This is a genomic window from Variovorax restrictus, assembly GCF_051216715.1.
In the GTDB taxonomy this organism is placed as follows: Bacteria; Pseudomonadota; Gammaproteobacteria; order Burkholderiales; family Burkholderiaceae_C; genus Variovorax.
The window spans coordinates 443,487-666,106 of record NZ_JBPJZH010000002.1; the positions used below are offsets into that span (position 1 = coordinate 443,487).

The 222,620-nt window shown below is 67.3% G+C and carries 216 protein-coding genes and 3 tRNA genes (2 of these 219 cut by a window edge); 102 read left to right on the plus strand and 117 right to left on the minus strand.

Annotated elements, in window-relative coordinates; genetic code table 11:
• The 4 genes from ACSFA0_RS16695 to ACSFA0_RS16710 all read right to left on the minus strand — a co-directional run.
• A protein-coding gene (locus ACSFA0_RS16695; RefSeq protein WP_435451388.1) for a galactose oxidase-like domain-containing protein crosses the window boundary here: on the minus strand, nt 1–988 show its start. Its footprint begins 3,158 nt before the window's first position; 988 of the gene's 4,146 nt are visible here — the first part of the coding sequence; it begins with the start codon at nt 986–988; the stop codon falls past the left edge of the window.
• Between the two features lie 4 nt (nt 989–992).
• Nucleotides 993–1,610, minus strand: a complete 618-nt coding sequence (locus ACSFA0_RS16700; protein WP_435451389.1) for an SCO family protein — start codon at nt 1,608–1,610, stop codon at nt 993–995.
• Between the two features lie 162 nt (nt 1,611–1,772).
• Nucleotides 1,773–2,606 carry an alpha/beta hydrolase gene (locus ACSFA0_RS16705; protein WP_435451390.1) on the minus strand — a complete coding sequence of 278 codons (834 nt, stop codon included), beginning with the start codon at nt 2,604–2,606 and terminating at the stop codon, nt 1,773–1,775.
• A gap of 82 nt (nt 2,607–2,688) precedes the next feature.
• Nucleotides 2,689–3,750, minus strand: coding sequence for a LacI family DNA-binding transcriptional regulator (locus ACSFA0_RS16710; RefSeq protein ID WP_435451391.1), 1,062 nt, complete (start codon nt 3,748–3,750; stop codon nt 2,689–2,691).
• A 114-nt stretch (nt 3,751–3,864) separates the two neighbouring features.
• Here ACSFA0_RS16710 and ACSFA0_RS16715 point away from each other — a divergent pair, with 114 nt between their 5' ends.
• Genes ACSFA0_RS16715 through ACSFA0_RS16735 form a run of 5 tightly spaced genes read left to right on the plus strand, consistent with a single transcriptional unit; the run spans nt 3,865 to nt 9,929 of the window.
• The gene (locus ACSFA0_RS16715; protein WP_435451392.1) at nt 3,865–4,884 is read left to right on the plus strand and encodes a TRAP transporter substrate-binding protein; all 1,020 of its coding nucleotides are present in this window, start codon (nt 3,865–3,867) and stop codon (nt 4,882–4,884) included.
• A gap of 7 nt (nt 4,885–4,891) precedes the next feature.
• Nucleotides 4,892–6,772: a TRAP transporter large permease gene (locus ACSFA0_RS16720; RefSeq protein ID WP_435451393.1), complete on the plus strand. Its 1,881-nt coding sequence runs from the start codon at nt 4,892–4,894 to the stop codon at nt 6,770–6,772.
• A gap of 45 nt (nt 6,773–6,817) precedes the next feature.
• Nucleotides 6,818–7,360, plus strand: coding sequence for a VOC family protein (locus tag ACSFA0_RS16725; protein ID WP_435451394.1), 543 nt, complete (start codon nt 6,818–6,820; stop codon nt 7,358–7,360).
• 5 nt (nt 7,361–7,365) lie between these two features.
• Nucleotides 7,366–8,637, plus strand: coding sequence for a ribulose-bisphosphate carboxylase large subunit family protein (locus ACSFA0_RS16730; RefSeq protein ID WP_435451395.1), 1,272 nt, complete (start codon nt 7,366–7,368; stop codon nt 8,635–8,637).
• The gene (locus ACSFA0_RS16735; RefSeq protein ID WP_435451396.1) at nt 8,634–9,929 is read left to right on the plus strand and encodes a four-carbon acid sugar kinase family protein; all 1,296 of its coding nucleotides are present in this window, start codon (nt 8,634–8,636) and stop codon (nt 9,927–9,929) included. Before ACSFA0_RS16730 ends, ACSFA0_RS16735 begins: the two co-directional genes overlap by 4 nt.
• 42 nt (nt 9,930–9,971) lie before the next feature.
• Here ACSFA0_RS16735 and ACSFA0_RS16740 read toward each other — a convergent pair whose 3' ends face one another.
• The 8 genes from ACSFA0_RS16740 to ACSFA0_RS16775 all read right to left on the minus strand — a co-directional run bounded on the left by ACSFA0_RS16740 (nt 9,972) and on the right by ACSFA0_RS16775 (nt 17,762).
• Nucleotides 9,972–10,787 (minus strand): SDR family NAD(P)-dependent oxidoreductase, encoded by an 816-nt coding sequence (locus ACSFA0_RS16740; protein WP_435451397.1) that lies wholly within the window; start codon nt 10,785–10,787, stop codon nt 9,972–9,974.
• Between the two features lie 20 nt (nt 10,788–10,807).
• Nucleotides 10,808–11,131, minus strand: coding sequence for an NIPSNAP family protein (locus tag ACSFA0_RS16745; protein ID WP_435451398.1), 324 nt, complete (start codon nt 11,129–11,131; stop codon nt 10,808–10,810).
• Nucleotides 11,132–11,178: 47 nt separating this feature from the next.
• Nucleotides 11,179–11,697: a TRAP transporter small permease gene (locus ACSFA0_RS16750; RefSeq protein WP_435451399.1), complete on the minus strand. Its 519-nt coding sequence runs from the start codon at nt 11,695–11,697 to the stop codon at nt 11,179–11,181.
• The gene (locus ACSFA0_RS16755; RefSeq protein WP_435451400.1) at nt 11,694–12,974 is read right to left on the minus strand and encodes a TRAP transporter large permease; all 1,281 of its coding nucleotides are present in this window, start codon (nt 12,972–12,974) and stop codon (nt 11,694–11,696) included. The genes ACSFA0_RS16750 and ACSFA0_RS16755 overlap by 4 nt, the downstream gene beginning before the upstream one ends.
• A 21-nt stretch (nt 12,975–12,995) precedes the next feature.
• Entirely contained in the window at nt 12,996–13,991 is a 996-nt protein-coding gene (locus tag ACSFA0_RS16760; protein ID WP_435451401.1) for a TRAP transporter substrate-binding protein, read from the minus strand.
• Nucleotides 13,992–14,035: 44 nt separating this feature from the next.
• A complete protein-coding gene (locus ACSFA0_RS16765; RefSeq protein ID WP_435451402.1) occupies nt 14,036–15,007 on the minus strand; it encodes a Bug family tripartite tricarboxylate transporter substrate binding protein in 972 nt (323 codons plus the stop codon).
• A 34-nt stretch (nt 15,008–15,041) separates the two neighbouring features.
• Nucleotides 15,042–16,727 (minus strand): thiamine pyrophosphate-binding protein, encoded by a 1,686-nt coding sequence (locus ACSFA0_RS16770; protein WP_435451403.1) that lies wholly within the window; start codon nt 16,725–16,727, stop codon nt 15,042–15,044.
• A 156-nt stretch (nt 16,728–16,883) separates the two neighbouring features.
• Nucleotides 16,884–17,762, minus strand: a complete 879-nt coding sequence (locus ACSFA0_RS16775; protein ID WP_435451404.1) for a helix-turn-helix domain-containing protein — start codon at nt 17,760–17,762, stop codon at nt 16,884–16,886.
• Between the two features lie 223 nt (nt 17,763–17,985).
• Between ACSFA0_RS16775 and xdhA the strand changes: the two genes are divergently transcribed.
• The 7 genes from xdhA (at nt 17,986) to ACSFA0_RS16810 (ending at nt 27,996) form a co-directional block, all read left to right on the plus strand.
• Nucleotides 17,986–19,599 (plus strand): xanthine dehydrogenase small subunit, encoded by a 1,614-nt coding sequence (gene xdhA / locus ACSFA0_RS16780; RefSeq protein WP_435451405.1) that lies wholly within the window; start codon nt 17,986–17,988, stop codon nt 19,597–19,599.
• A gap of 1 nt (nt 19,600) precedes the next feature.
• The gene (gene xdhB / locus ACSFA0_RS16785; protein ID WP_435451406.1) at nt 19,601–22,039 is read left to right on the plus strand and encodes a xanthine dehydrogenase molybdopterin binding subunit; all 2,439 of its coding nucleotides are present in this window, start codon (nt 19,601–19,603) and stop codon (nt 22,037–22,039) included.
• 42 nt (nt 22,040–22,081) lie between these two features.
• Entirely contained in the window at nt 22,082–23,038 is a 957-nt protein-coding gene (locus ACSFA0_RS16790; protein ID WP_435451407.1) for a LysR family transcriptional regulator, read from the plus strand.
• Between the two features lie 10 nt (nt 23,039–23,048).
• On the plus strand, nt 23,049–24,590 hold the full coding sequence (locus ACSFA0_RS16795; RefSeq protein ID WP_435451408.1) for an ABC transporter ATP-binding protein: 1,542 nt from the start codon (nt 23,049–23,051) through the stop codon (nt 24,588–24,590).
• Entirely contained in the window at nt 24,583–25,734 is a 1,152-nt protein-coding gene (locus ACSFA0_RS16800; protein WP_435451409.1) for an ABC transporter permease, read from the plus strand. The genes ACSFA0_RS16795 and ACSFA0_RS16800 overlap by 8 nt, the downstream gene beginning before the upstream one ends.
• Nucleotides 25,734–26,654, plus strand: a complete 921-nt coding sequence (locus tag ACSFA0_RS16805; protein ID WP_435451410.1) for an ABC transporter permease — start codon at nt 25,734–25,736, stop codon at nt 26,652–26,654. The genes ACSFA0_RS16800 and ACSFA0_RS16805 overlap by 1 nt, the downstream gene beginning before the upstream one ends.
• Before the next feature lie 172 nt (nt 26,655–26,826).
• Entirely contained in the window at nt 26,827–27,996 is a 1,170-nt protein-coding gene (locus ACSFA0_RS16810; protein ID WP_435451411.1) for a BMP family ABC transporter substrate-binding protein, read from the plus strand.
• 65 nt (nt 27,997–28,061) lie between these two features.
• On the opposite strand, the gene ACSFA0_RS16815 is transcribed toward ACSFA0_RS16810, so the two are convergent.
• From ACSFA0_RS16815 to ACSFA0_RS16825, 3 genes are read right to left on the minus strand one after another with little or no spacing between them, the layout of a single operon-like run.
• A complete protein-coding gene (locus tag ACSFA0_RS16815; RefSeq protein WP_435451412.1) occupies nt 28,062–29,195 on the minus strand; it encodes a CaiB/BaiF CoA transferase family protein in 1,134 nt (377 codons plus the stop codon).
• Between the two features lie 6 nt (nt 29,196–29,201).
• Entirely contained in the window at nt 29,202–30,173 is a 972-nt protein-coding gene (locus ACSFA0_RS16820) for a Bug family tripartite tricarboxylate transporter substrate binding protein (protein WP_435451413.1), read from the minus strand.
• A 33-nt stretch (nt 30,174–30,206) separates the two neighbouring features.
• Nucleotides 30,207–31,910 (minus strand): acyl-CoA dehydrogenase family protein, encoded by a 1,704-nt coding sequence (locus ACSFA0_RS16825; protein ID WP_435451414.1) that lies wholly within the window; start codon nt 31,908–31,910, stop codon nt 30,207–30,209.
• 101 nt (nt 31,911–32,011) lie between these two features.
• Here ACSFA0_RS16825 and ACSFA0_RS16830 point away from each other — a divergent pair, with 101 nt between their 5' ends.
• Nucleotides 32,012–32,950 carry a LysR family transcriptional regulator gene (locus ACSFA0_RS16830; RefSeq protein WP_435451415.1) on the plus strand — a complete coding sequence of 313 codons (939 nt, stop codon included), beginning with the start codon at nt 32,012–32,014 and terminating at the stop codon, nt 32,948–32,950.
• Here the strand turns inward: ACSFA0_RS16830 and ACSFA0_RS16835 are convergent.
• Both ACSFA0_RS16835 and ACSFA0_RS16840 read right to left on the minus strand, forming a co-directional pair.
• Nucleotides 32,901–34,352, minus strand: coding sequence for a SulP family inorganic anion transporter (locus ACSFA0_RS16835; RefSeq protein ID WP_435451416.1), 1,452 nt, complete (start codon nt 34,350–34,352; stop codon nt 32,901–32,903). The genes ACSFA0_RS16830 and ACSFA0_RS16835 overlap by 50 nt on opposite strands.
• Before the next feature lie 4 nt (nt 34,353–34,356).
• Nucleotides 34,357–34,896 (minus strand): phosphatase PAP2 family protein, encoded by a 540-nt coding sequence (locus ACSFA0_RS16840; RefSeq protein ID WP_435451417.1) that lies wholly within the window; start codon nt 34,894–34,896, stop codon nt 34,357–34,359.
• A 100-nt stretch (nt 34,897–34,996) separates the two neighbouring features.
• Here ACSFA0_RS16840 and ACSFA0_RS16845 point away from each other — a divergent pair, with 100 nt between their 5' ends.
• Nucleotides 34,997–36,043 carry an adenosine deaminase gene (locus ACSFA0_RS16845; RefSeq protein WP_435451418.1) on the plus strand — a complete coding sequence of 349 codons (1,047 nt, stop codon included), beginning with the start codon at nt 34,997–34,999 and terminating at the stop codon, nt 36,041–36,043.
• Between the two features lie 144 nt (nt 36,044–36,187).
• Nucleotides 36,188–37,129, plus strand: a complete 942-nt coding sequence (locus tag ACSFA0_RS16850; protein ID WP_435451419.1) for a class I SAM-dependent methyltransferase — start codon at nt 36,188–36,190, stop codon at nt 37,127–37,129.
• Between the two features lie 75 nt (nt 37,130–37,204).
• Here ACSFA0_RS16850 and ACSFA0_RS16855 read toward each other — a convergent pair whose 3' ends face one another.
• The 3 genes from ACSFA0_RS16855 to ACSFA0_RS16865 are packed head-to-tail and all read right to left on the minus strand — an operon-like array spanning nt 37,205 to nt 40,347.
• Entirely contained in the window at nt 37,205–38,188 is a 984-nt protein-coding gene (locus tag ACSFA0_RS16855; RefSeq protein WP_435451420.1) for a tripartite tricarboxylate transporter substrate binding protein, read from the minus strand.
• A 46-nt stretch (nt 38,189–38,234) separates the two neighbouring features.
• The gene (locus tag ACSFA0_RS16860; RefSeq protein WP_435451421.1) at nt 38,235–39,386 is read right to left on the minus strand and encodes a CaiB/BaiF CoA transferase family protein; all 1,152 of its coding nucleotides are present in this window, start codon (nt 39,384–39,386) and stop codon (nt 38,235–38,237) included.
• A 25-nt stretch (nt 39,387–39,411) separates the two neighbouring features.
• Nucleotides 39,412–40,347 (minus strand): hydroxymethylglutaryl-CoA lyase, encoded by a 936-nt coding sequence (locus tag ACSFA0_RS16865; protein ID WP_435451422.1) that lies wholly within the window; start codon nt 40,345–40,347, stop codon nt 39,412–39,414.
• A gap of 112 nt (nt 40,348–40,459) precedes the next feature.
• On the opposite strand from ACSFA0_RS16865, the gene ACSFA0_RS16870 reads away from it, so the two are divergent.
• A complete protein-coding gene (locus ACSFA0_RS16870) occupies nt 40,460–41,368 on the plus strand; it encodes a LysR family transcriptional regulator (protein WP_435451423.1) in 909 nt (302 codons plus the stop codon).
• A 15-nt stretch (nt 41,369–41,383) separates the two neighbouring features.
• On the opposite strand, the gene ACSFA0_RS16875 is transcribed toward ACSFA0_RS16870, so the two are convergent.
• The 3 genes from ACSFA0_RS16875 to ACSFA0_RS16885 form a co-directional block, all read right to left on the minus strand.
• The gene (locus ACSFA0_RS16875; protein ID WP_435451424.1) at nt 41,384–42,142 is read right to left on the minus strand and encodes a phosphodiesterase; all 759 of its coding nucleotides are present in this window, start codon (nt 42,140–42,142) and stop codon (nt 41,384–41,386) included.
• A gap of 64 nt (nt 42,143–42,206) precedes the next feature.
• Entirely contained in the window at nt 42,207–42,563 is a 357-nt protein-coding gene (locus ACSFA0_RS16880) for a DUF1161 domain-containing protein (RefSeq protein ID WP_435451425.1), read from the minus strand.
• A gap of 66 nt (nt 42,564–42,629) precedes the next feature.
• Nucleotides 42,630–43,565, minus strand: coding sequence for a LysR family transcriptional regulator (locus tag ACSFA0_RS16885; protein WP_435451426.1), 936 nt, complete (start codon nt 43,563–43,565; stop codon nt 42,630–42,632).
• Between the two features lie 120 nt (nt 43,566–43,685).
• On the opposite strand from ACSFA0_RS16885, the gene hpaH reads away from it, so the two are divergent.
• The 10 genes from hpaH to ACSFA0_RS16935 all read left to right on the plus strand — a co-directional run bounded on the left by hpaH (nt 43,686) and on the right by ACSFA0_RS16935 (nt 53,899).
• Entirely contained in the window at nt 43,686–44,489 is an 804-nt protein-coding gene (gene hpaH, locus ACSFA0_RS16890; protein WP_435451427.1) for a 2-oxo-hept-4-ene-1,7-dioate hydratase, read from the plus strand.
• 20 nt (nt 44,490–44,509) lie between these two features.
• The gene (locus tag ACSFA0_RS16895; protein WP_435451428.1) at nt 44,510–45,979 is read left to right on the plus strand and encodes an aldehyde dehydrogenase family protein; all 1,470 of its coding nucleotides are present in this window, start codon (nt 44,510–44,512) and stop codon (nt 45,977–45,979) included.
• A 25-nt stretch (nt 45,980–46,004) separates the two neighbouring features.
• Nucleotides 46,005–46,877, plus strand: a complete 873-nt coding sequence (locus ACSFA0_RS16900) for a DODA-type extradiol aromatic ring-opening family dioxygenase (RefSeq protein ID WP_435451429.1) — start codon at nt 46,005–46,007, stop codon at nt 46,875–46,877.
• Nucleotides 46,874–47,851 carry a fumarylacetoacetate hydrolase family protein gene (locus ACSFA0_RS16905; RefSeq protein ID WP_435451430.1) on the plus strand — a complete coding sequence of 326 codons (978 nt, stop codon included), beginning with the start codon at nt 46,874–46,876 and terminating at the stop codon, nt 47,849–47,851. Before ACSFA0_RS16900 ends, ACSFA0_RS16905 begins: the two co-directional genes overlap by 4 nt.
• 72 nt (nt 47,852–47,923) lie before the next feature.
• Nucleotides 47,924–49,015, plus strand: a complete 1,092-nt coding sequence (locus ACSFA0_RS16910) for a BMP family ABC transporter substrate-binding protein (protein WP_435451431.1) — start codon at nt 47,924–47,926, stop codon at nt 49,013–49,015.
• Between the two features lie 57 nt (nt 49,016–49,072).
• A complete protein-coding gene (gene guaD / locus ACSFA0_RS16915) occupies nt 49,073–50,365 on the plus strand; it encodes a guanine deaminase (RefSeq protein WP_435451432.1) in 1,293 nt (430 codons plus the stop codon).
• A gap of 54 nt (nt 50,366–50,419) precedes the next feature.
• Entirely contained in the window at nt 50,420–50,986 is a 567-nt protein-coding gene (gene dcd / locus ACSFA0_RS16920) for a dCTP deaminase (protein ID WP_435451433.1), read from the plus strand.
• Nucleotides 50,987–51,137: 151 nt separating this feature from the next.
• Complete coding sequence (locus ACSFA0_RS16925) at nt 51,138–51,398, plus strand: hypothetical protein (RefSeq protein ID WP_435451434.1); 261 nt, start codon at nt 51,138–51,140, stop codon at nt 51,396–51,398.
• A gap of 53 nt (nt 51,399–51,451) precedes the next feature.
• The gene (ypfJ, locus tag ACSFA0_RS16930) at nt 51,452–52,327 is read left to right on the plus strand and encodes a KPN_02809 family neutral zinc metallopeptidase (RefSeq protein ID WP_435451435.1); all 876 of its coding nucleotides are present in this window, start codon (nt 51,452–51,454) and stop codon (nt 52,325–52,327) included.
• 102 nt (nt 52,328–52,429) lie between these two features.
• Entirely contained in the window at nt 52,430–53,899 is a 1,470-nt protein-coding gene (locus tag ACSFA0_RS16935; protein ID WP_435451436.1) for a DEAD/DEAH box helicase, read from the plus strand.
• A gap of 51 nt (nt 53,900–53,950) precedes the next feature.
• On the opposite strand, the gene ACSFA0_RS16940 is transcribed toward ACSFA0_RS16935, so the two are convergent.
• The 3 genes from ACSFA0_RS16940 to ACSFA0_RS16950 are packed head-to-tail and all read right to left on the minus strand — an operon-like array spanning nt 53,951 to nt 56,704.
• The gene (locus ACSFA0_RS16940) at nt 53,951–55,198 is read right to left on the minus strand and encodes a rhodanese-like domain-containing protein (protein ID WP_435451437.1); all 1,248 of its coding nucleotides are present in this window, start codon (nt 55,196–55,198) and stop codon (nt 53,951–53,953) included.
• Complete coding sequence (locus tag ACSFA0_RS16945; RefSeq protein WP_435451438.1) at nt 55,195–55,824, minus strand: cysteine dioxygenase family protein; 630 nt, start codon at nt 55,822–55,824, stop codon at nt 55,195–55,197. The genes ACSFA0_RS16940 and ACSFA0_RS16945 overlap by 4 nt, the downstream gene beginning before the upstream one ends.
• Before the next feature lie 37 nt (nt 55,825–55,861).
• On the minus strand, nt 55,862–56,704 hold the full coding sequence (locus ACSFA0_RS16950; protein WP_435451439.1) for a symmetrical bis(5'-nucleosyl)-tetraphosphatase: 843 nt from the start codon (nt 56,702–56,704) through the stop codon (nt 55,862–55,864).
• 22 nt (nt 56,705–56,726) lie between these two features.
• Here ACSFA0_RS16950 and ACSFA0_RS16955 point away from each other — a divergent pair, with 22 nt between their 5' ends.
• The 4 genes from ACSFA0_RS16955 (at nt 56,727) to ACSFA0_RS16970 (ending at nt 60,359) form a co-directional block, all read left to right on the plus strand.
• On the plus strand, nt 56,727–58,034 hold the full coding sequence (locus ACSFA0_RS16955; protein ID WP_435451915.1) for a hemolysin family protein: 1,308 nt from the start codon (nt 56,727–56,729) through the stop codon (nt 58,032–58,034).
• On the plus strand, nt 58,027–58,854 hold the full coding sequence (locus tag ACSFA0_RS16960) for an alpha/beta hydrolase (RefSeq protein ID WP_435451440.1): 828 nt from the start codon (nt 58,027–58,029) through the stop codon (nt 58,852–58,854). The genes ACSFA0_RS16955 and ACSFA0_RS16960 overlap by 8 nt, the downstream gene beginning before the upstream one ends.
• 135 nt (nt 58,855–58,989) lie before the next feature.
• A complete protein-coding gene (locus ACSFA0_RS16965; RefSeq protein WP_435451441.1) occupies nt 58,990–60,177 on the plus strand; it encodes a PepSY-associated TM helix domain-containing protein in 1,188 nt (395 codons plus the stop codon).
• The gene (locus ACSFA0_RS16970; protein WP_435451937.1) at nt 60,174–60,359 is read left to right on the plus strand and encodes a hypothetical protein; all 186 of its coding nucleotides are present in this window, start codon (nt 60,174–60,176) and stop codon (nt 60,357–60,359) included. Before ACSFA0_RS16965 ends, ACSFA0_RS16970 begins: the two co-directional genes overlap by 4 nt.
• 19 nt (nt 60,360–60,378) lie before the next feature.
• Here the strand turns inward: ACSFA0_RS16970 and ACSFA0_RS16975 are convergent, their stop codons facing one another.
• The 9 genes from ACSFA0_RS16975 to ACSFA0_RS17015 form a co-directional block, all read right to left on the minus strand.
• Nucleotides 60,379–61,365 (minus strand): Bug family tripartite tricarboxylate transporter substrate binding protein, encoded by a 987-nt coding sequence (locus tag ACSFA0_RS16975; RefSeq protein ID WP_435451442.1) that lies wholly within the window; start codon nt 61,363–61,365, stop codon nt 60,379–60,381.
• A 102-nt stretch (nt 61,366–61,467) separates the two neighbouring features.
• On the minus strand, nt 61,468–62,232 hold the full coding sequence (locus tag ACSFA0_RS16980; protein WP_435451443.1) for an SDR family NAD(P)-dependent oxidoreductase: 765 nt from the start codon (nt 62,230–62,232) through the stop codon (nt 61,468–61,470).
• Between the two features lie 16 nt (nt 62,233–62,248).
• The gene (gene garD / locus ACSFA0_RS16985) at nt 62,249–63,838 is read right to left on the minus strand and encodes a galactarate dehydratase (protein WP_435451444.1); all 1,590 of its coding nucleotides are present in this window, start codon (nt 63,836–63,838) and stop codon (nt 62,249–62,251) included.
• Between the two features lie 35 nt (nt 63,839–63,873).
• Nucleotides 63,874–64,974, minus strand: a complete 1,101-nt coding sequence (locus tag ACSFA0_RS16990; RefSeq protein ID WP_435451445.1) for a lactonase family protein — start codon at nt 64,972–64,974, stop codon at nt 63,874–63,876.
• Between the two features lie 22 nt (nt 64,975–64,996).
• Entirely contained in the window at nt 64,997–66,292 is a 1,296-nt protein-coding gene (locus ACSFA0_RS16995; RefSeq protein ID WP_435451446.1) for a TRAP transporter large permease, read from the minus strand.
• A gap of 4 nt (nt 66,293–66,296) precedes the next feature.
• Nucleotides 66,297–66,785: a TRAP transporter small permease gene (locus ACSFA0_RS17000; RefSeq protein WP_435451447.1), complete on the minus strand. Its 489-nt coding sequence runs from the start codon at nt 66,783–66,785 to the stop codon at nt 66,297–66,299.
• A gap of 45 nt (nt 66,786–66,830) precedes the next feature.
• Nucleotides 66,831–67,808, minus strand: a complete 978-nt coding sequence (locus ACSFA0_RS17005) for a TRAP transporter substrate-binding protein (protein ID WP_435451448.1) — start codon at nt 67,806–67,808, stop codon at nt 66,831–66,833.
• A gap of 42 nt (nt 67,809–67,850) precedes the next feature.
• Nucleotides 67,851–68,750, minus strand: coding sequence for an SMP-30/gluconolactonase/LRE family protein (locus ACSFA0_RS17010; protein ID WP_435451449.1), 900 nt, complete (start codon nt 68,748–68,750; stop codon nt 67,851–67,853).
• A gap of 18 nt (nt 68,751–68,768) precedes the next feature.
• Entirely contained in the window at nt 68,769–69,614 is an 846-nt protein-coding gene (locus tag ACSFA0_RS17015; RefSeq protein WP_435451450.1) for an NAD-dependent epimerase/dehydratase family protein, read from the minus strand.
• Nucleotides 69,615–69,708: 94 nt separating this feature from the next.
• Between ACSFA0_RS17015 and ACSFA0_RS17020 the strand changes: the two genes are divergently transcribed.
• From ACSFA0_RS17020 to ACSFA0_RS17045, 6 genes are all read left to right on the plus strand, one after another.
• A complete protein-coding gene (locus ACSFA0_RS17020) occupies nt 69,709–70,491 on the plus strand; it encodes a FadR/GntR family transcriptional regulator (RefSeq protein WP_435451451.1) in 783 nt (260 codons plus the stop codon).
• A 108-nt stretch (nt 70,492–70,599) separates the two neighbouring features.
• Nucleotides 70,600–71,583, plus strand: a complete 984-nt coding sequence (locus ACSFA0_RS17025; protein ID WP_435451452.1) for a Bug family tripartite tricarboxylate transporter substrate binding protein — start codon at nt 70,600–70,602, stop codon at nt 71,581–71,583.
• A gap of 40 nt (nt 71,584–71,623) precedes the next feature.
• The gene (gene kdgD / locus ACSFA0_RS17030; protein WP_435451453.1) at nt 71,624–72,535 is read left to right on the plus strand and encodes a 5-dehydro-4-deoxyglucarate dehydratase; all 912 of its coding nucleotides are present in this window, start codon (nt 71,624–71,626) and stop codon (nt 72,533–72,535) included.
• A gap of 135 nt (nt 72,536–72,670) precedes the next feature.
• On the plus strand, nt 72,671–73,120 hold the full coding sequence (locus ACSFA0_RS17035) for a nuclear transport factor 2 family protein (RefSeq protein WP_435451454.1): 450 nt from the start codon (nt 72,671–72,673) through the stop codon (nt 73,118–73,120).
• A gap of 10 nt (nt 73,121–73,130) precedes the next feature.
• Nucleotides 73,131–74,456 (plus strand): glucarate dehydratase, encoded by a 1,326-nt coding sequence (gudD, locus tag ACSFA0_RS17040; RefSeq protein ID WP_435451455.1) that lies wholly within the window; start codon nt 73,131–73,133, stop codon nt 74,454–74,456.
• An 85-nt stretch (nt 74,457–74,541) separates the two neighbouring features.
• Nucleotides 74,542–75,978, plus strand: coding sequence for an aldehyde dehydrogenase family protein (locus tag ACSFA0_RS17045; protein ID WP_435451456.1), 1,437 nt, complete (start codon nt 74,542–74,544; stop codon nt 75,976–75,978).
• Here the strand turns inward: ACSFA0_RS17045 and ACSFA0_RS17050 are convergent, their stop codons facing one another.
• Nucleotides 75,979–77,367 carry an HD-GYP domain-containing protein gene (locus tag ACSFA0_RS17050; RefSeq protein WP_435451457.1) on the minus strand — a complete coding sequence of 463 codons (1,389 nt, stop codon included), beginning with the start codon at nt 77,365–77,367 and terminating at the stop codon, nt 75,979–75,981.
• A gap of 87 nt (nt 77,368–77,454) precedes the next feature.
• Here ACSFA0_RS17050 and ACSFA0_RS17055 point away from each other — a divergent pair, with 87 nt between their 5' ends.
• Nucleotides 77,455–78,102, plus strand: coding sequence for a glutathione S-transferase (locus ACSFA0_RS17055; protein WP_435451458.1), 648 nt, complete (start codon nt 77,455–77,457; stop codon nt 78,100–78,102).
• Between the two features lies 1 nt (nt 78,103).
• Here the strand turns inward: ACSFA0_RS17055 and ACSFA0_RS17060 are convergent, their stop codons facing one another.
• Nucleotides 78,104–79,618, minus strand: coding sequence for a glycine betaine ABC transporter substrate-binding protein (locus tag ACSFA0_RS17060; RefSeq protein ID WP_435451459.1), 1,515 nt, complete (start codon nt 79,616–79,618; stop codon nt 78,104–78,106).
• A gap of 150 nt (nt 79,619–79,768) precedes the next feature.
• Here ACSFA0_RS17060 and ACSFA0_RS17065 point away from each other — a divergent pair, with 150 nt between their 5' ends.
• The gene (locus tag ACSFA0_RS17065; protein WP_435451460.1) at nt 79,769–80,983 is read left to right on the plus strand and encodes an ROK family protein; all 1,215 of its coding nucleotides are present in this window, start codon (nt 79,769–79,771) and stop codon (nt 80,981–80,983) included.
• Nucleotides 80,984–80,993: 10 nt separating this feature from the next.
• Here the strand turns inward: ACSFA0_RS17065 and ACSFA0_RS17070 are convergent, their stop codons facing one another.
• Both ACSFA0_RS17070 and ACSFA0_RS17075 read right to left on the minus strand, forming a co-directional pair.
• On the minus strand, nt 80,994–82,370 hold the full coding sequence (locus ACSFA0_RS17070; RefSeq protein ID WP_435451461.1) for a phospholipase D-like domain-containing protein: 1,377 nt from the start codon (nt 82,368–82,370) through the stop codon (nt 80,994–80,996).
• Nucleotides 82,371–82,499: 129 nt separating this feature from the next.
• On the minus strand, nt 82,500–82,982 hold the full coding sequence (locus tag ACSFA0_RS17075) for an Lrp/AsnC family transcriptional regulator (protein WP_435451462.1): 483 nt from the start codon (nt 82,980–82,982) through the stop codon (nt 82,500–82,502).
• A 121-nt stretch (nt 82,983–83,103) separates the two neighbouring features.
• On the opposite strand from ACSFA0_RS17075, the gene hppD reads away from it, so the two are divergent.
• Both hppD and phhA read left to right on the plus strand, forming a co-directional pair.
• Nucleotides 83,104–84,192, plus strand: a complete 1,089-nt coding sequence (gene hppD / locus ACSFA0_RS17080; protein ID WP_435451463.1) for a 4-hydroxyphenylpyruvate dioxygenase — start codon at nt 83,104–83,106, stop codon at nt 84,190–84,192.
• 2 nt (nt 84,193–84,194) lie between these two features.
• Nucleotides 84,195–85,091 (plus strand): phenylalanine 4-monooxygenase, encoded by an 897-nt coding sequence (gene phhA, locus ACSFA0_RS17085; RefSeq protein ID WP_435451464.1) that lies wholly within the window; start codon nt 84,195–84,197, stop codon nt 85,089–85,091.
• A 14-nt stretch (nt 85,092–85,105) separates the two neighbouring features.
• On the opposite strand, the gene ACSFA0_RS17090 is transcribed toward phhA, so the two are convergent.
• The 3 genes from ACSFA0_RS17090 to dnaG all read right to left on the minus strand — a co-directional run bounded on the left by ACSFA0_RS17090 (nt 85,106) and on the right by dnaG (nt 91,062).
• Nucleotides 85,106–86,338: a multidrug effflux MFS transporter gene (locus ACSFA0_RS17090; RefSeq protein WP_435451465.1), complete on the minus strand. Its 1,233-nt coding sequence runs from the start codon at nt 86,336–86,338 to the stop codon at nt 85,106–85,108.
• Nucleotides 86,339–86,409: 71 nt separating this feature from the next.
• Complete coding sequence (gene rpoD / locus ACSFA0_RS17095) at nt 86,410–88,767, minus strand: RNA polymerase sigma factor RpoD (RefSeq protein WP_435451466.1); 2,358 nt, start codon at nt 88,765–88,767, stop codon at nt 86,410–86,412.
• A 327-nt stretch (nt 88,768–89,094) separates the two neighbouring features.
• Nucleotides 89,095–91,062, minus strand: a complete 1,968-nt coding sequence (dnaG, locus tag ACSFA0_RS17100) for a DNA primase (protein WP_435451467.1) — start codon at nt 91,060–91,062, stop codon at nt 89,095–89,097.
• Between the two features lie 84 nt (nt 91,063–91,146).
• Here dnaG and ACSFA0_RS17105 point away from each other — a divergent pair, with 84 nt between their 5' ends.
• The gene (locus ACSFA0_RS17105) at nt 91,147–92,031 is read left to right on the plus strand and encodes a YihY/virulence factor BrkB family protein (protein WP_435451468.1); all 885 of its coding nucleotides are present in this window, start codon (nt 91,147–91,149) and stop codon (nt 92,029–92,031) included.
• Nucleotides 92,032–92,139: 108 nt separating this feature from the next.
• On the opposite strand, the gene ACSFA0_RS17110 is transcribed toward ACSFA0_RS17105, so the two are convergent.
• Complete coding sequence (locus tag ACSFA0_RS17110) at nt 92,140–92,898, minus strand: 3-hydroxyacyl-CoA dehydrogenase (RefSeq protein ID WP_435451469.1); 759 nt, start codon at nt 92,896–92,898, stop codon at nt 92,140–92,142.
• Nucleotides 92,899–93,016: 118 nt separating this feature from the next.
• Nucleotides 93,017–93,574 carry a phasin family protein gene (locus ACSFA0_RS17115; RefSeq protein WP_286646719.1) on the minus strand — a complete coding sequence of 186 codons (558 nt, stop codon included), beginning with the start codon at nt 93,572–93,574 and terminating at the stop codon, nt 93,017–93,019.
• 218 nt (nt 93,575–93,792) lie between these two features.
• Here ACSFA0_RS17115 and ACSFA0_RS17120 point away from each other — a divergent pair, with 218 nt between their 5' ends.
• Nucleotides 93,793–94,233 (plus strand): acyl-CoA thioesterase, encoded by a 441-nt coding sequence (locus tag ACSFA0_RS17120; RefSeq protein ID WP_435451470.1) that lies wholly within the window; start codon nt 93,793–93,795, stop codon nt 94,231–94,233.
• Between the two features lie 66 nt (nt 94,234–94,299).
• Here the strand turns inward: ACSFA0_RS17120 and ACSFA0_RS17125 are convergent, their stop codons facing one another.
• Nucleotides 94,300–94,704 (minus strand): hypothetical protein, encoded by a 405-nt coding sequence (locus ACSFA0_RS17125; protein WP_435451471.1) that lies wholly within the window; start codon nt 94,702–94,704, stop codon nt 94,300–94,302.
• Between the two features lie 51 nt (nt 94,705–94,755).
• Nucleotides 94,756–94,989 (minus strand): CsbD family protein, encoded by a 234-nt coding sequence (locus ACSFA0_RS17130; RefSeq protein ID WP_435451472.1) that lies wholly within the window; start codon nt 94,987–94,989, stop codon nt 94,756–94,758.
• Between the two features lie 198 nt (nt 94,990–95,187).
• Here ACSFA0_RS17130 and pncB point away from each other — a divergent pair, with 198 nt between their 5' ends.
• The 5 genes from pncB to ACSFA0_RS17155 all read left to right on the plus strand — a co-directional run bounded on the left by pncB (nt 95,188) and on the right by ACSFA0_RS17155 (nt 101,363).
• Nucleotides 95,188–96,387, plus strand: coding sequence for a nicotinate phosphoribosyltransferase (gene pncB, locus ACSFA0_RS17135; RefSeq protein ID WP_435451473.1), 1,200 nt, complete (start codon nt 95,188–95,190; stop codon nt 96,385–96,387).
• 26 nt (nt 96,388–96,413) lie between these two features.
• A complete protein-coding gene (locus ACSFA0_RS17140; protein WP_435451916.1) occupies nt 96,414–97,826 on the plus strand; it encodes a sodium:proton antiporter in 1,413 nt (470 codons plus the stop codon).
• 13 nt (nt 97,827–97,839) lie between these two features.
• Nucleotides 97,840–98,817 carry a 2-hydroxyacid dehydrogenase gene (locus ACSFA0_RS17145; RefSeq protein ID WP_435451474.1) on the plus strand — a complete coding sequence of 326 codons (978 nt, stop codon included), beginning with the start codon at nt 97,840–97,842 and terminating at the stop codon, nt 98,815–98,817.
• Nucleotides 98,818–98,910: 93 nt separating this feature from the next.
• A complete protein-coding gene (locus ACSFA0_RS17150; protein ID WP_435451917.1) occupies nt 98,911–100,191 on the plus strand; it encodes a DNA recombination protein RmuC in 1,281 nt (426 codons plus the stop codon).
• Entirely contained in the window at nt 100,188–101,363 is a 1,176-nt protein-coding gene (locus ACSFA0_RS17155; protein WP_435451475.1) for an MFS transporter, read from the plus strand. Before ACSFA0_RS17150 ends, ACSFA0_RS17155 begins: the two co-directional genes overlap by 4 nt.
• Here the strand turns inward: ACSFA0_RS17155 and ACSFA0_RS17160 are convergent.
• Together ACSFA0_RS17160 and efp are read right to left on the minus strand one after the other, a co-directional pair.
• Complete coding sequence (locus ACSFA0_RS17160; protein WP_435451476.1) at nt 101,341–102,207, minus strand: LOG family protein; 867 nt, start codon at nt 102,205–102,207, stop codon at nt 101,341–101,343. The two genes, ACSFA0_RS17155 and ACSFA0_RS17160, sit on opposite strands and share 23 nt — an antisense overlap.
• 88 nt (nt 102,208–102,295) lie before the next feature.
• The gene (efp, locus tag ACSFA0_RS17165; protein WP_262077922.1) at nt 102,296–102,850 is read right to left on the minus strand and encodes an elongation factor P; all 555 of its coding nucleotides are present in this window, start codon (nt 102,848–102,850) and stop codon (nt 102,296–102,298) included.
• On the opposite strand from efp, the gene ACSFA0_RS17170 reads away from it, so the two are divergent.
• On the plus strand, nt 102,836–103,030 hold the full coding sequence (locus tag ACSFA0_RS17170) for a hypothetical protein (protein ID WP_435451477.1): 195 nt from the start codon (nt 102,836–102,838) through the stop codon (nt 103,028–103,030). The genes efp and ACSFA0_RS17170 overlap by 15 nt on opposite strands.
• Nucleotides 103,027–103,800, plus strand: a complete 774-nt coding sequence (locus tag ACSFA0_RS17175) for a fumarylacetoacetate hydrolase family protein (protein ID WP_435451478.1) — start codon at nt 103,027–103,029, stop codon at nt 103,798–103,800. The genes ACSFA0_RS17170 and ACSFA0_RS17175 overlap by 4 nt, the downstream gene beginning before the upstream one ends.
• A 504-nt stretch (nt 103,801–104,304) precedes the next feature.
• Here ACSFA0_RS17175 and ACSFA0_RS17180 read toward each other — a convergent pair.
• From ACSFA0_RS17180 to ACSFA0_RS17235, 12 genes are all read right to left on the minus strand, one after another.
• On the minus strand, nt 104,305–105,246 hold the full coding sequence (locus ACSFA0_RS17180) for an N-carbamoyl-D-amino-acid hydrolase (RefSeq protein WP_435451479.1): 942 nt from the start codon (nt 105,244–105,246) through the stop codon (nt 104,305–104,307).
• The gene (gene hydA, locus ACSFA0_RS17185) at nt 105,243–106,703 is read right to left on the minus strand and encodes a dihydropyrimidinase (protein WP_435451480.1); all 1,461 of its coding nucleotides are present in this window, start codon (nt 106,701–106,703) and stop codon (nt 105,243–105,245) included. The genes ACSFA0_RS17180 and hydA overlap by 4 nt, the downstream gene beginning before the upstream one ends.
• 11 nt (nt 106,704–106,714) lie before the next feature.
• Complete coding sequence (locus ACSFA0_RS17190; RefSeq protein WP_435451481.1) at nt 106,715–107,494, minus strand: SDR family oxidoreductase; 780 nt, start codon at nt 107,492–107,494, stop codon at nt 106,715–106,717.
• A 5-nt stretch (nt 107,495–107,499) separates the two neighbouring features.
• Nucleotides 107,500–108,930: an NAD(P)-binding domain-containing protein gene (locus ACSFA0_RS17195; RefSeq protein ID WP_435451482.1), complete on the minus strand. Its 1,431-nt coding sequence runs from the start codon at nt 108,928–108,930 to the stop codon at nt 107,500–107,502.
• A complete protein-coding gene (locus tag ACSFA0_RS17200; protein WP_435451483.1) occupies nt 108,927–109,688 on the minus strand; it encodes an SDR family oxidoreductase in 762 nt (253 codons plus the stop codon). The genes ACSFA0_RS17195 and ACSFA0_RS17200 overlap by 4 nt, the downstream gene beginning before the upstream one ends.
• Entirely contained in the window at nt 109,685–110,677 is a 993-nt protein-coding gene (locus tag ACSFA0_RS17205) for an NAD-dependent epimerase/dehydratase family protein (RefSeq protein ID WP_435451484.1), read from the minus strand. Before ACSFA0_RS17205 ends, ACSFA0_RS17200 begins: the two co-directional genes overlap by 4 nt.
• Entirely contained in the window at nt 110,674–112,356 is a 1,683-nt protein-coding gene (locus tag ACSFA0_RS17210; protein ID WP_435451485.1) for a dipeptide ABC transporter ATP-binding protein, read from the minus strand. The genes ACSFA0_RS17205 and ACSFA0_RS17210 overlap by 4 nt, the downstream gene beginning before the upstream one ends.
• A complete protein-coding gene (locus ACSFA0_RS17215; RefSeq protein ID WP_262077444.1) occupies nt 112,353–113,201 on the minus strand; it encodes an ABC transporter permease in 849 nt (282 codons plus the stop codon). Before ACSFA0_RS17215 ends, ACSFA0_RS17210 begins: the two co-directional genes overlap by 4 nt.
• On the minus strand, nt 113,198–114,229 hold the full coding sequence (locus tag ACSFA0_RS17220; RefSeq protein WP_435451486.1) for an ABC transporter permease: 1,032 nt from the start codon (nt 114,227–114,229) through the stop codon (nt 113,198–113,200). The genes ACSFA0_RS17215 and ACSFA0_RS17220 overlap by 4 nt, the downstream gene beginning before the upstream one ends.
• 1 nt (nt 114,230) lies before the next feature.
• On the minus strand, nt 114,231–115,844 hold the full coding sequence (locus ACSFA0_RS17225; RefSeq protein ID WP_435451487.1) for an ABC transporter substrate-binding protein: 1,614 nt from the start codon (nt 115,842–115,844) through the stop codon (nt 114,231–114,233).
• A 40-nt stretch (nt 115,845–115,884) separates the two neighbouring features.
• Nucleotides 115,885–116,820, minus strand: coding sequence for a dihydrodipicolinate synthase family protein (locus ACSFA0_RS17230; protein ID WP_435451488.1), 936 nt, complete (start codon nt 116,818–116,820; stop codon nt 115,885–115,887).
• Nucleotides 116,821–117,016: 196 nt separating this feature from the next.
• The gene (locus tag ACSFA0_RS17235) at nt 117,017–117,970 is read right to left on the minus strand and encodes a LysR family transcriptional regulator (RefSeq protein ID WP_435451489.1); all 954 of its coding nucleotides are present in this window, start codon (nt 117,968–117,970) and stop codon (nt 117,017–117,019) included.
• Between the two features lie 132 nt (nt 117,971–118,102).
• On the opposite strand from ACSFA0_RS17235, the gene ACSFA0_RS17240 reads away from it, so the two are divergent.
• Genes ACSFA0_RS17240 through ACSFA0_RS17250 form a run of 3 tightly spaced genes read left to right on the plus strand, consistent with a single transcriptional unit; the run spans nt 118,103 to nt 120,964 of the window.
• A complete protein-coding gene (locus ACSFA0_RS17240; RefSeq protein ID WP_435451490.1) occupies nt 118,103–118,771 on the plus strand; it encodes an aspartate/glutamate racemase family protein in 669 nt (222 codons plus the stop codon).
• Between the two features lies 1 nt (nt 118,772).
• Complete coding sequence (locus ACSFA0_RS17245; RefSeq protein ID WP_435451491.1) at nt 118,773–120,194, plus strand: FAD-binding oxidoreductase; 1,422 nt, start codon at nt 118,773–118,775, stop codon at nt 120,192–120,194.
• A complete protein-coding gene (locus ACSFA0_RS17250; RefSeq protein ID WP_435451492.1) occupies nt 120,191–120,964 on the plus strand; it encodes an HpcH/HpaI aldolase family protein in 774 nt (257 codons plus the stop codon). The genes ACSFA0_RS17245 and ACSFA0_RS17250 overlap by 4 nt, the downstream gene beginning before the upstream one ends.
• On the opposite strand, the gene earP is transcribed toward ACSFA0_RS17250, so the two are convergent.
• Nucleotides 120,927–122,015, minus strand: coding sequence for an elongation factor P maturation arginine rhamnosyltransferase EarP (gene earP, locus ACSFA0_RS17255; RefSeq protein ID WP_435451493.1), 1,089 nt, complete (start codon nt 122,013–122,015; stop codon nt 120,927–120,929). The genes ACSFA0_RS17250 and earP overlap by 38 nt on opposite strands.
• Before the next feature lie 61 nt (nt 122,016–122,076).
• Here earP and uvrC point away from each other — a divergent pair, with 61 nt between their 5' ends.
• The 3 genes from uvrC to ACSFA0_RS17270 are packed head-to-tail and all read left to right on the plus strand — an operon-like array spanning nt 122,077 to nt 125,524.
• Complete coding sequence (gene uvrC, locus ACSFA0_RS17260) at nt 122,077–124,029, plus strand: excinuclease ABC subunit UvrC (RefSeq protein WP_435451494.1); 1,953 nt, start codon at nt 122,077–122,079, stop codon at nt 124,027–124,029.
• 47 nt (nt 124,030–124,076) lie between these two features.
• Nucleotides 124,077–124,643, plus strand: coding sequence for a CDP-diacylglycerol--glycerol-3-phosphate 3-phosphatidyltransferase (gene pgsA, locus ACSFA0_RS17265; protein WP_435451495.1), 567 nt, complete (start codon nt 124,077–124,079; stop codon nt 124,641–124,643).
• Nucleotides 124,640–125,524, plus strand: a complete 885-nt coding sequence (locus tag ACSFA0_RS17270; protein ID WP_435451496.1) for a DMT family transporter — start codon at nt 124,640–124,642, stop codon at nt 125,522–125,524. Before pgsA ends, ACSFA0_RS17270 begins: the two co-directional genes overlap by 4 nt.
• Here the strand turns inward: ACSFA0_RS17270 and ACSFA0_RS17275 are convergent.
• Nucleotides 125,521–126,447, minus strand: a complete 927-nt coding sequence (locus tag ACSFA0_RS17275) for a LysR family transcriptional regulator (protein WP_435451497.1) — start codon at nt 126,445–126,447, stop codon at nt 125,521–125,523. The genes ACSFA0_RS17270 and ACSFA0_RS17275 overlap by 4 nt on opposite strands.
• A gap of 74 nt (nt 126,448–126,521) precedes the next feature.
• On the opposite strand from ACSFA0_RS17275, the gene ACSFA0_RS17280 reads away from it, so the two are divergent.
• From ACSFA0_RS17280 to ACSFA0_RS17310, 7 genes are all read left to right on the plus strand, one after another.
• Nucleotides 126,522–127,400: an alpha/beta fold hydrolase gene (locus tag ACSFA0_RS17280; RefSeq protein WP_435451498.1), complete on the plus strand. Its 879-nt coding sequence runs from the start codon at nt 126,522–126,524 to the stop codon at nt 127,398–127,400.
• Nucleotides 127,401–127,425: 25 nt separating this feature from the next.
• A complete protein-coding gene (locus ACSFA0_RS17285; protein WP_435451499.1) occupies nt 127,426–128,511 on the plus strand; it encodes a tartrate dehydrogenase in 1,086 nt (361 codons plus the stop codon).
• Nucleotides 128,512–128,724: 213 nt separating this feature from the next.
• Nucleotides 128,725–128,997, plus strand: coding sequence for an HU family DNA-binding protein (locus ACSFA0_RS17290; RefSeq protein ID WP_140842779.1), 273 nt, complete (start codon nt 128,725–128,727; stop codon nt 128,995–128,997).
• A 16-nt stretch (nt 128,998–129,013) separates the two neighbouring features.
• Nucleotides 129,014–129,089: transfer RNA gene (locus ACSFA0_RS17295), tRNA-Val, on the plus strand.
• A 75-nt stretch (nt 129,090–129,164) separates the two neighbouring features.
• Nucleotides 129,165–131,075: a SurA N-terminal domain-containing protein gene (locus ACSFA0_RS17300; RefSeq protein WP_435451500.1), complete on the plus strand. Its 1,911-nt coding sequence runs from the start codon at nt 129,165–129,167 to the stop codon at nt 131,073–131,075.
• 29 nt (nt 131,076–131,104) lie between these two features.
• Nucleotides 131,105–131,180, plus strand: a tRNA-His gene (locus tag ACSFA0_RS17305).
• 129 nt (nt 131,181–131,309) lie between these two features.
• On the plus strand, nt 131,310–131,651 hold the full coding sequence (locus ACSFA0_RS17310) for an H-NS histone family protein (protein ID WP_435451501.1): 342 nt from the start codon (nt 131,310–131,312) through the stop codon (nt 131,649–131,651).
• A gap of 88 nt (nt 131,652–131,739) precedes the next feature.
• Here the strand turns inward: ACSFA0_RS17310 and ACSFA0_RS17315 are convergent, their stop codons facing one another.
• A complete protein-coding gene (locus ACSFA0_RS17315; protein WP_435451502.1) occupies nt 131,740–132,726 on the minus strand; it encodes an NADPH:quinone oxidoreductase family protein in 987 nt (328 codons plus the stop codon).
• Nucleotides 132,727–132,851: 125 nt separating this feature from the next.
• On the opposite strand from ACSFA0_RS17315, the gene surE reads away from it, so the two are divergent.
• The 4 genes from surE (at nt 132,852) to rlmD (ending at nt 136,863) form a co-directional block, all read left to right on the plus strand.
• Nucleotides 132,852–133,610, plus strand: coding sequence for a 5'/3'-nucleotidase SurE (surE, locus tag ACSFA0_RS17320; RefSeq protein WP_435451503.1), 759 nt, complete (start codon nt 132,852–132,854; stop codon nt 133,608–133,610).
• A 37-nt stretch (nt 133,611–133,647) separates the two neighbouring features.
• On the plus strand, nt 133,648–134,433 hold the full coding sequence (locus ACSFA0_RS17325) for a protein-L-isoaspartate(D-aspartate) O-methyltransferase (RefSeq protein WP_435451504.1): 786 nt from the start codon (nt 133,648–133,650) through the stop codon (nt 134,431–134,433).
• A gap of 11 nt (nt 134,434–134,444) precedes the next feature.
• Entirely contained in the window at nt 134,445–135,347 is a 903-nt protein-coding gene (locus tag ACSFA0_RS17330) for a peptidoglycan DD-metalloendopeptidase family protein (protein ID WP_435451505.1), read from the plus strand.
• 70 nt (nt 135,348–135,417) lie between these two features.
• Entirely contained in the window at nt 135,418–136,863 is a 1,446-nt protein-coding gene (rlmD, locus tag ACSFA0_RS17335; RefSeq protein WP_435451506.1) for a 23S rRNA (uracil(1939)-C(5))-methyltransferase RlmD, read from the plus strand.
• Nucleotides 136,864–136,909: 46 nt separating this feature from the next.
• On the opposite strand, the gene ACSFA0_RS17340 is transcribed toward rlmD, so the two are convergent.
• Nucleotides 136,910–137,611 carry a Bax inhibitor-1/YccA family protein gene (locus tag ACSFA0_RS17340; RefSeq protein WP_435451507.1) on the minus strand — a complete coding sequence of 234 codons (702 nt, stop codon included), beginning with the start codon at nt 137,609–137,611 and terminating at the stop codon, nt 136,910–136,912.
• A 168-nt stretch (nt 137,612–137,779) separates the two neighbouring features.
• Between ACSFA0_RS17340 and ACSFA0_RS17345 the strand changes: the two genes are divergently transcribed.
• The gene (locus tag ACSFA0_RS17345; RefSeq protein WP_435451508.1) at nt 137,780–138,187 is read left to right on the plus strand and encodes a GlcG/HbpS family heme-binding protein; all 408 of its coding nucleotides are present in this window, start codon (nt 137,780–137,782) and stop codon (nt 138,185–138,187) included.
• A gap of 185 nt (nt 138,188–138,372) precedes the next feature.
• Here the strand turns inward: ACSFA0_RS17345 and hemP are convergent, their stop codons facing one another.
• From hemP to bfr, 13 genes are all read right to left on the minus strand, one after another.
• On the minus strand, nt 138,373–138,585 hold the full coding sequence (gene hemP, locus ACSFA0_RS17350; protein ID WP_435451509.1) for a hemin uptake protein HemP: 213 nt from the start codon (nt 138,583–138,585) through the stop codon (nt 138,373–138,375).
• A gap of 94 nt (nt 138,586–138,679) precedes the next feature.
• The gene (locus tag ACSFA0_RS17355) at nt 138,680–139,096 is read right to left on the minus strand and encodes an ExbD/TolR family protein (protein ID WP_435451510.1); all 417 of its coding nucleotides are present in this window, start codon (nt 139,094–139,096) and stop codon (nt 138,680–138,682) included.
• A gap of 5 nt (nt 139,097–139,101) precedes the next feature.
• Nucleotides 139,102–139,812, minus strand: coding sequence for a MotA/TolQ/ExbB proton channel family protein (locus ACSFA0_RS17360; RefSeq protein WP_435451511.1), 711 nt, complete (start codon nt 139,810–139,812; stop codon nt 139,102–139,104).
• A 20-nt stretch (nt 139,813–139,832) separates the two neighbouring features.
• Nucleotides 139,833–140,531, minus strand: coding sequence for an energy transducer TonB (locus ACSFA0_RS17365; RefSeq protein WP_435451918.1), 699 nt, complete (start codon nt 140,529–140,531; stop codon nt 139,833–139,835).
• A gap of 98 nt (nt 140,532–140,629) precedes the next feature.
• Nucleotides 140,630–140,902 (minus strand): (2Fe-2S)-binding protein, encoded by a 273-nt coding sequence (locus ACSFA0_RS17370; protein WP_435451512.1) that lies wholly within the window; start codon nt 140,900–140,902, stop codon nt 140,630–140,632.
• Between the two features lie 111 nt (nt 140,903–141,013).
• The gene (locus tag ACSFA0_RS17375; protein WP_435451513.1) at nt 141,014–141,694 is read right to left on the minus strand and encodes a Fe2+-dependent dioxygenase; all 681 of its coding nucleotides are present in this window, start codon (nt 141,692–141,694) and stop codon (nt 141,014–141,016) included.
• Between the two features lie 84 nt (nt 141,695–141,778).
• Nucleotides 141,779–144,103, minus strand: coding sequence for a catecholate siderophore receptor Fiu (locus tag ACSFA0_RS17380; RefSeq protein ID WP_435451514.1), 2,325 nt, complete (start codon nt 144,101–144,103; stop codon nt 141,779–141,781).
• Between the two features lie 230 nt (nt 144,104–144,333).
• The gene (locus ACSFA0_RS17385) at nt 144,334–145,689 is read right to left on the minus strand and encodes a sulfite reductase subunit alpha (RefSeq protein ID WP_435451515.1); all 1,356 of its coding nucleotides are present in this window, start codon (nt 145,687–145,689) and stop codon (nt 144,334–144,336) included.
• A gap of 41 nt (nt 145,690–145,730) precedes the next feature.
• Complete coding sequence (locus tag ACSFA0_RS17390) at nt 145,731–146,744, minus strand: FAD:protein FMN transferase (RefSeq protein ID WP_435451516.1); 1,014 nt, start codon at nt 146,742–146,744, stop codon at nt 145,731–145,733.
• Nucleotides 146,745–146,767: 23 nt separating this feature from the next.
• Nucleotides 146,768–147,577: a DUF4198 domain-containing protein gene (locus ACSFA0_RS17395; RefSeq protein ID WP_435451517.1), complete on the minus strand. Its 810-nt coding sequence runs from the start codon at nt 147,575–147,577 to the stop codon at nt 146,768–146,770.
• Between the two features lie 44 nt (nt 147,578–147,621).
• Complete coding sequence (locus ACSFA0_RS17400; RefSeq protein ID WP_435451518.1) at nt 147,622–148,149, minus strand: DUF2271 domain-containing protein; 528 nt, start codon at nt 148,147–148,149, stop codon at nt 147,622–147,624.
• 25 nt (nt 148,150–148,174) lie between these two features.
• Complete coding sequence (locus ACSFA0_RS17405; protein ID WP_435451519.1) at nt 148,175–148,834, minus strand: PepSY-associated TM helix domain-containing protein; 660 nt, start codon at nt 148,832–148,834, stop codon at nt 148,175–148,177.
• A 188-nt stretch (nt 148,835–149,022) separates the two neighbouring features.
• A complete protein-coding gene (gene bfr, locus ACSFA0_RS17410) occupies nt 149,023–149,499 on the minus strand; it encodes a bacterioferritin (RefSeq protein ID WP_435451520.1) in 477 nt (158 codons plus the stop codon).
• Nucleotides 149,500–149,744: 245 nt separating this feature from the next.
• Here bfr and ahpC point away from each other — a divergent pair, with 245 nt between their 5' ends.
• Entirely contained in the window at nt 149,745–150,308 is a 564-nt protein-coding gene (gene ahpC, locus ACSFA0_RS17415) for an alkyl hydroperoxide reductase subunit C (protein ID WP_262077408.1), read from the plus strand.
• A 91-nt stretch (nt 150,309–150,399) separates the two neighbouring features.
• Entirely contained in the window at nt 150,400–151,998 is a 1,599-nt protein-coding gene (ahpF, locus tag ACSFA0_RS17420; RefSeq protein WP_435451521.1) for an alkyl hydroperoxide reductase subunit F, read from the plus strand.
• 54 nt (nt 151,999–152,052) lie between these two features.
• Here the strand turns inward: ahpF and ppsR are convergent, their stop codons facing one another.
• Nucleotides 152,053–152,874: a posphoenolpyruvate synthetase regulatory kinase/phosphorylase PpsR gene (gene ppsR, locus ACSFA0_RS17425; protein WP_286644792.1), complete on the minus strand. Its 822-nt coding sequence runs from the start codon at nt 152,872–152,874 to the stop codon at nt 152,053–152,055.
• Between the two features lie 199 nt (nt 152,875–153,073).
• On the opposite strand from ppsR, the gene ppsA reads away from it, so the two are divergent.
• The 7 genes from ppsA to dnaB all read left to right on the plus strand — a co-directional run bounded on the left by ppsA (nt 153,074) and on the right by dnaB (nt 159,300).
• Nucleotides 153,074–155,467 (plus strand): phosphoenolpyruvate synthase, encoded by a 2,394-nt coding sequence (gene ppsA / locus ACSFA0_RS17430; protein ID WP_435451522.1) that lies wholly within the window; start codon nt 153,074–153,076, stop codon nt 155,465–155,467.
• Between the two features lie 150 nt (nt 155,468–155,617).
• Nucleotides 155,618–156,136 (plus strand): hypothetical protein, encoded by a 519-nt coding sequence (locus tag ACSFA0_RS17435; protein ID WP_435451523.1) that lies wholly within the window; start codon nt 155,618–155,620, stop codon nt 156,134–156,136.
• A gap of 126 nt (nt 156,137–156,262) precedes the next feature.
• Nucleotides 156,263–156,637, plus strand: coding sequence for a 30S ribosomal protein S6 (gene rpsF / locus ACSFA0_RS17440; RefSeq protein WP_158720371.1), 375 nt, complete (start codon nt 156,263–156,265; stop codon nt 156,635–156,637).
• Between the two features lie 4 nt (nt 156,638–156,641).
• A complete protein-coding gene (gene priB, locus ACSFA0_RS17445; RefSeq protein WP_435451524.1) occupies nt 156,642–156,947 on the plus strand; it encodes a primosomal replication protein N in 306 nt (101 codons plus the stop codon).
• Between the two features lie 21 nt (nt 156,948–156,968).
• Nucleotides 156,969–157,250, plus strand: coding sequence for a 30S ribosomal protein S18 (gene rpsR / locus ACSFA0_RS17450; RefSeq protein ID WP_007830781.1), 282 nt, complete (start codon nt 156,969–156,971; stop codon nt 157,248–157,250).
• 12 nt (nt 157,251–157,262) lie between these two features.
• Entirely contained in the window at nt 157,263–157,715 is a 453-nt protein-coding gene (gene rplI, locus ACSFA0_RS17455; RefSeq protein ID WP_435451525.1) for a 50S ribosomal protein L9, read from the plus strand.
• A 178-nt stretch (nt 157,716–157,893) separates the two neighbouring features.
• Nucleotides 157,894–159,300, plus strand: coding sequence for a replicative DNA helicase (dnaB, locus tag ACSFA0_RS17460; protein ID WP_435451526.1), 1,407 nt, complete (start codon nt 157,894–157,896; stop codon nt 159,298–159,300).
• Here dnaB and ACSFA0_RS17465 read toward each other — a convergent pair.
• From ACSFA0_RS17465 to ACSFA0_RS17500, 8 genes are all read right to left on the minus strand, one after another.
• On the minus strand, nt 159,294–159,989 hold the full coding sequence (locus ACSFA0_RS17465) for a helix-turn-helix transcriptional regulator (protein ID WP_435451527.1): 696 nt from the start codon (nt 159,987–159,989) through the stop codon (nt 159,294–159,296). The genes dnaB and ACSFA0_RS17465 overlap by 7 nt on opposite strands.
• Entirely contained in the window at nt 159,989–160,456 is a 468-nt protein-coding gene (locus ACSFA0_RS17470) for an MGMT family protein (protein ID WP_435451528.1), read from the minus strand. Before ACSFA0_RS17470 ends, ACSFA0_RS17465 begins: the two co-directional genes overlap by 1 nt.
• Nucleotides 160,453–160,911: a GyrI-like domain-containing protein gene (locus ACSFA0_RS17475; protein WP_435451529.1), complete on the minus strand. Its 459-nt coding sequence runs from the start codon at nt 160,909–160,911 to the stop codon at nt 160,453–160,455. Before ACSFA0_RS17475 ends, ACSFA0_RS17470 begins: the two co-directional genes overlap by 4 nt.
• 41 nt (nt 160,912–160,952) lie before the next feature.
• Nucleotides 160,953–161,402, minus strand: coding sequence for an EVE domain-containing protein (locus tag ACSFA0_RS17480; RefSeq protein ID WP_435451530.1), 450 nt, complete (start codon nt 161,400–161,402; stop codon nt 160,953–160,955).
• Between the two features lie 6 nt (nt 161,403–161,408).
• Nucleotides 161,409–161,780, minus strand: coding sequence for a VOC family protein (locus tag ACSFA0_RS17485; RefSeq protein ID WP_435451531.1), 372 nt, complete (start codon nt 161,778–161,780; stop codon nt 161,409–161,411).
• Between the two features lie 152 nt (nt 161,781–161,932).
• On the minus strand, nt 161,933–163,729 hold the full coding sequence (locus ACSFA0_RS17490) for a PhoH family protein (RefSeq protein ID WP_435451532.1): 1,797 nt from the start codon (nt 163,727–163,729) through the stop codon (nt 161,933–161,935).
• 191 nt (nt 163,730–163,920) lie between these two features.
• A complete protein-coding gene (locus tag ACSFA0_RS17495; RefSeq protein ID WP_262077397.1) occupies nt 163,921–164,397 on the minus strand; it encodes a peroxiredoxin in 477 nt (158 codons plus the stop codon).
• A gap of 124 nt (nt 164,398–164,521) precedes the next feature.
• On the minus strand, nt 164,522–164,908 hold the full coding sequence (locus tag ACSFA0_RS17500) for an Mth938-like domain-containing protein (RefSeq protein ID WP_435451533.1): 387 nt from the start codon (nt 164,906–164,908) through the stop codon (nt 164,522–164,524).
• Nucleotides 164,909–164,975: 67 nt separating this feature from the next.
• On the opposite strand from ACSFA0_RS17500, the gene ACSFA0_RS17505 reads away from it, so the two are divergent.
• From ACSFA0_RS17505 to ACSFA0_RS17535, 7 genes are read left to right on the plus strand one after another with little or no spacing between them, the layout of a single operon-like run.
• The gene (locus tag ACSFA0_RS17505) at nt 164,976–166,199 is read left to right on the plus strand and encodes a pyridoxal phosphate-dependent aminotransferase (RefSeq protein ID WP_435451534.1); all 1,224 of its coding nucleotides are present in this window, start codon (nt 164,976–164,978) and stop codon (nt 166,197–166,199) included.
• Nucleotides 166,200–166,249: 50 nt separating this feature from the next.
• Nucleotides 166,250–167,575, plus strand: coding sequence for a homoserine dehydrogenase (locus ACSFA0_RS17510; protein ID WP_435451535.1), 1,326 nt, complete (start codon nt 166,250–166,252; stop codon nt 167,573–167,575).
• Nucleotides 167,575–168,993: a threonine synthase gene (gene thrC, locus ACSFA0_RS17515; protein WP_435451536.1), complete on the plus strand. Its 1,419-nt coding sequence runs from the start codon at nt 167,575–167,577 to the stop codon at nt 168,991–168,993. The genes ACSFA0_RS17510 and thrC overlap by 1 nt, the downstream gene beginning before the upstream one ends.
• 16 nt (nt 168,994–169,009) lie before the next feature.
• A complete protein-coding gene (gene mobB, locus ACSFA0_RS17520) occupies nt 169,010–169,564 on the plus strand; it encodes a molybdopterin-guanine dinucleotide biosynthesis protein B (protein WP_435451537.1) in 555 nt (184 codons plus the stop codon).
• On the plus strand, nt 169,548–170,795 hold the full coding sequence (locus ACSFA0_RS17525) for a molybdopterin molybdotransferase MoeA (protein WP_435451538.1): 1,248 nt from the start codon (nt 169,548–169,550) through the stop codon (nt 170,793–170,795). Before mobB ends, ACSFA0_RS17525 begins: the two co-directional genes overlap by 17 nt.
• A gap of 4 nt (nt 170,796–170,799) precedes the next feature.
• Nucleotides 170,800–171,048 carry a MoaD/ThiS family protein gene (locus ACSFA0_RS17530; RefSeq protein WP_435451539.1) on the plus strand — a complete coding sequence of 83 codons (249 nt, stop codon included), beginning with the start codon at nt 170,800–170,802 and terminating at the stop codon, nt 171,046–171,048.
• Nucleotide 171,049: 1 nt separating this feature from the next.
• Complete coding sequence (locus tag ACSFA0_RS17535) at nt 171,050–171,526, plus strand: molybdenum cofactor biosynthesis protein MoaE (RefSeq protein ID WP_435451540.1); 477 nt, start codon at nt 171,050–171,052, stop codon at nt 171,524–171,526.
• A gap of 6 nt (nt 171,527–171,532) precedes the next feature.
• Here the strand turns inward: ACSFA0_RS17535 and ACSFA0_RS17540 are convergent, their stop codons facing one another.
• The gene (locus ACSFA0_RS17540) at nt 171,533–172,528 is read right to left on the minus strand and encodes a Bug family tripartite tricarboxylate transporter substrate binding protein (protein WP_435451541.1); all 996 of its coding nucleotides are present in this window, start codon (nt 172,526–172,528) and stop codon (nt 171,533–171,535) included.
• A gap of 115 nt (nt 172,529–172,643) precedes the next feature.
• On the opposite strand from ACSFA0_RS17540, the gene clpB reads away from it, so the two are divergent.
• Together clpB and ACSFA0_RS17550 are read left to right on the plus strand one after the other, a co-directional pair.
• Entirely contained in the window at nt 172,644–175,265 is a 2,622-nt protein-coding gene (gene clpB / locus ACSFA0_RS17545; RefSeq protein WP_435451542.1) for an ATP-dependent chaperone ClpB, read from the plus strand.
• Between the two features lie 8 nt (nt 175,266–175,273).
• Nucleotides 175,274–175,603 carry a hypothetical protein gene (locus ACSFA0_RS17550; RefSeq protein ID WP_435451543.1) on the plus strand — a complete coding sequence of 110 codons (330 nt, stop codon included), beginning with the start codon at nt 175,274–175,276 and terminating at the stop codon, nt 175,601–175,603.
• 17 nt (nt 175,604–175,620) lie between these two features.
• Here ACSFA0_RS17550 and ACSFA0_RS17555 read toward each other — a convergent pair whose 3' ends face one another.
• Genes ACSFA0_RS17555 through ACSFA0_RS17580 form a run of 6 tightly spaced genes read right to left on the minus strand, consistent with a single transcriptional unit; the run spans nt 175,621 to nt 182,237 of the window.
• The gene (locus ACSFA0_RS17555) at nt 175,621–177,435 is read right to left on the minus strand and encodes an AMP-dependent synthetase/ligase (RefSeq protein ID WP_435451544.1); all 1,815 of its coding nucleotides are present in this window, start codon (nt 177,433–177,435) and stop codon (nt 175,621–175,623) included.
• Complete coding sequence (locus ACSFA0_RS17560; RefSeq protein ID WP_435451545.1) at nt 177,432–178,259, minus strand: ABC transporter ATP-binding protein; 828 nt, start codon at nt 178,257–178,259, stop codon at nt 177,432–177,434. Before ACSFA0_RS17560 ends, ACSFA0_RS17555 begins: the two co-directional genes overlap by 4 nt.
• Before the next feature lie 4 nt (nt 178,260–178,263).
• Complete coding sequence (locus tag ACSFA0_RS17565; RefSeq protein ID WP_435451546.1) at nt 178,264–179,448, minus strand: ABC transporter substrate-binding protein; 1,185 nt, start codon at nt 179,446–179,448, stop codon at nt 178,264–178,266.
• A 16-nt stretch (nt 179,449–179,464) separates the two neighbouring features.
• Nucleotides 179,465–180,502 carry a branched-chain amino acid ABC transporter permease gene (locus tag ACSFA0_RS17570; RefSeq protein WP_435451547.1) on the minus strand — a complete coding sequence of 346 codons (1,038 nt, stop codon included), beginning with the start codon at nt 180,500–180,502 and terminating at the stop codon, nt 179,465–179,467.
• Complete coding sequence (locus ACSFA0_RS17575; protein WP_435451548.1) at nt 180,499–181,380, minus strand: branched-chain amino acid ABC transporter permease; 882 nt, start codon at nt 181,378–181,380, stop codon at nt 180,499–180,501. Before ACSFA0_RS17575 ends, ACSFA0_RS17570 begins: the two co-directional genes overlap by 4 nt.
• The gene (locus ACSFA0_RS17580) at nt 181,377–182,237 is read right to left on the minus strand and encodes an ABC transporter ATP-binding protein (RefSeq protein ID WP_435451549.1); all 861 of its coding nucleotides are present in this window, start codon (nt 182,235–182,237) and stop codon (nt 181,377–181,379) included. Before ACSFA0_RS17580 ends, ACSFA0_RS17575 begins: the two co-directional genes overlap by 4 nt.
• Nucleotides 182,238–182,392: 155 nt before the next feature.
• On the opposite strand from ACSFA0_RS17580, the gene ACSFA0_RS17585 reads away from it, so the two are divergent.
• From ACSFA0_RS17585 to ACSFA0_RS17595, 3 genes are read left to right on the plus strand one after another with little or no spacing between them, the layout of a single operon-like run.
• Nucleotides 182,393–183,103, plus strand: coding sequence for a TetR/AcrR family transcriptional regulator (locus ACSFA0_RS17585; RefSeq protein WP_435451550.1), 711 nt, complete (start codon nt 182,393–182,395; stop codon nt 183,101–183,103).
• A complete protein-coding gene (locus ACSFA0_RS17590; RefSeq protein WP_435451551.1) occupies nt 183,100–183,882 on the plus strand; it encodes an enoyl-CoA hydratase/isomerase family protein in 783 nt (260 codons plus the stop codon). The genes ACSFA0_RS17585 and ACSFA0_RS17590 overlap by 4 nt, the downstream gene beginning before the upstream one ends.
• Before the next feature lie 31 nt (nt 183,883–183,913).
• Nucleotides 183,914–185,098: an acetyl-CoA C-acyltransferase family protein gene (locus tag ACSFA0_RS17595; RefSeq protein ID WP_435451552.1), complete on the plus strand. Its 1,185-nt coding sequence runs from the start codon at nt 183,914–183,916 to the stop codon at nt 185,096–185,098.
• Nucleotides 185,099–185,105: 7 nt separating this feature from the next.
• Here the strand turns inward: ACSFA0_RS17595 and ACSFA0_RS17600 are convergent, their stop codons facing one another.
• Genes ACSFA0_RS17600 through ACSFA0_RS17615 form a run of 4 tightly spaced genes read right to left on the minus strand, consistent with a single transcriptional unit; the run spans nt 185,106 to nt 189,171 of the window.
• A complete protein-coding gene (locus tag ACSFA0_RS17600) occupies nt 185,106–185,717 on the minus strand; it encodes a DUF2894 domain-containing protein (RefSeq protein ID WP_435451553.1) in 612 nt (203 codons plus the stop codon).
• Nucleotides 185,710–186,372 carry an OmpA family protein gene (locus ACSFA0_RS17605; RefSeq protein WP_435451919.1) on the minus strand — a complete coding sequence of 221 codons (663 nt, stop codon included), beginning with the start codon at nt 186,370–186,372 and terminating at the stop codon, nt 185,710–185,712. The genes ACSFA0_RS17600 and ACSFA0_RS17605 overlap by 8 nt, the downstream gene beginning before the upstream one ends.
• Nucleotides 186,372–188,459 carry a DUF802 domain-containing protein gene (locus ACSFA0_RS17610; RefSeq protein WP_435451554.1) on the minus strand — a complete coding sequence of 696 codons (2,088 nt, stop codon included), beginning with the start codon at nt 188,457–188,459 and terminating at the stop codon, nt 186,372–186,374. The genes ACSFA0_RS17605 and ACSFA0_RS17610 overlap by 1 nt, the downstream gene beginning before the upstream one ends.
• Nucleotides 188,460–188,481: 22 nt before the next feature.
• Entirely contained in the window at nt 188,482–189,171 is a 690-nt protein-coding gene (locus ACSFA0_RS17615) for a DUF3348 domain-containing protein (protein WP_435451555.1), read from the minus strand.
• Nucleotides 189,172–189,285: 114 nt separating this feature from the next.
• Here ACSFA0_RS17615 and arfB point away from each other — a divergent pair, with 114 nt between their 5' ends.
• Complete coding sequence (gene arfB / locus ACSFA0_RS17620; RefSeq protein WP_435451556.1) at nt 189,286–189,699, plus strand: alternative ribosome rescue aminoacyl-tRNA hydrolase ArfB; 414 nt, start codon at nt 189,286–189,288, stop codon at nt 189,697–189,699.
• Here arfB and ACSFA0_RS17625 read toward each other — a convergent pair.
• Nucleotides 189,668–191,362 (minus strand): SulP family inorganic anion transporter, encoded by a 1,695-nt coding sequence (locus ACSFA0_RS17625; protein ID WP_435451920.1) that lies wholly within the window; start codon nt 191,360–191,362, stop codon nt 189,668–189,670. The two genes, arfB and ACSFA0_RS17625, sit on opposite strands and share 32 nt — an antisense overlap.
• Nucleotides 191,363–191,407: 45 nt before the next feature.
• Nucleotides 191,408–192,271, minus strand: a complete 864-nt coding sequence (locus ACSFA0_RS17630; protein ID WP_435451557.1) for an AraC family transcriptional regulator — start codon at nt 192,269–192,271, stop codon at nt 191,408–191,410.
• An 85-nt stretch (nt 192,272–192,356) separates the two neighbouring features.
• Between ACSFA0_RS17630 and ACSFA0_RS17635 the strand changes: the two genes are divergently transcribed.
• Both ACSFA0_RS17635 and ACSFA0_RS17640 read left to right on the plus strand, forming a co-directional pair.
• The gene (locus ACSFA0_RS17635; protein WP_435451558.1) at nt 192,357–193,610 is read left to right on the plus strand and encodes an MFS transporter; all 1,254 of its coding nucleotides are present in this window, start codon (nt 192,357–192,359) and stop codon (nt 193,608–193,610) included.
• A gap of 7 nt (nt 193,611–193,617) precedes the next feature.
• Entirely contained in the window at nt 193,618–194,373 is a 756-nt protein-coding gene (locus ACSFA0_RS17640) for a sulfite exporter TauE/SafE family protein (RefSeq protein WP_435451559.1), read from the plus strand.
• A 6-nt stretch (nt 194,374–194,379) separates the two neighbouring features.
• Here the strand turns inward: ACSFA0_RS17640 and ACSFA0_RS17645 are convergent, their stop codons facing one another.
• The 14 genes from ACSFA0_RS17645 to ACSFA0_RS17710 all read right to left on the minus strand — a co-directional run bounded on the left by ACSFA0_RS17645 (nt 194,380) and on the right by ACSFA0_RS17710 (nt 209,627).
• Nucleotides 194,380–195,396 (minus strand): metal-dependent hydrolase, encoded by a 1,017-nt coding sequence (locus ACSFA0_RS17645; protein WP_435451560.1) that lies wholly within the window; start codon nt 195,394–195,396, stop codon nt 194,380–194,382.
• 72 nt (nt 195,397–195,468) lie between these two features.
• Complete coding sequence (locus ACSFA0_RS17650; RefSeq protein WP_435451561.1) at nt 195,469–195,972, minus strand: 6,7-dimethyl-8-ribityllumazine synthase; 504 nt, start codon at nt 195,970–195,972, stop codon at nt 195,469–195,471.
• Between the two features lie 504 nt (nt 195,973–196,476).
• A complete protein-coding gene (locus tag ACSFA0_RS17655) occupies nt 196,477–198,558 on the minus strand; it encodes a TonB-dependent siderophore receptor (protein ID WP_435451921.1) in 2,082 nt (693 codons plus the stop codon).
• Between the two features lie 206 nt (nt 198,559–198,764).
• Complete coding sequence (locus ACSFA0_RS17660) at nt 198,765–199,643, minus strand: sugar phosphate isomerase/epimerase family protein (protein WP_435451922.1); 879 nt, start codon at nt 199,641–199,643, stop codon at nt 198,765–198,767.
• A 5-nt stretch (nt 199,644–199,648) separates the two neighbouring features.
• Nucleotides 199,649–200,833: a dihydrodipicolinate synthase family protein gene (locus ACSFA0_RS17665; protein ID WP_435451562.1), complete on the minus strand. Its 1,185-nt coding sequence runs from the start codon at nt 200,831–200,833 to the stop codon at nt 199,649–199,651.
• Between the two features lie 11 nt (nt 200,834–200,844).
• On the minus strand, nt 200,845–202,008 hold the full coding sequence (locus ACSFA0_RS17670; RefSeq protein ID WP_435451563.1) for a Gfo/Idh/MocA family protein: 1,164 nt from the start codon (nt 202,006–202,008) through the stop codon (nt 200,845–200,847).
• Nucleotides 202,009–202,040: 32 nt separating this feature from the next.
• The gene (locus tag ACSFA0_RS17675; RefSeq protein ID WP_435451564.1) at nt 202,041–203,021 is read right to left on the minus strand and encodes a tripartite tricarboxylate transporter substrate binding protein; all 981 of its coding nucleotides are present in this window, start codon (nt 203,019–203,021) and stop codon (nt 202,041–202,043) included.
• Between the two features lie 173 nt (nt 203,022–203,194).
• Nucleotides 203,195–204,622, minus strand: coding sequence for an enolase C-terminal domain-like protein (locus ACSFA0_RS17680; protein WP_435451565.1), 1,428 nt, complete (start codon nt 204,620–204,622; stop codon nt 203,195–203,197).
• Nucleotides 204,623–204,645: 23 nt separating this feature from the next.
• Nucleotides 204,646–205,422: an ABC transporter ATP-binding protein gene (locus ACSFA0_RS17685; RefSeq protein ID WP_435451566.1), complete on the minus strand. Its 777-nt coding sequence runs from the start codon at nt 205,420–205,422 to the stop codon at nt 204,646–204,648.
• A gap of 10 nt (nt 205,423–205,432) precedes the next feature.
• Complete coding sequence (locus ACSFA0_RS17690; RefSeq protein WP_435451567.1) at nt 205,433–206,440, minus strand: ABC transporter substrate-binding protein; 1,008 nt, start codon at nt 206,438–206,440, stop codon at nt 205,433–205,435.
• 49 nt (nt 206,441–206,489) lie between these two features.
• Nucleotides 206,490–207,263 (minus strand): ABC transporter permease, encoded by a 774-nt coding sequence (locus ACSFA0_RS17695; RefSeq protein ID WP_435451568.1) that lies wholly within the window; start codon nt 207,261–207,263, stop codon nt 206,490–206,492.
• Between the two features lie 127 nt (nt 207,264–207,390).
• Nucleotides 207,391–208,029, minus strand: coding sequence for a TetR/AcrR family transcriptional regulator (locus ACSFA0_RS17700; RefSeq protein ID WP_435451569.1), 639 nt, complete (start codon nt 208,027–208,029; stop codon nt 207,391–207,393).
• Between the two features lie 106 nt (nt 208,030–208,135).
• Nucleotides 208,136–208,543 (minus strand): SWIB/MDM2 domain-containing protein, encoded by a 408-nt coding sequence (locus tag ACSFA0_RS17705; RefSeq protein WP_435451923.1) that lies wholly within the window; start codon nt 208,541–208,543, stop codon nt 208,136–208,138.
• A gap of 178 nt (nt 208,544–208,721) precedes the next feature.
• Nucleotides 208,722–209,627, minus strand: a complete 906-nt coding sequence (locus ACSFA0_RS17710) for a DMT family transporter (protein ID WP_435451924.1) — start codon at nt 209,625–209,627, stop codon at nt 208,722–208,724.
• Between the two features lie 67 nt (nt 209,628–209,694).
• Between ACSFA0_RS17710 and ACSFA0_RS17715 the strand changes: the two genes are divergently transcribed.
• The 11 genes from ACSFA0_RS17715 to ACSFA0_RS17765 all read left to right on the plus strand — a co-directional run bounded on the left by ACSFA0_RS17715 (nt 209,695) and on the right by ACSFA0_RS17765 (nt 220,027).
• Nucleotides 209,695–210,090: a gamma-glutamylcyclotransferase family protein gene (locus ACSFA0_RS17715; RefSeq protein ID WP_435451570.1), complete on the plus strand. Its 396-nt coding sequence runs from the start codon at nt 209,695–209,697 to the stop codon at nt 210,088–210,090.
• Nucleotides 210,091–210,327: 237 nt separating this feature from the next.
• Entirely contained in the window at nt 210,328–211,647 is a 1,320-nt protein-coding gene (gene aceA / locus ACSFA0_RS17720) for an isocitrate lyase (RefSeq protein WP_435451571.1), read from the plus strand.
• Nucleotides 211,648–211,905: 258 nt separating this feature from the next.
• On the plus strand, nt 211,906–213,813 hold the full coding sequence (gene thrS, locus ACSFA0_RS17725; RefSeq protein WP_435451572.1) for a threonine--tRNA ligase: 1,908 nt from the start codon (nt 211,906–211,908) through the stop codon (nt 213,811–213,813).
• A 76-nt stretch (nt 213,814–213,889) separates the two neighbouring features.
• Complete coding sequence (gene infC / locus ACSFA0_RS17730) at nt 213,890–214,504, plus strand: translation initiation factor IF-3 (protein ID WP_435451925.1); 615 nt, start codon at nt 213,890–213,892, stop codon at nt 214,502–214,504.
• A 144-nt stretch (nt 214,505–214,648) separates the two neighbouring features.
• A complete protein-coding gene (rpmI, locus tag ACSFA0_RS17735) occupies nt 214,649–214,852 on the plus strand; it encodes a 50S ribosomal protein L35 (RefSeq protein ID WP_132733279.1) in 204 nt (67 codons plus the stop codon).
• Nucleotides 214,853–214,874: 22 nt separating this feature from the next.
• On the plus strand, nt 214,875–215,234 hold the full coding sequence (rplT, locus tag ACSFA0_RS17740) for a 50S ribosomal protein L20 (RefSeq protein ID WP_140842613.1): 360 nt from the start codon (nt 214,875–214,877) through the stop codon (nt 215,232–215,234).
• A 197-nt stretch (nt 215,235–215,431) separates the two neighbouring features.
• The gene (gene pheS / locus ACSFA0_RS17745; protein ID WP_435451573.1) at nt 215,432–216,508 is read left to right on the plus strand and encodes a phenylalanine--tRNA ligase subunit alpha; all 1,077 of its coding nucleotides are present in this window, start codon (nt 215,432–215,434) and stop codon (nt 216,506–216,508) included.
• Between the two features lie 50 nt (nt 216,509–216,558).
• Entirely contained in the window at nt 216,559–218,997 is a 2,439-nt protein-coding gene (pheT, locus tag ACSFA0_RS17750; RefSeq protein WP_435451574.1) for a phenylalanine--tRNA ligase subunit beta, read from the plus strand.
• Complete coding sequence (locus tag ACSFA0_RS17755; protein ID WP_435451575.1) at nt 218,994–219,383, plus strand: integration host factor subunit alpha; 390 nt, start codon at nt 218,994–218,996, stop codon at nt 219,381–219,383. Before pheT ends, ACSFA0_RS17755 begins: the two co-directional genes overlap by 4 nt.
• A 65-nt stretch (nt 219,384–219,448) precedes the next feature.
• The gene (locus ACSFA0_RS17760) at nt 219,449–219,925 is read left to right on the plus strand and encodes a MerR family transcriptional regulator (RefSeq protein WP_435451576.1); all 477 of its coding nucleotides are present in this window, start codon (nt 219,449–219,451) and stop codon (nt 219,923–219,925) included.
• Nucleotides 219,926–219,950: 25 nt separating this feature from the next.
• A tRNA-Pro gene (locus ACSFA0_RS17765) sits at nt 219,951–220,027 on the plus strand.
• 61 nt (nt 220,028–220,088) lie between these two features.
• Here the strand turns inward: ACSFA0_RS17765 and ACSFA0_RS17770 are convergent.
• The 4 genes in view from ACSFA0_RS17770 to ACSFA0_RS17785 are tightly spaced (at most 57 nt apart) and all read right to left on the minus strand, a layout consistent with a single transcriptional unit that may run on beyond the window.
• On the minus strand, nt 220,089–220,922 hold the full coding sequence (locus ACSFA0_RS17770) for a thymidylate synthase (RefSeq protein ID WP_435451577.1): 834 nt from the start codon (nt 220,920–220,922) through the stop codon (nt 220,089–220,091).
• A gap of 10 nt (nt 220,923–220,932) precedes the next feature.
• Complete coding sequence (locus ACSFA0_RS17775; RefSeq protein ID WP_435451578.1) at nt 220,933–221,247, minus strand: CcdB family protein; 315 nt, start codon at nt 221,245–221,247, stop codon at nt 220,933–220,935.
• 4 nt (nt 221,248–221,251) lie between these two features.
• Nucleotides 221,252–221,572 (minus strand): type II toxin-antitoxin system CcdA family antitoxin, encoded by a 321-nt coding sequence (locus ACSFA0_RS17780; protein ID WP_435451579.1) that lies wholly within the window; start codon nt 221,570–221,572, stop codon nt 221,252–221,254.
• A 57-nt stretch (nt 221,573–221,629) separates the two neighbouring features.
• Nucleotides 221,630–222,620, minus strand: partial view of an FAD-binding oxidoreductase gene (locus ACSFA0_RS17785; protein WP_435451580.1) — the 3' portion only. It continues 428 nt past the right edge of the window; only the last 991 of its 1,419 coding nucleotides appear in the window; its start codon lies beyond the right edge, outside the window — the gene reads right to left on this strand; its stop codon occupies nt 221,630–221,632.

Genomic DNA, 222,620 nt, shown 5'->3' on the forward strand with positions numbered 1-222,620 from the left:
GCGTCTTGAACTTGCCCAACACCGTGACCGCGCCCTGGGCGTCGTTCGCGGCGGGGTCGAGCTTCCACATCGTCTCGGCCGAGATGCCGACGACCTTGCCGTCGGGGGCGACCCAGGCGCGCGGATACGACGCGCGCAGGTAGTCGGGCCCGAAGGCATCGCGGCTGCGAGCGCCGAAGAGCGTGCGCCAGCCGCTGCCGGCGGTGTAGATCTCGGGCGTCATCGAGACGGTGCCGGCGGCGATGGCGGCGTCGGGCGCGTTCACCATGCCTTCCTGGTAGGGGTCCATGCCCCCGAGGATCACGGCGCGCCCGTCGGTCAGGGTCAGCATGGTGGCGTACCAGCGCTGGTCGGCCAACGAAGCCGGATCGAGCGCGACGGTGCTGCTGGCGGGCGAGAACAGGCCGCTGGCCAGCGGCGTGTTGCCGCCGCTGATGAGCAGCTTGCCGTCGCCCAGGTAGGCGGCGGTGCTGCAGAAGCTGTTGACCGGGCCGAACGCGGTCGCGGTGCGGTGACTGCCTTCACCGAAGCCGAGTGCCGGCGACCACAGGTCGTAGAGGCGGCCGTCCTGGCCGGCGGGGTTGCCGGGTGGGCTCCCGTAGGTGAGCACCTTGCCGGTCGGCAGCAGTACGGCGTGCAAGGCGTTCGACGGCCAGGGCTGGGTGGGTGACCACATGCCTTGCGTGGGCGCGTTGGCCGGGATGTTGGCCAGGCCGTCGAGCAGCGGATCGGGCTCGGCCTGCACCGGGAACGCCAAGGGGGGCGGCGGCGGGACGGCGGGCACCGTCGGCTCGGTGGGCACGCCGGGGCCGGTGCCGGGGCTGCCGCCGTCGGGGCCGGGCTGCACGGTGCCGCTGCCGTCGCCGCCGGCACCGCCCGACGTGCCGCCACCGCCGCCGCCGCCTCCTCCTCCGCAGGCCGCCAGGCAGACGGCCGCCGTCGTGGCGGCCAGAAGGCGCAGCGCGCCGGTCCAGGTTGGATCGTTCATGGTTCTACTTCCCTGTTGTCGTTGTTCTTGAATGGCGCTCGAGCACGGCCACCTCGGCCAACTCACGCGCGAGGCGGGGCCGGTCGACCGGCACGCCGGCGTAGCGTTGCCGCAGCACGCCGGCGGCGTCGAAGAGGTAGAGCGCCGTGCTGTGATCGGCCGGGCCGGGCTGCGGCTGGCGCGGGTCGGTGGCGGCGAGGCGCTGCGTCAGCGCGTCGATCTGCGACGGCGCGCCGGTGGCGAAGCGCCAGCCGGGCTGGTCGGCGTCCATGCGGCGCGCGAAGGCCGTGAGCGTGGCCGGCGTGTCTGCCAGCGGATCGACCGACACCGAGAGGAAGTCCACCTGGGCGCGCAGCGCGGGCGGCAGGCTACGGCGCAGCGCGGCGAGCTCGAGGGTCTGGGTGGGGCAGGTGGTCGAGCAGCCCGTGAAGACGAAGTTCAGCAGCAGCATGCGACCGCGGTAGGCGGTCGCGTCGATGCGGCGCGCGGCCTGGTCCTGCAGCGCCAGGCCGCGCAGCGGCGCTGGTTGTGCGATGGCCGACAGCGCGCAGCCGGCGATCAAGGCGGCCGTGGTGGCGCGTGCGCTTCTGCGCGCGAACTCGCACGCCCTTTGGCTTGGCATGTCTTCTCTCCCTGGTGCTTGGCGCCTTCGGGTGACACCGAGCGCCAAGGGGGAGATTAAGTGTTTCGTACTCAGTCTTGCGTCGTCGCCCCGGCGAAATGCCTGCGCTTTCGAGACATATGACCGGACTTCGGCGCCTCTGCGCGCCGAACGCCTTGCGCCTCAGGCGGCTTTGGGTTCGGGCAGGACGGCCGTCAGCGCGAAGTCGACCAGGTACAGCCAGGTCGCCTCGAGCCGCATGATGTCGTGGTGGTCGGAGCCCGCCACCGTCTGCACGTGCACCGGCGTCGGCCAAGCATCGATGAGTTTTTGTGATCGCTCCGGCAGGACCACGTCGTCGCGCTCGGCCAGTAGCACCTGGGTCTTGGCCGCGACCTCACGGCTGTGCGTGAGCGAATCGAAGCGATGGCGCAGCAGCAGCGACAGCGGCACCAGCGGAAAGCGCCGCTTGGCCACTTCCAGCATCGAGTCGTAGGGCGTGATCAGCTGCAGGCTCGCGAAGTCCTGCCGCGCCACCAGCTGGATCGCCACGCCCGTGCCGAGGCTGCGCCCCACCACGTGCAGCCGCGCCTGCGGAAAGGCGCGGCGCAGGTGGCGGGCCAGCTGGTTCGCATCTTCGACCGAGGCGATCTCCGACGGGTGCCCCTGCGAGTCGGCGACGCCGCGGTAGTTGATGGCCGCGAAGCCGAAGCCCGCCGGCAGCCAGGTCAGCGCCTTGGCGGTGGCGCGCACGTCTTCGCCGCGGCCCGCAAAGTAGATGAAGAGGTCCTGCAGCGCCTCTTCGCCGTGCGGGTGGTAGACGTAGCCGCGCACCATGCCACCAGGCACCGGGTGCGAGTAGGTCGAGAAGTCGTCGGACAGCGGCACCACCGGCAGCTTGCGGGCGTTGAAGAGGATGTGGCCCTGCCGCGTGGCGAGCAGCGTCCAGTAGGTCGCGATGCTGCCGACGGCGGCGGCCGAGGCGGCCAGGGCGATGCGGAAGGCTTTGGATGACAAGGGGCGGGCTCCGGGGGCAAGAGGGCGGGACAGCCGCTAGTTTCGCCGCCTTCCGCCCGGCGCACGGCGCGCCCGCCTGCCCTCAGGGCAGGTTCTCGCGGAAGATCACCTGGCTGCGCGTGATTTCCACGCCGCTCAACGCCTCGCGCCCGTCGCGCAGGTTCGTGAAGATGCGCACGCAGCTCATCAGCGTGGTGTGCGGGCTTTGCGTGATCACCGCATCCAGGCTGCCGTCGATCAGCAGCGCGCGCGTGTCCGGCGTGAGGCCGTGGCCGATGAAGACCACCTTCTGGTCGCGGCCGGCTTCCTTCAACGCCCGCGCCACGCCGTCGGACGCACCGCCGATGTTGTAGATGCCGCCGAGCTCCGGGTGCTGGTCGAGCAGGGCGCGGGTCTGCCGGTAGTTCTGCTCCGCGTCGTCATGGCCCTCGCGCAGGCCGACCACCGACAGCTGCGGGAACATCTCGTCGATGACGTGCAGGAAGCCGGCTTCGCGCTCTTCATGCGCACGGTAGCTCAGGCTGCCCGCGATGAGCGCGACCTTGGCACTGCGCGCGCCAATGAAGCGCCCGATGAGGTAGCCCGCGGTGCGGCCGGCGGCGCGGTTGTCCAGCCCGATGTACGCCACGCGCGGCGAGTTCGACAGGTCGGAGATCAGCGTGATCACCGGCACGCCCTGCGCGGCGAGCTCGGCCACGGCCTCGCGCACTGCCGGGTGCTCGAGCGCCATCACCGCGATGCCGTCGCTGCGCTTGCCGTGGCGCCGCAGCGCGGCAGCCAGCGCGTGCGGGTTGAAGCTCTCGATGAACTCGGCCCGGCAGCGCACGTTGAAGGGCGCCCAGTGCTCCTGCGAGTAACCCACCATGTCGCCGAGCATGCGGATGAAGCGGTTGGTGCCAGCCGGCAGCAGCACGCTCAGCCGCAAGGGCGGTGGTGCGAGCGCGGCATACAGCGCCTGGCCGGGCAGGTAGTCGAGCTCGCCGGCCGCCTTCAGCACGCGCTGCACCGTCGCGTCGCGCACGCCGGGTCGCTTGTTGAGCACGCGGTCGACCGTGGCCGTCGACACCCCGGCCGCGCGCGCGATGTCGACCACCCGCGCGCGGCCCGGCGGCGTGTCTTCGGAGGCTTCGGGGTTAACCCTCATAAATCAAAAACCATCATTACGTGTGTTTGACGGCGCGCTGTCGTGTCTCTATCGTCGGCAGGCCTTTCAGTCATGATGCATCAAAACGCATCAAGCTCAAACCGGAGACAAACCATGAATTCGCTCACCCGTCGCGGTGCCCTGCGCACGCTTTCCGCACTCCCCGCCGCCAGCATCGTGACGGCCGTGCCGCGCATCGCCCGAGCCGCCGAGTTCTCGTACAAGTACGGCAACAACCTGCCGGTGACGCACCCGCTGAACGTGCGCGCGCAAGAGGCGGTCGAGCGCATCGCCAGGGAAACCAAGGGTCGGGTCGAGATCAAGATCTTCCCGAACAACCAGCTCGGCGGCGACACCGACATGCTGGCGCAGGTGCGCTCCGGCGGCATCGAGTTCTTCACGCCGTCGGCGCTGGTCATCGCCACGCTGGTGCCGGTCGCCGCCATCAACGCCATCGGCTTCGCCTTCTCCGATTACAACCAGGTGTGGGGCGCGATGGACGGCAAGCTGGGTGCCCATGTGCGCGCGGCCATCGCCAAGACGCGGCTCTACGCCTTCGACAAGATGTGGGACAACGGCTTCCGCCAGACCACCAGCTCGAAGTCGCCGGTCACGTCGGCGAAAGACCTCGACGGCCTGAAGATCCGCGTGCCGGTGAGCCCGCTGTCGATCTCGATGTTCAAGAGCCTGGGCGCCTCGCCGGCCAGCCTGCAGTTCAGCGAGGTGTACTCGTCGCTGCAGACGAAGATCGTCGACGCGCAGGAGAACCCGCTGCCGATCATCCAGGTGGCCAAGCTCTACGAGGTGCAGAAGTACGCCTCGCTCACCAACCACATCTGGGACGGCTACTGGTTCATCGCCAACGGCCGCGCCTGGGAGGCGTTGCCGGCCGACCTGAAGACCATCGTGGCCGCGTCCATCAACGACGCCGGGATGAAGCAGCGCGAGGACATCAAGAAGCTCAACGAGTCGGTGGTGACCGACCTCGAAGCCAAGGGCCTGGCCATCAACCGCCCCGCGGCCGATAGCTTCCGCGCCAAGCTGCGCGATTCGGGCTTCTACAGCGAATGGAAGGGTCGCTTCGGCGCCGAGGCCTGGGGCCTGCTCGAACAGAGCGTCGGCAAGCTCGCCTGACCCGCCGATGTCCATCGCCTCTGTTGTCGAGCTCGGCGCCGCGCCGGCCAACTCCTTCACCGGCATCGCCGAGCGCATCGACCGGCGGCTCGGTGCGGTGATCGAAGCCATCGCCGCCGCGCTGGTGTTGGTCGAGATCGTCGTGCTGTTCACCGGCGTGGTCGCGCGCTACGCCTTCCACGCGCCGCTGGTGTGGTCCGACGAACTTGCCTCGATCTTCTTCCTTTGGCTGTCGATGCTCGGCGCCGTGGTGGCGCTGCGGCGCGGCGAGCACATGCGCATGACGGCGGTGGTCGGCAAGGTGAGCCCGTCGGCGCGCCGCATGCTCGAGGCGCTGGCCATCGCGGCGTCGCTCGCCTTCCTGGCGCTGGTGCTGTGGCCCGCGTACGAATACGCCAGCGAAGAAGCGTTCATCGTCACGCCGGCGCTGGAGATCAGCAATGCGTGGCGTGCCGCGGCCATTCCGGTCGGCGTCGCGCTGATGATCGTCTTCGGTGCGCTGAGGCTGCTGCGCTTTTCCACGGCACGCGAGATCGCGGTCACGCTCGGCGCCGTCGCGCTGGTCGTTGCTGCGTTCTGGCTGGCGCGCCCGTTGTTCGCGCCGCTGGGCAAGCTCAACCTGGTCGTGTTCTTCCTGGTGATCGTCGCGGTGAACGTGTTCTCGGGCGTGCCCATTGCCTTCTCGTTCGCGCTGGCCACCTTCGGCTACCTGGCGCTCACCACCTCGACGCCGATGGTGGTGATGGTCGGGCGCATGGACGAGGGCATGTCGCACCTCATCATGCTGGCGGTGCCGCTCTTCATCTTCCTGGGCGCGCTGATCGAGATGACGGGCATGGCCAAGGCCATGATCCAGTTCCTGGCGAGCCTGCTCGGCCACGTGCGCGGTGGCCTGTCGTACGTGCTGGTCGGCGCGATGTACCTGGTGTCGGGCATTTCGGGCTCGAAGATCGCCGACATGGCGGCCATCGCGCCGGTGCTGTTCCCCGAGATGAAGAAGCGCGGCGCCAAGCCGGGCGACCTGGTGGCGCTGCTGTCGGCCACCGGCGCGCAGACCGAAACCATTCCGCCGTCGATCGTGCTCATCACGATCGGTTCGGTCACGGGCGTGTCGATCGCGGCGCTGTTCACCGGCGGCATGGTGCCGGCGCTGGTGCTCGGCCTGTGCCTGTGCAGCGTGGTGTGGTGGCGCTACCGCAAGGAAGACCTGAGCGCCGTCGCCCGCTACTCGCGCGCGCAGATCGGCCGCTTCTTCATCGTCGCGCTGCCGGCGGTGGCGCTGCCCTTCGTCATCCGCGCGGCGGTGGTCGAAGGCGTGGCGACGGCCACCGAGGTGTCGACCATCGGCATCGTGTACTCGGCGCTGGCCGGGCTGCTCATCTACCGCCAGTTCGACTGGCGCCGGCTCAAGCCGATGCTGGTCGAGACGGCGTCGCTGTCGGGCGCGATCATGTTCATCGTCGGCTGCGCCACGGCCATGGCCTGGGGCCTCACGCAGTCGGGCTTCTCGACCGATCTGGCACGCTGGATGGCGGCCATTCCGGGCGGCTCGTACGGCTTCCTCGCCATTTCGATCCTCGCCTTCATCGTGCTGGGCTGCGTGCTCGAAGGCATCCCGGCCATCGTGCTGTTCGGGCCGCTGCTGTTCCCCATCGCGCAGGCCGCCGGCGTGCACCCGGTGCACTACCCCATGGTCGTGATCTTCGCGATGGGCATCGGCCTGTTCGCGCCACCGATCGGCGTGGGCTACTACGGCGCCTGCGCGGTCGCGAAGGTCGACCCGAACGAAGGCATGAAGTACATCGGCGGCTACATGGTCGCTTTGCTGGTCGGCCTGGTGTTGATCGCCGCCGTGCCCTGGTTCTCCATCGGCTTCCTGGCGAAGTAGGCCTCGCCGCATTTCCTCCACCGCACTCACACACGGAAAATCACAATGAGCCGCCATTTCGGAGAGATCCGCCAGCTGGGCTATGTCGTGCACGACATCGAAGCCGCCATGGACTACTGGAGCAAGACGCTGGGCGTCGGTCCCTGGTACTACAACCCCAAGGTGCCGATCGTGAACTACGAGTACGACGGCCAGTCGTACGAGCCGCACAACTCGGTGGCGCTCGCCAACTCGGGCTTCGTGCAGGTCGAGCTGATCCAGACCCGCAACGACGTGCCCTCGATGTACCGCGACTTCCTGCAGGCCGGCCGCACCGGGCTGCAGCACGTCGCCTACTGGACCGAGAGTTACGACGCGGACGTCGAGCGCCTGCTCGCGCAGGGCTTCAAGCCCAAGATGAGCGGCGAGGTCGGCGCGCGTGGCCGCTTCATCTACTTCGACACCGAGTACCACCCGGGCACGGTGATCGAGCTGTCGGAAGTCGCCGGCCCCAAGGGCAAGATGTTCGACCTGATCCGCGAGACCTCCAAGACCTGGGACGGCACCACCGACCCGGTGCGCCCCTTCCCCGATCTCTCGACCCTGTGAGCGCGATGGCCACCACCGAACGCATCCGCGCCAGCTACCTGATCGAGACGCCCGAGCCGCCCGAGAAGGTGGCCGAGGTGATGGCGGGCGAGCAGTCCTGCGGCACCTTCACGCGCGTCGAGGGCGAGACCGATGCGTTGCGGGCGCGGGCCCGCGCGACGGTCGAGTCGATCGTCGAACTCGAGTCCGTGAGTGCGCCGAGCCTGCCCAACGCCCTGCTCGAACGCAAGGGCACGCGTGGGCCCTGGCGGCGCGCGCGCGTCGAGATCTCGTTCCCGGTCGCCAATATCGGCGCCAACCTGCCGACGCTGGCGGCCACGGTCGCGGGCAACCTCTACGACCTGGGCGAGGTCAGCGGGCTGCGCCTGGAGACGGTGCATGTGCCGGCGGCCTACCGCGCGCGCTTCGAGCTGCCGCAGGTCGGCATCGCCGGCACGCGCCGCGCGACCGGCGTGGCGAGCGGCGCGCTGGTCGGCACCATCATCAAGCCCAACGTCGGCTTCTCGGCCGCCGAGACGGCCGAACTGGTCGGCCGCCTGTGCGCGGCCGGTGTCGACTTCATCAAGGACGACGAGGTCTGCGCCGACCCCGACCACGCGCCGCTGGCCGAGCGCGTGCCGGCGGTGATGGCGATGGTGCGCGCACACCAGGAGCGCACCGGCAAGCACGTGATGGTGGCCTTCAACATCACCGACGAGACCGACGCCATGAAGCGCCATGCCGACCTGGTCGATCGCGAGGGCGGCTCCTGCGTGATGGCCAGCCTCAACTGGTGCGGCCATTCCGCCATCCAGACGCTGCGCCGCCACACACCGCTGGCGCTGCACGGCCACCGCAACGGCTTCGGTGCGCTGTCGCGCCACCCGCTGCTGGGGATCTCGTTCCAGGCCTACCAGACGCTGTGGCGGCTGGCCGGCGTCGACCACATGCATGTGCACGGGCTGCAGGGCAAGTTCGCGCAGCCCGACGAGGAAGTCATTGCGTCCGCACAGGACTGCTTCACGCCGCTGGCTGAGGGCATCGACGACCGCGTGATGCCGGCCTTCTCGTCCGGCCAGTGGGCCGGCACCGTGCCCGCGACCTGGGCGGCCATCGGCAACGACGACCTGCTCTTCATGTCGGGCGGCGGCATCCTCGCGCACCCGCAGGGGCCGGCCGCGGGCGTGGCCAGCATCCGCCAGGCCTGGACCGCGGCGCGTGCCGGCACGCCGCTGGACGAGGCGGCGCGCAGTGCGCCCGAATTGGCCGCGGCGCTGGCCTTCTTCGGCCAGCGATGAGCCATCCGACGGACGCGCCGCCGGCCATCGTCTATTACGGCGACGACTTCACCGGCGCCACCGACACGCTGGCGACCGGCGCGCGGGCAGGGCTGCGCACATTGCTGTTCCTGCGCGTGCCGACACCGGCGCAGCTCGACGCCGCGGGCACGCTCGACTGCGTCGGCATCGCCGGCGCCGCGCGCTCGATGGCGCCCGACGAGATGCGCGCCGAGCTCGCGCCGGTGGCCGCGCTGTTCCGCCGCCTCGGCGCGCGTGTGCTGCACTACAAGACCTGCTCGACCTTCGACAGCGCGCCCACGGTGGGCAGCATCGGCGTCGCCATCGACACGCTGCGGCCCGCGGTCGACACGCCCTGGACCGCCATCGTCGGCGGCCAGCCGGACCTGGAGCGCTACTGCCTGTTCGGCAACCTCTTCGCCGCGGCGGGCAGCGGCGGCGAGGTGCACCGCATCGACCGCCACCCGACGATGAGCCGCCACCCGGTCACGCCCATGCACGAGGCCGATCTGCGTCGTCACCTGGCCTCGCAGGGCCTGGCTGATGTGCAGTCGCTGCCCTATCCGCAGTACACGCAGGGCTTCGGGGCCTGGCGCGCGCCAGCCTCTGGCGCCGTGCTGTTCGACGTGGCCGACAACGCGCATCTGCAAGCCATCGGCCGCGTGCTGTGGCCGCAGGCCGAGGCGGCCTCGTTGCTCGCCGTGGGCCCCAGCAGCGTGGTGCAGGCCCTGGCGCCGCAGCTGGCGACGGCACCGCACACGCCCGCCCGGGTGGCGCCGGCGCGTGGACCGGTGCTGGCGCTGGCCGGCAGCCTGTCGCCGGTCACGGCGCGGCAGGTCGCGGCGGCCCGGTCCTTCGAGACCGTGTGGCTCGACCCGCAGCGGCTGGTGATCGATGCGCGCGCGCGTACCGAAGCGATCGGCCTCGTCTCCGCCCTGCTGGCGCAGGGCCGTCACGTGCTCGCGTGCACCGTGCGGCCCGGCACGGCGCCTGCGTCCGACAGCGGCGTGTCGGCGCGGGCGTTGGCCATGGCCGGCGGCGAGCTGCTGGCTGGCGTGCTGGCAGCGGTGCCGCTGTCGCGCGTGGGGGTGGCCGGCGGCGACACCTCCAGCCACGCCGTGCAGGCACTCGACGCCTGGGGCCTGTCGTACCGGGCGCCACTGGCGCCGGGCGTGGCGCTGTGCCGCCTGCACAGCGACGCAGTGCAACTCGACGGTCTGGAGCTCGCGCTCAAGGGTGGCCAGATGGGCGGCGAGGACTTCTTCGAGCGGCTGGTGCACGGCAACGCCTGACCTTGGCGCCGAGCCAGCCATCGCGCCATCTCGGCACTCGCCTCAGGTCGACGGCCGCGTTTGCGTCAACCCGGTCGGCGGCCCGTCGATCGCGGTCCAGCCGCCGTCCACCGAGAGCGAGCTGCCGGTGATGTAGCTGGCCGCGTCCGACGCCAGGAACGCCACCGCCGCGCCCACTTCGGACGGCTGGCCCCAGCGGTTGAACACGGTGTGTGCGGCGTAGGTGTCGTAGATCTCGCGGCGTTCCTTCAGCGGGGCCGTCAGGCGCGTCTCGATCACGCTCGGCATCACGGCGTTGACGCGCACGTTGTAGCTGCCGACCTCCGACGCGAAGCCCTTGACCATCTGCTCGATGCCGGCCTTGGTTGCGGCGTAGATGCCGAGGCCGGGCTCGATCGTCACGGCCCGCATCGACGAGCACAGCACCAGGCTGCCGCTGCCTTGCGCCATCATCGGCCGGCCGAAGGCGCGCATGAAGTGGAAGGCGCCGCGCAGGTTCAGGTTCATCACCTGGTCGAACTCTTCCTCGGTGTAATCGACGATGAGCTTGCGGATGTTGAGCGCCGGCGTCGACACGGCGATGTCGACGCGCCCGCGCGCGGCCAGCGTGTGCGCGGCGAGCGCGGCGATGTCTGCGCCGCTGGCCGCGTCCGTGGCGCGCCATTCGGCCGAGCCACTGCCCGACCGGGCGATGTCGTCGGCCGTGGCCCGGGCGCCTTCGGCGTCGCGGTCGGCACAGATCACGTGGGCCCCCAGCGAGCCCAGCGCGTGCGCCGATGCCTGCCCGATGCCGGAAGAGGCGCCGAGCACCACGGCGGTCTTGCCGCTGAGATCGAAGAGCTGACGGTAGTTCTGCATGGTCGGTTCCGGGCGGGGTCTCAAGGCTTTGGCGAGAAGAACGGCACCGGCGTCATCAGGCGGTTGTTCTGCGACATCAGGTAGCCGGCTTCGGCGCTGAGTGCCAGGTACTTCGCCCAGGCGGGGTCGGCCTGCAGCGCCGCGCGCTTGCGGGCGCGGTCGGCAGCGTCGTCGTAGGCCCAGATGTGGACGTAGCTGTTGACGTCGCCGGTCTCGGTCTGCAGGTAGACCACCGGCTCGCCCAGGTGGCGTCGTTGCACGTCGAAGCCGTGCTCGGCATAGAGCGCCAGGTGTTTCTTGATCTTGCCGGGCGTGCAGGTGTAGGTGCGGAGGTCGTAGAGCATGGGGGTCCTCTGTGGTTGCTTGAAATCGGGGAGGGGTGTGCGCGGTTCTACCGCGAGCGTCCGGCGACAGGGTCGGCGGCGTTCGGGCGAAGCGCCCGCAACGCGAGCCAAACGTCGCGCAACGCATAAATGGTCATGAGGGCGCCGGCGATGGGCAGGCAGGCGTATGCCCAGGCCTGCGGCAGCTCCAGCACCGGCGTGGTCGCAGTCGTGCGGTCGACGAAGCGCGCACCGTACACCATCAGCACGACGGCGAAGAGCAGGCCCAGCAGCGCGATCGCGAGCTGGTGAACGCCCGCGAGGCGCCGGCCCTTCAGGGCATCGGACAGCAGGCTGATCGCAAAATGCTCGCGCTCCCGCCACAGGGCGCAGGCGCCGATGAACACCAGCCAGGCGAAGACGGTGGCGACCACCTCGTCGAACCAGTTCATGCCGAACAGGCCGCTCGCGCGGCTCGCGATGTTGAGCGCCAGCAGCAGGGTGAGGGCCACCAGGCAGGCGATCGAGAACGCGCGCAGCAGCAGCCCCAGGGCGCGGTCGAGGCGCAGGAGGAGACCGCCGCTCACAGCATCGCCCTCGGCAGCCACAGGGAGACGGCCGGCCAGTAGGCGACCATGAGCGTCACGACGCAGATGGCGATGAGCATGGGCCAGAGCTCCGAGACGATGGCGCCCACCTTCACGCCGGAGACGCTGCTCACCGCGAACAGCAGGATGCCCACCGGCGGGGTGACCAGACCGATCATCGAGCACATCACCATCAGCATGCCGAACTGCACCGGGTCCAGGCCGATCTGCGTGACGATGGGCATGAAGATCGGAACGGTGAGGATGATGACCGCGACACCTTCGAGGAACAGCCCGAGCGCGACCAGCACGAGGATGATCAGCGCGATGACCTGCCACGGCACCGTCGACACCGACATGACGCTCTGGATCACGGCGTCGGGGATCCGCTTGTGCACCAGGAACCAGGTGAGGTAGCCCGCCGCGGCGATGATGAACAGCACCCGCACGCTGTGCTCGATCGCATTCCAGAGGATGGCCGGCAGGTCCGACGGCTTGATCTCCTTGTAGACGAACAGGCCCAGCACCAGGCAGTACAGCACGGCGACGACGCCGCCTTCGGTGGGCGTGAACAGGCCGCTGATCAGGCCGCCGATGATGATGACCGGGGCCAGCATCGGCAGGGCCGCGCCCTTGAATGCGTCGCTCAGTTCCTTCAGGCTCGCGCGCCGCTCGACCGGGTAGCGCCGACGCTTGGACACGATCCAGACTGCCGCCATCAGCGCGACGGTCAGCAGCAGCCCTGGGACGATGCCAGCGATGAACAGCTGCACCACCGACACGCCCGTCAACCCGCCGAAGATCACCATCGGCACGCTGGGCGGAAACACCGGGCCGATGGTGGCCGAAGCCGCCGTGACGGCCGCGGAGAACTTCGGCTCGAAGCCCGCGTCGTTCATCGCCTTGATCTCCACCTGGCCCATGCCGGCCGCATCGCCCACCGCCGTGCCCGACATGCCGGAGAAGATCAGGCTGCCCACCACGTTGACCTGCGCCAGGCCTCCCGTGAAGTGGCCGACCAGCGCATGCGCGAAGCGGAAGATGCGGTCGGTGATGCCACCGGTGTTCATCAACGAACCGGCCAGGATGAAGAAGGGGATGGCCAGCAGGGTGAAGCCCGATGAGGCAGCGAACATGCGCTGCGCGATCATCGTCAGGGCCTGCGCCTCGCCGGCGAAGATGTAGGCGCTGATCGCCGTGACGCCGATCGCCACCGCCACGGGAACGCCGAACATGATGAGGGCGAGCAGCCCTCCCATGACCAGGAATGCTTGCATGGTGTCTTTCCGAAGCCGCCCTTACTTGGCGGACAGCATGTCCAGGAAGGTCTTCATGTTGTCCTTGCCCGCGTAGGCGCCGACCCGTTCGTACGCCGGCTGCATGAGGGCGCGGAACTTCGCGGTGTCGGGCCGCGTCACCGCGACGCCGGCCGCTTCCATCTTGGCGATCTCCGCCGCCTCCTGCTCGGCCACCAGCTTGCGCATCAGGTCGCGCGATGCGCGGCTTTCTTCGCGCACCGCCGACTGCTGTGCGGGCGTCAGCTTCTTCCAGCTCGACTGGCTGATCACGTGCGTCATGCTGTTGTAGACATGGCGCGTCAGCGCCAAGTGCTTCTGCACCTCGAAGAGCTTGAAGTGGTAGGTCACGCCGATCGGGTTCTCCTGCCCGTCGACCACGCCCTGGTTGAGCGCGGCCGACAGTTCGGGGAAGGCGATCTGCGTGGTGGACGCGCCGGTGGCCTCCAGGGCCGCGATGATCTGCAGCTCCGGCGGCGTGCGCAGACGCAGGCCCTTCATGTCCTCCGGTCCGTTGATCGGCCGCTTCGAATTGGTCACGTGGCGAAAGCCGTATTCCCAGGTCGACAGCAGCACCAGCCCCTTCTTCTCGAGGCGCGGCGCCACCCAGTCGTGGAAGGGGCCGTCGAGCACCCGATGCGCCTGCGCATAGTCGGTGAAGGCATAGGGCGTCATCACCGTCGCGAAGGCCTTCTCGTACTTGTCCAGGCCGCCTTGCGTCGGCAGGTTCATGTCGATCACGCCGACCGTCGTCTGCTCCAGTTGGTCGGGCGGCGAGCCGAGCTGGTTGGCCGGGTACAGCTCGATGCGCACCTCGCCGCCGGTACGCGATTCGACGTTCTTCTTGAACTGCAGCGCAGCGATGTGGGCGGGGTGCGACTCCGCGGCGAAGTGCGCGAACTTGAGGGTGGTCGCCGCATGCGCCGTGCCCAGCAGGGCCAGGCTGGCGACGACAGCGAGCGACAGGCGGGCGAGGCCGCGATGGTTCTTCGATGGCATGGTGATGTCTCCTTTGTAGTTCGATCGGGATGTTGGGGCGCGCGTCAGTCGACGCTGGCGCCGGAGCGCTCCACCAGCGCGCCCCAGCGCTTCACTTCCTGAGCGACGAAGGGTTGGAAGGCCTCGTGCCGGTCGCCGATCGGGTCGGCGCCGAGTTCCTTGAGGCGCGCCTGCACGGCGGGGTCGGCCACGGCCTGCGCGATCGAGGCCGACAGCTTCGCCACGATGGGCGCCGGCGTGCCGACCGGCGCGAAGAGGCCGAACCACGAGCGTGCGTCCATCTGCGGGTAGCCCGCCTCGGCGAAGGTGGGAACGTCCGGCAGGTTGGGGCGCCGCGACTTGCCGGTGATGGCCAGCGGCCGCAGCTTGCCGGCCTGCACCTGCGTCAGCACTTCGGGCAGGTTGGCGAACATGGCCTGCACCTGGCCGCCGATGAGGTCGGTCTGCGCGACCGCGCCGCCCTTGTAGGGCACATGCAGCATGCGCGTGCCGGCCAGCGTGTTGAACTGTTCACCCGACAGATGCGACGCCGTGCCGGTGCCGCCGGAGGCGAAGTTGACCTTGTCGCCCTGGGCCTTCGCGAAATCGGCCAGCTCGCGCACGCTCTTGGCCGGCACGCCGGGGTTGACCACCAGCACCAGCGGCACCGACGCCAGGTTCGACAGCGCGGCGAAGTCCTGCGTCAGGCTGTAGTCGAGCTTCTTGTACAGCGTGGCGTTGATCGCGTGGCTGGAGGTCGCCATGAGGATGGTGTAGCCGTCGGGGGCAGCGCGTGCCACTGTCACCGCACCGATGTTGCCGCTGGCACCGGCCTTGTTGTCGACCACCACCGGCTGGCCGAGCTGGTCGGCGACCTTCTGGCCGACCACCCGGGCGATCACGTCGGTGGCGCCGCCTGCGGCGAAGGGCACGACGATCTTGATCGGGCGTGTAGGGAAGTCGTTGGCAGGCTGGGCGTGCGCAAGCGCGCAGGTGCCCCATGCCGCCAGGGCCGTGGCCCGCAGCAGTCGGTTCATGTCTTGTCTCCTTGTGGTCGAAAAATGAAAGCGCTCAGGCCGCTGCGCGCAGCGCCTTCTCACGCAACTCGCTCAGGCTCGCGCGGGGTGTCAGGACCTCGGGTTCGATCACCAGCTCGATCAGTGCCGCACCGTCGGCGGCCAGTGCCCGCGCCAGGGCCGGCGCGAAGTCCTCGCTGCGCGCCACGCGCTCGGCACGCAGGCCGAAGGACTGCGCATACGCCACGAAGTCGGGGTTGCACAGGTCGGTGCCGATCGGCCGGCCCGGGTAATTCACTTCCTGGTGCATGCGGATCGTTCCGTACATGCCGTTGTTGAACACGATGAAGACGATGGCCAGGTCATGGCGCTTCACCGTCGCCAGCTCCTGCGACGTCATGAGGAAGCAGCCGTCGCCCGCCAGGCAGATCACCTGGCGCTCGGGGTGTTGGAGCTTGGCCGCGATGGCAGCCGGCACGCCGTAGCCCATGGCGCCGCTGGTCGGCGCCAGCTGCGAATGCGCGTGCGAGAAGGGGTAGTAGCGATGCGCCCAGGCACTGTAGTTGCCGGCGCCGTTGGTGAGGATGGCATCGGGCGCGAGCGTGTCGCGCAGCACCTCGATGACACGCGCCGGGTCGAGCGCGACGGCACGCGGTGGCGGCGTCGTGTAGCGCTCGTACTGGCCGCGCAGCTGCCCGAGCCATGCCCGCCAGGCGGGCGCCGTGGCCGGCGCCAGTTCGGCCGCCGCGATGGCGAAGGGCGAGACGTCGCCGAGCACCTTCAGGGCCGGCTGGTACACGCGGCCCAGTTCCTCCGCGCAAGGCAGCACGTGCACCAGCCGCTGCCGCGGCACCGGCACCTCGAGCAGCGTGTAGCCGCTGGTGACGATCTCGCCCAGTCGGGTCCCCACCGCGATCAGCAGGTCGGCCTCGCGCACCGCCTTGGCCAGTTCCGGGTTGACGCCGATGCCGACCTCGCCCACGTACTGCGGATGCCGGTTGTCGAACAGGTCCTGCCGGCGGAAGGCGCAGGCCACCGGCAGCGCGTGGCGCACCGCGAAGCGCTCGATGGCGGCGCGGCCCTCGGCGCTCCAGCCGGGGCCGCCGAGCATCAGCAGGGGGCGCTGCGCCTCGGCCAGCAGGCCGCCCAGCCGCTGCACGGCCTCCGGGGCCGGGTGCGACTGCGGAATGTCGACGCGGGGTGCGATGGAGGGGAAGGCCGAATCGGTGAGCATGTCTTCCGGCAGCGCCAGCACCACCGGGCCCGGGCGGCCGGACAGGGCGACCGAATAGGCGCGGGCGATGAACTCGGGCACGCGCGCGACATCGTCGATCTGCGCCACCCACTTCACGAAGGTGCCGAACATGCGGCGGTAGTCGATCTCCTGGAAGGCCTCGCGCTCGATCATGTCGCGGCCCACCTGACCGATCAGCAGGATCATCGGCGTCGAATCCTGGAAGGCGGTGTGCACGCCGATGCTGGCGTTGGTGGCGCCCGGTCCGCGGGTCACCATGCACACGCCGGGCCGGCCGGTGAGCTTGCCGTGCGCCTCGGCCATGAAGGCCGCGGCGCCCTCGTGGCGGCACACCACCACGCGGATCGCATCCTGCTGCGCATAGAGCGCATTCAGCACGTCGAGGTAGCTTTCGCCCGGCACGCAGAACACGGTGTCCGTGCCCTGGGCGAGCATCGCGTCGACGACGAGCTGACCGCCGGTGCGGAGTTTGGGAGAGACGTTCATGGCCGGCCACGGCCGCCATTGCGGCGGTGAGTTGAGGTGCGTCGACTCTAGGGACGGTGCCCCCGCAGGGGGTAGGACGATTGCGATCTCGTCTGGTACTTTTCCGCGCCGCGAACTAGGGGCTTACGCTAGCCCGAGCTTGCGTCGTCGTCGCCTTCAGCGCGTCGCGCCGGAGCGCTTGCGGAATTCCCCGGGCGTCAGCTGCGTGTGCTTCTTGAAGAAGCGGCCGAAGTAGGCGTGGTCCTCGAAATTCAGCTGGAACGCGATCTCCGCGACACCCATGTCGGTGTTGCTCAGCAGGCGCTTGGCTTCCAGCACCAGCCGCTCGTGCACCAGCTGGCCGGCGGTCTTGCCCAGGGTGCGCTTGACCGCGTCGTTGAGTTGCCGCTCGGTCACGTGCAGGTGCGCGGCGTAGTCGCGCAGCGGGCCGAAGTCGAGGTAGTGCTGGTCGATCAGCAGTTTGAAGCGCTTGGTGAGTGCGTAGCTCTGCGGTGACGCGCCCTCGCGTGTCCGCTCCGGGTAGAGCCGGCGCAGGCGCGTCAGCAGCACCAGCAGGTAGGAGCGCACGATGTCCAGGCGCGCCTCGGCCCGCCCGAGCATTTCCTTTTCCATCTCGAGCAGCAGCGGCAGCAGTTCGTCGTGCTGCGCCTGTTCGAGGTAGAGCACCGGCGCGTCGGACGCCACATGGAAGAAGGGGTACTGCGCGATCTCGTCGGAGCGCGGGAACATCTGCACGAAGAACTCGGTGCTGAAGTTGATGACGAAGCCCTTGGGCTGCACCGTCGAGGCCCAGGCGTGCAACTGGCCGGGCGAGACGAAGAACACCGCATTGGCGCGCGCCTCGAAGCTCTCGAAGTCCAGCAGGTGCGTGCCGGCCGCCTCGCTCATCCACAGCAGGTGGTAGTAGTTGTGGCGGTGCGGGAAGCCGCGCGGGATGTCGGGCCGGTCTTCCAGCCGCACGAGGTCGAAATAGAACGCACCTTCCTCGCCGCTGAAGTCGGAGCTGTCGAAGATGGGAAAGTCGGAAGCGTTCACGGTGGCCAGGGAGCGAGAAAAGCCATTCTAGGAGGACGTTTCCGCCGTGCGAGCCCCCCGCATGGCGCGACAATTGCAACGTCATCGCCGGCCGAAGGGCCCGACCCCGGCCGACGCATATAGGCACTATCGGCGCAGTGGTATGAATGCGGTCCACCCAGCCCTTAAGTTCCAGTGTCGGCGGATGCCGACCCCCACAAAGAACGAGCCTGCCCCAGCGAACATGAGCCTCCCCCCGACCACCTCCCCCATCCGTTTCTTCCACCAGGGCCGCACGGTCGAGGTGGCGGGCGTGCATCCCACGCGCTCGGTGCTCGACTGGCTGCGCGAAGACGCCCACTGCACCGGCACCAAGGAAGGGTGCAACGAGGGCGATTGCGGTGCGTGCACGGTGGTGGTGGGCGAACTGGCGGCCGAGGGCACGCCCGGTGCTGTCGGCGGTTTGACGCTGCAGACGGTCAATGCCTGCATCCAGTTCCTGCCGACGCTGCACGGCAAGGCGCTCTTCACGGTCGAAGACCTCAAGAGCGGCCTGCTCAACGACGGCGGAAAGGCCCATGACGAGCGCCGTCACGACAAGCACCCGGTGCAGTGCCTGCATCCGGTCCAGCAGGCGATGGTCGACTGCCACGGCTCGCAGTGCGGCTTCTGCACCCCCGGCTTCGTGATGTCGCTGTGGTCGAGCTACGAGCACCATCGCGCCGCCAGCAGCGTGCCCACGCGCCAGCAGCTGGCCGACGACCTGTCGGGCAACCTGTGCCGCTGCACCGGCTACCGGCCGATCCTCGACGCCGGCCAGCGCATGTTCGACCTGCCGCCGATGCAGCTCGACACGCAGCCGGTGGTGCAGGCGCTCACGCAACTGCAGCGCGAAGGCAGCTTCGACTACGCGGCGGCCCGCGACGGCCGCACCGACCACTTCCATGCGCCCAAGACGCTCGACGACCTGGCCGCGCTGCGCGAGCGCGAGCCCCAGGCCCGCCTGCTGGCCGGCTCGACCGACATCGGCCTGTGGGTCAACAAGCAGTTCCGCGACGTCGGCGACCTGATCTACATCGGCGACGTGGCCGAGCTGAAGACGGTCGAGGCGCGCGGCGACACGCTGCACATCGGCGCCGGCGCCTCCCTCGAAGACGCCTGGCGTGCCCTGGCGCAGCGCGCGCCCTCGCTCACCGACGTGTGGCTGCGCTTCGCGTCGCCGCCGATCCGACACGCCGGCACCATGGGCGGCAACGTGGCCAACGGTTCGCCCATCGGCGATTCGCCGCCGGTGCTGATGGCGCTGGACGCGCAGATCGTGCTGCGGCGTGGCGCACAGGTGCGCCGCCTGCCGTTGACCGACTTCTACGTCGACTACATGAAGAACGAACTGGCGCCGGGCGAGTTCGTCCAGGGGCTGGAAGTGCCGCTGGCCGCGCTGCAGCGCCAGGTGCGGGCGTACAAGATCAGCAAGCGCTTCGACTGCGACATCTCGGCGCTGTGCGGCGGCTTCGCCCTTGCTCTCGACGGCGACGTGGTGAAGGAGGTGCGGCTGGCCTTCGGCGGCATGGCCGGCATCGTCAAGCGCGCCGCCAAGGCCGAGGCGGCGCTGGTCGGCCAGCCCTGGACGCAGGCATCCGTGAACGCGGCGAAGCAGGCGCTGGCCGACGACTTCCAGCCGCTGTCGGACATGCGCGCCTCGGCCGGCTACCGGCTGCAGGTGGCGCAGAACCTGATCCAGCGCCTGTGGCTCGAAACCCGCACGGCCGATGCGCTGCCGACGGACGCCACCAGCGTGTGGAGCGTGATGCCGCACGACGTGCTGCCGTCCGCCGCACAAGCCGTTCAAGGAGCCTGAGATGAACAAGCCCATCGACATCCAGTTCCTCAAGCCAGCCGAGCCCTTCGCCGACTATGAAGCCAACATCGCCGCGCGCATCGACCGCGGCGCCGAGGCCAAGGCGCAGGACGGCGGCGCGCGCGTCGGCATCAGCCGGCCGCACGAGTCGGCAGCGCTGCACGTCGCGGGCGAGGCCACCTACATCGACGACATCCCGGAACTGCGCGGCACGCTGCATTGCGCGCTGGGCCTGTCGACGGTCGCCAACGGCGTGCTCAAGGGCATGAACCTCGACGTGCTGCGCGCCCTGCCCGGCGTGGTGGCCGTGCTCTCGGCCGAGGACATCCCGGGCAGCAACGACTGCGGCTCGATCGTCCATGACGACCCCATTCTTTGCAGCGGCGAGATCCGCTACCTCGGCCAACCGGTGTTCGCAGTGATCGCGCACACGCGCGAGGTGGCCCGCCGCGTCGCCGCGCGCGCCAAGGAAGTGCTGACGATCGAGGCCGCCCCACCGGTGCTGACGCCGCAGGACGCGCATGCCAAGGGCCAGTACGTGGTGCCGCCGATGCACCTGTTGCGCAGCGCGAGCGCGCCCGGCGGCGACGAGCAGGCGGCGGTGCGCGCCGCCATCGCCGCCGCGCCGCACCGGCTGAAAGACACGCTGGAGGTCGGCGGCCAGGAGCAGTTCTACCTGGAAGGCCAGATCAGCTACGCGATTCCGAAAGAGGGCGGCGGCATGCATGTGCACTGCTCCACCCAGCACCCGACCGAGATGCAGCACCTGGTGTCGCACGCGCTGCACCTCAACGCCAACGAGGTGCATGTCGAATGCCGGCGCATGGGCGGCGGTTTCGGCGGCAAGGAATCGCAGTCGGGCCTGTTCGCCTGCGTGGCGGCGGTGGCGGCGAACAAGCTCAAGCGCCCGGTCAAGCTGCGGCTGGACCGCGACGACGACTTCATGGTCACCGGCCGGCGCCACTGCTTCTGGTATGACTACGAGGTCGGCTACGACGACGAAGGCCGCCTGCTCGGTGCGGAGATCACGATGGTCTCGCGCGCCGGCCATTCGGCCGACCTCTCGGGCCCGGTGATGACCCGCGCGCTGTGCCACTTCGACAATGCCTACTGGCTGCCCGAGGTGTCGATGCACGGCTATTCGGGCAAGACCCACACGCAGAGCAACACGGCCTTCCGCGGCTTCGGCGGGCCGCAGGGCGCGATTGCGGTGGAGAACATCCTCGACACGGTGGCGCGCCGGCTGGGGCGCGACCCGCTCGAGGTGCGGCGCATCAACTTCTACGGCAAGGACGAGCGCAACGTCACGCCCTACGCCCAGGTCGTGACCGACAACATCGTGCACGAGCTGGTGGGAGAACTCGAGGCCAGCAGCGACTACCGCGCGCGGCGCGACGCCATCGCGGCCTACAACGCGCGCAGCCCGGTGCTCAAGCGCGGCATCGCGCTGGCGCCGCTGAAGTTCGGCATCTCCTTCAACGTGCCGCACTTCAACCAGGCCGGCGCGCTGGTGCATGTCTACAACGACGGCTCGGTGCTGGTGAACCACGGCGGCACCGAGATGGGCCAGGGCCTGAACACCAAGATTGCCCAGGTGGTGGCGCACGAGCTGGGCGTGAGCTTCGAGTGCGTGCGGACCACGGCCACCGACACGACCAAGGTCGCCAACACCTCGGCCACCGCCGCGTCGACCGGCGCCGACCTGAACGGCAAGGCCGCGCAGGATGCGGCACGCCGGATCCGCGAACGCCTGGCGGCCTGCGCCGCCGCGCGCCACGGCGGCGAGGCGGCCGACGTGCGCTTCGCCAACGACAAGGTCGAGGTCAACGGCCGCACCCTGGGCTTCGCCACGCTGGTCGGCGAGGCCTACCTCGACCGCGTGCAACTGTGGTCCGACGGTTTCTATTCAACGCCGGGCCTGAGCTGGGACCGCGACACGCTCAAGGGCCGGCCGTTTTATTACTACGCCTACGGTGCGGCGGTGAGCGAGGTGGTCGTGGACACGCTCACCGGCGAATGGAAGCTGCTGCGTGCGGACATCCTGCACGATGCCGGCAAGTCCCTGAATCCGGCCATCGACATCGGCCAGGTCGAGGGCGCCTTCATCCAGGGCATGGGCTGGCTCACCACCGAAGAACTGGTGTGGCACCCGCAGAGCGGCAAGCTGACCACGCACGCACCGAGCACCTACAAGATCCCGACGGCCAACGACTGTCCGCCGGTCTTCAACGTGAAGCTGTTCGAGGGGCCGAACTTCGAGGACTCGATTCACCGCAGCAAGGCCGTGGGCGAGCCACCGCTGCTGCTGCCGTTCTCGGTCTTCTTCGCGATCCGCGACGCGGTGTCGGCGGCCGGCGACCACCGGATCGACCCGCCGCTGCGCGCGCCGGCGACCAGCGAAGCCATCTTGAATGCGATCACCGCCGTGCAGGCGGGTTGAGCGGCGGTATAACGCAGCGCAACCCCCGACAATGCTGCCCGCATGCGTGACCAAGCCCTCTTCGACAAGATCGACCTTCACCTCATCCGGGTCCTCCATACCGTGCTGACCGAACGCAGCGTCTCGCGCGCCGCTATCCGCCTGGGCATGTACCAGCCGGCGGTGTCGTCGGCGCTCAAGCGGCTGCGGGAGCTGTCGGGCGACCCGCTGCTGGTGCGCTCCGGCTCGGGCATGGTGCCCACCGATGCAGCGCTGCGGATGATCGAGCCGACCGCCAGCATCCTGCGCTCGGCCGAGGTGCTGTTCAGCGACGCGCGCGGCTTCGACCCGCAGACCGCCACCAACACCTTCCGCATCGCTGCGAGCGACTACCTCGACCCGCTCTTCCTGCCGATGTTCGTGACGCAGGTGAAGGCGCAGGCGCCGGGGTGCCGCATCGAGATCCATCCGCTGTCGCCCGATTCGAACTACCACGCGCACCTGTCGCTCGGCCATCTGGACCTGGTCATCGGTAACTGGCTCAAGCCGCCGGAGGACCTGCACATGGCCCGGCTGTTCGGCGACGAGATCGTGTCGCTGGTGAGCGCCGATCACCCCGCGACGCGCCGCGGCTGGGACGCCGACACCTGGTTGGCCGCCGAGCACATCGCGCCGACGCCACTGCACCCCGGGGCGCGCGGCATCATCGACCAGATGCTCGACGCGCAGAGCCTGCAGCGCAACATCACCGTGCGTTGCGCGCACTTCGGCCTGATCCCGGACATGGTGGCATCGAGCTTGCTGGTGCTGACCACCGGCCGCCAGTACTGCGAGCGCTTCACCGACCGGCTGCCGGTGAAGGTGCTGCCGTGCCCCGTCGACTTCCCGCGCCTCATGTACTACCAGCTGTGGCACGAGCGCACCCATGCGTCGAGTTCCGCGCGCTGGCTGCGCGACCGCATCAAGTCGGTGGCGGCGTCGCTGCGTGCGACGGCCGGTGCTGCCAAGGACATCCATTGAGATCGATCGAATGACAACCCCACGACTCCAACTCGCGCACATCACCAAGCGCTACCCGGCAGTGGTGGCGAACAGCGATGTGTCGCTGATCGTCCAGCCGGGCGAAACGCATGCCGTTCTCGGCGAGAACGGCGCCGGCAAGTCGACGCTGATGAAGATCATCTACGGCTCGGTCAAGCCCGACGAGGGCAGCGTGATGTTCAACGGCCAGCCGGTGAACGTGCGCAACCCGCAGGAGGCGCGGGCGCTGGGCATTAGCATGGTGTTCCAGCACTTCAGCCTGTTCGACACGCTGACCGTGGCCGAGAACGTCTGGCTCGGCCTCGACAAGCACCTGGCGCTGGCCGAGGTCACGCGGCGCATCACCGCCAAGGCGAGCGAGTACGGGCTCGACATCGACCCTTCGCGGCCGGTGCACACGCTGTCGGTCGGCGAGATGCAGCGTGTGGAAATCATCCGTGCGCTGCTCACCGACCCGCAACTGCTGATTCTCGACGAGCCGACCTCGGTGCTCACGCCGCAGGCGGTCACCAAGCTCTTCGTGGTGCTGAAGAAGCTGGCGTCGGAAGGCTGCAGCATCCTCTACATCAGCCACAAGCTGCACGAGATTCGCGAGCTGTGCACCGCCTGCACCGTGCTGCGCGGCGGCAAGGTCACGGGCGTGTGCAATCCGCAGAACGAAACGAACGAATCGCTGTCGCGCCTGATGATCGGCGCCGAGCCGCCACCGCTGCAGCACCGCGAGCTGAAGGCGGGCGCGGTGGCGCTGCGCGTCAAGGCGCTGACGCTGGCGCGCGAGGACCAGTTCGGTGTCGACCTCGACGCGGTGTCGCTCGACGTGCGCGCGGGCGAGGTCGTCGGCATCGCGGGCGTCTCGGGCAACGGCCAGAAGGAACTGCTCTATGCGCTCTCGGGCGAAGACACGCGTGCCGAGCCCGCGATGATCGAGGTCTTCGGCCAGGCGGCCGCGCGCTTCCGTCCGCGCAAGCGCCGTGCATTGGGCGTGCACTTCGTGCCGGAAGAGCGACTGGGCCGCGGCGCGGTGCCGACGCTCGGGCTCGCGCACAACATGCTGCTCACGCGCAGCAACGCGGTCGGCGCTGGCGGCTGGATCCGCACCGGACAGCTCGCCAAGCATGCGGGCGAGATCATCCGTCGCTTCAACGTGAAGGCGGGCGGGCCGCTGTCGGCGGCGCGCTCGCTGTCGGGCGGCAACCTGCAGAAGTTCATCGTCGGCCGCGAGATCGATGCCGACCCCAAGCTCTTCATCGTTTCGCAGCCGACCTGGGGCGTGGACGTGGGCGCGGCCGCGCTCATCCGCAACGAGATCCTTGCGCTGCGCGACGCGGGTTGCGCGGTGCTCGTCGTCAGCGAAGAACTCGACGAGCTGTTCGAGATCAGTGACCGGCTCTACGTGATCGCCAAAGGGCGCCTGTCGCCCTCGGTCGACCGCGCCGCGGCGACCGTGCCGCAGATCGGCGAATGGATGAGTGGCCTGTGGGATGCGCCGAGCACCACGGCCCAGGGTGTTCAGGAGATGGCCCATGCTTAAGCTCGAGCCCCGCCCTCAGCTGTCGCGCTTCTGGAGCTACGGCTCGCCGATCCTGGCGCTGGTCATCACGGTGCTGATCGGCGTCGCGCTGTTCGCGCTGCTCGGCAAGGACCCGGTCAAGGGCCTGGGCGTCTTCTTCTGGGAACCGATCAAGAACGGCTATGCGCTCGGCGAGCTGATGGTCAAGGCCACGCCGCTGCTCATCATCGCGCTCGGCCTGGCGGTGTGCTTCCGCTCCAACGTGTGGAACATCGGCGCCGAGGGCCAGTTCGTGATGGGCGCCATCGCGGCGGGCGGCGTGGCGCTGCTGGCCGACAAGGGCACCGGCCCGTGGATCGTGCTGCCGATCCTCATGGCCGGCATCCTCGGCGGCATGGTGTGGGCGGGCATCGTCGCCTTCCTGCGCGACAAGTGCAACGCCAACGAGATCCTCGTGAGCCTGATGCTGGTGTACGTCGCGACGCTGCTGCTGGGCTACCTGGTCTTCGGGCCGTGGAAAGATCCGATGGGCTACAACTTCCCGCAGACCAAGAACTTCGACGCGGTCACGCAGATCCCGCGGCTCATGAAGGGCTCGCGCGTGAGCATCGGCCTGGTCATCGCGCTGGTGGGGGCGGGCGTGCTGTGGATCTTCCTGTTCCGCACGCGGGCCGGTTTCGCGCAGCAGGTCGGCGGGCTGGCGCCGGCCGCGGCGCGCTACGCAGGCTTCTCGGCGCGGCGCGCGGTGTGGATCGCGCTGCTGACCTCGGGCGGCGCGGCGGGCCTGGCGGGTGCGCTGGAGGTGGCCGGACCCATCGGCCAGCTCACGCCTTACGTGCCGGCCGGCTATGGCTTCGCGGCCATCATCGTGGCCTTCGTCGGGCGGCTGCATCCTGTCGGCATGATCTTCTCGGCCATCCTGATGAGCATGTTCTACATCGGCGGCGAGCTGGCGCAGTCGCGCCTGGGCCTGCCCAAGTCGCTCACCGGCGTGTTCCAGGGGCTGCTGCTGTTCTCGCTGCTGGCCTGCGACACGCTGATCGCCTATCGCATCCGCCGCAAGACCGCCGTCAAGGCGGTGCCCGCCATGGCGAGCACTGCGTCACTGCAGGCCAGCACGCCGTTGACCGCACCGGTCGCCAGAACCACCGAGGGGACCGTCTGATGGACTCGTACGCATTGCTTATCGGCTCGGCGCTCAGCGCCGGCACCGTGCTCGCCATCGCCGCGCTCGGCCTGCTCATCAACGAGAAGGCCGGCATCGTCAACCTCGGTGCCGAGGGCATGATGCTCTGCGCTGCCATCGCCGGCTTCGCGACGGTGGTGGTCACCCGCAACCCGTGGCTCGGATTTCTCGCTGGCATGGCGGCCGGCGCGGTGCTCGCCGCCATCTTCGGCGTGCTGGTGATCTGGCTCAACACCAACCAGTACGCGACCGGGTTGGCGCTCAGCCTGTTCGGTGTCGGTTTTTCGGCTTTCGTCGGCATCGGCTTCGTGCAGGCCAAGCTGCCGGAGAGCATGTCGTACGCGATCCCGGTGCTGGCCGACATCCCGCTCGTCGGCCCCGCCTTTTTCCGGCACCACCCGATGGTCTATTTCGCCGTCGCGCTGACCATCGGGCTGATCTGGTTCCTGTACCGCACGCGTGCCGGCCTGGTGCTGCGCTCGGTGGGCGAGTCGCCCGAATCGGCGCATGCGCTGGGCTACCCGGTGCGACGCATCCGCTTCATGGCGGTGGTCGCGGGCGGCGCGTTGTGCGGCCTGTCGGGCGCGTACCTGTCGACGGTCTACACGCCGCTGTGGGTCGAAGGCATGGTGGCCGGCCGCGGCTGGATCGCGCTGGCGCTCACCACCTTCGCGACCTGGCGGCCGATGCGCGTGCTGCTGGGCGCCTACCTGTTCGGTGGTGTGTCGATGCTCGGCTTTCACCTGCAGAGCACCGGGGTCGATGTGCCCAGCCAGTTCCTGAGCATGCTGCAGTACATCGCGCCGATCGTGGTGCTGGCCTTGATCTCGCGCAACCCCGCGTTCATCCGCATCAACATGCCCGCTTCCATCGGAAAACCCTTTTACCCCGGAACATAATGTGGCCCACCCCCGTATCGGCTCACTTCGTGTAGCCGAGCCCCCCCTCAAGGGGGCAACACCAGCGGCCCGGCAAAGCCGGTTCCGCGGTGTTCGCGATTTGGCCGCACCGGTTTCGACCACCGCAGTTTCTCTTGATGTTTCGCCAACCTGTCCTTCGAGGATCTCGACAATGAATGATTTGAACAAGCGCTCCCTGCTCAAGCTGGCTGCCCTCACGGCCGTCGCCTCCGCTGCCCTCATCGGCTGCGGCAAGAAGGAAGAGGCGGCGGCACCTGCTGCAGCGCCCGCACCTGCACCCGCCGCCGCTGCCGCGCCTGCACCGGCCGCGCCGCTGAACATCGCATTCGCCTACGTCGGCCCGGTGGGCGATGGCGGCTGGTCCTTCGCGCACGACAACGGCCGCAAGGCGATCGAGAAGGAATTCGGCGACAAGATCAAGACCACCTTCGTCGAAAGCGTGCCCGAGTCGGCCGACGCCGAGCGCGTGTTCCGCGATCTGGTGGGCCAGGGCAACAAGCTGGTCTTCGGCACCACCTTCGGCTACATGGAGCCGATGCTCAAGGTCGCTGCCGACAACAAGGAGATCAAGTTCGAGCACGCCACCGGCTACAAGACGGCCGAGAACATGCGCACCTACGACAGCCGCACCTACGAAGGCGCGTACATGGCCGGCATCATCGCGGGCTCGATGACCAAGTCGAACACGCTGGGCGTGGTCGGCTCGGTGCCGATCCCCGAAGTGCTGCGCAACATCAACAGCTTCACGATGGGTGCGCAGTCGGTCAACCCGAAGATCACGACCAAGGTGGTGTGGGTGAACGAATGGTTCAGCCCGCCGAAGGAAACCGAAGCGGCCACCGCACTCATCAACGGCGGTGCCGACGTGCTGTTCCAGAACACCGATTCGCCGGCCGTGCTCAAGACCGCGCAGGAGAAGGGCAAGCGCGCCTTCGGCTGGGATTCGGATATGACGGCCTACGGCCCGAAGGCCCACCTGGCATCGGCCGTCATCAACTGGGGCCCGTACTACATCAAGGCCACCAAGGACGCGCTCGAAGGCAAGTGGGCGACCGGCTCGAGCTGGTGGGGCGTGAAGGAAGGCGCCATCGACATCGTGTCGATCGCCGACGACGTGCCCGCCGACATCAAGACCAAGGTCGAGACCGTCAAGGCCGGCCTGAAGGACGGCAGCTATTCGATCTGGAAGGGCCCGATCGTCGGCCAGGACGGCAAGGAGCTGATCGCTGCCGGCGCGGTGGCGGACGACAAGTTCCTCTCGGGCGTGAACTTCTACGTCAAGGGCGTCGAAGGCAAGGTGCCGGGCGGCGAGAAGAAGTAAGGCGCATTGCGCTGATCAAGAGGCCGCCTTCGGGCGGCCTTTTTCTTGGGCGGGCCGCCCTGTGCTCAACGCGTCTCGAACCCTTCGCCCGGCGTCAGGGGCGCGTGCCGGTAGCTCGCCGGTGTCCGGCCGAGCTTCACCGGGGCGCCGATGCCGCGGTAGCCGCCGGGCAGCTCGACCACCATGCCGCGGTGCGCCGTGTGCGGATGGGCCAGGGCCGCATCCACCCCCAGCACCGGCGCGGCGGGTACCCCGGCTGCCATGAGCGTGTCGACCAGCGTGTGGCCATCGAACTCCTTCATGGCCGCCTCGAGCGTTGCCTTGAGCGTGTCGCGGTTCACCGAGCGCTGGCCGGCTGTCGCGTAGCGCACGTCCTCGATCAGTTCCGGCACGCCGATGCAACGGCAGAAGGCCGCGAACTGGCCGTCGTTGCCCACGGCGACGAACACCGGCTCGGTCCCGGTGGCCAGTGCGTCGTAGGGGTAGATGTTGGGGTGCGCATTGCCGGTGCGGCGCGGCGCCTTCCCGTCGACGAACCAGTTGGCCGCGTGGGGATGCAGCAGCGACAGCCCGCTGTCGTAGAGCGCGGCTTCCACGAACTGCCCGTGGCCGCTGCGCTGGCGCTCCTGCAAGGCCAGCAGCACACCGATCACGGCGTTCAGGCCGGTCACCATGTCGACCACCGGCAAGCCGACGCGCAGCGGCCCGCCGTCGGCTTCGCCGTTCACGCTCATGATGCCGGTCATGGCCTGGACGGCCGCGTCGTAGCCGGGCAGGGCACCCAGCGGGCCGTCGGCACCGAAGCCCGACACGCGGCACCACACGAGCCGCGGGAAGCGCTGCGACAGCGTTTCGTAGCCGATGCCCCAGCGTTCCATGGTGCCGGTCTTGAAGTTCTCGATCAGCACATCGGCCTCGGACACCAGCGCGAGCAGCGCCTCGCGGCCTTCGGCGCTGCCGAGGTCCAGGTGCATCGTCCGCTTGTTGCGGTTGAGCCCGTGGTAGTACGACGCCACACCGTCCTTGAAGGGTGGTCCCCAGGTGCGCGTGTCGTCGCCCTGGGGCGGCTCGACCTTGAGCACGTCGGCGCCATGGTCGCCCAGGATCTGGCCGCAGTACGGGCCGCCGAGGATGCGCGAGATGTCCAGCACGCGGATGCCGGCCAAGGCGCCGGTCGATGAGGAAGGCGATGCAGTCATGGCGTGTCAGTCGAGCTGGGCGCCAGCCTGCTTCACCACGCCGGCCCACTTGCTCATCTGCGCCTGGATGAACTTGCCCAGCTGCTGCGGCGTGGACGCGGGTGCGGGTTCCAGGCCCTGCGAGGCGAAGAGCTGCTTGACCTTCGGCGTGTCCAGCACTTCGACGAAGGCCTGGTTGAGTTTGGCGACGCGGTCCGGCGGCGTGCCGGCCGGCGCGACGATGCCGAAGAAGACGCTCACGTCGTAGCCGGGCACCCCTTGCTCGGCGACGGTCGGCACGTCCGGCAGCGCCTGCGAGCGCTCGGTCGTGGTCACGCCCAGCGCGCGCAGCTTGCCGGTCTTGACGTAGGGCAGCGCGGTGAGCACGTCGGTGAAGCTCATGCTGACCTGGCCGCCGAGCAGATCGTTCAACGCCGGGCCCGTGCCCTTGTACGGAATGTGCTGCAAGTCGATGCCGGCCGAGGCGTTGAACAAGACGCCCGCCAGGTGCGACGACGCGCCGTTGCCCGACGAGGCATAGCTCAGCTTGCCCGGGTTGGCCTTGGCGTAGGCGATTAGTTCCTTCACGTTCTTCGCCGGCACCGCCGGGTTGACCACCAGGATGTTCGGGAGGTGGCCGACCTGGATCACCGGCGCGAAGCTCTTGACCGGGTCGTAGCTGATCTTGCGGTAGAGGCTGGCGTTGATGGCGAGCGGGCCCGAGGTGCCGAACAGCAGCGTCTGGCCGTCGGGCGTGGCGCGCGCCACGTACTCGGCGCCGATGTTGCCGCCGGCACCGGCACGGTTCTCCACGATCATCGGCTGGCCGAGGCGGTCCTTCATCTCGGCGGCGAGCGTGCGCGCCATCGCGTCGGTCGGCCCGCCCGGCGGGAACGGGATCACGAGCACGATGGGCTTGTCGGGGAAGGTGTCCGCGTGGGCCATCGGCATCAGGGGCAGGGCGGTGGCGGCAAGCACCAGGGTGGCGAGAAGTCGCATGGTTGTGTCTCCGTTCTTTGGGTTGAAAAGGGTTCAGGCCGCGACGGGCGCCGGGCTCGCGGCCGTCCAGTCGTGCGGCACCTCCGAAGCGGCCAGCGGGTCGCGCGGCAGCACGCGGTGCAGCAGCACCGCTTGCGCCCACGCGATGCGCTGGGCCGAGCCGCCGCGCACGCCTTCCCAGGCCATGGCGATGGCACTGACCACGTGGTAGAGCGCCGATGCGGCCTGCCGCGCGAGGCGGTCGCCGCCGTCGTCCGCCGCACGCAGCGCCAACGCGGCAGCCCGCGCAAGCGCATCGCGCAGCGCGGCAGCGAAGGCGGGCGCCAGCGGGGCGTCGTCGATCAGTGCCTCGAAGTGCGCCTGGAGGACCGGCAGCGAACCCTCGCGCTTCACCGCGCGGATCACGTCGAGCGCGACGATGTTGCTGGTTCCCTCCCAGATCGAGCCCAGGTGCGCGTCGCGCAGCAGCCTTGGGTCGCTCCACTCCTCGATGTAGCCGCAGCCGCCCCGCACTTCCATGGCGTCGCCGGTCACCTTGCGGGCGTCGCGGCAGGCGCGGAACTTGATCAGCGGCGTGAGGATGCGCAGCAGCGGGTAGGCGGCCGTCTCGCCGCCGTCGGAGCGCGCCAGCGCCTGCGCGGTCTGGAACACCATGCTGCGCGCCTGCTCGGCCGGCAGCCGCAGCTTCTGCAGCTGGCGCTGCATCAGCGGCATGTCTTCCAGGCGCTTGCCGAAGGCATGGCGCTCGTGCGCGATGTACTCGGCCTCGGCCACGGCGCGGCGCATCAAGCCGGCAGCGCGCACGCCGTTCGACAGCCGCGAGTTGTTCACCATGTCGGCCATCTGCACGAAGCCGCGGCCCTGTTCGCCGACCAGGTAGGCGAGCGCGCCTTCCAGGCGGATCTCGCCGCTGGCCATCGAGCGCGTGCCCAGCTTGTCCTTCAGGCGCAGGATGCGGTAGTGGTTGGCACTGCCGTCGTCCAGTCGTCGCGGCAGCAGGAAGAGCGACACGCCCTTGAGCCCCGGTGCGCCGCCGTCGACGCGGGCCAGCACCATCGCGAAATCGGCGTCGGGGTTGGAGCAGAACCACTTGTCGCCGCCGAGCCGCCACTGGCCCTGTTCGTCCTGCCAGGCGCGGGTTTCGGTGGCGGCGATGTCGGAACCGGCCGCCTGCTCGGTCATGAACATCGCGCCCTGGGCGAGGGTGTCGAAGTCGAGCGATTGAAAGCGGGGCATGAAGCGCTCGACCAGCTCCGGGCTGCCGAACTTCTTGAGCGTGCGGGCCAGCGAATCGGTCATCGACACGGGGCAGCACAGGCCGAACTCGGCCTGCACGAAGAGGTAGGTCAGCACGTACTTGACCAGCGGCGGCATGCGGCCCTTCCAGCCCAGCGTCTCGTCGCGGTGCGACATCGCGGCCAGGCCGAACTCGCTGAGCGCGAGCCGTTCCATCTCGACGTACGCCGGGTGCTTGTGCACCTGCGCATCGTCGATGCCGGTGCGGGTGCGCAGCGTGAGCGTGGGCGGATTCTGGTCGGCGGTGTGCGCCAGCTCGTCGAGCCGGCCACCGGCCAGCGCGCCGAGCCGTTCGAAGTGCGGGCGCATGTGCGACAGCAGATCGGCCGGCAGGTAGAGCGCCAGCAGCGTGTGCAGTTCGGCGTCGTGCGCGTAAAGGCTGCGGCCGTGGCGGTCGGGCACGGGATGGACGGCAGCGCCGTTGGCGATGTGGCGGGTCATCTTGTCTCCTTGTCCGCCCATTCTTCGTTGCGGATCGATTCCTGTCTAATATCGAATAGGTCTTGATCGATCCGATCTGACTATCGTTGGAAGGTCCTGTCATGGAGCTGCGCCACCTGCGCTATTTCGTCGTGCTGGCCGAGGAGCTGCACTTCGGCCGGGCCGCACGACGCCTGGCCATCTCGCAGCCGCCGCTGAGCGTGGCCATCCGCCAGCTCGAGGCATCGGTCGGCGCGCAACTGTTCGAACGCAACAGCAAGGCGGTGCGCCTGACGGCGGCAGGGCAGACCCTGCTGGCCTCGGCCCACACGCTGCTGCGCGATGCGCAGGAGGCGGCGACCGAAGCCCGGCACGTGGCCGAGGGTTCCGCCGGCCGGCTCCGCATCGGCTTCGTCGGTGCCATGCTCTACCGCGGGCTGCCGCAGGCCCTGCAGCGCTTCCAGGCGGCGCACCCGGCGGTGCGCGTGACGCTGACCGAACTCAATTCCGGCGAGCAGATGGCCGAGCTGCTGCACGACCGCCTGGATGTCGGCTTCGCCCACACGCGCCGCGTGCCGTCGGAGCTGCAGTGCCGCCTGCTGGTGTCGGAGCCCTTCGTCGCCTGCCTGCCGGCCGGGCACCCGCTGGCGCGGAAGCGCAAGGTCGCGGTCGCCGATCTGCGTGACGAGTCCTTCGTGCTGTTCTCCCGCAGCGCGTCGCCCGACTACCACGCGCGCATCCTGTCGATCTGCGGCGACGCCGGCTTCTGGCCCGAGGTGCGGCAGGAGGTGCGCCATTGGCTGGCCGTGGTGTCGCTGGTGTCGCAGGGCATGGGCGTGGCGCTCGTGCCCGACGCGATGCGGCATTGCGCGCTGCCCGGTGCGGTGTTCCGTCCGCTGGAGGGCACGCGCACGCTGTCGGAGGCCTATGGCCTCTGGCCACTGGCGTCGCGCAACCCGCTGGTCCCGCGCCTGCTCGACGAGGTGGTCGGCGCGCGCGTCGAACTCCCCGCTACTTCTGGGGCCCCAGCCGATCCACCAGCACCGCGCTCGCGTCGTTGAGCCCGATCACCTCGACCGTGCTGCCGTGCTTCTGCAGCCGCTGCACCGCCTTGTCGAGCGCGGCGACGGCGGTCACGTCCCAGAAGTGCGCCTGCGTCACGTCGATGCGCACCGGGCGGCCTTCGGTGTCGAGGGTGTCGAAGGCGTCGACGAACACATCGGCCGAGGCGAAGAACACCTGCCCGGTGACGCGGTAGATGCGCATGCCGGTGGCCGGGTCATCCTCGGCGTGGACAGCGAGCAGGCGCGACACCTTGAAGGTGAAGAACACGCCGCTGAGCATCACGCCGACGGCCACGCCGGCGGCCAGGTTGTCGGTTGCGACAGTGACCACGACCGTGGCCAGCATCACCGCGCTCGACAGGCGCGGATGCCGCACCACGCTGCGCAGCGACCCCCAGTCGAAGGTCGAGGCCGACACCATCACCATGATCGCGACCAGTGCCGCCACCGGCACCTGCGACACCCAGGGCTTGAGCAGCACCATCAGGATGAGCAGGAAGACGCCGGCGAACAGCGTCGACAGCCGCCCGCGTCCGCCGTAGCGCACGTTGCTTACCGTCTGGCCGATCATCCCGCAGCCGGCGATGCCGCCGAAGAAGCTGGCGGCGATGTTGGCCAGACCCAGGCCGCTGCATTCGCGGTTCTTGGAGCTGGGCGTGTCGGTGAGCTCGTCGACCACGCTGGCGGTCATCATCGATTCGAGCAGGCCGACCATCGCGATGGCCAGCGCGGGCAGCGCGATGAGGCGCAGGGTGTCGAGCGTGAAGGGCACGTCGAGCCACGCGAACACCGGCAGGGCGTCGGGCAGGGTGCCGAGGTCGGCCACGGTCTTCAGCGGCAGGCCGAACCACGATGCGATCACGGTCAGCACCACGATGCAGACGAGCGGCGAGGGCACCGCCGTCGTGAGGCGCGGCAGGCCGTAGATGATCACCAGCCCGAGCCCGACCATGCCCCAGGTCGCGGCGTTCGCGCCCAGCAGGTGCGGCATCTGCGCTGCGAAGATGAGGATGGCCAGCGCGTTGACGAAGCCGGTGCGCACCGACGACGACACGAAGCGCATCAGCACGCCCAGCCGCAGCAGGCCGAACAGCACCTGCACCAACCCCGCTAGGACACCGGCCGCCAGCAGATAGGGCAGGCCGTGCGACTGCACCAGCGGCGCGGCCACCAACGCGACAGAGCCGGCAGCGGCCGAGATCATGGCTGGACGCCCGCCGGTGAAGGCGATCACCAGGCTGATCATGAAGGACGCGAACAGCCCGACAGACGGGTCGACGCCCGCCACGAATGAAAAAGCGATGACTTCGGGAATGAGCGCGAAGGTGGCGACGGCGCCGGCCATCAGCTCGCGGGGAATGCTGGGCGCCCATTCGGCGCGAAGGCGGTTCAGTGGCATGTGTTCAAGGTTCGGTTCGCCGGCGCAGACGGGCCACGCCGATCCAGACGCCCTGTGCGGCCGCGGCGAGACATGCGCCCAGCAACGCGCCAGCGGCCACGTCGGCCGGGAAATGCACGCCCACATAGACGCGCGCCCAGGCGGTTGCGACCGCGATCGCGAGCACGGCCCAGCCAACGGTCCGCAGACGGCGGTCGGTGATCAGCATGAAGGCCACCGTAAACATCACGGAGGCATGCGTGCTCGGCAGGCCGGCGCGTGCGCCATGTTCCACATATTCGGGGCTGAGCCCGAGCATGAACGGACGTGGCGCACCGATAGCCGCGGCCAGTTCGCGTGCCAAGGGCGAGGCGAGTGCCGCGACCACCAGGACGAACACCACGCGTGCACGCGTGGCGGGTCGCTTCCAGGCGGCAGCGGCGATCAGCGCGGCACACACCCAGGTCGAGCCTTCGGCCAAGGCCGAGGCGATCCACAGCAACACGGGGGTCGGCTGGTGTCCGGCGGCGATCAGGTCGAAAAGCGCGAGGTTCCAGGCGTTCATGAGGGTCGCGATTGTCGCAGCCCGGCATGGACGGCCGATGAACGGCCCGTGGCACCGCCGGCGGCTCGCGTCGCCCCGAGGATCGATTTAAAGTGCGTTCATGAACCCCCACGATTTCCAGATTCCAGCCGAGCGTCTGCCCGAACTGCTGTGTGCCATGCCCAAGGCCGAGCTGCACATGCACATCGAGGGATCGCTCGAACCCGAGCTGATCTTCGCCCTGGCACAGCGCAACGCAGTCACCTTGCCTTACGCCAGCGTCGAAGACCTGCGCCAGGCCTACGCGTTCACCAACCTGCAGACCTTTCTCGACATCTACTACGCCGGCGCCAGCGTGCTGCTCAAGGAGCAGGACTTCTACGACATGGCCTGGGCCTACCTCGAGCGCGCCGCCGCCGACAACGTGGTGCGCACCGAGATGTTCTTCGACCCGCAGACGCACACCGCGCGCGGGGTGGATGTGAAGGTGGTCATCGACGGCTTGCACCGCGCCTGCGTCGACGCCGAGGCGAAGCTGGGCGTGAGCGCCGCGCTCATCCTGTGCTTCCTTCGCCATCTCAGCGAGGAAGAAGCCTTCGAAACCCTCGAGCAGGCGCTGCCGTATCGCGACAAGTTCATCGGCGTCGGCCTCGATTCGAGCGAGGTCGGCCATCCGCCCGAGAAGTTCGCGAAGGTGTTCGCACGCTGCCGCGAACTCGGCCTGCATCTGGTGGCGCATGCCGGCGAAGAGGGCCCGCCCGCCTATGTGTGGAGCGCGCTCGACGTGCTGAAGGTGGAGCGCGTCGACCACGGCGTGCAGAGCGCGAAGGACCCGGCGCTGATGGCGCGCCTGGCCAAGGACCGCATCCCGCTGACCGTGTGCCCGCTGTCGAACCTCAAGCTCTGCGTGTTCCCCGACCTGAAGGAACACAACCTCCGGACCTTGCTCGACGCCGGGCTGGTCGCCACGGTCAATTCCGACGACCCGGCCTACTTCGGCGGCTACATGAACGAGAACTTCCTGCAGACCTTCGCAGCCACCGGCCTGACGGCGCGGCATGCGTGGCAGCTGGCGGCCAACAGCTTCGAAGGCAGCTTCATCGACGACGCGGCGAAGGCGCGCTACATCGATCGGCTCAACGAGACCTTCGCGCGCTTCGCGGCCTGATCGGGTTGGGTCTCATGGGCCGAGCGACGCCTCGTCGTCGGAAAACTCGTCCTGAATATCGCGCCCAGAGGGGTCGACCTTCTTCGACCTCTGTCAGCGCTGCCGCCAGAATCAGAGCCCTCGGTCCTTCTTCGAATCGCGCCCATGCAACCCCTGTTCGACGCCATCGCCTCAACGACCTTGTCGGTGGACGCGCAGCGCGTCTTTCACGGGCGGGGTGGACGGCATCCCGATTGCGAACACCTGTCGCTCGATTTCTTTCCACCGGTCTGGGTATTGACCAGCTTCCAGCCTGTGGCCGACGACCAGCTGGCTGCGATTGGCTCGGCGCTGGCGCGGCGCTGGGAGCAACTGGCGCCAGGCGAGACGCTGCATTGGGTGCTTCAATGCCGGCATGAAGGCCAGAGCAGTACCCAACTGATGGCGGGGTCCGTGCCCGACCCCCATTGGGTCACCGAGGATGGCGTCTGCTATCGCGTCAATGTGAGCCGGGGCCAGAACCATGGGCTTTTTTTGGACATGGCCGAAGGTCGGCGTTGGGTCCGTGCCTTCGTCGAGGCGCGCAAGGACCTCCGGCCACGGGTCAACGTGCTCAATCTGTTTGCGTACACCTGCTCGTTCTCGGTGGTCGCATTGCAGGCGGGGGCCCGGCATGTGACCAACCTGGACATGAGCAAAGGCGCGCTGGCCGTCGGGCAACAGAACCACCGCGCAAACGGCGTGCTGGATGGCGCCAGCTTCCTCCCCCACGACTTGTTCAGTTCATGGGGAAAAATCACGCGCGGGGGCCCCTACGGGCTGGTCATCGTTGACCCACCGAGCTACCAAAAAGGCAGCTTCGTCGCCACCAAAGATTACGGCCGGCTGATTCGACGCCTGCCCGACCTGCTGGAACCCGAAGGCCACGTCCTGTTGTGCCTCAATGCGCCGGAGCTGGGGCCGAAGTTTCTGCAGGAAAAGATGAGCGAACTGGCACCGGCGTTGGTCTTCATGGAGCGCCTTGCGAACCCGGGCAGTTTCTCAGACGTGTCCGACGAGCGTTCGTTGAAGGTCTTGGTCTACAAGGCCTTGCCTGTGCCGCACTGATGGCCTGACGCCTTCGATCCACACCGCCCGTCGACGGTGCGCGCGGCGCAAAAGTTTTGGCGTCCCGCACGCCGGTCACTCGACCTGCACCTTCGCCTTCTTCACCAGCTCGCCGTAGCGCGCCTGCTCGGACTTGAAGAACTTCAGCGCGACCTCGGGCGTGCTCGGGTTGATGGAGTTGTCTTGCTTGGCCATGGCCGCCTTGACCTCCGGATCGGCGAAGGCAACGACGATCGCATCGTGCAGCCGCTTGACCTGCGCGGCCGGCAGCTTGGCCGGGCCGACCAGCGCGAACCAGCCCTCGACATCGACCGTCGGGAAGCCCTGCTCGGCGATGGTCGGCAGGTCGGGCAGCGAGGCCACGCGCTGCTTGCCCATGACGCCGATGGCGCGCAGCGTGCCGGCCTTGAGGTGCCCCTGCACGGCGGGCACCGCGCCCACGCCCATCTCGACCTGGCCGCCGATGATGTCGGCCAGCATCGGGCCCATGCCCTTGTACGGGATGTGGCGCACATCGACGCCGGCCGCTTCCATATACATCTCGCCGGCCAGATGGATGATGGTGCCGTTGCCCGACGAACCGTAGTTGTAGCCGCCGGGCTTGGCCTTCAGGAAGGCCTGCAGCTCCTTGGCGTTCTTGGCGGGCACCTTCTCGGGATTGACCACCAGCACGAAGGGCGAGCCGCCGATCACGCTGATCGGCGTGAGGTCGGTGATGCCGTCGTAGGGCATCTTCTTGAAGACGCTGGGGTTCACCGCGTGGTTGTTCGATACCACGCCCACGGTGTTGCCGTCGGGGGCAGCTTTCACGACGGCTTGCGTGCCGTTGATGCCGCCTGCGCCCGGCAGGTTCTCGATCACCACCGGCTGGCCGCCCAGCGCCTTCGACAGCGCGACCTGCGCCGACCGCATGATGGTGTCGACGCCCGAGCCGGCGCCCACCGGAAGGATGACGCGCAGCGGCGTCGACGTGCTCTGTGCGTTGGCCAGGCCGGTGGCGCCGCAAAGGGTGGCCGCTGCCAGGGTCAGCAGGGTGCGTCGTGCAAGGGATGAGCTCATGTCTTTTGTCTCCGTCATTGTTGGGGGGTGAGGAAAAGGGTTGCTGTCAGCGCCCGGGCAGGCCGGCCAGCACTTCGTCGGTGTGCTCACCGATCTTCGCCAGCGCTTGCCGCACACCCGGCCGGCGGCCGCCCATCAGCAGGGGCAGCAGCACCACCTGCGTGTCGGTGCCGTCCTCGACCTGCATCGGTGCCAGGCCGCCGCTGGCCAGCAGGTGCGGGTCGTGGACCAGTTGATCGGGGCGCGTGATGGGCGCGTAGGGCAGGCCGGCCGCTTCGAGTTGGGCCGACAGCTCATCGATGCCGCGATGCGCCATCGTCTCGCCCAGGTGGCGCAGCAGTTCGGGCCGCACCGCCACGCGCTGCGCGTTGCTGGCCAGGGCGGGGTCGGTCGCGAGGTCGGGCCGGTCGATCACGCGGCACAGCGTCTGGAACTGCTTGTCGCTCACCGCGCCGATGAAGAGCTGTTCGCCCTCGGCCAGCGTGAACACGTCGTACACGCTCCAGGCCGACACGCGCGAGGGCATTGGCGGCGCGGGCTCGCCCGTCATGAGGAACTGCTGGACGTGCTGTGCCGAGAGGAAGACGCAGTTCTCGAACAGCGCGCTCTGGATCTCCTGGCCGCGGCCGGTGCGCTCGCGTTCGCGCAGCGCGGCCAGCACGCCGATGGCACCGAACATGCCGCCCATGATGTCGTTCACGCTGGTGCCCGCACGCAGCGGCCGGCCGGCCGGCCCGGTCATGTACGACAGGCCGCCCATCATCTGCACCACCTCGTCGAGCGCCGTGCGGTGCTCGTACGGGCCGGGCAGGAAGCCCTTGTGCGACACGTAGACGAGGCCGGGGTGCGTCTTCGACAGCGTCTCGTAGTCGAGCCCCAGTTGGGTCATCAGGCCGGGGCGGAAGTTCTCCAGCATCACGTCGCACTGGCCGATCAGCTCGACGGCCGTGGCGTGGCCGTCGGGGGTGTGGATGTCGAGCACCACGCTCTTCTTGTTGCGGTTGAAGCTGCGGAAGAAACCGATGCCCAGGCCGGGCAGGGTGCGTGTCTTGTCGCCGCCGGGCGGTTCGATCTTGATGACCTCGGCGCCGAGGTCGGCCAGGATCATCCCGCAGGTCGGGCCCATGACCATGTGGGTGAATTCGATGACGCGCACGCCTTCGAGCGGGAGGCCGGTGGCGGTCGGTGCGGTGTTCATGCGGAAAGAGGCTTTCGGTTCGGTGTCAGTGCGCGGCGACGCGCTGGAAGGTGCTGGGCAGGCCGGCGCGCCACAGGGCGCCGTTGGTTTGCTCGCCCGCGAGCCAGCCGGCGACCTTGGCGCGCAGCGCGAGCAGCGCGTCCATGTCGAGGCCGGTGTCGATGCCCATCGCGCCCAGCATGAAGCCCAGGTCTTCGGTCGATGCGTTGCCGCTCGCGCCGGGCGCGTGCGGGCAGCCGCCGATGCCGGCGAGCGAGGCGTCGAAGCGCGTCACGCCCAGTTGCGCGGCGGCCAGCACGTTGGCCAGCGCCAGGCCGCGGGTGTCGTGGAAATGGCCGCAGCAGAAGCGGTCGCCGGCGATCTTCAATGCCTGCTCGAACAGGCGGCTGACCGAGAGCGGGTCGGCGTAGCCCACGGTGTCGGCCAGGCTCACGCGGTCGGCCCCGGCGTCGAGCAGCGCCTGCATCAGCCGCAGCACCTCGGCGGGTTCGACGGCGCCCTGCAGCGTGCAGCCGAAGGCCGTGCCCACGCCGCCTTCGATCAGCGTCTTGCGGCCCGACGCATCGCGCGCCGCACGGATGCGGCCGAGTTCCGCCACGACTTCATCGGGTGTCTTGCGCAGGTTGGCCAGGCTGTGCGCATGGCTGGCCGACAGGGGCAGGATCATCAGGTCGGCGTCGCCTTCGAGCGCACGTTCGGCGCCCTGCAGATTGGGCACCAGCACCGAGGCGACGAGGCCGGGCAGCGTCTTGGCATAGGCCAGCACCTCGGCGGTGTCGGCCATCTGCGGCAGCAGGCGCGGCGGCACGAAGGAGCCGACCTCGATCTCGCGCTGGCCGGCCGCGACCGCGTCGCGCAGCCATTCGAGCTTGCGCGCGGTGGGCAGCACCGTGGCGATGCTTTGCAGGCCGTCGCGCAGGCCGACTTCGCGCACCGTGGCGCGGTTGGGCAATCCGTTCATCGTTTTGTCTCCTGATCTGCGATGAACTATAGGAATTCCCCATTGCAGAGGCCAGTGGTAAATCGGAACATGAAAAGTTCCAGATCGGAATCCCTGAATCGGACCCCATGTCATGCGCGACCTCGACCTGAAGACCCTGCGGCTGCTGGTGGCCGTGTGCGATCACGGCAACATCAAGCAGGCCGCGGCGCAGGAGCACATCGAGCCTTCGGCCATCAGCAAGCGCATCGCGCAGCTCGAGCACCAGCTGGGCGCGCCGCTGCTGGTGCGCGGGCGGCGTGGCGTGGTGCCCACCCCGGCCGGCGTCGCGCTGCTGGAGCACGCACGCACGCTGCTCTTCACCATGGCGCGCATCGAGTCCGACGTGGCCGCGTTCGCCGGCGGCATCCGCGGGCAGGTGCGGCTGGTGGCGAGCGCGTCGGCCATCGCCGAATCGCTGCTCGACGACGTGGCCGCCTTCATGCGCGACCCGGCGCACCGCGACATCAAGGTCGACATCGAAGAGCGCTTCTCGCGCGACCTGGTGCGCATGGTGCGCGAGGGCAGTGCCTCGCTCGGCGTGTGCTGGGACAGCATCGGCTTCGAGGGCATGCAGCACCGGCCCTACCGGCGCGACGAGCTGGCCGTGGCGGTGCACGCCGACCATCCGCTGGCGCGCAAGCGCACGCTGCGCTTCGAGCAGACGCTCGACTACGAGCACGTCGGCCTGCCGCCGGCCACGGCAGTGCACACGATGCTGCATCGCGCGGCCGCGCGGGCCGGCCGCACGCTGAGCTACCGCGTGGTGGTGTCCAACTTCGACGCGGCGCGGCGCGTGGTGTCGGCCAACCTCGGCATCAGCGTGATCCCGCGGCAGGTCAGCCTGGCCTATGTGGCGCCCGGCTCGGTCAAGGTGATTCCGCTCAACGAGACCTGGGCGCGGCGGCGCTTCGCCATCTGCTACCGCGAAGCCGACAACCTGCAGCCGGCGGCGGCCAAGATGGTGGAGTTCCTGGTGAAGAAGGGCGAGGCCGAGGGCTGAGGGCGGGCTGCGCGCTCAGTAGAAGTCGTAGGGGCCTTCGAAGTCGCCGATGTAGCTGGTGTGGCTCACCAGGCCGTCGGCCGGGTCCCAGCGGTGCAGCATGCAAGCTGGCGGGCCCATGAAGGACGCGGGCTTCGCATCGGGCGCGAGGCGCAGCGCGATCTCGGTTGTGGTGCTGGGGCAGGCGCAGACCACGGTGCCGGCCCAGCGTCGGAACATCGACCGGTGCACGTGGCCGCACAGCACGGCCTCGATGTTCCGGAAAGCACCGATGACCTCGGCCAACGACGCCGCGTCGCGCAAGCGGTACGCATCCATGTACGGAATGCCGGAGACGAAGGGCGGGTGGTGCAGCATGACGACGGTGGGCCTGGCCGTGTCCTGCGCCAGCGTGGTCCGCAGCCAGTCGAGCCCCGCCGCATCGAGGGCGATGAGTCTCACGGGATGCGTGTCGATGCAGTAGTGCAGCGGGCCGGTCGCGGGCAGGTAGGCGTGGTCGGCGAAGGCTGCACGCAGGTGGTCGCGATCGTCGTGGTTGCCGGGCATGACGAGGTACGGAATCGTCAAGTCGGCCAGCAGTGCGCGGGCATGGGCGTATTCGTCGGGGTGGCCGTGGTCGACGATGTCGCCGGTCAGCACCACCAGGTCGGGACGCACGTCTAGCGTATGGATGTGGCGGATGGCATCGCCCAGCATGCGATTCGAATCGGCCACGCCCTTGTAGCGCTGGCCCGCGGGGCGGATGTGCAGGTCGGAGAGTTGGCAGATGAGCAAGGCGGCTTCCCAAGGGCAATGTCCGCGAGCCTAGCAGCGCCTCGCGAATCTCAGGGCTTGCATCTCAAGGCTTGCAGTTGCCGCCGATGGGGGCGCCGCCGTCCTTGCATTCCGTGATCACGGCAGACCCGCGGGGCGGCGCGGGCGTCGATGCGTTGTCGGTGCCGGCCGAGCTCGGTCGTACGTAGACGATCTTGCGGGTGCCCAGCGCGCAGCTGCCGACCACCTGGCCGGTGGCGCTCGCATTGGCGTCGACCACCGAGACGCTGAAGCCGAGGACCCCTGAGGCGGCGATCTTCGATTCGATCTGCGCGCGGATGGCTTCGCAGTTGTTGCCTTCCTGTGCGCTGGCGCTGCCGACGAGGGCGCAGGCGGCGAGCAGCAGCCATCGTGCGTGGGTGCGTGCGGGTGCTAAGTGCATGAGTGATTTCCTTTCAGCTGCCACGGAGGTTGCCAGCTTCTCGCGTTGGGCCCGCAACTGAATGCTTCAGCGCGGTGTGCTGCTTGCAGCCACCTCGGCGTGCCAGCGCGGCAGCCATGTCGCCAGATGCTCGCCGAAGCCTTCTGCCGCCGGCGACAGGTGCCGCCCCTGCGCCTGGTACAGGCAGACGGAGCGGATCGCCTCGGGCTCGACCACGCGCCGCATCACCAGCCCGAAATGGCGCGCCAGCACTTGCACGTAGGCCGGTGCGAGCGTTGCGGCGAGCCCTTGCGCCGCGATGCCCATCGCGGTCGTGAGGTTGTCGACCACGTCGACCGGTCCGACGCGTGAGCCTTCGGGCACGGTGAGCCGCATCTGCGCGACGCTGCGTTCGTGGTCATGGCCGGCGGCCACGAGCGGCTGGTCGCGCAGGTCCTTCCAGCGCACGCGCTTGCGCTTGGCCAAGAGGTGGTCGGGCGGGCACCAGAGCACCCACGGGCTGTCGAAGAGCGGGCGGCTCTGCACGCCAGCGCCCACCGGTCGGTCGGGGCCGACCGCGAGGTCGACGTCACCGGCGGCCACGCTGTCGACCAGCTGGTCCACTGGCAGGTCGCGGATGCGGATCACCACCTTGGGCCGCTCGGCCGCGTAGTCGCGAATCGCGGCGGGCAGGGCGGTGCTCGCCAGCGCGAGCGGCGCGCCGATCCGCACCACCCCGGCCGCGCGGTGGCGCACGTCGTCGGCGGCGCGCTCGGCGGCGTCGAGGTGGCGCAGCACCGTCTCGGCCGAAGGCAGGAAGTCGCGGCCGGCCGCCGACAGCGCGACGCGCCGGGTGGTGCGGTCGAACACGCGAAATCCGAGGATGGACTCCAGCTCGGCCACCAGCTGGCTCACGGCCTGCGCCGTGAGGCCCAGACGCTCGGCCGCGGCGCTGAAGCTGTGCAACTCGGCCACGCGGGCGAAGGCTTCGAGCTGGCGCAGGCTGACGCGGGAGAGGGACATGGCGCGATTATCAAGCGCTGATTGGCAATCCTTCCAAAAGCATTGCTTGTTGCTGGCGTTGCCGCACTCGACACTGGCGCCCGGCCCGGTGAGCGGGCCCACAACAACAGGAGACACCCCATGCTCGACGCGTCGACCCACGCCGCGCTGGCGCGCGAACTGCACGAAGCGCAGCGCACCCGCGTGCCACTCGGCCACTTCTCGCTGCGCCATCCCGCGATGACCATCGAGGACAGCTACGCCATCCAGGCCGAATGGATGAAGCTCTGCCTTGCCGAAGGCCGCCGCGTCATCGGCCACAAGATCGGCCTGACCTCGCGCGCGATGCAGCTCGCGTCGCAGATCACCGAGCCCGACTACGGCACCCTGCTCGACGACATGCTGCTGCGCGACGGCGCCGAGGTGGAAGCGAGTCGATTCATCCTGCCCCGCTTCGAGACCGAGTTCGCCTTCATCCTCGCCAAGCCGCTGAAGGGCCCGAACGTGACGCTGTTCGACGTGCTCAACGCGACCGACTACGTGGTGCCCGCGCTGGAACTGATCGACGCGCGCATCGAGCAGTTCGACCGCGAGACCAAGGCGCCGCGCAAGGTGCTCGACACCATCGCCGACAACGCGGCCAACGCAGCCATCGTGATGGGCGGCCGGCCGATGAAGCCCGATGCGGTCGACTGGCGCTGGGCCGGCGCGCTGCTGTTCAAGAACGGCGTGATCGAGGAGTCGGGCCTGGGTGCCGCGGTGCTCAACCACCCGGGCAACGGCGTGGCCTGGCTGGCCAACAAGCTCGCGGCCTTCGACCAGGGGCTGGCTGCCGGCGAGATCGTGCTCGGTGGCTCGTTCACACGGCCCGTGCCATGCGCGGCGGGCGATGTCTTCCATGCGGACTACGGGCCGCTCGGTTCCATCTCCGTTCGCTTCGTCTGATCTCCTGGAAGGCCCAACCCATGACAACCCTCGACGTGGTCGGCATCGCCGTGTCCCCCGACCATTACATCGACGGCCGCCGCGTGCCGTCGGACCAGCATTTCGAGCTGCACAGCCCGATCGACCAGCGCGTGCTCGGCCGCATCGCCGAAGGCACGGCCGAGCATGTGGAAGCGGCCATCGTCGCCGCCCACAAGGCCTTCCCGGCCTGGAGCGCGATGACCGCGGCCGAGCGCCAACCGCTGCTCGACCGCTTCGCGCAAGAGATCGGCAAGCGCGCCGACGACTTCTGCGCGCTGGAGAGCAACGACGCCGGCGTGCTGCTCTCGCGCATGCGACATGGCGTGGTGCCGCGCGCGATGCTCAACATCGCGTGGTTCGCGCAGCACGCGCTGACGCTGCAAGACAGGCCCATCGACACCGAGCAGGCGCACCACATCGTGCGGCACGACCCGGCCGGCGTGGTGGTGATCATCACGCCGTGGAACGCGCCGCTGATGCTGTCGACCTGGAAGCTCGGTCCCGCGCTGGCGGCCGGCAACACCTGCATCCTGAAGCCACCGGAATGGGCGCCGCTGACCTGTTCGCTGCTGGCCGATGCGGCGCACGCGGCCGGCCTGCCGCCGGGCGTGTTCAACGTGGTGCAGGGCACGGGCGCGCGCACCGGTGCGGCGCTGGTGGCCGATGCACGCATCGCGCGCGTGTCCTTCACCGGCTCGGTGCCGACGGCCAAGGCCATCGCGCAGGCGGCGGGCGCGAACCTCGTGCCGTGCAGCCTGGAACTCGGCGGCAAGAGCCCGTTCATCGTGCTGGAAGACGCCGACCTCGACGCAGCCGCCGCGACGGGCGCGCTGATGTACCGCAACGCCGGCCAGGTGTGCCTGGCGGGCACGCGCTTCCTGGTGCATGCAAAGGTGGCCGATGCCTTCGTCGCCGCGATGCGCTCATACGTTGAGAAGCTGAACGTCGGCGACCCGCGCGACGCGGCGACCGAGGTCGGGCCGATCATCCATCCGCGCCAGGTCGAGCGCGTGGCCGGCTTTGTCGACCGCGCCGTGGCCGGTGGCGCGAAGCTGCTGTGGGGCGGCGCGAAGCATGCCTTCGGCGCGCAGTACTACCAGCCGACCATGCTCACCGGCCTGAAGCAGGGCGACGAGATCGTGCAGAACGAAGTCTTCGGCCCGGTGCTCACCCTGCAGACCTTCGCCAATGACAACGAGGCCATCGCCATGGCCAACGGCACCGACTACGGCCTGGGCGGCGTCTGCTACGGCGAGACGACGCACGCCACGGCGGTGGCGCAACGTGTGCGCACCGGCTTCATCTGGGTCAACAGCTTCGGCATTCGCGACCTGGCCGCGCCCTTCGGTGGCATCAAGCGCAGCGGCATCGGGCGCGAGGGCGGCGACTGGAGCTTCGAGTTCTTCTGCGACGTCAAGGACGTCGTGGTGCCGAAGAAGCCGTTCAAAGCCAGTTTCAGCCATCGCTGATCGCGCGAACACAAGGAGACAAAACATGGGACAGATCGTCGGCGCCGCGATGGTGTCGCACCACCCCGGGCTCATGCAGTGCGAGGAATTCCGCCGCCTGCAGGGCGCGGGCGAGGACTCGGACCTGATCGCCGGCTACAGCCGGCTGCGCGCGAAGATTGCGCAGGCGAAGCCCGATGTCGTCGTGCTCTTCGACACGCACTGGTTCACCACCGGCTATCACCTGGTCGATGCCGGCCGGCAGTACAGCGGCATGTACACCTCCGACGAGATGCCGTGGTACCTGCACGGCGTCCCCTACGACTACCGCGGCCATCCTCAACTGGCGCGATCCATCGAGGAGGTGTCGCGCGAACGCGGTGGCTACAACCGCGCCATCGCGCACCCTGACCTCGGGCGGCAGTACCCGACGATCAACCTCGTGAAGCACCTGCGCTTCGAGGAGCCGGCGATGCCGGTGGTCACGGTCAGCTCATGCCAGAACTGCGAGTGGCCGCACTTCCTGACCTCCGGCGAGGCGATCGGAGAGGCCATCGCGCGCAGCGACCTGCGAGTGCTGCTCATTGCGTCGGGCGCGCTGAGCCACAAGTTCAACGGCATCGACTGGAAGCCGAACCATCCGCGCATCTTTCACGAGAGCAACGTGTCGCGGCCCGAGAACATCGCGAGCGACAAGGGTGCGATCGAACTGCTGCGCCAGGGGCGGCACGACCAGATCCTCGAACGCTGGGACGCCGAATACCGCCGCCTGCCGTGGGAAGCCTTCGGCGCGCACTACCTGCAGATGCTCGGCGCGATGGGCGGCGCGCAGTGCCGCACCGAAGGCGAGACGCTGTCGGCCTACGAGAACGCCCGGGGCACCGGCAACATCCACATCTGGTTTCAGGGGACACCATGAACTTCGAATTTCCGTTCAAGGAACTGCCTGCCGTGATGCGTGGCCCGCGCGTCGAGCGCCGCCGCGTGCTGGTGGGCGGCAGCGCCTTCTGGGGCACGGTGGTGGAGGAGGGCGCCGATGCCGGCCAACTGCGGCTCGATGACGGTCGATTGCTCGACGCGGAAGGGCAGGTCTACCTGCCGCCGGTGTCGCCCAGCAAGATCATCGCGGTGCATATCTCGTACAGCTCGCGCAGCCACGAGACGCGCAACAAGCCCAAGCCGAGCGAGACGCCGACCTACTTCACCAAGCCGCCGACGGCGCTCAACGGCCATGGGGGGCAGATCCTGAAGCCGGCCGACGTGAAGTACCTCAACTACGAGGGCGAGTACGCGGTGGTCATCGGCAAGACCTGCCGCAACGTGACGCCCGACGAGGCCTGGGACTTCATCGAAGGCTTCTGCCCCGCGCTCGACATGGGCCTGCAGGACTTCCGCGACACCGATCAGGGCTCGATGTTGCGCGTGAAGGGCGCGGACACGCTGTTGCCCATCGGCCCCGGCATCGTGCGCGGCGTCGACCTGTTCGCGCAGACCTTGCGCACCACGGTCAACGGGCTCGTGGTGCAGGAGGCGAACATCGGCGACGAGACGATCTGGGGGCCGCACTACGTGATCGCCGACATCGCGCGGCATATCACGCTGACGTCCGGCGACGTGATCCTGATGGGCACGCCCTGCCACTCGCGCTCGGTCGACGCGGGCGACGTGGTGGCGTGCGAGATCACGGGCATCGGCCGGGTCGAGGGTACGGTGGTGGCGGTCGAGGCGCCGCGCGCCAGCGCGCTCGGCGTGGGCCATGCGCCGACCGACACGCCCGAGGTGCGCCGCGTGGCGTTGGGCTTCGACGAGCGCGTGCCGGAGCGGTTCAAGGAGAACCTGCGTCGAGCCAAGGGCGAGCGGGCCAGAGAAGGCGAGGGCGGCGCGAGCCCTTAAAATGCGCCCCGCGTTGCAGGCGTCCCGGCTGCAGCGCGTTTTTGTTTCACCGGGGCCATGTCGAGGAACACCATGTACAAAAACCTCGTGGCCGCGCTCGCGGCTGCCTGTTGCTTTTCGTCTCCCGCCTTTTCACAAACCGCGCCGGCTGCACCGCCTCTGAAGATCGGCTTCGTCTACGTCGCGCCGCTGGCCGATGCGGGCTGGGTGCACCAGCACGACGAGGGCCGAAAGGCCGTCGAGGCAGCGCTGGGCGCCAAGGTGAAGACCACCTTCGTCGAGAACGTGCCCGAGGGCGCCGATGCCGAGCGCGTGATCCGCGACCTGGCTCAGCAGGGCAACCAGCTCATTTTCACGCCCAGCTTCGGCTACATGGAACCGACGCTGAAGGTCGCGAAGGACTTCCCCGGTGTGAAGTTCGAATCGGTCACCGGCTACAAGACCGCGCCCAACGTGGCCACCGCGAATGCGCGCTACTACGAAGGCCGTTACCTCGCCGGCGTGGCCGCGGGCCGCATGACGAAGACGCACGTGGCCGGCTATGTCGCGGGCTTCCCGATCCCCGAGGTGCTGCAAGGCATCAACGCTTTCACACTGGGCATGCGCTCGGTCGACCCGAAGGCGCAAGTCAAGGTGGTGTGGCTCGACGCCTGGTTCGACCCGCCGAAGGAGCGCGACGCGGCCATGACGCTGTTCAATCAGGACGCGGACGTGATCGCCTTCCACACCGGCTCGACCGCCGTCATGGGCGCCGCGCAGGAGCGCGGCAAGATGGCGGTGGCCTACCACTCGGACATGCGCAAGGTCGCGCCCGATGCGCAGATCGTCGCGGTCACGCACCAGTGGGGCGGCTACTACACGCAGCGCGCCCGCGCCGTGCTCGACGGCAGCTGGAAACCCGGCAACGTCTGGGGCGGCGTGAAGGAAGGAATGATCCGCGTCGGCGACTTCGGCCCGAAGGTGCCCAAGGCGGTGCAGGACGAGGTGCTGGCGCGCCAGCAGGACATCGCGGCTGGCAAGCTGCGGCCCTTCGCCGCCGTGGCGGCCGACGTGCGCGACAACGAAGGCCGTGTCGTGATCGCCAAGGGCTCGGCGCTCGGCGACGAGCAGATCCTGAAGATGAACTGGCTGGCCGAGGGCGTGCAGGGGCGCGTCGCACGATAGCCGCTATACGGCGGCGCCGATTCGCGCTGGCACGGCTTGCGCTAGGCTCCGGGCACGATGAAAAGAGCCTACCGCGCCTCCCTCCTGCGCTTCGACGACGCGGGTCGTCCCCTGTTCGACGAAGACGGCCTGCTGGTCGTCGCGCCCGATGCCACCGGCCGCCAGCGCGTGGTCGATGCAGGCCCGCACGCCGCCGTGGCGCCGAAGCATCCCGATGCGTCCGTCACGCACTGGCCGGGCCGCATCCTGGCGCCGGGCTTCGTCGACATGCACATCCACTTCCCGCAGACCGACATCATTGGCGCGCCCGCCGACGGCCTGCTGCCCTGGCTGGAAAACTACACCTTCCCAGCCGAAAGTCGCTTCGCCGAGGCCGCGCATTCCGAAGCGGTGGCCGAGGTCTTCTTCGACGAGCTGCTGCGCAACGGCGTGACCACGTCGCTGACCTTCGCGACCTCGCACGTCGCATCGGTGCAGGCCTTCTTCGCCTCCGCGCAACGCCGCGGCCTGCGCATGATCACCGGCAAGGTGCTGCAGGACCGCCATTCGCCCGACGGCGTGCGCGACGAGACGGCGCAGAGCCTGGCCGATACCGAGTCGTTGATCCAGCAATGGCACGGCGTCGACCGTCTGGGCTACGCCATCACGCCGCGCTTCGCGCCGACCAGCACCGACGCCCAACTGCGCGGTGCCGGGGAGCTGGCGGCGAAGTACCCGGACACCTGGATCCACTCGCATGTCGCCGAGAACAAGGACGAGGTGAAATGGGCGCGCGAGCTGTTCCCGCATGCGCGTTCGTACCTGGAGGTCTACAACGGCTTCGGCCTGATGCGCGAGCGTGCCGTGTATGCGCACTGCATTCACTTCGACGACGAGGACCGCCGCCTGATGCGTGCGACGAAGACGGCCACGGCCGTCAGCCCGACCAGCAACCTGTTCCTGGGCAGCGGCTTCTTCGACTTCGAGGGCGCCGACCGCATCGGCTACCGCTACGGCCTGGCCAGCGACGTGGGCGGCGGCACCAGCTTCAGCCCCTTCGCGACCATGATGGCCGCCTACTACGTCGGCCGCGAAGGGCAGACCAAGCCGGGCATCAGCATCGCGCCGTCGGAACTGTGGTGGCGCCACACCGGCGGGGCGGCCGAGGCGCTGGGACTGGCGGGCGTGATCGGCAACCTGCAGCCGGGCTGCGAAGCCGACTTCATCGTGATCGACCCCAAGGCCACACCGATGCTGGCGCGCAAGACCGGGCTGGCGGCCAACCTGGAAGAACTGCTGTTCGCGATGATCGTGCTGGGCGACGACCGGCTGATCGAGCGGACGGTGGTCTCGCAGGCGCTCCTGGGCTGATTCGCCTGGCCGCTGGGCCTGCCTAGAATGGCGGCCCCGAGGAAGGACCCTGACATGACCATCAAGAGCGACAAGTGGATCCGGCGCATGGCCGAGCAGACCGGCATGATCGAGCCCTTCGAGCCCGGCCAGATCCGCGAGCGCGAGGGCCACAAGATCATCAGCTACGGCACCTCGAGCTACGGCTACGACATCCGCTGCGCGCCCGAATTCAAGGTCTTCACGAATATCCACAGCACCGTGGTCGACCCGAAGAACTTCGACGAAAAGAGTTTTGTCGACATGCAGGGCGACTACTGCATCATCCCGCCCAACAGCTTCGCGCTGGCGCGCACGGTCGAGTACTTCCGCATCCCGCGCAACGTGCTGACCATCTGCCTGGGCAAGAGCACGTACGCCCGCTGCGGCATCATCGTCAACGTCACGCCCTTCGAGCCCGAATGGGAAGGCTATGTGACGCTGGAATTCAGCAACACGACGCCGCTGCCGGCCAAGATCTACGCGGGGGAGGGCTGTGCGCAGGTGCTGTTCTTCGAGAGCGACGAGGTCTGCGAGGTCAGCTACAAGGACCGCGGCGGCAAGTACCAGGGCCAGAGCGGCGTGACGCTGCCGAAGGCCTGATCCAACGGCCCCCGGATGCCCGGCGGCGTCCGAGTCGCGACCCGGCTGTGGTCCTACACCGCGTCGCGCCCTCCGGTATGGTCCACCCGCCGGGGCGCACGGCACCATCGGTAACTGGACGTACACGCTGTACGGAGTCGAGGAGCCGAAGATGAATTCCCAAGAACCGCTGCGCCCTGAGCGCCCCATGACGCCCTACCGCTGGCTGCTGGCCGCGGCGTTGCTGTCGATCATGCTGGTACAGATGGTCGCCATGGTGATGGTCACCCGCTCGCAGGTGATGCGCGCCGAGGTGCGGGAGGCTGCAGAGCGGAGCCAGACCCGGCCGACGGCGGTGGCGTCCTCGAGCACGCGCGCGGTCGATGCCTCCAGTCACGGTTTGATCACGGTCGGGCTCTCCGCCGCGCGCTGAGCGCGTAGGATCGCGCGAAGTCCGCCACGCAGGCGGCTGTCAAGGAGAGCGTCATGCGGTGGGAAGGCAACGAACAGTCGGACAACGTCGAAGATCGCCGCAGTGGCGGCGGTGGTGGCGGTTTCCCAATCGGCGGGCGCAGTGTCGGCATCGGCACCGTGGCCGTGGCGCTCATCGCGGGATGGATCTTCGGCATCAACCCGCTCACGGTGCTGGGCCTGCTCAGCGGTGGCGAACCCGCTCCGCAGGTGCAGCAGCAGGGGCCGGCACAGAAGCCGCCGCCTGAAGACCGTGAGGCGGCCTTTGTCTCCACCGTGCTCAAGAACACCGAAGTCGTCTGGACGCAGGCCTTCCAGCAGAACGGCGGCACCTACCAGCCGCCGCGCCTCGTGCTGTTCCGCGGTGCCACGCCGACAGCCTGCGGCACCGGCCAGTCGGCCATGGGGCCGTTCTACTGCCCCGGCGACAAGAAGGTCTACATCGACCTCGGCTTCTTCGACACGCTCAAGCGCGATCTCGGGGCGCCGGGCGAATTTGCCCAGGCCTACGTGATCGCGCACGAGGTCGGCCACCATGTTCAGGACGAGCTCGGCATCACGGCGAAGGTCGACGGCATGCGCGGGCGGCTGAGCCAGGCCCAGAACAACGCGATGAGCGTGCGGGTCGAATTGCAGGCCGACTGCTTTGCCGGCGTGTGGGCGCACCATTCCCAGCAGTCCAAGCAGTGGCTGGACCCGGGCGACATCGAGGCGGCCATGAACGCCGCGCAGAAGATCGGTGACGATGCGCTTCAGCGCTCGGCCGGCCGGGCGGTGGTGCCCGACAGCTTCACCCACGGCACCAGCGCGCAGCGCCAGCGCTGGTTCGGCACCGGCTACAAGACCGGCACCATGCAGTCCTGCGACACCTTCGCCGCCAAGCAGCTGTAGCCTGATCGCGAAGGGGCAGGGTGCTCCTGATTCGAAAGCGAATCGGCGAGTCACCGCACTGTCATTGCCGTTTTTTGCCGCGGTGCGACAATAGCGGGCTTCATGACAAGCTCCTTTTCCAATCTTTCGCTGGCAGAACCGCTGGCGCGCGCCGTGGCCGAAATGGGCTACGAAACCATGACACCGATCCAGGAGCAGGCCATTCCGGTCGTGTTGTCCGGGCAGGACGTCATGGGCGCCGCACAGACCGGTACCGGTAAGACGGCCGCTTTCTCGCTGCCCCTGCTGCAGCGGATGCTCAAGCACGAGAACAGCTCGACCTCCCCGGCGCGCCACCCGGTGCGTGCGCTGGTGCTGCTGCCCACGCGCGAGCTGGCCGACCAGGTCGCCCAGCAGGTCAAGCTGTATGCCAAGTACACCAACCTGCGTTGTGCGGTGGTGTTCGGCGGCATGGACATGAAGCCCCAGACGCTGGAATTGAAAAAGGGCGTCGAGGTGCTGGTCGCCACGCCCGGCCGCCTGCTCGACCACATCGAGGCCAAGAACGCTGTGCTCAACCAAGTCGAGTACGTGGTGCTCGACGAGGCCGACCGCATGCTGGACATCGGCTTCCTGCCCGACCTGCAGCGCATCCTGAGCCACCTGCCCAAGCAGCGCACCACGCTCTTGTTCTCAGCCACCTTCTCGCCGGAAATCAAGCGCCTGTCGGCGAGCTATCTGCAGGACCCGGTCACCATCGAGGTGGCGCGCCCGAACGAGACCGCGTCGACCGTCGAGCAGCGCTTCTTCAGCGTGAGCGACGACGACAAGCGCCGCGCGCTCAAGCAGATCATCCAGCAGCGTGGCATCACCCAGGCCTTCGTCTTCGTCAACAGCAAGCTGGGCTGCGCACGGCTGGCCCGTTCGCTCGAGCGCGAAGGGCTGCGCACCACCGCCCTGCACGGCGACAAGAGCCAGGACGAGCGCCTGAAGGCGCTCGATGCTTTCAAGAAGGGCGAAGTCGACCTGCTGGTGTGCACCGACGTCGCGGCGCGCGGCCTCGACATCAAGGACGTGCCGGCGGTCTTCAACTTCGACATTCCGTTCAACGCCGAAGACTACGTGCACCGCATCGGCCGCACAGGCCGTGCCGGCGCGTCGGGCCTGGCGGTGAGCTTTGCGAGCGGCGGCAACGACGCCCGTTTGGTCGCCGACATCGAGAAGCTGATCAAGAAGCCGATCGAGCTCGAAGCCATGGAGTTCGAGGAAGACCGCCCGCGCGGTCGCATCAACGACGGTCGCCGCCACTGGCGCGAAGAGGGCGAGGCCGGCGACGAGCGCGACGTGTTCGACACGCTGGAAGCGCCGCGCGAGCAGCGCCCCGAGCCGCGCACGGCGCGCGGCGGCGGACGCCCGCACCGTGCACCGTCCGCACCGCGCGACCCGTTCTTCGAGCAGCCCTACGAGACGCCCGAACGCGAAGCGGCACCCACATGGGAAAGCGCCAAGGGCGCGCCGGCGCGTGGCATCTCCGCCAACATCAAGCCCAAGCGCAAGGTCGCAGCGCTGTTCAAGAGCAGCGAGCCGAGCTGATCCGCACGACGCTGGATTGAACGACGGGCCCCTCGGGGCCCGTTGGCGTTTTCAGACGACCTTGAAGTGGTGCGTGCCGTCGCGCGCCAGTTGCTCGACCAGGCCGAACTCCCAGTCGAGGTAGGCCTGCATGGCGTCGGCCGATGCATCGGTACCTTCGTAGGGGCGGCGATAGCGCTGCGCGCCCACCGAATGCGCGACGGCTGGCGCGCCGGTCTCGCTCCACGCGCTGGCAGGTGGCAGCGGGTCGACGACGTAGACCTCCCACCCCATCTGCGCGAGCCACGACGCCGTCATCGGCGCGCGCACGCCGTCGTCGTCGGCCAGCACGATGCGCGCGCCCCGCACCGGCACGGCATGGTCGGTCTCCTGCACCAGCTGGCCGCCGGGCGCGCTGGCGAAGCCGGGCAGGTGGCCCGTGGCGTACTCCTCGGGTGCGCGCACGTCGAAGCGGTACACGGTGCGCGTGGGCGATGCCAGCGTGCCAAGCGCATCGAGCGCGATCCAGCGCACGCCCGCGCGCTCGGCCACGGCGCGGGCACCGGCCTGCGCTTCGGCACGGTGGGCGGCGCTGACCGCGGGCGCTTGGCGCGACGCGCCGGTGTCGAGCACCTGGCCGGCCAGCTTCCAGCCGATGGTGCCGTTGCGAAGCGCTGCCACCGGGTTGGGCAGGCCGGCGTTCACCAGCGATTGCGTGCCGATGATGCTGCGCGTGCGGCCGGCGCAATTGACGATGACCTGCGTCTTCGGGTCGGGCGCGAGTGCGCGGGTCCGCAGCACCAGCTCGGCGCCCGGCACGCTGGTGGCGCCCGGGATGCTCATGGTGCGGTACTCGTCGAAGCGGCGCGCGTCGAGCACCACCACGTCGGCCTTCGTATCGATCAGCGCCTTCACCTCCTGCGCCGACAGCGAGGGCGTCTGCCGCTCGTGCTCGACCAGTTCGCCGAAGGACTTGCTCGGCACGTTGACGTCGCGGAACAGCTCGCCGCCGGCTGCGCGCCAGCCGTCGAGGCCGCCTTCGAGAGCGTGCATGTTCGTGTAGCCCAGCGCTGCGAAGCGCTCGGCGGCGGCCGGCACGCGATCGATGCCGTCCTGCTCGCCGTACAGCACGACCAACGTGTCGCGCCGCGGGATGCGTCGCGCCGCGTCGCGTTCGATCAGGTCGAGCGGCAGGTTCGCCGCCCACAGCGGGTGCGCCTGCGCGAAGGGGTGTTCCTCGCGCAGGTCCACGAGCGCGATCTCGTCGCGAGCAAGCAGGTGCCGGCGGACATCGACGAAGGAGAGGGTCGAAAGGGTCATGCGTTGCGCAGCTCGGCGGAGCGGTCCCAGAGGTTGGGCAGCAGGGTGTTCGAATAGCCGGAGACGAAGGGCTTGCGCCCGCCTTCGGCCGGGTAGGTGTGGCGTCGCACCGCGCCGATGTTGGCGCCGTAGACGTGGATGCTGACCGACACGCGGTCGGCGTAGACATTGCGCACGCGGTGCACGTCGCCGACGGTGGGCGACACCGCCTCGACATCGCCCGGCACCAGCCGCACCGGCGCCCCCTGCGGCACGGCACGGCCGTCACGTTCGACGTAGGCCTGGCTTTCCTCGGCGCCGCGCAGCATGCCGATCAGGCCCCACACCGTGTGGTCGTGCACCGGCGTGGCCTGGCCCGGTCCCCAGACGAAGCTGACGACCGAGAAGCGTTCGGTCGAGTCGGCGTGCAGCAGGTGCTGCTGGTAGTAGGTGGGGTGCGGCTGCGCGAAGGCATCGGGCAGCCAGTCGTCGCGGGCGACCAGCGTGCGCAGCAGGGCACCGCCCTCGGTCAGGATGCGCGGTTCGTCGGGGTGCGTCTCGAGCAGCTGCCCGAAGGCGATTACGAAGTCGCGCAGCGGTGCGATGGCGTCCGCGGCGTGCGGGGTGGCGTCGGCAATGGGGGTCATGGTGTTCCGTCGTGGCGATGGGTGGCGCGTGCGCCGGTCAGCCCGGCTTCTGCGCCTGGTTGCAGCGCACCTCGACGTGTTCGATGGCATCGAGCGTGTCGCCGATGCGCGCTGCGCTGAGGCAGCCGCCCCAGACGCAGCCGGTGTCGGTCGAGATCAGGCCCGGCCGCGCGATCCAGCCCAGCGTCGACCAGTGGCCGAAGGCGATGGTCGCGGCGGCCGCGCGGCGGTCGGGCACATCGAACCACGGCATGAAGCCGGGCGGTGGCGCGTCGGCGCTGTCCTTGGTGTCGAAATCCATCACGCCGTCGGCGGTGCAGAAGCGCAGCCGCGTCAGGCCGTTGACGATGGCGCGCAGCCGGGCGTGGCCGGTGAGCGCATCGGTCCATTGCGCCGGCTCGTTGCCGTACATGGTGCGAACGAATTCTCCGAGCGTCGGGCCGCGCAGCACCGACTCGACCTCGGCCGCCAGCACCAGCGTCTGGCCGATGCTCCACTGCGGCAGCACGCCCGCATGCACCATCAACAGGTCGCGCCCGCCGACGGTCTGGTGCAGCGCCATCGACTGCTGGCGCAGCCAGTCGATCAGCGCATCGCGGTCGGGCGCGTCGAGGATGCCGTCGAGCGTGTCCTTGCGCCCGGACTTGCGCGCCCCGTGTGCCACGCCCAGCAGGTGCAGGTCGTGGTTGCCCAGCAGGCTGCGCGCCGCATCGCCGAGGCGCTGCACGCGCCGCAGTACGCCGGCCGAATCGGGCCCGCGGTTGACGAGGTCGCCCAGCAGAACGAGCGTGTCGCGGCTCGGGGAGAAGTCGATGTGGTCGAGCAGGCGCTGCAGGGCGTCGTCGCAGCCCTGCACGTCACCGATCAAGTAAAGTGCCATGTCCCCATTCTCTCCCCCGTTCATGGATGTCTTCTTGCTGGCCTTGCTGACCACGCTCAACGCGTTGTTCGCAATGTCCGAAATGGCCCTTTCCACCAGCCGTCGCGCGCGGCTCGCGGCCTTGGCCGAAACCGGGGACGCCGGCGCCGAAGCCGCGCTCAAGCTGATGGAGGACCCGACGCAGTTTCTCTCGAGCGTGCAGATCGGCATCACCTCCATCGGCATGCTCAGCGGCATCGTCGGCGAGGCTGCCTTCGCGGCGCCGCTGGCGGTGTGGATGGAAGGCACGGGCATGGGTGCCGGTACGGCGAGCATCGCTTCCACCGCGGTGGTGGTCACCTGCATCACCTTCTTCACGATCATCTTCGGCGAACTGGTGCCCAAGCGCATCGGCCAGCTCTACCCCGAGCCGGTAGCGCGCTTCGTGTCGCGGCCGATGCGCGCCCTGGCGACCGGTGCCAAGCCCTTCGTGCTGATGCTGTCGGGCGCCACGGCGATGACGCTCAAGCTGTTGCGCATCGACTCCAACGCCGCGCGCACGGTGACCGAAGAGGAAATTTCCGCGAGCCTGGAGGAGGGCGTCGACGCCGGCGTGATCGAGATGCACGAGCACCAGATGGTGCGCAACGTGTTCCACCTCGACGACCGCCGGCTCGGCTCGCTGATGGTGCCGCGGGCCGACATCGAATGGCTCGATGCCACCGACACCGTGGCGTCGAGCCTGCAGAAGGTGGCGGACGCCGGTGCCCTCAATCTGGTGCACTCGTGGTACCCGGTGTGCCGCAACTCGCTCGACGACGTGCTGGGCGTGATCAGCGTGGCGCACCTGCTGCGGCTGGGGCCGCAGCACGAGGGCACGATCGCCAGCGTGGCGCAGCCCGCGCTGTTCGTGCCCGAGACGCTGACCGGCATGGAACTGCTGGAACAGTTCCGCGTGCGGGGTGGGCGCCTGGTGTTCGTGGTCGACGAGTACGGCGTGGTGCAGGGCCTGATGACGCCGCGCGACATGCTCGAAGCCATCACCGGCGAATTGCAGCCCAACACGACCACCGACGCCTGGGCCCGGCAACGCGAAGACGGCGCCTGGGAGCTCGACGGCTTGATGCCCGTGTCGGAGCTGCGTGCGCGACTGGCGATCCGCGAGCTGCCCGAGGAGGAGCGAGGCCGCTACAACACCGTCGCCGGTCTGCTGATGTCGGTGTCGGGCCAGTTGCCGGTCGTCGGCGAGCGCATCGAGTGCGCTGGCTGGGTGTTCGAGGTGAGCGCGCTCGACGGCCGTCGCATCGACCGCGTGGTGGCGCACGCTGGCACCGAGCCGGGCGATGAATGACGCCGAGTTCCAGTACCTGACCGGGCAGGCGCGGCCTGGGTTCGCTGCGCTCTTCCAGGAATTCGAGCGGCGCAGCGCTGAGGCGGTACGCGACGGCGCCTGTGCGCTCGATCTGCGCTACGGCACGGCCGAACGCTGCACCTTCGACTTCTTCGACGCCGGCCCGGCCGCGCGCGGCGTGGCGATCTATCTGCACGCCGGGTACTGGCAGTGGCGCGACAAGGCTGGCTTTCGCTTCATCGCGCCGCGTCTGGTGCAGCGCGGACTGCATGTGGCGATGGTGAACTACCCAATGTGCCCGACCGTGTCGCTCGCCGACCTGACCGAGACCGTGCGCACCGCCGTGCCGGCCGTGCTCGGGCGGGCCGACGCCGCGCTTCCCCTGGTGGCGATGGGGCATTCGGCCGGTGGGCATCTGGCGATGGAAATGGCGCTCACCGATTGGACCGCGCGCGGTTTGCCCATGGCCACGGTGGCCGGTGTGATCGCGCTGAGCGGCCTCTATGACCTGGCGCCGCTGGTGCCGACGTCGATCAACGAGGCCCTTCGGCTCGACGCGCAGAGCGCGGCCGCGGCCTCGCCGCTCTACCGCGCCGCGCCCGACGGCCCGCCGCTGCTGCTGGCCGCCGGTGCCGAAGAGACGCCCGCCATGCGCGAGCAGAGCCGGCGAATGCATGAGGTGTGGTTGGCGATGGGCAACCCCTCGGTGCTGCACTTCGAGCCGGACGCGGACCACTTCAGCCTGCTGCAACGTCTGGTCGCGCCGCGCAGCGCGCTGGGCCGGCAGGTCGATTTGCTGCTGGAACGCGCGCTCGACTGAGGGCGAGTGTCCCCACGCGGCGTAGGCCGGCGTATCGGTGGTTTCGCATCCTTCAATAGAATGCGAATCTTTCTCATTTTGGGGGAGGTGGCGCGGCGTTCTGCCCGCGTCCGCGTCCCTCCACCTGCCACCGTGATGAACAGCCGAAAGATCAAGACCTGGGCCTGGGTCCACAAGTGGAGCAGCCTGGTCTGCACCGTGTTCATGCTGCTGCTGTGCATCACGGGGCTGCCGCTGATCTTCCACCACGAGATCGGGCACCTGCTGGGCACCGAGGTCGAGGCACCGAAGATGCCGGCCAACACGCCGCGCGCCAGCCTCGACCGCGTGCTCGAGGTGGCGAGGTCGAAGCATCCCGACCGCGTGGTCCAGTTCGTGTCGCAGCCGGAAGACGACGACGGCCTGTGGTTCGTCACGCTCACGCCGACGCCCGCGCCCACCGACGACTTCAAGTCGGTCGCGGTCGACGCACGCACGGCCGAGGTGCTGGCGCAGCCCAAGTTCGACGAGGGCTTCATGTACGTGATGTTCAAGCTGCACGTCGACCTGTTCGCAGGCCTGCCAGGCAAGCTCTTCCTCGGCTTCATGGGCCTGCTGCTGCTGGTGGCCATCGTCTCGGGCGTGGTGCTGTACGCGCCCTTCATGCGCAAGCTGGACTTCGGCACGGTGCGCCGCGAGAAGCGGCCGCGCCTGAAATGGCTCGACCTGCACAACCTGCTGGGCATCGTGACGCTGGTGTGGGCCTTCGTGGTGGGCGGCACCGGGATGATCAACACCTGGGCCGACTTGGTGATCAAGTACTGGCAGCACGACCAGCTCAGCGCACTGCTGGCGCCTTACCAGGGTCAGCCGATCACGCCGGTGGCCGAGCGCGGCTCGGTGCAGAAGTCGCTCGACGCGGCCTATGCCCAGGTGCCCAACAGCAAGCTGTCGTTCATCGCCTTCCCCGGCACGGCCTTCTCCAGCCCGCACCACACGACGGTGTTCCTCAAGGGCAACGAGCCGTTCACGTCGAAGCTGCTGCAGCCGGTGCTGGTCGACGCCAAGACCACCGCCGTCACGGCGGCGCCCGCGCTGCCGTGGTACCTCACGGCGCTGCTGGTGTCGCAGCCGCTGCACTTCGGCGACTACGGCGGCATGCCGATGCAGATCCTGTGGGCGCTGCTCGACATCGCGACCATCATCGTGCTGGGCAGCGGGCTGTACTTGTGGCTCAAGCGCGGAAACAGCGCGGCGGTGCCGAAAGCGAAGGCGGAGCCGGACGATGCGAATGACATCGGTGGCGTGCAACCGGTCGCCGTGATGAAGGAGGCCCGCTCGTGAAGCCGCGCCATGCCTTCTGGCGGCTGTGGGGTTGGCCGCTGGTGATGGGGCTGCTGACGACCGTGGGCCTGATCTCCGCGCTGTTCAGCGACGGCGGCGCCGGCGACATCCTGGCGTGGGTGACGCTCGGCATCCCCGTCGCGGCCTGTGCCTGGTTCGGCTGGCGGCGCTCGCCGCACTGACCTCCCCGCCGCGAGGGGCTCAGTCGACCTTGATGTTCGCGGCCTTGATCACCTGGGCCCACTTGTCGACCTCGGTCTTCTGGAAAGCGGCGATCTGCGCGGTCGTCAGGTCGGCCGGCTCCATGCCGAAGCCCTTCATCTTCTCCTGCATGTCGGGCTGCGCGAGGATCGTGCGGATCTCCTTGTGCAGGCGCTCGACGATCGGTGCGGGCGTGCCGGCCGGCACGAAGATGGCCTGCCACGACACCACCTCGAAATCGCCCAGGCCCTTGACGCCGGATTCCGCCACCGTCGGCACGTCGGGCATCGAGGCCAGGCGCTTGGCCGAGGTCACTGCGATGGCGCGCAGCTTGCCGCTCTGGATGTGCGGCGCGGCCACCACGGTGGTGTCGAACATCATGTCGACTTGGCCGCCGATCACGTCCTGGATCGCCGGGCCGCTGCCCTTGTAGGGCACGTGCGTGAACTTCACGCCCGACTTGAACGCCAGCAGTTCGAGCGACAGGTGTTGCGACGTGCCCGTGCCGGCCGAGGCCGACGAGAGCCCGCCCGCCTTGGCCTTGCTCGCCTCGAGCACGTCCTTGAGCGTCTTGTAGGGGCTCGCGGCGTTCACCACCAGCACGACGGGGTTGGTGCCGATGAGCGTGACCGGTGCGAAGGACTTGATGGGGTCGTAGCCGATCTTCGGGTACAGGCTCACGTTGATGGCGTGCGAGCTGATGGTGCCGCCCAGCATCGTGTAGCCGTCCGGTGCCGCGCGCGACGCGATCTCCGAGCCGACGCTGCCACCGGCACCGCCGCGGTTGTCGATGACCACGCTGGTGCCCAGCACCGCGCCCAGCTTCTGGCTGATGAGGCGACCCATGGTGTCGGTCGTGCCACCGGCAGGGAAGGGCACCAGGTAGGTGATGGCCTTGCCGGTGGGCCAGGCGCCTTGTGCGAAAGCGGGCAGGGCGCCTGCGGCCAGGGAAGCGGCGGCGGCTTGGATGAGGGTGCGGCGTTGCATGGTGTGTCTCCTTCAGGGTTCTTCAAGGTGTCGCCGACGCGGAGCGCCGGCGTGGGATGCCGTGTTGTTGTATGTCGATGTACGGCAGCGGGTCGAAAACGTTCAGGGCATGTACTGCCCGCCATTCACTTCTAGGACCTGTCCGGTGACGTAGCCGGACAGCTGCTTCGACGCGAGATAGAGGAAGGCACCGGTGCAGTCCTCCGGGTCGCCGATGCGGCCCATCGGGATGCCGGCCTTGAAGGTCTCGAGGATGGCGGGGGTCGAAAAGCGGTCCTGGAAAGGCGTCTGGATCACGCCCGGTGCCACGGCGTTCACGCGGATGTCGTCGGGCGCGAGTTCCTTGGCCAGGCCGTGCGTCGCGGTGCTGACGAAGCCCTTCGAGCCCGCGTACAGGTAGGCGCCCGGCCCGCCGCCATTGCGCGCAGCGACCGACGACACGTTGATGATGCTGCCGCCCTGGCCGCGGGTGCGCATCAACGGCACCACCTCGCGACAGAAGGCGAGCATCGACCGTGCGTTGATGTGCATCACCTCGTCGAACAGCGCGTCGTCGAACTCGGCGATTGGCACCCGCTTGACCAGGCTGCCCGCGTTGTTGACCAGCACGTCGATGCTGCCCAGGCGTGCTGTCGTCTCGCGCACCACGCGCACGATGTCGGCGGCCTTGCGCACGTCGCCCTGCAGCGCGAAGGCGTCGCCGCCGGCCTTGAGGATGGTGTCGACCACCGCCTGCGCCGGCCCGGCCGACTGGTTGTAGTGCACTGCCACGCGCATGCCGCGCGCGCCGAAGGCGATCGCCACGGCGGCGCCGATGCCCGTGCTGGCACCGGTCACGAGTGCTGTCTTGCCTTGAAGGTCTTCCATCGATGTTCTCCTTGGTTCAGGTCACGGGGGCGGGGTTGAACAGCACCAGCGCGTTGTGCAGCTTCCAGTGCTCGGCCCAGGTCTTCTTGCGGCCGCTGGCCACGTCGAGCATGAGCCGGAACATCTCCCAGCCCACGTCCTCGATGCTGGCCTCGCCATCGGCGATGCGGCCGGCGTTGATGTCCATCAGGTCGTGCCAGCGCCGGGCGAGGTCGCTGCGCGTGGCCACCTTGATGACCGGCACCTCGGCCAGGCCGTAAGGCGTGCCGCGGCCGGTGGTGAACACATGCAGGTTCATGCCCGCGGCCAGCTGCAGCGTGCCGCAGATGAAGTCGCTGGCGGGCGTGGCGGCGTAGAGCAGCCCCTTCTGCCGGGCCTTCTCGCCGGGTGAGACCACGCCGGAGATCGGCGCGCTGCCGCTCTTGACGATCGAGCCCATGGCCTTCTCGACGATGTTCGACAGCCCGCCCTTCTTGTTGCCAGGCGTGGTGTTCGCGCTGCGGTCGACACGACCACGGTCGAGGTAGGCGTCGTACCAGGCCATCTCGCGGATCATGGCCTCGGCCACGGCCGGCGTGGTGGCACGCGAGGTGAGCTGGTCGATGCCGTCGCGCACCTCGGTCACTTCCGAGAACATCACGGTGGCGCCGGCGCGCACCAGCAAGTCGGTGCAGAAACCCACCGCTGGGTTGGCGGTCACGCCCGAGAAAGCGTCGCTGCCGCCGCATTGCACGCCGACCACGAGTTCGCTGGCGGGCACGGTTTCGCGGCGGCGCGCGTTCAGGCGCTCGAGATGTTCCTCGGCCTGCGTCATGATCGAATCGATCATCGACATGAAGCCGACGTGCGCATCGTCCTGCAGGCAGACCACGTCGAGCGGGCTCTCGGCGCTGGCGCCGACGTCGGCCACGCTGCGCTCGTCGACCAGCGGGATGCTCCCCGGCGGCAACAGGCGCTCGGGCTGCAGCTTCTCGCAGCCCAGGCTGATCACCATCACCTCGCCGCCGAAGTTGGGGTTGAGGCTGATGTTGCGCAGGGTGCGGATCGGAATGATGGCGTCGGGCGCATCGATGGCCACGCCGCAGCCGTAGCTGTGCGACAGGCCCACCACGTCGTCGACGTTCGGGTACTTGGGCAGCAGCTCGGCCTTGATGCGCTGCACCGCAAAGTCGACCACGCCGGCCACGCACTGCACCGTCTGCGTGATGGCGAGGATGTTGCGCGTGCCCACTGAACCATCGAGGTTGCGGTAGCCCTCGAAGGTGTGGCCCTCCAGCGGCGGCATCTCGGGCGGCCGCACGGTGGCGATCGGCAGCCCTTCGAGCGCGCGCGCCTCGGGCATCTGCAGCAGGCGCTCGTGCACCCAGCTGCCGGCCGGAATCGGCTTGAGCGCATAGCCGATCGGCACGTTGTAGCGCCGCACCACACCGCCCTCGGCGATGTCCTCGAGCGCCACCTTGTGCGCCTGCGGCACCTTGTCGACCAGCGTCAGGCCCGACGCGAGCACGGTGCCCGCCGGCAGCCCGCCGTCGTTGGCGACGATGGCCACGTTGTCGGCCGCGTGCATGCGGATGGTGAGGGGCGCGAGAGCGTGGGGCGCGTTCATGGTCTTGGCGGGGTCTGGAATCGGCGTGCGGCAGGTCAGGGCAGGTCGACGATCTCGACCCAGTTCGGGTTCTTGCCGGCCGGCACGCGTGTGGGGGTGCCGGGCAACCCGGTCGCGGGATCGATCGGATGCAGCGACACGCTGTGCGACTCCTGCCCCGCGGCAATCAGGAAGCGGCCCGAGGGGTCGATGGCGAAGCCGCGCGGTGTCTTCTCGGTCGGCACCTGGCCGAGTGCGTCGAGCTGGCCGGTGGCCGGGTCGACCCGGAAGCTCGACAGCGTGCTCGACGTGCGTTCCGACGCATACAGCGTGCGGCCGTCGGGCGACAGGTGCAGGTCGGCGGCCCAGGGCTTGCCGGTGAAGCCGGCGGGCAGCGTGGTGGTGCGCTGTACCGCGCGCAGCGTGCCGCGCGTGGCGTCGTAGGCCATCACGTGCAGGCCGGCATCGAGCTCGTTGAGCACATACATGTAGCGCTGGCCCTTGTCCCACACGAAGTGGCGCGGGCCGGATTTCGCGGGGGTGATCGTGGTCAGCGCCGGCTCGTTGGCAACGAGCTTGCCGGTCTCGGCGTCGAAGCGCCAGCTCGAGACGTTGTCGCCGCCCAGGCTGGTGGCGAAGACGTAGCGGTTGGCGGCGTCGGCATGCATCGCATGGGCGTTCGGCGCTGTCGGAATGAGCTGCTGCACCGCGCCCACGGCACCGTCCTTGCCGATGCTGTTGACCGTGATCTTGTGCCCGCCGTACGAGGCGGCGAACAGCCAGCGCCCGGTGGCGTCGGTGTCGATGTTGGCCATGCTGTCGGCCAGCGGCGCTTCGCCCAGCTTGCGCAGCTTGCCGCTCGCCGGATCGACAGCCAGGCTCACGACGCGGAAGGGCTGCGAGCGCAGGGCGACGTAGAGCACGCGCTTGTCGGGCGACAAGGCCATGGGCATGGCCATGCCGCCCAGGGGCACCGTCTCCACCGGCGTCAGCGTGGCGGCAGCGCGGTCGAGCGCGAACACCGAGATGTCCTGGCTGTCCGCGTTCGACACGTAGACCCAGGTGGCCGCCGATGCCGCGCTGTTCAGGAGCAGCAACGTTGCACCGATGCCGGCTGCGATGCCTTGCCGCGAAGACTTCCGATGAGAAGACGTCATGTCCGCACTCCTTGGTTGTCGCTTACTTCACCACCATGAACATGCTGGGCAGCCAGGTTGAGAAGGCCGGCACGAAGGTCACCAGCCCGAGCGCGAAGATGAGCGCCCCGTAGAAGGGCCAGATGGTCTTCATCACCGTGCCGACCGACACCCCGCCGATCGCGCAACCGACGAACTGCGTCGTGCCCACCGGCGGCGTGTTGAGCCCCAGCGCGCAGTTGATGAGCATCACGATGCCGAACTGCACCGAGGTCATGCCGTACTGCTGCGCGATCGGCAGGAAGATCGGTGTGCACAGCAGGATGGTCGCGGCCATGTCCAGGAAGGTGCCGAGCACGAACAGGATGACGTTGATCATCAGGAAGATCATCCAGGGCGTGCTGGTGATCTGCGACAGCATCTGGCCCGTGAGCTCGGCCACGCCGTAGAGGCTGATGAGGTAGCCGAAGGTGCTCGAGATGCCGATCAGCAGCAGGATCACGCCGGTGGTGCGCACCGCCTTCGATGCCGCCTTGATGAAGTGTTCCCACTTCAGCGTGCGGTACAGGAAGATCGTCAGCCCCAGCGCATAGAGCACGGCCACCGCCGCCGATTCGGTCGCGGTGAAGATGCCCGACAGGATGCCGCCGAGGATCAGCACGACGATGAACAGGCCCGGCAGCGCCGCCGCGAAGGAGCGCGCCACGATGGACCAGCCCGGGAAAGTGCCGGCCGGATAGCCGCGCTTCACCGCCACCACGTAGGCGGCCGTCAGGTTGCTGATGGTCAGGATCAACGCCGGCAGCATGGCCGCGAGGATCAGCGCGGCGATCGATACCTTGCCGCCCGCAGCGAGCGAATAGATGATCAGGTTGTGGCTGGTCGGCATCAGCGCGCCGACGAGGGCCGCGTGCGTCGTCACGTTGACGGCGTAGTCCGCGTGGTAGCCCTCCTTCTTCATCATCGGGATCATCACGGCGCCCATGGCCGAGACGTCGGCCACCGGCGAGCCCGAGACGCCGCCGAACAGCGTGCAGGCCACCACGTTCGACATGCCCAGCCCGCCGCGCACGTGGCCCACCAGGTTGCGCGCGAAATTGACGATGCGGTCGGCGATGCCGCCGTAGAGCATCAGCTCGCCCGCGAAGATGAAGAAGGGAATCGCCAGGAACGAGAAGATGCTCATGCCCGACGTCATCTGCTGGAAGCCCACCGCGAGCGGCAGGCCTTCGTAGGCGAGGGTGGCGAGCGCCGACAGGCCGATCGAGAAGGCGACGGGCACGCCCAGCAGCAGGAAGACCGTGAAGGACACGGACAGGATCAACAGAGGAATGGTCATGGGCTCAGGTCCAGGCGGGTTCGACTTCGCGGCCTTGGGCCAAAGCGATGATGTGTTCGATCGAGAACATGACGATCAGCACGCCGGCAATGGCAGCCGGTACGTACTTCCATCCTTCGGAGATCCACAGCGTGGGCAGGCGGTAGTCCCACACCGATTCGGCGAGCGACGCGCAGTTCCAGGCCATGGTCGCGCCGAAGACGAGGATCAGGAAATGGATGAGGAATTCCATCTTCAGCCGCAGCGCGTCGGGCGCGAGCACCAGAAAGGATTCGAGCCCGATGTGGCCCGCGTCGCGCACGCCGACGGCGACGCCGAACATCGTGACGTAGAGCACCAGCAGCAACGCCAGGCTCTCGGCCCAGGTGGGCGTGTTGTTCATGACGTAGCGGCCGAACACCTGCCAGCTCACGGCGCAGATCACTGCGACGAGTCCGAGGATGCCCAGCCACATGCAGGCACGCGCGAGCGTGCGGCAGAGTTTTGTGTACATGGTGATTTGCCGCTTCCCCCAAACGGGGGAAGCTTCCTAGCCGATTTACTTGGTGTCCTGAACCCGCTTGACGAGGTCCTTGAGCTTGGCGTCGGTGATGAACTTGTCGTACACCGGCTTCATCGCGGCCTGGAACGGCGCCTTGTCGACGTCGATGATCTCGGCGCCGCCGGCCTTCACGGTGGCGAGCGACTTGATCTCGCGCGCTTCCCACTGCTTGCGCATGTAGGGCACGGATTCCTTCGCGGCCTGGCGGATCCAGCCCTGTTCCTGCGGCGTGAGCTTGTCCCACACGCGCTTGGAGAACAGCAGCATTTCCGGCGCCATCGAGTGCTCGGTCTTGCTGTAGTACTTCGCCACTTCGAAAGCGCGGGCGCTCTCATAGGTGGGGTAGTTGTTCTCGGCAGCGTCGATCAGGCCGGTCTTCAGGCCCGTGTAGACCTCGCCCATGGGCATCGGGGTGGCGTTGGCGCCCATGGCTTCGAGCATCGACACCCACAGGTCGGACTGCTGCACGCGCACCTTCAGGCCCTTCATGTCGGCGAAGCTGCGCACCGGCTTCTTGGCGGTGAACATCGAACGTGCGCCGCTGTCGTAGTAGGCCAGGCCGACGAAGCCCTGCTTCTCGCAGCTCTTCAAGATCTCTTCGCCGATCGGGCCGTCGAGCACCTTGTGCAGGTGGTCGACCGAGCGGAACAGGAAGGGCATGGTGGGCACCTGCGTCTCGGCGCAGATGTTGTTCATCGGCGCGATGTTCACGCGCACCATCTGCAGGGCGCCGATCTTGGTCTGTTCGATCGTGTCCTTCTCGTTGCCCAGCGAGCTGTTGTTGAAGACCTTGATGGTGTGCTTGCCACCGGACAGTTCCTTCAGGCGTTCGCCCATGAACTTGACCGCCGTGACGGTCGGGTAGTCGTCGGGGTGGATGTCGGCCGAGCGGAACTCGGTCGCTTGCGCGCCGAAGCTCGCCAGCGCCGCGGCGGTGCAGGCGGCCAGGGCGATCAGTGTGTGTTGCAGTCTCATTTGTCTTCCTCTACGGGTGGTGGTTGTCGAAATTCTTGGAAATCAGAACTGGCAGTGCGGCTCCGGCAGCCCCTGCACGCCGGGGCGCAACGCGAAAACGCCGCCGGCCAGCGGCTGGTCCGACAGGTCGCCGCCCGGGCGGATCGAGGTGACGTAGAGCGTGTCGAGTTGCGCACCGCCGAAGGCGCACATCGCCGGTTTCTTCACCGGCACTTCCAGCGAGCGGTCCAGCCGGCCGTCGGGCGTGAAGCGGTGCACCAGGCCGGCGTCGTTGCCGCAGATCCAGTAGCAGCCGTCGGCGTCGACCGCCGCGCCATCGGGCCGGCCGGGCAGCGGTGTCATGTCGACGAACAGGCGGCGGTTGTGCGGCGTGCCGGTGCCCGTGTCGTAGTCGAAGGCCCAGATGGCCTGCACGCTCGGGTGCGAGTCCGACAGGTACATCGTGCGGCCGTCGGGGCTGAAGGCCATGCCGTTGGGCACGATCATCTCGTCGAAGTGCACGCGCAGCGCGGCCTCTTCGTTCACGTCGCGCTGGTAGCGGTAGACGCGGCCGACAGTGCGGGCCGCCGCCATGTCCATGAGCATCGTGCCGGCCCAGAAGCGACCCTGGCGGTCGCAGCGGCCATCGTTGAAGCGCATGCCGTGGGCGGCGTGGGCCGCGTGTGCGATGGGGGTGGACGCCAGCGTGCCGTCGTCTTTCGTGGCGATGGCGAACAGGCCGCTTTCCATGCCGGCGATCCATTGCCCCGGATGGTCGGCGCGCGGCGCGATGCACGCGAGCATCTCGTCGCCGGTCCAGGTGCTGTGGGCACCGGTGGCCGGGATGAGGCGGTGGAGCTGCCGCGCCGGGATGTCGACCCAGTACAGCGCCTGTTCGGCGGCATGCCAGACCGGGCTTTCGCCGGTCGCGTTGCGGGCGTCGAGGACGAGTTCGGCTTGCATGGTGTGCGTGCCGCTGGCTCAGTCGCCGAACGGGCCCTGGGCGGTGAACGCTCCGCCCTGGTAGATGGCGTTCGGGTCGGTCGCGGCCACGGGCGGCTGCGCCTCGACCTTGTCGCGGAACACCTCCGAGCTGTCCTGCGGCACGAAGCCCAGGTGCGCGGCGGCGCTGTTGTCCCACCAGACGTCGCGGTTGGCCGACATGCCGTAGACCACCGTGTGCTTCACGTCGGGCGTGAACAGCGACTTCTCGATCAGCGTCGTGAGGTCGCGGTAGCTCAGCCAGGTGCTCATCATCCGGCGGTTGAGCGGCTCGGGGAATGACGAGCCGATGCGGATGCTGACCGTCTCGATGCCGTAGCGGTCGAAGTAGAACTGCGCCACGTCCTCGCCGAAGGACTTCGACAGGCCGTAGTAGCCGTCGGGCCGGCGCGCGGCGGCGGTGTCGATGGGCTCGTCCTGTTTGTAGAAGCCGATGACGTGGTTGGAACTGGCGAACACCACGCGCTTCACGCCATGGCGGCGGGCGGCTTCGTAGAGATGGAAGATGCCCTTGATGTTGGCTTCGAGGATTTCCTCGAAGGGCCGCTCGACCGACACGCCGCCCAGGTGGACGATGGCGTCGCAGCCTGCCACCAGCGCATCGACGGCCTGTTTGTCGGCCAGATCGCAAGGGACGATTTCCTCGGCGGCACTCGCTGCAGGGGCCATGGCGCCGATATCCGACAGGCGGATGACGTCGGCATAGGGTTGCAGCCGTTCGCGCAGGACCTTGCCCAGGCCACCGGCAGCACCGGTGAGGAGCAGGCGGTGGACACGCAGGCCCATAGAGCCGGTCGGCTGGGCAGCAGGGGCGGAAGCACTCATCGGTTGTCTGTCTCTCGTAAGTTATCTGTTGTCGTACAACTTCCGGGAAGATTATCATCAGCGCATGGCTCGCCTGTCAACAGAAGTTCCCACCATGCCCGATGCCCCGGCGCCGACGCCCTACATGGCCCGGCCGCGGCCGCGTGGGCGGGGGCTGGCCCACAGCCTGGTCGACGACTTCGGGGCGCGCATCCGCGACGGCGTGCTGCGGCCCGGGGACAAGCTGCCGACCGAGTCGGAAATCATGCAGGCCTTCGGCGTGAGCCGCACCGTTGTGCGCGAGGCCCTGTCGAAACTGCAGGCGGCCGGGCTGGTCGAGACGCACCACGGCATCGGCACCTTCGTGCTGCAGCAGCGCGCCAGCGGCGTGTTCCGGCTGGACGCGGGCGACATCGCCACCTCGGTCGACGTGCTGGCTGTGCTCGAACTGCGCATCAGCCTCGAGACGGAGTCTGCCGGGCTGGCGGCCACCCGCCGCACCGAGGAGCAGCTGCAGGCCATGCGTCAGGCGCTGGACGACTTCGAGAGCAATGTCGCCGTGGCCGGTGACACGGTCGCGCCCGATTTCCGTTTCCATCTGCAGATCGCGCAGTCGACCGGCAACGCGTACTTCGCGGACATCATGAGCCACCTGGGCACCACGATCATCCCGCGCACCCGCATCAACGCCATCCGCACGGCCGACCGCAGCGGGGCGTACCTCAGTCGCGTCAATCGCGAGCACGAGGAGATCTACGCGGCGATCGCGCGCGGCGACGCCGAATCCGCGCGCGCGGCAATGCGCATCCACCTGACCAACAGCCGCGAGCGCCTGCGGCTGGCGCAAGAGGTCGCGCGACGCGCCAGCGAAGTGGCCGACGGGGTGCCGCCGGCCTGAGATTCCGGCGGTCAAGGCTGGACAAGTCATTCTCTCAGTTGTACGATGACTGATCACTTAGCAATAATGCAGGTGACATTCGCTTTTCTAAAAACAACGGAGATGTCCATGTCTATCGCTCGCCGCCGCCTCGTCGGCTCCGCCTGCCTTGCCTCCCTTGCGTTTGCCGCGCCGCTGACCGCCATGGCCCAGGCGGCCTGGCAACCGACGAAGCCGATCAAGCTCATCGTGCCGTACCCACCGGGCGGTTCTTCCGACATCATTGCCCGCGCCATCAGCCAGCCGCTGTCGGAAGCGCTCAAGCAGCCGGTGATCGTGGAGAACCGCCCCGGCGCCAACGGCAACCTCGGCGCCGACTTCGTCGCCAAGTCGGCCCCCGACGGCTACACGCTGCTGCTGTGCGACGTGGGCGCGCTGGCCATCAGCCCGTCGGTCTACACCAAGCTGCCCTTCGACCCGTCGAAAGACCTGCGCGGCGTGACCATGCTGGCCTATTCGCCGCACCTGCTCGTGGTGCATCCGTCGGTGAAGGCGAACAACCTCAAGGAACTGATCGCGTTGTCGAAGACCGGCGACCTGAACTTCGCTGTCACCGCCACCGGCAGTGCGCCGCACCTGGCCGGCGTGGCGCTGGAGCGCGCGAGCGGCGCCAAGTGGACCTACGTGCCATACAAGGGCGGCGTCCAGGCTATCCAGGACACAGTCGCTGGCCAGACCCAGGTGCTGATGAACGGCATGCTCGCCACGCTGCCGCAGGTGCAGGGCGGCAAGCTGAAAGTGCTGGCCGTGTCCAAGGGCACCCGCATGCCGCTGATCGGCGACGTGCCGACCATCGCCGAGCAGGGCGTGCCGGGCTTCGAGTCCGGCACCTGGCAGGGTGTGCGCGTGGCCAAGGGCACACCCGACGCCGTGGTGCAGCGCCTGAACAAGGAACTCATCACGGTCATCCGCGCCGCCGACATCCGCTCGCGCCTGGCCGGGCAGGGCGCCGAGGTCGTGACCATGGCACCGACCGAGGAAGAGCAGTTCTTCAACAAGGAACGCGCGCGCTGGGCCAAGGTGGTGGCCGACGCCAACATCAAGCTGGACTGACCGGCTTCCCTCTTTTTTCTCTCCTTTCTCAGGACATGCGATGAACCCGCAAGAACTCAAAACCATCATGGGCTCCGGCCTGCTGTCGTTCCCGATCACCGACTTCGACGAACAAGGTGAATTCCGGCCGAAGACCTACATCGAGCGCCTCGAATGGCTGGCGCCCTATGGCGCGAGCGCGCTGTTCGCAGCCGGCGGCACGGGCGAATACTTCTCGCTCGCTGGCGAGGAGTACGGTCGCATCATCAAAACGGCGGTGGATACCTGCCGCGGCAAGGTGCCGATCATCGCGGGTGCCGGCGGCCCCACTCGCACCGCCATCGCGCATGCGCAGGAAGCCGAGCGGCTGGGCGCCCACGGCGTCCTGCTGCTGCCGCACTACCTCACCGAAGCCGGCCAGGAAGGCTTGATCGCCCACGTCGAGGCCGTCTGCAAGAGCGTGAAGTTCGGCGTCATCGTCTACAACCGCGACCGCACCCGGCTCACGCCCAACTCGCTGGCCATCCTGGCCGAACGTTGCCCCAATCTGGTCGGCTTCAAGGACGGCGTTGGAAACATCGAAGCGATGTCCTCCATCTTCATGAAGATGGGCGACCGCTTTGCCTACCTGGGTGGCCTGCCGACGGCCGAGGTCTATGCCGCTGCGTACAAGGCGCTGGGCACGCCGGTGTATTCGTCGGCGGTGTTCAACTTCATCCCGAAGACCGCGATGGATTTCTACAAGGCGGTGGCTTCCGACGACCTGCCGACGCAGCACCGTCTGCTCAAGGATTTCTTCATGCCCTACCTGGAAATCCGAAACCGCGTCGAAGGCTATGGCGTGAGCATCATCAAGGCCGGCGCCCGGCTCGTGGGCCACGACGGTGGCCCGGTGCGCGCACCGCTGACGGACCTGAAGCCCAACGAAATGGAGATGCTGAAGGCGCTGATCGACAAGCTGGGTCCGCAGTGAAATAAGCCCACCCCCGAAGCGGCGCACTTCGTGTCGCCGCCTCCCCCTCGAGGGGGCAACACCAGCGGCCCGGCGAAGCCGGTTCCGCGGTGTTTCCGGTGAATGCAGTTCCAACCCAAAAAGAGAGACAACAACATGCTGAAGAAACTCATCCTTATCGCTGCTGCCACCGCGGCTCTTGCCGGCTGCGCCGGCATGTCCCGGGGTAGCAGCGCGGCGGACACGCCGGCTGTGGCCGCCGCCGCCGAGAGGCTGCGCCTGGCCATGATCGACCCGACGCCGGCCGCGCTCAACGCGCTGGTGGCGGACGACCTGAGCTACGGCCACTCGGGCGGCAAGGTCGACACCAAGACCAGCTTCATCGCCGACCTGATGGACCGCAAATCGGACTTCGTCACCATCGCGATCACCGACCAGACCATCCAGCTGGTCGACAACGTCGCGATCGTGCGCCACACGCTCACGGCCGACACCAACGACTCGGGCAAGCCGGGCAAGGTCAGCATCAAGATCCTCGGCGTCTGGCAGAAGCAGGGTGGCGACTGGAGGCTGCTGGCCCGCCAGGCGGTCCGCCCACCGCAATGAAACGAGCGCAATGACAACACCCATCGTCACTGAACTTCGCGTGGTCCCGGTTGCCGGCCACGACGGCATGCTGATGAACCTGAGCGGCGCGCACGGGCCGTTCTTCACGCGCAACCTGCTGATCCTGAAAGACAGCGCCGGCCACACCGGCGTGGGCGAGGTGCCCGGCGGCGAGAAGATCCGCCAGACGCTGGAAGATGCGCGCGGCCTGATCGTCGGCCAGTCCATCGGCCGGCACAACGCGGTGCTCAACGCCATGCGTGCGCAGTTCGCCGACCGCGACAGCGGCGGCCGCGGCACGCAGACCTTCGACCTGCGCATCGCCATCCACGCGGTCACGGCCGCCGAGGCGGCATTGCTCGACCTGCTGGGCCAGCACCTCAACGTGCCGGTTGCCGCATTGCTCGGCGAAGGCCAGCAGCGCGATGCCGTGCAGATGCTCGGCTACCTGTTCTACGTCGGCGATCGTACCAAGACAGATCTGCCCTACCGCAGCGAACCGGAGGCGGACAACGACTGGTTCCGCCTTCGCCACGAAGAAGCCATGACGCCAGAGGCCATCGTGCGCCTGGCCGAGGCCAGCCATGCGCGCTATGGCTTCACCGACTTCAAGCTCAAGGGCGGCGTGCTGCGGGGCGAGGAGGAGGTCGAAGCGATCCGCGCGCTGCACGAGCGCTTCCCCGAGGCGCGCGTCACGCTGGACCCCAACGGCGGCTGGCTGCTGAAGGACGCGATCCGCATCACGCGCGACCTGCATGGGGTGATGGCCTATGCCGAAGACCCCTGCGGCGCCGAAGGCGTGTTCTCCGGCCGCGAGGTGATGGCCGAGTTCCGCCGCGCCACCGGCCTGCCGACCGCCACCAACATGGTCGCCACCGACTGGCGCGAGATGGTGCACAGCCTGTCGCTGCAGTCGGTCGACATCCCGCTGGCCGATCCGCACTTCTGGACGATGCAGGGCTCGGTGCGCGTGGCGCAGCTGTGCCAGGCCTGGGGCCTGACCTGGGGCTCGCATTCGAACAACCACTTCGACGTGTCGCTGGCCATGTTCACCCACGTGGCCGCGGCCGCGCCGGGCAAGGTCACGGCCATCGACACGCACTGGATCTGGCAGGACGGGCAGCGCCTGACGAAGGCGCCGCTGCAGATCGAAGGCGGCTACGTGCAGGTGCCCCAAAAGGGCGGCCTGGGCGTGGAGCTGGACATGGACGAGGTCGAAAAGGCACACCAGCTCTACCTGAAGCACGGGCTGGGCGCACGCAACGACGCGCAGGCCATGCAGTACCTCATTCCCGGCTGGCAGTTCGACAACAAGCGGCCCTGCATGGTGCGTTGACGCGCTAATCTCGGCCCCCCGACGTTTCTTCCCGAGCCGAAGCGCGACCGCTTCGGCTTTCTCACTTTCACCACAAGGATTCGACATGCAACAACACGACAACCTGATCGGCGGCGAATGGAAGAAGGGCAACAGCTACAGCCCGAACCTGAACCCGTCGAACCTGGGCGACACCATCGCCGAGTACACGCAAGGCGACGCTGCCCAGGTCGACGCCGCCGTGGCCGCGGCCACCGCCGCGTTCCCCGCCTGGTCGACCAGCGGCATCCAGATGCGTTCCGACGCGCTCGACAAGATCGGCACCGAGATCCTCGCACGCAAAGAAGAGCTGGGCACGCTGCTGGCACGCGAAGAAGGCAAGACCCGCGCCGAAGGCATCGGCGAAGCCACCCGTGCCGGACAGATCTTCAAGTTCTTCGCTGGTGAATGCCTGCGCCTGGCCGGCGAGATCATTCCGTCGGTGCGCCCGAACATCGGCGTCGAGATCACCCGTGAGCCGGTCGGCGTCGTCGGCCTGATCACACCGTGGAACTTCCCGATCGCGATTCCCGCGTGGAAGATCGCACCGGCGCTGGCCTTCGGCAACTGCGTGGTCTTGAAGCCCGCCGACCTGGTGCCGGGCTCCGCCTGGGCGCTGGCCGAAATCATCAGCCGCTCGGGCATTCCGGCGGGCGTGTTCAACCTGGTGATGGGCCGCGGCAGCGTGATCGGCAATGCGCTGGTCGAGCACCCCGGCATCCACGCGATCAGCTTCACCGGCTCGGTCGGTGTGGGCCGCAATATCGCCGTGCAGTGCGTCAAGAGCCACAAGAAGGTGCAGCTCGAGATGGGCGGCAAGAACCCGCAAGTCATCCTGGACGATGCCGACTTGGCGCAGGCCGTCGAGCTCAGCGTGCAGAGCGCCTTCTATTCCACCGGCCAGCGTTGCACCGCATCGAGCCGCCTGATCGTCACCCAGGCCATCTACCCGAAATTCATCGAGGCGATGAAAGCGCGCATGGAAAAGATCAAGGTCGGCGATGCGCTGGCGCAGGGCACGGACATCGGCCCGGTGTCGAGCCAGAGCCAGCTCGACCAGGACCTGGAGTACGTGAAGATCGGCCAGGACGAAGGCGGCACGCTGGCAGCGGGCGGTCAACGCCTGAAGCTCGACACCGACGGCTTCTACATGTCGCCGGCACTGCTGGTGGACACGGACAAGGCCGCGCGCATCAACCGCGAAGAGGTGTTCGGCCCGGTGGCCAGCGTGATCCGCGTGAAGGACTACGAAGAAGCGCTGGCTACGGCCAACGACACCGAGTTCGGCCTGTCGGCGGGCATCGCGACCACCAGCCTCAAGTACGCGACCCACTTCAAGCGCCACAGCCAGGCCGGCATGGTGATGGTCAACCTGCCGACGGCGGGCGTGGACTATCACGTGCCCTTCGGCGGCCGCAAGGGCTCGAGCTACGGCCCGCGCGAGCAGGGCAAGTACGCGCAGGAGTTCTTCACGGTCGTGAAGACGGCCTACACGCTGGCCTGATCAGGCCGTCGAACCGCGTGCCACGACGCGCTTGAGCGCCTCGAAGCAGGCGGGGTCGATCGCGGTGCCGACGCTGTCGGCCATCATCGCCAGCGTCTCGTCGATCGGGACTGCTGCGCGGTAGGGCCGGTCGGCGGAGATCGCGTCGAAGATGTCGGCGGTGGTAATGATCCGCGTTTCCAGCGAGATGGCATCGGCCGTCAGACCGCGTGGGTAGCCGCGCCCGTCCAGCCGCTCGTGGTGCGCCGAAGCGATTCGTGCCAACTCTTCGAACGCGCCGATGCGCGACAGGATGGCTTCGGTGTGCCGAGCATGTTGCTGGACCGACAGCCATTCGTCACCGTCGAGCTTGGCGGGCTTGTCGAGCACCGCGTTGCTCACGCCCAGCTTGCCCACGTCGTGCAGCAGCGCACCGCGGCGCAGCCAGCGCCGTCGCGCAGGTGCCATGCCCAGCTCCAGGGCGATGGCGTCCACGTAGTCGGCCACGCGTGCACTGTGGCCACTGGTGAACGGGCTCTTGCTGTCGACCACCTGTCCGAACGCCGCGGCGATGTCGTCGAGGTAGTCGTCGTCGAGCGCCACCCGTCCGCCCGCGGGCTCCATCGCAGACACCCGCTTCTCGATCTCCGGTGAGGTCATTGCCAGCCAGAAGTCGGGCGCCGCCGCCACGCGTTCGAGGGCGGCGACCAGTGCCGGGTCGAACCAGCCGCCAGCGCGCCGGCGTACCTCGCGCATGGCGGATTCGCTGCTCTCGGCGATGAAGAACACATCGACGACCTGCGAGAGCAGGGCAATGCGGGCATGCAGGGGAATGCGGTCCCCCACGAGCTGCTGCGGCCGGCCGGCGCCGTCCCAGTGTTCATCGAGGCTCGCGATGCCTTCGGCGACCGCATCGCCAAAGCGCAGCTGCCGGGCGATCGATGCGCCCCGCGTGCAACGCGTCTGGATCAGCTCGTCGGCGATCTGCGAGCCGTTGCGCACGATGTTCAGGATGCCGCGAAGTCGGTCCGACAGCCCGGCCTTCAGCCCGGTGTGACTGAAGACGAATCGCAACATCTGGGGCAGGCTGTCGCCGACCGTCTTGAAGTCGCGCTTGAAGGACAGGTCGTCGGTCATGTAGAGCTCGCAGATGCGCGCGGCATTGCTGCTGCAGCCCAGGTCCTTGAGCAGCAGGGTGTAGTACAGCTCGCGCAACGGTCCCTCGGCCAGACCGATCTCGCGGCCGATGTGCATGCCGATCCAGCAACTGCGCACGCAATGGCCAGCGGGCTGGCCTTCGGTGATGTCGAGCGCATGGCTGAGCGCGCCGATGAGCTCCGACAACTGCAGGCGCGCGACCGGCGCGTCGTCGATGGTGGGGGGGCACAGGTCGGCCGAGAGAAAGGACATCCAGTCTCTATCGGCAATTTGGCCCGAACATTGAGCGCGGGAGGGTCCGTCTACCATCGCGTCGACGCCGTTCGATCGCTTTGCACCATGCTGCCGCTTCTCTATTCCTTCCGCCGCTGCCCCTTCGCCATGCGTGCCCGCTTCGCCTTGCTGGCCAGCGGCACGGCCTGCGAGTTGCGCGAGGTGGTGCTGCGCGACAAGCCGGCCGCCCTGCGTGAGGCGTCGCCCAAGGCCACCGTGCCAGTGCTGGTCGATGTCGATGGCACGGTCATCGAGGAGAGCCTGGCGATCATGCAGTGGGCGCTGGCACGGCGCGACCCGCAGCGCTGGCTCGCGCCGTCGGCTGGCACGCTCGACGCCATGCTGGCGCTCGTCGCGCAGTGCGACGGCGACTTCAAGCGGCATCTCGACCGCTACAAGTACCCGAACCGCTACGAGGGCGCCGATGCGTTGCCGCATCGCGCCGAGGCTGGCGCGTTCCTGGCTGCGCTGGAGACGCGGCTGCGCGCCTCGCGCTACCTGTTCGGCGATGCGCCCGCGCTGGCCGACATGGCCATCGCACCGTTCGTCAGGCAGTTCGCGCAGGTGGATGCGGCGTGGTTCGCCACCGCGCCGTGGCCCGCCGTGCAGGCGTGGCTGTCGTCGCTCACCGAATCGTCGCTCTGGGCGAGCGCCATGCCCAAGTTTCCGGCTTGGCGCCCGGGTGACGCGGCGGTGGTTTTCGCATCGGTCTGATTCAGGCCGATCGGCGCAGCAGCAGCCGGTCGATGGCCTCGAACAGCAGCTCGCTCAACAACGCGAGTGCCGCCGCTGGCAACGCACCGGCCAGCAGCAGTTGCCGGTCGTTCAGGGCCAACCCGGTGACGATCCGTTCGCCGAAGCCACCCGCGCCGATGAAGGCGGCGATGGTGGCGGTGCCGATCGCGATCGTGGTCGCCGTCCGCACACCCGCCACCAGCGTCGGCATGGCGAGCGGGAGTTGCACCAGTCGCATGCGTTGCGCCGATGTCATGCCGAGCGCCGTGCCGGCCTGTCGCAGGCCCTGCGGCACTTCGGCCAGGCCGGTGACCGTGTTGCGCATGATGGGCAGCAGCGCATAGAGCGTGAGTGCGACGAGCGCCGGCAGCGTGCCGATGCGACCGATCAGCGAGATCAGCACGGCCAGCAAGGCCAGTGACGGCACGGTCTGCATCAGGCCGGCGATGCCGAGCACCACGGCGCGGGTGCGTGCATGCGCAGACACCCACACGGCCAGCGGCACGCCGACCAGGATGGCGAGGCCGACCGACACCGCCACCAGCAGCAGGTGTTGCCGGGTCAAACGCCCCAGGTCGCTGCCGAACAGCTTGGCCATGAAGCCGCGCTGCCCCGCCGAGGCTTTGCCGCCCGCGAGGAAGTCGCGCGCGATGGTGTCGAAGGCCGTGCCCTGCAACTCGGCGCGCGCGTTCATCGCGATCATCGCGCGCTCGTCGATGCGCCCTTCGAGCTTTTGCAGCGCCGCCCACGCGGCCGGCATCCGCGCCGGCAGGTCGAGGCGGTAGAGCAGCAGCGCGTCGTAGCGCGGGAAATAGCCGCGGTCGTCTTGCAGCACGCGCAGGCCCAGGTGGTCGATCTTCGCGTCGGTCGTGTAGATGTCGATCCCGTCGACCTGCTTCGCGGCGATGGCGTCGTAGGCCAGGCCGTGGTCGAGGCCGGTGGGCTTCTGCGTGAAGCCGTAGCGCGCGGCCAGGCCCTGCCAGCCGTCGGCGCGGCCGATGAATTCGTTCGACAGGCCCAGCCTCAGTTCCCGGTGGCGCGCCAGGTCGCTGAGCGTGGCGAGCTTCAGCCGGTCGGCGTCGGCGCCGCGGATCGCGAGCGCATAGCCGTCGTTGAAGCCGAGCGGCACGGCCACGCCGAGACCGAGCGGCGCGAGCCGCTGATTCATCTCGGCAGGCGTCATGGTGGCGCTGCCCTGCAGGATCTCGAGCGCGATGGTGCCGGTGTATTCGGCGTACACGTCGATGGCGCCGGAGCGCAGCGCCTCGTACACGATGGCCGTGTTGCCCAGGCCCTGGCGAACCACGGGCGCGGTGCGCACATGCGGCGCGGCGGTCTGCGCCAGCACCTCGGCCAGGATGTACGACTCGGTGAAGCGCTTGGAGCCGATGCGCAGCGTGTCGCCCTGTGCCGATGCGGCACCCACGCCGAAGAGCAGCGCGATGAGAAGCAGCGCCGACCGCCAGGCGCGCTGGAGCGGTTGCAGCCTCAGCATGCAGTCAGTGTATCGGTCAGGCCGCCTTCCTACAGGTGTTCGTGCGCAGCGCCGATGCGCCGTCGGCGCGTGGGCGGCGAGAGTCGGCGTACGCCGCGGTCGACAAGCGGCTTCGATCTGTTCGCATTTCCATCTCCTCTGAAAGAGCCCATGGCCCCCAAGACCGTGCCGCCCCATCTTGCCGACGCCCATGGCGCCCGCGACCTTCCCGCCGTCATCGTCGACGGCTACAGCCTGCAGTTGCGCGACAAGGACGGCTTCGCCGGCGATGCCGCCAGCCAGACCGCCTTTCGCGCGTTGCTGGAGCAGTGGCGCAAGCGCCGCCGCCAGAAGGGCGAGGACGACCCGTTCGGCGATGTCGGATCGCGCGAGCTCAGCAAGAAGGAACTCGACCGCGTGCTCGGCCGCAAGAAGGCGTCCGAGGGGGCCGACCTGCTCGAAGGCGCGATCGAGGAATTCGCCGAGGAGCTGGCGCATGTGGTGCACCGCTTTCTGCGCGAGCCGTCGTGGGACAAGGTGCAGCGCATTGTCATCGGCGGCGGCTTTCCCGAGAGCGCCGTGGGCGAGCGGGCCATCCTGCAGGCGGCGATGGTCCTGCAGCAGATGAAGGTCAAGGTGCCGATCGCGCGCCTGTCGCACGAGGTCGACGACGGCGGCCTGATCGGCTGGGTGCACCTGGTGCCGCCGGACATGCTGGCGGCGCACGATGCGATCCTGGCGGTGGACATCGGCGGCACCAACCTGCGCTGCGGCATCGTGAAGACGCGACGCAAGAAGGCCGAGGACCTGTCGCTGGCCAAGGTGACGCAACGCATGAAGTGGCGCCATGCCGACGACAAGCCCAGCCGCCGCGGGCTGCTCGACCGCCTGGCCGAGATGCTGCAGGAGCTCATCGACCATTGCGCGAAGAACGAGATCCGGCTCGCGCCTTTTGTCGGCATCGCCTGCCCGGGGCGCATCCGCGACGACGGTTCCATCGCCCGCGGCACGCAGAACCTGCCGGGCGACTGGGAAAGCGACACCTTCCACCTGCCGAGCGAGCTGGTCAAAAAGCTGCCGACCATCGGCGGTGCGCCGACCACGGTGCGGCTGCACAACGACGCGGTGGTGCAGGGTTTGAGCGAGCTGCCCTTCATGCAGGACGTGCACCACTGGGCAGTGCTCACCATCGGCACCGGGCTGGGCAACGCCAGCTACACCAACACGCCGGACCGGCTGGTGCGCTTGCAGAAGGAAGCGCGGGCCGAGTTGGCGGCGCGAGCGGACAAGGCCGAAAGGGCCGAGAAGGCAGCGAAAGCGGCCAAAGCCGCAACTGCGGCCAAGGGGAAGAAGACCGCGAAGACCGCGCCGCGTCCGAAGCCCTGAGGCCCTGACGCTAGAGCTGGAAGGCCACGGTCAGCAGCAGCCCTTCGGCCAGGTCCCGCAGCAGACCGGGGCGCCGTGCGCGGTAGGGCTCGCCAGCCGAGGCCGTGGTCTCAATCCACTGCGCCAGCCAGTCGATCGGGGTGCGACCGTAGAACACCACCGCGGCCTCGTGGTTCAGCAGCAGGCTGCGCAGGTCGAGGTTGATCGAGCCGCACATCGCGAGCTCCTCGTCGATCACCACGGCCTTGGCGTGCGCCATGAAAGGCAGCATGCGAAAGGTCACCCCCGCGCCCGCGAGGTCGCGCATGGCCCGCGCGCGCACGAAGTCCGTCAGCCGGTGGTTCGAGCGCGAGGGGATCGCGATGGTCACCTGCACCCCGCGTCGTGCCGCCAGCCGCAGCGCATTGCGCAGTCCGTCGTCGGGCACGAAGTAGGGCGTGATCGCGAGAATGCGGTGCTCGGCGCGGAAGCAGGCATCGATGAGCAGCGCGTGCGCCGTGTCCTCGGTCTGGTCGGGGCCGCTCGGCAGGAACTGGGCGAGCGAGCCGTCGTCAGGCGTGTCGTGCGTGGGCGTGATCTCGCGTGGCGCGTCACCCCGCACGGAACACCAGTCGTGCTCGAACTGCCGCGCCGCCGCCTCCGCCACGCTGCCCTGCAGATCGAAAGAAAGGTCGCGCCAGGGCACCGGGTGGGCGTCGTTGCCGGTGAAGTACTCGCCGGCCAGGTTGCGCCCGCCGGACCACAGCCGGGTGTCGTCGGCGATCACGAACTTGCGGTGGTTGCGCAGGTTGCGCGGGCCGTGGTTGTGCAGGCCGAAGAAGGGGCGGAACACCGCCACCTGGCCGCCGGCCGCACGCAGCGCGTCGAAGTGATGGGATGGCAGCAGGAGCGCGCCGAAGCCGTCGAGCAGCACCCGCACCCGCACGCCCTCGTGCGCGCGCCGCGCCAGGCGCATGACCACCTCGTGGCCGAGCGCGTCGTCGCCGACGATGAAGGTGCAGATGTCCAGGCGCACGTGCGCGCTGTCGATCACCGCCCACAGCGCATCGCGCGCCACCGCGCCGTCGGCGTGAAAGCGCGGCGCGCATCGACCGGGTGGCGGCAGGCCGAAGCTTTCGATGAGCTCGGCGGCCCAGTGGCCGGCGGGCAGGCTGCGGGGTGGCCGAGGCGCCCCCGCCGGACGCAGCTTGCGCTGGCCGAACACCAGGTACATCGGCAGCGCCAGGTAGGGCACCAAGAGCAGGCCCATCACCCAGGCGATGGAAGTGGTCGGCGCGCGCTGCTCGCGCCGGGCGCGCGTGGTGAGCACGTAGACGAGCAAGGCGAAGGTGACGACCAGGAAGTGCTGGGACGGTGACGGCAGCCAGGGCGCTAGCAGGTGCGGCATGGACGTCGAGGTTAACCGCGTGCGCGGCACGAGACTGGGGCAGCCCACGCCGGCCGAAGGGCGGGATGGGTCCGGCTGTCGGACGGCGCAGTCGGCGTGTCGAAGCGCAGTGCCCGAGGGCTCGGCGGTTCAGATCGGCAGTGCTGTCGTCGACTTCACCCGATCGAGCACGAAGCTGGTCTTGCAGTCCTGCACGCTGGGGTGCTTGAGCAGCGTGTCCATCACGAAGCGCGAGTAGTGCGCCATGTCGGCGACCACCACGCGCAGCAGGTAGTCCATGTCGCCGGTGAGCGAGTGGCACTCGATCACCTCGGGCCAGCCCTGGATGGAGGCGCGGAAGGCGTCCATCGGGCTGCGCTTGTGGCTCTCGGTGTGCTTCTCGAGCCGCACGTTGATGTAGGCCATCAGCGGCAGGCCGACGCGCTCGGGCTTCAGTAGCGCGACGTAGCCCTGGATCACGCCCGCTTCCTCCAGCCGCTTGACGCGCCGCAGCGTCGCCGACGACGACAGGCTGACCTGGGCCGCCAGCTCGTCGTAGGTGGCGCGGCCGTTGGCCTGCAACGCGCGAAGCACGCGCAAATCGATGGTGTCGAGTTCGACTGGAGCGCTCATGCGCGGGATTTTGCAGGAATCCTGCGCCATCGGCCATCGCGAGGCTGCAAGTTGCAGGAATCGTGTGTGCAGAGCGCCTAGCATCGATCGTCACCCCACCCGAATTTTCTGGAGACACACGATGGCTGATCAGTTCGAGAACCCCATGGGCCTGCAAGGCTTCGAATTCGTCGAGTTCGCCTCGCCCACGCCGGGCGTGCTGGAGCCGGTGTTCGAGACGCTGGGCTTCACGCTGGTCGCCAAGCATCGTTCCAAGGACGTGGTGCTGTACCGCCAGGGCGACATCAACTTCATCGTGAACCGCGAGCCCAAGAGCCAGGCGGCCTATTTCGCCGCCGAGCACGGCCCGTCGGCGTGTGGCTTGGCCTTCCGTGTGACGGACGCGCACAAGGCGTACAACCGCGCGCTCGAACTGGGCGCCCAGCCGATCGAGATTTCGACTGGCCCGATGGAACTGCGCCTGCCGGCCATCAAGGGCATCGGCGGCGCGCCGCTGTACCTGATCGACCGCTACGAGGAAGGCAAGTCGATCTACGACATCGACTTCGAGTTCATCGAGGGCGTGGACCGTCACCCGGTCGGCCATGGCTTGAAGCTCATCGACCACCTCACGCACAACGTCTACCGTGGCCGCATGACCTTCTGGGCCGATTTCTACGAGAAGCTCTTCAACTTCCGCGAGATCCGCTACTTCGACATCTCGGGCGAATACACCGGCCTCACGTCGAAGGCGATGACGGCACCCGATGGCAAGATCCGCATCCCGCTGAACGAGGAATCCAAGAAGGGCGGTGGCCAGATCGAGGAGTTCCTGATGCAGTTCAACGGCGAAGGCATCCAGCACATCGCGCTGATCTGCGACAACCTCAAGGACGCGGTCGACAAGCTGGCCCTGGCCGGCGTGCAGACGGCCACCGCGCCCAACGACGTCTACTACGAGATGCTCGACACCCGCCTGCCGGGCCACGGCCAGAACGTGCCCGAGCTGCAGGCCCGCGGCATCCTGCTGGACGGCACCACCGAAGGCGGCCAGGCTCGGCTCCTGCTGCAGATTTTCTCGACGCCGATGTTGGGGCCGGTGTTCTTCGAGTTCATCGAGCGCCGCGGCGACTACCGCGACGGCTTCGGCGAAGGCAACTTCAAGGCGTTGTTCGAATCGCTCGAGCGCGACCAGATCCGCCGCGGCGTGCTGGACACGGCCGAGGCCTGATCATGCTGGTTGCCGAAGCGACCAAGCACGGCCTCGCCGCTGGCGACGCAGCCAAGCCGGACCGCCCGGACTGGACCATCGACCAGGGTTGGTCGAACTACACGCCGGCCGAGCACGCCGTGTGGAAGACGCTGTTCGAACGCCAGACGAAGCTGCTGCCCGGCCGCGCCTGCGACGCCTTCGTCGAGGGCATGAAGAACCTGCCGATCGGTGCCGACCAGATTCCGAATTTTCTGGAACTGAGCGAGGTGCTGATGCAGCGCACCGGCTGGCAGGTCGTGGCGGTGCCCGGCCTGGTGCCCGACGAGGTGTTCTTCGAGCACCTGGCCAACCGCCGCTTTCCTTCCGGCAACTTCATCCGCAAGCCGCACGAGCTCGACTACCTGGAAGAACCCGACGTCTTCCACGACGTGTTCGGCCATGTGCCGATGCTGATGAACCCGTCGATCGCCGACTACATCCAGGCCTATGGCGTGGGCGGCCTGCGTGCCAAGGAGCTGGGCGTGCTCGACAAGCTGGCGCGCGTCTACTGGTACACGGTGGAGTTTGGTTTGCTCCAGCAGAAGGACGGGCTGCGCATCTACGGCGCGGGCATCGCGTCGTCGCGCACCGAGAGCGTGTTCTCGTTGGACGACCCGTCGCCGAACCGCATCGCGTTTGAGCTGGAACGGGTGATGCGCACCCACTACCGCATCGACGATTTCCAAGAAAGCTACTTCGTCATCGACAGCCTTGCCGAGCTGCTCGACCTGGCGACCATCGACTTCGCGCCGCTGTACGAACGCATCGCCGGGCAGCCGGAGTATCAGCCGGGCGCTGTGCTGGCGACCGACCGCGTGATCACGCGCGGCACGGGGCGGTACCACGACGACAAGCGCAAGCAGGTTGTCGAGGGCTGACGGCGTAGGCCGCGTCAGTAACGAGCGATCTGCCGGCCGATCTCCGGCCAGCGCCCGTGCAACCAGACCCAGGCCACCAGGCCGACCCCCATCATCAGGATAGACGTCACGGCCAGCCCCAGGGTGGAGTGCATCACCAGCGGCGCGATCACACCGGCCACCAGGCCGTTGGCGGTCGAGCCGATGACAGCCTGCAAGGACGACGCCATGCCGCGGCGCTCGGGGTGGAGGTCGAGCACCAGCAGCGTGATCACGGGCACCATCAGCGCCCAGCCGAAGGCGAAGACCGCGATCGGCCACATGGCCCAGAGCGCGTGCGGCTCGAACAGTGCGTTGGCCACGACGTTGGCGGCCGAGGTCGCCAGCATGATGACAAAGCCGTCGCGGATCTGCCGCTTGGGCGTCACCTTGCCGGCCATGCGGCCGCTCGCCCAGGCGCCGGCCATGATGCCGCCGATGGTCAGCAGGAAAAACCAGAAGAACTGCGTGGGCGCCAGGCCCAGGTGGTCGCCCAGGAAGGCCGGCGCCGACAGCACGTAGAGGAACATGCCGTTGAAGGGGACGCCGCTGGCGAGCGCGAGCAGCAGGAAGCGCGGGTCGGAGCACAGGTCCCAGTAGCCGCGCATCAGGTGGCGCGTGTTGAAGGGCTGGCGTTGCGTAACGTGCAGGGTTTCGGGCAGCAGCTTGTAGTTGGCCGCGAACAGCACCACACCGACGGCCACCAGGAACCAGAAGATCGCGTGCCAGCCGGCATGCACGAAGAGCAGGCCGCCGACGATCGGTGCGATAGCCGGCGCCACGCCGAAGTAGATGGTGACCTGCGCCATCACCTTCTGCGCCTCGGCCGGCGGGAACATGTCGCGGATCACCGCGCGCGACACCACGATGCCGGCGCCAGTCGACAGGCCCTGCAGCGCACGGAACAGCACCAGCTGCCCGATGGTCTGCGACAACGCGCAGCCCAGCGATGCGAGCGTGAACACCGCCAGGCCCCACAGCACCACCGGGCGCCGCCCGAAGCTGTCCGACAGCGCCCCGTGGAACAGGTTCATGAAGGCGAAGCCGAAGAGGTAGGCCGACAACGTCTGCTGCATCTCCACCGGGGTCGCGCCGATCGATTTCGCGATCCCTGAGAAGGCCGGGATGTAGGTGTCGATCGAAAAGGGCCCGAGCATGCCCAGCACCGCGAGCAGGATCGCGAGTGCCCATCGCGGGGCTTTCCAGAGGGTTTGGGCGTCGGGGTTCATGGGGTTCTCAACAAAAAAGCGGACTTGCCGAACGCAGGGTCCGGCAAGTCCGCTCGTGGGGGCGTGGTTGCTTAGAGCGTGTCGATGAAGGAGCGCAGCTTGTCCGAACGCGACGGGTGCTTCAGCTTGCGCAGCGCCTTGGCTTCGATCTGGCGGATGCGTTCGCGCGTCACGTCGAACTGCTTGCCGACTTCTTCCAGCGTGTGGTCGGTCGACATCTCGATGCCGAAGCGCATGCGCAGCACCTTGGCTTCACGCGGCGTCAGCGAGTCGAGGATGTCCTTGACCACGTCGCGCAGGCCGGCCTGCATCGCGGCCTCGATCGGCGCCGTGTTGGAGCTGTCCTCGATGAAGTCGCCCAGGTGCGAATCGTCGTCGTCGCCGATCGGCGTTTCCATGGAGATCGGCTCCTTTGCGATCTTCATGATCTTGCGGATCTTGTCTTCCGGGATCTCCATCTTCGCGGCCAGGATGCCGGCGTCGGGCTCGAAGCCGAACTCCTGCAAGTGCTGGCGCGAGATGCGGTTCATCTTGTTGATCGTCTCGATCATGTGCACCGGGATGCGGATGGTGCGCGCCTGGTCGGCGATCGAGCGGGTGATGGCCTGGCGGATCCACCACGTGGCGTACGTCGAGAACTTGTAGCCGCGACGGTATTCGAACTTGTCGACCGCCTTCATCAGGCCGATGTTGCCTTCCTGGATCAGGTCCAGGAACTGCAGGCCGCGGTTGGTGTATTTCTTGGCGATGGAGATCACGAGGCGCAGGTTGGCCTCGATCATTTCCTTCTTGGCATCGCGCGACGAGCGCTCGCCGTCGTTCATGCGCTTGTTGATGTCCTTGAGCTCGGTCAGGGGCACCACGACGCTCGACTGGATGTCGGCGAGTTGCTGCTGCAGTTCCTGCACCGGCGGAATGTTGCGGGCCATCACCGTGCTCCACGGCTTGCCGGCGGCGGCCTGCTTCTCGACCCACTTCAGGTTCAGCAGGTTCGACGCGATGCGGTTGCCGTTCTTGTCGTAGCCGGAGAAGTCACGGATGAAATCGTCCTGCGGGAAGCCGCACTTGTCCACGATGATGCGGCGCAGCTCGCGCTCTTTCTTGCGCACGTCGTCGACCTGCGTGCGCACCAGGTCGCACAGCTTCTCGATGGTCTTGGCCGTGAAGCGGATGGTCATCAGCTCGTCGGACATCGCCTGCTGCGCCTTGTTGTACGCCGGCGTGCCGTAGCCTTCCTTGTCGTAGATCTTGTGGATCTTCTCGAACATGTCGGCGATGCGATCGAAGCGCTCGAGCGCGTCGCGCTTGAGCTCTTCCAGCTTCTTGGTCAGCGCCTTGGAGCCGCCCTTGCCGTCGTCGTCGTCCTCTTCGTCGAATTCGTCGAAGTCTTCTTCGGCCACGTAGTCGTCGGCCTCGTTCGGGTTCGAGAAGCCGTCGACGATGGTCGAGATGACGACCTTGCCTTCACGGATGGTCGCAGCCATTTCAAGGATCGCGGCGATGGTCTTGGGCGATGCGGAGATCGCCTCCATCATGGCCATCAGGCCGCCTTCGATGCGCTTGGCGATTTCGATTTCGCCTTCGCGCGTGAGCAGCTCGACCGTGCCCATTTCGCGCATGTACATGCGGACGGGGTCGGTCGTGCGGCCGAATTCGCTGTCGACGGTGGAGAGCGCGGCTTCGGCCTCTTCTTCGGCTTCTTCCACCGTGGTGGCGGTCGGCGCGGTGTTGTTCAGCAGCAGCGTCTCGGCGTCGGGCGTCTGTTCGTAGACGGCCACGCCCAGGTCGTTGAGCATCGTGACCACGACTTCCATGGTCTCGGCATCGACCAGCTTGTCGGGCAGGTGGTCGGAGATTTCGCCCTGCGTCAGGTAGCCGCGGGTCTTGCCCAGCGTGATCAGCGTCTTCAGGCGCTGACGGCGCTTGGCCATGTCTTCTTCGGACAAGACGGTTTCGTCCAGGCCGAATTCCTTCATCAAGGCGCGTTCTTTCGCCTTGCTGATCTTCATGCGCAGCGGCTTGACCTTCTCGACGGTGGTCGTCTCCGTGCCCGCTGCAGCGGCGGGTTCTTCCTCCGCGAACTCGGCCTCGACGTCGGAGAAGTCTTCTTCGATGTCCTTGGGCTCGCCGGCCTTGGGCTTGCGACCGCGCTTGGCGCCGGTGGCGGCAGGCGCGTCAGCCGTGGCGGCCTTGGGCGGGCGACCGACCTTCTTGGCGGTGGCAGGGGCGGGCGCGGCCTTCAGGGCGGCGGTCTTGACGGGGTCGGCGGCGGGGGTTTTCGTGGGCACGGATTTCACTTTCGTTGCGGCAGTCGCCTTGGGCGTGGCGGCACTCTTCTTTGCAGGTGCAGACGATGCTGTCGCTTTCAACGGTTTGGCCGCAGCGGGCTTTTTGGCGACGGAAACGGCAGGCTTCTTTGTACTGGGCATACGACCTCGTGGAACAAGAATGAAACAAGCGGAATCACTGGCGCCACAGACCCGGCGCGGGCACGGACACAGACGGACAGAAGGAAACGGATTTCCTCAAGACGAGGAACCGAAGTCCTCACACGAGGAACCGAAATTCCTCAAGAAGCAAGATGTCGGGCGAACATTTGGTGTGCAGTCCTTGCGGTGTATTGACCCGTTTCCCGTTGGGAAGTGCATTGCGCGTGGGGTCGGCCCGGAGGTGCTGCTGTCGCTCTTGCCTCATTCGTCGCGAGACGAAGCCCTACATTATAGCCGGAACCCGGATTTTCAAGAGCGCGGCGTGCGTCAGCCCGCCACGGAGGGCTTCAGTCGGTGGCGCAGTTCGAGCCGCCGCGCCTCCAGTGCCTTGTAGCGCTCCAGCGCGGAGGGGTCGCTGCCGACCGCCGCGATCGCCTCGCTCTGGTGCGCCTTGAGCAGGTCGTCGAGCATGAAGTCGAGCACGTTGCGCAGTTCCTTGGCAGCGCCGGCGGCCTGTTCGCCCTCGGCGTCGGCGATGGAGCCGCCCTCCGGTTCGGTCATGAGCCGTTCGGCCAACGCCTCGAAAGGCTGGCCGCGCAGCCCTTCGCGCAAGGCGGCCCAGGGCTGCACGCCGTGTTCGTGGCACTGGCCGTCGAGCCAGGTGAAGAGTTGGCCATGCTCGCCGGGCAGGTCGCACAGCATGCCGTGCAGTTCGTGCGACAGCGCCTCCCATTCGTGCATGTTCGACATCAGCAGCCGGGCGGCGACGTCGGCGCGTCCCGGCGGTCGCAGCCGGGTGCGGCCCACAGTGCCCGATGACGCCGGTGCGCGTCGATCGCCCCAGTTGCCGCGTCCGGACTTGCTGCCCCAGTCGCCGCGGCCCTTGCCGCCCTGTCGGCCATAGGTGATCGGCGTGCCGTCGTCCTGGTAGCGCATGACCTCGGCGGCGGGCGGCGGCAGGGGGCTGCGGGCCGGTGGCGGCGGCGCGGCGGGCATCCACAGCGAGCTCAGGTCCGGCACGCTCAGCTGCACGAGCTCGGAGAGTTCGGTGAGCAGCTGGCGCTTGAGCGCGCCGTCGGGCAGGGCGCTCCACAAGGGCTTGGCGTTGGCGGCCATGTGGGCGCGGCCTTCGGCGGTGCCCAGGTCGCAGCCCTCGCGCGCCGCCTCGACCAGGAAGCGGCTGAGCGGCGTCGCCTCGTTCACGAAGCGGGCGAAGGCCTCAGCGCCGTGCTCGCGGATGAAGCTGTCGGGGTCGTGCTCGGCCGGCAGGAACAGGAACTTGATGCTGCGCACGTCGGTGGCATAGGGCAGGGCGCCGTCGAGCGCCTTGCGCGCGGCGCGGCGCCCGGCAGCGTCGCCGTCGAAGCTGAACACCACCGACTCCGTGAAGCGGAACAGCTTCTGCACGTGCTCGGGCGTGCAGGCGGTGCCCAGCGTGGCGACGGCGTTCGGGAAGCCGAGCTGGGCCAGCGCGACCACGTCCATGTAGCCCTCGGTGACCAGCGCGTAGCCGCGGTCGCGGAAGGCGGCGCGCGCTTCGTACAGGCCGTAGAGCTCCCGGCCCTTGCTGAAGACCGGCGTCTCCGGCGAATTCAGATACTTCGGCTTCTCGTCGCCCAGCACCCGGCCGCCGAAGCCGATGCATTCGCCCTTGACGTTGCGGATCGGGAACATCACGCGGTCGCGGAAGCGGTCGTAACGCTTGCCATCCCCGTTGTCGTCGGCCTCGCCCACGATCACCAGGCCGCTTTCGGCGAGCAGCGGGTCGTCGTAATCGGGGAAGACGCTGGCCAGCGCTCGCCAGCCCGCCGGCGCATAGCCGATGCCGTAGAGCCGCGCGACCTCGCCGGACACGCCGCGGCCCTTGAGGTACTCGATCGCGCCCGGCGACTGGCGCAATTGCTTGCGATAGGCCTCACCCGCCTTCTCCAGCACCTCCGACAGCGTGGCCTGCTTCTGCCGCTGGCCGGCGGCGCGGGCGCGTTCCTCGGGCGAGGCATCGTCCTCGGGCACCTGCAGGCCATATTGGCCGGCCAGGTCGTGCACCGCCTCGACGAAGCCCATGCCGGCGTGCTCCATCAGGAAGCCGATGGCGTTGCCGTGCACCCCGCAGCCGAAGCAGTGATAGAACTGCTTGGTCGGGCTGACCGAGAACGACGGCGACTTCTCGCCGTGGAAAGGGCACAGCCCCATGAAATTGGCGCCCGCCTTCTTGAGCTGCACGTAGCGCCCGATGATCTCGACCACGTCCGCACGGGCGATGAGTTCCTGGATGAATGAGGGCGGGATGGTCATGGGGGAGCCGCAAATGATACGCATGCGACTGACACGGCGCGGGCACGTGGCGCGGTCATACTGGCCGCTCCACGCCCACCCACGATGAACGCTCGCCGCCTTCCCCATCTGTCCCCGGTGCTGCAGCATCCGTTTCGATTCCTCTGGTCGGCCATCAAGGGCTTCAAGGCGAACCAGGGGCTGCTGCTCGCGGGGGCGGTGGCGTACTACGCGCTGCTATCGATGGTGCCGCTGCTCATCCTCAGCGTGATCGCGTTGTCGCACGTCATCGACCAGGGCGAGTTGCTGACCACCGTGGGCCGTTACCTCGAATGGCTGCTGCCCGGCCAGTCGCGGGCCGTGGTCGCCGAGCTGCGCAACTTCCTGGCCCACCGCGACGTGCTCGGCCCGGTGCTGCTGGTGACGATGATCTTCTTCAGCTCGCTCGCCTTCACCGTGCTGGAGAGCGCGATGGCGAACATCTTCCATCACCGCAAATCCGAGCGCTCCCGGCATTTCCTGGTGTCGGCGGTGATGCCCTACCTCTACATCCTGAGCCTGTGCGTGGGGTTGCTGCTGGTCACGCTGGTGTCGGGCGCGCTGCAACTCATCGGCCAGGAAAGCGTCGACCTGCTGGGCTACAGCTGGTCGCTGTCGGGCGTCTCGGGCGTGCTGCTCTACCTGCTGGGGCTGGGCGGCGAGGTCTTCCTGCTGACCTCGCTCTACCTGGTGATGCCGGTGGGTCGACTGTCGCTGCGGCACGCGCTGCTGGGCGGCATCACCGCCACGGTGCTGTGGGAGGTGACGCGCCGCCTGCTGGTCTGGTATTTCTCGACCCTGTCCCAGGTCAATGTCGTCTACGGCTCCCTCACCACCGCGATCGTGGTGCTGTTGAGCCTGGAGATCGCCGCCACGCTGGTGCTCTTCGGCGCCCAGGTCATCGCGCAGTACGAGCGGCTCGATCGCCAGCAACGGGTTTCGACGCCTTAGATATTCTTCGCCAGGACCACCGCGGAACCGGCTTCGCCGGGCCGCTGGTGTTGCCCCCGGAGGGGAGGTGCGCTGCCACACGCAGTGGGCAAGCCTTCGGGGGAGAGCTTATTTCGGCGCCAGGCGGATGGCCCCGTCCAGACGAATGACTTCACCATTGAGCATGTCGTTCTCGATGATGTGCTTGGCCAGCTTGGCGTAGTCGGCGGGCGTGCCCAGGCGCGAGGGAAAGGGCACGCCGGCGGCCAGCGCGTCCTGTACCTCCTGGGGCATGCCGAACAGCATGGGCGTGCCGAAGATGCCGGGGGCGATCGTCATGTTGCGGATGCCGTTGCGTGCCAGATCGCGCGCGATCGGCAGCGTCATGCCGACGATGCCGCCCTTGGACGCGCTGTACGCGGCTTGGCCGATCTGCCCGTCGTAGGCCGCCACCGAGGCGGTCGAGATCAGCACGCCACGCTCGCCGGTGGCCTCGGGCGCGTTCTTCGCCATAGCGTCGGCGGCCAGGCGGATCATGTTGAAGCTGCCGATCAGGTTGATCGTCACCGTCTTCGTGAAGGCGGCCAGCCCGTGCGGGCCATTCTTGCCCACGGTCTTCTCGCCAATGGCGATGCCGGCGCAGTTGACGAGGCCGAAGAGTTGGCCGAGCTTGAGCGCGGCATCGACCGCGGCCTGGCCATCCGCCTCCTGCGTCACGTCGCACTTGACGAACACGCCGCCGATGTCGCGTGCGACCGCTTCGCCCTTGTTGGCCTGCATGTCGGCCACCACCACCTTGGCCCCGTTGGCCGCGAGCATCCGTGCCGTGCCTTCGCCCAGGCCCGAGGCGGCGCCGGTGACGATGAAAACCTTGCCTTCGATCTGCATGCGTGTGTCTCCTGATTGGGTTGAATGGACGATTATCGAAGAGCCGGACGAAAAAAAGCCCCACCGGAGTGGGGCTTGCGTCGGACCCCGAAGGGGGGGCCGAAGAGACAGCAGTGGCTCAGCGCTTGCGCGAAGCGGTCTGGGCGGTGCTCTTGGCAGCGTTCACGGCGGTGGTCTGGACCGCGTTGAAGTTGGCTTCGGCCACGTCGGTGGCTTGCTTGACGGCCTTCTGGACCGACTCGAACGCATTGTTGGCGGCAGCCACGGCGCTCTTCATCACGGCGACAGCGGTTTCCGAGCCAGCCGGGGCGTTCTTGGCAGCGCTGTCGACCAAGCCGACGAAGGCTTGCTGGGCTTCGGCCGCCTTGCCTTCGAAGGCCTTGGAGAATTCGGCGCCGGTGCCTTGGGCGATGTCGTACAGGTGACGGCTGTAAGCCGAGGTCTTTTCAGCCAGGGGCTGGAACAGGCTGGCTTGCAAGGCGAGCAGTTCCTGCGCGTCCTTGACGCTCAGCATGGCTTGCGTCGTGCTGGCGGCTTCGCTCAGGGCGGCCTTGGAAGCGGTCACGTTCAGTTCGACGAGCTTCTCGACGCCTTCGAAGGCCTTGGTGGTCAGGCCGAACAGGGTTTCGAGGTTGGCCTTTTGGGCGGCGAGGATTTGGTCAGCGGTCAGTGCCATGGTAGTAACTCCGGAAGGGTTTGAGGAATGGATCACGTTCGCTGCGCCTGTCTCGTCTATGTTGCGGTGCAGCATAAGCCGAAGTATAGGGAGCTGAGCCGCGCGATCAAGTCTTTTGGCGTACCGCGGCGCAATTTAGAAGCGGCGTTCTAAACCGTTCTAAGAACGGCTTTCGGGCTTGTTTCCGCAGCCGGCGTGCGCTGGCAAAATCCCGCGCCATGACGACCCCGCGCCCCCGACCCCACGCCCGCGACGACTACCGTGCCTTTCACCGCATCTCGACCCGGTGGGCCGACAACGACATGTATGGGCATGTCAACAACGTCGTCTACTACAGCTGGTTCGACACCGCTGTGAATGCATTGCTGATCGAGCGCGGCGCCCTCGACGTGTACCACGGTCAGACCATCGGTTTCGTGGTGGAGACGCATTGCAACTACTTCGCGCCGTTGGCATTTCCGCAGATGGTGGAGGCGGGCATCCGCGTCGCCCAGGTTGGCGGTTCCAGCGTGCGTTACGAAATCGCCCTTTTTGCCGAAGGCGCCGAGACGGCGGCGGCGCAAGGCCACTTCGTGCACGTGTACGTCGACCGGCGAACACAGCGCCCGGTCCCGCTGCCTGAGGTACTTCGACGGGTGCTCGCCGACCTGCAGCAGTGATGCAAAGTCCAGACGAAAAAACGGCGCCCGAGGGCGCCGTTCTTCATGCGTTCGAGAAGTCTCGAATTACATCTTCTTCATGGCCTTGATGTCGGCCTTGCCCTTGGACTCGTCCGCCTTCGCCTGCTTCACGCAAGCGTCCTTGGCGTCGCCCGACTGGTCGTCGCACTTCTCCTTGGCGACTTCGTAGGCCATGTCGACCTTCTCCTCGGCAACCTTGCGCTGGTGCGCGGCGGTCGGCTTGTAGGCCTGCTCGAGTTCGGCCTTGGCCACCTTCTGGGTGCCGTCGGCTTCCTTGTTGCACACGTCCTTGGCGTTGTCCTTCATCGTGTCGCACTGGGCTTTGGCAACCTTGTGGTCCGCCTCGATCTTCTCCTTGGCGACCTTGTATTCGTCCTTCGTCATCGCACCAGCCTGGGCGCCGATGAAGCAGGTGGAAGCGATGGCGAGCATGAGCAGATGTTTTTTCATAGAGTTCTCCGTAGAAGTGTTGGATTGGTTTTGAGGATGAGCGAAAACGGGTCAGTACTTTTCGTACCAGAGGGCGGCGGGGGTACGACCCTCCGCGCTTTCCCAGGTCTTGACCTGGGTTTCGGCTTCGTCGCGGCTGATGCCATGACGTTCCTGGATGCGGCCCAGCAGCTGATCGCGCTTGCCGGCAATGACGTCGAAGTCGTCGTCGGTCAATTGGCCCCACTGCTCCTTGACCTTGCCCTTGAGCTGCTTCCAGTTGCCTTCGATGGTGTCTTTGTTCATGACGATCTCCTTCGTGAATGAGTGTTCCGCCTTGCCTGCACCTTCTTCGACGAAAGTGCTCTTGGGTGGCGTGAAGACACTGTCGCGGGTGTGGCCCGGCGAACCGGTAGGACGCCCCTTGCGGGGCCCGTAGGCACAAGCCGACGCGCACCGTGATAATCGAACGCACGCCGACACCAGAGACATGCGCGCCGCACCATGATCATTCAAAGCCTGCTCGACACCGACCTCTACAAGTTCACGATGATGCAGGTGGTGCTGCACCACTTTCCCGGTGCCCGGGTCGAATACCGCTTCAAGTGCCGCAACCCCGGCGTCGACCTGGCGCGCTTCGCCAGCGAGATCCGCGAGGAAGTCCGCGGCCTGTGCTCGCTGCAGTTCAAGGATGCCGAACTGGCCTACCTCCGGTCGATGCGCTTCATCAAGAGCGACTTCGTCGACTTCCTCGGGCTGTTCCGGCTGAACGAGAAATACATCGACATCACGCCGCTCCCGACGGGTGAGCTCGACATCAGCATCAAGGGGCCGTGGCTCCACACCATCCTCTTCGAGATCCCGGTGCTGGCGATCGTCAACGAGGTCTACTTCCGCAACACGCAAAAGCAGCCCGACATCGAAGAAGGCCGTCGCCGTCTCGAAACCAAGATCGGCGAGCTGCAGGCCGAGGGCCTCTCCGATCTGAAGATCGCCGACTACGGCACGCGCCGACGCTTCTCGAAGGCATGGCACGAAGAGGTGCTGCGCACGCTGACCGCCCGCCTGGGCGCGGTGACCGCGCCGGTGCAGCTAGGCGCCAAGCTGCCGCAGTTCGCCGGCACCAGCAACGTGCTCTACGCGATGAAGCTCGGCCTGATCCCGCTGGGCACCATGGCGCACGAATACCTGCAGGCCTGCCAGGCGCTCGGCCCGCGGCTGCGCGACAGCCAGATCTTCGGCTTCGAGTCGTGGGCGCGCGAATATCGCGGCGACCTCGGCATCGCGCTGTCCGACGTGTACGGCATGAGCGCCTTCCTGCGTGATTTCGACCTGTACTTCTGCAAGCTGTTCGACGGCGCGCGGCACGACAGCGGCGACCCGTTCCAGTGGGGCGAGCGCATGCTGGCGCACTACATCGCCAAGCGGGTCGACCCGCTGACCAAGACGCTGATCTTCAGCGACGGCCTCACGGTGCCGCGCACCATCGAGCTCTACCAACAGTTCCGCGGCCGCTGCCAGCTGGCCTTTGGCATCGGCACGAACCTGACCAACGACCTCGGCTACGAGCCCCTGCAGATCGTCATCAAGATGATCCGCTGCAACGGCCAGCCAGTGGCCAAGCTGTCCGACACGCCCTCCAAGAACATGTGCGACGACGAGAAGTACCTGGCCTACCTGCGCCAGGTCTTCGAGATCGCGTGACCGCCCCCCTGAAAGTGCTCCGACCGATGAAGAACGTGTCGCGCCGCCTGGCGCTGCTGGCTCTGCCCTTGCTGTTTCCTGCCCTGGCGCATGCCGCCGAGTTCGATGGCGCCCGCCTGTCGCCGCTGTGGGGCGTGCCCTTCGCAGGGTTGCTGCTGTCGATCGCCCTGATGCCGTTGCTGGCGCCGTCGTTCTGGCACCATCACTTCGGCAAGGTGGCGGCCGCCTGGGCGCTCGCGTTCCTGCTGCCTTTCGCCGCCGTGTTCGGGCCGGCGCTGGCTGGCACGCAGCTCGTGCACGCGGCGCTGGCGGAATACATCCCGTTCATCATCCTGCTCACGGCGCTGTTCGCCGTGGCCGGTGGCATCCACATCCGCGGCAACCTGCACGGCGCGCCGGGGCTCAATGTGGCGATCCTCGCGATCGGCGCGGTGCTCGCGAGCCTGATGGGCACGACCGGTGCGTCGATGCTGCTGATCCGGCCGCTCATCCGCGCCAACGACAACCGGGTGCACAAGGCGCATGTGGTCGTGTTCTTCATCTTCATCGTGTCGAACGTCGGTGGCTCGCTCACGCCGCTGGGCGACCCGCCGCTGTTCCTCGGCTTCCTCAAGGGCGTGGAGTTCTTCTGGACCGCGCGCCACATCCTGCCCGACACGCTGTTCGTCACCGGCGCGTTGCTCGCGATGTTCTGGGTCATCGATCGGCACTACTACCGCAAGGAAGGCGTGTTGCCGGTCGACCCGACGCCCGACACGCCGCGGCTGGGCTTCGACGGCGCCCGCAACTTCTGGCTGCTGGGCGCCGTGATCGCGCTGGTGCTGATGAGCGGTACCTGGAAGTCCGACATCGTCTTCGACATCTATGGCACGCCGGTCGGTCTGCCCGGGTTGCTGCGCGATGCCGGCCTGGTCGCCATCACGCTGCTGTCGCTGAAGATCACGCCCGCTGCGGTGCACGCCGACAACCAGTTCGGCTGGGGCCCGATGGCCGAAGTGGCAAAGCTCTTCGCCGGCATCTTCCTCACCATCGTGCCGGTCATCGCGATGCTGAAGGCCGGCACCGCCGGGCCGTTCGGCGCCGTCGTGGCGGCCGTGACGCGGCCCGACGGCCAGCCCGACCCCGCCATGTACTTCTGGGCCACTGGCGCGCTCAGTTCCTTCCTGGACAACGCGCCGACCTACCTGGTGTTCTTCAATACCGCCGGTGGCGATCCGGCCGCGCTCATGACCACCTATGCGAGCACGCTGGCTGCCATTTCGGCGGGTGCCGTGTTCATGGGGGCCAACACCTACATCGGCAACGCGCCGAACCTCATGGTCAAGGCCATCGCCGAAGACCGCGGCGTGCGCATGCCCAGCTTCTTCGGCTACATGGCCTGGTCGGGCGCCTGCCTCATCCCGCTGTTCGTCGCCGTCACCTTCCTCTTCTTCCGCTGAACCAGGAGCCCTCATGTCCAAGCCCCACGTCCTCGTCACCCGCGCCGTCTTTCCCGAAACCATCGAGAAGCTCCAGCAGCACTTCGACGTCGAGACGAACACCGACGATGCGGACTGGTCGAGCGACGAGCTGATCCGCCGGCTGCAAGGCAAGCAGGGCGCCTTCACAACGGGCAGCGTCAAGATCGACGAACCCGTGCTCGCTGCTTGCCCGGATCTGAAGATCTGCGCCAACATGGCCGTGGGCTACAACAACTTCGACGTCGACGCGATGGTGCGCCACGGTGTGATGGCCACGAACGCGCCCGACGTGCTGACCGAGACCACCGCCGATTTCGGCTTCGCGCTGCTGATGGCGACCGCGCGGCGCATCACCGAGAGCGAGCATTTCCTGCGCCGCGGCGAGTGGAAGAAGTGGCGCTACGACATGTTCGCCGGTGCAGACGTGCACGGCAGCACGCTGGGCATCCTGGGCATGGGCCGCATCGGGCAGGGCATCGCGCGACGCGGCGCGCTGGGCTTCGGCATGGACGTGATCTATCACAACCGTTCGCGGCTGGACGTATCGATCGAAGCAGAACTCAAGGCCACCTACGTCAGCAAGGAAGAACTGCTCCAGCGCGCCGACCACCTGGTGCTGGTGCTGCCGTACTCGCCCGCGGCGCACCACGCCATCGGCGCGGCTGAGCTGAAGCAGATGAAGCCGACGGCCACGCTGGTGAACCTGGCACGCGGCGGCATCGTCGACGATGCGGCGCTGGCCGAGGCGCTGCGCAACCGCACCATCGCCGCCGCCGGTCTCGATGTGTTCGAGGGCGAGCCCACGGTGAACCCCGCGCTGCTCACCGTACCGAACGTGGTGCTGACGCCGCACATCGCGAGCGCGACCATTCCCACGCGCCGCGCGATGGCCGATCTGGCCGCCGACAACTTGATCTCCTTCCTGAGCGGCAAAGGCCCGCTCACACCCATCGTCTCCCCCAAGAAGTAAACGGACTGCGCACACGTGTCGACTGCCGAAATCGGACTCTGGATCCTGCTGGCCCTCGCGGCCCTCACCGTCATCCTTCTCGTCGCGCTGCTGATGCGCCGACCCGCCCCTGACCGCCACGCCGAACTGCTGGCCACCCTGGCCGATGGCACCGAGCGCAGCGAACGCGCCCTGCGGCAGGAGGTGGCCGATTCGGCGCGCAGCACGCGCCAGGAACTCGGCCAGAACTTCGCCAGCTTCCAGGCCGCGCTGGTGCAGCAGGGGGCCGAGGCCACGCGCACGCAGAACGCGCAGATCGACGCCTTCGCGCAGCAGCTCACGCTGATGCAGAAGACCCTGGCCGACACGCTCAACACGCAGTTGCAGGGCCTGAGCGAATCGAACGCGCGGCGCCTGGCCGAGGTGCGTGCGACCATGGAAACCCAGCTCGCCCAGCTGCAGCAGACCAACACCGCCAAGCTCGACGAGATGCGCAAGACCGTCGACGAGAAGCTGCAGAGCACGCTCGAGGCCCGGCTGGGCGAGAGCTTCAAGCAGGTGGCCGACCGGCTCGACCAGGTGCACAAGGGCCTGGGCGAGATGCAGACGCTGGCCATCGGCGTGGGCAGCCTGCAGCGCGTGCTGACCAATGTGAAGACGCGCGGCGTGTTCGGCGAGGTGCAGCTCGAGGCGCTGCTCGAACAGGTGCTCACGACCGAGCAGTACGCCAAGCAGGTCGAGACCAAGCCGCGCAGCGGCCAGCGCGTCGACTTCGCGGTGCGTTTCCCCGGCCGCAGCGCCGACGGCGCGCCGGTGTGGCTGCCCATCGATGCGAAGTTTCCGCGCGACGACTATGAGCGGCTCATCGACGCGCACGAGCGCGCCGACGTGCTGGCGGTCGAGGTGGCCGGCAAGGCCCTGGAAGCGCGCATCCGCAGCGAGGCGAAGTCGATTGCCGACAACTATCTCGCCGCGCCGCACACCACCGACTTCGCGATCCTCTTCCTGCCGGTCGAGAGCCTCTACGCCGAAGTGTTGCGCCGCCCCGGCCTGATGGACGCGGTGCAGCGCCAGCACCGCGTCACGCTCGCCGGCCCGACCACGCTGCTGGCCATGCTCAACAGCCTGCACATGGGCTTCCGCACGCTGGCACTGGAACAGCAGGCGTCGGAGGTGTGGAAGGTGCTCGGCGCGGTGAAGACCGAATTCAACCGCTTCGGCGAATGGGTCGAGCGCATCAAGGAACAGGTCGCCAAGGCCTCCGACACCATCGACAAGGCCGACACGCGGCAGCGCCAGATGCGCCGCGCGCTCAAGGGCGTGGAAGCGCTGCCCGAACTGCAGGCGCAAGCGCTGCTGCCCGCGGTCGACCCTGAGGACGACGGCGCGCCGTGAGAGGCGCGGAGCTGCTCCGGCTGATCGCGGCGCAGGTCTTCCTGCATGCGACGATGGCCGGCATGCGGCTGGCCACGCCCCTGCTGGCGCTGCAGCAGGGCTACAGCGCGGCAGCGGTCGGCCTGCTCATCGCGCTGTTCGCGCTCACGCAGGTGTTTCTTGCGCTGCCTGCGGGCCGCTTTGCCGACCGCCATGGGCTGCGCCGGCCGCTGGCGTTGTCGGCGGTGGCCGCGTCGCTCGGTGCCGGGCTGGCGCTTGTCTTCCCGTCCTTCCTGGCCATGTGCGTGGCCGCTCTGCTGACCGGCGGCGCGACCGGGGCCACCGTGATCGCGTTGCAACGCCACGTCGGGCGATCCGCGAACAGTCCGGTGGACCTCAAGCGCGTGTTCAGCTGGCTGGCCATCGCGCCGGCCGCGGCGAACTTCGTCGGGCCCTTCGTGGCCGGGCTGCTCATCGACCATGCGGGGCATGCGCCCGCCGACCTGCTGTCGTTCCGCGTGACTTTCGCGGTGCTGGCCTTGATGCCGCTGCTGTGCTGGCTGCTGGTCAGAAATGCGCATGAAGCCGCACCGACGCCGCCACCCGTCGGCGCCACGCCCACGCGCGCCTGGGACCTGCTGCGCGAGCCGATGTTCCGGCGCCTGCTGTTCGTGAACTGGCTGCAATCGTCGAGCTGGGACGTGCATGCCTTCGTGCTGCCCATCCTGGGCCACGAGCGCGGCCTGGGGGCGTCGGTCATCGGCACGATCCTGGGCATCTTCGCCATCGCCGCGGTGGCCGTGCGCCTGGCCCTGCCGCTGTTCGCGAGCCGGACGTCAGAGCGCGGCGTGATCCTCACGTCGACGTTGGTGACGGCCGCGATGTTTTGCGTCTACCCGCTGCTGCACTCGGCCTGGGGCATGGGTCTGTGTTCGGTGATGCTGGGTTTCTCGCTCGGCGCGGTCCAGCCGATGGTGATGAGCATGCTGCACCAGATCACGCCGCACGCGCGCCACGGCGAAGCGCTGGGCCTGCGGCTGATGACCATCAACGCATCGAGCGTCGCCATGCCGATGCTGTTCGGCGCGGCCGGCGCCGTCATCGGCATCGCCGGCGTGTTCTGGATCGTCGGCGGTGTGGTGGCCCTGGGCAGCCACACCGTCTGGCAACTCAAAGCGCGTAGAACCGCTTGATCGCGTCCCAGGCGTCGCCGGGCGTGTCGACGTATTCGAAGAGCTTCACGTCCTCGGGCGAGATCACGCCTTCGTCGGCCAGGAAGGCGAAGTCAATCAGCCGCTTCCAGTAGTCCGAGCCGTACAGCACGATCGGCACCTGCTTGGCCTTGCGCGTCTGCACCAGCGTGACCACCTCGAACAGCTCGTCGAGCGTGCCGAAGCCGCCAGGAAAAGCCACCAGCGCCTTCGCACGCATCATGAAATGCATCTTGCGGATCGCGAAGTAGTGGAACTTGAAGCTCAGCGCCGGCGTGACGTAGGGGTTGGGTTCTTCTTCCATCGGCAGCGCGATGGCCAGGCCGATGTTGAGGCCGCCGCCCTCGTAGGAGCCGCGGTTGGCCGCCTGCATGATGCCGGGGCCGCCGCCGGTGCAGATGAAGAGCTTGTCTTCGGGCTCCTTGTCGTTGCTGTACTGCGCGACCATCTTGCCGAAGGCGCGCGCCTGCTCGTAGTAGTGCGAGTTGCGCGCCAGCTTGCGCCAGCGCTCGGTCGCCACCGTGTCGCCTGCGGCCTCGGCCTGGGCGATCAGGGCGCGTGATTCTTCCTCACTGCGAAAGCGCGCGCTGCCGAAGACGACCACGGTGTTCTCGATGCCGTGCTCGCGCATTTGCAGGTCAGGCTTCATCAGTTCCAACTGCATGCGCAGGCCGCGGGTTTCGCGGCGCAGCAGGAATTCGGGGTCGGCGAAGGCCAGGCGCGACGGGTCGCGGTCGAGCGGCAGGCCCTTGTCCGAATGGGCCTGCAGCGTGGCCCAGGCATCGGCCAGGCGTTTGTCGTGGAGATCGTGGGTCTTGCTGGTCATGCGGGGCTCCGGAGCAATCTTCGGGCCGCCTTGGGGCGGCGCCATGAAAAAAGGCTCCCGTCAGGAGCCTTGGTGGTGTGCAGGTCGCTCAGACGCGCTTGCGGTATTCACCCGTACGCGTGTCGATTTCGATCTTGTCGCCTTGGGCGACGAAGAGGGGAACCGGCACTTCGAACCCGGTGGCGATCTTGGCCGGCTTGAGCACCTTGCCCGACGTGTCGCCCTTGACGGCGGGTTCGGTCCAGGTGATCTCGCGCTCGACGCTGGTCGGCAGTTCGACCGAGATGGCCTTGCCTTCGTAGAACACCACTTCGACGGCCATGCCGTCTTCGAGGTAGTTCAGGGCGTCGCCCATGTTCTCGGCTTCGACTTCGTACTGGTTGTACTCGGCGTCCATGCAGACGTAGAGCGGGTCGGCGAAGTAGGAGTAGGTGCAGTCCTTCTTCTCGAGCACGATCTGGTCGATCTTGTCGTCGGCCTTGAAGACCACTTCGGTGTTGAAGTTGGCCACCAGGCTCTTCATCTTCATGCGCACGGTGGCGGAATTGCGGCCGCCGCGGCTGTATTCGGTCTTGAGGACGACCATCGGGTCCTTGCCGTGCATGATCACGTTGCCGGCGCGGATTTCTTGAGCGATTTTCATAACGTTGTCTGGCTGGTTGGCCGCTGCGCGCGGCAGGCCGTGGCGCTATTGCAGTTCTGCCGCATCGAAAACGAATTCCCGAGATTGCAGTTGAAAAGCGGCGGCAAATTTTGGATAGCCAGCGATTTTAGCGGGTTTCTCGCGAGCCGGCCAATTCGGGCAGACTTCGCGGCGCCATGAACGACATTCTCCAAGACATCGCGGCCGCCCTGGTCGCCGCCCGCCGCAGCGGCATTGCCGCCGACGACACCCCCTGGCACGACACGGCCCTGTCGCCGGACGACATTTACACGCTGCAGGACCACGTGGCCGCCGAACTCGGCTGGGATGCCGACCCGGGCGCACCCAGCACCTGGAAGGGCGGCGGCCCGACGACCACGTCAGTCGCCACCTTTGCCCGGATTCCCGCGCCCTTCGTGCTGGCCTCGCCCGGCCGACTCGAAGCGAAGGACTTTCATCGCCTCGGCATCGAGATCGAGGTCGCCTTCCGCCTGGCCCGCGACGTCAGCGCACCGGACCTCGCCGCCCGCGCCGTGCAGGCGCCCGAAGCGCTGTTCGACGCGATGACCGTCTCCATCGAACTGGTCGACTTCCGCTGGCAGGGGGCCGACACGGCGCCCGCACCGCTTCGCCTGGTCGACGTGCAGTCGAATGGGGCGCTGGTGCTGGGCGACTGGGTGCCGATCCGACCGGTCGATTGGGCGGCGCAGGTCGCGAAGCTGGAAGTCGACGGCGAGCCGGTGGGCCGCTACCAGGGCGCGCATCCGTGCGGCGACCCGATGTGGATGGGGCCGCAATGGCTGCAGCATGCGGTGGCGCGCCATGACCGGTTGGCGGCGGGGAGCGTGCTTACCACGGGGTCCTGGTGCGGGATGGTGTGGCTTGAGGGGCCTGCTTCTGTGCGGGCTTCGTTCGAGGGGATTGGTGATGCAGTGTTGACGCTGGGTTAGTTTTCTTTGGTGAGGGCGCCCGGAAGGCGGTGCGGGCCGGGCGACCCCGGTGCGCCGGCCGCTTCGCGGCTTCCCTGCGGTGCTCGCGCCATCGGCTGCGTCGCAGAACTCGCTTCGCTCACTTCGTTCTCTTCGCTCAGACAGCTGCGACGAGTCAGAGGTTGAAGCGCGCTGCGCGCGCAGCCGATGGCGCTGCGCGCCTCAGCGGCGCACAGGGGATCGCCCGGCCCACACCGCCTGCCGGGCTTGGGGTGGCGCAATCGCTGCGCTCGCCGGGGAGAGATCACAACGATCGGGTCCACGTCGGTGGGTGGTATGTCTTTGGGCGGCTGTTGTGGCTCCGGCGAGCACCGCAGGGGCAGGCGGATCAGGGCCGCGCGTGTTTGAGCGAAGCGAGTTTGCGCGGACCCCGCCTGACGCGAGGAGCAGCAGCGAAGCCCGAAGGGCAGGAGACGTCTGCCGCCCAAAGGCATACCGCCCACCGACGCCCCACCAAAGGAAAGCTCAGTCCTCGCGAACCAAAGGCGCCCCCACGCCGGTCCGCTCGAGAATCAACCCATAGTGCTCCGGCCGCCGATGCTTGGCGAAGTTGAAGACATGGTTGCGGAAGTTGTCGCCCAGCGTCAGGTCGACCGCGGCGAAGATCACCCCGTCCTCCTCGCTCTGCGACTGCGCCACGATCTCGCCGGTGGGCGCCACGATGGCGGAGCCGCCGATCATGTGAAAGCCGTCTTCCGAGCCGCACTTCGCCGCAGCGCCGATCCACAGCGCGTTCTGGTACGCGTTGGCCTGCAGTGACAGCAGGTGATGGAACATGCGCAGGTGCGGCGGCTCGGTCCAGTGGATGTTCCACGACGGCGTGTTGTAGCCCAGCACCACCAGCCGCGCGTCCTGCAGGCTCATCACGCGGAAGGTCTCGGGCCAGCGGCGGTCGTTGCAGAGGCACTGGCCGACGTTCGTGCCCAGCATCGGCCATACGCCGAAACCGTCGTTGCCCACCTCGAAGAACTTCTTCTCCAGATGCTGGAAAGGCGCCTCGGGTTTGTGGTCCGAATGGCCGGGCAGATGGATCTTGCGGTAGCGCCCGACGATATTCGCTTGCTCGTCGACCAGGATCGACGTGTTGAAGCGCTGCCCGTCGGCCGTGCGCTCCGCATAGCCGAGGTAGAAGCCGATGCCCAGCGACTTCGCCAGGTCGAACAGCGGCTGCGTGGCGGGGCCGGGCATCGAGGGCTCGAAGAAGCGGGCTTCGGCCTCTTCCTCACTCATCCAGTAGCGCGGAAAGAAAGTCGTCAACGCGAGCTCGGGGAACACCACCAGCTTCGCGCCACGGCTCGCCGCCTCGCGCATCATTTCCATGAGCCGCGCCACTGCCGATTCACGGCTGTCGTTCAGGTGAATGGGTCCTAGCTGCGCCACGGCCAGACCGAAACGTTCCTTGGTCATGCAGTCATCCCTTTCGTCCATGCGGAGAGTGCGCCCTTGCTGGTGCCGGCCGCCTGGCGCTGCATCGGCTCCGGTTTGCCGCGTGGCACGTAACGGCCCGAACCGCGCTCGGCGTTCAGCGTGTTGTCCTTGACCACCACGCGGCCGCGGCTGAGCACCACCTCGGGCCAACCACGCAGCGTGCGGCCTTCGTAGGGCGTATAGCCGACGTTGTCGTGCAGCATCGACCAGGTGATCGTCGTCTCGCGCGCGGGGTTCCACAACGCAAGGTCGGCATCCGCGCCGATCGCAATGCTGCCTTTCTTGGGCGCCAGACCGTACATGCGTGCATGGTTGGTCGAGGTCAGCGCGACGAACTGCTCGATGCTGATCCGGCCCGTCATCACGCCTTCAGAGAACAACAGCGGCATGCGCAGCTCGATGCCGGGCACGCCGTTGGCCATGTCCTTGAAGCCGGTCTGCTCGCCCTTGGGCAGCTTGCCGGTCTCGTCGAATCGGTAGGGCGCGTGGTCGGACGAGAACACGCCCAGCGTGCCGTCCTTCAGGCCTTCCCACACGGCCTCCTGCGAGGCGCCGTCGCGCGGCGGTGGGCTGCAGCAGAACTTGGCGCCTTCGAGGCCCGGCTGGTCGAGGTCCTCGGCCGTGAGGAACAGGTACTGCGGGCAGCTCTCGGCGTGCACCTGCGCACCGAGCGCGCGCGCATCGCGAATCACCTTCACCGTTTCCTGGCCCGCCACGTGCACGATCAGCACCGGCACGTCGAGCAGGCGCGACAGCGTCACGGCGCGGAAGGTGGCCTCGGTCTCGGCCAGCGGGTCGTGCGCCACGCCATGGAACTTGGGCGCCTTCAGCCCGCGCTCGATCAGGCGCTGCGCGAGCCATCGGATCATGTCGTGGTTCTCGGCGTGCAGCATCACCAGCGCGCCTTCGCGGTCGGCGAGTTCCAGCACGTCGAGCAGTTGGTAGTCGTCGAGCTTGAGCCTGTCGTAGGTCATGTAGACCTTGAGCGACGTGATGCCGTTGCGGATCGCCTCGGGCAGGTCGACCGTGAGCGCGGTCTCGTCCGGGTTGGCGAGGATCAGGTGGAAGCCGTAGTCGATCACCGCCTTGTCGCGCGCAAGGCGGCTGTAATCGGCAATCACCGCCGGGATGCTCATGCCGCGGTGCTGCGCCGCGAACGGAATGATCGTGGTGGTGCCGCCGAACACGGCCGACACGGTGGCCGAATGGAAGTCGTCGGCGCACATCACGCCCATGCCCGAGAGCTGCTCGACATGCACATGGCTGTCGATGCCGCCCGGCAGCACCCAGCGGCCGGCGGAGTCGATGTCATCGCGGCCGGGCGAGAGGTTCTTCTCGATAGCGACGATCACGCCGTCCTTGATGCCGATGTCGGCCTCGAAGGTTTCGGTGTCGGTGGAGATGCGCCCGTTGCGCACCGTCAGGTCGAATGGCATGTCGCTCGTCATCAGAAAGTTCCCGGGTAGTTGCCGCCGTCCATCAGCAGGTTCTGGCCGGTGATGAAGCCGGCCTGCGCGCTGCACAGGTAAGCGCAGGCATCGCCGAATTCGGCCGGCGTGCCGAAGCGGCCCGAGGGGTTGGCCGCACGGCGTTCGGCCAACACCGTCTCTTCGCTCTTGCCAGTCTGCTTCGACCACTGCCGGGCCGTGTCGCGCAGGCGGTCGGTCTCGAAGGGGCCGGGCAAGAGGTTGTTGATCGTCACGTTGTGTGCCACCGTCTTGCGCGCCAGCCCGGCGACGAAGCCGGTGAGGCCGGAGCGTGCGCCGTTCGAGAGGCCGAGGATGTCGATGGGCGCCTTCACTGCGCCCGAGGTGATGTTGATGATGCGGCCGAAGCGGCGTTCGATCATGCCGTCGACCGTGGCACGGATCAGTTCGATGGGCGTGAGCATGTTGGCGTCGAGCGCCGCGATCCACACGTCGCGGTCCCAGTCGCGGAAGTCGCCGGGCTTGGGGCCGCCGGCGTTGGTCACCAGGATGTCCGGCGCGGGGCAGGCCGCCAGCGCGGCGGCGCGGCCGGCGGGCGTGGTGATGTCGGCGGCCACGGCTGTCACCGTGGCACCGGTGGCCGCGCGGATGGCCGCAGCGGCGGCTTCGAGTGCTTCGGCGCCGCGCGCGACGATGGTCACCGCCACGCCTTCGCGTGCGAGCGACTGCGCGCAACCGAGGCCGAGCCCTTTGCTGGCGCCGCAGACCAGCGCCGTGCGTGTCGAGAGTCCGAGATCCATGGTGTCTATCCTGGTTGGCGTGGCGTGATGATGGCCTGCGGCACGTCGTAGGCGCGCAGCGAGGCCCAGTGCGATGCGATGTCGTCGCGGAACAGGCCGCGCGTCAGGCCCGACACCAGCTTGGGGACGGCCGTGGTCAGCGCGTTGATCGACGAGCCCGACGCGCCGAAGCTCATCGTCGAGCCGATGGCGAAGAGGTGCACGTTGCGCAGCCACGGCGTGGTGCCGGCGGTGCGCTCGCTGAAGGCGTAGTCGTCGGCCAGGTACGGGAAAGCGGCGAGCCGCGCATCCTGCTCGTCGGCGGGCGGTACGTAGCGGTCGCCCCAGGTGGCGATGTTGTGGGCGAATGCACCCAGCTCGGGGCGGGCCGCGAAGTCGATGTCGATGCCGGTCGCGCTGATCACGAAGTCGGCGTGCATCGCGCCTTGCGTCGTGTCGAGTTCGATGCGCTGCTCGGCGCCGTCGAAGCGGCTGCCCGTCACGCGGCTGCCGGTGTGCAGGTGGAAGTTGGCGTGAGTCGCACAGCGGTCGTAGGTCGGCTGTGGGAAGCCTTCGCGCAGGCTCAGGATGTGCCGCATGAAGCGCCAGCGCCAGGTGTCGTCGAGGTCCGACAGGTGTCGGAGGAACCCGCGGAAGGTGAGCCAGCGGTAGGGCTGCACGACCTGCGGTTCGAGCCGGCGGCACAGCAGGTGCACCTCGGCCGCACCGGCTTCCAGCGCGGTCGCCGCGTTGTCGAAGGCCGAGGCGCCGGCCCCGATCACCACCACCGTCTTGCCGCGCACGCGGTCGAAGTCGAAGGGTTGCGACGAATTCACGCAGCGGTCGGCGGGCAGGTCCGCGAGGGTCGACGGCACGGCCCAGCGGCCCACGCCTTCCTGGCCGGTGGCCAGCACGATCTTGCGGGCGTACAGCGTGCGACCCTCCTGACCACCCGACGCCACTTCGGCCGCGAGCAGGTCGCTGCCCTCGACCGGCGCGATGCGCAGCAGCCGCGTGTCGTTCTGCACCGGCACCTGCGTCACACGGCGCACCCACAGCAGGTACTCGGCCCACAGGCCCTTGGGCAGCATGTCGAGCGCGTCCCAGGCGGCCTCGCCGAAGCGCGCCTCGTACCAGGCGCGGCAGGTCAGGCTCGGGATGTCGAGGTCGGGGCCGGTGTAGTCCTTCGGGTTGCGCAGCGTGTGCATGCGCGCGTAGGTGTTCCACGGGCCTTCGCCGGCGAGCGGCGCCGCGTCGATGGCCAGGATGTTGTCGACCTTCGAGCGCAGCAGGCCGAAGGCCGTGGCGCTGCCCGACTGGCCGGCACCGACGATCAGCACATCGAGCGCCGGTTGCCCGTCGGGCCCGGTGCGCGGCGTGAGCCAGGGCTGGTGCGGGTGGGCGATGCTGGCCAGATCGCGCGCGACCCGGGCTTCCAGCGCCTCCAGCGTGTTCATGCGGCCAGCCATCCGCCGTCGACCACCATCGTGGTGCCGGTGGTAAATGCGGAAGCTTCACTGGCCAGATGCAGCGCCGAGTTGGCGATGTCTTCCGCGCGCCCGAAGCGGCCCAGCGCATGGCGCTTGCGGGAGGCCTCGCGTGCCGCGTCCGGATCGATCTGGCGGCCGAAGCCCCGCGCCAGCATCGGCGTGTCGATGGCGCCCGGTGCGATCGCGTTCACGCGGATGCCGTCGGCCGCGAAGTCCAGCGCCATCGTGCGCGTGAGGCTCATGATCGCGCCCTTGGCGGCGATGTAGGCGCTGTTGCCGCGACCGCCGGCCAGGGCCAGTTGCGACGCGAAGGTGATGATCGATCCGCCCCCCTGGCGCTGCATGGCCGGGACCACGGCGCGTGCCCACAGCCAGGTGCCGCCGACGTTGGTGCGGAACACCGCGTCCCAGTCTTCGGGGGCGGTCGTGAGCACGGTGCCGCCGCAGGAGAAGCCGGCTGCGCACATCAGTACGTCGATGCGGCCCCACTGCGCGAGCACCGCAGCGGCGTTGGCCTCGGCCGTGCCGGGCGCGCCGACGTCGGCGCCGAAGGCCATCGCCTCACCGCCGTCGGCCTGGATGCGGGCGGCGGCGTCTTCCGCGGCCGCCAGCTTGCGGTCGACGATCGCCACACGTGCGCCTTCGCGCGCGAAGAGCAGGGCCGATGCCTGCCCGATGCCCGATCCGCCACCGGTGACGATGGCGACTTGTTCTTTCAATCTCACGAAACTTCCTTGGATGACGGTGCGTGGTGCCGGCACCAGGCCTCGAGGTGATCGGCCGACGCGTCCATGCCGAAGCCGGCCTGCCAGCCGAACTCGGCCTGCAGCCGCGCGACGGACAGCGGCGCGCGGTCGGCCGGTGCATGCAGGTCAATGCTCGGTGCCTCGCCCTCGCGGGCCAGGCGGCATTCGAAGCCGGGGCGCAGCGCGGCCAGACGCTCGCCCCAGGCCAGCGCCGACCAGCTGTCGGGTGAAGAGACGTTGTATACGCGGTGCTGCAGCGAAGGCGCCTTCGCCACCGCGTGCACCGCACGCGCCACGTCGGGCGCATAGACCCAGTCGCGCACACCGGGCCGCGCGAGCAGCGCGGGCGTGCCGCGACGCGCCGCCTCGGTGATCTGGAACTGCGGGCTGGTCGTGTCGCGCACGCCGGTGGCGCGTTCCCAGGGGCCGAACACGCCGCTCAGGCGCAGGCTCACGAAGTCCAGCGACCACAGGTCGGCCAGGCGTCCACCGATCATTTCCGAGGTGAACTTGGTGATGCCGTAGAGCCCGGTCGGCTGCGGCGGCGTGTCTTCGTCGACCATGGCCACGCCCATGGCGGCTTTGCCATAGGCCGCGGCCGAGCTCAGGTTGATCACGCGGCGCACACCCGCGTCACGGGCGGCACGCAGGATCGGCGTGAGCGCCATCAGGTTGATCTGCAGGATGGTCTCGGGATCGCGCGTCTCCCGCGCTGCATCCGCCGTGACGGCGGCGCCGAGCACCACGGTGTCGACCTCATAGGTCATCGCGCGAGTGACGGCGTTGACATCGGTCACGTCGCCGAGCACGACCTCCAGCGAGCCTGGCCCGGTCGCGAATGCATCGATGGCTGCACCCGGCGGCGGCTGCCGATCGAAAAGCACCACCGCCTCGCCGTCTGCCAACAACCGCTCGGCGATGTTCAGGCCGACGAAGCCGGCACCGCCGAAGACCAGCGTCTTCTTCATGCCGGCACCGCCTCGAAGACCGGTCGCGGCGCATGCGGCTCGAAGTGCGGAATCGCGGCCAGCAGCGCTTTGGTGTAGTCGGACTTCGGCGCGCGGAACAGGTCGGCGCTCAGGTCTTCTTCCACCACCTCGCCGTTGCGCAACACGATGGTCCGCTCGCACATCATGCGCACCACGTTGAGGTCGTGGCTCACGAACAGGAAGGCCAGGTCTTCCTCGCGGCGCAGGCGGTCGAGCAACTGCAGGATCACCGCCTGCACCGACACATCGAGCGCCGCGGTCGGCTCGTCGAGCACCAGGAGCCGCGGCTTGCAAGCGATGGCGCGTGCGATGCCGATGCGCGCCTTCTGCCCGCCCGAGAGCTGGTGCGGAAAGCGCTCGAGCAGTTCGAGCGGCAGGCCGACGCGCAGCGCGCAGTCGTTGACGGCCTTCGTCAGCGCATCGCCCGACGACATGCCTTCGAGCCGGCGCAGCGGATGCGCGATGCAGTCGAAGGCGTTGAAGCGCGGGTTCAGGCTGTCGTGCGGGTCCTGGAAGACGATCTGGATGTCCTTGCGCAGGGCGGATTTGTGGAAGTCGTTGGCCTTGATCTGCCCGATGCTGCTGCCGTCGAACAGGATCTCGCCTTCACTGCTGTCGATCAGCCGGCACAGCATGCGAGAGATCGTGCTCTTGCCCGAGCCCGACTCGCCCACCAGGCCAAGGCTCTCTCCACGCGCCAATCGGAACGACACCTTGTTCACCGCCGTGATGCCGCCGGGGTAGTGCTTGGACAGCTTCTGCACTTCGAGCAGCAGCGGCGTGCCTGGCGGCAGCGCGGCCTTGGGCGATTCGACAACGGGCGCCACGTCGCCGCCGCCATCGACCACGAGGTCGGCAATGGTCGAGGTCAGCGTCGGCGACGCCGCCACCAGCCGCTTCGTGTACGGATGCTTGGGCGCGCTGAAGAGTTGCAGCGGCGGCGCGTCTTCCACCACCTGGCCGCGTTCCATCACGACGACGCGGCTGCAGTACTTGGCCGCCAGGCCGAGGTCGTGCGTGATGAGGATCGTCGCCATGCCGCGCTTGGCGGTGATGGCGGCCAGCAGGTCCATCACCGTCTTCTGCGTGGTCACGTCCAGGCCGGTGGTGGGCTCGTCGGCGATCAGCAGCGCCGGCTCGCTGGCGATCGCCATCGCGATCATGATGCGCTGGCACATGCCGCCCGACAGCTCGTGCGGGTAGGCGTCCAGCCGCTTCTCGGGCTCGCGGATCAGCACGTCCTTCAGCAGATCCAAAGCTCGCGAACGCGCTTCGGCCGGCGTGAGGTTCGTGTGGACCTTCAGCGCATCGGCGATCTGCAGCCCGACGGTGCGGATCGGGTTGAGCGCCGCACGCGGGTTCTGGAAGATCATCGAGATCGCCGCGCCGTGGGTCGAGCGCAGCGTCTTCCAGGTCGCGTGCGTGATGTCCTGGCTTCTGTAGCGGATCTTGCCGCCGACGATGCGGCCGGCCGCTTCGAGCAGGTGCGTCACGGCGAAGGCGGTGACCGACTTGCCCGAACCGCTCTCGCCCACGATGCCCAGCGTCTGGCCCACGTCGAGCGACAGGCTCACGCCCCGCACGGCCTCGACCATGCCGCGCCGCGTGGAGAAGCTGACGCGCAGGTCTTCGATATCGAGCAGACGTTCGGCGCTCATGTCCGCATCCTCGGGTCCAGGATGTCGCGCAAGCCGTCACCCAGCAGGTTGAAGAAGAGCACGGCGATCATCAGCGCGAAGCCGGGGCAGGCCACCAGCCACCAGTTGCCGGTGGAGATGAAGCGCGCGCCCTCCGCGACCATGATTCCCCACTCCGGCGTCGGCTGCTGCACGCCCAGGCCGATGAAGGACAGGCCGGCCGCATTCAGCACCGCCCAGCCCAGGTTCAGCGAGATCTGAACCGCCATCGCCGGCAGGATGTTCGGCAGCAGAAAGCGCAGGATCACCGACAGGTGCGAGTCGCCGCAGGCCCGCGCCGACTCGACCCAGCCGGCGTTGCGCCGCACGTTCACTTCGGCCCGCGCGAAGCGGATGTAGAAGGGCAGGTTGATGAAGGCGGTGGCGATCACGATGTTCTCGACGCGGTTGCCCAGCGCCGCCACCATCGCCATCGCCAGCACGAAGAGCGGGAAGGCCATCAGCACGTCGACGAAGCGCCCGACCATGCGGTCGAGCCGACCGCCGACGTAGCCGCAGATGCTGCCGATGACGGCGCCCACGACGAAGGACAGGCTCACGGCCGAGGCGGCGATCATCAGGTCGAGCCGGGCGGCGACGATGGTGCGGCTGAACACGTCGCGCCCGAGCTGGTCGGTGCCGGCCCAATGCAGCGCGCTCGGCGCCTGCAGCGCGATCGCGACGTTCGACGCGATCGGGTCGTAAGGCACGATCCACGGCCCGATGGCCGCCAGCACGCACAGGATGGCGACGCCGACCGCGGCGACCGCGGTGAGCGGATTGCCGCGCAGCACCCACGCGACATGGTTCAAGGTGGCGGTGCTCATTCGATGAAGATGCGGGGGTCGGAGATGCTGTAGAGGATGTCGACCGTCAGGTTGACCATCACGAAGATCGACGCCATGAGCAGCACGAAGCCCTGCACCGGCGCGTAGTCCGATGCGAGCAGCGCGTCGAGTGCATATGACGCCACGCCCGGCCACGAGAAGACCTTCTCGACCAGCACGTTGGCGCCCAGCATGGTGGAGAACACGATGCCCAGGATGGTGAGCACCGGCAGCACTGCGTTGCGCAGCGCATAGGTGACAACGATGCGCCAGGCCGGAAGCCCGATGGAGCGCGCGGTGCGCACGAAGTCGCTGCCCAGCGCGGCCAGCATCGACGCACGCGTGATGCGGGCGATGGGCGCCAGCACGAAGAGCGCCATCGTCAGCGCCGGCAGCACCAGCTGCTTGGCAGCGGCCCACCAGCCGGCCATGTCGCCGGCGAGGAGGAAGTCGATCAGCAGGAAGCCGGTGACGCGCGGCGCCGCGCTGGTGAACACATCGAGCCGCCCGGTCGGATCGGGCGCGATGCCGAACATGTAATAGAAGACGTACACCAGCAGCAGGCCGGACACGAAGGTGGGAACGCACACGCCGACGACGCAGAACATGCGCACCGCGTGGTCGATGAAGGAGCCGGCGCGCAGCGCGGCGAGGATGCCCAGCGGCACCGCGCTGAGCAGCGCGATGAGCAATGCGGTGAAGGTGAGTTCGAGCGACGCGGGCAGGCGCTGCCGGATGTCCGCCACCACCGGCTGGCCGGTGGTGAGCGAGCGGCCAAGCTTGCCCGTGCCCACGTCCTTCAGGTACAGAAAAAGCTGCTCGGGCACCGGCTTGTCCAGCCCCATCTGCTTGCGCACCATCTCGATCTCTTCCTTGCCCGAGTTGGCCCCGGAGGCGAAGAACACGGCCGGGTCGCCGGGCAGCACGCGCATCAACAGGAAGGTGAAGACGAGCACGCCGAACAGCGCCGGCAGCGAGGAAACGAAGCGCCGGCCGGTGCGGCGCAGGGTGGTGGCAAGCAGGCTCACGTTACTTGCGGCGCACGTCGCGGAAGTCGACCTGGCGATGGAACTGGTAGACGTAGCCGTCGAGCGACGGCACCATCACCGCGTCCTGGCTGGCCTGCCAGATCGGGATCTGCGCCATCAGGTCGAAGGCCATCGCATTGAGCTGCTTGGCGTAGCCGGCGTATTTGGCCGGGTCGGTCTCGAAACGCGCCTTCTCGGCGATCTCGACCAGCTTCGGGTCGTTCAGCGAGCTGTAGTTCCAGCGCTGGTTGCCGGTGTAGAAGTTGCGATAGAAGTAGTCGTTCGACGGCAGCCAGGCCACGATGTTCTCGGTGAAGAAGGGCGCCTTCTTCTCGTTGATGAGCGTGGACATCTGTGCGTCGGGCAGCTTCTGGATGTCGACCTTGATGCCGATCTTGGCGAGCGATTCCTTGATCAGCGCGGCCATCGGCTCGGCGATGTTGGCCTGGCCCAGGTTGAAGGCGAAAGACGTCTCGAAGCCGTTCGGGAAGCCGGCCTCCGTCAGCAGCTGCTTGGCCTTCGCCAGGTCGAGCTTCACCGGTTGCGGGATCGGGAACTCGGCGCTCGGCGGGCCGTCGGTCCAGGTCGCGTTGAACAGCGGCTTGCCGCGGCCGAAGAGCGCGGCCTTGAACATGTCGTCGTAAGGCAGCGCGTAGGCGATGGCCTGGCGCACCTTGACGTTGTTGAAGGGGGCCATCTGCGTGTTGAACGAGATGAAGCTGACCGCGTTGTACTGCGGCGTCGAGATGACCTTGACCTTGCCCTTGGTGGCGAGGGATGCGGCGTCGTTGGCCTGCAGGTCGATGGCCAGGTCGGCATCGCCGCGCTCGACCAGGTTGGCGCGTGTCGCGGCTTCCGGGATGGTCTGCGCGATCACGCGCTTGAAGGGGGCCGGCTTGCCGTCGGCGCTGCGCGTCCAGGCCTCGTTGCGCTTGAGGATGATCTGCTCGCCCGGCTTGAAGGTCTCGACGCTGTAGGCACCGCTGCCGGCGGTGTTTTCCTTCAGCCAGGTCTGCGCCCACGGGTCTTCGGCCGTCGCGTGCAACTTGGCGACCTTCGAGTTGATGATGATCGGGTAGACCGTCGCCAGGTTCGAGAGCGCCAGTCGGTCGGGCTTGGGCAGCGTGACCTCGAAGGTGCTGGCGTCGATCACCTTGAATTGCTCGGGCTTGGTCATCGAGCCGGTCAGCAGCTGCGCGGCGGCCAGCGACTTGGCGCTGACCGCGCGGTCGAGTGACCACTTCACGTCGTCGGCGGTGACGGGCGTGCCGTCCTGGAACTTCGCGTCCTTGCGCAGGTAGAAGGTGATCTTCAGGCCGTCGGGGGCGATGACGAAGCGCTCGGCCAGTTCGCCGCGGATGTTCTCCAGGTCGAACACCCAGTTGTCGCCCTGCTTCTTCTTGCCGAAGGAGACGAGCCGGTCGTAGGTGCTCATGCCGACGGTGAAGGCCTCGCGCGTGGTGCCGAGCATGGTCGGGTCGAGCGTGTTGACGGTGCCGCCGGTGACGAAGCGCATGGTCTCGGCGCGGGACTGGGCCGACGCGGGCGCGCTCAGGAGCGCGACCGACATCGCGATGGCGGAGGCAACGAAGAGGGGGAGTCGCTGGGTCTTCATGGTTTCGCTCTCGATCAATGAAAAAGGGGATGGCGGGAGGTCAGAACGTGAGCGGTGGCGCATCGACCGCCAGGCCCACGCGCTGGACCACGGCTTCGAGTTCGCGCGTGGTGATGTCGTCGATGCGCATGCCCGGCGAGCGGATCGCGTTGCAGGCGATGGCGCCGCGGCGCATGTAGATGTACTTGCGCAGGGCCAGGCCGATCTTGGGCTGGAACTCGTAGCGGATGAGGGGGCAGTACTTGTCGTACACGGCGGCCGCGCCGGCTTCGTCGCCGGCGGCGAAACGTGCGTAGATGGCCGCGAGGATCTCGGGGAAGGCGAAGCCGGTCATGGTGCCGACGGCGCCGCGCTGCAGCTCTTCGAGCAGGTAGACGCCGCCCAGTCCGCCGAAGATGCGCATGCTGTCGCCGGCGAGTTCGCGGATGCGCGTGATCTTCTGGCCGACCGGTGGCTCTTCCATCTTGATCATGCCGACGCCGCCTTCGCGGCCCAGCCTGGCCACGACCTCGGCCTTGATCTCGGTGCCGAAGGAATCGGGGAAGTCGTGAATGATCACGGGGATGGCGACCGACTTGGCCAGCGTCGCGTAGTACTCGAACTGCATCGCATCCGACGCGTTGTCGAGCGGCGCCGCGAACACCGCCGTCGCACCGAGTTCCTGCGCTTCGAGCGCCTGCTCGATGGCACCGGCCAGTCCGAGTGCTCGCACGCCGACCCACACGGGCAGGCGGCCTTCCGCGCAGCGCACGAAGGTGTCGACGACCGTGCGGCGCTCCTGGCTCGACAGCTTGTGCGCCTCGCCGAGGAAGCCGAGGATGGCCAGGCCCGCCACGCCGGCGCGCACCTGGAACTCGACCAGCGTGCCGATGCTGGCGAGGTCGAGCGCGCCGTCGGCCTGGAAGGGCGTGGGACAGATCACGTAGACGCCCGAGGGCGCGGCGAGAGAAGCGTTGGCGGGGGCATTGACAGTCATGAAGGCTCCGTGGCGTCGGTCATCGCACGGGATGACCGGGGTCGTGCGCATTCTTGATGTCGGCTCCGCGCATGTCGCGTGCCTTTGTGTGCGGCATCCTTAACCTGCGGTTAAGTCCGGTGATCTCGGGGCCGAAGCGGTGCGCAGCGCGCACCAACACGGTGGCACCGTTCGCGAAGCTGGTGCGCGGCAGACTTCAGTGCGCCGCCTCCGCCAGTGCGGCGGTGAGCGCGTGGCCGGTGTCGTGTGGGCACTCGAAGCCCTGGCGCTGCATCAGCTCGCGCAGCACGCGCACGAAGCGTTGCGCCAGCGTCGACAGCGGGTCGAAGCGCGGGTGCACGAGGTTGGCCTGCAACACCGGCGCGTTGACCACCGGCCGCACGATGAGCTGGTGGGTCGGCCAGTTGCGCACCGAAAACTCGTCGACCAGGGCGATACCCGCGCCCGCCTGCACCAGCGAACAGGCGTTCTGCGGCGAGCCCACTTCGATGGCGGACTTGAGCGCCTCGTCGGCAGCCTCGTACATGCGCTCGAGGATCACGCCGAAGGGCGTGGCGCGGTCGTACGAGATGAGCGGGTAGGGCCGCATGTCGGCCAGCGTGAGCGTGGACAGGCGCGACAGCGGATGGTTGTAGGGGCAGATGCACACCAGCTGGCCTTGCGCCAGCGGCGTCACGTCGAGGTTGGGGTGGTCGACCGGAAGAATGGTGATGCCGAGGTCGGCCTGGTGGTTGAGCAGCCGTTCCTTCAACGGGGCATAGCCGAGGTACTGGAAGGTGAGCTTGACCTGCGGGTGTGCCTCGCGGAAGGCGGCGATGGCCTGCGGAATCATCATCTGCCCGATGCTCGGGCTCGACACGATGTTGAGGATGCCTTCGCGGTTCTCGGCCAGCTCCTGGGCGAGTTCGTTCACGCGCTGCACCCCCTGGTACATGCGCTCGATTTCGTGGAACAGCTTCTTGGCCTCCGGCGTGGCGTAGAGCCGGCCCTTGATGCGCTCGAACAGCGCGAAGCCGACGCGGCTTTCGGTGTGCGACAGCAACCGGCTCACGGCGGGTTGCGAGACGAAGAGCAGCTCCGACGCACCGCGGATCGAGCCGGTGGTCATGACGGCACGGAAGACTTCGATTTGACGCAGATTGAGGGACATGTCGGCGGCTTCTGCATGCGTCGCTGAAGCGACGAGTGCATAACCAAACGTTAAGGGTGGCCGATGAAAAAGCAAGGAGCGTGCCCCCGACCCGCACCTAGACTGGAATGCACCCCCCAGGAGCGCGCCCGCATGAAACCGCCGATCTACGTCATCAACCCCAACAGCAGCGAAGTGGTCACGGCCGGCATCGACGCGGCCATGGCGCCGCTGCGCTTGGCGGGCGGCCCGGAGATCCGCTGTCTGACGCTGGCCGAAGGGCCGCCGGGCATCGTGACGCACTTGGACGTGCAGTCGGTGGCGCAGCCGCTGGCCCTGCGCGCCGACGCGCTCGCCGCGGAGGCGTCGGCCTTCGTCATCGCCTGCTACAGCGACCCTGGCCTGTACGTGCTGCGCGAGCGCGTGAAGCAGCCGGTGCTCGGCATCGGCGAGTGCGGCGTGCTCACCGCGCTGACGCTGGGCGAGCGCTTCGGCGTGATCGCCATCCTCGACCCGTCGATCCCACGCCACCTGCGCAGCTATGGCGCGATGGGCGTCATGGGCCGCTTCGCTGGCGAGTTGGCCATCGGCCTGAACGTGCAGGAGCTCGCGCAGTACGACCGCACCCTGGCGCGCATGACGGAAGTCGGCCGCCGCTTGCGCGACGAGCGCTGCGCCGACGTGATCGTCATGGGCTGTGCCGGCATGGCCGCCTACCGTGCGCCGCTGCAAGAGGCGCTGGGCATCGCGGTGGTGGAGCCGACACAGGCGGCGGTCGGGATGGCGATCGCGCGGGTGCAGCTCGGCTGGGAAGGCTGCTGACATGTCCGAAGTCGCCATCCAGCGCCTGATCAACAAGCTGCACGCGCTCGTCGGCCCGGCCGGACTGCTGACCGATGCCGAGGCGCAAGCGCCGTACCTGACCGACTGGCTCGGCAAATGGACGGGCGCCACGCCCGTCGTCGTGCGGCCCGCCAACACGGCCGAAACCGCGGCCGTGGTGAAGCTGTGCAGCGAAACGCACACGCCCGTCGTCACGCAGGGCGGCAACACCGGCATGAGCGGCGGCGCGACGCCCGATGCCAGCGGTGCGCAGGTGGTGCTGAGCACCACGCGCATGAACCGGGTCCGCGCCATCGACCCGATCAACAACACGTTGACCGTGGATGCCGGCGTGATCCTCGCGCATGCGCACGACGCGGCGCGCAGCGTCGACCGCTTCTTCCCGCTCAGCCTGGGGGCGCAGGGCAGCTGCACGGTCGGTGGCAATGTCGCTACCAACGCCGGCGGCATCGCGGTGCTGCGCTACGGCAACACGCGCGACCTGGTGCTGGGGCTCGAAGTGGTGCTGCCCGATGGCCGTATCTGGCACGGCCTGCGCGGGCTGCGCAAGGACAACACCGGCTACGACCTCAAGGGGCTCTTCATCGGCTCCGAAGGCACGCTGGGTGTCATCACCGGTGTCGTGCTCAAGCTGTTTCCGCAGCCCAGGGCGCATGCCACGGCCTGGGTCGGCGCCGAGTCGCTCGGGAAGCTGGTCGACCTGCTGAGCCTGATGCGCACGCGCTGCGGCGAACGCCTGACGGCCTTCGAGATGATGACCGCCGCGTCGTTGCAGCTGGTGCTCGACCAGGTGACCGACACGCGCGCGCCGCTCGCGCAGCCGGCGCCCTTCAACGCGCTGATCGAACTGAGCGACACCGACGACCAGGTGGGTTTGCGCGAACTGCTCGAGGAATCGCTCGGCGAATCGATGGAAGCCGGCCTGACGAACGACGTGATGCTGTCGACCAGCGAGGCGCAGACGATGGCCCTGTGGAAGCTGCGCGAAGGCATCTCGCAAGCGCAGGTGCGTGCGGGCAAGGCGATCAAGCACGACATCGCGCTCCCGATCTCGTCGCTCGCGTCCTTCGTCGCGCAGGCCGAGCAGGACGTGCTGGCCTGCATGCCCGACGCGCGCATCGTCAACTTCGGCCACCTCGGCGACGGCAACCTGCACTACAACGTGCTGATGCCGCCCGATGCCGGCTACGACGCGCTCAAGCAGCGCACGCACGAGCTCAATGCCGTGGTGCACCAGCTGGTGACCGACTACGGCGGCAGCATCAGCGCAGAGCACGGTGTGGGCCAGCTGCGCCGCGACGAACTGCGTATCTACAAGTCGCCGGTCGAGCTGGAGTTGATGCTGCGCATCAAGCAGGCCATGGACCCCAACCACCTGATGAACCCGGGCAAGCTGCTGTGAGCGCGCAGCACCCGATCGACACCCGGCTGCCGGAGATGCTGCGCAGCGGCCGCCTGCTTCGCGGCGTGTTCAACGGCATCCCCTCGCCGGCCATCGTCGAGATGTGCGCCTTCGCGGGCTTCGACTTCGTGCTGCTCGACAACGAGCACGGCAGCGCGGGTCTCGAGACCACCGAACACATGCTGCGCGCCGCCCGCGCCAGCGGCATCCCGACGGTGGTGCGCTGCCTCGAGCACGACATGGCACGCACGCTCGACCTGGGCGTGAGCGCGGTGCAGATTCCGATGGTCGACACCGCGGCGCATGCCGCTTCATTGGTGCAGCGCGTGAAGTACCCGACCCGCGGGCAACCGGGCCTGCGCGGCGCGGCCTTCTCGACGCGTGCGGCCGGCTACGGCGCCTTCGGCGGCACGGCGCACACCGCATTGAGCAACGACGGCGTCGCGCTGATCGTGATGATCGAGACGCCGGAGGGTGTGGCCAACGCCGCGGCCATCGCGGCGGTGCCGGGTGTCGATGCCGTGTTCGTCGGGCCGAACGACCTGGCGCACAGCATGGGCTTCGACAACCGCTGGAACGAGCCGCCAGTGCAGGCGGCCATCGAGAGCGCGCTGAAGGCGGTCGCTGCTGAAGGCAAGTGCCCCGGCATCCTGGCGCTGACTCCGGAAGAAGAGGCGCGCTATGCCGCCTGGGGCGCGCGCTATGTCGCGAGCAACACGGCGGGGATCATTCTCAAGGCGTTGCGCGACGTGGCCCTGCAGGGCCGCTGAGCGCGTCGACGAAGCGCGCGAGCTGGGTGGCCAGGTCGTCCTGCGCGAGCAGGCGGGAGCGAGCGCGCTGTGCAGCGGCGGCCCAGGCGTCCTGCGCGGACGCATCGGGCCAAACCAGTGGCGCATCGCCCACGCCGTTCCAGGCTCGGTGGAAGCCGCGCCACGCGGGCGGCGCGTCCATCGCGTCGAGAAAGGCCTCGAGCTTGACGTGGTGCACATCGTCGTCCTGCGGGTAGATCTGCCAGGCGAAGGCGCGACCGGCCCAGAGCGCGCGGATCACCGAATCCTCACCGCGCACGAAGTTGAAGTCGCAGGCCCACAGCAACTCGTCGTAGTCGCGTTGCGACATCAGCGGCAGGAACGAGACGGACAGGGCGCCACCCGGTGTGGGCCAGGCCGCCTGCACGGCGGCGGTCGCGCGCCCGGCGGTGACGAGCAGGCGCTGCGGTGTCGGCGCGGCGGCCAGTTGCTCGAGCAATTGCGCCAGCGCAGGCGGCTCGTAGCAGAACAGCGAGACCAGTCGCTCGCCTTGCGACGGAAGGCCTCGCGCTGCCAGCCACTCGTTGCGATCGAAGGCCGCTTGACGCGCCGGCAGATCGTCCTCGCGCAGCAGACCGCCGGTGCCGGGTGTGAAGCCGGGGTAGAAGAAGTGCTTGGTCAGCCCCTCGCCGGGTCCGCGGAAGACGGGGGAGGGCAGCCGGTGCAGGCGCTCCACGTAGGGTTCGGCGGAGAGGTATTCGAGGTTGATCCAGGTCCGGCCGCCGCTGGACGCAAAGCGCGCCAGCACTTCCGGGGCGGGGTCGCAGCCGAAGGCCTCGATCAGGACGTCGGGTGCGGCCTCTGCCGCGGCCCGCGCAACGGCGGTCGGGTCGGACCAGGGGACGACGGCGACACCCTCGCAGCCGTCCGGCGCCAGCCAGGCGAGCGCGCTCGGGTCGTCGGCCCACAGCCGCACCCGCGCACCGCGCTGCGCCAGCTGGCAGGCCAGCCGCCAGCAGATGGCGATGTCGCCGAAGTTGTCGATGACCTTGCAGAAGATGTCCCAGCGCATGCATGCCTCCGCCCGGGATTGTCGCGCCTGGGGCTTTGCGACGCGGCGCGACAATAGCCGCATGTCCGACGTGCATTCCGATCAACTGCTCAGCGAAGTCGCCGCCCTGCCCAACCTGCCGGGCGTCTACCGCTATTTCGACTCGGCCGGCGCCGTGCTGTATGTGGGCAAGGCGCGCAACCTGAAGAAGCGGGTCGCCAACTACTTCCAGAAGAGCCATGGCGGCACCCGCATCGGCCACATGATCAGCAAGATCGTGCGCATGGAGACGACCGTGGTGCGCTCCGAGGCCGAGGCGCTGCTGCTCGAGAACAACCTCATCAAGACGCTCAAGCCGCGCTACAACATCCTGTTTCGCGACGACAAGAGCTACCCGTACCTGAAGATCGCGGCGCACACCTTTCCGCGCCTGGCCTACTACCGCGGCGCGACCGACCGCAAGCACCGCTACTTCGGGCCTTACCCGAGCGCCTGGGCGGTGAAGGAGTCGATCCAGCTGCTGCAGAAGGTGTTCAAGTTGCGCACCTGCGAAGACACGGTGTACGCCAACCGAACGCGGCCCTGCCTGCTCTACCAGATCAAGCGCTGCACCGGGCCGTGCGTGGGCTACATCACGCCCGAGGCCTACGCGCACGACGTTGCGAACGCCGAGGCCTTTTTGATGGGCGACACGCAGGTGGTGCTGAGCCAGCTCGAATCGCGCATGACGGCGCATGCCGAGAAGCTGCAGTTCGAGCAGGCGGCCGAGCTGCGCAACCAGATGTCGGCGCTGTCGCGGGTGCTGCACCAGCAATCGATCGAGATCGCCTCCGACAAGGACGTCGACATCCTGGCCGTGCAGGTGCAGGGCGGGCGCGCCTGCGTCAACCTGGCCATGGTGCGCGGCGGCCGGCACCTGGGGGACAGGGCGTATTTCCCGGTGCATGTGGACGACGCGGCGCAGATGTACGACAGCGAGCGCGAATCCGAAGGCAGCCCCGATGCCGTGTCGGTCGAGTCGCAGGTGCTCGAGGCCTTCATCGCCCAGCACTACATCGACGTCGCGGTGCCCGCCACGCTGGTGCTGAGCGAGCAGGTCAGCCGCGAGCTGATCGAGGCGGTGTCGCAGCAGTCGGGCACGCGCATCACGGCGGTGTTCCAGCCGCGCGAGCAGCGCCGCCACTGGCTGGAGATGGCGCAGACGAACGCGCAGCTGCAACTGGCCCGTCTGCTGGCAGAAGAGGGCTCGCAGCAGGCGCGCACGCGCGCGCTGGTCGACGCGCTCGAGCTGGCCCCCGACGATCTCGACAACTTCCGCGTGGAGTGCTTCGACATCTCGCACACTGCCGGCGAGGCGACGCAGGCCTCGTGCGTGGTGTTCGAGCACCACGCCATGCAGAACCGCGAATACCGCCGCTACAACATCGACGGCATCACGCCGGGCGACGACTACGCGGCGATGCGCCAGGTGCTGCATCGCCGCTACGGCAAGCTGGCCGAGGCGATCGCCGCCGAAAGCGATGCCCCGCCGCCGGGCGATGCCGACGGCGCAGGCAGCGACGCTCCGCCCGCCACCAAGGCTGCGCGCATGCCCGACCTGGTGCTGGTCGACGGTGGCAAGGGCCAGGTGTCGATGGCGCGCGAAGTGTTCGGCGAGCTGGGCCTGCCGCTGTCGCTGATCGTCGGTGTCGAGAAGGGCGAGGGCCGCAAGGTCGGCCTGGAAGAACTGGTGTTCGCCGACGGCCGCGAGAAGGTGTACCTCGGCCGCGATTCGGCCGCGCTGATGCTGGTCGCGCAAATCCGCGACGAGGCGCACCGTTTCGCCATCACCGGCATGCGCGCCAAGCGCGCCAAGGTGCGGGTCGGCGGCAGCCAGCTGGAGGACATTCCGGGCATCGGACCGAAGCGGCGCGCGCGGCTGCTGCAGCGCTTCGGCGGCATCCGGGGCGTGGCGTCGGCCAGCGTGGAAGACATCGCCTCGGTCGAGGGCATCGCCATCGACCTGGCCGAGGAAATTTACCGCGCCTTGCACTGAGCTCGCAGCCTACGAGAGGGGTCATGCCGGTCATGCACAATCAGTGCATGTTCTGGACCCTGCCAACCATCATGACCTGGACGCGCATCGTCGCGATTCCGCTGATCGTGGGCGTGTTCTACCTGCCGATCGCCGAGCCGATGCGCAACATCATCGCCACGGTGATGTTCATCGTGTTCGCGGCTACCGACTGGCTCGACGGCTTCCTGGCACGCAAGCTCAATCAGACTTCGGCCTTCGGCGCCTTTCTCGACCCGGTGGCCGACAAGTTCCTGGTGTGCGCGTCGCTGCTGGTGCTGGTGCACCTCAACCGCACCGACGTGTTCGTCGCCCTCATCATCATCGGCCGCGAGATCGCCATCTCCGCGCTGCGCGAGTGGATGGCGCAGATCGGCGCCGGCAAAAGCGTGGCGGTCCACATGATCGGCAAGGTCAAGACGGTGGTGCAGATGGTGGCCATCCCCTTCCTGCTGTTCGACGGCGTCCTGTTCGGCGTCATCGAGACCGGCGTGTGGGGCCAGTGGCTGATCTGGATCTCTGCCGTGCTCACCGTCTGGTCGATGGTGTACTACCTGCAGAAGGCCATCCCCGAGATCCGGGCCCGCGCGAAATGACGGCCGCGGCGCGCGCCGCAGGCTGGTTGCGCTTGATGCCGGGCGTGTTCGTCCTCATCTGGGCGACCGGCTTCATCGTGGCGCGCTATGGCATGCCGCATGCGCCGCCCCTCAAATTTCTCGCCGTGCGCTATGCGCTGACCTTCGCCGCCTTCGGGTTGTGGGCGGTGCTAGCGCGCGTCGCCTGGCCGTCCACGCGCGCGCAGTGGGGACACCTGATGGTGACCGGCGTGCTGGTTCAGGCAGGCTACCTCGCAGGTGTCTGGGCGGCAGTGCGCATCGGCATGGGTTCCGGCCTGGTGGCGCTGTTGGTCGGTTTGCAGCCGGTGCTCACCGGCGTGTGGCTGTCGATGCGCGGCGGCAGTATCACGCGGCGTCAGTGGGCGGGGCTGCTGCTGGGCCTGACCGGGCTGGTGCTGGTGGTGTCACGCAAGTTCGGCGACGGTGGCGAGGTGAGCCTTCAGACGATGTCGCTGGCCGTGGCAGCACTGCTGTCGATCACGGCCGGCACGCTCTACCAGAAGCGCTTCGTGGCGTCTTGCGACGTGCGCAGCGCGAGCGTGGTGCAGTTCGCTGCCGCCCTGGTGGCGACGCTTCCCCTGGCGCTGCTGGAGACAGTGCCGATCGTTTGGAATGCGCAGTCGATCGGCGCCATGGCCTGGTCGGTGCTGGTGCTGTCGCTGGGCGGCAGCTCGCTCTTCTATATCTTGATCCAGCGCGGCTCCGCTGCGGCCGTGACCAGCCTGCTGTACCTGGTGCCGCCCACCACCGCGATCATGGCGTGGCTGCTGTTCTCGGAGCCGATCACGGCGCTGACACTGCTCGGCACGGCGATCACGGCGATCGGTGTGAGCCTGGTGGTGCGGGCGCCGAGAGGCTAGGGCTTCCAGGGCTCACCGCGGAACTGCTCGGCCAGAAAGTCCACCAGCAGGCGCACACGACGGGGCGTTTTCGGGCGCCACGGCGCGATCCAGTGGATGTCCGCGTCGGGCATGGCGTACTGCGGCAGCACGCGACGCAGCTCACCCGATGCGATCTGCGGTGCGATGTCCCACAGGCTGCGCAGCATCACGCCGCGGCCGGCCAGGCACCAGTCGCGCACCAGCTCGCCCGAATTGCTCGACAGCGGGCCTTGCACGCGCACCCGCACCAGCGCGCTGTCCTTGTCGTGTTTGAGCGTCCAGTGCGAAGGCGAGGCGCCGTGGGCTTCGGCGTTCTCATGGACGACCAGGCAGGCGTGGCTGGCCAGGTCGGCCGGCTCGCGCGGCGTGCCTTGGTGCGCCAGGTACGCGGGCGACGCGACGACGATGCGCTGGTTGCGCGCGAGGCGGCGCGAAGTCCATTGCGAACTCCGCGCGCCTTGCACCGACCACAGCCACAGCGCGCCGTCGTAGCGGTCGGCACCCAGGTCGGGCAGGCGCTCGCTCAGCGTCAGGTCGATCTGCAGCGCCGGGTGGCGCTGCTGGAATTCGGCGAGCGCCGGCCCGAGCCAGCGGCGGCCGAAGCCCAGTGTGGCTGCGATGCGCAAGGGGCCGCGCAGGGCGATCTGGCGATCGCTCAGATCAGCTTCCAGGGCTGCGAAGCCTTCGAGCAGCTTCTCCGCGTGCAGGCACACCGCCTCGCCCTCGGGCGTGAGGTGCAAGCGACGTGTCGTCCGCTCGAACAGGCGCTGCCCGAGCCGGGCTTCCAGCGCCGCCAGCCGCTTGGTCACGACCGAGGGCGCGACGCCCAGCGACACGGCGGCCGCAGAGAGGCTGCCCCGCGCGTGCACAGTGGTCACGAGTTCAAGATCGGCACGTTCCATTACGGCCCCACAGGAAATAATCAATTCGATGATTGTTGCTTGAAGCCTTGCGGACGGCAACGCACAATCGCGCGGTGCTGAATGAATTCACTCCCTTCGACGTGGCCCGCGACGGCGTCGTGCTCCACGGGCGCATCGGTGGCCGAGGCCCCGCCTTGCTGTTGCTGCACGGGCATCCGCAGACCCATGTGATCTGGCACCGCGTCGCGCCCTTGCTCGCCCAGCGCTTCACGGTCGTCCTGATGGACTTGCGCGGCTACGGCGACTCGGGCCGGCCGAAGCCGGACGCCGAGCACCGTGTCTACAGCAAGCGCGAGATGGCGGCCGACGCGATGGCGGTGATGCAGCACCACGGCTTCGATCTTTTCCAGGTGCTCGCGCATGACCGCGGTGCGCGCGTGGCGCATCGTTTGGCGGCCGATCACCCGCAGGCCGTCGAGCGGATGCTGCTGCTCGATATCGCGCCCACGCTCGCGATGTACGAGAACACCTCCGAGGCCTTTGCGCGTGCCTACTGGCACTGGTTCTTCCTGATCCAGCCGCCGCCCTTGCCGGAGGCATTGCTCGCGTCCGACCCGTCGCGCTACGTGCGCAGCGTGATGGGTGGTCGGCATGCGGGTCTGGCGCCCTTTGCCCCGGAGGCCCTGGCGGAATACGAACGCTGTGCAGCGATTCCGGGCACGGCCGAAGCGGTGTGCGAGGACTATCGCGCCTCGGCCGGCATCGACCTCGACCATGACCGCGAAGACATCGCGGCGGGTCGTCGCCTGATGCAGCCGATTCGCGTGCTGTGGGGCGCGCACGGCGTGGTGGGCCGATGCTTCGACGTGCTCGCGCTGTGGCGCGAGCGCGCCGACGACGTGTCGGGCGGCACCGTGCCGTGCGGTCACTACATTCCCGAAGAGGCGCCGGACGACGTCGTGCGCGAAGCCCTCTCTTTCTTCAGACCCTGAGACAACAACTTCCAAGGACTTTTCCATGAGTACCCATCGCATCGCAGTCATCGCCGGCGACGGCATCGGCAAGGAGACCATGCCCGAGGGCATCCGCGTGCTGGACGCCGCAGCACGCAAGTTCGGCATCGACCTGAAGTTCGACCACTTCGACTTCTCGAGCTGGGACTATTGCGAGAAGCACGGCAAGATGCTGCCCGACGACTGGAAGGATCAGATCGGCGGCCACGACGCCATCTACTTCGGTGCGGTCGGCTGGCCCGAGAAGATCCCCGATCACATCTCGTTGTGGGGGTCGCTGCTGTTGTTCCGCCGCGAGTTCGACCAGTACATCAACCTGCGCCCGGCCCGCCTCATGCCCGGCATCATCGCGCCGGTGGTGCGCCGCGACGGCACGCCGCGCCAGCCTGGCGAGATCGACATGTACATCGTGCGCGAGAACACCGAAGGCGAGTATTCGAGCATCGGCGGCCGCATGTACGAAGGCACGCCACGCGAGATCGTGGTGCAGGAAACGGTGATGTCGCGCATCGGCGTGGACCGTGTGTTGAAGTTCGCCTTCGAGCTCGCGCAGTCGCGCCCGAAGAAGCATCTGACCAGCGCGACGAAGTCGAACGGTATCTCGATCACCATGCCGTACTGGGACGAGCGGGTGGCCGCGATGGCGAAGAACTACCCCGGCATCACGCTCGACAAGTTTCACATCGACATCCTCACGGCGCACTTCGTGCAGCGGCCCGATTTCTTCGACGTGGTGGTGGCCAGCAACCTCTTCGGCGACATCCTGTCGGACCTCGGGCCGGCCTGCACCGGCACGATCGGCATCGCACCGAGCGCCAACCTCAACCCCGAGCGCACCACGCCGTCGCTGTTCGAGCCGGTGCATGGGTCGGCGCCCGACATCGCGGGGCAGGGCATCGCGAACCCCATCGGCCAGATCTGGTGCGGCGCGATGATGCTGGAGTTTCTCGGCCACAAGGACGCGCACGACGCGATCCTCGCGGCCATCGAGAAGGTGCTCGCACCACAGAGCGGCGCACCGCGCACGCGCGACATCGGTGGCACTGCGGGCACGGCGGATCTGGGTCGCGCGATCGCGCAGGCGCTCTGAAAAACGAGTTCACGAAACACCCCTAAAATCGCGCTCCCCGCCGGGCGAGCGGCCGTGTGACTTATTGACACCCCGTAGCCCTGTGGTTGTAATCGTCGTCGGCAGCCCGCTGTCGACACGTCAGCCTGCCATCCTTCGCGCGCCAGAGGTTCCATCGTGGGGCCGGCCATCGCACCTGACGCCGATCCACTTTTCCTCTGAGGGGCCCTTCTTGTGAACAAGACCGAACTGATTGAGCACATCGCAAAAAACGCCGATATTTCCAAAGCCGCTGCCACGCGCGCACTCGAGTCCACCATCGGCGCCATTCGAACCACGCTCAAGAAGGGCAACTCTGTGTCGCTCGTCGGTTTCGGGACTTTCGCAGTGGGCAAGCGCGCTGCGCGCACCGGTCGGAATCCGCGCACTGGCGACGCGATTAAAATCAAAGCCGCCAAGATCCCGAAGTTCCGTCCCGGCAAGGCGCTCAAAGACGCGCTGAACTGAGATACTCCTTCCTCGGGGGTGCTTAGCTCAGCTGGTAGAGCGGCGCCCTTACAAGGCGTAGGTCGGGGGTTCGAGCCCCTCAGCACCCACCACCCGGCAATAAGGCGAACACGAGTTCGCCTTTTTTGTTGTGCCATCGGCAACCGTCACAGAGAGAGCGTTCAAGCATGTTCGAGTTCTTCCGCAAGTACAACAAGATCGTCATGGGCGTCTTGTTCGTGCTGATCATTCCGTCATTCGTCCTGTTCGGTGTCGATCGCTATCAAGGTGACGAGAAGGGCGAGAAGGTCGCGCGTGTCGACGGCCAAGACATCACGCGCCCTGAATGGGACATGCAGCATCGCAACGAGGTCGACCGCATTCGCCGCCAGTCGCCCAACATCGACCCGGCCTTGCTCGATTCGGACGCCGCGCGCTACGCGACGCTCGAGCGCATGGTGCGCGACCGCGTGCTGGCCGCCGCGGCCGCGAAGACGAACATGACGGTTTCTGAAGAGCGGTTGACCCGCATGTTCGCCGAAGACGCGGGCCTGGCGTCCTTCCGCACCGCAGACGGCCGCTTCGACCGCGAGCGCTTCCAGATGGCCACCGGTCAGACCCCCGAGCAGTACGAAGCGGCGGTGCGCGGCAGCATGGCGACGCAGCAGGTGCTGCTGGGTGTGACGGGCACGGCCTTCGCGACACCGGCCCAGGCACAGCCGACGCTCGACGCCTTCTTTGACCGCCGCGAGGTGCAGATCGCGCGCTTCAATCCGGCCGACTTCACATCGAAGGTCGCGGTGACCGACGCGGACATCGAGACCTACTACAAGGACCACACCGCACAGTTCCAGGCACCCGAGCAGGCGAGCGTCGAGTACCTGGTGCTCGACATGGATGCGGCCAAGAAGAACATCTCGGTGAGCGATGCCGACCTCAAGAGCTACTACGAGCAGAACAGCGCCCGCTTCGGCACGCCTGAAGAGCGACGCGCCAGCCACATCCTCATCACCGCACCCTCCAGCGCCTCGAAGTCCGAGCGCGACGCCGCCCGTGCGAAGGCCGAACAACTCCTGGCCGAGGTCAAGCAGGCGCCAGCGACATTCGCTGCGGTCGCCCGCAAGAATTCGCAGGATCCGGGTTCCGCGGAGAAGGGCGGCGACCTCGACTTCGTGTCGCGCGGCGCGATGGTCAAACCCTTCGAGGACGCGATGTTCTCGCTGAAGAAGGGCGAGATCAGCAATGTCGTCGAGACCGAATTTGGTTACCACATCATCAAGCTCGACGACATCAAGCCAGGCGTGGTTCAGCCCTTCGAGCAGGCGCGCGCTGCCATCGAGAACGAGGTCCGCGGCCAGCAGGCCACGCAGGAATTCGCGAAGGCTGCCGAGGCCTTCACCGATGCGGTGTACCAGCAGCCCGACAGCCTGCAGCCGGCTGCGGACAAGCTCAAGCTCACCATCCGGAAGGCCAGCGACGTCGCCCGCGCGCCGGCGCCTGGCGCCACGGGGGCACTGGCCAGCGCCAATTTCCTGAAGGCGCTGTTCGCGCAAGACACGCTCGAGCGCAAGCACAACACGGAAGCCATCGAGATCGGCCCGAACCAGCTCGCGTCGGGCCGGGTCGTGCAATACGCGCCCGCGCGCACCGTGCCGCTGACCGAGGTGAAGGACAAGGTCCGCACACAGTTGGTGGCCGAGAAGGCGGCGGCGCTCGCCAAGGCCGAAGGCGAAGCCAAGCTGGCGGCCTGGCGCAGCAATGCTGCGGGCGCCACGTTGGCGGCACCGGTGACGCTGTCGCGCGTCGATCCGCAGTCGCAGCCACAACCGATCGTCGAAGCCGCACTGCGCGCCGATGCGACGCAGTTGCCTGCCTTCGCAGGCGTCGATCTGGGTGCCGACGGCTACGCCGTGTTGCGCGTCGTCAAGCGCCTGGGTCGCGCGGTGGCGGCGCCAGACGTCGCAAAGCAGGAGAGCGAACAGTTCGCACAGGCTGTGGCTGCGGCCGAGAACCTCGCTTATTACAACGTGCTGAAGGCACGCTACAAGGCGGAGATCCTGGTGCCCCGGCCTGAGTTGAACCAGGTAGCCGGCCGCTGATTTCTCACGCTATAATCGACGGCTCTGCGGTGGCTGTAGCTCAGCTGGTAGAGTCCCAGATTGTGATTCTGGTCGTCGTGGGTTCGAGTCCCATCAGCCACCCCAACTGCTTCGTATAAAAGCGCCCGTTGTAAGACGGGCGCTTTTTTTTGTCATTGCGGCTTTTGTGTACTTGCGGCTATTGCGTTCTGAATTAAAATTCGGCTTTCCTTTAACCGACCCTGGGACGCTCAAATGGCATCGACGCTCGCCGACATCAATTCGCAGATCAAGAAGAACGAAGAGCACATTGCGCAATTGCGTAAGCAGGCGGAGGAGCTGCGCAATCACGAACGCGCAGGTGTGATCGAGGAGATTCGCCAGAAGATTGCGGAATTCGGTTTGACGGCAGCGGATCTCAAGCTGTCGACCCGGGCGACGGGTGGCAAGCGCAACATGAGCGCGTCGCCTGCAAAGGCCGCAAAGTACCGTGGCCCGGCGGGTGAGACGTGGTCGGGCGGCCGTGGCCGCAAGCCCCGTTGGGTGACAGAGGCGCTGGCAGCGGGCAAGTCGCTGTCGGACTACGAGATCAAGTAACCGGTGATCGCATTCGCGTCGTTGGCGCAATGAAAAGGCCCGCAGATGCGGGCTTTTTCATTGTGATGGTGCTGGCTCCAGCGCGGGTTCAGTTCACCATCACCAGCTTTCCCTTGACGCCCCGTGAACCCATGTGCGCGTAGGCGGCTTTCAATTCGGCCATGGGCATGGTGCTGTCGATCACGGGTTTGATCTTTCCCTGCGCATACCATGTTGCCAATTCGGACATCATCTGCGCATTCGCTTTTGGTTCGCGGCGCGCGAAGTCGCCCCAGAAGACACCGACGATCGATGCGCCTTTGAGCAACGTCAGGTTGAGCGGCAACGCAGGAATGCCGCCGCCCGCGAATCCGACGACGAGGTAGCGCCCGCGCCATGCAATGGATCGGAACGCCGGTTCGGCGAAGTCGCCACCGACCGGGTCGTAGATCACGTCGGGCCCTCGGCCGCCCGTGGCTTCCTTGATTGCATCGCGGAAGCCGGTCGGCAGCGCGTGGGACGTGTAGTTGATGCTGCGATCGGCGCCCAGCGATTCGCAGAGCGCACACTTCTCGTCGGTCGATGCTGCGGCGATCACCGTCGCGCCTGCTGCCTTCGCGATCTGGATCGCAGCCGTTCCCACTCCGCCCGCGGCACCGAGGACCAGCACGGTCTCCCCGGCCTTCAATTGCGCCCGGTCCATGAGGGCGTGCCACGACGTGCCGTAGGTCATGATGAAGGCGGCGGCGTCGACCAGATCGAAGCCTGCGGGCAAGGGCATGCACTGCGCAGCGGGCGCGATCACGTGGGTGCCGAAGCCGCCGGTGCCGGAGAGGCAAGCCACGTTCTGACCGGGCTTCAGATCCGTGACGCCTTCGCCGATGGCCTGCACGACGCCAGCGTATTCCGAGCCTGGCACGAAGGGCAGGGGCGGCTTCATCTGGTATTTGTTCTGGACGATCAGCAGGTCGGGAAAGTTCAGGCTGGCCGCCTTGATCTCGATGAGCACCTGCCCCGGGCCGGGCGTGGGGGTGGGCAGTTCTTTCCAATTCAGCGCGTCGACGCCGGTGGGGTTTTCGCAAAGCCAGGCATGCATGCAGATGTCTCCTTCGATGGATCGCTCGGACGGGGAATGCGGGCCATGATAGGGTGGCTGGTGCGCGCTTCTTGTCCCTGCGGCGACCGACCCGGCGCCTACAATCGCGCGCACTCCAAGACGCCATGAAGATACTCATTTCCAACGACGACGGCTTTCAGGCGCCCGGCATCGTCGCCCTGTACGACGCGCTCAAGGACTTCGCCGATGTCGAGGTCATCGCCCCCGAGCACAACAACAGCGCCAAGTCGAATGCCCTGACGCTGGCCGCGCCGCTGTACGTACATACGGCCCACAACGGCTTTCGCTACGTCACGGGCACGCCGGCTGACTGCGTGCATATCGCGCTCAAGGGGCTACTGGGCTACAAGCCCGACCTGGTCGTCTCCGGGATCAACAACGGCGCCAACATGGGCGACGACACCATCTATTCCGGGACCGTCGGCGCGGCGATGGAGGCGTACCTCTTCGGCGTTCCGGCCATCGCCTTCTCGCAGATCGAGAAAGGCTGGGCGCATGTCGATTCGGCGGCCCGTGTGGCGCGCCGCCTGGTCGAGCGCATCGAGCGCGAGCGCATGCTCGAAGGCCCCGCGTGGTTGCTCAACGTCAACATCCCCAACCGACCCTTCGATGAGCTCAAGCCGATCAAGGTGTGCCGCCTCGGGCGCCGCCATGCGGCGGAAAAGGTGATCACGCAGGAGAGCCCGCGCGGCGAGACCATGTACTGGATCGCCGGCGCCGGCAGTGCCAAGGACAGCGGCGAAGGCACCGACTTCCATGCCACGGCCGAAGGCCACGTCGCGCTCACGCCGCTGCAGATCGATCTCACCGACCATGCCAACCTCGGGCAGTGGCGCGACACCGTGACGCGTCTGCTGCGGTGACCGTGGGCGCCATGCCGCGCGGCGGAGCGAGCCGCTGATGTCGTCCGCCAAGCCGCCTTCGAGGCCCGGGTTTCCCATACGTCTCACGCCGACGGCGTCTGCCGTCACCCGGGGTCGGCAACCCGCCGTGCCTGTTCGCCCGCTGGTATCGACCACGCCGTCGATGGCCTCCGATGCCATCCGTGCCCGGATGGTGCAGCGTCTGGCCGCCCAGGGCGTGGCCGATGTGCGCGTGCTGCGGGCGATGGGCGCGGTCGAACGGCATCTTTTCGTCGACAGCGCGCTGGTCAACCAGGCGTACGAAGACACGAGCCTGCCGATCGGCCTGGGCCAGACGATCTCCAAGCCGAATGTGGTGGCGCGCATGATCGAACTGCTGCTGGGCGCACCCGCGCTCGCCGGCAAGCCGAACGACCGGTTGGGCCGGGTGCTGGAAATCGGCACCGGCTGCGGCTACCAGGCCACGGTCCTGAGCCACGTGGCAAGCGAGGTCTACAGCATCGAGCGGCTGCGCGGCCTGCACGAGCGGGCGCGGACGAACCTGCGACCGTTCCGGCTGGCGACTGTGCACCTTTTGCTCGGTGACGGCATGGTGGGCTATGCCAAGGGTGGGCCGTACGCCGGCATCATCGCGGCAGCGGGCGGCGAGGCCGTGCCTGACGCCTGGGTCGAGCAGTTGGCGGTCGGCGGGCGCATCGTGGCGCCGACGCATTCGCCTGGCGGCGGACAAGCATTGGTCGTGATCGATAAAACCGTCACGGGCCTGCAACGCCGCGTTCTTGAGGCGGTTCATTTTGTCCCCCTAAAATCGGGGATTGCTTGAAGGACGAACACATGCAGGGATTTGGCAATCGGCGCTGGGCGGCTGGTTTGATGTTGGCGTCGATGCTCGTGCTTGCAGGGTGTGCTTCGCCGAGCGGTCCTGTGCCGGTGGAAGACCGCGGCATCATGGCTCGCCCCGGCGGCGGGACCGTTGCGGGGCCAGGCGTCCCTCCGATCACCACCGACGCGTCCGGCAAACCGCTGCCGGGCATCGAGAACTACGGCAAGCCCGGCTACTACGCCGTGCGCCCGGGTGACACCATCCGTCGCATCGCGAACGAAACCGGCCAGACTTGGCAGAACATCGCACGTTGGAACAATCTCGACAATCCCGACCTGATCGAAGTCGGGCAGGTCCTGCGGGTGATCGCACCGGGCGCCGCTGTGGCCGCCGCGGCCCCGACCACGGTCGAGCCCAATGGCGTGGTCACACGGCCGGTGGTACCGCAACCGGCCATCACGCCATCGAGCCCCACTGCGCCGGTGGCGGCGGCGAGCGCTCCGGCCAAGCCAGCGACCCCGCCTGCCGCCGCGTCCGGGGACGAAGACCTCGGCTGGATCTGGCCAGCGCACGGCACGCTCATCGCCGGCTTCGACGAGGCGAAGAACAAGGGCCTGGACATCAGTGGCAAGGCCGGAGATTCGGTGCTGGCCGCGGCCGACGGGCGCGTGGTGTACGCCGGCGCCGGGTTGCGTGGCTACGGCAACCTCATCATCCTCAAGCACAACAACACCTACCTGACCGCCTATGCGCACAACCAGGCGCTGCTGGTGAAGGAAGACCAGTCGGTGCAGAAGGGGCAGAAGATCGCGGAAATGGGCAACAGCGATGCCGACCGCGTGAAGCTCCACTTCGAGATCCGCCGCCAGGGTAAACCGGTCGATCCGGCGCGCTATCTGCCCTCGCGCCAGTAGCCATCGCCGTTCGACACCACGGCGTGCCCGACGCGCCGTGCGGCATCGCGCCGCCTGAGACAATTCCCCGATGACCGAAAAGACAGAAGAAGGCGGTGCGGCCCCAGGTGCCCCCGCTGCCCGTGATGAATGGCTGACCGTCGAGTCGCTCGACCTCGATGCCCAGGGCGTGGCCCACAAGGCCGATGGCATGGTGGTATTCATCGAAGGCGCCTTGCCGTTCGAGGAGGTGCAGTTCAACCAGCACCGCAAGAAAAACAATTGGGCCCAAGGCACGGTCACGGCCATTCGCCGCGAGTCGTCGCAACGCGTGCGCCCTGGCTGTCCGCACTTCGGGCTGCACACCGGCGCCTGCGGTGGATGCAAGATGCAGCACCTCGACGCGGCGGCCCAGGTGGCGGTCAAGCAGCGCGCGCTGGAAGACAACCTCTGGCACCTCGGCAAGGTGAAGCCCGAAAACATGTTGCGTCCGCTGGAAGGGCCGGCCTGGCACTACCGTTACCGCGCGCGCCTGTCGGTGCGCCATGTGGTGAAGAAGGGCACGGTGCTGATCGGTTTTCACGAGCGCAAGAGCCGCTACCTCGCGGACATGCAGGTGTGCCCCGTGCTGCCGGTGCGCGTGAGCGACATGCTGATGCCGCTGCGCGCGCTCATCGGCTCGCTCGATGCCCACGCCACCTGCCCGCAGATCGAGCTGGCCTGCGGCGACGCGCCGGACGGCACAAGCCTGGGCGTGATCGCCCTGGTGCTGCGTCACCTCGAGCCGCTCTCGGACAGGGATCTGCAGCGCCTGCGCGACTTCGCCTCGCTCAATGCGGGCGTGCAGTGGTGGCTGCAGCCCAAGGGGCCGGACACCGTCAGGCTGCTGGACGAGGGCGGCCCGGTGCTGTCTTATGCCTTGCCGGCCTTCGGCGTGACGATGCCGTTCAAGCCGACGGACTTCACACAGGTCAATCCGCACATCAACCGCGCACTGGTCGGGCGGGCCCTTCGGCTGCTGGATGTGCAGCGCGACGAGCGCGTGATCGACTGGTTCTGCGGCCTGGGCAACTTCACGCTGCCGCTGGCCACGCGGGCGCGCGAAGTGCTGGGGATCGAAGGAAGCGACACCCTGGTCGCCCGCGCGACCGACAACTTCGAGCGCAATCGCCCCGCTGTGCCGCCGCGCGCTGCGCTGGCGCCGGCGCGCTTCGTCGCGCGCAACCTGTTCGAGATGACGCCGGAGATGCTGGTGGCCGACGGCGCCGCCGACAAGTGGCTGGTCGACCCGCCGCGCGAAGGCGCCTTCGCGCTGGCCAAGGCCTTGGCCGATCTGAATCAGCAGGAGGGTGGTCTGCCGCCAGGCTGGACGGCGCCGAAGCGCATCGTCTACGTGAGTTGCAATCCGTCGACGCTGGCGCGCGACGCCGGTCTGCTGGTGCACCAGGCGGGTTATCGGTGCACAGCCGCCGGCGTCGTGAACATGTTTCCGCACACGGCGCACGTCGAGTCGATCGCCGTTTTCGATCGGCCATGAAGAAAGGCCCCGACGGGGCCTTTCTTTTCTGGAGCGAGCGAACCGATCAGTCGCGCTCGCCGCCGAAGATGCCGAGCAACGCCAGCAGGCTCTGGAACACGTTGAAGAGGTCCAAATACAGCGCAAGCGTCGCGCTGATGTAGTTGGTCTCGCCGCCATCCATGATCTGCTTCAGGTCGTACAGCATGTAGGCCGAGAAGATCGCAATGGCCGCCACCGAGATCGCCATCATGCCGGCGCTCGAGCCCACGAAGATGTTGATGACCGCACCCACCATCAGCACCATGGCGCCGACGAAGAGCCATTTGCCCATGCTCGACAGGTCGCGCTTGATGACCGTGGCGAGCGATGCCATGGCGAAGAATACGCCGGCCGTGCCACCGAAGGCAATCATGATGAGGTCGGAGCCGTTCTTGAAGCCCAGCACCATTGCGATGAGCCGCGACAGCATCAAGCCCATGAAGAAGGTGAAGGCCAATAGCACCGGGACGCCGGCGGCCGAGTTCTTGGTCTTCTCGATGGCGTACATGAAACCGAAGGCGCCGCCGAGAAACACGATCAGGCCGAGGCCGCCCGTGAGCGAGCGGGTGATGCCGGTGGCCACGCCCATCCAGGCGCCCAGGACGGTGGGCAGCAGGCTCAGGGCCAGCAGCCAGTAAGTGTTGCGCAGAACGCGCTGGCGTTCCGCCTGCGGCAGGGTCTGGCCATAGCCGACGGCAGTGTCGAGGGTGTTGACGCGGTCGTTCATTGCTGAAACTCCTGGGTTGGCTGCGAATGCAGGTCGGCTCGTATTTTAGGACGGGGGCTGGACGATTCGTGACAAAAATCTCAAGCCCCTGCTCCGGCATTCGGGAACGCCCGCGAACGGCCGCGCTATGCTCTCGGGCTTTTCCAACCGTTTCACCACTGTCCAGCCATGAAGACCAAGTCCTTTCTCGAACTCGCCGATGTCAAGGCCGTCGCGGCAGCCGCAGAAGCCGAGGCGCTGAAGAACAACTGGGCCGTGACGATCGCGATCTCGGACGACGCCGGCAACCTCCTGTGGCTGCAGCGCCTGGACGGCGCCGCGGCGCTGTCGTCGCACATCGCGCCCGCCAAGGCACACACCGCGGCCATGGGCCGTCGTGACAGCAAGGTCTACGAAGACATCATCAACGGCGGCCGGACCGCGTTCCTGACGGCGCCGCTGGTGGAAGGCCTGCTCGAAGGCGGCGTGCCGATCGTGAAGGACGGCCACGTGATCGGCGCGGTGGGCGTGAGTGGCGTGAAGTCGAACGAAGATGCGCAGATCGCCAAGGCCGGCATCGCTGCGCTCGGCCTCTGATCCGCCGCCCCAGGGCACAAAGCAAAACGCCGACCCGAGGGTCGGCGTTTTCGTTGAAGCGGTGTCAAGGTGGAAAAAAAGCTTGGCTAGTCGGCGAACCGTTGGCTAGCAAAAAACGACCCTTCGGAGAGTGATCTCCTCGAGTCGCCCCACGATGAAACTTGCGCGAGGGGCGGGCTGATCGACTACTTGGTGAGGATCAGCTTGCCGAGTTTGGTGGCCTGGAGCCGGTAGAGCGAGCCGTTGTGCATGATGCCGACGGTCTTGCTGCCGCGCAGCAGGTCGGTGCTCTCGACCAGGGCCGCCGGGCGGGTGGTCTGAGGCGACACGGTGCCGCTACCCGATTGATCGAGCGAAGGGTGGCTCAGAACGGAGAAGGCGTTGGGGGTAGCGGGCATCTGGCTTCCTTTGTCGAGACGATAGCTGAATGATAATGATTCGCAATAAAAGAGTCAATCGCCGCGATCAATTTCTTTTCAGTCTTCATCGCCCTTACTTCGCCGCGTCGGGCTCGGTGATGAATCCGATCTTGCGCACGCCGGCTTCGCGCGCCGCCGACATCGCCTGCGCGACGCGCTCATAGCGAACCGCCTTGTCGCCGCGGATGTGCAGTTCCGGCTGCGGGGCCTTGGCGGCCTCGGCGGCCAGCAGCGTCTTCAGCGCGCTGTCCTCGATCTTGTTCTCGTTCCAGTAGTAGGTGCCGTCGGCCGCCACGGTGAACAGGATGTTCTGCGGCTTGGTCTGTTCCGGCTCGCTGGTCGCCTGCGGCAGGTCGATGTTCACGGCGTGCTTCATTACCGGCACCGTGATGATGAAGATGATGAGCAGCACCAGCATGACGTCGACCAGCGGCGTCATGTTGATCTCGTTCATCACCTCATCGGGCTCGTCTTGGGTTCCGAAGGCCATGACGGTTACCCTTTCTTGAGCGGCACGATGGTCGCGTCGGTCGACTGCACGCGCGCGCCGGTCACGAAGTAGGCGTGCAGGTCGTGCGCGAAGCTGTTGAGCTTGGTCAGCACGAACTTGTTGCCGCGCACCAGGGCGTTGTAGCCCAGCACCGCAGGAATGGCGACCGCCAGGCCCAGGGCCGTCATGATCAGCGCCTCGCCGATCGGGCCGGCGACCTTGTCGATGGTGGCCTGGCCGGCCGAGCCGATGCTCATCAGCGCGTGATAGATCCCCCACACCGTGCCGAAGAGGCCGATGAAAGGCGCGGTCGAACCGACCGACGCCAGGATGGCCAGGCCGGATTGAAGGCGGGCGGTGAACTCGTCGATGCCGTTGCGCAGCGAGCGGGTGATCCAGTCGCTCACGTCGAGCGCGTCATGCAGGTGGGCCTTCGTGTTGCGGTGGTGCGCGGCGGCTTCCCGGCCTTCCAGCGCCAGGGCGCGGAAGGGGTTGCTGTCGTCCTTGCCCAGCTTGTTCAGGGCGGTGGCGAAGTCCTCGCTGTGCCAGAAGTCCTGCGAATGCTTCGCCAGGCGCTTGTATTTGATGACGTCGAGCGCCTTGATGAAGATCACGATCCAGGACGCGAGCGACATGCCGATCAGCAGCACGGCGACGGCCTTGGTGACGAAGTCGCCCTGACTCCATACGTTCATCAGGCCAAATTGAGAATTCATTCGAAGCTGCTCCAGAGAAATTAGTTGAGAACCCAGTTGATCGGGACGTTGAACTCCATGGGTTCAACGACGCCATTGCGTTTGCCCGGCACGTAGCGCCAGCTCATCACGGCTGTGCGAGCCGCTTCGTCGAGCCGCTCGTAGCCGCTCGACTGGCGGATCGACGCGCTCTTGGGCATGCCGTCGACGCCGATCAGCACGCGGACGATCGTCTTGCCCTGTTCGCCCAGCCGCTTGCTCATGGCCGGGTATACCGGCTTAGGGTTGTTCAGGTAGTCCGCGTTGGACGATGGCAACTGCACGGCCGGTGGCGCAGGCGGTGCGGGCGGCGGCGACGGCGGTGCGGGCGGGACCGGGGGGGCAGGCGGCGCCAAGGGCGGTGCCGGCGGTTGTGGCTCGATCACGCCCACGGGCGCGGTCGGCGCGGGCGCCGGCGTGCGAACGGCCACGGGTCGAGGCGGCGGCGGCGTCCGCACTTCCTTGGGCTTGGGGGCCGGCGGAGGGGGGGGCGGCGGCGGTGGCGGCTCCTTGGGCTTGGGCGGTTCGATGAACTCGCTCAGGATTTCCACCGGGATCACCACCTCGGCGGCCTTGCGGATCAGCCCGCTCTGCAGCGCCCAGAGCGCAGCGACGTGGAACAGCACCACGCTGCCGGCGATGACGGCGTTGCGGGACAGACCCAGCGCAGTGGGAGGAGAAGAAAAGCGGTCGGACACGATTTACCCATCGATCAGGGCGTGCTGAAAGCACACCCTACATGCAGCTCAAACCGCTGTCTATTTGCGAAAGATCCACCAGACCGAGCCGGCGACGAAGATCAGGCTGCCAGCGAGTGCCGTGAGGAATTCCATGCGTTGCTCTCCTGGATCGAAGTGGCAAGCTGGATGGCCCGGGTTCCATCGTCGCGGTGGAGTGCCGCGACAGGATGCGAAGCGCTGCACTGCGCGACGACGTCGCGGGCGCAACCTTCACATTGGCCACATTGCGTGGCAACCCCCAATTCGAACTGCACTTCGTCGAAGGTCATGCCGGCGCGCGCATGGCGGGCGATTTCCCGGTCGGACACTCGGCGGCACACGCAGACGATCATGGCAGTGAAGGCGCTTTGGCTGGCTGATTGAAGATGAGCAATTATAAATACGAATTTGTCGCATTTGCAATTGCTATGGCCTTGCCCTTGACGCACGGGCGGTCATGCGGGTCACACCTCGGCCCACATCCGCAGCAGGTTGTGGTAGTGGCCGGTGAGCGCCACGGTCTCTGCGGTGTCGCCCAGGCGTGACCGAAGGGCCTGGATCGACTGGTCGAGTTCGAACAGCATGCCGCGCCGCTGGTCGTCGCGGACCATGCTTTGCAGCCAGAAGAACGAGCAGACGCGCGCGCCGCGGGTGACGGGGTGCACCCGGTGCAGGCTGCTCGACGGGTACAGGATCAGGTCGCCAGCCGGCAACTTGACCTCGTGCGTACCGTAGGTGTCGACCACCTCGAGGTCGCCGCCATCGTAGTCGTCGGGGTCGCAGAGAAAGAGGGTGCAGGACAGGTCGGTACGCACGGTCGCATCCCCGTCGGGCAGGCGCCGGACAGCCCCGTCGACGTGAAGCCCGTAGTGCTCGCCACCCTGGTAGCTGTTGAAGAGCGGCGGAACGAAGCGCAAGGGCAGCGCCGCCGAAAAGAAGAGTGGATGACGCGACAGGGCCGCCAGAACCTGCTTTCCCAGCGCACGGCCGATGGGCGAGTGCTCCGGGAGTTGGCGGTTTTGCTTGACCTGTGCGCCTTGGGGGCCAACGGTCTCTCGTCCGTCGACCCAGTCGGCGGCGTCCAGCGCGGCGCGCAGTGCACGCACTTCGTCCGCATTCAGAACTTGGGGGACATGCAGCATCATCTTGGGGTCTGCTCCAGTGAAAAAGCCCCGGCACGGGGCCGGGGCTCAGTATTGCAGCGCATCCGCCGCCCGACTTGAGGGACCTCAGAAGGCGAAGTTGGCTGTGAGCCGGACAGTGCGCGGCGCGCCCGGGGTGTAGCGGTAGCCGCTCTTGTTGATGGCCGCTACGTAGTCCTTGTCGAGGAGGTTGTAGACGTTGAATTGCAGGTCGAAGTTCTTGTTCACGCGGTAAGTGGCCATGGCGTCGACGATCCAGTAGGCGTCGATCTGCGCCGGCGTCCCGACGGCGCCGTCCGTGCCGCGTTTGATCGAGCCCGTGTAGCGCGCACCGGCGCCCACGGTCAACCCGAAAGGCAGGCGGTAGGTCGTCCAGGAGGTGAAAGCGCGCTGTGGCGTGTAGACCAACGCGGCGCTGCCGTCGGCGGAGACCGGCGGACCGCTGAGCACGGTGGCGTTCATGGTCGTGAAGCCGGCACTGGCGCCCCAGTTCGGCGTGATGGCGCCGGCCAGACCGAGTTCGACACCCTGCACGCGCTTCTTACCTGTCTGGTAATAGACGGCGCTGTTGGTCGGGTCCTGCACCACTTCGTTCTCGACCTCGGTGCGATACAGCGCCGCGGTGAGCCCGAGCTTCTTGTCGAGCAGGTCCCACTTGGTGCCGACTTCTGCCGTCTTGGCTTTCTGCGGCTCGTAGTTCACGTTCGCGGCGCTGTTCGCCGAGGTGCTGAGCGCGAAGTTGGCGCCGCCGGGCGGCTGCGCCGCCGTGCCGTAGGCCGCGTAGATACTGCCGTTCTCGGCGGGCTTGTAGACCAGACCGAGCTTGCCCGTGACGAGGTTGTCGGAGGTGCTGAGCGAACTCGACACCAGCGTGCCGACGGGCAGCGTCGGGTTGCTGGTCGCGGTCGAGCGGGTGCCCGCGAGGTAGTCGGTGCTGTAGTGGTCGACGCGCAGGCCGCCGGTCAGCTGCCACTGTTCATTGAACTTGAGCGTGTCGAACACGTACATGCCGACCGTGTCGGTCGTGCCCTTGCTGTCCGCGCCGTTGCGGATGCGGCGATAGCCGCTGACGTTCGGGTTGGGGTTGTACAGGTTGGCCGCCGGCCAGCTCCCGCTTCCTACCGCGATGCCATTGCCGATCGCGTTGATGCCGTAGTAACCATAGCTGTCCTGCTCCTCGCGGGTGAGCTCCACGCCGGCGTTCATCGAGTGGCCGACGCCGCCGGTATTGAACTTGGCACTGACGTTGGTCTGGTTGGTGAAGATCTTGTTGACCTGGTCCTTGTTCGTCGGCAGGTTGCGTGCCAGCGTCCAGCCGGCCGGGTTGGCGACGCTTGGCGTCACGAGGTTCGCCGCGCTGCCCATGAAGGCCGTCAGCATGTAGTCCTGCGAGGTCTTGGCGTAGCGGGTGGTGTTGCGCAACGTCACGTTCGGGGTCAGGTCGTGCTCGAAACGGGCGGTGAACATGTCCGACTTGACCTTGTCGAAGTCGGAGGTCGTGCCGTAGTAGTTGCTCGAGTCGACGCGCGCGGCGGTGGTCAGGAACGGACGCCGCGTATCCGGGCTGGCGAACCCAGGCAGCCCGATGGTCGGCACGCCACCGTCCGGGGTGTTGTCCTGGTCGACGTGTACGTAGTCGAGATAGACGCGGGTCGGGCTGTTGAGCCCGAAGGCGAGCGACGGCGCGATCGCCGAGCGCTTGTTCTTCACCATGTCCCGCCCGGCCACGTCGGCGTCTTCGACCACCGCGTTGAGCCGGAAGGCTGCGCCGATGCCGTTCTCGCCGCTGAGCGATTTGTTCCAGTCGACGCTGCCGCGCTTGAAGTCGGCGCTGCCGATGCCCAGCGATCCGCTGAAACTGTCCTCCAGGCTGGGCTTCTTGGTGATCAAGTTGATGTAGCCCGTCGGTGACGTGCGACCGACATCGGTGCCGGCGGGGCCCTTGACCACCTCGACCTGCTCGATGTTGAAGGTGTCACGCGACACCGAGCCCAGGTCACGGATGCCGTCCACGAAGATGCTGCTGGAGCTGTCGAAGCCGCGCATGTAGACGGCGTCGCCGGTGCTGGTGTTGCCGTTCTCGCCCAGAAAGAAGGTGCTGGCGCCAGGGGTGTTGCGCAACGCTTCAGTCAGGGTGGTGGCGCCTTGCTCGCGCAGCACCTGTTCCTTGATGACGGAGATTGTCTGCGGCGTGTCGACCAGCGGAGCCGTGAACTTGGTGTTGGCGGACGTGTCGGCCTTGTAGTCGGGCGTCGCCGTGTCCTGCACCCGCACCTCTTTCAACGTGTTCGTGGCCGCGGTCTGGGCGCCGACCGGCATGGCCATGACGATCAAGGTGGCGGCTGCCGCGCTGGCGAAGGGGGGAGTGGTGGAGCGCGCGCCGTGCTTGCGCGCTTTGATGTATGACGCCATGAAGGTCCTCTGAAGTTTGTTCTGGACTCGACTGGCTGCGCCTCCTCTGTCGCCGGCATGGGCGACGCCGCGGGACGTTGGCTGGGTGAGGCAGGGACTGAACGTTCCCGCGACACGGATGATAATGATTCGCATGTAAGAATCCTCCATATTCTTACGTGTTGTTGCCGAGATGCAACAAAGCGGGCTGGTCGCCGCTCGCGTCGAGGTCGAGGTCGAGGTCGAGGCCGTCAGTAGACGTCTCGTTGATACCGCTTTTGCTCAGTGAGACTGTGCAGCTGTGTGTCGCCAAGCAAATCGCGCAGCGCAGCGTCGACGCCTGCGGCCATGCCGCGCAGGCTGCCGCAGACGTAGATCGCAGCGCCGCGCGCCAGCCAGTCCTGCAGCGTTTCGCCGAGCTGCAGCAGCCGATGCTGCACGTAGAACCGTTGCGCTTGATCGCGCGAGAAGACCATGTCGAGTCGCTGCAGCGCGCCGCTCGCTTCCCACGCCTCCAGTTCGCTGCGGCACAGGAAGTCGTGCGCTGCGCGCCGCTCGCCGAACATCAGCCAGTTCTCGTGCTGCCCCGCGGCTGCGCGCGCCCGCAGGTGGCTGCGAAGTCCGGCCAGGCCCGTGCCGTTGCCAATCAGGATCAGCGGGCGCTCGGCGTTGTCGCCCAACTGGAAGTTGCGATGAGGCCGCAGGCGCAGGGCGACCGAATCGCCGAGCGCCAACGTGGACGTCAGCAGGCCCGACGCGGCGCCGAGGGTGCCGTCGGGGTGGCGCTCCTGCCGGACGATGAGCTGCAGTTCGCCATCCGACGGAATGGAGGCGATCGAGTAGTCGCGCGGGCGGGCCGGATCGTTGACCAGCGCGACCTGCATCAGGTCGCCGGATTGCCAATCGAACTCGACGCCGTGCGGCGCCTGGAAGCCGAGCTGGTAGACCGGTCCGCCTTCGCTGCCTGGATTGAGCAGCTCGCGCCGGACCAGCCGCCAAGGAACGAATGCGGTGGCTTCGGCACCGGAGGCCTCGCCACCGCCCCATTGCGCATGCCACTCCGCCAACGTGGCCGGGTCGCCGTTGTCGACCTCGATGCGGGGCGCGAGCGGCACAGCGCCGGCCGATTGCAGCCAGCCATCGAATGCGCGGCCGAAGCCGCAGAAGTGGTCGTACTGGCGATCGCCCAGTGCGAGCAGGGCGTAGCGCAAGGTCGGCAGCGTTTCGGCTGCGCCCATCGACCGTTCGGCGAAGACGCTGGCGCCATCCGGTGCATCGCCTTCGCCGTAGGTGCTGATCACGAAGAGCGCACGCGGCGCGGCACGCAGCGTGTCGATGCTCACGTCGTTGAGCGCAAGGACGCGTACCGGCGTGCCCTGGGCATGCAGCGCGCGGCCGGTTTGCCAGGCGATCGCCTCGGCCCGGCCGGTCTGCGTGGCGAACACGACCAGCACCGGCGATTGCGCGCCGTCGCCGGCCAGCGCCGTTGCGGCGCGCGCTGCTGCAGCGTGGCGACGGCGCTGGCGCCACCAGATCGCCAGGCACATGGCGACGTACGCAAGCACCAGCAGGCCCGCAGCCGCGATGCGATGGAAAGGCTCGGTCATCGATCAGCGGCGCGAAGGGCGTTGTGGCGGCAGGAGGTAGGTCATGACACGTGCGCCGTCCAGGCTGGGGTAGCGATGGCACGATGCCCGGCATCGCCATCGCGGCAGACGAACAGCGCGGCCACCTCGTGGCGCGCGGCGAAAGCGGCGCCGTCGATGGGGCCGAGCACGGTGAGGGCGGTCGCCAGCGCATCGGCATGCATGCAGAGCGGGTGCAGCACGGTGACCGTGGCCAGCGCGTGCGAAGCGGGCTCGCCGCTGCGCGGGTCGATGGTGTGCGACCAGCGTCGGCCGGCGTGTGCGTGCGCATGCCAGCGATCGCCGGACGTGGCGATTGCGAGGTCGGTCAGTGTCACGGGAGACAGGGTGTCGAGCGGCGAGTCCAGTCGCACGCGCCAGGGGTGGCCGTCGGGGCGGCGACCCACGCCTCGCAGTTCACCGCCGACCTCCAACAGGAAGTCGTGCAGGCCTGTCGCCAACAGCGCGTCGGCCACCTGATCCACCGCGAAGCCCTTGGCGATACCGGACAGATCGAGCTGAAGGCCCCCTGGCTGCGTGATGCGCCTGCCGACCGCATCGAAGGCGAGCCGTTGCCAGCCGGTGCATGCGCGCGCGGCTTTCAGTGCCGCGGTCGAGGGCGGGCGATGGACCTGCGCTGCTTCGGCCTGGGCGCCGAAGCCCCACAGCGCGACCAGCGGGCCGACCGTCGGGTCGATGGCGCCACCGCTCGCCTCGGCCCAATGCAGCGCACAGGCCAGGACTTCCGCGAAGGCGGCGGGCAGGGTGTGACGGGTGCCAGCCTCGGCCGCGTTGTAGCGGCTGATGTCCGACTTCGGATCCCCGGTGCTCATCTGCGCGACCACCCGGTCGAGCGCGTCGGTCACGGCAACGCGGACCGCATCGTGCGGCTGCATCGACGGATTGTCGAACCGGAGCGACCACGTGGTGCCCATGGTGCGGCCGGCCAGCGACTGGAGGCGCGAAGGGTCGGCCACCCGCGGCATGGCCGCGTTCGCATAGCCGCCGGCGCGCCAGGTGGCGTAAGAGGGACGCACCGGCGCGCTCACTGTCACTGGGCTCAGGGCATCACTTCCACGGTGGCCGCATAGCTCAGGCGGCGCTCCTTGGCCTGCGGCATGGTCGTCTTGCTGTCCTTGGTGCTGGCGTCGATCCAGTACATGCCGGCGGTCGGCCAGGTCACGCTGAACTGACCCTTGTCGTCGGTCTTGACCTTCACTTCGGCCAATTGATCGCGGTACTGCGTGTTGCCGGCCGTCACGGTCACTTCGAGGTCCTTGGCCGGTTGGCCGTCGATGTGCAGCGCGAATGTGGCCTTCTCGCCCTTGGCGAGGTCGGTGAACGCGCCGCCGGTCGACACCATCTCGAGGCCCAGGCCGATCGGCTTCGGTGCCGAGGGCTTGCCCACCGTCACGAAGGTTTCGATGCGGCCGACCGATTGGGTGACGGTCACGTCTTGCGCGTCGGCCGGAATCTCCTTGGCCAGCGATTCGGGTGTGCCGCGGGCGCGCTTCTGCTGGCCCGTGGCCTTGTCCTTCCAGCTCGCGAAGCCGCCGGCGTTGACGACCGCGATGCGGTACGTGCCTGCGGCGGCCACCTCGACGTCGAACACGCTCCGGTGCTTGAGCTTGGCTTCGGACTCAGGCTTGACCGTGCTGCCGTCGGGCGCGGTGATCAGCAGGTTGTCCAGGCGCATCGCGGCGTGGTTGGCGACGAACAGATCGTTCGAGATGGCGGCGTCGACCGAGATGGTGTCGGGCTTCGACAGCACCGTGGTCGATGGCAGCAGCCAGGCGTTGTGCGCATGGGCGACTCCGAGGCTGGCGGCGATGGCGGTGACTGCTGCGATGGTGCGAATGGCGATGTGCATGGCGGACTTTCCAGTGGATGGGAAGGTGGGACGAACGTTCATGGTCAGGGCTTGAGTTCGAGCTTGATTTCGCCCAGCTCGCTGCTTCCGTTGGCAACCGTCTGGTCGGCCTTGCTGGGCGGCCACTGGAAGGGGATGGACACGACCTCGCGGCCACCGACTTCGCGCGCGGCTTCCACCACGAACTTGTAGGCGCCCGGTGCGAGCTTCGCCGTGTTGGCGTCGGAGAGACTCACCGAATGCTTGCCGGCCGGCTTGGTCGCGCCGGTCACGCCGTCGATCGGCACCTGGAGTTCGCGCCCCGTGCGGCGCCACCACTGGCGCAGGTCCTTCAGCCACTTGGTGCCTTCGCCCTCGGGGTTGTTGGTGCGCGTGCGAACGTCGTACCAGACGGCCACAGTGGCGGCGACGCTGTTGTCCGCACGTTCGATCCAGGCAGCCACATAGGGGCGGTGGTACTCGGACGCATTGAGGCGCGGGACTTCGATGCTCGCGCCGAGACCGGCGGCCAGGGCAGGTGCGCCGAACAGTGCGGCGAGGGCGGGAACGGCCAGGGAATAGCGGACTTGCACGAAAAAAACCTTTCTTGCGGACGAATCAATGGATGAACAGCAGCGCGAGCAGCGCCGGGATGACCAGGCCCATCCCGACCATCGGCCAGGTGAAGGGCCGGTTTCCGGCATGCATCTTGAGAATGAAGAGGCCGGTGATCGAGAACACCAGCGCCGCGGCTGCGAAGACGTCGAGGAACCAGCTCCAGGCCGCGCCGGTATGGCGGCCCTTGTGCAGGTCGTTCAGATAGGAGACCCAGCCGCGATCGGTGCGTTCGTACTCGATCTCGCCGTCCGGCAGGCTCAGGCGCAGCCAGGCGTCGCCGCCGGGTCGGGGCAGCGACAGGTAGATCTCCTCGTCGGACCACTCGGCCTCGGCGGTGCCGGTGTCGAGTTGCCAGGTCGTCCCGATCCAGGCCCGAAACTCGGCAGGCAGTGGCGCCTTGCCCTTGGTCGCCTGACGAACCTCGACGGAGCGCTGTTCCAGCCGTTGACGCAAGGCATCGTCGACAGTGGCGCGCAGGCTGTTGACCCTGGGCTTGGCCTCGATCAACGCCGCATTGTTCAGCGTGAGGCCGGTCACGCTGAAGAGGATCATGCCGACGAGGCAAAGCGCCGAACTCACCCAGTGCCATTCGTGCAGCGTCTTCAGCCAATAGGCGCGGCGGCGGTTCTCGGGAGCGGCGGGGGCGGCAGTGACGTTCATGGAAGGCGCGGATTCTAGCCCTTCAAATGCGAATGAATGTCATTTGATGGGTCGTTTGCAGCGCCTTAAATAGGCTGACGCGCCCGTCGCATCGACCCCGAATGCTCTGAAGTCGATAGCGTGTGAAGTTGCGTAAAGCAAAAAAAAGCGGGACCGAAGTCCCGCTGCTGCATTCGTCGAGCGATGGCTTATTCGAGCTCGCCCATCTGCGACTGCAGGTAGTTCTGCAGGCCAACCTTGCCCACGAGATCGATCTGCGTTTCGAGGAAGTCGATGTGCTCCTCGGTGTCGTCGAGAATCTTTTGAAGCAGGTCGCGCGAGACATAGTCACGCACCGTTTCGCAGTGTGCGATGCCGGCCTTGATCGTGGCCTGCGCGCCGTATTCGGCCTTCAGGTCACAGGCCAGCAGTTCCGGCACGTCTTCGCCGACGTTCAGCTTGGCGAGATCCTGCAGGTTGGGCAGGCCGTCGAGCATGAAGATGCGGTCCATCAGCCAGTCGGCGTGCTTCATCTCGCCGATCGACTCTTCGTATTCCTTCTTCGCGAGCTTGTCCAGGCCCCAGTGCTTCAGCATGCGGTAGTGCAGGAAATACTGGTTGATCGCGGTGAGCTCGTTCTTGAGCTGCGCCTGGAGATGTTCGATGACTTGAGGGTCGCCCTTCATGCTGTTCTTCCTTGTTCTTGAAGCCGCGATTGTCCGTGCTGTCCAACGAGGCAGGCAAGCAATCCCATGCGCAGCCGGTCTGCATGCGGGTGAGGGCGATTGGCGTTCGCGTTCATGGAAGGCGAGCCCTATCGGCTTCATAGGGGGGACTGATGCATTTGATAGCTCATGACTATTGAAAAGCAAACAATGGTAGCTATACTCATGGCTCACCCTTTTCCCATCCGCATTGCCAAGGAAGCACCATGACCCTGATCAACACCCAAGTCCAACCGTTCAAGACCCAGGCCTACCTCAACGGCAAGTTCATCGAGGTGTCCGACGAAACGCTCAAGGGCAAGTGGTCCGTGCTGATCTTCATGCCGGCTGCCTTCACCTTCAACTGCCCGACCGAAGTCGAAGACGCGGCCGACAACTATCCCGAATTCCAGAAGCTGGGTGCCGAGGTCTACATCGTGACCACCGACACGCATTTCTCGCACAAGGTGTGGCACGACACCTCCCCCGCGGTTGGCAAAGCCAAGTTCCCGCTGGTGGGTGACCCGACCCACACCCTGACGAACGCCTTCGGCGTGCACATCCCCGAAGAAGGTCTGGCCCTGCGCGGCACGTTCGTGATCAACCCCGACGGCATCATCAAGACGATGGAAGTGCACTCCAACGAGATTGCGCGTGACGTCAAGGAAACCTTGCGCAAGCTCAAGGCCGCTGTGTACACCGCCGCGCACCCTAACGAAGTCTGCCCGGCCAAGTGGAACGATGGCGACAAGACCATTGCCCCGTCGTTCGACCTCGTCGGCAAGATCTAAGCGCCTTGCGCCGGAAAGCCCGGGCGCTCACGAGGCCCCGGGTCTTTTTATCCCGAATTGATAGTTTTTGAATATCGAAAGTGAGTTCTCCATGCTCGACGCAGCCACCAAAGCCCAACTGAAGAGTTACCTCGAACGCGCCACGCAGCCGATCGAGATCGTCGCTTCGCTCGACGACAGCCAGGCCTCCGGCGAGCTGCTGTCGCTGCTGAAGGACGTCGCCGAATCGTCGCCGCTGGTCAAGCTGACCGAAAGCCGCGACGACAACCACCGCAAGCCCTCGTTCTCGGTCAATCGCCCGAGCGAAAACCACGGCCCGCGCTTTGCCGGCCTGCCGATGGGCCATGAATTCACGTCGCTGATCCTCGCGCTGCTGCAGATCGGCGGCTACCCCCCGAAGGTCGAGCAGGACGTGCTCGATCAGATCCGCGCACTCGACGGCGACTTCGAGTTCGAGATCTACGTCTCGCTCACCTGCCACAACTGCCCGGACGTCGTGCAGGCGCTGAACCTGATGGCGGTGCAGAACCCGCGCATCCGCACGACGATGATCGAGGGCGGCACCTTCCAGGACGAGGTGAAGGAACGGCAGATCATGGCCGTGCCCACCGTGTTCCTCAACGGCACCGAGTTCGGCCAGGGCCGCATGAGCCTGGAAGAGATCCTCGCCAAGATCGACACGAGCGGCGTGGAACGCGAAGCCAAGAAGATTTCCGCCAAGGACCCGTTTGACGTGCTGATCGTCGGTGGCGGCCCGGCCGGCGCTGCGGCTGCCGTGTATGCGGCCCGCAAGGGCATCCGCACCGGCGTCGCCTCGGAGCGCTTCGGCGGCCAGGTGCTCGACACGCTGGGCATCGAGAACTTCATCTCCGTCAAGGAAACCGAAGGGCCGCAGTTCGCGGTGGCGCTCGAGCAGCACGTGCGGGCCTACGACGTCGACATCATGAACCTGCAGCGCGCCGCCGCGCTGGTGCCGGGCCAGGACTATGTCGAGGTCAAGCTGGAGAGCGGCGCGTCGCTGAAGAGCCGCACCGTGATCATCTCGACCGGCGCGCGCTGGCGCAACATCAACGTGCCGGGCGAGCACGAGTACAAGAACAAAGGCGTGGCCTATTGCCCGCATTGCGACGGCCCGCTGTTCAAGGGCAAGCGCGTCGCGGTCGTCGGCGGTGGCAACTCTGGTGTCGAGGCGGCGATCGACCTGGCGGGACTCGTGGGCCACGTGACACTCATTGAGTTCGACACGCAACTGCGTGCCGACGCCGTGCTGCAGCGCAAGCTCCAGAGCCTGCCGAACGTGACCATCCACACCAACGCGCAAACCACCGAGATCACCGGCGACGGGCAGAAGGTGAACGGCCTGGTCTACAAGGACCGCGCGTCCGGCCAGAGCCACACCGTGCCGCTCGAAGGTGTGTTCATCCAGATCGGCTTGGTGCCCAACACCGACTGGCTCAAGGGCACGGTCGAGTTGTCCAAGCATGGCGAGATCGTGGTCGATGCCAAGGGTCAAACCTCGGTGCCCGGCGTGTTCGCTGCGGGCGACGCGACGACCGTGCCGTACAAGCAGATCATCATTGCCGCAGGCGACGGCGCCAAGGCGGCGTTGAGCGCCTTCGACCACCTGATTCGCACGCCGGCACCAGTGGCGGACGCCGTAAAGATCGACGCGGAGGCCGTGGCCGCCTGACGGCGCCGCCCGCTGAATGAGAAAAAGCCACCGCATACGGTGGCTTTTTCATGGTCAGTAGGTCAAGCGCTGCGGCTGCAATTCCTGCAGGATCGTCGTCGCGATTTCCTCGATCGACTTGGTCGTCGTGCTGAGCCAGCGGATCCCCGCGCGGCGCATCATCGCCTCGGCCTCACTCACCTCATGGCGGCAGTTCTCGAGGCTGGCGTAGCGCGAATTGGGGCGGCGCTCGTTGCGGATCTCACTCAGGCGCTCCGGCAGGATGGTCAGGCCGAAGATCTTCTTGCGATGGGGCAGGAGCGCGGGCGGTAGTTGGAGGCGCTCGAAGTCTTCGGGGATCAGCGGGTAGTTCGCCGCCTTCAGGCCATGCTGCATGGCCAGGTACAGCGAGGTCGGCGTCTTGCCGCTGCGGCTGACGCCCACCAGGATCACGTCGGCGCCCTGCAGGTCGCGGTTGCTCTGGCCGTCGTCGTGCTGCAAGCTGAAGTCGATGGCCGCGATGCGGTCGTTGTATTCCTTGCTCTTGCTGACGTCGCTGAAGCGGCCGATGCGGTGGTTCGACTTCATCGCCAACTCGATCTCGAGCGGCCGCACGAAGGTGCCGAACATGTCGAGCAGCATGCCCTTGCAGCCGGTTTCGATGACTTCGAGCACGTCCATGTTGGCCAGCGTGGTGAAGACGATCGGCCGCCGTCCCTCGATCTCGGCCGTGTGATTGATCTGCCGAACAGCCTGATGGGCCTTGTCCACCGTGTCGGTGAAGGGCAGTCGGATGTGACGCGGCTTGATTTCGAACTGCGCCAACACGGCGTTGCCGAAGGTTTCGGCGGTGATCCCGGTGCCATCGGAGACGAAGAAAACGGAGCGTGTGGTCATGGTTTGGCGGTGTTGTCCTTCGGCACGACCGACGGGTGCGCGCCTACAATCCGGCCATTATCGAGATTCCGGCCTTCACGAACCGCATTTCTCGCACCCCGAATTTCCCCATGCCCATGGCGCCTGCACCCACAGCAACGAGAACGATCGTGCCGCGCCATCTGCATGGGCCACAAGTTTTAACTTCTGGAGCTTTCCCATGTCTGCACTCTTCGACGCGACCGCCCTGGTCGTACCGTTTGAAAACCTGAGGATGACCGACGTCGAGTCGGTCGGCGGCAAGAATGCCAGCCTCGGCGAGATGATCTCCCAGTTGCCGCAGGGCGTGCGGGTGCCCACGGGCTTCGCCACGACGGCCCATGCCTTCCGCCAGTTCCTGGCACACGACGGCCTGGCCGACAAGATCAGCAAGCGCCTCGCTGCGCTCGACACCGAAGACGTGCGGGCCCTGGCTGTCGCCGGCGCCGAGATCCGCGCCATGGTTGAGGCGCAACCGTTCCCGGCCGACCTGCAGAAAGCCATCGGCGACGCGTTCGCCACGCTGAGCGCAGGCAACCCGCAGGCCAGCTTCGCGGTTCGGTCCTCGGCCACCGCCGAAGACCTGCCCGACGCCTCCTTCGCCGGGCAGCAAGAGACCTTCCTGAACGTGGTCGGCATCGACGACGTGTTGCACAAGATGAAGGAGGTCTTCGCCTCCCTCTACAACGACCGCGCCATCAGCTACCGCGTCCACAAGGGCTTCGCGCACGATGTGGTCGCGCTGTCGGCCGGCGTGCAGCGCATGGTGCGCTCCGACCTGGGCGCAGCCGGCGTGATGTTCACCATCGACACCGAGTCCGGCTTCGAAGACGTGGTGTTCATCACCTCGAGCTACGGTCTGGGCGAGACGGTGGTGCAGGGCGCCGTCAACCCCGATGAGTTCTACGTGCACAAGCCGATGCTCAAGGCCGGCAAGCGGGCGCTGATCCGCCGCAACCTGGGCTCCAAGCTGATCCAGATGGAGTTCGCCACGCCCGAGGAAAAGGCAGCGACCGGCAAGCTGGTGAAGACCACCGACGTCAAGACCGAACTGCGCAACCGTTATTCGCTGAGCGACGCCGACGTCGAGCAACTCGCCAAGTACGCGTTGGTCATCGAAGAACACTACGGCCGCCCGATGGACATTGAATGGGGCAAGGACGGCACCGATGGCCATCTCTACATCCTGCAGGCGCGCCCCGAGACAGTGAAGAGCCAGCAGCAGGGCAAGGCCGAGCAGCGCTACAAGCTGCTGGGCAAGGGCGCGGTGCTGGCCGAAGGCCGCGCCATCGGCCAGAAGATCGGAACGGGCCCGGTTCGCCTGGTGCACCACATCAGCGAGATGGACAAGGTCCAGGCCGGCGACGTGCTGGTCACCGACATGACGGACCCGAACTGGGAACCGGTGATGAAGCGCGCTGCTGCCATCGTGACCAACCGCGGCGGCCGCACCTGCCACGCGGCGATCATCGCGCGGGAACTGGGCATTCCGGCCGTGGTCGGTTGCGGCGACGCTACCGACCTGCTGAAGGAAGGCACCCTGGTGACCGTGAGCTGCGCCGAGGGCGACACGGGCTTCATCTACGACGGCCTGCTCGAGACTGAGGTCACCGAAGTCAGGCGCGGCGCCATGCCCGAGATTGACCTGAAGATCATGATGAACGTCGGCAACCCCCAGCTGGCTTTCGACTTCGCGCAACTGCCGAACCATGGCGTCGGCCTCGCGCGGCTCGAGTTCATCATCAACAACAACATCGGCGTCCATCCGAAGGCGATCCTGGACTACCCGAACGTCGATCCCGACCTGAAGAAGGCGGTCGAGTCGGTGGCCCGAGGCCACGCGTCGCCGCGCGCCTTCTACGTCGACAAGGTCGCCGAAGGCATCGCGACCATCGGTGCTGCCTTCTGGCCCAAGCCGGTGATCGTGCGCCTGTCGGACTTCAAGTCGAACGAGTACCGCAAGCTCATCGGCGGCAGCCGCTACGAGCCGGAAGAAGAGAACCCGATGCTGGGCTTCCGCGGTGCGGCACGCTATGTGAGCGAGGAGTTCCGTGAGGCCTTTCTCATGGAGTGCGAGGCGATGAAACGCGTGCGCAACGACATGGGCCTGACCAATGTGCAGATCATGGTGCCGTTCGTGCGCACCTTGAAGCAAGCCGAGCGCGTGACCGGCCTGCTGGCCGAGCAGGGGCTCAAGCGTGGTGAGAACGAGCTCAAGATCATCATGATGTGCGAGGTGCCGAGCAACGCCATCCTGGCCGACGAGTTTCTCGAGTTCTTCGATGGCTTCTCGATCGGCTCGAACGACCTGACCCAGCTCACCCTGGGCCTGGACCGCGACTCGGGCCTGGAGCTGCTGGCAGCCGACTTCGACGAGCGCGACCCGGCCGTGAAGGCCATGCTCAGCCGTGCCATCAAGGCTTGCAAGGCGCAGGGCAAGTACGTCGGTATCTGCGGCCAGGGCCCGAGTGACCACCCGGACTTCGCACTCTGGTTGGCCAACGAAGGCATCGAGTCGATCTCGCTGAACCCCGACAGCGTGATCGACACCTGGCAGCAACTGGCCAGCCGCTGAAGCGAGAGAGACGTTGCGCGGGGTGTCGAAGCCATGCAACGCGTAGAGCGGCTGGCGTGCGGTGTAAACCCTGCGTCAGCCGACCCATTTGCAACAAATTGCGTTTTTGCTGGCAAACTGGCCGCTCGAGACACTTCTGTCGAGGGCGCCATGATTCTTGTCAAGACAGAGACCGGCCAACAGGTCTTCAAGGACCGTTCGATCCGGCTGACACCGCGGCAACGTTCCGCCTTCATCCTTTTCGATGGCCGTCGTTCGGTGGATGACATCTTTACCGCTTGCACGGGCATCACAGGCGAGGACATCGATCAGTTGATCCAATGGGGGCTGCTCGATCAGGTCGCAGGCGGCGTCGTCCCGCCGGACCCGACGAGTCGGACGCCCATGCTCCCCGCAGCGGGGCCGAGCGGCGGCTCGGTTGGCAATGTCCCCGTCGCGAACGCCGAAGCTGCCGGTGCTTCCGTCGGCGTGTCGTCCCAGCAACGGTACAAGGACGCCTACCCCGTCGCCACCCAGTTGACCGGCAGCCTCGGGTTGCGGGGCTTTCGGCTCAATCTTGCGGTGGAAGGAACCAGTTCGTACGAAGAACTTCTGGCGCTCGCTCCGAAAATCCGGGCAGCGGTCGGCCCCGAGAAAGCAGCGGTGCTCGATCGCGCGTTGGGCCTCTGAGCCGAGTTACTGGCGAATGTGGATGCTCGGCTGACGCGATGCTATAATCGCCGGCTTTGCCTTGCCACACTGCGCCGACGCTGCGGGTGGCTTTATTCCTTCTACGGAAGATCCACAAGGAGTGCCATGCGTCATTACGAAATCATTTTGCTGATCCATCCGGATCAGAGCGAGCAGGTTCCGGCCATGCTGGAACGCTACAAGGGCCTGATCACGGCCGGCGGCGGCAAGATCCACCGCGTCGAAGACTGGGGCCGTCGTCAGCTGGCCTACCAGATCAACAAGCTCAACAAGGCGCACTACCTGTGCGTGAACATCGAGGCCGAGCAGGCCGTGATGGCCGAGCTGGAACACGCCTTCAAGTTCAACGACGCCGTGCTGCGCCACCTGACCGTCGTCAAGAAGAAGGCCGACACCGGCCCTTCGTCGATGATGAAGACGGTCGAGCGCGAAGAAGCCCGCAAGGCTCAGCAGGCCGAATACGCCGCCAACAACAACTGATGGTGTGAGCCCGGTTGCCACGGCCAATCAGCTGTTGCTGACGGCCTGCGTGGCCGAACTCGGCGCTTTGCGCTTCACGCCCGCCGGTCTGCCCGCTCTGGATCTGCGACTCGAACACGAGTCGACGATCGACGAAGCCGGCAAGCCCCGACAGGTGAAGGCGGCCCTCAAGGCCGTCGCGTTCGGCGCCATCGCCGAACGGCTCGCGAAGCAGGCGTTGGGAAGTCTCTGGTTGTTCCGAGGTTTCCTGGCGACGTCGGGGACGGCGAAGCATCCGGTGCTGCACATCCAGGATTTTCAGCAAGATTAATTTTCGAAGAGAGGTCCCGAAATGGCCACGTTCAAGAAATTCAACAAAGACAAGCGCCCGAAGCGCAACACCCAGTCGCTGCTGTTCAAGCGCAAGCGCTTCTGCCGCTTCACCGTCGCTGGCGTCGAAGAGATCGACTACAAGGACATCGACACGCTGCGTGACTTCATCAGCGAAAACGGCAAGATCATCCCCGCACGCCTGACCGGCACGCGCGCGATCTACCAGCGTCAACTCAACACTGCCATCAAGCGCGCACGCTTCCTGGCCATGGTCCCGTACAGCGACCAGCACCGCGTCTAAGGAGCAGACACCATGCAAGTCATTCTTCTGGACAAGGTCGTCAACCTCGGCACCCTCGGCGAAATCGTCAAGGTCAAGGACGGGTACGCACGCAACTTCCTGATTCCGTCGGGCCGCGCCCGCCGCGCCACCGAAGCCAACAAGGCCGAGTTCGAAGCCAAGCGCGTCGAACTCGAAAAGGCTGCGGCCGCCAAGCTGGCCGAATCGCAAGCCCAAGGCGAGAAGCTCGCCGGCACGGCGGTCAAGATCACGCAGAAGGCCGGCGTCGACGGCCGCCTGTTCGGTTCGGTCACCAACAGCGACATCGCTGAAGAGCTGAACAAGCAAGGCTACAAGGTCGTGAAGTCGCAAGTGCGCATGCCCAACGGCCAGATCAAGGTCGTCGGCGACAGCACCGTGAGCGTCGCGCTGCACACCGACGTGGTGGTCGAGATCACCGTGACGGTCTACGGCGAAAGCGCCTAAGCCCGCACGCGCGCCTCGGCGCATCGCGAGAGCCGCCTTCGGGCGGCTTTTTCTTTGGTGCGACTTCTTGGGGACGGTTGTCCCGTTCGCTGCACCGGAAGATCACCGCTTATCCACAGCCTTATCCCATGACGGCGGACTGCCCGCGCCGTAGCATGGGTGTTGCTCCAGGAAACCCATGTCCGCTGTCTTCTCCTACGCCGAAAACGATCCTTCGCCCGACCGCCAGATCGCGCAACTCCGTGTGCCCCCCCATTCGATCGAGGCGGAATCGAGCGTGCTCGGCGGCCTTCTGCTCGACAACGGTGCCTGGGACCGCATGGGCGACCTGCTGGTCGATGCCGACTTCTACCGGCACGAGCACAAGCTCATCTACGCGGCCATCGGCACGCTGATCAATGCCTCGAAGCCTGCGGACGTAATCACCGTCTACGAACAGCTGCAGAACCTGGGCAAGGCCGATGAGATGGGTGGCCTGGTCTACCTGAACTCGCTGGCCCAGTACGTGCCCAGCGCGAGCAACATCCGCCGCTATGCCGAGATCGTGCGCGAGCGCTCGATCCTGCGAAAGCTGGTGAGCGCGGCCGACGAGATCGCCACCAACGCCTTCAACCCGCAGGGCAAGGCGGTCGACAAGATCCTCGACGAGGCCGAGCAGAAGATCTTCAACATCGGCGAGGAAGGCTCGCGGATGAAGCAGGGCTTTCAAAGCATGGACTCGCTGGTGGTCGAACTGCTCGATCGCGTGACCGAGATGGCGGACAACCCGAACGACATCACCGGCATCCGCACCGGCTTCTACGAGTTCGACAAGATGACCTCGGGCCTGCAGGCCGGCGACATGATCGTGCTGGCGGCGCGCCCGTCGATGGGCAAGACTTCGCTGGCGATCAACATCGCCGAGCACGTCGCACTGAACGAGGGCCTGCCCGTCGCTGTGTTCTCGATGGAAATGGGCGCGTCGCAGCTCGCGGTGCGTATCGTGGGTTCCATCGGCCGCATCGACCAGGGCCATCTGCGCACCGGCAAGCTCACCGACGAAGAGTGGCCGCGCCTCACCGAAGCCATCGAGAAGCTGCGGACGATCTCGCTGCACATCGACGAAACGCCCGGCCTCACCACCAGCGAACTGCGCGCCAATGCGCGCCGCCTGGCACGTCAGTACGGCAAGCTGGGCCTCATCGTGGTCGACTACCTGCAGCTCATGAGCGTGTCGAGCAGCATGAACGATGAGAATCGCGCGACGGCGGTCGGCGAAATCTCGCGGGGCCTCAAGATGCTGGCGAAGGAACTGAAGTGCCCGGTGATCGCGCTGTCGCAGTTGAGCCGCGGCGTCGAGAGCCGCACCGACAAGCGACCGATGATGAGCGACCTTCGCGAGTCGGGCGCCATCGAGCAGGACGCGGACATCATCATGTTCATCTACCGCGACGACTACTACGACAAGAACAGCAAGGAGCCGGGCGTGGCGGAGGTGATCATCAGCAAGCACCGCAACGGCCCGACCGGCACAGTCAAGCTGGCGTTCCTCAAGCCGCTGACGAAATTCGAGAATCTGGCGAGCTTCGGCGGCGACGACTACTGACGCTCGGCAGCCTGCGCCTTCAACTGGCGCAGCATGTCGGCCAGCGTCTTGCCGGGCTCGTCGCGGAAGCGTTCGTCCAGCGTGTCGACGGTGACCATGCGGTCGACGCGAAAGCCGCGAAAGTCGTTGCGCAGTTCGCACCAGGTCGACAGCGTCCAGACCTTGCCCCAGTAAAAGCAGCCCAGCGGCCGCACGGTGCGATCGCTCGTGTCACCCGACACGTCGCGGTAGCTCAGGCGCAGTTTCTGACGCGCCTGAACGGCCTCGCGCAGGGTCTGCAACTGTGCGCGAATGGCGTCGTCCATGCCCATTGCTGGCGCATAGAGCGCCAGGGCTTCGGCTGACACGCGCGCTGCCCGCGGCAGCACCGAGAGGATCTTGCCCAGCCCCGTTTCGATGTCGCGCGCCAGCGCCGGATCGACCCAGCTCTGCGCCACGCGTGCAGCGGCCACGAGCGCAGAAGCCTCGTTCTGCGTGAACATCAGCGGCGGCAACTCGAAGCCCGCGCCCAGCCGGTAGCCCACGCCAGCCTCGCCCTCGATGGGCACGCCCTGTTGCTGCAGGTCGGCCACGTCGCGGTACACCGTGCGCTCCGACACTTCGAGCCGCTGCGCCAGGAAGGCGGCTGTGGTGAGCCTGCGCCCGCGAATGAGCTGCACAAGCTGGAAGAGGCGATCGGCGCGGCGCATCAGCGTGTTCCCGAGAGTTTCTTCGCGAAGTCTTCGACGAAGTGGCGCTTGCCGCGCTGCACGACCGTGTGGCCTTCGGCCTCGAGCCTGGCCATTTGTACTTCGATGCCGCCGGGGTACTTGGCGTTGAGTTCACCGCCAATCTTGAGTGTGCGCCAGTAGGGCGTCCTGTCTTGTGCCGTCTGCGCTTCCTCGGTGGCATGCGCGACCATGTGCGCGAAGATGGCCGTGGTCACGGTGCAGCCGATGGTGGCGCGATGGCGCACCGCGACGTCTTCGCCGATGCCCATCACGGTGGCCAGGCGGCCCTCGGGAATGCTGCGCATCGCGCCCTCGACCTCGCGGGGCGAAGGTGTCGCGATGGTCCCTTCGCCGTGTCGCGCGCGCATGGCGGGAGGGATCTCCTTGACGGTCGGCAGGTGAGGGTAGCTGGCGAGCCTGTCGCGCCAGCTCTTCTTGGTGATCATGAAACTCCAGAAACTCCGATATGGATCGCCACTTTGCCCGGTCCCTCGTAGGCTTCGAAATCGCTGCGGTAGCGGCGCACGATGTCCGAGTGCTTCTCGAAATACTGCCAGATGCGCTGCCAGGTGGCGATCACCATGTGCGGCATTTCGCCCTGGCCGGTGAAGACGAGGTAGTCGCCGGCCTCGACACTCACACCACCTGTGACGCCTGAGGCAGCCACGCCGACCGTCAGGTCAAAGGCGCCGTGGACGTCGGATTCGTAGGCGGCGTAGACGCCAAAAATGCGGCTGTCGTCCGTGCGGCCGGGCGTCAATTCGTCGGTCTGCTCGCCGAAGAAACGGTCCCACAGTGGGCCGATGCGGGCCGTCGCGGGGTCGTTTTCTTCGCGGTTGGTGGTGCGGACCGTGAGGCCTGCGACCTGGAAGGCGTCGTGGTGTTGGCGAACGGGTTCCATCGGGCTCTTCTCCTGCGCATGTGATATGTGATCGACGGCGCTCAGAGTGCGAGCGCTTTCGTCTCTGCCTTCATGGCCTGGGCAATCAGCGCCATGTCGGCGTCGGTGACGTCGAACACGCCGAAGCGGAATTTGTAGCCCCATTGCCTGGGGTTCTCGATAAAGGCGAGGCGTTCGATCAGCGGTGCGATGGGGGCTTCCTGCGAGGCTGCATAGGCCACGTCGCGGCGCCACGGAACGAAGTCGTTGCCCATGTCGAATTCGTAGGGTTCGCCGGGCTGCACGATGCCTATGGACACGAAGCTCTGGAGCTTGTCCGTGCCGCTGAACACCGTGGCCGGCGAGTAGTAGGCCACGCGATCGCCTGCCGCGATGCGCTTGAGCGGGCCGAGCTTGCCGTGGCCGACCTGCATGAAGCCTAGCGGCCTTTGGTCGCGACCGCGCCGGGCGTGTTCGGCGCTGGCGACGGCGATCCAGTTGCGTGGCGTCATGGCGGTTTACTCCAGCGAATGCAGGCCGACTTCGTTGCCTTCGGTGTCGCGCAGATGGGCGATGAAGCCCATGCCAGGGGGCAATGCCGACTTGGCGGCCACGATCTGTCCGCCGGCCGCCTCGACGCGCGCGAGCGTGGCGTCGATGCTGGGCATGCAGTCGAGGTAGATGCGGATGCCGCTGCCCGCGCGGGCGCTGGCGTTCGCGCCGGCCTGCAGGGCGCCGCCCGTGGCGGGGGCGTCGTACGGGAACACGGCCAGCGTCTGGCCGCCGAAGTTCTCGCGGCGCAGCTTGCGCGCCAGCATGGTTTCGTAGAAGGCCTGGGCGCGGTCCATGTCGGTGACAGGGATCTCGAACCAGCTGATGGCGTTTGTCATAAAGGGCTCTCTTTCGTTGCGTGCAAAGGAGCCCTGATGCTGCGACTCGCCTCCTGACAACGTCTTGTCAGGAGCCTGTCACCGCGGGCGAAAAAAAGCCCGCGATGCTCCTGGAAGCATGCGCGGGCTCGATGGCCGCGAGTCGGGCGCTGTTAGAGCACTTCGCTCGCGAAGTCCGCCAGCCGCGAGCGCTCGCCGCGTGCCAGCGTGATGTGCCCGCTGTGCGGCCAGCCCTTGAACTTGTCGACCGCGAAGGTCAGGCCCGACGAGCCTTCGGTGAGGTAGGGCGTGTCGATCTGCGCCAGGTTGCCCATGCAGATGATCTTGGTGCCCGGGCCTGCGCGGGTGATCAGCGTCTTCATCTGCTTGGGCGTGAGGTTCTGCGCCTCGTCGATGATCACGTACTTGTTCAGGAAGGTGCGTCCGCGCATGAAGTTCATGCTCTTGATCTTGATGCGGCTGCGGATCAGCTCATTGGTGGCTGCACGGCCCCATTCGCCGGCACCGCCGCCGTCGCCCTTGGCCAGGAACTCGAGGTTGTCGTCCAGCGCGCCCATCCACGGACCCATCTTTTCCTCCTCGGTGCCGGGCAGGAAGCCGATGTCTTCACCCACGCTCACCGTCGCGCGGGTCATGATGATCTCGGTGTACCTGCGATCGTCCAGCACCTGTGTCAGGCCGGAAGCCAGGGCCATCAGCGTCTTGCCGGTGCCGGCGGTGCCGGTCAGCGTGACGAAGTCGACGTCCGGGTCCATCAGCAGGTTCATCGCGAAGTTCTGCTCGCGGTTGCGCGTGTGCACGCCCCAGACGGCATTCTTGGCCGACGCGTAGTCCTTCAGCGTCTTGAGCACCGCGGTCTTGTCGCGGATCTCGGTGACGCGGGCATACATGCTCGGCTCCCCCGGGGCCTCGAAGTACACGAACTGGTTGATGTACAGGTTGGGCACGATCGGGCCGCTGATGCGGTAGAAGGTGCTGCTGCCGCTCTGCCAGCTCTCGACAGTCTTGCTCTGGCGTGTCCAGAAGTCGGGCGGCAGCGCGTACGAGCCTGCGTACAACAGGTCGCCGTCTTCGAGGGTCTTGTCGTTCTGGTAGTCGTCGGTCGCCAGCCCGAGCGCGCGCGCCTTGACGCGCATGTTGATGTCTTTCGACACCAGCACGACTTCCTGCTTCGGAATGCCCGGGCGGTCCTTCGCGTAGAGGTCGCGCAGCGCCTGAACCACGCCGAGAATCTGGTTGTCGGCCTTGCCCTGCGGCAGGCTGGTCGGCAGCGTGTAGTCGAGCGGAGCGGTCTGGAAGAACAGCTTGCCCCCTGCCTCGCGGTGCCCGGTCGTGTCGAGCTTGAGGCCCTGGCCGATGTCCGCGTCCTTCGCGCCAGCCAGCGCGTCGAGCGTGCGGCTGGTCTGCCGACCGTTGCGGGCCACTTCAGTCGTGCCCTTCTTGTGACCGTCCAGTTCTTCCAGCACGATCATCGGCAGGAAGATGTCGTGCTCTTCGAAGCGGAACAGGCACATCGGGTCGTGCAGCAGCACATTGGTGTCGAGCACGAACAGCTTGGCCGGGCCGCTCGATTTGGCGCGGCGGGGCCGTGCCGCTTCATGGGTGCCGCGTTCGGTGCGCGGACGCGCGGCCGGTGCGGACGCAGGTGCGGTCACAGCGGGCGCCGGTGTTCGCTCGGCGCGAGCGGGCTGCGGCATGGGCTCTGGCTTCGGGGCCGGGCGGGGCTTCGTCTCGATCTGCTGCATGGCTTCTGGCGCCGCTGAGTGCCCACCGGCAGAAGGGCGAGCACGCTCGTCGAGCAGTTCAAGTGTCCGCGGGCCGTCGCCTTGTGCATCATCCGCTGTGCGGCCACCGCGGCGCGGTGCCTTGGCCGACGTGTGTGCCGGCGCGTCGAGCGCGTCTGGCGAGAGAAGGGCGGCACGCTTCGTGGGGGCGGGTGGCAATGGCATGGGACGGTGTGCTCACAAAAGGTAGGGGCCGGAAAACGAAAAAGCCGCCAGAAGACCTTGGCGGCTTTGTTCGGTGGATGCGGTCGTGGAGCTCAACGGCATGCGCCCATTATGCACAACGCAGATGTCGCGTCAGGGGTGCGTGGCGCATGGCCGAAGAGCCTGTGCAAAAGCGCACGGGCCTGGGCAGATCAGGCTTCCTTCTTGAGGGTCTTGACGGCCTTGAGCACGTCGTCGACATGGCCTGGCACCTTGAGGCCGCGCCACTCGGCCTTGAGCACGCCATCGGCGCCGATCAGGAAGGTGCTGCGCTCGATGCCCTTGACCTTCTTGCCGTACATGATCTTGTTCTTGACCACGCCGAACATGTGGCACATCTTCTCTTCGGTGTCGGCGATCAGTTCGAAAGGCAGCTCAAGCTTGGCCTTGAACTCGTCGTGCGACTTCATGTTGTCGCGCGACACGCCGAAGACGGTGGCTCCGGCCTTCACGAAGTCCTTGTAACGATCGCGAAACTGCATCGCCTCAGTGGTGCAACCAGGTGTATTGTCCTTGGGATAGAAATACATCACCAGAACGTGCCCGAGGTGCGAGGTGTTCGAGACCTTGAGGCCGCCGGTGGCGGTGGACTCGAATTCGGGGATGGGTTTGTTGACAACGATCGCCATGAAACTTGTTTTCTCCGTTGGATTCCAACGGCTCGGCTGCAGGCAGGAGCGTTGGAGGATTGGTCGTTGCTAACTGAGGGCGGATCGCCGGCTAACAACCCGCTATTTTAGCTCGAACTAGCCTCTATTTGCCAGCGTTCGGCCGCTCGACCAATAACGCCGCCAACACGTGCCGGCCTTCGGCCGCGAGGATGTTGTACGTGCGACAGGCCGCTGCCGTGTCCATCGTTTCCAGCCCCGTGCGCTGCGCGATGAGCGGGCGCAACCAACCGTGCTGCGGAAAACGCAGGCGCGCGCCGCTGCCGAAGAGCACGGTCTCTGCGCCGAGGTCTGCCAACTGCGCGAAGTGTTCCGGGCCGAGGTCGTCGAAGCTGGCGCAATGCCAGACGAAGCGCTCGCCGCGCGAGCCCAGCACCACGCTGTGCTCGACGCGTTCGTTGTTGATCGCCACCCAACCCGGACCGTGCGCGGTGAGGGTCTGGACGTCGGGTTTGTCGGGCTGGAGCTTCATCGGCGCTGAAAGGGAACTGTGGTCAAATTATAGGTTTTCCCCTATGTAGGCGCCCCCCGGAGGGACTTTGAAGCAGCTCAAAAAATCGGCCAAGCTGGCCAACGTTCTGTACGACGTGCGCGGACCGATCGTCGACGCCGCCCGTCAGATGGAGGAGGACGGCCAGAAAATCATCCGGTTGAACATCGGCAACATGGCGCCGTTCGGCTTCGATGCGCCCGAGGAAATCCAGCAGGACATGATCCGCAACCTGCCGGATTCGGCGGGTTATTCCGACAGCAAGGGCATTTTCGCCGCGCGCAAGGCAGTGATGCACTACACGCAGCAGCAGGGCATCGAAGGCGTCACGCTCGACGACATCTATCTCGGCAATGGCGCGAGCGAACTGATCGTGATGGCGACCAATGCGCTGCTCGACGATGGCGATGAGTTGCTGGTGCCGATGCCCGACTACCCGCTGTGGACCGCCGCGGTGTCGCTGTCGGGCGGCAAGCCGGTGCACTACCTCTGCGAGGAAGACAACCAGTGGATGCCGAGTCTGGCCGACATGCGCGCCAAGATCACACCGCGCACGCGCGGCATCGTCGTGATCAACCCGAACAACCCGACCGGGGTGCTGTACCCCGATGAGCTGCTGCGCGGCATCGTCTCGATCGCACGCGAACACGGCCTGGTGCTGCTGGTCGACGAGGTCTATGACAAGGTGCTCTATGAAGACGCCAAGCACACGGCCATGGCGAGCCTGTCGACCGACGTGCTCACGCTCACCTTCAACTCGCTGTCGAAGGCTTATCGCTCCTGCGGCTACCGCGCAGGCTGGATGATCGTCTCGGGCCCGAAAGGCAGTGCGACGGACTACATCGAAGGCCTGAACATGCTGGCCAACCTGAAGCTCGGCTCCAACGTGCCGGGCCAATGGGCGATCCAGACCGCGCTCGGCGGTTACCAGAGCATCAACGACCTGGTCAAGCCCGGCGGCCGACTGCGCCGCCAGCGGGACCTGGCCTACGACCTCATCACGGCCATCCCTGGCGTGACCTGCGTGAAGCCGCAAGCCGCGCTCTACATCTTCCCGCGGTTGGACCCGGTGATGTACCCGATCGCCGACGACCGCGAGTTCTTCATGCAGGTGCTGCGCGAGACGCGCGTGATGCTGGTGCAGGGCTCGGGCTTCAACTTCCCCGACAACCAGCATTTCCGCATCGTCTTCCTGCCGCATGAGGACGACCTGCGCGAAGCCATCGGCCGCATCGCGAAGTTCCTCGAGCGCTACCGCAACCGCAACGCCTGACGCAGCGCCCGATTCGGCGCAGACGCTTTCCTGACCTGACTCTCCAAAGAATGAAACCCATCCAAGTAGGCCTGCTCGGCATCGGCACTGTCGGCAGCGGCACCTTCAACGTCCTGCGCCGCAACCAGGAAGAGATCAAGCGCCGTGCCGGCCGCGGCATTGAGATCACGATGGTGGCCGACCTCGACACCGCCCGTGCCACGGCTGCGGTGGGTGACGGCGTGCAGGTGGTGGCCGACGCGCGCGCCGTCATCGCCAACCCCGAGATCGACATCGTGGTCGAGCTCATCGGCGGCTACGGCATTGCCAAGCAATTGGTGCTCGAAGCCATCGCGGCCGGCAAGCACGTGGTCACGGCCAACAAGGCGCTGCTTGCGGTGCACGGCACCGAAATCTTCGCGGCCGCCCAGCAGAAGGGCGTGATGGTCGCGTTCGAGGCCGCCGTGGCCGGCGGCATCCCGATCATCAAGGCACTGCGTGAAGGCCTCACGGCCAACAGCATCCAGTGGATCGCCGGGATCATCAACGGCACCACCAACTTCATCCTGTCCGAGATGCGTGACAAGGGGCTGGACTTCGCGACCGTGCTCAAGGAGGCGCAGCGCCTGGGCTACGCCGAAGCCGACCCGACTTTCGACATCGAAGGTGTCGACGCGGCCCACAAGGTCACGCTGATGAGCGCGATCGCGTTCGGCATCCCCGTGCAGTTCGACAAGGCGCATGTCGAGGGCATCACGAAGCTCGCGGCGCAGGACATCAAGTACGCCGAACAGCTCGGCTACCGGATCAAGCTGCTGGGTATCACGAAGCGTGCGAAGGGCGGCATCGAGCTGCGCGTGCACCCGGCCCTGGTGCCGGCCAAGCGCCTGCTCGCGAACGTCGAAGGCGCCATGAACGCCGTCGTCGTGCACGGCGACGCCGTGGGCACCACGCTGTACTACGGCAAAGGCGCCGGCAGCGAGCCGACGGCCAGCGCCGTCATCGCCGATCTTGTCGACATCACGCGCTTGCACACAGCCGACGCGGCGCACCGCGTACCGCACCTGGCCTTCCACCCGAACGCGATGAGCGACGACCTGAAGGTCGTGCCGATGCGCGAGGTGGTGACGAGCTATTACATGCGCCTGCGCGTGGCCGACGAGGCCGGCGTGCTCGCCAGGGTCACCGGCCTGCTGGCCGATGCGGGCATCAGCATCGACGCGGTGCTGCAGCGCGAGGCCGACGAGATCGGCGGCGAGGGCTCCACGCAGACCGACCTCATCATCCTCACGCACGACACGCGCGAAGGCACGCTCGACGACGCGATGGCGCAGCTCCAGGCGCTGCCGACGGTGCTTGCGCCGATCGTGCGCATCCGCAAGGAAGAGTTGTCCTGATGCGCTACCTGTCCACCCGCGGCCACCCGGACCGCCGCCGCTTCTGCGATATCCTGCTCGAAGGCCTCGCGCCCGATGGCGGCCTGTACCTGCCGGAGCATTACCCGCAGGTCGATGCGGCCGTGCTCGCCAAGTGGCGCGCGCTGCCCTATGCCGAGCTGGCCTTCGAGATCCTCTCGCTCTACATCGACGACATCCCGCCGGCCGACCTGAAGGCGATGTGCGCGAAGACGTACACCGCAGAGGTCTTCGGCACCGACGAGATCGTGCCGCTGCGCGAGCTGGAAGACGGCGTGTACCTCGAGGGCCTGTCGAACGGCCCGACGCTGGCCTTCAAGGACATGGCGATGCAACTGCTGGGCAACCTGTTCGAGTACGAACTGGCGCGCCGCGGCGAAGAACTCAACATCCTCGGCGCGACCAGCGGCGACACCGGCAGCGCGGCGGAATACGCCATGCGCGGCAAGAAGGGCGTGCGCGTCTTCATGACCTCGCCGGACGGGCGCATGAGCCCGTTCCAGCAGGCGCAGATGTTCAGCCTGCAGGACGAGAACATCCACAACATCGCCATCGCCGGCGTGTTCGACGACTGCCAGGACATCGTGAAAGCCGTGTCGAACGACCTGGGCTTCAAGCGCAAGTACCGCGTCGGCACCGTCAACTCGATCAACTGGGCGCGCCTGCTGGCGCAGGTTGTCTACTACTTCGCCGGGTACTTTCAGGCGACCAGCAAGGACGACAGGCAGGTCAGCTTCACCGTGCCCTCGGGCAACTTCGGCAACGTCTGCGCCGGCCACGTCGCCCGCATGATGGGCCTGCCCATCCGCACGCTGGTGGTCGCCACCAACGAGAACGACGTGCTCGACGAGTTCTTCCGTACCGGCGTGTACCGCGTGCGCGCCGCGGCCGACACCCACGAGACCTCGAGCCCGTCGATGGACATCAGCAAGGCGAGCAACTTCGAGCGCTTCGTGTTCGACCTGCTGGGCCGCGACGGCACCCGCACCCGCGCGCTGTTCCAGGACGAGCTCGGCCGCAGCGGCCGTTTCGACCTGAGCGCCGACCCCGCGTTCGCGCAGGCCGCGACCCGCTTCGGCTTCGCCAGCAGCCGCAGCACGCACGCCGACCGCCTGGCCACCATCCGCGACACCGACAAGCGCTTTGCCGTGCTCGTCGACACGCACACGGCCGATGGCCTGAAGGCGGCGCGCGAGCACATCGTGCCGGGCGTGCCCATGGTCGTGCTCGAGACCGCGCTGCCGATCAAGTTCGCGGCGACCATCGTCGAGGCGCTGGGCCACGAGCCCGACCGGCCCGCCCGTTTCGAGGGCATCGAGGCGCTGCCCAAGCGCGTCGTCAAGCTGCCGGCCGACGCCGAAGCCGTCAAGGCCTACATCGCGGAGCATTGCGACGAATGACCGCGCAGATCACCGCATGAACGTCATCGGCTTTGCAGGTTATTCCGGCGCAGGCAAGACCACGCTGGTCGAACGATTGATCCCCGTGCTCCGGCTGCACGGCCAGCGCGTGTCGGTGGTCAAGCACGCCCACCACAAGTTCGACATCGACCACCCCGGCAAGGACACGTTCCGCCACCGTGAGGCCGGCGCCTTCGAGGTGGTGGTGGCGTCGGACAAGCGGCTGGCGCTGATCCGCGAGTTCGAGCAGCCGGCGCAGCTGTCGGTGCACCATCTCATCGCCGAGCTCTATGACGGCGTCGATTGGGTGCTGGTCGAAGGCTTCAAGCACAGCGACCTGCACAAGGTCGAGATCTGGCGCGAGCCCGCGACCGGCGAGCCGCCTCGGCCGGCGCAGTACGGCGACGACCCGTTCATCGTCGCGCTGGCCACCGACCGTCCGCACGCGCTGCCGCGCCCGACCCTGATCCCGGTGTTCGATATCGACGATGTCGATGCGCTCGCGCAATGGCTGCTCGACAATGCCCATCGTTTCGACTACCGAGCCGACGACCATGTCCCGCCCCTCTGAACGCCCCCCGCTGATGCCCCTGGACCAGGCCCTCGCGAGCCTGCTCGCGAAGGCCACGCCTCGGCTCGATGCGGAAAGCGTGTCGACCTTCGAGGCCGATGGCCGGGTGCTGGCGCAGGACGTGGTGTCCGGCCTCACCGTGCCGCCGCGTGACAACAGCTCGATGGACGGCTATGCCGTGCGCGCGGCCGACTGCGCCACCGCCGGCGCCGTTCTGACGGTCGCGCAGCGCATTCCCGCGGGCAGTGTCGGCACGCCGCTGGCGGCCGGCACCGCGGCGCGCATCTTCACCGGTGCGCAGATCCCCGACGGCGCCGATGCGGTCGTCATGCAGGAAGACACCGGCGCGCTGCCTGAAGAGGGTTCGCTCGGCCGGGTGCGCATCGACGCTATACCGACCGCCGGCCTGTGGATCCGCCGTGCCGGCGAGGACGTGGCCGCCGGCGACGTTGTGCTGGCGCGCGGCGAGCGCCTGACACCCGCAGCACTGGGCTTGGCCGCCAGCGTCGGCTTCGACCGCCTGCAGGTGGCGCGCCGGCCGCGCGTCGTGCTGCTGTCGACCGGCGACGAACTGGTCATGCCCGGCGAGGTCGCGCCCAAAGCGATGAAGCCCGGCGCGATCTACAACTCCAATCGCTTCTTCATGCGCGCCTTGCTCACGCGCCTGGGTTGCGACGTGAGCGACCTGGGCATCGTGCCCGACCGGCGTGACGCCACCATCGACGCGCTGCGCACCGCGGCCGAGCACAACGACCTGATCGTCACCACCGGCGGCGTGTCGGTGGGTGAAGAAGACCACATCAAGGCCGCCGTCGAGGCACTCGGCGAGCTGCAGTTGTGGTCGCTCTCGATGAAGCCCGGGAAGCCCTTCGCCTACGGCCGCATCGGCAACGCGCACGTGACCGGGCTGCCCGGCAACCCGGTGTCGAGCTTTCTCACCTTCCTGTTGCTGGTGCGCCCCTTCCTGCTCACGCTGCAAGGCGCGACCCGGGTGGCGCCGGAGCCGGTCGCGATGCGCGCCGACTTCGACTGGCCGCGCGCCGATCGCCGCCGCGAGTTCCTGCGCGCGCGGCGCAATGCGGCGGGCGGGCTCGACCTGTTCCCCAACCAGAGTTCCGGTGTGCTCACCTCGGCCGTCTGGGGCGACGGGGTGATCGACACGCCGGCGGGGCAGTCCTTCCGGAAGGGCGATACCGTGCAGTTCATTCCCTTCGCCTCCTTGCTGGCTTGACGAGATGAAGATCGACATCCGTTATTTCGCCTCCGTGCGCGAAGCCTTGGGCAGCGGCGAGTCCGTCGAAACACAGGCTGCCACCCTGGCCGACCTGCGCGACGAACTCATCGCCCGCGGTGGACCGCACGCCGCTGCGCTGGCGCGGGGCAAGGCGGTCCGCATGGCGATGGACCAGGTGATGCGCGCGGAGTCTTCTGCGTTGCGCGATGGCGCCGAAGTGGCGTTCTTCCCCCCGGTGACCGGAGGCTGACGTGACCGGCCCGCGCGTTTCGGTCCAGACCGAGGACTTCGACCTGCAGCAGGAAATCGCCGCGCTGCGCGCCGGCGACAAGCGTGTCGGCGCAGTCTGCAGCTTCATCGGCACCGTGCGCGACCGCAATGACGGCAGCGACGTGGCGTCGATGGAACTGGAGCATTACCCCGGCATGACCGAGAAGGCCATCGAGGCCATGATCGACGAGGCGCACCGCCGCTTCGACATCCTCGGCGCGCGCGTGGTGCACCGCGTCGGCCTGCTGCAGCCGCTCGACCAGATCATGATGGTGGCGGTGGTCTCGGCGCACCGCGGCCAGAGCTTTCAGGCCTGCGAGTTCCTGATGGATTACCTCAAGACGCAGGCGCCGTTCTGGAAAAAGGAACGGACGCCCGAAGGCGCCCGCTGGGTCGATGCACGCGTCGCGGACGACGCGGCCCTGGCGCGCTGGGGCATCGACGCCCCGAACGCCTGAAGTGCCTTATTGCGGCTTGAAGCCGCTGGCCTGGATGATCCTTTCCCAGGCGCTCGTGTAGGTGCGCACACGCCCGGCGAACTGGCCTTGCGATTCGTATGCGACGTTCAGGCCCATGTCGGTCAGCTTCTTCTTCACGTCGGGCATGGCCAGCACCTTCTGCAGCGCGGTGCCGAACTTGTCGATCACCGGCTGGGGCGTGCCGACGGGTGCGAACAGGCCGTAGTAGGGGTAGTCGTCCAGGTTCGCGAAGCCCAGCTCGGTGAAGGTCGGCACCTGCGGCAGCAGCGGCTGGCGCTTGGCGCCGATCACGGCCACGATGGTCACCTTGCCGGCCTTGTGGTTCTCGATGAAGTCGGGCACCGAGGCGATGCCGGCGGTGATCTGGTTGCCCAGCATGTCGGCCGTCATCGGCGCGCTGCCGCGGTAAGGGGCAGCCTGCAGGTCGAGCTTGTACTTCTCGCCGATCAGCTTGACCAGGAATTCGGGAATCGAGCCGGGTGCCGGCACGCCGATGGTTTCCTTGCCGCCGCGTGCGGCCTGCACCCACTTCACGTAGGCGTCCATCGTCTTGGCCGGAGTGCCGCCGGAGACGGCCAGCACATTGGCGAAGGTGGCGAAGCCGGCCACGGGCACGAAGTCGGTGGCCGGGTTGAAGCCCGGGTTCTTCACCACCTGCGGCAGGATGGAGATGCTGTGGTCGTGTGACAGGAAGAGCGTGTGGCCGTCGGCCGGTGCGGCCTTCAGGGCCTGCGCCGCGATCTGCCCGCCCGCACCGGCGCGGTTCTCGACCACGACCGGCGAACCGAGCTCGTCCTTGAGCTTCTCCGCCAGGGTTCGTGCGATGGCGTCGCTACCCGCGCCGGCCGGAAAACCCACCAACAGACGAAGCGGCGTAGTGCTTTGCGCTTGCGCAAGGCCCGACAGGCCCAGGGAGGCTACAACGAGGCCGAGCGTCAGCGCCCGGCGAACCGGTTGAACACGCTGCGTTGAAAAAACCATGATCGACTCCAATCCAGTGAGGTAAGCGGGCGGCGGTGCAATAGCCGTGCCTGATTTGGTCCGTGCTCTTGAACGGAGCACGAACGGTCCTATTTTGAATGCAGGAAAGAACACCATGCGCCAAGACAAACTCACCACCAAGTTCCAGGAAGCCCTGGGCGATGCGCAATCGCTCGCGCTGGGCAACGACAACGCCTACATCGAGCCGGTCCACCTGCTGGCGGCCATGCTGCGGCAGGACGAGGGCCCGCGCGCGCTGCTCGAGCGCGCCGGTGTCAACGTGCCCGGCCTAACGCAGGCGGCCGAGGCCGCCATCAAGAAGCTGCCGCAGGTGCAGGGCGGCGAAGCCGTGCAGGTCGGCAGCGAGCTCAACAAGCTGCTGCAGGCGACCGAGAAGGAAGCCATCAAGCGCAACGACCAGTTCATCGCCGGCGAGCTGTACCTGCTGGCCATGGCCGATTCAAAGGCAGACGTCGGCAACCTCGCGCGCGCCAACGGCATGACGCGCAAGTCGCTCGAAGCGGCCATCGACGCGGTGCGCGGCGGGCAGGGCGTCAACAGCGCCGATGCCGAAGGCCAGCGCGAGGCGCTCAAGAAATACTGCATGGACCTGACCGAACGCGCGCGCCTGGGCAAGCTCGACCCGGTGATCGGCCGCGACGAGGAGATCCGCCGTGCCATCCAGGTGCTGCAGCGCCGTACCAAGAACAACCCGGTGCTCATCGGCGAACCCGGAGTGGGCAAGACGGCCATCGTCGAGGGCTTGGCGCAGCGCATCGTGGCGGGCGAGGTGCCCGATTCGCTCAAGGGCAAGCGCGTGCTGTCGCTCGACATGGCGGCGCTGCTGGCTGGCGCCAAGTTCCGCGGCGAGTTTGAGGAGCGCCTGAAGACCGTGCTCAACGAACTGGCGAAGGACGAAGGCCAGACCATCGTCTTCATCGACGAGCTGCACACGATGGTCGGCGCCGGCAAGGCCGAGGGCGCCATGGACGCGGGCAACATGCTCAAGCCGGCACTCGCACGCGGCGAGCTGCACTGCGTCGGCGCGACCACGCTCGACGAGTACCGCAAGTACATCGAGAAGGACGCCGCCCTGGAGCGGCGCTTCCAGAAGATCATCGTCGGCGAGCCGTCGGTCGAAGCGACCATTGCGATCCTGCGCGGCCTGCAGGAAAAATACGAGGTGCACCATGGCGTCGACATCACCGACCCGGCGATCGTCGCCGCGGCCGAGCTGGCCGACCGCTACATCACCGATCGCTTCCTGCCGGACAAGGCCATCGATCTGATCGACGAGGCCGCAGCCAAGATCAAGATCGAGATGGATTCCAAGCCCGAAGTGATGGACCGGCTCGACCGCCGCCTGATCCAGCTTCAGATCGAGCGCGAGGCCGTGCGCCGCGAGAAGGACGAAGCGTCGGTCAAGCGCTTCGGCCTGATCGAGGACGAGATCGCCAAGCTGCAGAAGGAGATCGCCGACTACGACGAGATCTGGCAGGCCGAGAAGGCCCAGGCCCAGGGCAGCGCGACCGTGCGCGAAGACATCGACAAGATCAAGTTCCAGATCGAAGAGTGGAAGCGCAAGGGCGACTTCAACAAGGTCGCCGAGCTGCAGTACGGCCAGTTGCCAGCGCTCGAGAAGCGGCTGAAGGAGGCTCAGGAAAGCGAGACCAACAAGGTCAAGTCGAGCGCCGCCACGCTGCTGCGCACCCAGGTCGGCGCCGAGGAGATCGCCGAAGTCGTGGCGCGCGCCACCGGCATCCCGGTCGCCAAGCTGATGCAGGGCGAGCGCGACAAGCTGCTCGTGATGGAAGCCAAGCTGCACGAACGCGTGGTCGGCCAGGACGAGGCCATCGGTGCGGTCGCCAACGCGATCCGCCGCTCGCGCTCGGGCCTGTCCGACCCGAACCGCCCGACCGGCTCCTTCCTGTTCCTTGGGCCCACGGGCGTGGGCAAGACCGAGCTGTGCAAGGCGCTGGCCGGCTTCCTGTTCGACAGCGAAGACCACCTGATCCGCTTGGACATGAGCGAGTTCATGGAAAAGCACTCGGTCGCCCGCCTGATCGGCGCGCCACCCGGCTACGTGGGCTACGAGGAGGGCGGCTACCTGACGGAAGCGGTGCGCCGCAAGCCCTACAGCGTGCTGCTGCTCGACGAGGTCGAGAAGGCGCACCCGGACGTGTTCAACATCCTGCTGCAGGTCCTCGACGACGGCCGCCTGACCGACGGCCAGGGCCGCACCGTGAACTTCAAGAACACGGTGATCGTGATGACCAGCAACATCGGCTCGCCGATCATCCAGGCGATGGTTGGGCAGCCGAGCCAGGACATCAAGGACGCGGTGTGGGACGAGCTGAAGAACTACTTCCGCCCCGAGTTCCTGAACCGCATCGACGAGACGGTGGTGTTCCATGCGCTCGACGCGAAGAACATCGAATCGATCGCGGCGATCCAGCTGAAGGTGCTGCAGGCGCGGCTCGCGAAGATGGATCTGTATCTGGACGTGTCGCCAGCGGCGCTCGCTGAGATCGCCAAGGTCGGTTTCGACCCGGTGTTTGGCGCGCGGCCGCTCAAGCGGGCGATCCAGCAGCGCATCGAGAACCCGCTGAGCAAGCTGCTGCTCGACGGCAGCTTCGGGCCGAAGGACACGGTCCGGGTCGAGACCGACCCGATCCAGTCGCCGGGCCAGTTCTCGTTCACGAAGGGCGGGGAACCATCGGCCGAGGCGCTGGCCTAATGCCGATGATGAATTTCATCCTTCGCTTCGTTCTATTCTGCCTGGGGCTGGTCTTCGCGGCCAGCCTGGCCGTCGCGGTGCTGCTGCTGGCGGCCGTGTGGGGCCTGCGCTACGGCTGGGCGCGCCTCACCGGGCAGCCGATCACACCGTGGGTTATGCGCTTCAACCCGCGCAGCGGTTTCGACCGCTTTCGCGCGTCGCAGCAGCCCGCCGAACCGACCGCGGCCGACGTGGTCAGCGCCCGGGCGCGCGGCGAAACGGCGCGCAGCCCGGTGGCCCTGGGCGATGTCGGCGACGTGACCGACGTCCGGGCTCGCCCCGCCACGCGTGGGGAGTGAGCCGCAAGGCCGGCTGATCAGCTGGCGTACAGCCGCTCGATCTCGCTCGCGTAGCTTTTGTAGATCGCGGATCGCCGCACCTTCATCGTCGCGGTGACGTCGCCATCGTCGTGGTCCAGCTCCTTGGCGAGCAGGTGGAAGCGGCGGATGTGCGACACCTGCGCCAGCTTGCCGTTGCCGCGCGCCACCTCGTCGCCGATCAGCTTCAGCACCTCGGCGTGCTCGGTGAGCGAGCGGAAGTTGGTGAAGGGAATGCGCTGCGCCTCGGCCCACTTGCCGACTGTCTCGTAGTCGATCTGGATCAGCGCGCCGACGAACTTGCGGCCCTCGGCCACGATCACGCATTCCTTGATGTAGGGGCTGCCCTTCATCGTGTTCTCGATCTCCGACGGCGTGAGGTTCTTGCCGCCGGCGGTGATCATGATGTCCTTGAGCCGGTCGACGATGCGCAGGTGGCCGTTCGGCTCCTGCCGCACGACGTCGCCGGTGTGCAGCCAGCCGTCCCGCAGCGACTGCGCTGTGGCCTCGTCGTTCTTGTAATAGCCGGCGAAGACCATGTCGCCGCGCAGCAGCAGTTCGCCGTTGTCGGCCACGCGGTGTTCCACGCCCAGCGTCGGCGGCCCGACCGTACCGACCACCATGTCATCAGGACGGTGGCCGGTCACCATGCCGCTCGATTCGGTCAGGCCATACACCTCGACCAGCGGCACGCCCAGCGTACGGAAGAAGCGCACCACATCCGGCGGAATGGGCGCGGCACCGGTCAGCGCCACCTTCACGCGGCGCAGGCCGATGAAGTTCTGCAGCGCGCGCAGCACCAGCCAGTAGCTCGCGGCGTGCGCGGTGCGTTCCATCACGGTCCATTGCGCACGCGGCTTCGATGCGAGCGCCTCGCAGCGCTTCCACGCGCGGTCGAACAGCGCACGTTGCACACGGCCCGTCTCCTGCAGCTTGATGCTGATCGACGCGTGCAGCTTCTCCCAGATGCGCGGCACGCCGAGGAAGATGCTCGGCGCGACTTCGCGCAGATCTTCCTGCACGGTGCGGATCGACTCGCCGAAGTTCACCTGCGAGCCGAGGTAGGGCGGTACGAAGGCCGTCAGCATCTGCTCGGCCACGTGGCACAGCGGCAGGTACGACAGGTGCGTGGTCTCGCCGTCGAGGCCGAGCCGGTCGACGATGCCCGGCACCACGCCGCGGATATTGCGGTACGACAGCATCGCGCCCTTGGGCTTGCCGGTCGAGCCGGAGGTGTAGATCATCAAGCCGATGTCGTCGAGCGTTTGCGCGCCGAGCGCCATGTCGACCAGCGCACCGCCGCCCTGCGAGGCTGACGCGGCACCGAGCCGCTCGACTTCGGCGAAGGTCGTCACCTTGTCCCGATGTTCCGGCGCCAGATTGCGCAGGCCCTTGGTCTCGATCACGACGATGCGGCGCAGGCGCGGCAGCAACTCGAGCGACTCGATCACCTTGTCGGTCTGCTCCTGGTCTTCGCACACGATGACTTCGATGTCCGCGTGGCCGACCACGTAGCCCACCTCGCTCGCCGGGCTGGTCGGGTACACGCCGACCGTCACGCCGCCGACCAGGCCGGTGCCCATCTGCGCCAGCACCCATTCGGTGCGGTTCTCCGACAGCACGCCGACATGGCCACCGGCCGCGAGCCCGATCGCGCGCAGGCCGAGCCCGACGTGCATCGCACGCTCGGCGTAGGCCTGCCAGCTCAGTGGCTTCCAGATGCCGAAGTCCTTCTGGCGGATCGCGACTTTGGCGGGCGTGCGCCGCGCCTGTTCGCGCAGCATCTGCGGCAGGGTGAGGTCCGGCAATGTCATGACAGCCACCGCTTGCGCCGCTTGTAGTGTTTGATGGCGCGGAAGCTGCGCGCCTCGCCGCTGCCGCCCACGCCGAGATAGAACTCCCGCACGTCGGGGTCGGACGCGAGCCGCTCTGCGCTGCCGTCGATCACGATCTTGCCGTTCTCCATGATGTAGCCGCGGTGCGCCACGGCCAATGCGACCGTGGCGTTCTGTTCCACCAGCAGCATCGACACGCCGCGCTCGGCGTTGATGCGCGCGATGATGGTGAAGATGTCCTCGACGAGCTTGGGCGAGAGGCCCAGCGACGGCTCGTCGAGCAAGATGAGCTGCGGCTGCGCGACCAGCGCGCGGCCGATGGCGAGCATCTGCTGCTCGCCGCCCGAGAGGTAGCCCGCCAGGCCCTTGCGGCGCTCGTGCAGGCGGGGAAAGTAGCTGTAGACCGCGTCGAAGTCCGGCTTGGCGTCCTTGCGGCCGGTCAGCGCGTAAGTCGCGGCGACCAGGTTCTCCTCGATCGTCAGGTCCTCGAAGACGCGGCGGCCTTCCATCACATGGCTAAGCCCGTCGCGCACCAGCTGCTGCGGCAGGCGGTCGGCCGTGTTGCGACCGTTGAACTCGATGCGGCCGGCCTCGACCTCGCCGTCTTCCAGCGCGAGCAGGCCCGAGATGGCTTTCAGCGTGGTCGACTTGCCCGCACCGTTGCTGCCCAGCAGCGCGACGATCTCGCCGCGCGGCACGGCCAGCGACAGGCCGCGCAGCACCTGCACCACCTTGTTGTAGACCACCTCGATGTTGTTCACACCGAGGACGATCTCGCCCGCCATGACCGCACCTGCTTCCATCGGCTTACTTGCTGAGGTTGATCCAGTCGGACGCGGGGACCATCTTCTGCGCCTTCATGTCGGCCTTGTAGACGCGGCCCACGGGGATCGAGTTGCCGCTGATGGTGATCGGCGTGCCGATCAAGCCGCCGGTGTCAAAGTCCTTGATGGTGTTGAGCGCGGCCTTCAGGTTCTTGCCGTCCAGCGGCTTGCCGGCGTCGAGCGTGCGCTTCGCCGCTTCGGTGAAAAGCATCGCGGTGAGGAAGCCCTGCGTGTACGCCGTGCTCTGGTACTCGGGGCGCAGCGCGCGGATCTTCTCGAGCATCGGTGACTTGGCCGAAGTGTCGTAGTAGTAGCGGTAGGGCATCACGCCCATGAAGCCGTCGGCGCCTTCGCCCATCTTCATGACGGTGGAACTGTCCATGGTCCAGAAGGTGCCCATCCATTTGCTCGTCATGCCCATTTGCTTGCCCTGCTGCACGAACTCCGGAATCGGCGCCAGCACGTAGCCGTGGAAGATCGTGTAGTCGGGCGCGGCGCGGCGCAGCTTGATGACCTCGGTCGACACGTCGACGCTGCCGGGCGGCGTCATGAGCTTGATCGGCACCGACAGGCCGAGCTTCTTGGCGGCGGCTTCGCTGGCCTCGATCGGGTCGCGGCCGAACTCGGAGTCGGAGTAGACGAACGCGACCTTGGCGCCCGGCTTCTCCTTCGCGATGTGGCGCAGCAGGATGCCGAACTGCTCGGTGTAGTCGGGGCCGACCAGGAACTGGTTCGGGTACTTGGCCGGGTCGTTGAGTTCGGTCGCGAAGGACGCGCCGGCCATCAGGATCTGGCCGTTGCGGTCCAGCTCGGGGTTGATGGTCTTCGAGAAACCGGTCGAGTCGCCGTAGTAGAGGTTGACCTTGTTCTGGCTGGTGATCTTCTTGAAGGCTGCGACCGACACGTCGACCTTGTAGCCGGTGTCTTCCGGCACGTAGCGCAGCTTGCGGCCCTTGATGCCGCCGGCGTCGTTCACGATCTTCACGTAGTCGGCCATGCCGGCGTTGATGCCGATGCCCGCGAAGGCGAACACGCCGGTCATCGGGATCGAGCCGCCGATGACGATGTCTTCGTTGGCCTGGGCGTGCGAGAAGGGCGCCGCCAGTCCGATCCCGGCTGCGAGCAACAGGGCGCGGCGATTCTGCGAAAGCGTCGATGTCTTTTTCATGCGTGTCTCCTGGGGTCTAGTTTCTGAAAGGCCATAGATGAAAGAAGCGGCGCGTGCGCCGCCACACTTCTGCGAGCCCATGCGGCTCGAACACCAGAAATCCGACGATGAGAAGGCCGAAGACGACGGTGCGCACCGGCGACAGGAACACCGTCATCTCGGTGCCGCCCGGCAGGATGTCGACGATCAGCTTGAGCAGCTCGGGGACCATCGTCATGAACACCGCGCCGAAGATCCCGCCGAGGATCGAGCCCATGCCGCCGACGATGATCGCGGCCAGGAAAAAGATCGACATCAGCAGCGGAAAGCTTTCCGGCGTGACCACGCGAAAGAAGTAGGCCCACAGTCCGCCGGCCACGCCCGCGTAGAAGGACGAGAGGCCGAAGGACAGCAGCTTGTAGCGCAGCAGCGGAATGCCCAGCACCTCCGCCGAGATGTCGCGGTCGCGGATCGCGATGAAGGCGCGGCCCACGCGCGTGCGGAACAGGTTGGCAGCGCCGAGCACCATCAGGATCATGACCGGCACGATCAGCCAGTAGAGGCGGAAGGACGTGTCGAGCGGCATGCCGAACAGGGTCGCGGGCGGCAACGAAATGCCACTGGTGCCGCCGGTGAGATTGAGGTTGGCGAACAGGAAGTGCGTGATGAAGGACGCGGCGATGGTTGCGATGGCAAGGTACAGGCCTTTCACGCGCAGCGACGGGATGCCCACGACCAGGCCACCCAACATTGCGACCACGCCGCCCGCGATCAGATTCAGCAGGAAGGGCGTGCCGAGGCGCGTCTCGAGGATCGCTACCGTGTACGCGCCGAGGCCCATGAAGGCGGCCTGGCCGAGGCTCACCAGGCCGGTGTAGCCGGTGAGGATGTTCAGGCCCGTGGCGCTGGCCACGTTGATGGCGACCAGGCAGGCGAGGTAGAGCCAGTAGTCGCTGGCGATGAAGGGAAAGAGAAGCAGCAACGCTGCGCCGACGGCGAGCCATGCCTTCTGCGTGCGCGAGTCGAACAGCGCGGCGTCGGCGACGTAGCTTTCCTTGAGGGTGCCGATTCTCATAGCCGCTCTATCTCGTGTGTACCGAACAACCCGTACGGGCGCACCATCAAGACCAGCACCAGCACGATGAAGGTCGCCAGCAGCTTGTACTCACCACCCAGGAATGCCCCGGCCAGCGCCTCGATCAACCCGATGAAGATGCCGCCGACGAGTGCGCCGAGCACGCTGTCGAGCCCGCCGACAATCACCACCACCAACACCGACAAGCCGAACACGCCCATCGACGACGAGATGCCACCGATGGCGCCGACCATGATCCCGGCGACCGAGGCGATCATGGCCGAGGCCACCCACGCCAGCGAGAACACGCGTGGCACGTTGATGCCCATCGAGTAAGCCGCAGCCTGGTCCGACGCCGTGGCGCGCAGGGCCACGCCGCCGCGCCAGAAGCGGAACACCAGCAGCACCGCGCCGATCAGCACCGCCGCGATCAACGCGCCGTAGAACACCTTGGGCGCGAGGAAGGCCTCGCCCACCATGATCGGTTCCTTGGGCAGAAATTCGGGCAGGCGCCGCTGGTCGGCGGTCCAGATGATCTCGACGAGGCCGACGAGAATGGACGCGAGCCCGACTGTGACCATGAAGACCGAGATCGGCGGTTCGCCCAGCAGCGGGCGGATCATCGTGCGCTCGACGATGGCGCCCAGCAGCCCGGTGCCGATGACCGCGCCGATCACCGCCATCCAGATCGGCAGCGCGAAGCTGGCCGCGAAGGTGAAGAACAGGTAGGCGCCGACCATCAGCATCTCGCCGATGGCGATGTTCACGACGCGCGTCGCCTTGTAGACCAGCACGAAGGCCAGCGCGGCCAGCGCATAGAGACCGCCGCTGGCGACGCCGGTCAGGCTGATCTCGAAGAGGTAGGGCCAGTCGATCATGCGGCCTCGCTCGCCACGAGGTCACCGCGCAGCTTGCGGCGCAGGTCGCCGACGTCACCGGCGCCGAGGTAGGCGCGAATGACTTCGGGGTCGGCCTGCACCTGCGCCGGTGCGCCCTGCGCGATGACCTGGCCGAAGTTCAGCACCACGACATGGTCCGACAGGTCCATCACCATGCCCATGTCGTGTTCGACCATCAGCACCGTCACGCCCCATTCGTCGCGCACGTCGAGGATGAAGCGCGCCATGTCCTCGGTCTCTTCGCGGTTCATGCCAGCCACCGGCTCGTCGAGCATCAACACCTTGGGCTGCATGGCGAGCGCGCGCGCCATCTCGACGCGCTTCTGCAGGCCGTAGGGCAGGGCGGCGACCGGTGCATGGCGGATGTGGTCGATCTCGAGGAAGTCGATGATGCGTTCCTCGACATCGCGGCGCAGTTCGGCCTCTTCACGGCGCGCGCGGCCGATGTAGAACAGCGCATCGAAGACGTTGGTCTTCAGGTGCGCGTGGCGGCCCAGCTTGATGTTGTCGAGCACCGTCATGCCGCGGAACAACGCGATGTTCTGGAAGCTGCGCGCCAGGCCCAGCCTGGCGCGTTGCGGAGGCGGCATGCGGGTGATGTCGCTGCCCTCGAACACCACGCGACCGGCAGCCGGCCGGTAGAAGCCGGAGATGGTGTTGAACAGCGAGGTCTTGCCCGCGCCGTTGGGGCCGATCACCGCGGTGATGGAGCCCGGCTGCACGCCGAAGCCCACGCCGGTGAGCGCCTTCACGCCGCCGAAGGCCAGCGTCAACGCCTCGACCTGCAGCACGGGCGATGCAGCGGTGGGAGCGTGGCCGGCGGGCGATGCGGACATGGTGGCGGAGCTTGGCGCGTGCGTGCGGAAAGAGGGCTAGGGTTTGCGTGACCAGCAGGAAAATCTACTTGTCCGTAGAATTTCTACTCGCCGGTAATGTCACCGTTCGCCGCAGCTCGCGGCATCCGGACTTTCCCGCGCCCACCCTTCTCGCCATGGCCACTTCCGCCCTTCGCACCGCCGCCCCCGCATCGCCGTGGGAGCCGGCGGGTACCCGCGCGCAGCAGCGCGAGATCAAGCGCAACGCGGTGCTGCAGACCGCGGCGCAGCTTTTCAACGAACGGGGATTCCACGCGACGTCGCTCGACGACATCGCCGAACGGCTCAACGTCAGCAAGCCCACGCTCTACTACTACGTCGAGAGCAAGGACCAGATCCTGCTCGAGTGCGTGCGCACCGCGCTCGACCTGATGCACGACGGCATCGAGGCGGTGCGTGCGGCCGGCGGCAGCGCCATCGAGCAGCTCAAGGCCTGCATGCGCATCTACACCGGCGTGGTCACGCAGGACTTCGGCATGTGCGTGATTCGCATCGGCGAAGACCCGCTGCCCGAGCCGCTCAAGACCGAGCTGCGCCAGCTCAAGGCCGGCATCGACCTCCAGTTTCGCCGCCTCATCGCCGACGGCGTGGCCGAAGGCTCGCTGGTGCCCTGCGACCCGAAGATGGCCGCCTTCATGATCGCCGGCGCGCTGAGCTGGGTGGGGCGCTGGTACCGCGGCGACGGCGAGCTCACACCCGAAGAGATCGCTGACCAGGGCATCGCGTTGCTGCTGAACGGCGTGCTTCGGCGCCGGGTGGCGGCGCGCAAGAAGGCGGTGCCTCCGACGCCGGCCGCCAAGACGCCTCGAAAGAAAGGAAAGCCATGACCTCCGATTCCCCCTTGCTCGTCGGCCGTGACGGCGACGTCGCCACGCTGCGCTTCAACCGGCCCGGCGCCCTCAACGCCATCGACGTGCCGATGGCGAACGCCTTCCTCGCCGCCACGCGTGAACTCGCCGCCGACAAGAGCGTGCGCGCTGTGTTGCTCAGCGGCGCCGGCAAGGGCTTCATGGCGGGCGGCGACCTCGCGCTGCTCCAGGCCGACCCGCTGCAGGGCGCGGCCGACCTGATCGGCCCGCTGCACGAAGCACTCGTGGTGCTCGCAGGCATGGACGCCCCACTGGTCGCGCAGGTGCATGGCGTGGCGGCCGGCGCCGGCCTGAGCCTGATGCTGCAGGCCGACTTCGTGCTGGCGGCCGAAGGCACGCGCTTCAACCTGGCCTACGTGAACATCGGGACCAGCTGCGACGTCGGTGCCTCGTGGGCGCTGCCGCGGCTGGTGGGCTTGCGCCGCGCGCTCGAAATCGCGATGCTCGGCGAGATGTTCGATGCGGCCGCCGCCGAGCGCATGGGGCTGATCAACCGCGTGTTGCCCGCCGCCACGCTCGAGAGCGAAGCGATGGCGTTCGCGCAGCGGTTGGCCCAGGGCCCGACGATGGCGCTCGGCCGGTTGCGCCGCCTGATGCGTACCTCGTTCGAACGTGACTTGCCCGGTCAGCTCGACGCCGAGTCGGCAGCGTTCCGCGAGTGCGCCGTGACCGCGGATTTCCGGCTCGGCATCGACGCCTTCTTCGCAAAGAAGACGCCCGCTTTCACCGGCCGCTAGGCCATCTTGTTTTCATCCAGAGGAGAGAACCATGAGCATCCAGGACATCTTCGTCGTCGGCACCGCCCGCACCGCCATCGGCACCTTCGGCGGTGCGCTGAAGGACGTGCCCAACACCCAACTGGCCACCACCGCGGTGAAGGCCGCCATCGAGCGCAGCGGCGTGGCGGCCGACGCCATCGGCCATGTCGTGATGGGCAACGTGATACCGACCGACGTGAAGGACGCGTACCTGAGCCGCGTGGCCGCCATCGACGCGGGCTGCCCGATCGAGACGCCGGCCTTCAACGTCAACCGCCTCTGTGGTTCCGGCCTGCAGGCGATCGTGTCGGCGGCCCAGGCCATTGCGCTGGGTGACTGCGGCATTGCCATCGGCGGCGGTTCCGAGTCGATGAGCCGTGGCCCGTACTTCGACACGTCGGCGCGCTATGGCATGCGCATGGGCGACGCCGTGCTGGTCGACTACATGCTCGGCATCCTGCATGACCCGTGGGAGAAGATGCACATGGGCATCACGGCCGAGAACGTCGCCGCGCGCTACAAGATCTCGCGTGAGATGCAGGACGCGCTCGCCGTCCAGAGCCAGCAGCGCGCCGCCGCCGCCATCGCAGCCGGCCGATTCAAGGAGCAGATCGTTCCGGTCGAGGTGAAGACGCGCAAGGGTGTCGTGCTGTTCGACACCGACGAACACGTGCGTGCCGACACCACGGTCGAGTCGCTGTCGAAGATGAAGCCAGCCTTCAAGAAGGACGGCCTGGTGACCGCCGGCAATGCCTCGGGCATCAACGACGGTGCGGCCGCCGTGGTGCTGGCCAATGGTGACCGCGTGAAGGCGCTGGGCCTCAAGCCGATGGCGCGGTTGGTGGGCTATGCGCACGCGGGCGTCGAGCCGGCCTACATGGGTATCGGCCCGGTGCCGGCTACGCGCAAGGTGCTGGAGCGCACGGGGCTCAAGGTCAGCGACCTCGACGTGATCGAGTCGAACGAGGCCTTCGCGGCGCAGGCCTGCGCGGTGATCCAGGAACTGGGCTTCGACCCCGCCAAGGTGAACCCGAACGGCTCGGGCATCTCGCTGGGCCACCCGGTCGGCGCGACCGGCGCGATCATCACCACGAAGGCGATCGCCGAACTGCACCGCACCGGCGGGCGCTATGCGCTGGTGACGATGTGCATCGGCGGCGGGCAGGGCATCGCGGCGATCTTCGAGCGCGTTTAACGCGCTTTTAAGCGCTCTTGCCGCGTGCAATCTTGCTGCGGCCTTCGGGCCGCGCTGCTGTGGGCGCCGGCGCGCTGACGTTCGCCTGGTCGATCCACGACAGCGTGTCGATGTACGACATCAGGCGGTTCAGGTAGTCGGGTGAAGCGTCGCGCATCAGCGTGATCGCGCGGTGCACCAGGTGCTGCGAGTTGAGCGGCCCAGCGTTCTCCGGCACCTTGGCCTGCGACTGGTTCAGCCGGCGGTCGGCACTCAGGCGCGACCAGGTGCTGCGGAAGTAGCGCAGCGACTTGAGGTCGGAGGTGCCCGCCGTCGCGCTGCCTTCGGCGATGCCCGTCCGTTCGACGACGTGCGCCAACAGTTCCGCCAGCCCGCTCGCCGCGGGCGTCGCAGGCGGCGTCTTTTTCTTCGCCTCGGCGGTCTTCGCCAGATCGGCCTCGTACACGGCCAGCAGATGCGTCAGCCGCTCGTCGAGCAGGCGTCGCGCCTCGCCCTCGTGCGCCACCGCACGTCGTGCCATCGCTTCGAGAAAACGGAAGCGCACCGGGTCGAGCCGGTCCGCGCCGCGTTGGCGCCAGGCGTCGATCGTCTCCGCAACCGTGGAAGCGCTGTCAGCCACGGGGCTTTGCGACGATGTCGTTCGACGGCTTCGGCGTCGGCGCCATCTCCACCCGACGGTTCTTCGCGCGCCCTTCGGCGTCGGCGTTCGACGCCACCGCCTGCTCGGAACCGAAGGCCGCGGCGAACACCGACGAGGCGGGCATGCCTTCCTCGATCAAGGCGCGGGTCACGGTCAGCGCGCGTTGCGCCGAGAGCTCCCAGTTGTCGGCGAAGAGGCGCGCGTTGCCGCGCATCTGCCGGTCATCGGTGAAGCCGCTCACCATCAGGATCTCGTTGCGCTCGCGCAGGTAGCGCGCCAGCGGGCCGGCCAGGCTTTGGAGCACCTGACGGCCTTCGGGCTGCAGGTCGGCGGAGTTGAAGGCGAACAGCACGCTGCCGCTGATGCCGATGCGCCCGTTCGCGATCGTCACGCGGCCGGCGGCCAGCGGGCCGGCCAGCGCTTCTTCCAGCGCCTGCAGGCGCTTCGCCGCGACCTGCCGTTGCTGCACCTCGGCTTCGAGCTTGCTGGCCAGGTCGAGCTGCATGCCGATGGCGTAGACCAGGATCAGGACGAAGGCGCCGACCATGCCGGCCATCAGGTCGCCGAACACGGCCCAGACGGGCACCGACTGCGCCACGCCGGCGCCGTCGGATTCGTCGATGTCGTCGCGCATCATGCGTCGCTGCCCGCCGTCTGCCTTGCGGCGATCTGCTGCAGGTCTTCGACGATCTGCTTCTGCGACATGATGCTCAGGTCGATCACCTCGCGGGCCTGCGCCACGTAGTAGGCCAACTGTTCGTCGCTGCGCGTGATCGACTTGCCCAGCGCGCCCTCGATGCGCTGCAGGTGCGCGACCAGCTTGTCGTTCGATTCGCCGAAGCGCTCCACCGCAAAGCCGAAGGCCTCGCCCAGGCTGGCGACTTCGACGGCGCTGCCGGTGATCTGCGCGCCCACCGTGGCGAGCTTGTCGGCTTGTTCGCCGATCTGGTCGGTGAAGCGACTGCCGACGCGTTCCATCAGGTCGGCCGACGTCGCGACCAGCGTGTCGATGGCGACGCGCTGTTCGGTCGATGCATGGTTCACCGCGTCGAGCAGCGTGCCCAGCGTGTCGAGGATGCGGGCGCGTTCCTCCAGCATCGTGTTGTCGCGTGCCATGCTGTCCGACAGTTGCGTGCGCAGTTCGGCCACCACTTCGGCGGCGGCGCGTGGCGCTTCGGACGCGGCCTGCAGCAGGCCGGTGACTTCGGCGATGGTGTGCGTGGCCTGCGCCTCGGTGCGCTCGGACATCTCACGCACCGCCAGCGTCAGCGTCTCGCCGAGCGCGCGCTGTTCGCGCACGGTGTGCTCGCCGGCCTGCTGCCACTCCTGGCGCAGCGCTTCGGCCATGGCCTCCAGCGCCTGGGTCCACGCGGCCAGCCGCTGTGCGTCGCGCGATGCGATGTCGGTCTGCAGGCCGGCATGCGCCTGGTCGACGCTTTGAACCAGGCCGGCCGCCTGTTGCACGAAGCTGTCGGCGGCACGCGTCAGCGCCTGTTGCGTGTCGGCGGCCAATTGGGCGCTGGTGCGTTCGTGCTGCGCCAGCGCGCCGCTCCAATGGGTTGCCACCGTGTCGACGGTGCTCTCGAGCCGCGTCGACACGCCATCCACCAGCGCGGTCGCGCGTTGCGCGAAGGCTTCGCTGAAACCGTCGAGCGTCTGACGCAGGTCCGCGGCCATCGTCTCGTTGGTGTTGCGGTGGTCGGCCAGCGCGGCCTTCCAGGTGCCGGTGACGTCAACGGTGGCGGCATCGAAGCGGGCCGACACGCCGTCGAGCTGCTGTTGCACCGTCTGCGCCACGGCGCCGTGCAGTGCGGTGGTCTCGCGCGCGATGCCGGCCATCGCTTCTTCGACGACCGGGCGGATGGTGGCGCCGGCCAGGCGGGCGCTTTCGATGAGGCTGTCCTTCAGCGCGCGGTCGACCGACGCGGCCAGGCCGGCGTAGGCGCCGCCGGCTTCGGTGTGGAAGCGGTCTTGACCGGCGAGCAGGCGTTCGCTCAGCGCTTCGTTCTGGCGCTCCATCGCGGCGGTCATCGCGCTCAGTTGGGCCACCAGTTCGGGCATGCCCTGGGCATGTCGTTCGAGCAGGTGGAACGTGGCCTCGCGCTGGTGCGCCAGGGAGAAGGGGCGCAGCGTGGTCGCGATGCGCGTGTCGAGCAGCTGCCCCGCCTGCAGCCTCGCGCGACGACACAGGGCCGACATCAGACCGAGCATCGCCGAGGCCGCCACGCCGGCCACCGAGGTGCCGAAGGCCAGGCCCAGGCCCTTGACGGGGGCGGAGAGCGAATCGCGAATCGAGGGCAGGTCGGTCGCGCCCTGCAGCGCGGCGCCAGTGCCGTTGAGCGTGACCACCATGCCGAGGAAGGTGCCGAGCATGCCCAGCAGCACCAGCAGGCCGGCCAGGTAGGGCGTGAGCGCCGGGCCGGGCAGGCCGACGCGTTCGCCCTCGATGCGCAGGCGCACCGCGTTCTGCAGCGATGCGTCCAGCCGGTCCAGCCAGGGGCCGAGGCCGGCGGGTGATTCGTTCAGGCCCTGCAGTGCGTCGCTCAGGCCGAGGGTGGCGTGCTGGTAGTGGCGCAGTTCGAGCGCGCCGATCACGTAGAACACGCCGATCAACACGGTGATGGCCAGCGCCAGCGGATGGTGGCCGATGTAGCCGACGCCGACCCAGCCAATGGCGGCGAGGCCGGCAGCGAAGACGAGGGGTTGAAGCAGTCTGTTCATGAACACCTAAAGGGCATCGGCCCTAGCTCGATCGCAGGGCTTCGAGCAGCCCGTCGACCGGTTGAAATCGAAAGTCCAGTTCCGCGAGCAACAGATCGCGGATGTCCTGGTGAAAGACCGACAGCCAGGCCGTCGGCGCGGCGTCGCTATCGGGTGCGTCCGGCGCTGGCATCGCGTCATGACGCAAGCGCTTGAAGCGCTTCTCGAGCATCGCGGGCACGGTCGCCAGCAGGCTGTGCTCGCGCGCCACCAGCGCCTGTTCCATCACGGCGTCGACCGTAGCGAGCTTGGCCATCTCCGCAGAACGTGCCGCCAGGGCGCTGCGCAGCTTGGCGCGCAGCGGGCCGACGCCGGCCTCCATCGCCTGCTGCCGCGCCAGATAGCGCAGCCGGTAGGGCGCGAAGTCGATGGCCGTGGCCACCGTTGCATCGTCATCGACGTTTGCGTACAGGTTGTCCTCGCGGATCGTCTTCGCCAAGCCGTCGCGCACCCGTGCACACTCGGCGTCCGGCGTGCCGGCCACTGCCTTGGCGCGCACGGCCGGCGCGTTCAGCACCGTCGACAGCGCGATCGCGTCGGTCCAGGCCAGCCACTGGCTCAGGCGTTCTGCGGTGGATGCCGCGGGCTCACGAACCTGGGCGTCGTTCCAGCGCGCGAGCAGGCGAACCAGCGCCGAATCGGCGAAGGTTGGACGCCGGGGGACTTGCACCATGGACGAGCTTCGAAAAACCCGGCAGTCTACACCGCGACCCCCCGCGCGCCGGTAACGTTTGGTCGTGCATTCCGCGGGCCGGTGCCGGGGCTGCGCTTCCCGGACAATCGCCGCATGACCCCGAGCCGCCGCCCCCTGGAGATCGATCCCGACGAGGTCGAGATGAGCGCCATCCGCGCGCAGGGGGCGGGCGGGCAGAACGTGAACAAGGTGTCGAGCGCGGTGCACCTGCGTTACGACATCCTGGCCAGTTCCCTGCCGCCGGACGTGAAGGAGCGCCTGCTGGCCCTGCGCGACAGCCGCATCACCCAGGAAGGCGTGCTGGTGCTCAAGGCACAGCAGCACCGCACGCAGGAGATGAACCGCAACGACGCGCTGGCGCGGCTGCAGGCCCTGGTCGACAGCGTGGCCGCGCCGCCGCGCGTGCGCCGGGCCACCAAGCCGACCTATGGTTCCAAGCAGCGGCGGCTGGAAGGCAAGAGCCAGCGCTCGGAGATCAAGAACCTGCGAGGGCGGGTTCGGGACTGACAGTGGCCGCGGCGCGCAAGGCAGCCAGCGCTTCGCCATCGGTTCGATACAGCGACAGCAGCGGGCCCGGGGTCAGCAGGCCCGCGCGGTCCAGCAACGTGAGGGCCGGCAGCTTGAGTGCCGCGACATGCAGGTGCACGCCCTGCGATTCGAGCAGCCGCCGGATGTTGCCGAAGACTTCGGCGCCGGTCAGGTCGACCCGGTTGATCGGGTGCGCGAACAGGCACACGTCGGTGAGCCCCGGCCGCTCGGCCAGCGCCGCGGTGATGGCGTGTTCCAGCGTGCTCGCGGACGCGAAGTCGAGCTCGGCGTCCATGCGAAGGGCGTAGAGGTTGGGCGCCAGGGGCGGCAGCTGCCACAGGTGTCTGTCGCGCAGGCTGCCGTCGGCGTGCAGGCCCACTTCGACGATGCGCGGGTGCAGGTGCCGGTACATGTAGTGCGCGAGCGCCGCCAGCAGGCCGCCGAGCACGCCCCAGTAGATCGACGGGGCGGTGGCGATGGTCAGCACGAAGGTCGCCACCGCGATGGCCGCCTCGATGCGCGAGATGCGCCACAGCGCGACGAAGGCCCTTGGCTTCATCAGCCCCAGCGTGGCCGTGACCACCACTGACGCCAGCACGGCCTGCGGCACGTGGAACAGCAGCGGCATCGCCCACAGCAGCGCGGCCGCGACGACCGCCACGCTGAACAGCGTGGACCACTGCGTCTTGGCCCCCGCGTACAGCGTGATGGCCGAGCGCGAGAACGATGAGCTGGTGGGGAACGAGCCGGTGAGGCCGGAAGCGATCTTTCCGAGGCCCTGGCCGATCAGGTCCTGGTTCTCGTTCCAGAGCTTGCCGGAGCGCGCGTTGTCGACCTTGGCGCTCGACGCCGTTTCCAGGAAGCTCACCAGCGTGATGAGGAAGGCCGGCAGCAGCAGGGTGCCGAGCGCGTTGACGCTCAGGCCGCCGGGCCAATAGAAGGAGGGCAGGCCCGACGGCAGCGCGCCGATCACCGCACCGCCCTTGAGCGCATAGCCGACGGCGAAGCTCAGCATGGCGCTGACGGCGACCAGCGCCATGGTGGTGGGGAAGCGCGGGGCGATGCGCTTGCCGGCCCACAGCATCACCATGCCACCGAGGCCGAAGGCGATCGCGAGGAAGTCGGGCGGCGGGCCTTGCAGCAGTTGCGTGTAGCTGCGCCCGGTGAAGCCGAGCAGCGCGGGCAGCTGCGAGAGCGTGATGAGCACCGCCGCGCCCTGCGTGAAGCCCATTAGCACCGGCGAATTCACCAGCCGGAGCAACCAGCCGAAACGCGCCACGCCGAGCAGCACCTGCATCACACCGGACATCAGCGTGAGCCAGACCGCCAGCGCCACCCATTCGTTGCTGCCCGGCACGGCCAGCGGTGCCAGCGACGCGCCGACCAGCAGGCTGGTGAGCGCGGTCGGGCCCACCGACAGCCGCGCCGACGAACTGAACAGCACCGCGATGAGCGCCGGGAACAGCGCCGCATACACGCCGGTCACCAGCGGCATGCCCGCGAGCGCGGCATAGGCCACGCCCTGGGGAATGACCATCAGCGCGACGGTGATGCCGGCCGATGCCTCGTTGACGAGCAGGGCGCGGTCGGGGCGCGGCCAGGCCAGGAAGGGGAACCAGCGCAGAAGCCGGTCGCGGTTCATCGCCATGACGCCGGCGTGCGGGAGTGTTCGAGATGCACCGCGCGATTATCTGGCCTTCTTGTGCTGGAAGGCGGTGGGCGAGCGGCCGGTGGCGTTCTTGAACATGGCACAGAAGGCGCTGTCGGTGGCATAGCCGCAGGCGGTCGCGACCTGGCTCACCGCCATGCCGCGTGCCAGCAGCGGCAGGGCGTGCGCCATCACGGCCTGCTGGCGCCACTGCTGCCAGTTCATGCCCAACTGGTGGTGGAACAGCCGCGCCACCGTGCGTTCGCTGGCGCCGATGGCGGTGGCGCGTTCGGCCAGCGTGGCGCGGTCGGCCGGGTGGCGCAGCAGCGTCTCGCACAGCTGGCGCAGGCGCTTGTCGGCGGGCAGCGGCACGTCGATGCGGATCTGCGTGGCGCGCTCGATCTCGTCGATGAGCAGCGGCGCGATCATGCGTTCGCGGTGCGGCGCCTGCGCATCGGCCGGTGGCCGGCCGTCCGGCGTGGTGTCGAGCGCCAGCATCAGCGCGCGCATCAGCGGGCTGATCTCCAGCACCTCGCAGCGCTCCCAGGGCGGCGCCAGCCAGCTGTGGACGTACACGGTGCGCAGTTCGGCGTCTTCGATCAGCGTGATGCTGTGCGGTACGTCCGCCGGCACCCACAGCGCGCGCGAGGGCGGCACGATGTAGCTGCCGTCCTGCGTGCTCAGCCGGATCACGCCGCGGGTCGAGAAGGTGAGTTGCGGCCACGGATGAACATGCAGCTCGACGAAGGTGTCGGCCTGCAGGAAATGCTCCTTGGCGCGCAGCGGGCGCACCGCGTCGGGCGCGTACAGGTGCGGTGTGAGCGGCTCCACCACCGTGGTCGTCGGCGCAGGGTTCAGTGGCCGCGAACGGGGTGAATCGGCCTTCGGTTCAGCAACTGTCATGGTTTCGACAAATGTTGTCCATCTATCGGCATTCTGCCGCGTCTGGCCGGCCTACGATCGGAGCCCGCTCCCTCCGCACGCTGCCATGTCCCAAGCCACCGCCTCCCACAGTCCCGCCGACAACACGTTGCGCACCGATGCGCAGCTCATCGGCCTGGTCGGCCTGGCCCATGCGATCAGCCACTTCAGCCAGCTCATCCTGGCCCCCTTGTTCCCCTGGCTGAAGGATGCGTTCAACGTCAGCTACACGGAGCTGGGTGCGGTGCTCACCGTGTTCTTCGTCGTCTCGTGCCTGGTGCAGGCGGCCTCGGGCTTCATCGTCGACAAGCTGGGCCCGCGGCCGGTGCTGTTCGTCGGGCTCGGCATGCTCGGCCTGGCCGGCTTCGGCTATGCGATGGCGCAGAGCTACTGGATGCTGCTGGCCAGCGCGGTGGTCGGCGGGGTGGGCAATGGCGTGTTCCATCCGGTCGACTACACGCTCTTCAACCGCAAGGTCGCGCCCACGCGGCTGGGCCATGCCTACAGCGTGCACGGCATCACCGGTAGCCTCGGCTGGGCGCTGGCGCCGGCCTTCGTGGTGCCGATCGCGCTGGCGACATCCTGGCGCGTGGCGCTCGCCGCGGCTGGTGCGCTGGCCCTGGCGGTGCTGGTGGTGCTGTGGCTGTACCGCCGCGTGTTCGCCCTCGACGTGAAGGCGGTGCAGAAGGCCACCGGGCAGGACGCGCATCTGCCGACCGCGGGCCAGTTCGACTTCCTGCGCATCCCGGCCGTGTGGATGTGCTTTGGCTTCTTCTTTTTCTACGCGATGGTCATCAGCGTGGTGCAGACCTTCGCGCCGGTCGCGGCCGGGCACCTGCACGCCGTGCCGCTCGCGCTGGTCGCGGTGTGCCTGACGGTCTACATGGTGGCGAGCGCGGCCGGCATGGTGGTCGGCGGCTTTCTCGCGTCGGACCCGTCGCGCTGCGAGCGCATCGTGGGTGCGGGTTTCGGTATCGCCGCCTCGCTCGCGCTGGTGCTGGCCTTCGCCGACTTCGCGCCGGTGCTGGTGCCGGTGCTGTTCGGCGCGATGGGTTTCGCCTCAGGCATCGCCGGCCCGTCGCGCGACCTGCTGGTGAAGAAGTCGACGCCGGCCAATGCCACCGGACGCGTCTATGGCGTGGTCTACGCGGGGCTCGACATCGGGCAGGCCGTGGCGCCGCTGGTCTTCGGCCGCCTGATGGACAACGGCCGCTACACGGCGGTGATCGTCGGCCTGGCGCTGGTGCAGGGCGTGCTGATCGCCAGCGCGTTCAACGTGCGCCGCGTGCGGCGCGAGGCGCTGGTCCCGGCCTCGGCCTGAGCGGCGCTTGGAACCGCTCTCGCTCTACCTCCTCGTCGCGCTCGGCGCAGCCGTGGCGGGCTTCGTGCAGGGCCTGTCGGGCTTTGCGTTCGGCCTGGTCGCGATGTCGATCTGGGCCTGGACGGTCGAGCCCAGGCTCGCCGCCGTGCTGGCGACCTTCGGCGCGCTGACCGGTCAACTGATTGCCGCCTTCTCACAGAAGCGCAGCTTCGACAAGCGGCTGCTCCTGCCTTTCGTCATTGGCGGGCTGGTCGGTGTGCCGCTCGGCGTGTGGCTGCTGCCACGGCTCGACGTGGCGGTGTTCAAGGCCTGCCTCGGCGCGCTGCTGGTGGTCTGGTGCCCGGCCATGCTGATGGCGCGCAACCTGCCGCGCGTCTCCGCGGGTGGCCGGGTGGCCGATGCGGTGGTCGGCCTGACCGGTGGCGTCTGCAGTGGCGTGGGCGGCTTCGCCGGTGCCCTCCCCACGCTGTGGTGCACGCTGCGCCGCATGGAGAAGGACGCGCAGCGCGCCGTCATCCAGAACTTCAACCTGGCGATGTTGGCGGTGGCCTTCGCGCTGCACCTGGGCGCCGGCAACGTGGGCGTGGCCATGCTGCCAATGCTGGCCATCGTCGCGGGCTGCGTGCTGGTGCCGGTGCTGCTCGGCGCGCGGCTCTACGTGGGTATCAGCGACGCGGCCTTCCGCCAGATCGTGCTCGGGCTGCTGACAGTGTCGGGCGTGATGCTGCTGGCGTCGTCGCTGCCGACGCTGCTGCAGCGCTGAACCTCGTCAAGGCGCTGGCGGCGCGTGCCAGATGCGCTGCCAGAGCGCGCCGAAGTCGCCCGTGGGCACCTTCCATTCGCGCTGCGTCGGCGGCACGGCCTGCCAGCCGCCGTCCGCTGCCCGGCGCGCCACCTCGAACTCGAAGCTGTAGCTCGGCGCCATGCCCATGCGCAGGTCCGACAGCACCAGCGTGCCCTCGGGCGTGGTCTGCGCGCGCATGAAGCCGCCGTTGAACCACTGCAGCCGGCGCACGGCCGGCACGTCGCGTGCGGCGGCCAGTGCGGCCACGTCGGAATCGAAACGCTCGAAGCGCATCGTGCCGGTGTCGGCCACGATCGAGCGCTGGCCCTCGAGGTAGCCGTCGGGCGTCATCACGATCACGCGCCACAGCAGCGTGTTGAGCGGCATTGGCGTCGACAGCCGCGGCGCGTTGGCCAGGTCCATCGCAGCGAGCGCGCGTGCGGCGTCGCGGTCGACGATGTGCTTCGCCACCAGCGACCAGCCCAGGTACGCGCTGCTCAGCACCAGCCCGCCGACCAGCGCCCGCTGGGCCGACGCACGTTCGCCGGCCCACGCGGCGAAGCCGCAGGCCAGCAGCAGCCACAGCGTGTAGCCCGGGTCGATGATGAAGACGGTCGACCACGAGGTCGGCTGCACCGGCAACGGCCACCACAGCTGGGTGCCGTAGACCGTGAAGGCGTCGAGCAGCGGGTGCGTGAGCAGCGCCGCCTGCATGGCCCAGAACCAACGCGTCGGCGAATCCGCCACGCGGCCGCCGCGGCGCTTGAACAGCCACCAGAGCAGCCAGCCGACGAAGGGCAGCACCAGCAGCGAATGGCTGAAGCTGCGGTGCACCGTCATCAACGTCACCGGGTTGTCGGTGAAGGGCTTGATGAAGAAGCTGTCGAGGTCGGGCAGCGTGCCGAGCGCCGCGCCTGCGAGCAGGGCGGCGCGGCGATGCCGGGCGGGTGCGATGGCCGCGGCGACGGCGCCGCCCAGCACGATTTGAGTGAGTGAATCCACGCGCCGATCTTAGGGAGGCGCGTCGTCGCCCAGGCCGCCGCAGGGTCTTGTCCCGCAGCGAGCCGGGGCTGTTCAGGCGGTCAGCAGTGCATCGACCTGGCGCAGTCCCTCGATGGTCCTGATGCAGGCATCGGCCGCCTCGGTGCCCTTCACCGCGAAGTGTGCGTGGAAGTACTTGCGGTGCTCGACGTGCTCGTGGAAATGGTGCGGCGTCAGCACGGCCGAGAGGATCGGCACGTTGGTCTCGAGCTGCAGCGACATCAGCGTGCTTACCACCGTGTTGGCCACGAACTCGTGGCGGTAGATGCCGCCGTCGACGACCAGCGCGCAGCCGACGATGGCGGCGTAGCGGCCCGACAGCGCGAGCCGCTTGGCGTGCAGCGGGATCTCGAAGGCGCCGGGCACGGCGACCACGTCGATGCGATCGCGTGCGAAGCCCTGGCGCTCCATCTCTGCGAGGAAGGCGTGGCGCGCCTGGTGGACGATGTCGGCATGCCACTGCGCCTCGATGAAGGCGACGCGCTGCGGCTCGGACGCCGAGATGGCCGAAAGGGGAAGGTCGTTGATCTGACTCATGGTTTGCCTCTTGAAAGCAGGTTTCCTGAATCAGGGCGCACGAAGCCGACGACCGGCCGTGCACGACGAATCGCGCGCGGCCATGCCGACGGTCCGCGCTCTCTTTCATCCGGACTTTAGGAAACTGCCTTGTCACCGTTCGCGCCCTCGGCTCGCTGTGTTCGGGCGCATCGCTGCGTTGCCAGCCGCTTGTGTGGCGGTGCCACACGGCGCACCTGGCGCCTTGCGCTGCATCCCGAACTCAGCGGCCGTGTGCACGACCGCTGGCAAGGCAGTTCCCAACCGTCGGCCCCCGGATTCCAACCGGGTCTGCTGACCCTGCGATGCATGACGCACCACAGGCGCTCGCGGGCTTGTGCGAACGAGTCGCCATCACCGCCGGTGGGGAATTGCACCCCGCCCTGAGAACGCTGTGCGCGCCGGACGGGCCGGCGCACCGCGGGAATTCTAGGCAGCGCGATGGCGGCGCGCCGCCGCGCGCGCGCAAAAACCCTTCGCCGCGGTTCAGAAGCGGTAGTTCGCGCTCAGCGTCACCGTGCGGCGCTGGCCGTAGAAGCAGTCGCCGCGCGCCAGGCAGGTGGTCAGTTGCACCTTGTCGGTCAGGTTGGCGACGTTGAGGGCCAGGCGCAGCGGGCCGTTGTCCCAGGCCAGCATCGCGTCGAGGAGCGTGGCCGACGGCGTGCGCAGGCTGTCGGTGCCGTCCCAGGATTCACCGGTGTAGCGCACGCCGCCGCCCAGGGTGAAGCCGCTCGTGCCGCCCAGCGCGAAGCGCCGCATCAGCCATGCCGAGGCGCTGTGCTCGGGCACGCCGACCAGTCGCTTGCCCAGGTCGGCCACGTTGCTGCGCGAGACCTTGGCGTCGGTGTAGGCGTAGGCCAGCGTCCAGTCCCAGCGGCGCGCCAGGCTGCCCTTGGCTTCGAGCTCGAGACCCTTCACGTGGACCTCGCCGATCTGCACGCTGTTGAGCGGGTTGGTGGGGTCGGTGGTCTTGCGCTGGGTGTCGCGCAGGTCGTAGAGCGCCGCGAGGAAGGACGTGCGCGCGCCCTCGGGCTCCCACTTCACACCGGCTTCCCATTGCTTGCCGCGCTGCGGCTTGAACGGCGTGCCGTACAGGTCGATGCCGCCTAGCGGCAGGAACGATTCGGTGTAACTCAGGTAAGGCGCCCAACCCCCGTCGGCCAGATAGACCAGCCCGGCGCGCTTGGTGTTGGCCTTGTCGTCGACGGCCGCGGCGGGGCGGCCCTCGGTGTCGGTCTGGGCGATGTCGTGGCGCAGGCCGAAGAGGCCGACCCAGCGGCCGTACTTGATCTGGTCCTGCACGTAGAGCCCGAGCTGCTTCTGGGTGACGGTCGGCTGGGCGGCGTAGCTGGCGGGCGCCGTGTAGTTGCCGTAGACCGGCGCATACACGTCGATGGCTGCAGCGGTGCCGCGTGCCGTCTTCTGGGAGAACTCGTTGCGTTGCAGGTCGGCACCGACGAGCAGCGTGTGCTGCAGCGCGCCAGTGCCGAGGTGCGCTTCGGCCTGGTTGTCCAGCAGCAGCATCTTGCCGCCATTGCGCTGGGCGACGAGATCGCGTTCCACCGTGCGGCCATCGGCATTGAACACGGGCCGTGCCGGTCGGCCCGTGGCACGGTTCGCGGCGAAGCTGGTGTAGGCGGTGCGGTAGTCGACCTCGCTGCGGGTGGCACGCATGTTCTGGCGCAGCGTCCACGTGTCGTTCAGGCGGTGGCTGAAGAGGTAGCCGAGGGAGGTCTGCTCCGTGTCGTAGCGGTCCCAGCCGGGCTCGCTGATGAAGGTCGACGTGGGAATCGGCCCGTAGCGCGAGGGCAGCAGCGTGCCCTGCCAGGGAAAGAAGCCGATGAGCGAGCCGCTCTTGTCCTTCTGGTGCAGCAGCTGCAGCGTGAAGGAGGTGTCGGTGTTGGGACGCCAGGTCAGCGAGGGTGCGAGCACCAGGCGGTCGTCGCGCACGTGGTCGACCTGTGTGTTGCTGTCACGGCCGATGGCGACGAGCCGGTAGAGCCACTGGCCTTCCTCGTCCAACGGACCGGTGAAGTCGCCGGCGATCTGCTTGCGCTGGTGGTTGCCCAACTGCAGCTGCAGCTCGTTCTGGCGCTCGGCCTGCGGGCGCTTCGAGACCAGGCTGAGCACACCGCCGATGCCGCCCTGGCCGTAGAGCACCGACGATGGGCCGCGCAGGAACTCGACGCGCTCCAGCGTGAAGGGGTCGGGCCGCGTGGTGTTGTAGGTGCCGTAGCTGCGCAGCAGGCCGTCGAGGTACTGCACCGCATCGCCACCGCGCGAGCGGACCTGGTCGACCCGGCTGTCGAAGTAGTTCGACTGCACGCCGGCGGTGTAGCCGATGGTGTCGCGCACGGTGAGCGCGCCCTGGGCCTCCATCTGGTCGCGGGTGATGACCGAGATCGCCTGCGGTGTTTCGATCAGCGGCGTGTCGGTCTTGGTGGCCGTGGCGCCGCGGCGGGCGACGAAGCCGCGCACCTGGCCGGATGCGGTCTCCTGGCTGTCGCTGGTGACGGTGACGGCGGGCAGCGACTGGGTGGCCTCGGTGGTCTCAGCCTGCAGGGGCATGCCGCTGCCGAGCAGCGCGGCGGCCGTGGCCAGCGTGCGAACGCGGCGCGAAGAGCGAGTCGGGGAATGGAACGTCGATAGCAAGGCAGACCTCCGGTGGCAGTGATGCTTTGTCGAAAAAAGCTCGCTGGCCAACCGGATCGAAACGGTCTGCTTGCTGGACGAGAAGAATTATAGGAGTCGCGCCCGGCGGCTCCAGCGCCGGCTTACACGGCGCTGCGATGTCTGGCCATGCAGGTGTCGAGCACCTCGCCGCCGTCGCGCTGCCACCAGTCGAGCGTCGAAAAGATCTCCACCTCGCTGAAACCGTCGAAGCCCGCCGCCTCGACCCAGCCACGGATCTTCTTCAGCTCGACGATGCCGTCGCCCATCATCCCGCGGTCGCTCAGGAGGTCACGTGTGGGTGTGAGCCAGTCGCACACGTGGTACGCCAGCAAGCGCGCCTTGCCGGCGCGAGCGATCTGCTGCTGCAGCTTCGGGTCCCACCACACGTGGTAGATGTCGAGCGCGACGCCGAGCAGGCCGCTCTTGCCGGGGTCGAGGTCGTCGCACACGTCGAGCGCGTGCTCGAGCGTGTTGATGCAGGCGCGGTCGGCCGCCTGCATCGGGTGCAGCGGCTCGATGGCCAGCGGCATGCCGACCTCGCGTGCGTACTCGAGCGAGGCCGCGATGCCGTCGCGCACTTCGCTGCGGGCGCGAGCGATGTCGGTGTACGCGGCCTGGCCGTCGAGCGCACCGGGCAGCGCGCCGACCACCAGCACCAGGCAGGGCGCGTTCAGCGTCTTGGCCTCGTCGATGGCGCGGCGGTTGTCGTCCAGCGCAGCCTTGAGGCCCGCTGCATCCGGCGCGGGAAAGAAGCCGCCACGGCAGTAGCCCGACAGGCCGATGCCGTGCGCCTTCAGCTGGGCCGCGATCTTGTCGAGCCCGACGGCTGCGACTTGGTCGCGCCACGGGCTGATCGCGCGGATGCCGCGTTCGGCGCACTGGTCGATGATCCGGTCGAGCGGCACCTCGGCGCCGCGCTGCTTGCGCACGGTCGCGGTGTTGATCGACAGCCAGTCGTGGTTCTGCGAGAAGTCACGCATCGTGGTCACTCGACGCCGTGCATCGCGAGCAGCGTCTTCATGCGCCGCACCGCCAGTTCCGGCTGCTCCAGCACGTTGGCCGCATCGGCCAGCCGGAACAGTTCGGCGAAGTGCTGCAGCGAGCGCGTGCTCTGCTGGCCGCCGACCATCGTGAAGTGCGTCTGGTGGCCGTTGAGCCAGGCCATGAACACCACGCCGGTCTTGTAGAAGCGCGTGGGCGCCGCGAAGATGTGGCGCGACAGCGGCACCGTCGGGCCGAGGATGGCGTGGAACTTCTCGACGTGGCCCATCGCGAGCTCACCGAGCGCCGAGCTCGCGGCCGGCGCGATGGCGTCGAAGATGCCCAGCAGTGCGTCGCTTTGCCCGTGCATCGGCTCTCTGCCATGACCGTCGCCCGCGATGAGTTCCGCGTAGTTGAAGTCGTCGCCCGTGTACATCCGCACGCCTGATGGCAGGCGGCGGCGCATGGCGATCTCTTTGTCTTTGTCGAGCAGGGAGATCTTGATGCCATCGACCTTGTCCGGGTGCGCCGCGATGATGCCGACCGCCGTGTCCATGGCGGCATCGACGTTCGACGTGCCCCAGTAGCCGGCCAGCGCGGGATCGAACATCTCGCCAAGCCAGTGCAGCACGACGGGCTGCTTGGCCTGCGACAGGATGCGGTCGTACACGCGCTCGTAGTCTGCGGGGCTCTTCGCGACACGGGCGAGCGCGCGGCTCGCCATCACGATCAGCTTGCCGCCGAGCTTCTCGATGGCCGCCATCTGCGCTTCGTAGCCGCGGATCACGTCGTCGACGCTCTTCACGTCGTCGAGGTTCAGGTGGTCGGTGCCGCAGCCCGAGGCGACCAGTGCGCCGGGGACTTCCTTCGCCGCATCGAGCGAGCGGCGGATCAGCTCCAGCGAGGTCGGCCAGTCCAGGCCCATGCCGCGCTGCGCCGTGTCCATCGCTTCGGCCACGCCCAAGCCCAGCGACCAGAGGTGCCGGCGATAGGCGATGGTGGTGTCCCAGTCGATGGCGGCCTGCAGCCACGGGTCGACCACGGCGAGCGGGTCGGCCACGACGTGCGCGGCCGAGTAGGCGATGCGGTTGAACTTGACGCCAGCGGGCGGCTTCACCGGCACGCTGCCGTGCAGCGTGTACGGAGAAAGCGAGCCGTTCGCGCTCGGCAGGGTGAGGGTCAGTGCCATGGCGTCGCTCCTCAGACCTTCAGCGCGGGCACGTCGACCCAGCGACGGTCTTTCCACGATTCGAGCGCGGCCTCGACCAGCTGCACGCCCTTGGCGCCTTCGGGCAGCGTCCACTTGTACGGCTCGTTCTCGACCACGTGGCGGATGAAGTGTTCCCACTGGATCTTGAAGCCGTTGTCGTAGACCTGCGAATCCGGGATCTCCTGCCACTGGTCCATGAAATTCATCATCTGCTTCTCGTCGGGATTCCACACCGGGCGCGGTGTGGCGACGCGCGACTGGGCGCGGCAGCTCGAGAGGCCGGCGACGGCGGAGCCGTGCGTGCCGTCGACGTGGAAAGTCACGAGGTCGTCGCGGCGCACGCGCGTGGCCCAGCTCATGTTCAGCTGAGCGACCACGGGCTCGCCGTTGTGGCCGATCAGCTCGCAGGTGGCATAGGCGGCGTCGTCGGCGGTGGCGTCGTAGGGCTTGCCTTCTTCGTCCCAGCGCGTCGGAATGTGCGTCACACCGAGGCAACTCACCGACTTCACTTCGCCGAACAGGTTGTCCAGCACGTAGCGCCAGTGGCACATCATGTCCAGGATCATCCCGCCGCCGTCTTCCTTGCGGTAGTTCCACGAAGGGCGCTGAATGGGTTGCAGGTCGCCCTCGAACACCCAGTAGCCGAACTCCAGGCGCACGCTCAGCATGCGGCCGAAGAAGCCGGCGCGGCGCAGCATGTCGAGCTTGCGCAGACCGGGGAGGAAAAGCTTGTCCTGCACGGCGCCGTGCTTCAAACCCGAACCCTCCGCAAGGCGTGCGATCTCGACCGCTTCGTTCAGGTTGGTCGCGATCGGCTTCTCGCAGTACACGTGCTTGCCGGCGCGGATCGCCTTGGCCAGCAGGGTGGGGCGCATCTGCGTGGTGCCGGCGTCGAAGAAGATCGTGTCGTCAGGGTTGGCGAGCGCCGCGTCGAGGTCGGTGCCCCACCGCGCGATGCCGTGCTTCTTGGCCAGCGCTTCCATCTTCTCGGCGTTGCGGCCGATGAGGATCGGGTCAGGCATGACCTTGTCGCCGTTGCTGAGCGTCACGCCGCCTTGCGCACGGATGGCGCAGATGGAGCGGATCAAGTGCTGGTTCATGCCCATGCGTCCGGTGACGCCGTGCATGATGAGTCCGAGTCGTTGTGTAGCCATGGTTTCTCTGCTTGCGGGGTGGGTGTGGATGTTTATTGCGGCGACAGGCCGGCGGCCTTCACCAGCTTGGCGTTGCTGCCGATCTCTTCCTTGATGTAGGCGTCGAACTGCGCGGGCTGCAGCGTCCAGGCGTCGGCGCCGAGCTTCAGGAAGCGCTCCTTCACCTCGGGCGTGGCCAGCGCCTTCACGACCTCGTCGTGCAGGCGGGTGACGATGTCGCGCGGCGTCTTGGCCGGCGCCATCATTCCGATCCAGAAGTTGAACTCCGAGCCGGGCACGCCGGCTTCGGCGGTGGTCGGCACATCGGGCAGCGCGGCCGCGCGCTTGGGCGAGCCGACGGCCAGTGCCAGCAGCGAGCCTTCCTTGATCTGGCCGATGACCGGCGCGATGGGCGAGAAGTAGTAGTCGACGCGGCCCGAGAGCACTTCGGTCACCGCATCGGCCGAGCCCTTGAACGGGATGTTGGTCGCGTCGATGTTGGCGGCCATCTTGAACTTCTCGGCGTTCAGGTGCGTCGCGCTGCCCTGGCCGGCCGAGGCGAAGTTGATGGTGCCCGGCTTGGCCTTGGCGGCGGCCACCAGGTCCTTGAGCGTCTTGATGTTCTTCGACGGCGAGATCACCAGCGCGTTCGGCAGCGTGGAGATCGGCGTGACACCGGCGAAGTCGCCCATGGTGTCGAAAGGCAGCTTGGCAAAGGTCGACGGGCTCACCGTGTGCGAGGACGAGTGAATCATGATCGTGTAGCCGTCGGGTGCGGCCGTGGCCACGGCCTGCTGGCCGATCGTGCCGCTGGCACCGCCGCGGTTATCGATCACCAGCGTCTGACCCATGCTCTGGCCCATCTTGTCGGCGATGGCGCGGGCGATGATGTCCGTCGTGCTGCCGGCCGCGAAGGGCACGATCACGCGGATCGGCTTGGTCGGGTAGCCGTTCTGCGCGAGCGCACTGTGGGACGTCAGGGCGGCGATGCAGACCAGGGAGGTGGTCGCGGCGAGGCGGGCAAAAGTGGTCATGAGGGTCTCCGTTGGTTTCTTGGGTGCACCTGCGCGGGCGCTCGGTGAACTTGTTAATTCACCAGATGGTGAATTGAGGGTAATTCTCGGCGGGTGTTGGGCGACGGTCAATTGCCGTGCGGCAGACCCGCGTCAGGGATTACCCGAGCGTGATGGCCGGCGCGGGCTGGCGTTCAGTAGGTCGGCCCCATGGCATCCCAGCGGATGCCGGCACCGCGCTCGCCAGTGGCGAAACCCGTCGTGTCGAGCGACGACAAGTCGATCTGTCCGCCGACGATGCGCAGGCGCACTGCGCCGTGGCTCTCGGCGTACAGCGCCGGGTGCCGCGTGGCGAAGGCGCGCTGCTCATCGGCCGGCAGCGCGGCCATGCCGTCGACATAGTGGTGGCCGTTGCGTTCGACGTGGGTGAGCCCGAGCCAGCCGACCAGCGCGAGGTCTTGCTGCAGCCCGACACCGGCCTGCATCGTCAGGTCTTCGCCCGACAGGAACAGCGCCTCGCCCTGGGCGCGAGCGTGCGCGCAGCGCGCCGCATTGACGATGGATTTGTAGAAGCCCTTGCAGCTTTTGCTCGACACGCCGGTGTAGCCGAGCGCGCGGGCCTGCAGGAAGCTCTCCAGCGTCGCGTCTGACTCGTCGATGAGCAGCGGCATGCGAGCCGATGCGGCGCGCACGTCGCGCTCAAGTGCGTGTGCGCGCTGGATGGGCTGCTCGATGAATGCCGTGCGCCCCGCCATCGTCTTCAGTCGTGGTTCGCCGAGGAAGGCGTCGAGGAACTGAGAGAAGGCTTCGACGTCTCCGTACTGTTCGTTGCCATCGAGCGTGACCAACTCGGCCTGCGCATCGATCACCTCGGCGATGCGCGCCAGTCGGTCGATGTCGGCGCGCGTGTCGCCCGACAGCTTGAGCTTGAAGTGGCGGTGACCATAGCGCGCGATGGCACCCTCGAGCGAACCAGGCAATCCGTCGTGCGGCGCGGCATCGCCGATGTCCGAATCGCGAATGGCATCGGCCAGGCCGACGGTGTGGCGTGCGGCGATCGAGCTGCGTCCGCGCGGCTGCGCGAGAAAGCCGTCGAGGTCGAAGCCTTGCAGGTCCGGCGCCAGACCGTGGCGTGCCAGGTCGATGCCGGCGATATTGCGGGCCATCGCGTTGCCGAAGCCGCAGCCCCCGTGCAGGCACACGGCGTCGAGCACGGCGCGGTCGATCAATGCGGGGCCGTAGCTGGCAACCAGGGGCAACAGGCCCTGGCGTGAGCCCATCGCCAGCACGTCCTCGTAGTGCTCGGCGAAGTGGTCCCACGCGCATTGCGCCGCGCCGGTCGTGGTGTAGGCCTCGCGTGCGTTGCGCAACGCTTGCCGCAATTGTTCAAAGTTCTGCTCGTTCGACAGCGCCGGGTTCTTGTCGAACCACTTGGGAATCATCATCTCCGCCGCGCAACCTTCGCTGGTGCGGCCGTCCTCGAAGCGGATGCGCGCGCGCACATAGACCTGCGGGCAGGCGGTGACGGTCACGGCGCCAAACCGGAAGGGGAGCCGCAGCCGGACCTCGCGCTCTGTGAAGCGAATGTCGTCGATGTGGAAGCGGGGCGCCGCAGGGGTCATGTGCAATCTCCAGCGCGCGCGGCTCAGTGGTCGAGGATGCCTTGCGAGAAGAAGTGCGCCCGGATCGTCTTGGCGTACTCGCCGAAGGCGGCGGAGCCCATGATGTCCAGCGGGCGCTCGCGTGGCAGGTCGATGTCGTAGACGGCAGCGATGGTGCCCGGCCGCTCGCTCATCACGATGACGCGGTCCGACAGGTACACCGCTTCGGGAATGCTGTGCGTGATGAGCATCACCGTCTTGCCCGACGCGGCCCAGATGCGGCGCAGCTCGAGGTTCATCTTCTCGCGCGTCATGGCGTCGAGCGCGCCGAAGGGCTCGTCCATCAGCAGCACGGTCGGATCGTGCAGCAGGGCGCGGCAGATCGACGCGCGCTGCTGCATGCCGCCGGAGAGTTGCCACGGGTACTTGCCCTCGAAGCCGGTCAGCCCGGCCATCGCGATCAGCTCGGCGGCCCGTGCGCGCGCCGCGGCCATCGGCATGCGGCGGATCTCGGCCTGCAGCAGGATGTTGTCGAGCACGCTGCGCCAGGCCAGCAGCACGGCGCTCTGGAACACGATGCCCACATCCTTCTGCGCACCCCGGATCGGCTTGCCCGACAGCGTGAGCGAGCCGGCGGTGATTGGCAGCAGCCCGGCCACCATCTTCAGCAGCGTGCTCTTGCCGCAGCCCGACGGGCCGACGACCGAGACGAACTCGCAGCGGCGGATCGCGAAGTCGAGCGGCCTGAGCGATTCGACCGGGCCGTCTTTGGTGGCGTAGACCTTGGTGACGCCGCGGGCTTCGATCAGGACATCGGACATGGGGGCTACGTCAGTTCGCAGGAAGAAAGTCGAGCGTCACGTAGTCTTCGGGCTTGCCGCGCGTGGCGGCGTCCATGCCACCGTACTGCACCAGCAGGTCGAGCGAATCGTTGACGTTCTTCATGCTCACGCGGAAGGGGCGCTGGTTGGCGGTTTCCTTGGTGTGGTACAGCGCAATGCTCTGCTTCATGCCGACGATCAGCGTGTCGCGCACGCCGGCCTTGGGGTTGGCCTTGAGCATCGCGTCGACCGCGGCCTCGGGGCTCTTCTCGGCGGCTTCTGCCGCCTTGGTGGACGCGCGCATGAAGCGCTTGACCAGATCGGGGTTCTCGGTCAGCAGGTTCTTGTTGGTGATGATCCCGGAGCTGATCTGGTTCACGCCCGAATCGGCGAAGCGGATCGGCGTCACCGGCTTGCCCGTGGCGTCCTGCAGCTTGATGGCCTGGTCCATCACGTAGCCCAGCAGCAGGTCGGCCTGGCCGTTCATCACGGCATTGAGCTTGGTCTGGCCGTCGCCCGAAACGATCTTCACCTGGTCGGGCTTGATGTCGTTGACCTTGAGGAACAGCGGCCACATCTGCGACATCGAGTCGCCCGGCGTGGTCGCCACCGTCTTGCCGATGATGTCCTTCGGTGTCTTGATGTTCTTCTCGGTGAAGCCCATCACCGACATCGGGCTCACCTGGAACAGCACGCCCGTCGACTTGAGCGGCGCGCCCTTGGCAGCGGCCTTGATCATGGTCGTGACGTCGATGTAGCCGAAGGTCGCCGACTTCGCGGCGACGGCCTGCGCCGTGACGGCCGAGCCGCGGCCTTCCTGGATGTCGAGGTCGATGCCTTCCTCGGCATAGAAGCCGCGTTCCTTGCCGAGGAAGAAGGGCGCGTGCTCGCTGTAGAGGTACCAGTTGAGCATCAGCGTGACCTTCTCGGGCGCCTTCGTCTGCGCGTGGGCCGGTGCGGCGGCCATGAGCACCGCGGTGGCAGTGGCGGCGATCAGTGTGGGGAGCAGTCTCTTCATGGTGTTGTCTCCGGTGGTCTCTGTGTGTAGGAATGAAGAAGGGCGGTGCTCAGTGCACCTGGCGCTGCGAAGCGTGCCAGGGAATCATCAGTCGCTCGGCCAGGTCGACGGCGACGAACAGGACCACGCCGATGCTCGACAGCACGACCAGCGCGGCGAACATCAGCGGCAAGTCGAAGTTGCCGTTGGCCACCTGCAGCACGTAGCCGATGCCCGAGTTGGAGCCGACGAATTCGCCGACCACGGCACCGACCACGGCCAGCGTGACCGACACCTTCAGGCCGCTGAAGATGGCGGGCAGCGCGTGCGGCAGGCTGATCTTGAAGAAGGTCTGCAGGCGGCTCGCGCCCATCGAGCGGGCCAGGTCGAGCATGTCGGGCTCCACCGACTTGAAGCCCATCACCGTCGACACGACCACCGGGAAGAAGCCCAGCAGGAATGCCGAGATCACCTTCGGGAAGATCCCGAAGCCGAACCACACGACGAACAGCGGTGCGATGGCGACTTTCGGAATGCTCTGCGAGAACACCAGCAGCGGATACACGTACGACTCGACGAGCCGCGAGTACGCGATGACCATGGCCATCGGGATGCCGATGATGATCGTGAGGCCGAAGCCGCCGAGCGTGGCGAGCGTAGTCTTCCAGCTCTCGCTCAGCAGCCGCGGCCATTCGGCGATGAGCTGCTTGACGACCTCGAGCGGCGGTGGGATCAGGTAGGCCGGGATCTTGAACAGCCGGATGGCCAGGTCCCACAGCACCAGGAGCACGACGATGAGAAAGAACGGGCGCAGGGCCGGTTGCAGCAGAAGTCTGCGAAGCATCGAGCGTTGTCTCCGGGGGACGCGCGCGTCACGTCGACTGCGCGCTTAAATCACCAATCGGTGAATTGTTGGAGCGTGGCCGATGCGGTGTCAACGACACCTAGGGAAAGCACGGGGCGGGTGCGCGTCAGCGCAGCACGTAGCCGAGCACGAGTTCCGTCATGTGCGACAGACGTGTCGCCAGCGCCTTGGGCGCGCGCAGGTCGCGGCCGAAGATGGCCGAGAGCGTGGCGTTGTTCGACAGGTAGAAGTAGCAGATCGAAGCGATCGAGATGTAGAGCTGGATCGGGTCGACGCCGTCGCGGAACAGGCCTTGCTGCCGGCCGCGCTCGAGGACATCGGCCAACAGCTGCACCAGCGGCGAGTTCATTTCCTGGATGCGCGCCGACTGCTTCAGGTGCACGGCCTGGTGCAGGTTCTCGCTGTTGAGCAGCGTGATGAACTCCGGATGCTCGAGGTAGTAGTGCCAGGTGAAGGACACCAGCTGCCGTACTGCCTCCACCGGGTCCATCGCGTCGAGGTGCAATGCCTGCTCGGCGGCACGGATGTCGGCATAGGTGCGCTCGAGCACCGCGAGGAAGAGGTCGTCCTTGTTGCTGAAGTAGTAGTAGATCAGCCGCTTGTTCACGCCCGCCTGCTCGGCGATGCGGTCGACCCGCGCGCCGGCGAAGCCGTACTGTGCGAACTCGGCCAGCGCCGCGCCGAGGATGGTCGACTGGGATTTGTCGGCGTCGCGCAGGCGCGGAGAGGAGGACGGGGAGGCCATGGTTCTGGTGCTGACGGACTGACGGACCGGGACGGGAATTATGGAGACGAAAAAAAAGCCGGCGGGTGCCGGCTTTCTCGATGCAGCGCACGGGGCGCTGCGGGGCTCACTTGACGTGCTTGCCGATCAGGGCGGCGAGCTCGAACATCGAGACTTGCGCCTTGCCGAAGATTTCCTTCAGCTTGGCGTCTGCGTTGATGTTGCGCTTGTTGGCCTTGTCTTGCAGGTTGTTCTTCTTGATGTAGTCCCACAGCTTGCTGACCACGGCGGTGCGCGGCAGCGGCGTCGAGCCGACGACAGCGGCGAGAGCCGGGCTGGGGGTCAGTGCCTTCATGAAGGCGGCGTTGGGCGTGCGCTTCTTGGCGGGTGCGGCCTTCTTGGCCGGAGCGGCCTTCTTGGCGGGCGCAGCCTTCTTCGCCGGAGCGGCCTTCTTCGCAGGTGCTGCTGCCTTCTTGGCCGGTGCAGCCTTTTTCGCGGGAGCCTTTTTGGCCGGAGCCTTCTTTGCAGTTGCCATGGTTGATTTCCTTTTTTGGTTGGTTTCACCAATGAAAAGCTGCGTCTCCACTGGCAGAGCGCATGCTAAAGGAGAAAAAACGCGTTTCCAAGGGAAAACGGGACTTTTTCATTGGGCGCTGTTGTTTTTTCAGAGGGGAAAGTGCCGCCACGATCACTCGTGTCGCCGTGTCGCATGCTCAGTGTGGATTCAGCGTCGCCGCGCGTGATGGCCAAGTGGCCAAAACGACGCCCGCCAACGCCATCGCAAAGGCGCCGATCTGCGCTCCGCTGAGCGTTTCTCCCAGCACCACGACACCGACGACGGCGGCGCTGACGGGCAGCATCACGGTGAACACGCCGGCTTGCGACGCCGGTACGCGCTGCAGGCCGGTCATCCAGAGCCACACGGTCCAGATGCTCGCGGCCAGCGCATACACGACGAGCAGTGCCCAGATGCCGGTGCTGACTGCACCGAAGTCGAAGCGCATCGCGAACCAGATGCCGAAAGGCGTCGACAGCACGAAGCCCCAGAGGTTGATGAGCGACGAGATGCGCTTGGGGCCGAGCCGCCCCGTCAATGACTTGCCGATGACGGCATACGCCGCTTCGCAGAGCACCGCGCAGAAGACCAGCACATTGCCGAGCCACGGCATCGACGCGCGCGGCGCGGCGCCGTCGGCGGGCGCATGCGCGGGCGTCAGCGCCAGCAGACCGATGCCGATGGCGGCGCAGCCGATGGCCATGCCGATGCGCCAGCCGACGCGTTCACGCAGGAAGAGCCAGCTTGCGATGGCGACCACGGCGGGGATCGACGCCATGATCACGCCAGCAGACACCGCACTCGTGAGGCTGACGCCGTAGAGCATGCAGATCGAGAACATGAAGTTGCCGAGGAAGGATTCGAGGAACACGAGTCCGCGCGTGCGCCGGGTCATCGGTGGCTCGTCGGCCGGCCGACGCAGCCAGTGCGGCATGGCCAGCGCGGCGACGCCGAAGCGCAGCCACGCGAGCAGCAGCACGGGAAACGCGGCGACCAGCGGCTTGGAGAGCGCCACGTAGGCGCCTACCAGGGACATGCTCAGGGCCAGACAACCATAGGCGATGAGGCGGCGGGGATCGTGGACGGCAGAGCTCACTAGACTGGCGATCGATGCTGGAGATTGGATTTCGATGATGCCCCAACCGGAAGAAGCGAGCCGCCATGTGTTCGTCTACGGCACGCTGCGCCGCGGGGAGCGCAACGACATCGCGCGCTACCGACCGCTGCCGCTGTTCGTCGGCCATGCGTCGGTCGAGGGTCGTCTGTACGACCTGGGCGCCTACCCCGGGATCGTGCTCGGCGAGGGCGGTTGTGTGGTGGGCGAGGTGTATCGGATCACGGCCGAGGTCGAGGCCGCGCTCGACATCCTCGAAGAGGTGAAGGCCGATGGGTCGGGCGAATACCGCAAGAAGGACGTGCCGGTGGTCGTGGCCGAGCAAACGCTGTGCTGTCTGGTCTATGAGATCCATCCGGAGCGGTTGGTCGGCCGACACCTGATCGCCAACGGCGATTGGCGCACACGTTGACCCTCGAATTTCATTCGCAGAAACGCATGCCGCAATGCGGAATGCGCCAATGCTGCAGCGCAGTATTTTTTCTCGATATGAGAAACCGGTTTTCGCATGGAGGAATTTGAGAGATAAGCCTTTGATTTGATTGATGAAAATATATGTCTTATATAAGACATAAGACAGAAGTCTCGGCATACAGTGGATGCCAAGGCCCAACGCCTTTCCATCTCAATCAACCGCAACGGAGTCACCATGCCGCAGACCCTCACCGAACAACTCAGCCGTGAACAGCAGATCGCCGCCCTTGAGAAAGACTGGGCCACGAACCCGCGCTGGAAGGGCATCAAGCGCGGCTACACCGCTGCAGAAGTCGTGCGGCTGCGCGGTTCGTTTCCCATCGAGCACACCCTGGCGCGCCGCGGCGCCGAGAAGCTTTGGGACCTCGTGCACAGCGAGCCTTACGTGAACTGCCTCGGCGCGCTCACGGGCGGCCAGGCCATGCAGCAGGTCAAGGCCGGCATCAAGGCCATCTACCTGTCGGGCTGGCAGGTCGCAGCCGACAACAACAGCTATGCGTCGATGTACCCGGACCAGTCGCTGTACCCGGTCGACTCGGTGCCGACGGTGGTCGAGCGCATCAATAACACCTTCCGTCGTGCCGACGAGATCCAGTGGTCGAAGGGCACCAACCCGGGCGATGCAGGCTACGTCGACTACTTCGCGCCGATCGTGGCGGACGCCGAGGCCGGTTTCGGCGGCGTGCTCAACGCCTTCGAGCTGATGAAGGCCATGATCAAGGCCGGCGCCGGTGGCGTGCACTTCGAAGATCAGCTCGCATCGGTGAAGAAGTGCGGTCACATGGGCGGCAAGGTGCTGGTGCCGACGACCGAGGCCGTGCAGAAGCTCATCGCCGCGCGCATGGCGGCCGACGTGTGCGGCACGCCGACCTTGGTCATCGCCCGCACCGACGCCGAAGCCGCCGACCTGATCACCAGCGACTACGACGAGAACGACAAGCCCTTCATCACCGGCGAGCGCACGGCCGAGGGCTTCTATCGCACGAAGAAGGGCATGGACCAGGCCATCAGCCGCGCCGTGGCCTACGCGCACTATGCCGACCTGGTGTGGTGCGAAACCGGCACGCCCGACCTCGAGTTCGCCCGCAAGTTCGCCGAGGCCGTGCACAAGGTGCACCCGGGCAAGCTGCTGGCGTACAACTGCTCGCCGTCCTTCAACTGGAAGAAGAACCTCGACGACGCGACCATCGCCAAGTTCCAGAAGGAACTGGGTGCGATGGGCTACAAGTACCAGTTCATCACGCTGGCGGGCATCCACTCGATGTGGTTCAACATGTTCGATTTGGCGCAGGACTACGCGCAGCGTGGCATGTCGGCTTATGTCGAGAAGGTGCAGGAACCCGAGTTCGCCGCTCGCGAGCGCGGCTACACCTTCGTGTCGCATCAGCAGGAAGTCGGCACCGGCTACTTCGACGAGGTGACCACGGTCATCCAGGGCGGTAAGTCCAGCGTCACGGCACTGACCGGATCGACCGAGGAAGAGCAGTTCCACTGAGGCCGTTCCGCTGTCGCATCCGAGCCCGGCCCACGCCGGGCTTTTTCGTGCTGCGGATAGAATCGCGAGCTTCTGTCTCCCCTACAAGAGCGAGAAAGGCAATCTGGTTATGACACCGCGAACTACGACCCGTGCTACTTGCGGCGCTTCCCTCGAAGGGGCGCGCCGGTAATCCGCGCACAGCTGGTCTGCCAGTCGTATCACCAGAGCAAAGCGCGGTCTCCCGCGCTTTTTTGTTTTTCAGTCCGAGGTTTTTCCATGATCCAGATCACGCTTCCTGACAACTCGCGGCGCGAGTACCCCGGCCCGGTGTCGGTGGCCGACGTGGCCCAATCCATCGGCCCCGGCCTGGCGAAGATGACGGTGGCCGGCAAGGTCGACGGCAAGCTGGTCGATGCCAGCGACATCATCGACCACGACGCCAAGCTGCAGATCATCACGCCGAAGGACGAGGAAGGCCTCGAGATCATTCGCCACTCGACGGCCCACCTGGTCGGCCACGCGGTCAAGCAGCTGTACCCGACGGCCAAGATGGTGATCGGGCCCGTGATCGACGAGGGCTTCTACTACGACATCTCCTACGAGCGCCCCTTCACGCCGGAAGACATGACGGCGATCGAGGAGCGCATGAAGGCGCTGATCGCGCAGGACTACGACGTCGTCAAGAAGATGACGCCCCGTGCCGAGGTGATCGAGGTCTTCACGTCGCGCGGCGAGGACTACAAGCTGCGCCTGGTCGAGGACATGCCCGACGAGCAGGCCATGGGCCTCTACTACCACCAGGAATACGTCGACATGTGTCGCGGGCCCCACGTGCCGAACACGCGTTTCCTGAAGGTCTTCAAGCTCACGAAGCTGGCCGGTGCCTACTGGCGCGGCGACGCCAAGAACGAGCAGCTGCAGCGCATCTACGGCACGGCCTGGGCCGACAAGAAGCAGCTCGAGCAGTACATCCAGCGCATCGAGGAAGCCGAGAAGCGCGACCACCGCAAGCTGGGCAAGGAACTCGACCTGTTCCACATCGACGAAGTAGCGCCGGGCGTGGTGTTCTGGCACCCCAAGGGTTGGGCGGTGTGGCAGGCGGTCGAGCAGTACATGCGCGCCATCTACCGCGACACGGGCTACTGGGAAGTGAAGGGCCCGCAAATCCTCGACAAGAGCCTGTGGGAGAAGACGGGCCACTGGCAGAACTACCGCGACAACATGTTCACGACGGAATCGGAGAAGCGTGAATATGCGCTCAAGCCGATGAACTGCCCGGGCCATGTGCTGATCTTCAAGAGCGACTTGCGCAGCTACCGCGACCTGCCGCTGCGCTACGGCGAGTTCGGCCAGTGCCACCGCAACGAGCCCAGCGGTGCGCTGCACGGGATCATGCGCGTGCGCGGCTTCACGCAGGACGACGGCCACATCTTCTGCACGGAAGACCAGATCCTGGAAGAGTGCGTCAACTACACGGCGCAGTTGCAGAAGGTGTACGCCGACTTCGGCTTCACGGACATCCTCTACAAGGTCGCGACGCGGCCCGACAACCGCGTCGGCTCGGACGAACTGTGGGACAAGGCCGAGCACGCGGTCATGGAGGCGCTGCGCCGTTCGGGTGTGGACTTCGTCATCTCGCCCGGCGACGGTGCCTTCTACGGCCCGAAGATCGAGTACACGCTGAAGGACGCGCTGGGCCGTCAATGGCAGTGCGGCACGATGCAGGTGGACTTCAACACGGCCGAGCGCCTGGGCGGCGAATACGTGACGGAGACGAGCGGTCGCGCGCACCCGGTGATGCTTCACCGCGCCATTGTCGGCAGCCTCGAGCGCTTCATCGGCATGCTGATCGAACACCACTCCGGCGCGCTGCCCGCATGGCTGGCACCCGTGCATGTCGCAGTGCTCAATATCAGCGAGGGACAGGCCGACTACGCAGCATCAGTGGCGAAAGCGCTGCAGAATCAAGGGCTTAGAGTTCAGCTCGACCTGCACAACGAGAAGATTACGTATAAAATACGCAAGCATTCGTTGCAAAAGCTCCCGTACATCCTAGTCGTAGGCGACAAGGAGAAGGAAGCAGGTGCCGTCGCAGTGCGCGCCCGAGGCAATGTTGACCTCGGTGCCATGTCGGTAGAGGCGTTCTCCCAAAAGATCGCCGACGACATTCAACACAAACGCTGATTTTCTCGAGAAGTCCGTTTGTGGCGCGTGGATTCGACGGCGTTAGCTACATTTTTTGTAGCAAACTGATTGAAGGATTTCGACCATCGCTACTGCATTTCGCGACCGCCGCCACCGCGAGGAACGCCAACACCGCCTGAACCGGGAAATCATGGCCCCGGAAGTCCGCCTTGTCGGCCCGGAAAACGAGCCGTTGGGTGTCATGAGCATTTCCGAGGCTTTGCGCCTGGCCGGTGAGGCCGACGTGGACCTGGTCGAGGTGGTGGCTGCGGCCAACCCCCCGGTTTGCCGCCTGATCGAGTACGGAAAGTTCAAGTACCACGAGCAGAAGAAGGCCGCCGAGGCGAAGTCGAAGCAGAAGGTCATCGAGGTCAAGGAAATCAAGTTCCGGCCCGGTACCGACGATGGCGACTACAACATCAAGATGCGCAATATCAAGCGCTTTCTTGAGGATGGTGACAAATGCAAGATCACGCTGCGCTTTCGTGGCCGCGAGATCACGCACCAGGAACTGGGCTTGGCGTTGCTCAATCGCATTCGCGACGAGCTGGCCGACTCGATCACGGTCGAGCAGTTTCCGAAGCTCGAAGGCCGCCAGATGATCATGATGATCGCGCCAGGCCGCAAGAAGCCCAACGGTGGCAGGCCGGCAACCGAAGCTGCTGCTTCGGCACCTGCGGCAACGGCTTGAGCTGGTAGAAGAAGATTTTTAGGGATTTCGCGGCGGCCCCGGTCTTCGGATCGAGGCGGCGGCGAGATGAAGAAGTGTCTCGGGGCCAACAAGTCTGCGGAGCATCTGCAGCGCCTCACGAGCACAAATTAAAGGAGCATGAACATGCCCAAAATGAAGACCAAGAGCAGCGCGAAAAAACGTTTCCGCGTTCGTCCCGGTGGCACCGTCAAGCGCGGTCAAGCCTTCAAGCGTCACATCCTGACCAAGAAGACCACCAAGAACAAGCGCCATCTGCGCGGTGCAGTGACGGTTCACGAAACCAACATGGTTTCGATGGCTGCCATGTTGCCCGGCATGGGCATTTAATTCAGACGAACAGGAGTAACACATGCCTCGCGTCAAACGTGGTGTAACGGCTCGCGCCCGCCACAAGAAAGTTCTCGCCCTCGCCAAGGGTTTCCGCGGTCGCCGCGGCAATGTCTTCCGCGTCGCCAAACAGGCGGTGATGAAGGCAGGTCAATATGCCTACCGTGACCGCCGCACCAAGAAGCGCGTGTTCCGTCAGTTGTGGATCGCGCGTATCAACGCCGCTTCCCGCGAACTGGGCATGACCTACAGCCAGTTCGCCAATGGCATCCGCAAGGCCGGTATCGAGATCGACCGCAAGGTCCTGGCCGATATCGCCGTGCACGACAAGGCCGCTTTTGCCGGCATCGTGGAGCAGATCAAGGCCAAGCTGGCTGCTTGATCCCGCACAGCAGGCTGTCGCTCTTCGGGGCGGTCGTCTGCGCCTACGGCACAAGGGCTGGCGCTTGAGAAAGCACCAGCCCTTTTTTATTTGAATTGACGCAAACAAGAATGCACAGGCGCTGCGTCTTAAGGCAAAGCGGTGTGCTTGAACTTATTTTGCGTCGGTCGTGTTTACTTTCCCCTCGAAGAGATGTCATGAACGAGTTGGACTCCCTGGTCGACACAGCACGGGCCGCCTTTGCCCACGCCAAGACGCCCGCCGATCTCGAGAACGCCAAGGCGCTGTTCCTCGGCAAGGCCGGCCGCATCACCGAGCTGATGAAGGGCATGGCCCAGTTGCCGGTCGACGAAAAGAAGTCGCGCGGCGCAGCGATCAATGGGGTCAAGCAGGCGATCGAGTCGGCGCTGACCGAGCGCCGCCAGCAACTGGCCGACGAAGAGCTCGCGGTGCAACTGCGCGCCGAGTCGCTCGACGTGACCTTGCCGGGGCGCCGAACTGCCGGTGGCGGCCTTCATCCGGTGAGCCGCACGCTGGAGCGCATCGAGGCGATCTTCTCGAGCATGGGCTTCGACGTGGCCGACGGCCCGGAAATCGAGAGCGACTGGCACAGCTTTACGTCGCTGAACAACCCGCCGAACCACCCGGCGCGTTCGATGCAGGACACCTTCTATGTCGACATCGACGGCGATGACGGCATTCCGTACAACCTGCGTCCGCATACCAGCCCGATGCAGGTGCGCTACGCCCACCAGCACATCAAGAAATACGCGGCCGAGTTCGAAGCGGCCGCCAAGGACACGGCCGGCACGACCAAGGCGCCCGAGATCCGCGTGATCGCCCCGGGCCGGACCTACCGTGTCGACAGCGACGCGACGCATTCGCCGATGTTCCACCAGTGCGAAGGCCTGTGGCTCGGCGAGAACGTCAGCTTCAAGGACCTGAAGGTCGTCTTCACCGACTTCTGCCGCACCTTCTTCGAGAGCGACGATCTGGTGCTGCGCTTTCGCCCCAGCTTCTTCCCCTTCACCGAACCGAGCGCCGAGATCGACATCCAGTTCCAGAGCGGCCCGCTGGCCGGCCGCTGGCTGGAGGTCGCGGGCTCCGGCCAGGTGCACCCGAACGTCGTGCGCAACATGGGACTCGACCCCGAGCGCTACATCGGCTTCGCCTTCGGCATGGGGCCCGACCGGCTCACGATGCTGCGCTATGGCGTGAACGACCTGCGGCTGTTCTTCGACGGCGACCTGCGCTTCCTGTCCCAGTTTCAGTAACGCAGGTCCAGTCACCGTTCAGAACAACGTCCGAAAAAGAGAACAACGAGATGCAATTCCCCGAGTCCTGGTTGCGCGAGTTCTGCAACCCGCCGCTGTCCAGCGCCGAACTGGCCGAGACGCTCACCATGGGTGGCTTCGAGGTCGAAGACAGCCGTCCCGCCGCGCCGCCCTTCAGCAAGATCGTCGTCGGCGAGATCAAGGAAGCCATTCAGCACCCCAATGCCGATCGCCTGCGCGTGTGCCAGGTCGATGTAGGGCAGGGCGCGATGCTCAACATCGTGTGCGGCGCGCCGAATGCGCGCGTCGGCATCAAGGTGCCCTGCGCGCTGGTCGGTGCCGAACTGCCGCCCGGTGACGACGGCAAGCCCTTCCTCATCAAGCTCGGCAAGCTGCGCGGCGTCGAGAGCCAGGGCATGCTGTGCTCGGCCAGCGAACTCAAGCTGAGCGACGACCATGGCGGTCTGCTCGAGTTGTCGGCGGATGCACCGCTCGGCGCCGATGTGCGCGACGTGCTGCAGCTCGACGACACGCTGCTCACGCTCAAGCTGACGCCGAACCTGGCTCACGGCCTGTCGGTCTACGGTATCGCGCGCGAACTGTCAGCGCTGACCGGTGCGCCTCTGAAGACGCCGTCCATCCCGTCCGTCGCCGCCAAGCTGGCGGACACCTTGGCCGTGAAGGTGCTAGCGCCCGAACTCTGCGGCCGCTTTTCCGGCCGCGTCGTGCGCGGCGTCACCACGACGGCGAAAACGCCGGCCTGGATGGTCGACCGGCTCGCGCGCTGCGGCCAGCGCAGCGTCACGCCGCTGGTCGACATCTCGAACTACGTGATGTTCGAGTACGGCCAGCCCTCGCACATCTTTGACCTCGACAAGATCCACGGCGGCCTCACGGTGCGCTGGGGCCAGGCCGGCGAACAGCTCAAGCTGCTCAATGGAAACACTGTGACCATCGACGAGAAGGTCGGCGTGATCGCCGATGCGCAGGCGGTCGAATCGCTCGCCGGCATCATGGGGGGTGATGCGACCGCCGTGTCGGACGACACGAAGAATATCTACGTCGAGGCCGCCTTCTGGTGGCCGGAGGCCATCCAGGGTCGCTCGCGCCGGTTCAACTTCTCGACCGATGCCGGCCACCGCTACGAACGTGGCGTGGACCCGAGCCGCACGGTGCAGATCATCGAGCGCATCACGCAGCTCGTGATCGACATCTGCGGCGGCGAGGCCGGCCCGATCGACGACCAGACGCTGCGCCTGCCGGAAGCCAAACCGGTGACGCTGCGCGTCGCCCGTGCAGCCCGCGTGATCGGCATGCCCGTCACGCAGGCGCAATGCGTCGACGCGTTGCGCCGGCTCGGCCTGCCGATCGAGGAGGGCGAAGGCACGGTCGTCGTCACGCCGGCGCCGCACCGCTTCGACCTGTTGATCGAGGCGGACCTGATTGAAGAAGTCGCGCGCCTCATCGGCTACAACAACCTGCCGACCACCGCGCCGCTGGGCCCGATCACTGCACGCGTGCGGCCAGAAGCGCAGCGCAGCCGTTTCGCGGTGCGCCATCGTGCTGCCGCCCTCGGCTACCAGGAAACCATCAACTTCAGCTTCGTCGAAGCGCATTGGGAGCAAGACCTGGCCGGGAACGCGAATCCCGTCAAGCTTTTGAATCCGATCGCCAGCCAGATGAGCGTGATGCGCTCGTCGCTGATCGGCTCGCTGCTGCAGGTGCTCAAGTTCAACCTCGACCGCAAGGCGCCGCGGGTGCGCGTGTTCGAGGCGGGCCGCGTGTTCCTGCGCGACGACAAGGTCGAGACCACCGACAGCACCGTCAAGGGCATCGCGCAGCCCATGCGCCTGGCCGGCCTGGCCTGGGGCGACGCCGAAGCGGCGCGCTGGGATGGCAAGCCCCTGCGTGTCGACTTCTACGACGTGAAGGGCGATGTCGAAGCGCTGCTCGCACCGCGCGTGCCGACCTTCGAGGTGGCCGAGCATCCGGCCCTGCACCCGGGGCGCTCCGCCCGCGTGCTCGTCGACGGCTGCGTCATCGGCGTGGTCGGCGAACTGCACCCGCGCTGGCGCCAGAAGTGGGATTTCGCGCACGCACCGATCGTGTTCGAACTCGACCTCGAGGCCTTGGCCGAACGGCCGGTGCCGGTCGCCAAGCCGGTGCCGAAGTTCCAGGCCGTCGAACGCGACATCGCGGTCGTCGTGGCCGAAAGTGTCGCGTACGGCTCGCTCATGCGAGCCATCACGTCGACATCCACCGGCGGCCTCTTGCGCGATGCGACGCTGTTCGACATCTACCGGCCACAGCCGTCGCGCGACGGCACGGTCGGCGCGACAGGCGGTCTGGCTGCGGGCGAGAAGAGCATGGCCGTGCGCCTGAGCTTCCAGGGCGACAGCGGCACACTGACGGACGAGCAGGTCGACCCCGCCGTGCGCGCAATCGTCGACCGACTGGCTGCCGACTTCGGCGCGCGACTGAGAGGATGAAGGTCATGGATTTCACGCTCGAAGCCCTTGAAACGCCCGCGCTCACCAAGGCGCACCTGGCCGAACTGCTCTTCGAGCAGATCGGCCTGAACAAGCGCGAGTCGAAGGACATGGTCGAAGCCTTCTTCGAACTGGTGTCCGCGAGCCTCATCGAAGGCACCGACGTCAAGATCTCCGGCTTCGGCAACTTCCAGATCCGCGTGAAGGCGCCGCGCCCCGGGCGCAACCCGCGCACCGGCGAGGCGATCCCGATCGGTGCGCGCCGCGTCGCGACCTTCCATGCCAGTGCCAAGCTCAAGGAACAGATCCAGGGCGGCATGGCCGATGAAGCAGAAAGCACTGAAGAAAGCACCAATGCGACCGCTTGGCGCGTTGGTGTGGAATAAGTGCTTGGTGCCTCGCGCGTGCGTGGAGTAACCTCTAAGGTTTCGCGCGCACGATCTTGATTTCAATGGAGAAAACGCTCCCCCCGATTCCCGTCAAACGCTACTTCACCATCGGTGAGGTGGCCGAGTTGTGCGGGGTGAAGCCGCATGTGCTGCGTTACTGGGAGCAGGAATTCACGCAGCTGCGCCCGATGAAGCGGCGCGGCAACCGTCGCTATTACCAGCACCACGAAGTGCTCATGATCCGCCGTATCCGCGACTTGCTCTATGACCAGGGCTTCACGATCAGCGGCGCGCGCAACAAGCTGCAAGAGTTGACCCAGACCGAGCGCGACCGTCGCAAGGCCGGTGGACTGAACAGCGAAAGCGAAGTGCTGATCGACGGCGTCGAGGCGACCGACATCGATCAGGAAGAGTGGGAGGCGGCGACCCATCCCTCGACCGCGATGCCGGCGATCGCGACAACCTCCGATCAAGGCGCTTGGCAGCAACTGCGCCGCGAGTTGTTTGAAATTCGTGAGCTGCTGGCCACGGGGCACTGATTCGCCCGGCTATAATTTGAGGCTTCGGTGTGTGGCGCAGCCTGGTAGCGCACTTGCATGGGGTGCAAGGGGTCGAAGGTTCGAATCCTTTCACACCGACCAGTCTTGACAGGGGTTAGCAACTAACGGTTGCTAACCCCTTTGTCATTTTGGTGACCGCGACCTACACCGCCACCGGCGCCTTGATGGCCGGATGCGGGTCGTAGCCGTCGAAGGCGAAATCTTCGTACTGGTAATCGAAGATCGAGTCGGGCTTGCGCAGGATGCGCAACGTCGGGTAGGGGCGTGGCTCCCGGCTGAGCTGCAGCGCGACCTGTTCGGCGTGGTTGCTGTAGATGTGGCAGTCGCCGCCGGTCCAGATGAAGTCGCCGACGTCCAGTTCGCACTGCTGCGCCACCATGTGCGTGAGCAACGCGTAGCTCGCGATGTTGAAGGGGACGCCCAGGAAGATATCGGCGCTGCGCTGATAAAGCTGGCAGCTGAGCTTGCCGCGCTCGCCCGTGGCCTGCGGCGGCGCCACGTAGAACTGGAAGAAGGCGTGGCAGGGCATCAGCGCCATCTTCGACAGCTCGGCCACGTTCCATGCGCTCACGATGATGCGGCGCGAATCGGGGTTCGTCTTGAGCGTCTTGATGACCTCGGCGATCTGGTCGATGTGGCCGCCGTCGGGTGTCGGCCAGCTGCGCCACTGCACGCCGTAGACAGGGCCCAGATCGCCGTCTTCACGCGCCCATTCGTCCCAGATCGTCACGCCGCGCTCGCGCAGCCAGTTGTTGTCGCTGGAGCCGGTGAGGAACCACAGCAGCTCCTGGATGATGGAGCGCACATGCACCTTCTTCGTCGTGACCAGTGGGAAGCCTTCGTTCAGGTCGAAGCGCATCTGGTGGCCGAAGACGCTCTTGGTGCCCGTGCCGGTGCGGTCGGACTTGAGCACGCCATGTGTGTCGACGTGGCGCATGAAGTCTTCGTAGGGGGTGCGGATGGGACGGTCGGTCATCGGTTGAAACTCAGTAGGCGCCGAACACGGCATCGAGCGCATCTTGCACGGCCTGTTGCTGCGCTTTCAGGCTGCTCACCGGCGACCGCAGCCAATCTCGCGGAAAGGTGGCCATGGTCGGCGTGTCGAGCACCACGTCGCGCTGGTTGATGCGGAAAGCGGGATGCACGCGCTCGAGGCATCGGCCATGCACACGTGCGTCGCGCAACGGAATGACGATGCGCGTCTCCACGCCGTCGATGTGATCGTTCTGCACGTCCAGCACGAAGGGTGTGTGGCGGTGCTCGGATTTGTCCGGATTGGCGTAGACGTCGAAGCGCGCCATCGGTTCAGGCCGCCTTGCGTTTGGAGGGTTCGGGCTTTTGGTCGGACTTGAGATCAGGCGTTTGGCGCCCGTCGCCCAGACTGCCCGCGAAGGTGCGGTACTTGGCGCCCCAAACGCCGTCGCGACGGATGCGCGTGTTGTAGGCCTCGATCGCCTCCTTGTTGCGCTCGTTCCATCCTTCCCAATAGCGTCGTTCCACTTCCTTCGCCAGCAAGGCATCGACCGTCTGCGACACGTTCATGCCCAACTCGCGCGCGACTTCCAGCACCTTGCTGTTGAGCGAAAGGTTGGTTGCCTTCTTGGGTGCGTTGTCGAAACGAAGCATTGCAAGTTCCTTGAGCAGGATGAATGCGCATATCTTACGTGCATGAATGCAGGCGCATCAGACCCGCAGCACCCGCCCCGGATTCATGATGTTCTGCGGGTCCAGCCCGCGCTTGATGGCGCGCATCATGCCCAGCGCCACGGGCGACTTGTGCTTCTCGAGCTTGTGCACCTTCAGTTCGCCCACGCCGTGCTCGGCTGAGAACGAGCCGCCGAACTTCTCGACCGCGTCGTAGACGAGCGTGTTGACGCGCTCTTCTTCGTCGCGCAGGAAGGCCTTGGCATCCCCCTCGGCCGGGGCCTGCACGTTGTAGTGCAGGTTGCCGTCGCCCAGGTGGCCGAAGTTGACGAGCCGCACCCCGGGGATCTCGCGCTGCAGCAGGGCGTCGGTTTCGGCCACGAAGGCGGGGATGCGTGACACCGCGATCGAGATGTCGTGCTTGATGTTCAGGCCTTCCTCGGCCTGGGCGAGCGGAATGCTCTCGCGGATGTGCCAGAGCTGGTGCGCCTGCGTGAGGTTCTCGGCCACCACCGCGTCGGTCACGCAGCCGTCCTCGAAGGCGGTCTCGAGCAGCGCCTCGAAGCGCGCGCGGGCATGGTCTTCGGATTCGTTGTCGGAATTCTCGAGCAGCACGCAGTAGGGTGCCGACGCGTCGCCCAGGAAGGGCACGCGCAATTGCGGCATGTGCTTGCCGACCAGGCTCAGGGCGAACTGGCCCATCACCTCGAAGCCGGTGAGGCCGGCGCCCAGGTGCTTGTGCGCCAGGCCCAGCAGCGTGACCGCGTGGTCGAGCGATGGCACGGCGGCCCAGGCGGTGAGCTGTGCCGCGGGCATCGGGTACAGCTTCATCGTCGCGGCGGTGATGATGCCCAGCGTGCCTTCGCTGCCGATCAGCAGGTCGCGCAGGTCGTAGCCGGTGTTGTCCTTGCGCAGGCCGCTGGTGCCTTCCCAGATCTCGCCCTGCGGCGTGACCACTTCTAGGCCCAGGCACAGGTCGCGCGTGTTGCCGTAGCGCACGACCTGCGTGCCGCCCGCGTTGGTCGCCAGG

Coding starts and splice junctions, on each gene's coding strand:
- ACSFA0_RS17275 (WP_435451497.1), bottom strand. CDS start 126,447: ATGGAACGTGCCGATCTTGAACTCGTGACCACTGTGCACGCGCGGGGC.
- ACSFA0_RS17045 (WP_435451456.1), top strand. CDS start 74,542: ATGCAACAACACGACAACCTGATCGGCGGCGAATGGAAGAAGGGCAAC.
- ACSFA0_RS17240 (WP_435451490.1), top strand. CDS start 118,103: ATGAAACCGCCGATCTACGTCATCAACCCCAACAGCAGCGAAGTGGTC.
- ACSFA0_RS17145 (WP_435451474.1), top strand. CDS start 97,840: ATGTCCAAGCCCCACGTCCTCGTCACCCGCGCCGTCTTTCCCGAAACC.
- ACSFA0_RS17655 (WP_435451921.1), bottom strand. CDS start 198,558: ATGCCCCTGCAGGCTGAGACCACCGAGGCCACCCAGTCGCTGCCCGCC.
- ACSFA0_RS17380 (WP_435451514.1), bottom strand. CDS start 144,103: ATGGCGTCATACATCAAAGCGCGCAAGCACGGCGCGCGCTCCACCACT.
- ACSFA0_RS17605 (WP_435451919.1), bottom strand. CDS start 186,372: ATGCGCGACGACATCGACGAATCCGACGGCGCCGGCGTGGCGCAGTCG.
- ACSFA0_RS17065 (WP_435451460.1), top strand. CDS start 79,769: ATGGCCCCCAAGACCGTGCCGCCCCATCTTGCCGACGCCCATGGCGCC.
- ACSFA0_RS16715 (WP_435451392.1), top strand. CDS start 3,865: ATGAATTCGCTCACCCGTCGCGGTGCCCTGCGCACGCTTTCCGCACTC.
- ACSFA0_RS16870 (WP_435451423.1), top strand. CDS start 40,460: ATGCGCGACCTCGACCTGAAGACCCTGCGGCTGCTGGTGGCCGTGTGC.
- ACSFA0_RS17120 (WP_435451470.1), top strand. CDS start 93,793: ATGACGACCCCGCGCCCCCGACCCCACGCCCGCGACGACTACCGTGCC.
- ACSFA0_RS17090 (WP_435451465.1), bottom strand. CDS start 86,338: ATGAACCCCGACGCCCAAACCCTCTGGAAAGCCCCGCGATGGGCACTC.
- ACSFA0_RS16740 (WP_435451397.1), bottom strand. CDS start 10,787: ATGCAGAACTACCGTCAGCTCTTCGATCTCAGCGGCAAGACCGCCGTG.
- ACSFA0_RS17315 (WP_435451502.1), bottom strand. CDS start 132,726: ATGCATGCCTGGCTTTGCGAAAACCCCACCGGCGTCGACGCGCTGAAT.
- ACSFA0_RS16755 (WP_435451400.1), bottom strand. CDS start 12,974: ATGCAAGCATTCCTGGTCATGGGAGGGCTGCTCGCCCTCATCATGTTC.
- ACSFA0_RS17125 (WP_435451471.1), bottom strand. CDS start 94,704: ATGAAAAAACATCTGCTCATGCTCGCCATCGCTTCCACCTGCTTCATC.
- ACSFA0_RS17160 (WP_435451476.1), bottom strand. CDS start 102,207: ATGACCAGCAAGACCCACGATCTCCACGACAAACGCCTGGCCGATGCC.
- ACSFA0_RS17180 (WP_435451479.1), bottom strand. CDS start 105,246: ATGACCAAGGAACGTTTCGGTCTGGCCGTGGCGCAGCTAGGACCCATT.
- ACSFA0_RS17075 (WP_435451462.1), bottom strand. CDS start 82,982: ATGAGCGCTCCAGTCGAACTCGACACCATCGATTTGCGCGTGCTTCGC.
- ACSFA0_RS16825 (WP_435451414.1), bottom strand. CDS start 31,910: ATGACCCGCCACATCGCCAACGGCGCTGCCGTCCATCCCGTGCCCGAC.
- ACSFA0_RS17235 (WP_435451489.1), bottom strand. CDS start 117,970: ATGTCCCTCAATCTGCGTCAAATCGAAGTCTTCCGTGCCGTCATGACC.
- ACSFA0_RS17700 (WP_435451569.1), bottom strand. CDS start 208,029: ATGGCCTCCCCGTCCTCCTCTCCGCGCCTGCGCGACGCCGACAAATCC.
- ACSFA0_RS17310 (WP_435451501.1), top strand. CDS start 131,310: ATGGCATCGACGCTCGCCGACATCAATTCGCAGATCAAGAAGAACGAA.
- ACSFA0_RS17105 (WP_435451468.1), top strand. CDS start 91,147: ATGAACGCTCGCCGCCTTCCCCATCTGTCCCCGGTGCTGCAGCATCCG.
- ACSFA0_RS17755 (WP_435451575.1), top strand. CDS start 218,994: ATGAAGGTCATGGATTTCACGCTCGAAGCCCTTGAAACGCCCGCGCTC.
- ACSFA0_RS16900 (WP_435451429.1), top strand. CDS start 46,005: ATGGGACAGATCGTCGGCGCCGCGATGGTGTCGCACCACCCCGGGCTC.
- ACSFA0_RS17715 (WP_435451570.1), top strand. CDS start 209,695: ATGATGCCCCAACCGGAAGAAGCGAGCCGCCATGTGTTCGTCTACGGC.
- guaD (WP_435451432.1), top strand. CDS start 49,073: ATGAAAAGAGCCTACCGCGCCTCCCTCCTGCGCTTCGACGACGCGGGT.
- ACSFA0_RS17375 (WP_435451513.1), bottom strand. CDS start 141,694: ATGATGCTGCATGTCCCCCAAGTTCTGAATGCGGACGAAGTGCGTGCA.
- phhA (WP_435451464.1), top strand. CDS start 84,195: ATGCTGGTTGCCGAAGCGACCAAGCACGGCCTCGCCGCTGGCGACGCA.
- ACSFA0_RS17115 (WP_286646719.1), bottom strand. CDS start 93,574: ATGGCACTGACCGCTGACCAAATCCTCGCCGCCCAAAAGGCCAACCTC.
- ACSFA0_RS16820 (WP_435451413.1), bottom strand. CDS start 30,173: ATGCGACTTCTCGCCACCCTGGTGCTTGCCGCCACCGCCCTGCCCCTG.
- ACSFA0_RS16730 (WP_435451395.1), top strand. CDS start 7,366: ATGGCCACCACCGAACGCATCCGCGCCAGCTACCTGATCGAGACGCCC.
- hpaH (WP_435451427.1), top strand. CDS start 43,686: ATGCTCGACGCGTCGACCCACGCCGCGCTGGCGCGCGAACTGCACGAA.
- ACSFA0_RS17195 (WP_435451482.1), bottom strand. CDS start 108,930: ATGAACACGCTGGAGGCGCTGGAAGCCCGGGTCGCGCGCGATCTGGCC.
- hemP (WP_435451509.1), bottom strand. CDS start 138,585: ATGCCCGCTACCCCCAACGCCTTCTCCGTTCTGAGCCACCCTTCGCTC.
- ACSFA0_RS17010 (WP_435451449.1), bottom strand. CDS start 68,750: ATGCAAGCCGAACTCGTCCTCGACGCCCGCAACGCGACCGGCGAAAGC.
- ACSFA0_RS17005 (WP_435451448.1), bottom strand. CDS start 67,808: ATGAGACTGCAACACACACTGATCGCCCTGGCCGCCTGCACCGCCGCG.
- ACSFA0_RS16865 (WP_435451422.1), bottom strand. CDS start 40,347: ATGAACGGATTGCCCAACCGCGCCACGGTGCGCGAAGTCGGCCTGCGC.
- ACSFA0_RS17000 (WP_435451447.1), bottom strand. CDS start 66,785: ATGTACACAAAACTCTGCCGCACGCTCGCGCGTGCCTGCATGTGGCTG.
- bfr (WP_435451520.1), bottom strand. CDS start 149,499: ATGAAGGGCGACCCTCAAGTCATCGAACATCTCCAGGCGCAGCTCAAG.
- ACSFA0_RS17285 (WP_435451499.1), top strand. CDS start 127,426: ATGAGTACCCATCGCATCGCAGTCATCGCCGGCGACGGCATCGGCAAG.
- ACSFA0_RS16700 (WP_435451389.1), bottom strand. CDS start 1,610: ATGCCAAGCCAAAGGGCGTGCGAGTTCGCGCGCAGAAGCGCACGCGCC.
- ahpC (WP_262077408.1), top strand. CDS start 149,745: ATGACCCTGATCAACACCCAAGTCCAACCGTTCAAGACCCAGGCCTAC.
- ACSFA0_RS16795 (WP_435451408.1), top strand. CDS start 23,049: ATGACAACCCCACGACTCCAACTCGCGCACATCACCAAGCGCTACCCG.
- pncB (WP_435451473.1), top strand. CDS start 95,188: ATGATCATTCAAAGCCTGCTCGACACCGACCTCTACAAGTTCACGATG.
- ACSFA0_RS17525 (WP_435451538.1), top strand. CDS start 169,548: ATGTCCCGCCCCTCTGAACGCCCCCCGCTGATGCCCCTGGACCAGGCC.
- ACSFA0_RS17675 (WP_435451564.1), bottom strand. CDS start 203,021: ATGACCACTTTTGCCCGCCTCGCCGCGACCACCTCCCTGGTCTGCATC.
- ACSFA0_RS17175 (WP_435451478.1), top strand. CDS start 103,027: ATGAACGACATTCTCCAAGACATCGCGGCCGCCCTGGTCGCCGCCCGC.
- rplT (WP_140842613.1), top strand. CDS start 214,875: ATGCCTCGCGTCAAACGTGGTGTAACGGCTCGCGCCCGCCACAAGAAA.
- ACSFA0_RS17355 (WP_435451510.1), bottom strand. CDS start 139,096: ATGGCCTTCGGAACCCAAGACGAGCCCGATGAGGTGATGAACGAGATC.
- ACSFA0_RS16835 (WP_435451416.1), bottom strand. CDS start 34,352: ATGCCACTGAACCGCCTTCGCGCCGAATGGGCGCCCAGCATTCCCCGC.
- ACSFA0_RS17435 (WP_435451523.1), top strand. CDS start 155,618: ATGATTCTTGTCAAGACAGAGACCGGCCAACAGGTCTTCAAGGACCGT.
- ACSFA0_RS17590 (WP_435451551.1), top strand. CDS start 183,100: ATGACCTCCGATTCCCCCTTGCTCGTCGGCCGTGACGGCGACGTCGCC.
- ACSFA0_RS17025 (WP_435451452.1), top strand. CDS start 70,600: ATGTCTATCGCTCGCCGCCGCCTCGTCGGCTCCGCCTGCCTTGCCTCC.
- ACSFA0_RS17190 (WP_435451481.1), bottom strand. CDS start 107,494: ATGGATCTCGGACTCTCGACACGCACGGCGCTGGTCTGCGGCGCCAGC.
- ACSFA0_RS16855 (WP_435451420.1), bottom strand. CDS start 38,188: ATGAGCTCATCCCTTGCACGACGCACCCTGCTGACCCTGGCAGCGGCC.
- ACSFA0_RS17625 (WP_435451920.1), bottom strand. CDS start 191,362: ATGAACCGCGACCGGCTTCTGCGCTGGTTCCCCTTCCTGGCCTGGCCG.
- dcd (WP_435451433.1), top strand. CDS start 50,420: ATGACCATCAAGAGCGACAAGTGGATCCGGCGCATGGCCGAGCAGACC.
- ACSFA0_RS17695 (WP_435451568.1), bottom strand. CDS start 207,263: ATGCTTCGCAGACTTCTGCTGCAACCGGCCCTGCGCCCGTTCTTTCTC.
- ACSFA0_RS16990 (WP_435451445.1), bottom strand. CDS start 64,974: ATGACGTCTTCTCATCGGAAGTCTTCGCGGCAAGGCATCGCAGCCGGC.
- ACSFA0_RS17690 (WP_435451567.1), bottom strand. CDS start 206,440: ATGAAGAGACTGCTCCCCACACTGATCGCCGCCACTGCCACCGCGGTG.
- ACSFA0_RS17540 (WP_435451541.1), bottom strand. CDS start 172,528: ATGGTTTTTTCAACGCAGCGTGTTCAACCGGTTCGCCGGGCGCTGACG.
- ACSFA0_RS16815 (WP_435451412.1), bottom strand. CDS start 29,195: ATGACTGCATCGCCTTCCTCATCGACCGGCGCCTTGGCCGGCATCCGC.
- ACSFA0_RS17780 (WP_435451579.1), bottom strand. CDS start 221,572: ATGCTTCGTTTCGACAACGCACCCAAGAAGGCAACCAACCTTTCGCTC.
- ACSFA0_RS17245 (WP_435451491.1), top strand. CDS start 118,773: ATGTCCGAAGTCGCCATCCAGCGCCTGATCAACAAGCTGCACGCGCTC.
- ACSFA0_RS17270 (WP_435451496.1), top strand. CDS start 124,640: ATGACGGCCGCGGCGCGCGCCGCAGGCTGGTTGCGCTTGATGCCGGGC.
- ACSFA0_RS16845 (WP_435451418.1), top strand. CDS start 34,997: ATGAACCCCCACGATTTCCAGATTCCAGCCGAGCGTCTGCCCGAACTG.
- ACSFA0_RS17035 (WP_435451454.1), top strand. CDS start 72,671: ATGCTGAAGAAACTCATCCTTATCGCTGCTGCCACCGCGGCTCTTGCC.
- ACSFA0_RS17490 (WP_435451532.1), bottom strand. CDS start 163,729: ATGCCATTGCCACCCGCCCCCACGAAGCGTGCCGCCCTTCTCTCGCCA.
- ACSFA0_RS17055 (WP_435451458.1), top strand. CDS start 77,455: ATGCTGCCGCTTCTCTATTCCTTCCGCCGCTGCCCCTTCGCCATGCGT.
- ACSFA0_RS17015 (WP_435451450.1), bottom strand. CDS start 69,614: ATGAGTGCTTCCGCCCCTGCTGCCCAGCCGACCGGCTCTATGGGCCTG.
- xdhB (WP_435451406.1), top strand. CDS start 19,601: ATGAACAAGCCCATCGACATCCAGTTCCTCAAGCCAGCCGAGCCCTTC.
- arfB (WP_435451556.1), top strand. CDS start 189,286: ATGACCCCGAGCCGCCGCCCCCTGGAGATCGATCCCGACGAGGTCGAG.
- ACSFA0_RS17395 (WP_435451517.1), bottom strand. CDS start 147,577: ATGCACATCGCCATTCGCACCATCGCAGCAGTCACCGCCATCGCCGCC.
- ACSFA0_RS16735 (WP_435451396.1), top strand. CDS start 8,634: ATGAGCCATCCGACGGACGCGCCGCCGGCCATCGTCTATTACGGCGAC.
- hppD (WP_435451463.1), top strand. CDS start 83,104: ATGGCTGATCAGTTCGAGAACCCCATGGGCCTGCAAGGCTTCGAATTC.
- ACSFA0_RS17630 (WP_435451557.1), bottom strand. CDS start 192,271: ATGACAGTTGCTGAACCGAAGGCCGATTCACCCCGTTCGCGGCCACTG.
- ACSFA0_RS17230 (WP_435451488.1), bottom strand. CDS start 116,820: ATGACTGTCAATGCCCCCGCCAACGCTTCTCTCGCCGCGCCCTCGGGC.
- thrC (WP_435451536.1), top strand. CDS start 167,575: ATGCGCTACCTGTCCACCCGCGGCCACCCGGACCGCCGCCGCTTCTGC.
- ACSFA0_RS17060 (WP_435451459.1), bottom strand. CDS start 79,618: ATGCTGAGGCTGCAACCGCTCCAGCGCGCCTGGCGGTCGGCGCTGCTT.
- ACSFA0_RS16965 (WP_435451441.1), top strand. CDS start 58,990: ATGAACAGCCGAAAGATCAAGACCTGGGCCTGGGTCCACAAGTGGAGC.
- rpsF (WP_158720371.1), top strand. CDS start 156,263: ATGCGTCATTACGAAATCATTTTGCTGATCCATCCGGATCAGAGCGAG.
- gudD (WP_435451455.1), top strand. CDS start 73,131: ATGACAACACCCATCGTCACTGAACTTCGCGTGGTCCCGGTTGCCGGC.
- ACSFA0_RS17470 (WP_435451528.1), bottom strand. CDS start 160,456: ATGATCACCAAGAAGAGCTGGCGCGACAGGCTCGCCAGCTACCCTCAC.
- aceA (WP_435451571.1), top strand. CDS start 210,328: ATGCCGCAGACCCTCACCGAACAACTCAGCCGTGAACAGCAGATCGCC.
- ACSFA0_RS17020 (WP_435451451.1), top strand. CDS start 69,709: ATGCCCGATGCCCCGGCGCCGACGCCCTACATGGCCCGGCCGCGGCCG.
- ACSFA0_RS16800 (WP_435451409.1), top strand. CDS start 24,583: ATGCTTAAGCTCGAGCCCCGCCCTCAGCTGTCGCGCTTCTGGAGCTAC.
- ACSFA0_RS16745 (WP_435451398.1), bottom strand. CDS start 11,131: ATGCTCTACGACCTCCGCACCTACACCTGCACGCCCGGCAAGATCAAG.
- ACSFA0_RS17385 (WP_435451515.1), bottom strand. CDS start 145,689: ATGACCGAGCCTTTCCATCGCATCGCGGCTGCGGGCCTGCTGGTGCTT.
- pheS (WP_435451573.1), top strand. CDS start 215,432: ATGAACGAGTTGGACTCCCTGGTCGACACAGCACGGGCCGCCTTTGCC.
- uvrC (WP_435451494.1), top strand. CDS start 122,077: ATGTCCGACGTGCATTCCGATCAACTGCTCAGCGAAGTCGCCGCCCTG.
- ACSFA0_RS17555 (WP_435451544.1), bottom strand. CDS start 177,435: ATGACATTGCCGGACCTCACCCTGCCGCAGATGCTGCGCGAACAGGCG.
- dnaB (WP_435451526.1), top strand. CDS start 157,894: ATGTCCGCTGTCTTCTCCTACGCCGAAAACGATCCTTCGCCCGACCGC.
- pgsA (WP_435451495.1), top strand. CDS start 124,077: ATGTTCTGGACCCTGCCAACCATCATGACCTGGACGCGCATCGTCGCG.
- ACSFA0_RS17685 (WP_435451566.1), bottom strand. CDS start 205,422: ATGTCCGATGTCCTGATCGAAGCCCGCGGCGTCACCAAGGTCTACGCC.
- ACSFA0_RS17580 (WP_435451549.1), bottom strand. CDS start 182,237: ATGTCCGCATCGCCCGCCGGCCACGCTCCCACCGCTGCATCGCCCGTG.
- ACSFA0_RS17480 (WP_435451530.1), bottom strand. CDS start 161,402: ATGACGCCACGCAACTGGATCGCCGTCGCCAGCGCCGAACACGCCCGG.
- ACSFA0_RS17670 (WP_435451563.1), bottom strand. CDS start 202,008: ATGGCTACACAACGACTCGGACTCATCATGCACGGCGTCACCGGACGC.
- ACSFA0_RS16830 (WP_435451415.1), top strand. CDS start 32,012: ATGGAGCTGCGCCACCTGCGCTATTTCGTCGTGCTGGCCGAGGAGCTG.
- ACSFA0_RS16880 (WP_435451425.1), bottom strand. CDS start 42,563: ATGCACTTAGCACCCGCACGCACCCACGCACGATGGCTGCTGCTCGCC.
- ACSFA0_RS16950 (WP_435451439.1), bottom strand. CDS start 56,704: ATGGCACTTTACTTGATCGGTGACGTGCAGGGCTGCGACGACGCCCTG.
- ACSFA0_RS16790 (WP_435451407.1), top strand. CDS start 22,082: ATGCGTGACCAAGCCCTCTTCGACAAGATCGACCTTCACCTCATCCGG.
- rpsR (WP_007830781.1), top strand. CDS start 156,969: ATGGCCACGTTCAAGAAATTCAACAAAGACAAGCGCCCGAAGCGCAAC.
- ACSFA0_RS17570 (WP_435451547.1), bottom strand. CDS start 180,502: ATGAGAATCGGCACCCTCAAGGAAAGCTACGTCGCCGACGCCGCGCTG.
- efp (WP_262077922.1), bottom strand. CDS start 102,850: ATGAAAATCGCTCAAGAAATCCGCGCCGGCAACGTGATCATGCACGGC.
- ACSFA0_RS17615 (WP_435451555.1), bottom strand. CDS start 189,171: ATGGTGCAAGTCCCCCGGCGTCCAACCTTCGCCGATTCGGCGCTGGTT.
- ypfJ (WP_435451435.1), top strand. CDS start 51,452: ATGCGGTGGGAAGGCAACGAACAGTCGGACAACGTCGAAGATCGCCGC.
- ACSFA0_RS17770 (WP_435451577.1), bottom strand. CDS start 220,922: ATGACCGACCGTCCCATCCGCACCCCCTACGAAGACTTCATGCGCCAC.
- ACSFA0_RS17300 (WP_435451500.1), top strand. CDS start 129,165: ATGTTCGAGTTCTTCCGCAAGTACAACAAGATCGTCATGGGCGTCTTG.
- ACSFA0_RS16810 (WP_435451411.1), top strand. CDS start 26,827: ATGAATGATTTGAACAAGCGCTCCCTGCTCAAGCTGGCTGCCCTCACG.
- rlmD (WP_435451506.1), top strand. CDS start 135,418: ATGACCGAAAAGACAGAAGAAGGCGGTGCGGCCCCAGGTGCCCCCGCT.
- ACSFA0_RS16910 (WP_435451431.1), top strand. CDS start 47,924: ATGTACAAAAACCTCGTGGCCGCGCTCGCGGCTGCCTGTTGCTTTTCG.
- ACSFA0_RS16860 (WP_435451421.1), bottom strand. CDS start 39,386: ATGAACACCGCACCGACCGCCACCGGCCTCCCGCTCGAAGGCGTGCGC.
- ACSFA0_RS17510 (WP_435451535.1), top strand. CDS start 166,250: ATGAAACCCATCCAAGTAGGCCTGCTCGGCATCGGCACTGTCGGCAGC.
- ACSFA0_RS17205 (WP_435451484.1), bottom strand. CDS start 110,677: ATGAAGAAGACGCTGGTCTTCGGCGGTGCCGGCTTCGTCGGCCTGAAC.
- ACSFA0_RS16765 (WP_435451402.1), bottom strand. CDS start 15,007: ATGAACCGACTGCTGCGGGCCACGGCCCTGGCGGCATGGGGCACCTGC.
- ACSFA0_RS16905 (WP_435451430.1), top strand. CDS start 46,874: ATGAACTTCGAATTTCCGTTCAAGGAACTGCCTGCCGTGATGCGTGGC.
- ACSFA0_RS17150 (WP_435451917.1), top strand. CDS start 98,911: ATGCGCCGACCCGCCCCTGACCGCCACGCCGAACTGCTGGCCACCCTG.
- pheT (WP_435451574.1), top strand. CDS start 216,559: ATGCAATTCCCCGAGTCCTGGTTGCGCGAGTTCTGCAACCCGCCGCTG.
- garD (WP_435451444.1), bottom strand. CDS start 63,838: ATGAACGCGCCCCACGCTCTCGCGCCCCTCACCATCCGCATGCACGCG.
- ACSFA0_RS17070 (WP_435451461.1), bottom strand. CDS start 82,370: ATGCCGCACCTGCTAGCGCCCTGGCTGCCGTCACCGTCCCAGCACTTC.
- ACSFA0_RS17225 (WP_435451487.1), bottom strand. CDS start 115,844: ATGAAGACCCAGCGACTCCCCCTCTTCGTTGCCTCCGCCATCGCGATG.
- ACSFA0_RS16995 (WP_435451446.1), bottom strand. CDS start 66,292: ATGACCATTCCTCTGTTGATCCTGTCCGTGTCCTTCACGGTCTTCCTG.
- ACSFA0_RS16975 (WP_435451442.1), bottom strand. CDS start 61,365: ATGCAACGCCGCACCCTCATCCAAGCCGCCGCCGCTTCCCTGGCCGCA.
- ACSFA0_RS16955 (WP_435451915.1), top strand. CDS start 56,727: ATGGATGTCTTCTTGCTGGCCTTGCTGACCACGCTCAACGCGTTGTTC.
- ACSFA0_RS17050 (WP_435451457.1), bottom strand. CDS start 77,367: ATGTCCTTTCTCTCGGCCGACCTGTGCCCCCCCACCATCGACGACGCG.
- ACSFA0_RS17665 (WP_435451562.1), bottom strand. CDS start 200,833: ATGGCACTGACCCTCACCCTGCCGAGCGCGAACGGCTCGCTTTCTCCG.
- rplI (WP_435451525.1), top strand. CDS start 157,263: ATGCAAGTCATTCTTCTGGACAAGGTCGTCAACCTCGGCACCCTCGGC.
- ACSFA0_RS17775 (WP_435451578.1), bottom strand. CDS start 221,247: ATGGCGCGCTTCGACGTCTACGCCAATCCGGACAAATCCGAGCACCGC.
- ACSFA0_RS17110 (WP_435451469.1), bottom strand. CDS start 92,898: ATGCAGATCGAAGGCAAGGTTTTCATCGTCACCGGCGCCGCCTCGGGC.
- ACSFA0_RS16760 (WP_435451401.1), bottom strand. CDS start 13,991: ATGCCATCGAAGAACCATCGCGGCCTCGCCCGCCTGTCGCTCGCTGTC.
- ACSFA0_RS17705 (WP_435451923.1), bottom strand. CDS start 208,543: ATGGCAACTGCAAAGAAGGCTCCGGCCAAAAAGGCTCCCGCGAAAAAG.
- ACSFA0_RS17495 (WP_262077397.1), bottom strand. CDS start 164,397: ATGGCGATCGTTGTCAACAAACCCATCCCCGAATTCGAGTCCACCGCC.
- kdgD (WP_435451453.1), top strand. CDS start 71,624: ATGAACCCGCAAGAACTCAAAACCATCATGGGCTCCGGCCTGCTGTCG.
- ACSFA0_RS16720 (WP_435451393.1), top strand. CDS start 4,892: ATGTCCATCGCCTCTGTTGTCGAGCTCGGCGCCGCGCCGGCCAACTCC.
- ACSFA0_RS16940 (WP_435451437.1), bottom strand. CDS start 55,198: ATGACCCTTTCGACCCTCTCCTTCGTCGATGTCCGCCGGCACCTGCTT.
- rpoD (WP_435451466.1), bottom strand. CDS start 88,767: ATGCCCAGTACAAAGAAGCCTGCCGTTTCCGTCGCCAAAAAGCCCGCT.
- ACSFA0_RS17140 (WP_435451916.1), top strand. CDS start 96,414: ATGAAGAACGTGTCGCGCCGCCTGGCGCTGCTGGCTCTGCCCTTGCTG.
- ACSFA0_RS17585 (WP_435451550.1), top strand. CDS start 182,393: ATGGCCACTTCCGCCCTTCGCACCGCCGCCCCCGCATCGCCGTGGGAG.
- clpB (WP_435451542.1), top strand. CDS start 172,644: ATGCGCCAAGACAAACTCACCACCAAGTTCCAGGAAGCCCTGGGCGAT.
- ACSFA0_RS17465 (WP_435451527.1), bottom strand. CDS start 159,989: ATGCGCCGCGCCGATCGCCTCTTCCAGCTTGTGCAGCTCATTCGCGGG.
- thrS (WP_435451572.1), top strand. CDS start 211,906: ATGATCCAGATCACGCTTCCTGACAACTCGCGGCGCGAGTACCCCGGC.
- ACSFA0_RS17595 (WP_435451552.1), top strand. CDS start 183,914: ATGAGCATCCAGGACATCTTCGTCGTCGGCACCGCCCGCACCGCCATC.
- ACSFA0_RS16925 (WP_435451434.1), top strand. CDS start 51,138: ATGAATTCCCAAGAACCGCTGCGCCCTGAGCGCCCCATGACGCCCTAC.
- ACSFA0_RS17360 (WP_435451511.1), bottom strand. CDS start 139,812: ATGAATTCTCAATTTGGCCTGATGAACGTATGGAGTCAGGGCGACTTC.
- ACSFA0_RS17610 (WP_435451554.1), bottom strand. CDS start 188,459: ATGAACAGACTGCTTCAACCCCTCGTCTTCGCTGCCGGCCTCGCCGCC.
- xdhA (WP_435451405.1), top strand. CDS start 17,986: ATGAGCCTCCCCCCGACCACCTCCCCCATCCGTTTCTTCCACCAGGGC.
- ACSFA0_RS16935 (WP_435451436.1), top strand. CDS start 52,430: ATGACAAGCTCCTTTTCCAATCTTTCGCTGGCAGAACCGCTGGCGCGC.
- ACSFA0_RS17635 (WP_435451558.1), top strand. CDS start 192,357: ATGTCCCAAGCCACCGCCTCCCACAGTCCCGCCGACAACACGTTGCGC.
- ACSFA0_RS17560 (WP_435451545.1), bottom strand. CDS start 178,259: ATGGAAGCAGGTGCGGTCATGGCGGGCGAGATCGTCCTCGGTGTGAAC.
- ACSFA0_RS16710 (WP_435451391.1), bottom strand. CDS start 3,750: ATGAGGGTTAACCCCGAAGCCTCCGAAGACACGCCGCCGGGCCGCGCG.
- ACSFA0_RS16980 (WP_435451443.1), bottom strand. CDS start 62,232: ATGGAAGACCTTCAAGGCAAGACAGCACTCGTGACCGGTGCCAGCACG.
- ACSFA0_RS17210 (WP_435451485.1), bottom strand. CDS start 112,356: ATGAGCGCCGAACGTCTGCTCGATATCGAAGACCTGCGCGTCAGCTTC.
- ACSFA0_RS17565 (WP_435451546.1), bottom strand. CDS start 179,448: ATGAAAAAGACATCGACGCTTTCGCAGAATCGCCGCGCCCTGTTGCTC.
- ACSFA0_RS17680 (WP_435451565.1), bottom strand. CDS start 204,622: ATGACCCCTGCGGCGCCCCGCTTCCACATCGACGACATTCGCTTCACA.
- ACSFA0_RS16850 (WP_435451419.1), top strand. CDS start 36,188: ATGCAACCCCTGTTCGACGCCATCGCCTCAACGACCTTGTCGGTGGAC.
- surE (WP_435451503.1), top strand. CDS start 132,852: ATGAAGATACTCATTTCCAACGACGACGGCTTTCAGGCGCCCGGCATC.
- ACSFA0_RS16885 (WP_435451426.1), bottom strand. CDS start 43,565: ATGTCCCTCTCCCGCGTCAGCCTGCGCCAGCTCGAAGCCTTCGCCCGC.
- ACSFA0_RS17215 (WP_262077444.1), bottom strand. CDS start 113,201: ATGAGCACCGCCACCTTGAACCATGTCGCGTGGGTGCTGCGCGGCAAT.
- earP (WP_435451493.1), bottom strand. CDS start 122,015: ATGCGCTGGGACATCTTCTGCAAGGTCATCGACAACTTCGGCGACATC.
- ACSFA0_RS17575 (WP_435451548.1), bottom strand. CDS start 181,380: ATGATCGACTGGCCCTACCTCTTCGAGATCAGCCTGACCGGCGTCGCC.
- ahpF (WP_435451521.1), top strand. CDS start 150,400: ATGCTCGACGCAGCCACCAAAGCCCAACTGAAGAGTTACCTCGAACGC.
- ACSFA0_RS17330 (WP_435451505.1), top strand. CDS start 134,445: ATGCAGGGATTTGGCAATCGGCGCTGGGCGGCTGGTTTGATGTTGGCG.
- ACSFA0_RS17500 (WP_435451533.1), bottom strand. CDS start 164,908: ATGAAGCTCCAGCCCGACAAACCCGACGTCCAGACCCTCACCGCGCAC.
- ACSFA0_RS16945 (WP_435451438.1), bottom strand. CDS start 55,824: ATGACCCCCATTGCCGACGCCACCCCGCACGCCGCGGACGCCATCGCA.
- ACSFA0_RS17325 (WP_435451504.1), top strand. CDS start 133,648: ATGTCGTCCGCCAAGCCGCCTTCGAGGCCCGGGTTTCCCATACGTCTC.
- ACSFA0_RS17650 (WP_435451561.1), bottom strand. CDS start 195,972: ATGAGTCAGATCAACGACCTTCCCCTTTCGGCCATCTCGGCGTCCGAG.
- ACSFA0_RS17530 (WP_435451539.1), top strand. CDS start 170,800: ATGAAGATCGACATCCGTTATTTCGCCTCCGTGCGCGAAGCCTTGGGC.
- rpmI (WP_132733279.1), top strand. CDS start 214,649: ATGCCCAAAATGAAGACCAAGAGCAGCGCGAAAAAACGTTTCCGCGTT.
- ACSFA0_RS17485 (WP_435451531.1), bottom strand. CDS start 161,780: ATGACAAACGCCATCAGCTGGTTCGAGATCCCTGTCACCGACATGGAC.
- ACSFA0_RS17345 (WP_435451508.1), top strand. CDS start 137,780: ATGAAGACCAAGTCCTTTCTCGAACTCGCCGATGTCAAGGCCGTCGCG.
- ppsA (WP_435451522.1), top strand. CDS start 153,074: ATGTCTGCACTCTTCGACGCGACCGCCCTGGTCGTACCGTTTGAAAAC.
- ACSFA0_RS16840 (WP_435451417.1), bottom strand. CDS start 34,896: ATGAACGCCTGGAACCTCGCGCTTTTCGACCTGATCGCCGCCGGACAC.
- ACSFA0_RS17130 (WP_435451472.1), bottom strand. CDS start 94,989: ATGAACAAAGACACCATCGAAGGCAACTGGAAGCAGCTCAAGGGCAAG.
- ACSFA0_RS17340 (WP_435451507.1), bottom strand. CDS start 137,611: ATGAACGACCGCGTCAACACCCTCGACACTGCCGTCGGCTATGGCCAG.
- ACSFA0_RS16770 (WP_435451403.1), bottom strand. CDS start 16,727: ATGAACGTCTCTCCCAAACTCCGCACCGGCGGTCAGCTCGTCGTCGAC.
- ACSFA0_RS16725 (WP_435451394.1), top strand. CDS start 6,818: ATGAGCCGCCATTTCGGAGAGATCCGCCAGCTGGGCTATGTCGTGCAC.
- ACSFA0_RS17405 (WP_435451519.1), bottom strand. CDS start 148,834: ATGAACGTCACTGCCGCCCCCGCCGCTCCCGAGAACCGCCGCCGCGCC.
- ACSFA0_RS17550 (WP_435451543.1), top strand. CDS start 175,274: ATGAATTTCATCCTTCGCTTCGTTCTATTCTGCCTGGGGCTGGTCTTC.
- ACSFA0_RS16960 (WP_435451440.1), top strand. CDS start 58,027: ATGAATGACGCCGAGTTCCAGTACCTGACCGGGCAGGCGCGGCCTGGG.
- dnaG (WP_435451467.1), bottom strand. CDS start 91,062: ATGACCATCCCGCCCTCATTCATCCAGGAACTCATCGCCCGTGCGGAC.
- ACSFA0_RS17475 (WP_435451529.1), bottom strand. CDS start 160,911: ATGGAACCCGTTCGCCAACACCACGACGCCTTCCAGGTCGCAGGCCTC.
- ACSFA0_RS17370 (WP_435451512.1), bottom strand. CDS start 140,902: ATGATCGTCTGCGTGTGCCGCCGAGTGTCCGACCGGGAAATCGCCCGC.
- ACSFA0_RS16805 (WP_435451410.1), top strand. CDS start 25,734: ATGGACTCGTACGCATTGCTTATCGGCTCGGCGCTCAGCGCCGGCACC.
- ACSFA0_RS16895 (WP_435451428.1), top strand. CDS start 44,510: ATGACAACCCTCGACGTGGTCGGCATCGCCGTGTCCCCCGACCATTAC.
- ACSFA0_RS17760 (WP_435451576.1), top strand. CDS start 219,449: ATGGAGAAAACGCTCCCCCCGATTCCCGTCAAACGCTACTTCACCATC.
- ACSFA0_RS17660 (WP_435451922.1), bottom strand. CDS start 199,643: ATGCGTGACTTCTCGCAGAACCACGACTGGCTGTCGATCAACACCGCG.
- ppsR (WP_286644792.1), bottom strand. CDS start 152,874: ATGACCACACGCTCCGTTTTCTTCGTCTCCGATGGCACCGGGATCACC.
- hydA (WP_435451480.1), bottom strand. CDS start 106,703: ATGCCATTCGACCTGACGGTGCGCAACGGGCGCATCTCCACCGACACC.
- mobB (WP_435451537.1), top strand. CDS start 169,010: ATGAACGTCATCGGCTTTGCAGGTTATTCCGGCGCAGGCAAGACCACG.